This window comes from Microbacterium sp. T2.11-28, from assembly GCF_950097975.1.
Lineage (GTDB): Bacteria > Actinomycetota > Actinomycetes > Actinomycetales > Microbacteriaceae > Microbacterium.
Window position 1 is genome coordinate 790814 of sequence record NZ_CATNHF010000001.1, and the last position, 218353, is coordinate 1009166.

The 218353-nt window shown below is 70.9% G+C and carries 216 protein-coding genes, 5 tRNA genes, 1 other RNA gene and 2 pseudogenes; 93 read left to right on the forward strand and 131 right to left on the reverse strand.

The features are described 5' to 3' along the window. Nucleotides 1-9: 9 nt before the first annotated feature. Nucleotides 10-645 (reverse strand): TetR/AcrR family transcriptional regulator, encoded by a 636-nt coding sequence (locus QQZ13_RS03825; RefSeq protein ID WP_284527781.1) that lies wholly within the window; start codon nucleotides 643-645, stop codon nucleotides 10-12. Nucleotides 646-827: 182 nt separating this feature from the next. On the opposite strand from QQZ13_RS03825, the gene QQZ13_RS03830 reads away from it, so the two are divergent. From QQZ13_RS03830 to QQZ13_RS03855, 6 genes are all read left to right on the forward strand, one after another. Further along, nucleotides 828-2486, forward strand: a complete 1659-nt coding sequence (locus QQZ13_RS03830) for an ABC transporter substrate-binding protein (protein WP_284527782.1) — start codon at nucleotides 828-830, stop codon at nucleotides 2484-2486. 80 nt (nucleotides 2487-2566) lie between these two features. Next, a complete protein-coding gene (locus QQZ13_RS03835) occupies nucleotides 2567-3391 on the forward strand; it encodes an ABC transporter ATP-binding protein (RefSeq protein ID WP_284527783.1) in 825 nt (274 codons plus the stop codon). Further along, on the forward strand, nucleotides 3388-4212 hold the full coding sequence (locus tag QQZ13_RS03840; RefSeq protein ID WP_284527784.1) for an ABC transporter ATP-binding protein: 825 nt from the start codon (nucleotides 3388-3390) through the stop codon (nucleotides 4210-4212). Before QQZ13_RS03835 ends, QQZ13_RS03840 begins: the two co-directional genes overlap by 4 nt. Next, nucleotides 4209-5300, forward strand: coding sequence for an ABC transporter permease (locus QQZ13_RS03845; RefSeq protein ID WP_284527785.1), 1092 nt, complete (start codon nucleotides 4209-4211; stop codon nucleotides 5298-5300). The genes QQZ13_RS03840 and QQZ13_RS03845 overlap by 4 nt, the downstream gene beginning before the upstream one ends. 2 nt (nucleotides 5301-5302) lie before the next feature. After that, entirely contained in the window at nucleotides 5303-6316 is a 1014-nt protein-coding gene (locus tag QQZ13_RS03850; protein WP_284527786.1) for an ABC transporter permease, read from the forward strand. Beyond that, nucleotides 6313-8565 (forward strand): glycoside hydrolase family 3 N-terminal domain-containing protein, encoded by a 2253-nt coding sequence (locus QQZ13_RS03855; protein ID WP_284527787.1) that lies wholly within the window; start codon nucleotides 6313-6315, stop codon nucleotides 8563-8565. The genes QQZ13_RS03850 and QQZ13_RS03855 overlap by 4 nt, the downstream gene beginning before the upstream one ends. Before the next feature lie 397 nt (nucleotides 8566-8962). Here the strand turns inward: QQZ13_RS03855 and QQZ13_RS03860 are convergent, their stop codons facing one another. Continuing rightward, on the reverse strand, nucleotides 8963-9508 hold the full coding sequence (locus QQZ13_RS03860) for a DUF3027 domain-containing protein (RefSeq protein WP_284527788.1): 546 nt from the start codon (nucleotides 9506-9508) through the stop codon (nucleotides 8963-8965). Continuing rightward, nucleotides 9492-9875, reverse strand: a complete 384-nt coding sequence (locus QQZ13_RS03865; protein ID WP_284527789.1) for a cold-shock protein — start codon at nucleotides 9873-9875, stop codon at nucleotides 9492-9494. The genes QQZ13_RS03860 and QQZ13_RS03865 overlap by 17 nt, the downstream gene beginning before the upstream one ends. A gap of 120 nt (nucleotides 9876-9995) precedes the next feature. Between QQZ13_RS03865 and QQZ13_RS03870 the strand changes: the two genes are divergently transcribed. From QQZ13_RS03870 to QQZ13_RS03885, 4 genes are all read left to right on the forward strand, one after another. After that, on the forward strand, nucleotides 9996-10262 hold the full coding sequence (locus tag QQZ13_RS03870; RefSeq protein WP_284527790.1) for a multidrug ABC transporter ATPase: 267 nt from the start codon (nucleotides 9996-9998) through the stop codon (nucleotides 10260-10262). Between the two features lies 1 nt (nucleotide 10263). Next, complete coding sequence (locus tag QQZ13_RS03875; protein ID WP_284527791.1) at nucleotides 10264-11973, forward strand: helicase-associated domain-containing protein; 1710 nt, start codon at nucleotides 10264-10266, stop codon at nucleotides 11971-11973. A 309-nt stretch (nucleotides 11974-12282) separates the two neighbouring features. Further along, nucleotides 12283-13290, forward strand: a complete 1008-nt coding sequence (locus QQZ13_RS03880; protein WP_284527792.1) for a hypothetical protein — start codon at nucleotides 12283-12285, stop codon at nucleotides 13288-13290. A 422-nt stretch (nucleotides 13291-13712) separates the two neighbouring features. Further along, complete coding sequence (locus tag QQZ13_RS03885; protein WP_284527793.1) at nucleotides 13713-15356, forward strand: DNA repair helicase XPB; 1644 nt, start codon at nucleotides 13713-13715, stop codon at nucleotides 15354-15356. Here QQZ13_RS03885 and QQZ13_RS03890 read toward each other — a convergent pair. Both QQZ13_RS03890 and QQZ13_RS03895 read right to left on the reverse strand, forming a co-directional pair. After that, nucleotides 15317-16480, reverse strand: a complete 1164-nt coding sequence (locus QQZ13_RS03890; protein ID WP_284527794.1) for a CPBP family intramembrane glutamic endopeptidase — start codon at nucleotides 16478-16480, stop codon at nucleotides 15317-15319. The genes QQZ13_RS03885 and QQZ13_RS03890 overlap by 40 nt on opposite strands. A gap of 33 nt (nucleotides 16481-16513) precedes the next feature. Further along, complete coding sequence (locus QQZ13_RS03895) at nucleotides 16514-16933, reverse strand: hypothetical protein (RefSeq protein WP_284527795.1); 420 nt, start codon at nucleotides 16931-16933, stop codon at nucleotides 16514-16516. A 52-nt stretch (nucleotides 16934-16985) separates the two neighbouring features. Between QQZ13_RS03895 and QQZ13_RS03900 the strand changes: the two genes are divergently transcribed. From QQZ13_RS03900 to QQZ13_RS03915, 4 genes are all read left to right on the forward strand, one after another. Beyond that, nucleotides 16986-17546, forward strand: a complete 561-nt coding sequence (locus QQZ13_RS03900; protein ID WP_284527796.1) for a TetR/AcrR family transcriptional regulator — start codon at nucleotides 16986-16988, stop codon at nucleotides 17544-17546. Between the two features lie 58 nt (nucleotides 17547-17604). Continuing rightward, nucleotides 17605-18297 (forward strand): response regulator transcription factor, encoded by a 693-nt coding sequence (locus QQZ13_RS03905; RefSeq protein WP_284527797.1) that lies wholly within the window; start codon nucleotides 17605-17607, stop codon nucleotides 18295-18297. Between the two features lie 163 nt (nucleotides 18298-18460). Beyond that, on the forward strand, nucleotides 18461-20104 hold the full coding sequence (locus tag QQZ13_RS03910; protein WP_284528033.1) for a cell wall metabolism sensor histidine kinase WalK: 1644 nt from the start codon (nucleotides 18461-18463) through the stop codon (nucleotides 20102-20104). Between the two features lie 113 nt (nucleotides 20105-20217). Next, a complete protein-coding gene (locus QQZ13_RS03915; RefSeq protein ID WP_284527798.1) occupies nucleotides 20218-20505 on the forward strand; it encodes a WXG100 family type VII secretion target in 288 nt (95 codons plus the stop codon). Between the two features lie 72 nt (nucleotides 20506-20577). Here QQZ13_RS03915 and groL read toward each other — a convergent pair whose 3' ends face one another. The 5 genes from groL to QQZ13_RS03940 form a co-directional block, all read right to left on the reverse strand. Beyond that, the gene (gene groL / locus QQZ13_RS03920; RefSeq protein WP_284527799.1) at nucleotides 20578-22197 is read right to left on the reverse strand and encodes a chaperonin GroEL; all 1620 of its coding nucleotides are present in this window, start codon (nucleotides 22195-22197) and stop codon (nucleotides 20578-20580) included. 121 nt (nucleotides 22198-22318) lie between these two features. Next, the gene (locus tag QQZ13_RS03925; RefSeq protein WP_284527800.1) at nucleotides 22319-23365 is read right to left on the reverse strand and encodes a DUF3048 domain-containing protein; all 1047 of its coding nucleotides are present in this window, start codon (nucleotides 23363-23365) and stop codon (nucleotides 22319-22321) included. 28 nt (nucleotides 23366-23393) lie between these two features. Beyond that, nucleotides 23394-23600 carry a cold-shock protein gene (locus QQZ13_RS03930; protein ID WP_144808649.1) on the reverse strand — a complete coding sequence of 69 codons (207 nt, stop codon included), beginning with the start codon at nucleotides 23598-23600 and terminating at the stop codon, nucleotides 23394-23396. Between the two features lie 156 nt (nucleotides 23601-23756). Continuing rightward, the gene (locus QQZ13_RS03935; protein WP_284527801.1) at nucleotides 23757-24329 is read right to left on the reverse strand and encodes a LytR C-terminal domain-containing protein; all 573 of its coding nucleotides are present in this window, start codon (nucleotides 24327-24329) and stop codon (nucleotides 23757-23759) included. Between the two features lie 9 nt (nucleotides 24330-24338). Further along, nucleotides 24339-24587 carry a DUF3263 domain-containing protein gene (locus QQZ13_RS03940; RefSeq protein ID WP_284527802.1) on the reverse strand — a complete coding sequence of 83 codons (249 nt, stop codon included), beginning with the start codon at nucleotides 24585-24587 and terminating at the stop codon, nucleotides 24339-24341. 113 nt (nucleotides 24588-24700) lie between these two features. Between QQZ13_RS03940 and msrB the strand changes: the two genes are divergently transcribed. Both msrB and QQZ13_RS03950 read left to right on the forward strand, forming a co-directional pair. Beyond that, a complete protein-coding gene (gene msrB, locus QQZ13_RS03945) occupies nucleotides 24701-25102 on the forward strand; it encodes a peptide-methionine (R)-S-oxide reductase MsrB (protein WP_284527803.1) in 402 nt (133 codons plus the stop codon). Then, nucleotides 25099-25641 (forward strand): annotated as a pseudogene (locus QQZ13_RS03950) (nitroreductase family protein); the annotation flags it as partial. The gene msrB and the pseudogene QQZ13_RS03950, both read left to right, overlap by 4 nt. 131 nt (nucleotides 25642-25772) lie before the next feature. On the opposite strand, the gene QQZ13_RS03955 reads toward QQZ13_RS03950, so the two are convergent. The 5 genes from QQZ13_RS03955 to QQZ13_RS03975 form a co-directional block, all read right to left on the reverse strand. Next, complete coding sequence (locus tag QQZ13_RS03955) at nucleotides 25773-26705, reverse strand: DMT family transporter (protein WP_284528034.1); 933 nt, start codon at nucleotides 26703-26705, stop codon at nucleotides 25773-25775. Nucleotides 26706-27049: 344 nt separating this feature from the next. Next, nucleotides 27050-28765, reverse strand: a complete 1716-nt coding sequence (locus tag QQZ13_RS03960) for a glycoside hydrolase family 13 protein (RefSeq protein ID WP_284527804.1) — start codon at nucleotides 28763-28765, stop codon at nucleotides 27050-27052. Nucleotides 28766-28823: 58 nt separating this feature from the next. Beyond that, nucleotides 28824-29645, reverse strand: coding sequence for a carbohydrate ABC transporter permease (locus tag QQZ13_RS03965; protein ID WP_284528035.1), 822 nt, complete (start codon nucleotides 29643-29645; stop codon nucleotides 28824-28826). 86 nt (nucleotides 29646-29731) lie between these two features. Next, nucleotides 29732-30658 carry a carbohydrate ABC transporter permease gene (locus QQZ13_RS03970; protein WP_284527805.1) on the reverse strand — a complete coding sequence of 309 codons (927 nt, stop codon included), beginning with the start codon at nucleotides 30656-30658 and terminating at the stop codon, nucleotides 29732-29734. Further along, nucleotides 30655-31962 (reverse strand): ABC transporter substrate-binding protein, encoded by a 1308-nt coding sequence (locus QQZ13_RS03975; RefSeq protein WP_284527806.1) that lies wholly within the window; start codon nucleotides 31960-31962, stop codon nucleotides 30655-30657. Before QQZ13_RS03975 ends, QQZ13_RS03970 begins: the two co-directional genes overlap by 4 nt. Before the next feature lie 110 nt (nucleotides 31963-32072). Between QQZ13_RS03975 and QQZ13_RS03980 the strand changes: the two genes are divergently transcribed. Then, nucleotides 32073-33281: an ROK family transcriptional regulator gene (locus QQZ13_RS03980; RefSeq protein ID WP_284527807.1), complete on the forward strand. Its 1209-nt coding sequence runs from the start codon at nucleotides 32073-32075 to the stop codon at nucleotides 33279-33281. Between the two features lie 322 nt (nucleotides 33282-33603). Here QQZ13_RS03980 and QQZ13_RS03985 read toward each other — a convergent pair whose 3' ends face one another. After that, nucleotides 33604-33774 carry a PspC domain-containing protein gene (locus QQZ13_RS03985; RefSeq protein WP_284527808.1) on the reverse strand — a complete coding sequence of 57 codons (171 nt, stop codon included), beginning with the start codon at nucleotides 33772-33774 and terminating at the stop codon, nucleotides 33604-33606. Between the two features lie 355 nt (nucleotides 33775-34129). On the opposite strand from QQZ13_RS03985, the gene QQZ13_RS03990 reads away from it, so the two are divergent. The 3 genes from QQZ13_RS03990 (at nucleotide 34130) to QQZ13_RS04000 (ending at nucleotide 36898) form a co-directional block, all read left to right on the forward strand. Continuing rightward, nucleotides 34130-34900, forward strand: coding sequence for a hypothetical protein (locus QQZ13_RS03990; RefSeq protein WP_284527809.1), 771 nt, complete (start codon nucleotides 34130-34132; stop codon nucleotides 34898-34900). Between the two features lie 624 nt (nucleotides 34901-35524). Continuing rightward, nucleotides 35525-36328 carry a PaaX family transcriptional regulator gene (locus QQZ13_RS03995; RefSeq protein ID WP_284527810.1) on the forward strand — a complete coding sequence of 268 codons (804 nt, stop codon included), beginning with the start codon at nucleotides 35525-35527 and terminating at the stop codon, nucleotides 36326-36328. Between the two features lie 72 nt (nucleotides 36329-36400). Next, nucleotides 36401-36898 (forward strand): DUF3376 domain-containing protein, encoded by a 498-nt coding sequence (locus QQZ13_RS04000; RefSeq protein ID WP_284527811.1) that lies wholly within the window; start codon nucleotides 36401-36403, stop codon nucleotides 36896-36898. Nucleotides 36899-36945: 47 nt separating this feature from the next. Here QQZ13_RS04000 and QQZ13_RS04005 read toward each other — a convergent pair whose 3' ends face one another. After that, nucleotides 36946-38397, reverse strand: a complete 1452-nt coding sequence (locus QQZ13_RS04005; RefSeq protein WP_284527812.1) for a hypothetical protein — start codon at nucleotides 38395-38397, stop codon at nucleotides 36946-36948. Between the two features lie 274 nt (nucleotides 38398-38671). On the opposite strand from QQZ13_RS04005, the gene QQZ13_RS04010 reads away from it, so the two are divergent. From QQZ13_RS04010 to QQZ13_RS04025, 4 genes are read left to right on the forward strand one after another with little or no spacing between them, the layout of a single operon-like run. Beyond that, entirely contained in the window at nucleotides 38672-39040 is a 369-nt protein-coding gene (locus QQZ13_RS04010; protein ID WP_284527813.1) for a hypothetical protein, read from the forward strand. Nucleotides 39041-39098: 58 nt separating this feature from the next. Next, the gene (locus QQZ13_RS04015) at nucleotides 39099-40001 is read left to right on the forward strand and encodes a hypothetical protein (protein ID WP_284527814.1); all 903 of its coding nucleotides are present in this window, start codon (nucleotides 39099-39101) and stop codon (nucleotides 39999-40001) included. 18 nt (nucleotides 40002-40019) lie between these two features. Beyond that, a complete protein-coding gene (locus tag QQZ13_RS04020) occupies nucleotides 40020-40568 on the forward strand; it encodes a hypothetical protein (RefSeq protein WP_284527815.1) in 549 nt (182 codons plus the stop codon). A gap of 20 nt (nucleotides 40569-40588) precedes the next feature. Next, a complete protein-coding gene (locus QQZ13_RS04025) occupies nucleotides 40589-41440 on the forward strand; it encodes a metallophosphoesterase (RefSeq protein WP_284527816.1) in 852 nt (283 codons plus the stop codon). A 111-nt stretch (nucleotides 41441-41551) separates the two neighbouring features. On the opposite strand, the pseudogene QQZ13_RS04030 reads toward QQZ13_RS04025, so the two are convergent. The 5 genes and pseudogenes from QQZ13_RS04030 to QQZ13_RS04050 form a co-directional block, all read right to left on the reverse strand. Then, nucleotides 41552-42388 (reverse strand): annotated as a pseudogene (locus QQZ13_RS04030) (Dyp-type peroxidase); the annotation flags it as partial. Between the two features lie 379 nt (nucleotides 42389-42767). Continuing rightward, nucleotides 42768-43316 (reverse strand): copper chaperone PCu(A)C, encoded by a 549-nt coding sequence (locus QQZ13_RS04035; RefSeq protein ID WP_284527817.1) that lies wholly within the window; start codon nucleotides 43314-43316, stop codon nucleotides 42768-42770. A 38-nt stretch (nucleotides 43317-43354) separates the two neighbouring features. Further along, nucleotides 43355-43933, reverse strand: coding sequence for a copper resistance CopC family protein (locus QQZ13_RS04040; protein ID WP_284527818.1), 579 nt, complete (start codon nucleotides 43931-43933; stop codon nucleotides 43355-43357). Nucleotides 43934-44057: 124 nt separating this feature from the next. Further along, a complete protein-coding gene (locus QQZ13_RS04045; protein ID WP_284527819.1) occupies nucleotides 44058-44660 on the reverse strand; it encodes a hypothetical protein in 603 nt (200 codons plus the stop codon). A 37-nt stretch (nucleotides 44661-44697) separates the two neighbouring features. After that, nucleotides 44698-46110, reverse strand: a complete 1413-nt coding sequence (locus tag QQZ13_RS04050; RefSeq protein WP_284527820.1) for a M23 family metallopeptidase — start codon at nucleotides 46108-46110, stop codon at nucleotides 44698-44700. 95 nt (nucleotides 46111-46205) lie between these two features. On the opposite strand from QQZ13_RS04050, the gene QQZ13_RS04055 reads away from it, so the two are divergent. From QQZ13_RS04055 to QQZ13_RS04085, 7 genes are all read left to right on the forward strand, one after another. After that, nucleotides 46206-46652, forward strand: coding sequence for a hypothetical protein (locus tag QQZ13_RS04055; protein WP_284527821.1), 447 nt, complete (start codon nucleotides 46206-46208; stop codon nucleotides 46650-46652). Between the two features lie 96 nt (nucleotides 46653-46748). After that, nucleotides 46749-46904 (forward strand): hypothetical protein, encoded by a 156-nt coding sequence (locus QQZ13_RS04060; protein WP_284527822.1) that lies wholly within the window; start codon nucleotides 46749-46751, stop codon nucleotides 46902-46904. A gap of 32 nt (nucleotides 46905-46936) precedes the next feature. Next, complete coding sequence (locus QQZ13_RS04065; RefSeq protein ID WP_284527823.1) at nucleotides 46937-47929, forward strand: NAD(P)/FAD-dependent oxidoreductase; 993 nt, start codon at nucleotides 46937-46939, stop codon at nucleotides 47927-47929. Between the two features lie 53 nt (nucleotides 47930-47982). Continuing rightward, nucleotides 47983-48240: a hypothetical protein gene (locus QQZ13_RS04070; RefSeq protein ID WP_284527824.1), complete on the forward strand. Its 258-nt coding sequence runs from the start codon at nucleotides 47983-47985 to the stop codon at nucleotides 48238-48240. 61 nt (nucleotides 48241-48301) lie between these two features. Further along, the gene (locus tag QQZ13_RS04075; protein WP_284527825.1) at nucleotides 48302-49231 is read left to right on the forward strand and encodes a cytochrome c oxidase assembly protein; all 930 of its coding nucleotides are present in this window, start codon (nucleotides 48302-48304) and stop codon (nucleotides 49229-49231) included. Beyond that, a complete protein-coding gene (locus tag QQZ13_RS04080; protein ID WP_284527826.1) occupies nucleotides 49228-49587 on the forward strand; it encodes a DUF6804 family protein in 360 nt (119 codons plus the stop codon). The genes QQZ13_RS04075 and QQZ13_RS04080 overlap by 4 nt, the downstream gene beginning before the upstream one ends. Next, nucleotides 49577-50173, forward strand: a complete 597-nt coding sequence (locus QQZ13_RS04085) for a vitamin K epoxide reductase family protein (protein WP_284527827.1) — start codon at nucleotides 49577-49579, stop codon at nucleotides 50171-50173. Before QQZ13_RS04080 ends, QQZ13_RS04085 begins: the two co-directional genes overlap by 11 nt. Here QQZ13_RS04085 and QQZ13_RS04090 read toward each other — a convergent pair. The 9 genes from QQZ13_RS04090 to QQZ13_RS04130 all read right to left on the reverse strand — a co-directional run bounded on the left by QQZ13_RS04090 (nucleotide 50111) and on the right by QQZ13_RS04130 (nucleotide 58910). Next, nucleotides 50111-50695 carry a signal peptidase II gene (locus QQZ13_RS04090; protein ID WP_284527828.1) on the reverse strand — a complete coding sequence of 195 codons (585 nt, stop codon included), beginning with the start codon at nucleotides 50693-50695 and terminating at the stop codon, nucleotides 50111-50113. The genes QQZ13_RS04085 and QQZ13_RS04090 overlap by 63 nt on opposite strands. After that, nucleotides 50682-52283, reverse strand: coding sequence for an apolipoprotein N-acyltransferase (gene lnt, locus QQZ13_RS04095; protein WP_284527829.1), 1602 nt, complete (start codon nucleotides 52281-52283; stop codon nucleotides 50682-50684). Before lnt ends, QQZ13_RS04090 begins: the two co-directional genes overlap by 14 nt. Further along, complete coding sequence (locus QQZ13_RS04100) at nucleotides 52255-52914, reverse strand: thioredoxin domain-containing protein (RefSeq protein ID WP_284527830.1); 660 nt, start codon at nucleotides 52912-52914, stop codon at nucleotides 52255-52257. The genes lnt and QQZ13_RS04100 overlap by 29 nt, the downstream gene beginning before the upstream one ends. Next, nucleotides 52911-54593 (reverse strand): cytochrome c biogenesis protein ResB, encoded by a 1683-nt coding sequence (locus QQZ13_RS04105; RefSeq protein WP_284527831.1) that lies wholly within the window; start codon nucleotides 54591-54593, stop codon nucleotides 52911-52913. Before QQZ13_RS04105 ends, QQZ13_RS04100 begins: the two co-directional genes overlap by 4 nt. Continuing rightward, a complete protein-coding gene (locus QQZ13_RS04110; protein ID WP_284527832.1) occupies nucleotides 54574-55308 on the reverse strand; it encodes a cytochrome c biogenesis CcdA family protein in 735 nt (244 codons plus the stop codon). The genes QQZ13_RS04105 and QQZ13_RS04110 overlap by 20 nt, the downstream gene beginning before the upstream one ends. Then, nucleotides 55305-55940, reverse strand: coding sequence for a TlpA disulfide reductase family protein (locus QQZ13_RS04115; protein WP_284527833.1), 636 nt, complete (start codon nucleotides 55938-55940; stop codon nucleotides 55305-55307). Before QQZ13_RS04115 ends, QQZ13_RS04110 begins: the two co-directional genes overlap by 4 nt. A gap of 72 nt (nucleotides 55941-56012) precedes the next feature. Beyond that, nucleotides 56013-56438: a hypothetical protein gene (locus tag QQZ13_RS04120; RefSeq protein ID WP_284527834.1), complete on the reverse strand. Its 426-nt coding sequence runs from the start codon at nucleotides 56436-56438 to the stop codon at nucleotides 56013-56015. A 46-nt stretch (nucleotides 56439-56484) separates the two neighbouring features. Further along, nucleotides 56485-58383, reverse strand: a complete 1899-nt coding sequence (locus QQZ13_RS04125; RefSeq protein WP_284527835.1) for a cation-translocating P-type ATPase — start codon at nucleotides 58381-58383, stop codon at nucleotides 56485-56487. Between the two features lie 191 nt (nucleotides 58384-58574). Then, nucleotides 58575-58910, reverse strand: coding sequence for a helix-turn-helix transcriptional regulator (locus QQZ13_RS04130; RefSeq protein ID WP_284527836.1), 336 nt, complete (start codon nucleotides 58908-58910; stop codon nucleotides 58575-58577). A 125-nt stretch (nucleotides 58911-59035) separates the two neighbouring features. On the opposite strand from QQZ13_RS04130, the gene QQZ13_RS04135 reads away from it, so the two are divergent. Together QQZ13_RS04135 and QQZ13_RS04140 are read left to right on the forward strand one after the other, a co-directional pair. Next, entirely contained in the window at nucleotides 59036-59380 is a 345-nt protein-coding gene (locus QQZ13_RS04135; RefSeq protein WP_284527837.1) for a metalloregulator ArsR/SmtB family transcription factor, read from the forward strand. Further along, the gene (locus tag QQZ13_RS04140) at nucleotides 59377-60624 is read left to right on the forward strand and encodes an MFS transporter (RefSeq protein WP_284527838.1); all 1248 of its coding nucleotides are present in this window, start codon (nucleotides 59377-59379) and stop codon (nucleotides 60622-60624) included. Before QQZ13_RS04135 ends, QQZ13_RS04140 begins: the two co-directional genes overlap by 4 nt. Nucleotides 60625-60691: 67 nt before the next feature. Here the strand turns inward: QQZ13_RS04140 and QQZ13_RS04145 are convergent, their stop codons facing one another. Continuing rightward, on the reverse strand, nucleotides 60692-61249 hold the full coding sequence (locus QQZ13_RS04145) for a hypothetical protein (RefSeq protein WP_284527839.1): 558 nt from the start codon (nucleotides 61247-61249) through the stop codon (nucleotides 60692-60694). Nucleotides 61250-61413: 164 nt separating this feature from the next. Here QQZ13_RS04145 and QQZ13_RS04150 point away from each other — a divergent pair, with 164 nt between their 5' ends. The 4 genes from QQZ13_RS04150 (at nucleotide 61414) to QQZ13_RS04165 (ending at nucleotide 65692) form a co-directional block, all read left to right on the forward strand. Then, a complete protein-coding gene (locus tag QQZ13_RS04150) occupies nucleotides 61414-61743 on the forward strand; it encodes a hypothetical protein (protein WP_284527840.1) in 330 nt (109 codons plus the stop codon). Beyond that, the gene (locus QQZ13_RS04155; RefSeq protein ID WP_284527841.1) at nucleotides 61743-62654 is read left to right on the forward strand and encodes a hypothetical protein; all 912 of its coding nucleotides are present in this window, start codon (nucleotides 61743-61745) and stop codon (nucleotides 62652-62654) included. Before QQZ13_RS04150 ends, QQZ13_RS04155 begins: the two co-directional genes overlap by 1 nt. Before the next feature lie 96 nt (nucleotides 62655-62750). Further along, nucleotides 62751-63749: a tyrosine-type recombinase/integrase gene (locus QQZ13_RS04160; protein ID WP_284527842.1), complete on the forward strand. Its 999-nt coding sequence runs from the start codon at nucleotides 62751-62753 to the stop codon at nucleotides 63747-63749. After that, entirely contained in the window at nucleotides 63746-65692 is a 1947-nt protein-coding gene (locus QQZ13_RS04165) for a hypothetical protein (RefSeq protein ID WP_284527843.1), read from the forward strand. The genes QQZ13_RS04160 and QQZ13_RS04165 overlap by 4 nt, the downstream gene beginning before the upstream one ends. 246 nt (nucleotides 65693-65938) lie before the next feature. On the opposite strand, the gene QQZ13_RS04170 is transcribed toward QQZ13_RS04165, so the two are convergent. Continuing rightward, nucleotides 65939-66011: transfer RNA gene (locus QQZ13_RS04170), tRNA-Thr, on the reverse strand. Nucleotides 66012-66046: 35 nt separating this feature from the next. Next, entirely contained in the window at nucleotides 66047-67024 is a 978-nt protein-coding gene (locus QQZ13_RS04175; protein WP_284527844.1) for a thioredoxin domain-containing protein, read from the reverse strand. 259 nt (nucleotides 67025-67283) lie between these two features. On the opposite strand from QQZ13_RS04175, the gene QQZ13_RS04180 reads away from it, so the two are divergent. Both QQZ13_RS04180 and QQZ13_RS04185 read left to right on the forward strand, forming a co-directional pair. Continuing rightward, the gene (locus QQZ13_RS04180; RefSeq protein ID WP_284527845.1) at nucleotides 67284-68387 is read left to right on the forward strand and encodes an ABC transporter ATP-binding protein; all 1104 of its coding nucleotides are present in this window, start codon (nucleotides 67284-67286) and stop codon (nucleotides 68385-68387) included. 82 nt (nucleotides 68388-68469) lie between these two features. Continuing rightward, the gene (locus tag QQZ13_RS04185; RefSeq protein WP_284527846.1) at nucleotides 68470-69777 is read left to right on the forward strand and encodes a DUF4032 domain-containing protein; all 1308 of its coding nucleotides are present in this window, start codon (nucleotides 68470-68472) and stop codon (nucleotides 69775-69777) included. A gap of 15 nt (nucleotides 69778-69792) precedes the next feature. On the opposite strand, the gene QQZ13_RS04190 is transcribed toward QQZ13_RS04185, so the two are convergent. The 5 genes from QQZ13_RS04190 to QQZ13_RS04210 all read right to left on the reverse strand — a co-directional run bounded on the left by QQZ13_RS04190 (nucleotide 69793) and on the right by QQZ13_RS04210 (nucleotide 76177). Next, complete coding sequence (locus tag QQZ13_RS04190) at nucleotides 69793-70431, reverse strand: NAD(P)-dependent oxidoreductase (RefSeq protein WP_284527847.1); 639 nt, start codon at nucleotides 70429-70431, stop codon at nucleotides 69793-69795. Nucleotides 70432-70534: 103 nt separating this feature from the next. Then, the gene (locus tag QQZ13_RS04195) at nucleotides 70535-71623 is read right to left on the reverse strand and encodes a zinc-binding dehydrogenase (RefSeq protein ID WP_284527848.1); all 1089 of its coding nucleotides are present in this window, start codon (nucleotides 71621-71623) and stop codon (nucleotides 70535-70537) included. Between the two features lie 4 nt (nucleotides 71624-71627). Continuing rightward, nucleotides 71628-72557, reverse strand: coding sequence for an NAD(P)-dependent oxidoreductase (locus tag QQZ13_RS04200; RefSeq protein ID WP_284527849.1), 930 nt, complete (start codon nucleotides 72555-72557; stop codon nucleotides 71628-71630). Between the two features lie 57 nt (nucleotides 72558-72614). After that, nucleotides 72615-73988 (reverse strand): 2-oxo acid dehydrogenase subunit E2, encoded by a 1374-nt coding sequence (locus QQZ13_RS04205; RefSeq protein WP_284527850.1) that lies wholly within the window; start codon nucleotides 73986-73988, stop codon nucleotides 72615-72617. Beyond that, nucleotides 73988-76177 (reverse strand): thiamine pyrophosphate-dependent enzyme, encoded by a 2190-nt coding sequence (locus tag QQZ13_RS04210; protein WP_284527851.1) that lies wholly within the window; start codon nucleotides 76175-76177, stop codon nucleotides 73988-73990. Before QQZ13_RS04210 ends, QQZ13_RS04205 begins: the two co-directional genes overlap by 1 nt. 156 nt (nucleotides 76178-76333) lie before the next feature. On the opposite strand from QQZ13_RS04210, the gene QQZ13_RS04215 reads away from it, so the two are divergent. The 3 genes from QQZ13_RS04215 to QQZ13_RS04225 are packed head-to-tail and all read left to right on the forward strand — an operon-like array spanning nucleotide 76334 to nucleotide 78976. Then, a complete protein-coding gene (locus QQZ13_RS04215; RefSeq protein ID WP_284527852.1) occupies nucleotides 76334-76858 on the forward strand; it encodes a VOC family protein in 525 nt (174 codons plus the stop codon). Between the two features lie 24 nt (nucleotides 76859-76882). After that, nucleotides 76883-77569: a GntR family transcriptional regulator gene (locus tag QQZ13_RS04220; protein ID WP_284527853.1), complete on the forward strand. Its 687-nt coding sequence runs from the start codon at nucleotides 76883-76885 to the stop codon at nucleotides 77567-77569. A gap of 30 nt (nucleotides 77570-77599) precedes the next feature. Beyond that, nucleotides 77600-78976, forward strand: coding sequence for an NADP-dependent succinic semialdehyde dehydrogenase (locus QQZ13_RS04225; RefSeq protein ID WP_284527854.1), 1377 nt, complete (start codon nucleotides 77600-77602; stop codon nucleotides 78974-78976). Nucleotides 78977-79234: 258 nt separating this feature from the next. Here QQZ13_RS04225 and QQZ13_RS04230 read toward each other — a convergent pair whose 3' ends face one another. From QQZ13_RS04230 to QQZ13_RS04290, 13 genes are all read right to left on the reverse strand, one after another. Further along, complete coding sequence (locus QQZ13_RS04230) at nucleotides 79235-79885, reverse strand: helix-turn-helix domain-containing protein (protein ID WP_284527855.1); 651 nt, start codon at nucleotides 79883-79885, stop codon at nucleotides 79235-79237. A gap of 16 nt (nucleotides 79886-79901) precedes the next feature. After that, a complete protein-coding gene (locus QQZ13_RS04235; RefSeq protein ID WP_284527856.1) occupies nucleotides 79902-80567 on the reverse strand; it encodes a cupin domain-containing protein in 666 nt (221 codons plus the stop codon). Nucleotides 80568-80642: 75 nt separating this feature from the next. Further along, entirely contained in the window at nucleotides 80643-81953 is a 1311-nt protein-coding gene (locus QQZ13_RS04240) for a Xaa-Pro peptidase family protein (protein WP_284527857.1), read from the reverse strand. Beyond that, entirely contained in the window at nucleotides 81950-82420 is a 471-nt protein-coding gene (locus QQZ13_RS04245) for a RidA family protein (RefSeq protein WP_284527858.1), read from the reverse strand. Before QQZ13_RS04245 ends, QQZ13_RS04240 begins: the two co-directional genes overlap by 4 nt. 25 nt (nucleotides 82421-82445) lie before the next feature. After that, complete coding sequence (locus QQZ13_RS04250) at nucleotides 82446-84107, reverse strand: amidohydrolase (RefSeq protein WP_284527859.1); 1662 nt, start codon at nucleotides 84105-84107, stop codon at nucleotides 82446-82448. Between the two features lie 11 nt (nucleotides 84108-84118). Continuing rightward, nucleotides 84119-84835 (reverse strand): ABC transporter ATP-binding protein, encoded by a 717-nt coding sequence (locus tag QQZ13_RS04255; RefSeq protein WP_284527860.1) that lies wholly within the window; start codon nucleotides 84833-84835, stop codon nucleotides 84119-84121. Further along, entirely contained in the window at nucleotides 84832-85614 is a 783-nt protein-coding gene (locus tag QQZ13_RS04260) for an ABC transporter ATP-binding protein (RefSeq protein ID WP_284527861.1), read from the reverse strand. The genes QQZ13_RS04255 and QQZ13_RS04260 overlap by 4 nt, the downstream gene beginning before the upstream one ends. Nucleotides 85615-85631: 17 nt before the next feature. Further along, on the reverse strand, nucleotides 85632-86924 hold the full coding sequence (locus QQZ13_RS04265) for an ABC transporter substrate-binding protein (RefSeq protein ID WP_284527862.1): 1293 nt from the start codon (nucleotides 86922-86924) through the stop codon (nucleotides 85632-85634). Nucleotides 86925-86929: 5 nt separating this feature from the next. Further along, nucleotides 86930-87988 carry a branched-chain amino acid ABC transporter permease gene (locus QQZ13_RS04270; protein WP_284527863.1) on the reverse strand — a complete coding sequence of 353 codons (1059 nt, stop codon included), beginning with the start codon at nucleotides 87986-87988 and terminating at the stop codon, nucleotides 86930-86932. Continuing rightward, nucleotides 87988-88854 carry a branched-chain amino acid ABC transporter permease gene (locus tag QQZ13_RS04275; protein WP_284527864.1) on the reverse strand — a complete coding sequence of 289 codons (867 nt, stop codon included), beginning with the start codon at nucleotides 88852-88854 and terminating at the stop codon, nucleotides 87988-87990. The genes QQZ13_RS04270 and QQZ13_RS04275 overlap by 1 nt, the downstream gene beginning before the upstream one ends. A 221-nt stretch (nucleotides 88855-89075) precedes the next feature. Continuing rightward, nucleotides 89076-90461 (reverse strand): Xaa-Pro peptidase family protein, encoded by a 1386-nt coding sequence (locus tag QQZ13_RS04280; RefSeq protein WP_284527865.1) that lies wholly within the window; start codon nucleotides 90459-90461, stop codon nucleotides 89076-89078. A gap of 46 nt (nucleotides 90462-90507) precedes the next feature. Beyond that, nucleotides 90508-91215 (reverse strand): SDR family NAD(P)-dependent oxidoreductase, encoded by a 708-nt coding sequence (locus QQZ13_RS04285; RefSeq protein ID WP_284527866.1) that lies wholly within the window; start codon nucleotides 91213-91215, stop codon nucleotides 90508-90510. Continuing rightward, nucleotides 91212-92105, reverse strand: coding sequence for a cupin domain-containing protein (locus QQZ13_RS04290; protein WP_284527867.1), 894 nt, complete (start codon nucleotides 92103-92105; stop codon nucleotides 91212-91214). Before QQZ13_RS04290 ends, QQZ13_RS04285 begins: the two co-directional genes overlap by 4 nt. Nucleotides 92106-92401: 296 nt before the next feature. Between QQZ13_RS04290 and QQZ13_RS04295 the strand changes: the two genes are divergently transcribed. Next, nucleotides 92402-93853 carry an amidohydrolase family protein gene (locus QQZ13_RS04295; RefSeq protein WP_284527868.1) on the forward strand — a complete coding sequence of 484 codons (1452 nt, stop codon included), beginning with the start codon at nucleotides 92402-92404 and terminating at the stop codon, nucleotides 93851-93853. After that, a complete protein-coding gene (locus QQZ13_RS04300) occupies nucleotides 93850-94257 on the forward strand; it encodes a RidA family protein (RefSeq protein ID WP_284527869.1) in 408 nt (135 codons plus the stop codon). The genes QQZ13_RS04295 and QQZ13_RS04300 overlap by 4 nt, the downstream gene beginning before the upstream one ends. A gap of 121 nt (nucleotides 94258-94378) precedes the next feature. Here the strand turns inward: QQZ13_RS04300 and rlmB are convergent, their stop codons facing one another. Then, nucleotides 94379-95371: a 23S rRNA (guanosine(2251)-2'-O)-methyltransferase RlmB gene (gene rlmB, locus QQZ13_RS04305; protein WP_284527870.1), complete on the reverse strand. Its 993-nt coding sequence runs from the start codon at nucleotides 95369-95371 to the stop codon at nucleotides 94379-94381. Then, complete coding sequence (gene cysS / locus QQZ13_RS04310) at nucleotides 95364-96788, reverse strand: cysteine--tRNA ligase (protein ID WP_284527871.1); 1425 nt, start codon at nucleotides 96786-96788, stop codon at nucleotides 95364-95366. The genes rlmB and cysS overlap by 8 nt, the downstream gene beginning before the upstream one ends. Before the next feature lie 39 nt (nucleotides 96789-96827). On the opposite strand from cysS, the gene QQZ13_RS04315 reads away from it, so the two are divergent. Further along, complete coding sequence (locus QQZ13_RS04315; RefSeq protein WP_284527872.1) at nucleotides 96828-97748, forward strand: DMT family transporter; 921 nt, start codon at nucleotides 96828-96830, stop codon at nucleotides 97746-97748. A 43-nt stretch (nucleotides 97749-97791) separates the two neighbouring features. Continuing rightward, nucleotides 97792-98253: a GNAT family N-acetyltransferase gene (locus QQZ13_RS04320; RefSeq protein WP_284527873.1), complete on the forward strand. Its 462-nt coding sequence runs from the start codon at nucleotides 97792-97794 to the stop codon at nucleotides 98251-98253. Between the two features lie 20 nt (nucleotides 98254-98273). On the opposite strand, the gene ispD is transcribed toward QQZ13_RS04320, so the two are convergent. Together ispD and QQZ13_RS04330 are read right to left on the reverse strand one after the other, a co-directional pair. Then, complete coding sequence (gene ispD / locus QQZ13_RS04325) at nucleotides 98274-99482, reverse strand: 2-C-methyl-D-erythritol 4-phosphate cytidylyltransferase (protein ID WP_284527874.1); 1209 nt, start codon at nucleotides 99480-99482, stop codon at nucleotides 98274-98276. 75 nt (nucleotides 99483-99557) lie between these two features. Then, the gene (locus QQZ13_RS04330; RefSeq protein WP_284527875.1) at nucleotides 99558-100040 is read right to left on the reverse strand and encodes a CarD family transcriptional regulator; all 483 of its coding nucleotides are present in this window, start codon (nucleotides 100038-100040) and stop codon (nucleotides 99558-99560) included. 156 nt (nucleotides 100041-100196) lie between these two features. On the opposite strand from QQZ13_RS04330, the gene QQZ13_RS04335 reads away from it, so the two are divergent. Then, nucleotides 100197-100679 (forward strand): DNA modification methylase, encoded by a 483-nt coding sequence (locus tag QQZ13_RS04335; protein ID WP_284527876.1) that lies wholly within the window; start codon nucleotides 100197-100199, stop codon nucleotides 100677-100679. A gap of 6 nt (nucleotides 100680-100685) precedes the next feature. Here the strand turns inward: QQZ13_RS04335 and QQZ13_RS04340 are convergent, their stop codons facing one another. Together QQZ13_RS04340 and QQZ13_RS04345 are read right to left on the reverse strand one after the other, a co-directional pair. Then, entirely contained in the window at nucleotides 100686-101369 is a 684-nt protein-coding gene (locus QQZ13_RS04340) for a response regulator transcription factor (protein WP_284527877.1), read from the reverse strand. Then, a complete protein-coding gene (locus tag QQZ13_RS04345; RefSeq protein ID WP_284527878.1) occupies nucleotides 101366-102571 on the reverse strand; it encodes a cell wall metabolism sensor histidine kinase WalK in 1206 nt (401 codons plus the stop codon). Before QQZ13_RS04345 ends, QQZ13_RS04340 begins: the two co-directional genes overlap by 4 nt. Nucleotides 102572-102743: 172 nt before the next feature. On the opposite strand from QQZ13_RS04345, the gene phoU reads away from it, so the two are divergent. After that, nucleotides 102744-103424 (forward strand): phosphate signaling complex protein PhoU, encoded by a 681-nt coding sequence (gene phoU / locus QQZ13_RS04350; protein WP_284527879.1) that lies wholly within the window; start codon nucleotides 102744-102746, stop codon nucleotides 103422-103424. 264 nt (nucleotides 103425-103688) lie between these two features. On the opposite strand, the gene QQZ13_RS04355 is transcribed toward phoU, so the two are convergent. Next, nucleotides 103689-104438, reverse strand: a complete 750-nt coding sequence (locus QQZ13_RS04355) for a phosphoglyceromutase (RefSeq protein ID WP_284527880.1) — start codon at nucleotides 104436-104438, stop codon at nucleotides 103689-103691. Between the two features lie 40 nt (nucleotides 104439-104478). On the opposite strand from QQZ13_RS04355, the gene QQZ13_RS04360 reads away from it, so the two are divergent. Beyond that, a complete protein-coding gene (locus QQZ13_RS04360) occupies nucleotides 104479-105327 on the forward strand; it encodes a class I SAM-dependent methyltransferase (RefSeq protein WP_284527881.1) in 849 nt (282 codons plus the stop codon). Between the two features lie 9 nt (nucleotides 105328-105336). On the opposite strand, the gene QQZ13_RS04365 is transcribed toward QQZ13_RS04360, so the two are convergent. The 4 genes from QQZ13_RS04365 to QQZ13_RS04380 form a co-directional block, all read right to left on the reverse strand. Then, nucleotides 105337-106434 (reverse strand): aromatic acid exporter family protein, encoded by a 1098-nt coding sequence (locus tag QQZ13_RS04365; protein ID WP_284527882.1) that lies wholly within the window; start codon nucleotides 106432-106434, stop codon nucleotides 105337-105339. A 6-nt stretch (nucleotides 106435-106440) separates the two neighbouring features. Continuing rightward, entirely contained in the window at nucleotides 106441-107520 is a 1080-nt protein-coding gene (locus QQZ13_RS04370) for a folate-binding protein YgfZ (protein ID WP_284527883.1), read from the reverse strand. After that, nucleotides 107520-108125, reverse strand: a complete 606-nt coding sequence (locus QQZ13_RS04375) for an FABP family protein (RefSeq protein ID WP_284527884.1) — start codon at nucleotides 108123-108125, stop codon at nucleotides 107520-107522. Before QQZ13_RS04375 ends, QQZ13_RS04370 begins: the two co-directional genes overlap by 1 nt. Before the next feature lie 128 nt (nucleotides 108126-108253). Beyond that, on the reverse strand, nucleotides 108254-108544 hold the full coding sequence (locus tag QQZ13_RS04380; RefSeq protein WP_284527885.1) for a hypothetical protein: 291 nt from the start codon (nucleotides 108542-108544) through the stop codon (nucleotides 108254-108256). Nucleotides 108545-108693: 149 nt separating this feature from the next. Between QQZ13_RS04380 and QQZ13_RS04385 the strand changes: the two genes are divergently transcribed. The 7 genes from QQZ13_RS04385 to pstB all read left to right on the forward strand — a co-directional run bounded on the left by QQZ13_RS04385 (nucleotide 108694) and on the right by pstB (nucleotide 116789). Next, on the forward strand, nucleotides 108694-109404 hold the full coding sequence (locus QQZ13_RS04385) for a response regulator transcription factor (RefSeq protein ID WP_284527886.1): 711 nt from the start codon (nucleotides 108694-108696) through the stop codon (nucleotides 109402-109404). Between the two features lie 42 nt (nucleotides 109405-109446). Continuing rightward, a complete protein-coding gene (locus QQZ13_RS04390) occupies nucleotides 109447-111627 on the forward strand; it encodes an RNA degradosome polyphosphate kinase (RefSeq protein WP_284527887.1) in 2181 nt (726 codons plus the stop codon). Beyond that, the gene (locus tag QQZ13_RS04395) at nucleotides 111624-112562 is read left to right on the forward strand and encodes an NUDIX hydrolase (RefSeq protein ID WP_284527888.1); all 939 of its coding nucleotides are present in this window, start codon (nucleotides 111624-111626) and stop codon (nucleotides 112560-112562) included. The genes QQZ13_RS04390 and QQZ13_RS04395 overlap by 4 nt, the downstream gene beginning before the upstream one ends. Before the next feature lie 172 nt (nucleotides 112563-112734). After that, nucleotides 112735-113847, forward strand: coding sequence for a phosphate ABC transporter substrate-binding protein PstS (locus tag QQZ13_RS04400; RefSeq protein ID WP_284527889.1), 1113 nt, complete (start codon nucleotides 112735-112737; stop codon nucleotides 113845-113847). A gap of 73 nt (nucleotides 113848-113920) precedes the next feature. Beyond that, the gene (gene pstC / locus QQZ13_RS04405; protein WP_284527890.1) at nucleotides 113921-114868 is read left to right on the forward strand and encodes a phosphate ABC transporter permease subunit PstC; all 948 of its coding nucleotides are present in this window, start codon (nucleotides 113921-113923) and stop codon (nucleotides 114866-114868) included. After that, nucleotides 114868-115977: a phosphate ABC transporter permease PstA gene (gene pstA, locus QQZ13_RS04410; protein WP_284527891.1), complete on the forward strand. Its 1110-nt coding sequence runs from the start codon at nucleotides 114868-114870 to the stop codon at nucleotides 115975-115977. Before pstC ends, pstA begins: the two co-directional genes overlap by 1 nt. 32 nt (nucleotides 115978-116009) lie before the next feature. Continuing rightward, nucleotides 116010-116789, forward strand: a complete 780-nt coding sequence (gene pstB / locus QQZ13_RS04415) for a phosphate ABC transporter ATP-binding protein PstB (RefSeq protein ID WP_284527892.1) — start codon at nucleotides 116010-116012, stop codon at nucleotides 116787-116789. 87 nt (nucleotides 116790-116876) lie between these two features. On the opposite strand, the gene QQZ13_RS04420 is transcribed toward pstB, so the two are convergent. From QQZ13_RS04420 to QQZ13_RS04440, 5 genes are all read right to left on the reverse strand, one after another. Beyond that, nucleotides 116877-117761, reverse strand: a complete 885-nt coding sequence (locus QQZ13_RS04420) for an aminodeoxychorismate lyase (protein WP_284527893.1) — start codon at nucleotides 117759-117761, stop codon at nucleotides 116877-116879. A 294-nt stretch (nucleotides 117762-118055) separates the two neighbouring features. After that, a complete protein-coding gene (locus QQZ13_RS04425) occupies nucleotides 118056-118694 on the reverse strand; it encodes a DNA-directed RNA polymerase subunit beta (protein WP_284527894.1) in 639 nt (212 codons plus the stop codon). Nucleotides 118695-118719: 25 nt separating this feature from the next. Next, nucleotides 118720-119697 (reverse strand): anti-sigma factor, encoded by a 978-nt coding sequence (locus tag QQZ13_RS04430; protein ID WP_284527895.1) that lies wholly within the window; start codon nucleotides 119695-119697, stop codon nucleotides 118720-118722. Beyond that, complete coding sequence (gene sigK, locus QQZ13_RS04435; RefSeq protein ID WP_284527896.1) at nucleotides 119694-120293, reverse strand: ECF RNA polymerase sigma factor SigK; 600 nt, start codon at nucleotides 120291-120293, stop codon at nucleotides 119694-119696. Before sigK ends, QQZ13_RS04430 begins: the two co-directional genes overlap by 4 nt. Before the next feature lie 33 nt (nucleotides 120294-120326). Next, nucleotides 120327-121994 (reverse strand): cytochrome c biogenesis protein DipZ, encoded by a 1668-nt coding sequence (locus QQZ13_RS04440; protein ID WP_284527897.1) that lies wholly within the window; start codon nucleotides 121992-121994, stop codon nucleotides 120327-120329. Nucleotides 121995-122213: 219 nt separating this feature from the next. Here QQZ13_RS04440 and QQZ13_RS04445 point away from each other — a divergent pair, with 219 nt between their 5' ends. The 7 genes from QQZ13_RS04445 (at nucleotide 122214) to QQZ13_RS04475 (ending at nucleotide 127077) form a co-directional block, all read left to right on the forward strand. Continuing rightward, complete coding sequence (locus QQZ13_RS04445) at nucleotides 122214-122867, forward strand: fasciclin domain-containing protein (RefSeq protein ID WP_284527898.1); 654 nt, start codon at nucleotides 122214-122216, stop codon at nucleotides 122865-122867. A 119-nt stretch (nucleotides 122868-122986) separates the two neighbouring features. After that, nucleotides 122987-123059: transfer RNA gene (locus QQZ13_RS04450), tRNA-Lys, on the forward strand. Nucleotides 123060-123193: 134 nt separating this feature from the next. Beyond that, nucleotides 123194-123580 (forward strand): YciI family protein, encoded by a 387-nt coding sequence (locus QQZ13_RS04455; protein ID WP_284527899.1) that lies wholly within the window; start codon nucleotides 123194-123196, stop codon nucleotides 123578-123580. Beyond that, entirely contained in the window at nucleotides 123577-124821 is a 1245-nt protein-coding gene (locus QQZ13_RS04460) for an RNA polymerase sigma factor (RefSeq protein ID WP_284527900.1), read from the forward strand. Before QQZ13_RS04455 ends, QQZ13_RS04460 begins: the two co-directional genes overlap by 4 nt. Nucleotides 124822-124872: 51 nt before the next feature. After that, nucleotides 124873-125349: a DNA alkylation repair protein gene (locus tag QQZ13_RS04465; protein WP_284527901.1), complete on the forward strand. Its 477-nt coding sequence runs from the start codon at nucleotides 124873-124875 to the stop codon at nucleotides 125347-125349. Nucleotides 125350-125619: 270 nt separating this feature from the next. Then, nucleotides 125620-126633, forward strand: a complete 1014-nt coding sequence (locus QQZ13_RS04470; protein WP_284527902.1) for a hypothetical protein — start codon at nucleotides 125620-125622, stop codon at nucleotides 126631-126633. Between the two features lie 48 nt (nucleotides 126634-126681). Continuing rightward, complete coding sequence (locus QQZ13_RS04475; RefSeq protein WP_284527903.1) at nucleotides 126682-127077, forward strand: nuclear transport factor 2 family protein; 396 nt, start codon at nucleotides 126682-126684, stop codon at nucleotides 127075-127077. A 150-nt stretch (nucleotides 127078-127227) separates the two neighbouring features. On the opposite strand, the gene QQZ13_RS04480 is transcribed toward QQZ13_RS04475, so the two are convergent. Together QQZ13_RS04480 and QQZ13_RS04485 are read right to left on the reverse strand one after the other, a co-directional pair. After that, nucleotides 127228-127953: a Type 1 glutamine amidotransferase-like domain-containing protein gene (locus QQZ13_RS04480; RefSeq protein WP_284527904.1), complete on the reverse strand. Its 726-nt coding sequence runs from the start codon at nucleotides 127951-127953 to the stop codon at nucleotides 127228-127230. A 47-nt stretch (nucleotides 127954-128000) separates the two neighbouring features. Then, nucleotides 128001-128579, reverse strand: a complete 579-nt coding sequence (locus QQZ13_RS04485) for a TetR/AcrR family transcriptional regulator (protein ID WP_284527905.1) — start codon at nucleotides 128577-128579, stop codon at nucleotides 128001-128003. Nucleotides 128580-128662: 83 nt separating this feature from the next. Here QQZ13_RS04485 and QQZ13_RS04490 point away from each other — a divergent pair, with 83 nt between their 5' ends. Continuing rightward, nucleotides 128663-129379 carry an SDR family oxidoreductase gene (locus QQZ13_RS04490; RefSeq protein WP_284527906.1) on the forward strand — a complete coding sequence of 239 codons (717 nt, stop codon included), beginning with the start codon at nucleotides 128663-128665 and terminating at the stop codon, nucleotides 129377-129379. Between the two features lie 30 nt (nucleotides 129380-129409). On the opposite strand, the gene QQZ13_RS04495 is transcribed toward QQZ13_RS04490, so the two are convergent. Genes QQZ13_RS04495 through QQZ13_RS04505 form a run of 3 tightly spaced genes read right to left on the reverse strand, consistent with a single transcriptional unit; the run spans nucleotide 129410 to nucleotide 132556 of the window. Next, on the reverse strand, nucleotides 129410-130954 hold the full coding sequence (locus tag QQZ13_RS04495; protein WP_284527907.1) for a tripartite tricarboxylate transporter permease: 1545 nt from the start codon (nucleotides 130952-130954) through the stop codon (nucleotides 129410-129412). Between the two features lies 1 nt (nucleotide 130955). After that, entirely contained in the window at nucleotides 130956-131549 is a 594-nt protein-coding gene (locus QQZ13_RS04500; protein WP_284527908.1) for a tripartite tricarboxylate transporter TctB family protein, read from the reverse strand. Beyond that, complete coding sequence (locus QQZ13_RS04505) at nucleotides 131546-132556, reverse strand: tripartite tricarboxylate transporter substrate binding protein (RefSeq protein WP_284527909.1); 1011 nt, start codon at nucleotides 132554-132556, stop codon at nucleotides 131546-131548. Before QQZ13_RS04505 ends, QQZ13_RS04500 begins: the two co-directional genes overlap by 4 nt. Before the next feature lie 141 nt (nucleotides 132557-132697). Between QQZ13_RS04505 and QQZ13_RS04510 the strand changes: the two genes are divergently transcribed. The 6 genes from QQZ13_RS04510 (at nucleotide 132698) to QQZ13_RS04535 (ending at nucleotide 137027) form a co-directional block, all read left to right on the forward strand. Beyond that, nucleotides 132698-133996 (forward strand): ATP-binding protein, encoded by a 1299-nt coding sequence (locus tag QQZ13_RS04510; RefSeq protein WP_284527910.1) that lies wholly within the window; start codon nucleotides 132698-132700, stop codon nucleotides 133994-133996. Then, complete coding sequence (locus tag QQZ13_RS04515) at nucleotides 133993-134727, forward strand: response regulator (protein ID WP_284527911.1); 735 nt, start codon at nucleotides 133993-133995, stop codon at nucleotides 134725-134727. The genes QQZ13_RS04510 and QQZ13_RS04515 overlap by 4 nt, the downstream gene beginning before the upstream one ends. A gap of 9 nt (nucleotides 134728-134736) precedes the next feature. Continuing rightward, a complete protein-coding gene (locus QQZ13_RS04520; protein WP_284527912.1) occupies nucleotides 134737-135315 on the forward strand; it encodes a hypothetical protein in 579 nt (192 codons plus the stop codon). 331 nt (nucleotides 135316-135646) lie between these two features. Next, complete coding sequence (locus tag QQZ13_RS04525; protein WP_284528037.1) at nucleotides 135647-136588, forward strand: diacylglycerol kinase family protein; 942 nt, start codon at nucleotides 135647-135649, stop codon at nucleotides 136586-136588. 105 nt (nucleotides 136589-136693) lie between these two features. Continuing rightward, a complete protein-coding gene (locus QQZ13_RS04530; RefSeq protein WP_284527913.1) occupies nucleotides 136694-136849 on the forward strand; it encodes a hypothetical protein in 156 nt (51 codons plus the stop codon). Between the two features lie 28 nt (nucleotides 136850-136877). Continuing rightward, nucleotides 136878-137027, forward strand: coding sequence for a hypothetical protein (locus tag QQZ13_RS04535; protein ID WP_284527914.1), 150 nt, complete (start codon nucleotides 136878-136880; stop codon nucleotides 137025-137027). Nucleotides 137028-137064: 37 nt separating this feature from the next. On the opposite strand, the gene dinB is transcribed toward QQZ13_RS04535, so the two are convergent. Both dinB and QQZ13_RS04545 read right to left on the reverse strand, forming a co-directional pair. After that, complete coding sequence (gene dinB, locus QQZ13_RS04540; RefSeq protein ID WP_284527915.1) at nucleotides 137065-138261, reverse strand: DNA polymerase IV; 1197 nt, start codon at nucleotides 138259-138261, stop codon at nucleotides 137065-137067. 93 nt (nucleotides 138262-138354) lie between these two features. Then, a complete protein-coding gene (locus QQZ13_RS04545) occupies nucleotides 138355-139074 on the reverse strand; it encodes an MBL fold metallo-hydrolase (RefSeq protein ID WP_284527916.1) in 720 nt (239 codons plus the stop codon). Between the two features lie 97 nt (nucleotides 139075-139171). Here QQZ13_RS04545 and QQZ13_RS04550 point away from each other — a divergent pair, with 97 nt between their 5' ends. After that, entirely contained in the window at nucleotides 139172-139753 is a 582-nt protein-coding gene (locus tag QQZ13_RS04550) for a TetR/AcrR family transcriptional regulator (protein WP_284527917.1), read from the forward strand. Nucleotides 139754-139796: 43 nt separating this feature from the next. On the opposite strand, the gene QQZ13_RS04555 is transcribed toward QQZ13_RS04550, so the two are convergent. The 7 genes from QQZ13_RS04555 to QQZ13_RS04585 form a co-directional block, all read right to left on the reverse strand. Next, nucleotides 139797-140216, reverse strand: a complete 420-nt coding sequence (locus tag QQZ13_RS04555) for a MarR family winged helix-turn-helix transcriptional regulator (protein ID WP_284527918.1) — start codon at nucleotides 140214-140216, stop codon at nucleotides 139797-139799. 80 nt (nucleotides 140217-140296) lie between these two features. Beyond that, nucleotides 140297-140803 (reverse strand): 2'-5' RNA ligase family protein, encoded by a 507-nt coding sequence (locus QQZ13_RS04560; protein WP_284527919.1) that lies wholly within the window; start codon nucleotides 140801-140803, stop codon nucleotides 140297-140299. A 19-nt stretch (nucleotides 140804-140822) separates the two neighbouring features. Further along, nucleotides 140823-141476, reverse strand: coding sequence for an arsenate reductase ArsC (locus QQZ13_RS04565; protein WP_284527920.1), 654 nt, complete (start codon nucleotides 141474-141476; stop codon nucleotides 140823-140825). After that, entirely contained in the window at nucleotides 141473-141889 is a 417-nt protein-coding gene (locus QQZ13_RS04570; RefSeq protein WP_284527921.1) for an arsenate reductase ArsC, read from the reverse strand. The genes QQZ13_RS04565 and QQZ13_RS04570 overlap by 4 nt, the downstream gene beginning before the upstream one ends. Before the next feature lie 39 nt (nucleotides 141890-141928). Further along, nucleotides 141929-142843: a metalloregulator ArsR/SmtB family transcription factor gene (locus QQZ13_RS04575; protein WP_284527922.1), complete on the reverse strand. Its 915-nt coding sequence runs from the start codon at nucleotides 142841-142843 to the stop codon at nucleotides 141929-141931. Nucleotides 142844-142862: 19 nt separating this feature from the next. After that, complete coding sequence (locus tag QQZ13_RS04580) at nucleotides 142863-143381, reverse strand: GNAT family N-acetyltransferase (protein ID WP_284527923.1); 519 nt, start codon at nucleotides 143379-143381, stop codon at nucleotides 142863-142865. After that, nucleotides 143378-144709: an FAD-dependent oxidoreductase gene (locus tag QQZ13_RS04585; RefSeq protein ID WP_284527924.1), complete on the reverse strand. Its 1332-nt coding sequence runs from the start codon at nucleotides 144707-144709 to the stop codon at nucleotides 143378-143380. The genes QQZ13_RS04580 and QQZ13_RS04585 overlap by 4 nt, the downstream gene beginning before the upstream one ends. Nucleotides 144710-144796: 87 nt before the next feature. On the opposite strand from QQZ13_RS04585, the gene QQZ13_RS04590 reads away from it, so the two are divergent. Together QQZ13_RS04590 and QQZ13_RS04595 are read left to right on the forward strand one after the other, a co-directional pair. Next, on the forward strand, nucleotides 144797-145141 hold the full coding sequence (locus tag QQZ13_RS04590) for a metalloregulator ArsR/SmtB family transcription factor (RefSeq protein ID WP_284527925.1): 345 nt from the start codon (nucleotides 144797-144799) through the stop codon (nucleotides 145139-145141). After that, nucleotides 145138-145842 carry an MIP/aquaporin family protein gene (locus tag QQZ13_RS04595; protein ID WP_284527926.1) on the forward strand — a complete coding sequence of 235 codons (705 nt, stop codon included), beginning with the start codon at nucleotides 145138-145140 and terminating at the stop codon, nucleotides 145840-145842. Before QQZ13_RS04590 ends, QQZ13_RS04595 begins: the two co-directional genes overlap by 4 nt. Nucleotides 145843-145936: 94 nt before the next feature. Here the strand turns inward: QQZ13_RS04595 and QQZ13_RS04600 are convergent, their stop codons facing one another. From QQZ13_RS04600 to QQZ13_RS04670, 15 genes are all read right to left on the reverse strand, one after another. After that, a complete protein-coding gene (locus QQZ13_RS04600) occupies nucleotides 145937-146698 on the reverse strand; it encodes an ABC transporter permease (RefSeq protein ID WP_284527927.1) in 762 nt (253 codons plus the stop codon). Continuing rightward, a complete protein-coding gene (locus QQZ13_RS04605) occupies nucleotides 146695-147492 on the reverse strand; it encodes an ABC transporter ATP-binding protein (protein WP_284527928.1) in 798 nt (265 codons plus the stop codon). Before QQZ13_RS04605 ends, QQZ13_RS04600 begins: the two co-directional genes overlap by 4 nt. Then, nucleotides 147489-147857, reverse strand: coding sequence for a DUF1048 domain-containing protein (locus QQZ13_RS04610; protein WP_284527929.1), 369 nt, complete (start codon nucleotides 147855-147857; stop codon nucleotides 147489-147491). The genes QQZ13_RS04605 and QQZ13_RS04610 overlap by 4 nt, the downstream gene beginning before the upstream one ends. Further along, complete coding sequence (locus QQZ13_RS04615; RefSeq protein ID WP_284527930.1) at nucleotides 147854-148192, reverse strand: PadR family transcriptional regulator; 339 nt, start codon at nucleotides 148190-148192, stop codon at nucleotides 147854-147856. The genes QQZ13_RS04610 and QQZ13_RS04615 overlap by 4 nt, the downstream gene beginning before the upstream one ends. Before the next feature lie 146 nt (nucleotides 148193-148338). Continuing rightward, nucleotides 148339-149028 carry a response regulator gene (locus tag QQZ13_RS04620; protein WP_284527931.1) on the reverse strand — a complete coding sequence of 230 codons (690 nt, stop codon included), beginning with the start codon at nucleotides 149026-149028 and terminating at the stop codon, nucleotides 148339-148341. Further along, nucleotides 149025-151529: a DUF4118 domain-containing protein gene (locus tag QQZ13_RS04625; protein ID WP_284527932.1), complete on the reverse strand. Its 2505-nt coding sequence runs from the start codon at nucleotides 151527-151529 to the stop codon at nucleotides 149025-149027. Before QQZ13_RS04625 ends, QQZ13_RS04620 begins: the two co-directional genes overlap by 4 nt. A gap of 2 nt (nucleotides 151530-151531) precedes the next feature. Further along, nucleotides 151532-152146, reverse strand: a complete 615-nt coding sequence (kdpC, locus tag QQZ13_RS04630) for a K(+)-transporting ATPase subunit C (RefSeq protein ID WP_284527933.1) — start codon at nucleotides 152144-152146, stop codon at nucleotides 151532-151534. Nucleotides 152147-152198: 52 nt separating this feature from the next. Next, on the reverse strand, nucleotides 152199-154352 hold the full coding sequence (gene kdpB / locus QQZ13_RS04635; protein WP_284527934.1) for a potassium-transporting ATPase subunit KdpB: 2154 nt from the start codon (nucleotides 154350-154352) through the stop codon (nucleotides 152199-152201). A gap of 3 nt (nucleotides 154353-154355) precedes the next feature. Continuing rightward, nucleotides 154356-156029 carry a potassium-transporting ATPase subunit KdpA gene (kdpA, locus tag QQZ13_RS04640; protein ID WP_284527935.1) on the reverse strand — a complete coding sequence of 558 codons (1674 nt, stop codon included), beginning with the start codon at nucleotides 156027-156029 and terminating at the stop codon, nucleotides 154356-154358. Further along, on the reverse strand, nucleotides 156029-156118 hold the full coding sequence (locus QQZ13_RS04645) for a potassium-transporting ATPase subunit F (protein WP_284527936.1): 90 nt from the start codon (nucleotides 156116-156118) through the stop codon (nucleotides 156029-156031). Before QQZ13_RS04645 ends, kdpA begins: the two co-directional genes overlap by 1 nt. Continuing rightward, the gene (locus tag QQZ13_RS04650; RefSeq protein WP_284527937.1) at nucleotides 156115-156267 is read right to left on the reverse strand and encodes a hypothetical protein; all 153 of its coding nucleotides are present in this window, start codon (nucleotides 156265-156267) and stop codon (nucleotides 156115-156117) included. The genes QQZ13_RS04645 and QQZ13_RS04650 overlap by 4 nt, the downstream gene beginning before the upstream one ends. 111 nt (nucleotides 156268-156378) lie before the next feature. Continuing rightward, nucleotides 156379-157563 (reverse strand): chromate efflux transporter, encoded by a 1185-nt coding sequence (gene chrA / locus QQZ13_RS04655; protein ID WP_369335400.1) that lies wholly within the window; start codon nucleotides 157561-157563, stop codon nucleotides 156379-156381. A 41-nt stretch (nucleotides 157564-157604) separates the two neighbouring features. Then, a complete protein-coding gene (locus QQZ13_RS04660; protein WP_284527939.1) occupies nucleotides 157605-158600 on the reverse strand; it encodes a hypothetical protein in 996 nt (331 codons plus the stop codon). Between the two features lie 11 nt (nucleotides 158601-158611). After that, on the reverse strand, nucleotides 158612-159568 hold the full coding sequence (locus tag QQZ13_RS04665) for a DUF2510 domain-containing protein (protein WP_284527940.1): 957 nt from the start codon (nucleotides 159566-159568) through the stop codon (nucleotides 158612-158614). After that, nucleotides 159565-160146 carry an isochorismatase family protein gene (locus tag QQZ13_RS04670; protein WP_284527941.1) on the reverse strand — a complete coding sequence of 194 codons (582 nt, stop codon included), beginning with the start codon at nucleotides 160144-160146 and terminating at the stop codon, nucleotides 159565-159567. Before QQZ13_RS04670 ends, QQZ13_RS04665 begins: the two co-directional genes overlap by 4 nt. A gap of 177 nt (nucleotides 160147-160323) precedes the next feature. On the opposite strand from QQZ13_RS04670, the gene QQZ13_RS04675 reads away from it, so the two are divergent. Next, nucleotides 160324-161331, forward strand: coding sequence for an EamA family transporter (locus QQZ13_RS04675; RefSeq protein WP_284527942.1), 1008 nt, complete (start codon nucleotides 160324-160326; stop codon nucleotides 161329-161331). A 21-nt stretch (nucleotides 161332-161352) separates the two neighbouring features. Here QQZ13_RS04675 and QQZ13_RS04680 read toward each other — a convergent pair whose 3' ends face one another. Further along, a complete protein-coding gene (locus QQZ13_RS04680) occupies nucleotides 161353-161745 on the reverse strand; it encodes a hypothetical protein (RefSeq protein WP_284527943.1) in 393 nt (130 codons plus the stop codon). Nucleotides 161746-161833: 88 nt separating this feature from the next. Beyond that, nucleotides 161834-161906: transfer RNA gene (locus tag QQZ13_RS04685), tRNA-Thr, on the reverse strand. Between the two features lie 233 nt (nucleotides 161907-162139). Between QQZ13_RS04685 and QQZ13_RS04690 the strand changes: the two genes are divergently transcribed. From QQZ13_RS04690 to QQZ13_RS04700, 3 genes are all read left to right on the forward strand, one after another. Further along, on the forward strand, nucleotides 162140-163042 hold the full coding sequence (locus tag QQZ13_RS04690; RefSeq protein ID WP_284527944.1) for a MetQ/NlpA family ABC transporter substrate-binding protein: 903 nt from the start codon (nucleotides 162140-162142) through the stop codon (nucleotides 163040-163042). Nucleotides 163043-163106: 64 nt separating this feature from the next. Then, nucleotides 163107-164144, forward strand: a complete 1038-nt coding sequence (locus tag QQZ13_RS04695; RefSeq protein WP_284527945.1) for a methionine ABC transporter ATP-binding protein — start codon at nucleotides 163107-163109, stop codon at nucleotides 164142-164144. Then, on the forward strand, nucleotides 164137-164796 hold the full coding sequence (locus QQZ13_RS04700; RefSeq protein WP_284527946.1) for a methionine ABC transporter permease: 660 nt from the start codon (nucleotides 164137-164139) through the stop codon (nucleotides 164794-164796). The genes QQZ13_RS04695 and QQZ13_RS04700 overlap by 8 nt, the downstream gene beginning before the upstream one ends. A gap of 9 nt (nucleotides 164797-164805) precedes the next feature. Here QQZ13_RS04700 and QQZ13_RS04705 read toward each other — a convergent pair whose 3' ends face one another. The 9 genes from QQZ13_RS04705 to QQZ13_RS04745 all read right to left on the reverse strand — a co-directional run bounded on the left by QQZ13_RS04705 (nucleotide 164806) and on the right by QQZ13_RS04745 (nucleotide 173997). Next, nucleotides 164806-166362: an alpha/beta hydrolase gene (locus tag QQZ13_RS04705; protein ID WP_284527947.1), complete on the reverse strand. Its 1557-nt coding sequence runs from the start codon at nucleotides 166360-166362 to the stop codon at nucleotides 164806-164808. Then, nucleotides 166359-167546, reverse strand: coding sequence for a DNA polymerase III subunit delta' (locus QQZ13_RS04710; RefSeq protein ID WP_284527948.1), 1188 nt, complete (start codon nucleotides 167544-167546; stop codon nucleotides 166359-166361). The genes QQZ13_RS04705 and QQZ13_RS04710 overlap by 4 nt, the downstream gene beginning before the upstream one ends. Before the next feature lie 54 nt (nucleotides 167547-167600). Then, nucleotides 167601-168269: a dTMP kinase gene (gene tmk, locus QQZ13_RS04715; protein WP_284527950.1), complete on the reverse strand. Its 669-nt coding sequence runs from the start codon at nucleotides 168267-168269 to the stop codon at nucleotides 167601-167603. Beyond that, nucleotides 168266-170908: a type I DNA topoisomerase gene (gene topA, locus QQZ13_RS04720; protein ID WP_284528038.1), complete on the reverse strand. Its 2643-nt coding sequence runs from the start codon at nucleotides 170906-170908 to the stop codon at nucleotides 168266-168268. Before topA ends, tmk begins: the two co-directional genes overlap by 4 nt. Nucleotides 170909-171085: 177 nt before the next feature. Next, complete coding sequence (locus QQZ13_RS04725) at nucleotides 171086-171403, reverse strand: helicase (RefSeq protein WP_284527951.1); 318 nt, start codon at nucleotides 171401-171403, stop codon at nucleotides 171086-171088. Continuing rightward, nucleotides 171403-171711: a TadE family type IV pilus minor pilin gene (locus tag QQZ13_RS04730; protein ID WP_284527952.1), complete on the reverse strand. Its 309-nt coding sequence runs from the start codon at nucleotides 171709-171711 to the stop codon at nucleotides 171403-171405. The genes QQZ13_RS04725 and QQZ13_RS04730 overlap by 1 nt, the downstream gene beginning before the upstream one ends. A 44-nt stretch (nucleotides 171712-171755) precedes the next feature. Further along, on the reverse strand, nucleotides 171756-171989 hold the full coding sequence (locus tag QQZ13_RS04735; protein ID WP_284527953.1) for a DUF4244 domain-containing protein: 234 nt from the start codon (nucleotides 171987-171989) through the stop codon (nucleotides 171756-171758). 68 nt (nucleotides 171990-172057) lie between these two features. After that, nucleotides 172058-172936, reverse strand: a complete 879-nt coding sequence (locus tag QQZ13_RS04740) for a type II secretion system F family protein (RefSeq protein WP_284527954.1) — start codon at nucleotides 172934-172936, stop codon at nucleotides 172058-172060. Continuing rightward, nucleotides 172933-173997, reverse strand: coding sequence for a TadA family conjugal transfer-associated ATPase (locus tag QQZ13_RS04745; protein ID WP_284527955.1), 1065 nt, complete (start codon nucleotides 173995-173997; stop codon nucleotides 172933-172935). Before QQZ13_RS04745 ends, QQZ13_RS04740 begins: the two co-directional genes overlap by 4 nt. Nucleotides 173998-174380: 383 nt before the next feature. On the opposite strand from QQZ13_RS04745, the gene acs reads away from it, so the two are divergent. Further along, nucleotides 174381-176345: an acetate--CoA ligase gene (gene acs / locus QQZ13_RS04750; RefSeq protein WP_284527956.1), complete on the forward strand. Its 1965-nt coding sequence runs from the start codon at nucleotides 174381-174383 to the stop codon at nucleotides 176343-176345. 102 nt (nucleotides 176346-176447) lie between these two features. On the opposite strand, the gene QQZ13_RS04755 is transcribed toward acs, so the two are convergent. Further along, complete coding sequence (locus QQZ13_RS04755; protein ID WP_284527957.1) at nucleotides 176448-176915, reverse strand: RidA family protein; 468 nt, start codon at nucleotides 176913-176915, stop codon at nucleotides 176448-176450. Then, nucleotides 176915-177130, reverse strand: coding sequence for a hypothetical protein (locus tag QQZ13_RS04760; RefSeq protein WP_284527958.1), 216 nt, complete (start codon nucleotides 177128-177130; stop codon nucleotides 176915-176917). Before QQZ13_RS04760 ends, QQZ13_RS04755 begins: the two co-directional genes overlap by 1 nt. Before the next feature lie 87 nt (nucleotides 177131-177217). Here QQZ13_RS04760 and QQZ13_RS04765 point away from each other — a divergent pair, with 87 nt between their 5' ends. From QQZ13_RS04765 to QQZ13_RS04780, 4 genes are all read left to right on the forward strand, one after another. After that, nucleotides 177218-179881, forward strand: coding sequence for a transglycosylase domain-containing protein (locus QQZ13_RS04765; protein WP_284527959.1), 2664 nt, complete (start codon nucleotides 177218-177220; stop codon nucleotides 179879-179881). Nucleotides 179882-179910: 29 nt separating this feature from the next. Further along, nucleotides 179911-180855, forward strand: a complete 945-nt coding sequence (locus tag QQZ13_RS04770) for a metallophosphoesterase (RefSeq protein ID WP_284527960.1) — start codon at nucleotides 179911-179913, stop codon at nucleotides 180853-180855. A gap of 33 nt (nucleotides 180856-180888) precedes the next feature. Then, nucleotides 180889-180962 (forward strand) — tRNA-Pro (locus QQZ13_RS04775). A gap of 74 nt (nucleotides 180963-181036) precedes the next feature. After that, nucleotides 181037-181801, forward strand: coding sequence for an HAD-IIB family hydrolase (locus QQZ13_RS04780; RefSeq protein ID WP_284527961.1), 765 nt, complete (start codon nucleotides 181037-181039; stop codon nucleotides 181799-181801). Between the two features lie 18 nt (nucleotides 181802-181819). Here QQZ13_RS04780 and QQZ13_RS04785 read toward each other — a convergent pair whose 3' ends face one another. The 6 genes from QQZ13_RS04785 to sigJ form a co-directional block, all read right to left on the reverse strand. Next, nucleotides 181820-183091: an alpha-hydroxy acid oxidase gene (locus tag QQZ13_RS04785; RefSeq protein ID WP_284527962.1), complete on the reverse strand. Its 1272-nt coding sequence runs from the start codon at nucleotides 183089-183091 to the stop codon at nucleotides 181820-181822. A gap of 49 nt (nucleotides 183092-183140) precedes the next feature. Next, nucleotides 183141-183863, reverse strand: coding sequence for a FadR/GntR family transcriptional regulator (locus QQZ13_RS04790; protein ID WP_284527963.1), 723 nt, complete (start codon nucleotides 183861-183863; stop codon nucleotides 183141-183143). Between the two features lie 107 nt (nucleotides 183864-183970). Further along, nucleotides 183971-184627, reverse strand: a complete 657-nt coding sequence (locus QQZ13_RS04795) for a thymidine kinase (RefSeq protein ID WP_284527964.1) — start codon at nucleotides 184625-184627, stop codon at nucleotides 183971-183973. A 3-nt stretch (nucleotides 184628-184630) separates the two neighbouring features. Next, on the reverse strand, nucleotides 184631-186103 hold the full coding sequence (locus QQZ13_RS04800) for a malate:quinone oxidoreductase (RefSeq protein WP_284527965.1): 1473 nt from the start codon (nucleotides 186101-186103) through the stop codon (nucleotides 184631-184633). A gap of 118 nt (nucleotides 186104-186221) precedes the next feature. Further along, nucleotides 186222-187292: an aspartate-semialdehyde dehydrogenase gene (locus QQZ13_RS04805; RefSeq protein WP_284527966.1), complete on the reverse strand. Its 1071-nt coding sequence runs from the start codon at nucleotides 187290-187292 to the stop codon at nucleotides 186222-186224. A gap of 100 nt (nucleotides 187293-187392) precedes the next feature. Continuing rightward, nucleotides 187393-188256 (reverse strand): RNA polymerase sigma factor SigJ, encoded by an 864-nt coding sequence (gene sigJ / locus QQZ13_RS04810; RefSeq protein WP_284527968.1) that lies wholly within the window; start codon nucleotides 188254-188256, stop codon nucleotides 187393-187395. A 96-nt stretch (nucleotides 188257-188352) separates the two neighbouring features. On the opposite strand from sigJ, the gene QQZ13_RS04815 reads away from it, so the two are divergent. Further along, nucleotides 188353-189096 carry an SDR family oxidoreductase gene (locus QQZ13_RS04815; RefSeq protein WP_284527969.1) on the forward strand — a complete coding sequence of 248 codons (744 nt, stop codon included), beginning with the start codon at nucleotides 188353-188355 and terminating at the stop codon, nucleotides 189094-189096. A 230-nt stretch (nucleotides 189097-189326) separates the two neighbouring features. Here the strand turns inward: QQZ13_RS04815 and QQZ13_RS04820 are convergent, their stop codons facing one another. Further along, the gene (locus tag QQZ13_RS04820) at nucleotides 189327-190613 is read right to left on the reverse strand and encodes an aspartate kinase (protein WP_284527970.1); all 1287 of its coding nucleotides are present in this window, start codon (nucleotides 190611-190613) and stop codon (nucleotides 189327-189329) included. A gap of 133 nt (nucleotides 190614-190746) precedes the next feature. Between QQZ13_RS04820 and QQZ13_RS04825 the strand changes: the two genes are divergently transcribed. After that, nucleotides 190747-191154: a hypothetical protein gene (locus tag QQZ13_RS04825; RefSeq protein WP_284527971.1), complete on the forward strand. Its 408-nt coding sequence runs from the start codon at nucleotides 190747-190749 to the stop codon at nucleotides 191152-191154. A 10-nt stretch (nucleotides 191155-191164) separates the two neighbouring features. Here the strand turns inward: QQZ13_RS04825 and QQZ13_RS04830 are convergent, their stop codons facing one another. From QQZ13_RS04830 to QQZ13_RS04840, 3 genes are read right to left on the reverse strand one after another with little or no spacing between them, the layout of a single operon-like run. Beyond that, complete coding sequence (locus QQZ13_RS04830) at nucleotides 191165-192088, reverse strand: DMT family transporter (protein WP_284527972.1); 924 nt, start codon at nucleotides 192086-192088, stop codon at nucleotides 191165-191167. Further along, on the reverse strand, nucleotides 192088-192681 hold the full coding sequence (gene recR / locus QQZ13_RS04835) for a recombination mediator RecR (RefSeq protein WP_284527973.1): 594 nt from the start codon (nucleotides 192679-192681) through the stop codon (nucleotides 192088-192090). Before recR ends, QQZ13_RS04830 begins: the two co-directional genes overlap by 1 nt. A 2-nt stretch (nucleotides 192682-192683) precedes the next feature. After that, a complete protein-coding gene (locus QQZ13_RS04840) occupies nucleotides 192684-194813 on the reverse strand; it encodes a DNA polymerase III subunit gamma and tau (RefSeq protein ID WP_284527974.1) in 2130 nt (709 codons plus the stop codon). 98 nt (nucleotides 194814-194911) lie between these two features. Between QQZ13_RS04840 and QQZ13_RS04845 the strand changes: the two genes are divergently transcribed. Beyond that, nucleotides 194912-196051 (forward strand): NAD(P)-binding domain-containing protein, encoded by a 1140-nt coding sequence (locus QQZ13_RS04845; RefSeq protein ID WP_284527975.1) that lies wholly within the window; start codon nucleotides 194912-194914, stop codon nucleotides 196049-196051. Here the strand turns inward: QQZ13_RS04845 and QQZ13_RS04850 are convergent, their stop codons facing one another. The 5 genes from QQZ13_RS04850 to ffs form a co-directional block, all read right to left on the reverse strand. Further along, the gene (locus QQZ13_RS04850) at nucleotides 196052-198595 is read right to left on the reverse strand and encodes a glycoside hydrolase family 65 protein (RefSeq protein WP_284527976.1); all 2544 of its coding nucleotides are present in this window, start codon (nucleotides 198593-198595) and stop codon (nucleotides 196052-196054) included. It abuts the gene before it with no gap. Nucleotides 198596-198645: 50 nt separating this feature from the next. Further along, nucleotides 198646-199377 carry an HAD family phosphatase gene (locus tag QQZ13_RS04855; RefSeq protein ID WP_284527977.1) on the reverse strand — a complete coding sequence of 244 codons (732 nt, stop codon included), beginning with the start codon at nucleotides 199375-199377 and terminating at the stop codon, nucleotides 198646-198648. Nucleotides 199378-199427: 50 nt separating this feature from the next. Continuing rightward, complete coding sequence (locus QQZ13_RS04860) at nucleotides 199428-200633, reverse strand: acetate/propionate family kinase (protein WP_284527978.1); 1206 nt, start codon at nucleotides 200631-200633, stop codon at nucleotides 199428-199430. After that, on the reverse strand, nucleotides 200630-202798 hold the full coding sequence (gene pta, locus QQZ13_RS04865; protein WP_284527979.1) for a phosphate acetyltransferase: 2169 nt from the start codon (nucleotides 202796-202798) through the stop codon (nucleotides 200630-200632). Before pta ends, QQZ13_RS04860 begins: the two co-directional genes overlap by 4 nt. Nucleotides 202799-202905: 107 nt before the next feature. Continuing rightward, nucleotides 202906-203000: signal recognition particle sRNA small type (gene ffs, locus QQZ13_RS04870), an RNA gene on the reverse strand. Nucleotides 203001-203083: 83 nt separating this feature from the next. On the opposite strand from ffs, the gene QQZ13_RS04875 reads away from it, so the two are divergent. From QQZ13_RS04875 to QQZ13_RS04885, 3 genes are read left to right on the forward strand one after another with little or no spacing between them, the layout of a single operon-like run. Next, nucleotides 203084-204085: a MoxR family ATPase gene (locus tag QQZ13_RS04875; RefSeq protein ID WP_284527980.1), complete on the forward strand. Its 1002-nt coding sequence runs from the start codon at nucleotides 203084-203086 to the stop codon at nucleotides 204083-204085. A gap of 8 nt (nucleotides 204086-204093) precedes the next feature. Continuing rightward, nucleotides 204094-205341, forward strand: coding sequence for a DUF58 domain-containing protein (locus QQZ13_RS04880; protein ID WP_284527981.1), 1248 nt, complete (start codon nucleotides 204094-204096; stop codon nucleotides 205339-205341). Further along, entirely contained in the window at nucleotides 205328-207592 is a 2265-nt protein-coding gene (locus QQZ13_RS04885) for a DUF3488 and transglutaminase-like domain-containing protein (RefSeq protein ID WP_284527982.1), read from the forward strand. The genes QQZ13_RS04880 and QQZ13_RS04885 overlap by 14 nt, the downstream gene beginning before the upstream one ends. A gap of 78 nt (nucleotides 207593-207670) precedes the next feature. On the opposite strand, the gene QQZ13_RS04890 is transcribed toward QQZ13_RS04885, so the two are convergent. Beyond that, the gene (locus QQZ13_RS04890; RefSeq protein WP_284527983.1) at nucleotides 207671-208636 is read right to left on the reverse strand and encodes a ketose-bisphosphate aldolase; all 966 of its coding nucleotides are present in this window, start codon (nucleotides 208634-208636) and stop codon (nucleotides 207671-207673) included. A 142-nt stretch (nucleotides 208637-208778) separates the two neighbouring features. Here QQZ13_RS04890 and QQZ13_RS04895 point away from each other — a divergent pair, with 142 nt between their 5' ends. From QQZ13_RS04895 to QQZ13_RS04915, 5 genes are all read left to right on the forward strand, one after another. Further along, entirely contained in the window at nucleotides 208779-210173 is a 1395-nt protein-coding gene (locus QQZ13_RS04895) for an FGGY family carbohydrate kinase (RefSeq protein WP_284527985.1), read from the forward strand. Continuing rightward, nucleotides 210166-211302 (forward strand): LacI family DNA-binding transcriptional regulator, encoded by a 1137-nt coding sequence (locus QQZ13_RS04900; protein WP_284527986.1) that lies wholly within the window; start codon nucleotides 210166-210168, stop codon nucleotides 211300-211302. Before QQZ13_RS04895 ends, QQZ13_RS04900 begins: the two co-directional genes overlap by 8 nt. 109 nt (nucleotides 211303-211411) lie before the next feature. Next, nucleotides 211412-212464, forward strand: a complete 1053-nt coding sequence (locus tag QQZ13_RS04905) for a substrate-binding domain-containing protein (RefSeq protein WP_284527987.1) — start codon at nucleotides 211412-211414, stop codon at nucleotides 212462-212464. A gap of 167 nt (nucleotides 212465-212631) precedes the next feature. After that, on the forward strand, nucleotides 212632-213624 hold the full coding sequence (locus tag QQZ13_RS04910) for an ABC transporter permease (RefSeq protein ID WP_284527988.1): 993 nt from the start codon (nucleotides 212632-212634) through the stop codon (nucleotides 213622-213624). Continuing rightward, nucleotides 213621-214367, forward strand: a complete 747-nt coding sequence (locus QQZ13_RS04915) for an ATP-binding cassette domain-containing protein (RefSeq protein WP_284527990.1) — start codon at nucleotides 213621-213623, stop codon at nucleotides 214365-214367. Before QQZ13_RS04910 ends, QQZ13_RS04915 begins: the two co-directional genes overlap by 4 nt. 58 nt (nucleotides 214368-214425) lie before the next feature. Here QQZ13_RS04915 and QQZ13_RS04920 read toward each other — a convergent pair. The 5 genes from QQZ13_RS04920 to QQZ13_RS04940 form a co-directional block, all read right to left on the reverse strand. Continuing rightward, a tRNA-Ser gene (locus QQZ13_RS04920) sits at nucleotides 214426-214516 on the reverse strand. A 52-nt stretch (nucleotides 214517-214568) separates the two neighbouring features. Further along, nucleotides 214569-215234: a deoxyribose-phosphate aldolase gene (deoC, locus tag QQZ13_RS04925; protein WP_284527991.1), complete on the reverse strand. Its 666-nt coding sequence runs from the start codon at nucleotides 215232-215234 to the stop codon at nucleotides 214569-214571. A gap of 38 nt (nucleotides 215235-215272) precedes the next feature. Further along, nucleotides 215273-216304, reverse strand: coding sequence for an ABC transporter permease (locus QQZ13_RS04930; RefSeq protein ID WP_284527992.1), 1032 nt, complete (start codon nucleotides 216302-216304; stop codon nucleotides 215273-215275). After that, nucleotides 216301-217806 (reverse strand): sugar ABC transporter ATP-binding protein, encoded by a 1506-nt coding sequence (locus QQZ13_RS04935; RefSeq protein WP_284527993.1) that lies wholly within the window; start codon nucleotides 217804-217806, stop codon nucleotides 216301-216303. Before QQZ13_RS04935 ends, QQZ13_RS04930 begins: the two co-directional genes overlap by 4 nt. Then, the coding region (locus QQZ13_RS04940) for a sugar-binding domain-containing protein (protein WP_284527994.1) at nucleotides 217803-218353 on the reverse strand (551 nt) is incomplete at its 5' end. The genes QQZ13_RS04940 and QQZ13_RS04935, both read right to left, overlap by 4 nt.

Here is a 218353-nt window from a genome sequence, read left to right on the forward strand (position 1 = left end):
GACCGCGGGCTAGTCGGCGAGCGGCGACGGCCGCGGATCGAGCACCGCGGAGACGATCGCCTCGATCGCGAACTCCGAGGCCCGGGCGAGATCGACGTCGGTCGGATCGAGGAGCCACTGCACCTGCAGACCGTCCATGGCGGCGAGGATGCCGGCAGCGGCATATGCGATCGTGTCGGGCTCGGTGACGCCGCGCTGCGCGCAGATCAGACGGAAAGCGGCCGTCGCCTCGGCGCGCAGCGTCCGGTAGCGGCCCTCGAAATACTCCCGCCCCGGGTGACCGTCGGTGACGGACTCGGCCGAGAGCACCGCGTAGGCCTGCACGATGCCGGCACGGCGCGCGTTGAGGAACGCGGTGCGCACGAGGTGGCGGAAGAACTCGACCCCGTCGGGAATGTGCTGGCCCTCGATGTCGGCGACATCGGTCTGGTCGCGATGCTCCAGCACCTCCAGGAGGAGCTGATCCTTCGAGCCGAAGTGGTGGAGGATCCCGGCGTGGGTCATGCCCACCTGATCGGCGATGTCCTGCAGCGTGCCGCCCGCGAAGCCCTTCGCGCCGAAGATGTCGACGGCGGCGTCGAGGATGTCCCGACGGCGCGCGATCGTCTCGGGCCGCGATCGCGGCTGACGTCGTCCGTCGACCATGTGTCGCCCTTCCCTCCGATGCCGGATCAGAGTCTACGCAGGTCGATTCCGCAACGATCCCGCATCATGAGTTGCTTACTTACTTACTTGATTGTAAGTTAACTCCCGCAATCACACTCAGTGCCGAGTTGCTCGTTCGAGAGTCCACCCGGCGCCGGGGATCCACTCACGAAGGAGAAGCAATGAGGCTCAAGACCTCCCTCGCCGCCGTCGGCCTCGCCGCGGCCCTGGTGCTGACCGGCTGCGCCGGTGGCACGGGCGAAACCACCGATCCGGCAGGATCGGGTGCCGCCCTCACGATCGCCAAGCCCGACGGCGCGATCACCACCGAGTCCAACAACCCCTACCTCGGCGACTCGTCCGCCTCGAAGTACGGCTACGGCAAGGTCATCTTCGAGTCGCTCGCGCTCGTCAACCCGACCGGCGACCTCGGCACGACGCCGTGGCTGGCCGAGGAGGTCACCTGGAACGAGGACTTCACCCAGCTGACGGCGAAGGCCCGCAGCGGCGTGAAGTGGAGCGACGGCGAGGACTTCACCGCCGAGGACATCGCGTTCTCGTTCAACCAGGTGCTCGACGGCAAGCTCAACGACACCAACGCGCTCGATCTGAAGAGCGTGGCCGTCGACGGCGACACCGTCACGATCGACTTCAACAGCTCGAAGTTCACGCAGCAGGCACGCGTGCTGCACTTCCAGATCGTGCCCGAGCACATCTGGGCCGACATCGCCGACCCCAACACCGACCCGCTCACGGGCGAGGGCCAGGCCGTCGGCACGGGCCCGTACGTGCTCGACTCGTGGACCACCGAGTCGGTCACCCTCGCCGCGAACCCCGAGTACTGGGGCGGCGAGCTGGCGGTGCCCGAGCTGCACTACGTCTCCTACGGCGACAACGCCGCCCTCACCACCGCGCTGGCCACCGGCGAGGCGGACTGGGCGCAGGCGTTCATCCCGCAGATCCAGGACGCCTACCTGTCCGCCGACGACGCCAACCAGTTCCTCGTCTCGCCGACCGCCGGCGCCGGCACGCTCTTCCTGAACCTCCAGAAGAAGCCGTTCAACGACGTCGCCCTCCGCCAGGCGCTGGCGTGGACGATCGACCGCGAGGCCTACGTCGACATCGCCCGCGAAGGCGCGAGCTCGCCGGTCTGGAGCGTCACCGGCCTCGGTGAGGTGCTCGACAGCGAGATCCTGCCCGAGTACCAGGGCCAGGACTACTCGGTCGACGTCGAGAAGGCGAAGTCGATCCTCGAGGACGCCGGCTACACCTGGAAGGACGAGAAGCTCATCGACCCCGACGGCGAGGCCGTCTCGTTCTCGATCTCGGTCCCGGCCGGGTGGAGCGACTGGAACACCGAGCAGGCCCTCATCGCCGAAGAGCTCAAGGAAGGCCTCGGCATCGACGTGAAGGTCGACCAGCCGGACTGGGGCGGCTGGGACGCCGCCCGCCAGGAGGGCACGTTCGACGCGATCATCCACTGGCTCGAGGACACCGGCAACGCGTACGGCATGTACACCTCGACGATGGACCCCAAGTGGATCGTGGACGGCAAGGCCGCGTTCAACTTCGGCCGCTTCGACGACCCGGCCGTGACCGAGGCGCTCAACACGTACGCCAACGCGTCGTCCGACGAGGACCGTCAGGCCGCCCTCGCCGTCATGCAGAAGGCGTTCGTCGAGAACGTGCCGGCGATCCCGCTCGGCTCGCACCCGCTGCTGGGTGAGTTCAACACCCGCAACTACGTCGGATGGCCTTCGGAGGACGACCAGTACGCGTCGGCCGACCCGACCCAGCCCGCCGTCGTGCAGGTGCTGACGAAGCTGACCCCGGCCGAGTGAGCCCGCCCCCGGTGGAGCGGATGCGCACTCCGCGTCCGCTCCACCGGGGCGCGCACCCGAACGAAAGCGAGCACGCTCCGATGAGCGAACCCCTCCTCACCGTCCGCGACTTCTCCGTCGTCTACGACGTCGACCCGCCCGTCGCCGCGGTCAAGAACGTCACCCTCCAACTCCAGCGCGGCGAGATCCTCGGCCTCGCCGGCGAGAGCGGCTGCGGCAAGACGACGCTGGCCTACGGCGTGCAGCGCCTGCTGAAGGCCCCCGCCGTCATCACGAGCGGCTCCGTCGTCTTCCACGACGCCTCCGGCGACGACATCGACGTCAACGCCCTCGACGCCGAGCAGATGCTCGCGTTCCGCTGGGACAAGATCTCCATGGTCTTCCAGGGCGCGATGAACGCGCTCAATCCGGTCGCCACCATCGGCTCCCAGCTCGAGGACGTGTTCATCGTGCACCGTCCCGAGCTGACGCGGTCCCAGCGCCGCGAGGCCGTCGTCGAGCTCCTCGAGATCGTGAAGGTCGGCGGGCAGCGCTACCGCTCCTTCCCGCACGAGCTGTCCGGCGGCATGCGACAGCGCGTCATGATCGCCATGGCCCTCGCCCTGCGGCCCCAGCTGATGGTGATGGACGAGCCGACCACCGCGCTCGACGTGCTCGTGCAGCGCGAGATCCTCCGTCAGATCTCCCAGCTGCGGCGCGAATTCGGCTTCTCGGTGATCTTCATCACCCACGATCTGCCCCTGCTGCTCGAGATCAGCGACCGCATCGCGATCATGCGCGAGGGCGAGATCGTCGAGCTCGACACCGCGGAGCGCATCTGGTCGAACCCGCAGAACGAGTACACGAGGACGCTTCTCTCCTCGTTCCCCCGCCTCACCGGCGAGCGGGGGGTGGTGGTCCGATGACGCTCCTCGAATTCGACCACGTGTCCAAGATCTACTCCGTCCGCGGCGCCGGCCAGATCAAGGCGCTCGACGACGTGAGCTTCACCCTCGAGTCGGGCCAGACGATCGGCCTGGTCGGCCAGTCCGGAAGCGGCAAGTCGACGATCGCGAAGATCCTCACCCAGCTTGAGGTGCCCTCCAGCGGAGAGGTGCGGCTGGACGGTGCGCCGATCCCCCGCCGCGGCGCGGGGCTGCGCTCGTACCGGCAGCAGCTGCGCATGGTGTTCCAGGACCCCTTCGCCTCCCTCAACCCGTACCACTCCATTCGCTACCACGTGGAGCGTCCGCTGCGGCTGGACGACGTCGTGCCGGCGTCCGAGACCGAGGCGGAGGTGCGCCGCCTGCTCGAGCGCGTGCGCCTCGACGCCGATGCGGTCATCGACCGCCGGCCGCACGAGCTGTCCGGCGGTCAGCGTCAGCGCGTCGCGATCGCGCGCGCCCTCGCCTCGCGGCCGCGGCTGCTCATCGCGGACGAGCCCGTCTCGATGCTCGACGTCTCGCTGCGCCTGGGAGTGCTGAACCTCCTGGCCGACCTCCAGCGCGAAGAGGGACTGGGCGTCCTCTACATCACCCACGACCTCGCGACGGCGCGGCACTTCAGCGACGAGATCATGGTGCTCAACCAGGGTCGCGTCGTCGAGCGCGGCCCCGCCGACGACGTCATCCTCCGCCCGCAGGACCCGTACACGCAGGAACTGCGCGCCGCATCGCCCGACCCCGAGAAGCACTTCGCCGCGGCATCCGGGTCGGGACGCACCGAGACCCTGGGAGGCTCCCTGTGACCGCCGTCGAACCCCAGCTCCCGCCGGAGTCGCTGACGCGCACCCCCGACCCGCTCGAGGTCGGGACGACCGCCACCGTGGCCGAGAAGGGCCACTCGCGGATCCCCTGGCGCTTCCTCGGCGGACGCGCCGCGTTCTACCTGTTCACCCTGTGGGCCGCGATCACGATCAACTTCTTCCTGCCGCGCCTGATGAAGGGCGACGCCGTCGACCAGTACCTGGCGCGCAACCGGAACGTGAGCCCCGAGGCCGCGGAGGCGCTGCGGGCACTGCTCGGACTCGACTCCGACAAGAGCCTGCTCCAGCAGTACATCGACTACTGGGGCCTGCTGCTGCGCGGCGACCTCGGCGTCTCGCTGCTGCACGGCCTGCGCCCCGTCACCGAGGTGATCGCGGGGGCGCTCCCCTGGACGATCGGACTCGTGGGGTTCGCCACGATCATGTCATTCGTGATCGGCACCCTCGGCGGCGCGATCGTCGGATGGCGCCGCGGCAGCAGGCTCGACGGGCTCATCCCGCTCACCACCTTCCTCAGCACGATCCCCTACTTCTGGCTGGGGCTCCTCGCGATCGCCGTCTTCTCGGTGAACCTCAAGTGGTTCCCGATCGGCAAGGCGTACGGCGTCGGCGTGCAGCCGGAGTGGTCGGCCGAGTTCATCGGCGAGGTGATCCACCACGGCACGCTTCCGGCGGTCACGATCATCATCGCCTCGCTCGGCGGATGGATGCTGGGCATGCGCAACATGATGCTCACCGTCCTCGACGAGGACTACATCACCGTCGCGCAGGCCAAGGGCATGCCGAACCGGCGGGTGCTGTGGCGCTACGCCGCGCGCAACGCGGTGCTGCCCCAGATCCAGAGCTTCGCCCTGTCGATCGGCTTCATCGTCGGCGGCACGATCGTCATGGAGATGGTCTTCAGCTACCCGGGCGTCGGAAAGCTCCTGCTCGACGCCACCAACGCGAAGGACTTCGCGCTCATGCAGGGCGTCTTCCTCGTGATCACCCTGTCGGTCCTCGTCGCCAACATCCTCGCCGATGTCGCGTACGCGTTCCTCGACCCCCGCACCCGCCAGACGGAGGCCTGAGCATGACCACCACAGCCCGTATCGCGACCGCGCGCCCCGAGGCGACCTGGCGCACCCGGTTCGGCGCGGCGTTCGCGATGTTCCGCAACCGCAAGTCGATCGCGGGCCTGTCGATCCTCGGCTTCTTCGTGCTGGTCGCGATCTTCGCCGACGTGCTCGCGCCCTACTCTCCCACCAAGGTCGACAACACCGCGCGCTTCCAGCCGCCCTCCGCCGCCCACTGGCTCGGGACGACCCACATCGGTGAGGACGTGCTCAGCCAGGTGATCCACGGCACGCGCGGCGTGCTGGTGGTCGGCTTCCTCGCCGCCGTCATCGCGACGATCATCGCGATCGTCGTCGGCGTGATCTCCGGCTACCTGACCGGCTGGCGCAGCGAGGCCCTGTCGGCGCTGACGAACGTCTTCCTCGTGATCCCCGGGATCCCGCTCATCATCATCGTCGCCTCGACCTTCGAGGATCCGCCCCTCATCCTCATCGCCGGCGTGCTCGGCATCATCGGCTGGGCCTGGGGTGCGCGGGTGCTGCGGGCGCAGACGATGTCGCTGCGCAACCGCGACTTCATCCAGGCCGCGCGCGCCAACGGCGAGCCGCTGCGCCGGATCATCGCGGTCGAGATGCTCCCCAACCTCATGGCCCTCATCGCGGCGAGCTTCGTCGGCACGGTGACTGCCGCGATCCTGGGACTCACGACGCTCTCGTACATCGGCGTCATCCCCGTCGACACCTACAACTGGGGGACGATCCTGAACTGGGCCAGCGCCCAGGGCGCGTTCCGGCAGAACCAGTGGTGGTGGTACCTGCCCCCGGGCCTGTGCATCGCCGCCATCGGCGTCGCCCTCTCGCTCATCAACTTCGGCATCGACGAATACGTCAACCCGCGCCTGCGCTCCGCCGGCGAGCGCGCCCGCGCGATGAAGAAGAAGGGGCTCGACGTCAACGACGCCGTCACCGTCGTGCGCCCCGCCGCCGCCGTTCCGCCGCTCTCCCCGACCACCAAGGACTCTCCCGCATGACCACCGTCGACCTGTCGACCTCCCCCTACCTCGACCCGAACCTGCCCGTCGACGACCGCGTCGCCGACCTCCTCGGCCGCATGACGCTGCCCGAGAAGGTGGGGCAGATGCTCCAGCTGGACGCCCGCGAGGACCTCGACGAGGCGGTCCTCGGACGCCACGCCGGATCGATCCTCCACACCTCCCCCGAGAAGGTGCTGCAGGCCGCTCACCTGACGGCCCAGACGCGGCTGCGGATCCCGCTGCTGGTGGCCGAGGACTGCATCCACGGGCACTCGTTCTGGGAGGGCGCGACGATCTTCCCCACCCAGCTCGGCATGGCGGCGACATGGGACACCGACCTCGTCGAGCAGGTGGCCCGCGCGACCGCCGCCGAGGTGGCCGCCACCGGCATCCACTGGACCTTCTCGCCGGTGCTGTGCATCGCACGCGACCTGCGCTGGGGCCGGGTGAACGAGACCTTCGGCGAGGACCCCTTCCTCATCGGCGAGCTCGCCTCGGCGATGGTGCGCGGGTATCAGGGCGGCGGACTGGACGACCCGGACGCGATCCTCGCCACGGCCAAGCACTTCGCGGGATACTCCGAGACCCAGGGCGGGCGCGACGCGAGCGAGGCCGACATCTCGCACCGCAAGCTCCGCTCGTGGTTCCTCCCGCCGTTCGAGCGCGTCGCGCGCGAAGGCTGCCGCACGTTCATGCTGGGCTACCAGACCACCGACGGCGTGCCGATCACGATCAACGACTGGCTCCTCAGCGACGTCCTGCGCGGCGAGTGGGGCTACACCGGCACGCTCATCACCGACTGGGACAACATCGGCCGCATGGTCTGGGAGCAGAAGGTGCAGCCCGACTACGCGCACGCGGCCGCGGCCGCCGTCAAGGCCGGCAACGACATGGTCATGACCACGCCGAAGTTCTTCGAGGGCGCGCTCGACGCGGTCGCCTCCGGCATGCTCGACGAGTCCGACATCGACCGCGCCGTCGCCCGCATCCTCAGCCTCAAGTTCCGCTTCGGCCTGTTCGAGAACCCTCGCCTGCCCGACACGGCGCGGATCGGCTCGGTGATCGCCCAGCGCGCCCACACCGACCTGAACCTCGAGGTCGCCCGCCGCTCGCTCGTGCTGCTGCGCAACGACGGCACGCTGCCGCTGGAGCCCGCCGCCGCGCCCCGGCGGATCGCGGTCGTCGGACCGCTCGCCGACGACGCGCAGACCCAGCTCGGCGACTGGGCCGGCTCGTCCGGCCAGGTCGACTGGATGCCCGACGGCCACCCGCGCGCGCAGATCACGACGGTGCTCGACGGCCTGCGCGACCTCGTCCCCGCCGACTGGAGCGTCGAGTTCACCGAGGGCGCCGGCATCCTGGACCTCTCCGACGACCCCGCTGGCGTGTTCCCCGACGGCCAGCCGCGGCCGCCGATCGTCGTGCCGCGCGAGCCGGACGCCGCCGAGATCGCCGAGGCCGTCGCCGTCGCGGAGCGCTCCGACGTCGTCGTCGCGGTCGTCGGCGACCGCATCGAGCTGGTCGGCGAGGGACGCTCGACGGCCACCCTCGAACTGGTCGGCGGACAGCGGGCGCTCCTGGAGGCCCTGGCGGCGACCGGCACGCCGCTGGTCGTGGTGCTCCTCGCCTCCAAGCCCCTCGTCCTGCCCGAGGCCGTGCGCGAGGCGTCGCTCGTCTGGGTCGCCAACCCCGGCATGCAGGGCGGACGCGCGATCGCCGAACTCCTCCTCGGGCGGATCGAGCCGCAGGGGCGGCTCCCGATCTCGTTCGCACGTCACGCGGGGCAGCAGCCCACGTACTACAACCAGATCCGGGGCCAGCACGGCGACCGCTACGCGGACCTCACCCAGAGTCCTGCGCACGCGTTCGGCGAGGGACTGTCCTACTCGACGGTCGAGTACGGCGAGGTGGAGATCCTCACGCCCGCCGTGGACGTCGGCGACACCGTCCGTGCCCGTGTGACGCTGCGCAACACCGGAGCGCGCGCGGCGCACGAGGTGGTGCAGGTGTACGTGCGCGACCAGGTCACGTCGGTGAGCTGGGCCGACAAGGAGCTCAAGGCGTACCGGCACGTCGACCTCGCCGCCGGCGAGACGGCGGTCGTCGAGGTGACCGTTCCCGCCGCGGACTGCACGATCGTCGACGCCGCGGGTCGCCGCATCGTCGAGCCCGGCGCGTTCGAGCTGCTCATCGGGCCGTCGTCGCGCGACGAGGTGCTCCAGCCGGCGGCGTTCGAGATCCGCTGAGCCGTCGGCCGGGCACCGCGTCTCGTCTCGGTCGCTCCGCTCCCTCGCTCGACGACCGGATACGTCNGCGCAGCGAGACGAAACGCAGCGTCTCACCGGTCGTTGAGCGAGCGCAGCGAGACGAAACGCGGCGTCAGTCACCGGTCGTTGAGCGAGCGCAGCGAGACGAAACGCAGCGTCAGTCACCGGTCGTTGAGCGAGCGCAGCGAGACGAAACGCAGCGTCTCACCGGTCGTTGAGCGAGCGCAGCGAGACGAAACGCAGCGTCTCACCGGTCGTTGAGCGAGCGCAGCGAGACGAAACGCGGCGTCAGTCACCGGTCGTTGAGCGAGCGCAGCGAGACGAAACGCAGCGTCTCACCGGTCGTTGAGCGAGCGCAGCGAGACGAAACGCGGCGTCAGTCCTCGTCGTCGTCCGGCTCGGACTCGTCGCCGGAGTCATCCAGCTCGTCGATGTCGACACCGTCGACGTCGCCGGAGTGGAGGATCGGCGAGCCGTCGTCGTCGAAGTCGGCCGCGTCGAGGTCGTCCAGATCATCCTCGCCGTCGAGCTCATCGTCGTCGTCGTCGAGGTCGTCGTCCTCCCCCTCGACGTCCCCGCCCTCGGCCTCGGCCAGCGCGGCCTGAGCGGCCTGGTAGTCGGCGAGACGCTCCGCCCACGGCACCCAGTCCGGCGCGAGCAGGGCGCCCTCGCCGGGCAGCAGCTCGACCTCCAGCACGGTGGGCTCGGCATCCTCGACGACGGCCACGCTCACCGTCCAGAACCAGTTCGGATAGCCCGCGAGGCGGTTGTAGAAGCGCAGCGAGACGACGCCGCCCTCCTCCAGGGTGTAGCCGGCGGGCTCACCGACCGTCGCCGCCGGAGTGATCTCGAGCAGCGCGGCGCGCGCGAGGTCATGGGCGGTCAGCAGCCGGTCGTCGACCGACTCAGGCGTCGAGGTCATCAGCCACCTTGCGGAGGATCGCCGCGACCTTCTTGCCGTGGGCGCCGCTGGGGTAGCGACCGTGGCGGAGGTCGCCGCCGATGGTGTCGAGCACCTTCACCAGGTCCTCGATGACGACGGCCATGTCGTCGGCCTTCATGCGGTTGCGCTTGGAGAGGCTGACGGGCGCGTCCAGCACGCGCACGGCCAGCGCCTGAAGGCCCTTGCGGCCGTCGGCGACGCCGAAGTCCACACGGGTGCCGGCCTTGAGGGACTCCGTGCCGGCGGGGAGCGCCGTCGCGTGCAGGAAGACGTCCTGGCCGTCATCGGTGGTGATGAAGCCGAACCCCTTCTCCTCGTCGTAGAACCTGACCTTGCCGGTGGGCATCTCAACCTCGCTGGGTACTGCCGGGCCCGGGACGCGCACGTCTCCGGGCAGGATGGAAGAGGGGCCACAGGGCCCCGTACCCAGCCTACGCCACGGCGGTCAGCCGCTAGGCTGAGTCCGATGACTACACCTGCCTCCGGTGACGACCTCCCGGTCCGTCGCATCGACCGCATCCTCGCGATCATGTCGCTGGGGCTCCTGGTGCTGTCGCTGCTGTGCTTCGTCGCGATCATCATCGGCTCGGCCGTCAAAGCCGACTTCAGCGGCGGGGTCTGGCCCACGGTGGGCGTCGTCGTCTACATCGCGCCGATCCTCGCCTTCGCCCTGCTGCTGGCGGTGCTCATCATGACGTTCGTCCGAAGGGCTCGTGCCGGCAAGGGGCGCTGACGTGGCTGCTCCCGACGCGCGGACCCTGGCGACCCACCTCGCCACGCTCGACGACGCCGCGCTGCGAGAGCTCCTGTCCGCCCGGCGGGTCGCGCCGACCGCCGGCTGGTCGGACTACTTCGACGCCGCCGACGCGCTGCTGGACACCGCATCGATCGTGCGCGGAGCAGCCGTTCTCCCCCGTCGAGCGGCCGATGCGCTCGAGAGCGCGGTCTCGCAGGGGACCGCCGTGCCCGCCGGATCCGAACGCGACCTGCTGGTCGCCCACGCGTTCGTCACGCCGGACGGCATCCCGTATGCCGCGGTCACCGCCGCGTGGGGCTCGGTGCCCACCACCCGCGCGGAGCCGCCGTCGCCCGGTCCCGCAGAGGACGCGGCCCACGCCGCCGAGCGGGCCTTCGCCGCATCCACCTCGCTCGCCGACGTGCTGCAGTCCGCGATCTCCGCTCCGCTGTCGCGCATCGGGTCGGGTGCCCTGGGCGCCGCCGAGCGCCGCCGACTGATCGAGGAGGGCGCGATCGACGCCCCCGAGGTCGCCGACGATCTCATCGCGATCGCCGCCGCCGCCGGACTCGTCACCGACGTCGACCGCCAGTGGCTCGTGACGCCGCTGGGCGACCAGTGGCTGGGAGACCGCACCGTCACGCGGTGGCACGACGTCGCCCGACGCCTGCGCGACGCGCTCCCCGCAGCGCTGCGCCCGGCCGACGGCGGCTGGATCGCGCTCGACCAGTGGCGGGCCGCGTACCCGTTCGACCCGTCGTGGCCGGCCCGGGCCGATCATCTCCGCCGCCTCCTGTGGCGATGGGCGATGATCGGCGGCGACGGCGCCAGCCCCGAGTGGGCGACAGGTCTCGCCCGCGGCGAGGACGCCGACGAGGCGGCCCTGCAGGCGCTGCTGCCGGCCGAGGTCGATCGCGTCTTCCTCCAGAACGACCTCACCGCCATCTCGCCCGGCCCGCTCGATCCGCAGCTCGACCGGCGGCTGCGCACGATGGCCCACCGCGAGTCCCGCGCGCAGGCGTCCACCTACCGGTTCACCGCCGACACCCTCACCGCCGCGCTGACCGCCGGAGAGAGCGCCGAATCGCTGCGCAGCTTCCTCCGCGACCTCTCGCTCACGGGTCTGCCGCAGCCGCTGGAGTACGAGATCGAGCGCAGCGCCCGGCGGCACGGGAGCGTGCGCGTCGGTCCCGACTGGTCCGGGCGCACACGGGTGACGGCGGACGATCCCGCGCTGCTGCAGTCGATCGCCGTCGATCAGGCGCTGCGCCCGCTGGGCCTGCATCCCGAGGACGGCGCCCTCCTCACCCGCAGCGGACCCGACACCGCCTTCTGGATGCTCGCCGACGCCCGCTACCCGGTGACCGCCGTCGACGCGGACGGCGAGGTGCGCGCGCTCGACCGCCTGCGGCTCGCGCCCCGCGAGGAGCCCGCCGCGCCGGCCGACGCCTCGGCGCCGCTGCGCGCCCGCCTGCGCGCGGCCCACGCGTCCGACGCCGACTCGGCGTGGCTCGGGCGCGAGCTCGAGCAGGCGGTACGCGCCCACACGGTGCTCGTGATCGTCGTCCGGATGCCCGACGGCAGTGAGCGCGAGATCACGATGGAGGCCACCGGGCTCGGCGGCGGGCGCCTGCGCGGCCGCGACCGCGTCGCCGACGTCGAGCGCACCCTCCCCGTCTCGAGCATCGCCAGCGTGCGCCCGGCGTAACCGGCGCGCCCGCCCGCACCCGCACGGTCGGATGGCAGTCGTCGCCGCCTCGGGGCAGTCGGATGGCAGTCGCTGCCGCCTCGGGGCAGTCGGATGGCAGTCGTTGCCGCCTCGGGGCTGTCGGATGGCAGTCGTCGCCGCGTCGCGCCAGTCGGATGGCAGTCGTTGCCGCCTCGACGGCCGGGACCCGACGACGACTGCCATCGATCCGGCGCGGAGCCTCCTCCCCCAGCGGCTCCTGCCGGGCGGCTGTCCACCATGTGGAGTGAGAGCGGGCCATCGCGGGCGCGAGGATGTCAGGGTAAGCAGATGCCGTCGCCGCCCGCCCCGCTGCCACCGGAGCTCGGCCGCACGTTCCACTACGGCGAGGCCCGCGCCCGCGGAGCCTCACCGCGCCGGCTGCGCGCCGGCGACCTCGCCGCGCCCCATCGCGGGGTCCGTGTGCGCGTCGCCGAGGTCGGCCGAGAACCGGACGACCCTGATCGCGCCTCACGGATCGGGCACGCCGTCCGGCAGCGCGCCGAGGCGTACGACGTCGTCAGACATCCCGACGCCTTCTTCGTCGGGCGGACGGCACTCGCGCTCTACGCGCTTCCCCTCGAGCGCCTGCCGGGCGAGCAGCTGAGCGGCGACCTGCTCCTCTCCGGCGGCGCAGCGCTCGACGTCGGCGTCTTCGCACCGCAGCGAGCACCCCGGGCGCGCGGCGTGCGCGGCGTCCAGGTCCGCCCTGCCCTCGCCACCCTCCGCAGCGTCGGCGGGTTCCCCGTCACGAGCCCCGCATCGACCTGGGCCCTCCTGGCCGGCGAGCTCGACGCGGCCGGTCTCACACGACTCGGCGATGCGCTCGTCCGCATCCCGCGCGACGAGCGCGGCCGCCTGCTCCCGGATCATCGACTCGCGACCATGGAACAGCTCCGCGCCGCCGCCGACGTCCCGCGCCGCCGAGGCAGGCCTGCGCTGTACGCGGCCCTCGCGCAGATCCGGGTGGGGAGCGCGTCGCCCCTCGAGACGGACTGGCGTCTCGCGGCCGACGCCGAGGGCATGCCGGAGTTCGCCCTCGACGTCGAGATCAGGGACGCGCGCGGCGCCCTGCTCGGCATCGCGGACGCCGCCCATCACGGCTACCGCGTGGCGGTCGAGATCGAGGGCGATCACCACCGCACCGACCGCGCGCAGTGGTCGCGAGACATCGAGAAGCACGCGGCGTACGTCGCGGCGGGGTGGGAGCCGGTGCGCCTCACCGCCGCGCACATCCGCTCCGGTCGCGCGACGATCCTGCTCGGCGATGCCCTGCGCCGCCGCGGCTGGATCGGCTGATCGGACCCGCCACCTCCCCTCCGCGCCGCTCCGTGCCCAGCCGGATGACCGCGATACGGATGGCAGTCGTCGCCGCCACGCGCTGGAGGGATGGCAGTCGTCGCCGCCACGCGCTGGAGGGTTGGCAGTCGTCGCCGCCACGCGCTGGAGGGATGGCAGTCGTTGCCGCTTCGACGGCCGGGACGCGACGACGACTGCCACCGATCCGCACACACCCGACGACGACTGCCATCGATCCGCACGGACGCGACGACGACTGCCATCGATCCGGGCGCACGCGACGACGACTGCCATCGATCCGCACACACCCGACGACGACTGCCACCGACCCGAGCGGACGCACCCGACGACGACGGCCGACGGACGGGCGGCGGGCGGCCGCATGCGCCCCCGGCGGCCATCCGCCGGTAGACTGGCACGTTATGGCTGACGGCCCCCTCATCGTGCAGAGCGACCGGACCGTGCTCCTGGAAGTCGCCCACCCGGCGGCCGAGGACGCACGGCACGAACTCGCCATCTTCGCCGAGCTCGAGCGCGCACCCGAGCACATCCACACCTACCGGATCACGCGGCTGGGCCTGTGGAACGCGCGCGCGGCCGGACACGGCGCCGACGACATGCTCGCCACCCTCGAGCGCTGGTCGCGCTTCCCCGTGCCGCCCTCGGTGTCGATCGACATCCGCGAGACGGTCGGCCGCTACGGCCGCCTGGTGATCGAGCGGGGCGAGGACGGCGAGCTCCTCCTCCGCTCCACCGACGTCGCCGTGCTGGCGGAGGTGTCGAAGAACAAGCGCATCCAGCCGCTGCTCATCGGTCACCCCGAACCCCACGTCTTCGTCATCGACGCCTGGGCCCGCGGACACATCAAGCAGGAGCTGCTGAAGATCGGCTGGCCGGCCGAGGACCACGCCGGCTACACGCCGGGGACGCCCCACGAGATCGACCTCCACGAGGACGGCTGGACGCTGCGCCCGTACCAGCGCAAGGCCGTCGACATCTTCAGCGAGGGCGGGTCGGGCGTCGTGGTCCTCCCGTGCGGTGCCGGGAAGACCCTCGTCGGAGCGGCCGCCATGGCCGAGACGAAGACGACGACCCTCATCCTGGTGACCAACACGGTGAGTGCGCGGCAGTGGCGCGACGAGCTCCTCAAGCGCACGAGCCTCACGCCCGACGAGATCGGCGAGTACTCCGGCCAGGCCAAGGAGGTCAAGCCGGTCACCATCGCGACGTACCAGATCCTCACCGCCAAGCGGAAGGGCGAGTACGCCCACCTCGCCCTGCTCGACGCCCTGGACTGGGGCCTCATCGTGTACGACGAGGTGCATCTGCTGCCGGCGCCCGTGTTCAAGCTGACCGCCGACCTGCAGGCGCGGCGCCGCCTGGGCCTGACCGCCACGCTCGTCCGCGAGGACGGCCGGGAGGGCGACGTGTTCAGCCTGATCGGACCCAAGCGCTTCGACGCGCCCTGGAAGGAGATCGAGGCCCAGGGCTTCATCTCCCCCGCCATCTGCTACGAGGTGCGGGTGGACCTCCCGGCATCGGATCGCCTCGAGTACGCGGCCGCCGCCGACGACGAGCGCTACCGCCTGGCCGCCACCGCCCACGCCAAGATCGGCGTGGTGCGCGACCTGGTCGAGAAGCACCGCGGCGAGCAGATCCTGGTGATCGGCCAGTACCTCGACCAGATCGACGTGCTGGCGCAGGCCCTGGACGCACCGCAGATCACCGGCGCCACCCCGGTCGACGAGCGCGAGGAGCTGTACGGCGGCTTCCGCGAGGGCCGCATCCCAGTGCTCGTCGTCTCGAAGGTCGCCAACTTCTCGATCGACCTCCCCGAGGCGTCGGTGGCGATCCAGGTGTCCGGCTCGTTCGGCTCTCGTCAGGAAGAGGCTCAGCGTCTGGGCCGGCTCCTGCGTCCGAAGACCAGCGGCCACACAGCGAGCTTCTACACCCTGATCGCCCGCGACACGGTGGACCAGGACTTCGCCCAGAACCGTCAGCGGTTCCTGGCCGAGCAGGGGTACAGCTACACGATCCTGGACGCCGAAGGGCTCTCCGCCGCCTGATCCCCGCCCGCCGCCTGATCCCCGGCGGCCGCCTGATCCCGCTCCGCCGCCTGATCCCCGGCCGGGCCCTGGGCGGACGGCTCGTAGGCAGGGACGGCCGGAGCGGGGGCCCCGGCCCACGCGGGCGCGACCGGCGGGACGGGAACGGGGGCCGGCGTGACGATGACCGTGCGGCCGAGGCCCGAGCGCCGGAACATCCACTCCACGACCGCGACGTAGGCGCCGATGAGCAGCGTCGAGAAGACGAGGCTCATCCACCCCGGCGACTGGGCATTCACGTCCGAGAGGCCGGCCAGCGCCAGCAGGAACGCGAGGAGGTTGTTGACGACGTGGAGCGCGATCGCCGCCTCGAGCCCGCCCGTGCGCCACGTGAGCCACCCGGCGGCGATGGCGAAGACGCCGACGCCCACCTGCCCGAGCGGGTCGTAGAGGTGACCGAGCACGAACAGCGGCACGGGGAGCAGGATCGCGAACGCCGGATGCCGCAGCCACCGCCCGACCGCCTGCATGAGGTAGCCGCGGAACACGTACTCCTCGGCCGCCGCCTGGAGGGGCACGAGCAGAAGGAGCACGACGAGCGTGGTCCACAGTGCCGGGTTTTCCGCGGGGGCGACCACGCCCGACCCGTCGGTGACCCCTTCCGCGCCGCCGGGGAGGAGGAAGGAGAGGCCGCTGAGCACGACCGCGACGACGACCGCGGCGCCGGTGGTCCGCAGCAGCCAGCCCCAGCGCAGGCGCCCCGCCGCCGACGAGATGAAGCCCAGCTTCCCGCCCTGCACGATGAGCGACGCCAGCACGTAGGAGGGCAGGAGGAACACGATGCTCAGGAGCAGCACCGCCACCAGCACCGGGTCGGTGAGGTCGAAGAAGACCTGGGGGCCGCCCGCCAGCGAGAGGAAGCGCTCCGCCATCGACGCGTCGGCGAAGGCCAGCAGACCGACGGCGACTCCGAGCACGATCGTCAGGACGAGGTAGAACGCGGCGGCGAGGAGCCCCGTCACCAGCGGCGTCCACCAGCCGCGGCGGCGGCGTGCGAACCCGAGCCGGTGGAAGGCGAGCCCTCCCACGATGGCGTCGACGGGGAGGGGCTTCGGCATCGAGGTCGGCGCGGGAGGCGGCGTCATGATTCCATCATGCCCGCCCGCGCGCGTTCGGGCTCAGCGGACCGCGGCGACGGTGGCGCCGATCGCGACCCCCAGGCACGAGAAGTAGACCGCCCCGGCGAACAGCGCGTGGAAGACGACCGCCTTCGGCATCCGCCCTCGGAAGACCGCGCCGATCGCGCCGCCGTAGTCGCGGCCGAACCCCTCGGAGCGTCCGGACATCCCGCGCCAGCGCCGCCGGAGCAGGGCGTCGCCGAGAGTGTTGCCGATCGTCAGCAGCACGACGGCGAGCCATGCCCAGCCGATCGCGCCGGTCACGGCGAACACGACCCAGACGACCCCGGCGGATCCGTTGGCGACCACGTGGCCGGCGATCGATGCCGCCGATCGTCGCCCGTGTCGCCACCAGGCGACGAGCAGGATGACCCCGGCGATCGCCTGGATCGCGAACAGCGCAGTGACGACGTGGACCATGGCCGGGATGTTACTACTTCTGTAGTGCATTCACTAGACCTATAGTGAATTCATGGCCGACACCCGACGACGCGCGCTCGACGCCGCCGTGACGCTCGTCGGCACCGGAGGCATGCGCGCCCTCACCCACGCGCGGGTCGACGCCGAAGCCGGCCTTCCCGCCGGCTCCACGTCGAACTGGTTCCGCACCCGCGCCGCCCTCGTCGCGGGACTCGTGGACTGGATCGCAGAGGCCGAGCTCGCGGATCTGTCCGGCACGGTGAGCGCCCCCGGCGGCGGCGACGCCCCGCTCGACGCCGACGGCTTCGTCTCGGCGCTGACGGCGATGATCGAGCGGCAGACCGAGCAGCATCCGCTGCGCACGCGGGCGCGCCTGACGCTCTTCCTCGATGCGGCGCCGGAGGTGCAGACCCCGCTCCACGCGCAGCGCCGCGTGTTCGCGCGCTGGATGCGCGAGCGCGCCGAGGAGCTCGGGATGCCCGATCCCGACGCCGCCGCGCGGACGCTGCTGGCCTGCGGCAACGGACTCGTCATGCACCGCCTCACCGTCGATCCCGGCGCCCCCGTGCGCCCGGTCGTCGAGCGGGCGGTGCGCGGGTGCCTGAGGGGCTGATCGGCCCCCGCCGCCGCATTTCCCGCATCCGCACAAGATCGGATGCCAAGATGGGCGTATGAACGCTGCGCGCATTCTCGTCGTCGACGACGAACCGAACATCCGGGACCTGCTCGTCACGAGCCTGCGGTTCGCCGGCTTCCAGGTCCGTGCCGTCGCCAACGGCGCTCAGACCATCTCGGCGGTCCTCGAGGAAGAACCCGACCTGATCATCCTCGACGTCATGCTGCCCGACATGAACGGCTTCAGCGTCACCAAGCGGCTGCGCGGGGCCGGGTACACGGCGCCGATCCTCTTCCTCACCGCGAAGGACGAGACCGAGGACAAGATCGAGGGGCTCAACGCCGGCGGCGACGACTACGTCACCAAGCCGTTCAGCCTCGACGAGATCGTCGCACGGATCCAGGCGATCCTCCGCCGCACCATGCAGGCCGACGAGGAGTCGACCATCAAGGCCGGCGAGCTCACCATGGACCAGGACACGCACGACGTCCTCGTCGGCGACGTGTCGATCGACCTGTCCCCCACCGAGTTCAAGCTCCTGCGCTACCTCATGCTCAACCCCAACCGGGTGCTCAGCAAGGCGCAGATCCTCGACCACGTGTGGGAGTACGACTTCAACGGCGACGCCGGCATCGTCGAGAGCTACATCTCGTACCTGCGGCGCAAGATCGACCCGTACTCGTCCGAGCCGCTGATCCAGACCAAGCGCGGCTTCGGCTACATGCTCAAGACCGGCAAGACCACGTAGTCCGCGCGCGATCGCGCGTCCGAGGGGGTCCGACCTGAGCGGCACCAGCACCAAGACCGACCGCCTCACCGCGTGGTGGCGCGGCACGAGCCTGCGCGCCAAGGTGACCGGGGTCACGGTCGCCGTCCTCGCGATCGGGCTGATCTCGGCGGGCGTGGGCACGATGGTCTTCCTCCGCAACTCCCAGCTCGCCTCGCTCGACGACTACCTGCGCCAACTGGCCCCCACCGACGTCGCCAGCACGGTCTTCGACGTCGAGGTCTACGACGGCGTGCCGATGTTCATCGCCAAGGAGACGCCCGGCACACAGTACTTCGTGGCCGTGTACGGACCCGACGGCGCCCTCAAGGCCACGGCGGGAGACAACGGCCCCGAGCCCGACTTCCCCGAGATGTTCACGCTCGAGGACACGCTGACCAAGGGCACCGAGCCGTTCGAGCTGACCACGGTCGACGGGAGCGGGAAGTTCCACGCGAGCGTCGACTTCCTTCCGCCGCTGGAGGGCGTACGGCTCAACTACACGCAGATGGTCGCGATCCCGCTGTCGAGCGTCAACCAGACCGTCGCCAACTACATCGGCATCTACACGATCCTGGCGATCCTCACGATCCTCGCCGGCGCCCTCGCCACCCGCAGCGCGGTCACGCTGGCCTTCCGCGGCCTCGGGCAGGTCGAGGACACCGCCATGTCGATCGCGGCGGGTGACTTCAGCCAGCGGATGGGCGACATCACCCCGGGGACCGAGGTCGGGCGCCTGAAGACCGCGATCAACGCGATGCTCGACCGGATCGACCACGCGCTCGCCCAGCGCGACGCGTCGGTGCGCCAGATGCGGCGCTTCATCGGCGACGCCAGCCACGAGCTGCGCACGCCCCTGGTCACCGTGCGCGGGTACGCCGAGCTCTACCGCATGGGCGCCATCTCGGGCGACGAGCAGACGGCGCAGTCGATGGAGCGGATCGAGAAGGAGGCGGTGCGCATGGGCGCCCTCGTCGAGGACCTCCTCGCGCTCGCGCGCCTCGACGAGCGACGCGACATCGTGATCCTGGACGTCGACCTGCGCCCGATCGCACGCGACGCCGTGCTCGACGCGCGCGTGACCTCGCCCGACCGGACCGTCACGATGATCGACGAGACCGTGGTGATCGCGACGGTGCGCGAGGAGCCGCCGCGCGAAGAGCCCGTGCGCGGCAAGGACACCGTTATCCGCGGACGCCGCTCGGGCGCCAGCCTCGCCGACGCCACGCGCTCGATCCTCCGCCGCCGCCCCCGCGGCGCCGCCGCAGAGGGCGGGGCCGAGGCGCAGCGCACCGTGCCGGCGTCGTCCGACGCGCCGGCCGCACCGCCGGAGACGACGACCTCGCCCGCTCGCCATGTCGTGGACCCGATCGTGCTCGGCGACGAGAACCGGGTGCGTCAGGTGGTCGCCAACCTGCTCGCGAACGCGCGCCGCTACACGCCCGCCGGCAGCCCCATCGAGGTCGCCGTCGGTGTGGACGAGCGCTCGGGCATGGGCTGGATCGCCGTCATCGACCACGGCGAGGGCATCCCCGAGATGATCCGCGACAAGATCTTCCAGCGCTTCTGGCGCGCCGACACCTCGCGCACCCGCGAGACCGGCGGTTCGGGGCTCGGCCTGTCGATCGTCGCGTCGATCGTCGAGGCCCTGCACGGGTCGATCGAGGTGACCGAGACCGCCGGCGGCGGTGCGACGTTCCGCGTCTCGTTCCCGCTGGCCAAGGCACGGCCGGTGGAGGATCACCTGCTCATCGAGACGCAGCCCCTCCCGCGGCTGCGCGAGAGCTGACGCCTCCTCCCCAGCGCGGGGATCCGCTCGGTGGCGCACGGCGGCGCGGATGCCGGGCACGCACGCCCGCGCGGATGCGTAGCGTGGCGGCATCCACAGAGAAGGAGCCTCACATGGCCGTATTCAGCGTCGACTCCGACGCGGTGATGTCCGCCACCTCCGCCGTCCGCGCCACCGGCGACCGACTGCAGACCGACACCGCAGCGATGATGGTGCAGCTCACGCAGCTGCAGGGATCGTGGACCGGTTCGGCCTCGGTCGCCTTCCAGGCGGTGATCGAGCGCTGGCGCACCGCGCAGCGGGAGGTGGAGGCGGCGCTGTCCGACATCAGCGGAGCGCTCGGCCACGTCGCGCTGCAGTACGCGGAGACCGAGATGGCCGCCGTGGGCGTGTTCCGCTAGCGGCAGCAGCGCGCACGCAAGAAGGGCCCCTCCGAAGAGGGGCCCTTCTCGTCAGTGCCTGTCAGGCGTGGATCAGAAGTCCATGCCGCCGGTCGGGTCGCCGGCCGGGGCCGACACCTTCTCGGGCTTGTCGGCGACGACGGCCTCGGTGGTGAGGAAGAGGCCCGCGATGGACGCCGCGTTCTGCAGCGCCGAGCGCGTCACCTTCACCGGGTCGTTGATGCCGGCAGCCAGCATGTCGACGTACTCGCCGGTCGCGGCGTTGAGGCCCTGGCCCGCAGGGAGCTCGGCGACCTTGTTCGCGACGACACCCGGCTCGAGGCCGGCGTTCAGGGCGATCTGCTTCAGCGGAGCCTCGATGGCGACCTTGACGATGTTCGCACCGGTCGCCTCGTCGCCCGTGAGCTCGAGACCGGCGAACGCCTTCTTGCCGGCCTGGATGAGGGCCACGCCACCACCGGGGACGATGCCCTCCTCGACGGCCGCCTTCGCGTTGCGGACGGCGTCCTCGATGCGGTGCTTGCGCTCCTTGAGCTCGACCTCGGTGGCCGCGCCCGCCTTGATGACGGCCACGCCGCCGGCGAGCTTGGCGAGGCGCTCCTGGAGCTTCTCGCGGTCGTAGTCGCTGTCGGTGTTGTCGATCTCGCGCTTGATCTGGGTCACGCGACCCTCGATCTGCGCCGAGTCGCCGGCACCCTCGACGATCGTGGTCTCGTCCTTGGTGACGATGACCTTGCGGGCACGACCGAGCAGGTCGAGCGTCGCGTTCTCGAGCTTGAGGCCGACCTCCTCGGTGACGACCTGGCCGCCGGTGAGGATCGCGATGTCCTGCAGCTGCGCCTTGCGGCGGTCGCCGAAGCCGGGGGCCTTGACCGCGACCGACTTGAAGATGCCGCGGATCTTGTTCAGCACGAGGGTCGCGAGGGCCTCACCCTCGACGTCCTCGGCGATGATGACGAGCTCCTTGCCGTCCTGGATCACCTTGTCGACGATCGGCAGGAGGTCCTTGATGTTGGAGATCTTCTGGTTCGCGATGAGGATGTACGGGTCCTCGAAGACCGCCTCCTGGCGCTCCGGGTCCGTGACGAAGTAGGGGTTGATGTAGCCCTTGTCGAAGCGCATGCCCTCGGTGAGCTCGAGCTCGGTGCCGAAGGTCTGCGACTCCTCGACGGTGACGACGCCCTCCTTGCCGACCTTGTCGATCGCCTCGGCGATGAGCTCGCCGATCTCGGGGTCGCCGGCGGAGATGGATGCCGTGGCGGCGATCTCCTCCTTGGTCTCGACCTCCTTGGCGTCTTCGAGCAGCTGGGCGGTGATGGCGGCGACGGCCTTCTCGATGCCCTTCTTGAGCGAGATGGGGTCGGCGCCGGCGGCGACGTTGCGCAGGCCCTCGCGCACGAGCGCCTGGGCGAGGACGGTGGCGGTGGTGGTGCCGTCACCCGCGACGTCGTCGGTCTTCTTGGCGACCTCCTTGACGAGCTCCGCGCCGATCTTCTCGTACGGGTCGTCCAGCTCGATCTCCTTGGCGATCGAGACGCCGTCGTTGGTGATCGTGGGGGCGCCCCACTTCTTCTCGAGCACGACGTTGCGACCGCGGGGGCCGAGCGTCACCTTGACGGCGTCGGCCAGGATGTTGAGGCCGCGCTCGAGACCACGGCGGGCCTCCTCGTCGAAAGCGATGATCTTTGCCATGTGTGTGTCGTCCCTCCCGGACGTAGGCGATGTCTTTAGCACTCAACGAGAGCGAGTGCTAAATCATTCTGGCACTCGACCATGGCGAGTGCAAGCCGCCGAGCCGGGCCGCGCCCGGGGTCTAGAGGACGACCTTCACCGATCCGCGTTCCGGGACGAGCTCCACCCAGGTGTTACCCGGAGCCAGCGTCACCACCGCCCCGTCGAGGTCCTTCAGCACGATCGGGGTGTCGCGACTCTTCTTCGACCACGTGACGCGGATCGTGCGGCCGTTCGCCGAGACCGTGCCCTTGCCGGTGCCGATGAGCCGCGTGCGCGGAACGGTGCCGTAGTCGACGGGAACAGTCAGCGTCACCACGTTGCTCGCCCGCAGCTGTCCGCCCTCGGCGGAGCGGTCCTTCACGCCGTCCTGCCACCGGAGGTACCGCTGGGACTCGCCGTTCCAGCGCCAGGTGCGCTCGGACTGGGACGAGAAGACGATGTCGAGCCCCCGCGTCTTCCGGCCGTTCGCGCCGGCGGACGATGCCGCTGCGCTCTCCGCATACGCGAACTGCGCTGTGGGCGGATCGATCTTCTTGTAGGCGGCGCGCAGCTCCTGTGCCCGCACGACCACGTTGTGCGGCGCGCGCTTCGCAGACGATCGGAACATGTACCGGTCGTCCTTGCCGCCGTGGATGGACGTGTGGAGATCGGTCGCACGGATCATGTCGACGAACTTCCGCTTGCCGCCGGAGAAGGCGATGATCCCGCCGAGGGGCCCCACGATCTCCGGGTCCATGGGCCGGATGCTGCGGATCGGACCGATCTCCTTCGGCACATCCGAGAACCAGACGGCGACGTACCGCGTGATGCCGCCTTCGACGAGCTCCTCGAACACGATGTCCGTGTGCTCGAGCCCCCACTGCGGGCGCGCGTCCCAGTGGTTGTCGATCTTCGCGGCGAGCGCCGGGCCGGTGATCTCGGCCAGCGGCACCTCGGTCCCCCGCAGCGGCGATGCGCCGGTCGTGGGCGTGGGCGTCGGAGTCGGGGTCGGCGTGGGTGTCGGCGTGGCGGTGGCGGACGGCGTCGGGGACGGCGCGGCCTCGGTCTGAGGCGTGCAGCCGACCAGCGCCGCCGCCGCGAGCGAGAGGGCGGCGAGGGCGGCTGCGGGGCGTGGGGGAAGGTTCACCCGGGCAGGATAGCCGAGCGAGATGACGTCACGCCGTCACGACGCGGACCGACTCGGCCTGCGGGCCCTTCTGCCCGGTGCCGACGGTGAACTCCACCGTCTGGCCCTCTTCGAGCACGCGGAAGCCCGACATGTCGATGTTGGAGTAGTGGACGAACACATCCTGGCCGTCGACGACCGTGATGAAGCCGAAGCCCTTTTCGGCGTTGAACCATTTGACGGTGCCCTGCGTCATGTTTTCTTTCCCGTCATGCGAATCTCGTGAAGCGGTGGAACGTGGCAATGCTAACGACGCGCCCGGCAGCCGATCCGCCGTTCGCGCAACTGTTGACACGGCTGAACCGAAGTCTTCACACGCAGGAAACACGCGCCCGTCCGCGGGCGGAGGAGGTCAGTCCGAGGCGCCCGCGGCGCGGTCCAGTCCGAGGACGATGACGAGCTGCTTCAGTCCCTCGCCGTCCTCGTACGCCTCGCTGAACTCGATGTCCGCGCCGCCGATCGCCTGCGCGAGCCCGCGCGCGGCGCCCTCGTCGTCGGCGGCGGCGTAGAAGACCGTGGTCCGGTCGAAGTCCTGGGAGCCGGCATCGCCGACGGTGACGTCGTTGGCCGACCAGCCGGCGGCGATGACGTCGGCGCTGACGCTCGCTCCCAGCTCCGAATCCGTCGTGGCGTTGAGGATGAGGATCGTGTACGACGTGTCGACCACCGGTTGCGCGGTCGGCCCCGCCGTCGGCATGACGGCGCCGGTGGGTGCCGCGCCGAAGCGACCGCCCGCCCAGAGGGTCCCGACGATGCCCAGTCCGATCAGCACGACGGTGGCCACGGCCGCCCACAGGAAGATGCGCCCGCGTCGCATCCGCGGCTGCTCGGCGCGGTGGGCGCCCACTCGGCGGGCGTCGCGCTCCGTGGCGGACGTGATCTCGTCGAATCGGTCCGACGGGGGCGTCGGAAGGGAGCTCGGCATCCCCGAATTCTATCGGCCGGTCCCGGACGCCGCCGTCGCGGGCGCCGTGCGCGCTTCGCGCATCCGGCGCAGCCGGTGGACGAGCATCGGGTCGTACGCGAGGGCGTCCGCGTCGTCGACGAGGCGTCCCAGCAGCTGGTAGTACCGCGCGGGGGTGAGTGCGAGCTCGGCGCGCACCGCCTCCTCCTTCGCCGCCCCGTGCCGACCCCAGCGCGCCTCGAAGTCCAGGAGGACGCGGTCGCGATCGGAGAGGGGCACGCGTCCAGGGTAGGTGGCCCGATCCCTCCTCCCCGGCAGCGCCACTCGCGTCTGCCGAACCGGAACACCAGCGGCCCATCTCGGGTTGAATGGAGTGGACGTAAGGAGCCGTGATGACCTACAGCGTGAACAAGACCGACGAGCAGTGGCGCGAGGAGCTGACCCCGGAGCAGTATGCGGTGCTCCGCCAGGCCGGGACCGAGCGCGCCTGGACCGGCGAGCTGCTCGACGAGAGCCGCGCCGGCCTCTACACCTGTGCCGCGTGCGGAGCGGAGCTGTTCCAGAGCGGGACGAAGTTCGACTCCCACTGCGGCTGGCCGAGCTTCTACGAGTCGGTGCGCCCCGAGGCGGTCGAGCTCATCGAGGACCGCTCCCACGGCATGGTCCGCACCGAGGTGCGCTGCGCCACCTGCGGATCGCACCTGGGCCACGTCTTCCCCGACGGCTTCGGCACCCCGACGGGCGACCGGTACTGCATGAACTCGCTGTCGCTGTCGTTCAGCCCCGAGAAGTGACCGGCGCCCTGGAGGCCGTCCGCGCGCGACGGTCGTGGTCCAAGGTGACCGAGACGGCACCGACGCGCGCGGAGCTCCTGGTGCTCGTGTCGGCCGCGGGACGGGTGGCCGACCACTCGTCGCTACGGCCGTGGCGGCTCATCGAGCTGCGCGGCGACGACCGCGCGCGGCTGGGCGCGGCCATCGCCGAGGCGCAGGGTGACGACGAGCCCTCCGCGAAGCCGCTGCGCGCGCCGCTGCTGATCGCGGTCGTCGCGAGCTACCGGCCGAGCGAGAAGGTGCCGCGCTGGGAGCAGGAGGCGGTCGCCTCGGGCGTCGCGCACGTGCTGAGCCTGCTGCTGGACGAGGCGGGCTGGGGCGTCATCTGGCGCACCGGCGGGTACACCCGCTCGCAGGCGGTGGCACGCATGCACGGACTCGGCGAGGACGAGGAGCTGCTGGGCTGGCTGTACGTCGGCGGCAAGCCTGCGGGCGCCCGTCCGGGACGACGCAAGATCGTCGATGCGCGCACGAAGCTGCACCGCCTGCCGGCCGCCGCGGACCCTGCTTCCACGGAGCCCGGCGAGGAGAAGCCCGCGGCGACGGTCGGCAAGAAGGCGAAGAAGAAGGCGCGCAAGCGGGCGAAGAAGGCCGAGAAGAAGGCGCGCAAGGCCGAGAGGAAGGCGCGCGCTCAGGATTGACGGCGCCGGCGCCACGGCACGGCGGCGACCACGACCGAGGCGAGCGCGACCACCACGGTGATGAGCTCGACGATCCACCCCGGGCCCGCCGACGCGGGCCATGCCACATCGATCACGAGCGCGGTCAGCAGCTGTCCCGCGACGGCGCCGAGTCCGAGCAGCAGCACTCCCGTGTGCACGACGATGGCCGCCGACAGGAAGATGTAGAACACGCCCATGGCGCCGCCGGCGTACAGCCACGGCTCGGGCGGGAGGGCATCCGGGGCGCCGCCGACCACCGTGCTCACCACCGCTGCGGCCACCAGCAGCACGGTGCCGCCGATGAAGTTCACGAGCGTCGCGGTGAGGGGTGTGCCGACGCGCTGACGCAGGCGGCCGTTGGTCGCCTGCTGCCACGCGATCCCCACGCCGGCGATGAGCGGCAGCACGAGCATCCACAGCGGCACGCGCTCGAGCACCCCGCCCTGCAGCGACACCGCCACCGCCACGAGCGCGAGCGCCCCGCCCAGCACACGGGGCACGGTGACGGCCACCACGCCGGCGGGGCCGTAGCCGATGCGGTCGAGCACCAGCCCGTTGAGGGTCTGCCCCGCCACCACGCCGACGGTGAACAGCGAGACGCCGATCACCGCCACCGCGAGGCCCTGCGTGGCGACGGTGAGCGCGCCAGCGACCCCGCCCAGCAGCATCCACCACGGGATCGTCCGCTCGCGCATTCCCGCGCGCAGCGCCCGCACGCCGCGCCGCCCGCTCGGCAGGATCAGCGACAGGACGATCAGGATCAGCAGCCCCGAGCCGAAGGAGATCGCCGCCGCGACGAGTCCATCGCTCAGGCGCAGGCCGAGCTCGCCGTTGATCCGCGCCTGGGCGGCGGTCATCATCCCGATCAGGACGGCGCCCGAGAGCGCCAGCCAGGCCGGCATCCGCCTCTGTTCCGGTGTGGAGCTCACCGCACGAGCCTAGGCGAGGTCGTGCCCGGGCGAGGTCGGGGCGCCGCCGCACAACGAGAAAGAGCCTCGGCTCGCTCACCCCCCGATGCGCGAGCCGAGGCTCTTCTCGTTGCTGTGCACAGCACGAATTCCCGTGCTTCGGCTACTCCGTCCCCCCAGTTCGGGAGCGCCTGCGCGTTCGATTCACAGTATCCGGCGCCGGCGCCGCCGACGCCCATTCCGGCCGATCTGAGCTTTTCCTTGCACAATGCTGAGGTTCGCCGGCGGGCGCGCCGACGCGTCGAGGTTCGGACGCGCCGGGAGGGAACGCGACGGGACTAGTGCGTGGCGATCCACACCGTCGCCTCGGCCGGCACGACGGGTCCGCTCGCGTCCGCGCTGGCGAGCACGATGCCGCCGGCACCGGCCGCCAGTGCATCGGGCAGCCGGTAGTCGGCCTCGCCGAAGTTGGTCACGACGTGCCAGCCGCCGGGGCGGACGAAGTGGAGCACGTCATCGCGGCCGGTCTCGATCCATTCCAGCTGCTCGGGTCCCTGCAGGCGGCGGCGGAGGTGCAGCGCGCGGCGATACAGCGACAGCGTGGATGCCGGGTCGCCCTCCTGGCGCTGCACGGCGAACTCGCCGAACCACTCCGGCTGCGGCAGGTGCGACCCGTCGTCGCCGAACCCGAAGGCGGGCGCGTCCGGGCGCCACGGGAGCGGCACGCGGCACCCGTCACGGCCGATCTCGGCGCCCTGCGTGCGGAAGTACGTCGGGTCCTGCCGCTGCGCCGGCGCGATCTCCGACACCTCCGGCAGGCCGAGCTCCTCACCCTGGTACAGATACGCCGACCCCGGGAGTCCCAGGACGAACAGCGTCGCCGCCGTCGCGCGACGGTGGCCGCGCTCGGCGTCGACCTCGTCGCGGCTGCCGCCGTCCAGCAGCCACTGCGCGGCGCGCTTGGTCGGCGCGAGCCCGGGATCCTCCGCCCCGCGCAGGCCGTAGCGGGTGGCGTGGCGCACCACGTCGTGGTTCGACAGCACCCACGTGCTCGACGACGACGAGCCGTGCGTGCGCGCGAGGTTGTCCGTCACGATGCGACGGAACTCGGGCCCGTGGAACGCCGCCTCGAGCAGGTCGAAGTTGAACGCCTGACCGAGGCTCTCGGGACGTGCGTACAGGTGGATACGGGAGGGATCGACCCAGGCCTCGGCGACGGCGGTGCGCGGGGGGTCGTAGGAGTTGAAGACCTCCCGCCACTGCGCGTAGATCTCGTGCACGTCGTCGCGGTCGAGGAGCGGGTGGCTGCCGTCGCGCGGGAGGAGGTCGAGCTCGGCGCGCGAGGGAAGCGGCTCGGTGAGGTCCTTGGACAGCATGTGGGCCACATCGATGCGGAACCCGTCGACACCGCGGTCGGCCCAGAACCGCAGCGTGGTGACGAAGTCCTCGCGCACCTCGGGGTGATCCCAGTTCAGGTCGGGCTGCTCGCGGGCGAAGTTGTGCAGGTACCACTGACCGTCGTCGACCCGCTCCCACGCCGGACCGCCGAACGTCGACAGCCAGTCGGTCGGCGGCTCGGCGCCGCCGGGGCCCGTGCCCTCGCGGAAGATGTACCGCTCGCGTGCCGCGGATCCGCGCCCCGCGGCCAGCGCCTCCTGGAACCAGGCGTGCTGATCGGAGGTGTGGTTGGGGACGATGTCGACCACGACCTTGATCCCCCGTTCGTGCAGCGCCGCCAGCATCGCGTCGAAGTCCGCGAGCGTTCCGAGCCGCGGATCGACGTCACGGTAGTCGGCGACGTCGTACCCGCCGTCGGCGAGCGCCGACGGGTAGAACGGGCTGAGCCACACCGCGTCGATGCCCAGGCTCGCGAGGTAGCCGATCCGCGACGTGATGCCGGGCAGGTCGCCGATGCCGTCGGCGTCGGCATCGGCGAAGCTCCGCGGATAGATCTGGTAGACCGCGGCCTGCCGCCACCACGGCGGGGTCTCGTCGTGCGCCGCCGCGTCGAGGTCGGGGCGGAGGTCGGAGTCGAGGTCGAGAGGGGTGGTCACTGCGCGGTGCCTTTCCGAGGTGAGGGTGGGGTGAGGGATATCGTGCCGGACGGGGCGGTCAGCCCTTGACGGCGCCCTGGGTGACGCCCTCCATCACCCATCGCTGGGTGAAGAGGTACGCGATCAGGGCCGGGGCCATCGCCATGAGGTACGACGCGAACGACACGTTGTAGTTGTTGCTGAACTGCGTCTGGAACAGGTTCTGCCGCACCGGCAGGGTCTGGAGGGCGGGGTCGGAGATGATCAGCGACGGCATCATGAAGTCGTTCCACGCGTAGAGGAAGGCGAAGATGCCGACCGTCGCGCTCATCGGCGCCAGCAGCGGGAAGATCAGCCGCCAGAAGGTCTGCCAGGTGCTCGCCCCGTCGATGCGCGCGCTCTCCTCGAGCTCGATCGGGATCGACCGCAGGAACGCCGTGAACAGCAGCACGCTGAAGCTCAGCTGGAACATCGTGGCGAGGATGATCACGCCGAACGGGTTGTCGAGCCCGACCCGGCCCGTGAGCTGGATCTGCGGGAGCGCGACGACGGGGAACGGGATGAACATCGCCGCCAGCAGGTAGAAGAACGAGTAGCGGAAGAGGCGCCGCTCCCAGTTGCGGACGATGGCGTACGACGCGAAGGCGGCGAGGACGATCGTGGCGGCCACCGTGCCGGCGGTGACCAGGAACGAGATCGCCGCGCCGACGGGGAACTTGGTGAGCGTCCACGCCTGGACGAAGCCGTCGATGCTGAACGGCGCGGGCAGCGAGAACGCGTTGCCGTCGACGGCCTGTGCGCTCGTCTTGAAGGCCATGGAGATCGTGACGTAGAGCGGCAGCAGCACCGTGACGGCGCACAGCATCAGGACGATCGTCGCCGACCAGTTCACGCGCTCCATGCGGGGCGTCCCCCGGCGGCGGCGCGGCGGATCCACGGCGACGTCGGCCTCTTCGAAGGCCAGGGCCGGCTGGCTGGTGGAAGTGGTCATGAGAGCTGGTTCCTTCCGCGCGTGAGCGAGAGTTGGAGCACGGAGATCACGACGGCCACGATGAAGAAGATCGTCGCGTTGGCCATCTGGTAGGCGTAGTCGCCGCCGTTGAAGCCCGCGATGATCGTCATCGCGATGCTGCGGGTCGCCGTTCCCGGTCCCCCGTTGGTGAGGCCGACGATGATGTCGTAGGCGTTGAGGAAGCCCTTGAACCCGAGGATCACGTTGATCACGACATAGCCGGCGACGAGCGGCAGCGTGATGCGCAGCAGCTGCTGGCGCTTGTTCGCCCCGTCGAGGTCGGCCGCCTCGTACACGTCGCCGGGCACCGAGAGGAGGCCGGCGATGTAGATGAGGAGGGTGCCCGGGATCGCCTGCCAGGCGGTGACGATCACGATGGCGATCCATGCCAGATCGGCGTTGGCGAGCAGGCTCGTCTCCAGCCACGGCACTCCTACCGCCGAGCCGAGCGCGGGCACGGAGTTGGAGAAGAGGAAGTTGAAGACGTAGGCGATGATGATGCCCGAGATCACCATGGGGATCACGAACACGGTGCGCAGGCCGGTCTTGAACCGGATGCGCGCGGTCAGCGCGACCGCCAGCAGGAACGCGATCACGTTGACCACGATCACCGTGGCGATCGAGAACCCGAACGTGAACAGGTAGCTCTGCAGGATCGCCGGGTCGCTGAACAGGGCGATGTAGTTGGTGAATCCGATGAAGTTCCAGTCGCCGATGCCGATGGAATCGGTGAAGCTGAAGAAGATGCCGATCACCCCCGGCACCGTGATGGCGAGCGTGAACAGCACCAGGCTCGGCAGCAGGAACAGGTAGTAGATCGGCTCCACCCGCCGCTTCTTGTGAGCGAGGTCGCGGGGTCCGCGCCCCGCCCCTCCGGTGACGATCGTGCGGGTGGTGGTCATCTCGAGGTCTCCTTCGACTCTTCGGAAGACGGCACGGGCTGACGGAATGCGAGACGCGACCAGTCCCGGTCCATCGTGCGGAGGATCGACGACGGCGCGTCGCCGAGCACCATGGCCTGTGCGTAGTTGAAGACGGGGATCGTCTTGGGCACGAGCACCGACGGCCCCTGGTAGACCTTGCCGTCGGCGTAGTACTCCTGCATGCCGGCCACCCGCGGGTCGTCGGGCGGGGCGGCGTCGGCGAGCGGCGAGAAGCCCAGCTGCGAGGCGTTGTACGCGTCGATCACCTCCGGCTGATAGAGGTACTCGAGGAAGTCGCGGGCCGCCTCCTTGTGCCGCGACGCCTCGGGGATCATCGCGGCGAGGTCCATGTTCACCCGCACCGCGAGGTCTCCCGCGTCGTCGGTCATCGGAAGCGGGAACGTGCCCAGCTCCAGGTCGGGATCGATCTTCGCGATCTCCGCGAAGGCCCACGGCCCCTGGAGGTACATCGCCGCCTCGCCGCGGGCGAAGGCCAGGTTCCCGTCGCCGTAGGCGCGGCTGGCCGCGTCGTCGTTGACGTACTCGCCGGCGAGTTCGAGCATGCGCTCCATCGGCTCGGTGAAGTCCTTCTCGAACGAGACCTCGGAGGTCGCCCCGACGTCGGCGCCCTCGGCCGCCAGCCGGTCGAAGAACTCCAGGACCGGGAGCGAGCCGCCCACGGCGTAGTCGTACCAGCCCTGGGCGACGGTCCAGTCGTCCTTGAACGTCGCGTAGAACGGGGTGATGCCGGCGTCCTGCAGCGCGGTGCAGACCTCGATGAGCTCATCCCAGGTGGTGGGCACCTCGAGCCCCTGCTCCTCGAAGATCTGCGGGTTGTAGATGACCGACGCCGCCATGACCGAGTAGGGCAGCGCGCTCACCGTGCCCTCGCACGAGCCGTACTGGTCCATCAGCGGCTGGAGGTCCTCGCGCACGCTCCCCGCCGCGTCGGTCCCGGAGAGATCGCTGAGTGCGCAGCGCTGCACGAACCGCGCGACCTCGTAGTTGTAGTTGGCGAGCATGATGTCGGGCGGGTTGCCGCGCACGAAGCTCGCGGAGACGACGTCGACGCCCGAGGTGTCCATCTCGACGGTGACGCGATCCTGCGAGGCGTTGTAGTCGGCGACGGTCGCGGTCATGAAGTCGAGCGCCTCGCGCTTGCTGAAGGTGAAGCGGATCGTCTCGCGCCCGTCGCTCGAGCAGCCCGCGAGCATTCCGCCCGCGAGCACGAGCAGCGCCCCGGTGGCCAGCAGCCGGATCCTCCTGTGGTGTGCCATCGACATCCTCGTCTCTCACCGCATCGTCGCGGATATATGGTCGCCTATTAGATTTACTCGTCAAATCAATGTCTGCACGGCAGTATTGCAGCAGCAGAAAGTGAAGGTCAAGACCCTTGTCCACTCCCCTCGGAACCACGGCGACCCGCCCGGCGAGCCTCGACGCCGTGCTTCGGCACGCGTGGCAGGCGCGCGAGTTCACGGCTTCCGAGGTGATGGCGGCCACCGGGCTCACCCGGTCGACGGCGATCGAGGCGATGGACACCCTGGCCGAGATGGGGCTGCTCGAAGAGCTCCCCAACGCGCGCCTGGCGGGCGACTACCGCAAGGGACGCCCCGCCCGGCGCTTCGCGCTCAGGGCGGATGCCGCCGTGCTCCTCGGCGTGGACGCCGGACACGCCCGCATCACGGCGACCGTCACCGACCTGCGCTCGCGCGCGCTCGCCTCGCACGAGACCGCACATGAGATCGACAGCGAGGGGCCCGATGCGCGGCGCGGCGCCGTGCTCGCGACGATCGACGAGGCACTCGCGCGGGCGGGCCGCACCCGCGGGGACGTCCTGGCCGTGGCCGTCGGGGTCCCGGCCCCGGTGGATGCCGCGGGGCGCTCGCCCCGGCACCCGCACAGGTTCTGGGAGCGGATGAACCCCGGCCTGGCCGAGGCGCTCGATTGGGCGCCCATCGTCCGCATCGACAACGACGCGTCACTGGCCGCCGTCGCCGAGGGGGCCGTGGGCGCGGCCACCGGGTGCACCGACTACATCACGCTGCTCGCGGGTGACCGCCTGGGCGCCGGCGTCGTCGTGGACGGTCACCTCCTGCGGGGCTCGCACGGCGGCGTGGGCGAGATGGTCGCGTTCGACCACGTCGAGGGCGTCGGATCGGCGCACGGCCTCGGCGCCATGGCGGCCACGTGGGCCCGCGCAGCCGTCGACGAGGGGCGGCTCTCCCCCGACGGCGCGCTCGCCGGACTCTCCAGCGACGACCTCGACGGCCGCCGGGTGCTGGAGGCGGCCGCCGCCGGCGACCCGGACGCGCGCGAGATCGCTGCGCGCGTGGGAGGAGCGCTCGCCCGGATCGTCAGCGTGCTCGGCAGCATGTTCGACCCGCAGCGCGTGGTGGTGTCCGGGGCCATCGCGGCCGGCATCGACGACGTCGTGCGCGCGGCGCGGCTGGCCCTCCCCACCGACCTGCACCTGCCCGCGCCCGAGCTGGTCGTCTCGACGCTGGGCGCGGACGTCGTCGTCACCGGGGCCGTCTGGGCCGCTGCCGACGCGGCGCGGACGGCCGCTCTCGACGTATGGGCGTCCCGCCGCGCCGGCTGACGCGCCTCGGGGCGGCAGTCGCTCACGGCGTCGGGCAGGCGCCGCGCTCCCCGACGATTTCGCACCCGGTCGTCACGCCTGTGCTCCGGCAGACTTCTCCTGCGCTCCCGCAGACCCTTCCGGCGGCGTGGACGAGGCATGGTGGACAGGGTGCCTGCGCTCGAGCGCGGCTCCGATCGCTGGTGGCGGCCGCCGCCGGAAACGCCGAGACCGGCCGGCGTCTCCGTGTCGAGGTCCTGGCGGCTCCGCTGCCGCAGATGCGCTTCTCGGTGCCGTCATCCGGCGTGCGCTGAGCCGTGAGGACTTCGCGTTCGCCGTCGCGCTAGAACTCGGTCGTCGTGGGGACGAGCACCCACAGCACGATGTAGACCGGGATCGCCACCGAGGCGATGAGCACCGCGGACAGCCGGACAGCGAGCGGCGGGAGGCCGAGCTGGCGAGCGAGGCCACCGCACACGCCGGCGATGAGTCTGTCCTTCGTTGCTCTGCGCATGGCGCTACCTCGGCTTCCGGGCCCCGACGCCCCCACACGGCTCACGGTACTAGGAGCGCGGGAGTTTCGCTCCTGCGAGCGCACACCACGGTCGCACGGGCATGACGAGGGTTCGGTGGGCTGTTAGCAGAACCTGTCCTGGTGCGGATCGCGGGCATCCGGGGTTCCTGCGTTTCCTGTAGACGGTTCCTGTTTTTCCTGTAGAGCGGGCACAGTGATGGCCCCTGCCGAACGAGGCCCAGGACCGAGAGGCTCTGGTGGGAGTCGCGGTGCACCGAGAATGGCAGAGCTGACTTAGCGAGATCATCACCGGACGTCCGGTGTCGCTCGGATAGATTGCGCTAGCGTGCGGCATGTGGACGCTGCCGAACTTCCCTGGTCATTGGTATCTATCGCGCTGGCAGCACTTGCTGGCGCAGGGTTGAACCATGCGTTTGGTCGTCGCGCGGAGTCGATGCGCGCCCTACGAGAAGCTCGCACCGAGTGGGCCGTCGACGCAATGGCGTTCCGTGACGCGAACCTCGAGGACGTCGTGATGAAAATCTACGCACGTCCGGAAGCACCCGAAGTCAAACCGGCGCTGAGAGTCATTGACCCTCGTGGCGCTCGATATGCGTACACGCTTGTGATCGTGCAGGCATCTGCCGAACGCCAGATCGCTGACCAGTGGTTCGGCGGCAATGGTATCTACAGCACAATCACGCCGCCACAACTGCGTAGGCTCGGACGACTCATGGAACGCACAATCGCACTGTGGGCTCAGGCAAGTTGGCGCATGCCGTTGTGGCGCCTACGCCTAGTCACCTGGTGGCTCGTCCGACGTGAACAGCTGTGGACGGAGTACATGCATGGCGAGCTAAACGCCGGGCACCAGCGAGCCACCAACCGCGCGGACGCGGCAAGCTTTCGCAAGTACGCCCGCGCCCGCAGGCGGGAGGTACGTCGTTCCCGCCGACGCCAGAAGCCAACCGGCGCGTTCATCGATTGCTCGACGTGCGGACGGCCCGCCTACCAGGAGCAGAGCGAACTGTTGACGCTGGAAGATGGTGCGGAGGTTGTGCGTGATACCTATCGGTGCAAGAAGGGCCACGAGACGTCATCGGAGCAACCGTTCGAGGTGGAATAGTCACCCTCGGCGCCATGACGCGCGGGAAGTCGAACTGTTGTGGTCCGGAACGAGACCGCTGACCAGGACGATCCGACGGGATCAAAGCGTGATCTTGTCGGCAGGTAGCAACGCCGGGTGAAGAACAGGGGCAGTGGAATGTTGCCGACGCGGGCGACCTCCACGAGTTCGGTGAACTTGATCTCGCCGTTCTCGAGCGCGTGACGGTAGGCCGCCCGTTCGCTAGCGACCGAGTTGTCGAGAAGCGCGACGAGCACTTCCCGTTCGATCTCGACTCGGTCCCCACCGAGAGTGACGTGAACCTGCATAGCTCCCCCAGAACTGGCTCTCGTTCACTATGTCCCGGTCAGCCTGGGCGATCACCACGACACGCCCTACCCCGCCCCGGCGGGCACTGTTCCTGAAGCAACCGTCAACCGCTCGGACAGCATTGCCGTGCTGTCGGAGGGGACTTCGTCGCTGACCATCAGCGAACGTAGCACCTACGCCGTTCAAGCACGTGCTCCCCCCGACCGGAACCGTTAGAGACTGGTAGGTGCGGAGACTGACCGAGGCGACCGCAACTGCCTCGGTGTCTTTTGACTGATTCGAGTGCCACGCAGCTCGAGAACGGAGCATCACCCTGTGACATCCCGTGTCGCGCCAAGGACCGTCGTCGAGTCGCTCCTCCCCGCATCGGGCTCGATCGCGTTGCCAGACGTGTATCGCGTGAGCGCGATGGCCGGGCTGGAGGAGCAACCGGTCCGGCTCGCGATCCGCCGACTCATCCTGGCAGGCGACCTCAGCCAGCACGGCCGTGGACGCAGCGGATTCCTCGAAGCCACGCCGACGGGGGCGGCGCGTCTGTCTCGCGACCGCGAACGCATCGATCTCGCGTTCGCGCAAGACGCCGGCGACGTCAAGTGGGATGGGCGATGGCACCTGCATGCAGCACGAGTCTCGGGGCAATCGCGACCTCTACAAGACCGCATCGTGCGCAACCTGGTCACAATCGGCGGCGCTCCACTCTCCATGGGGCTGGTCGTCTGCACGCGCGACCTGACCTCGGAGGTTGCCGATGATTTCCGCCCATACCTCGCGAGCGCATCGTCCGATGATCTGAGCGTTCACGGTGTGAGCGAACCGCGGGCACTCGCAGAGCTGCTCTGGCCGTCGGAGCCGACAATCGCGCGGTACCCCACCACCACTGACGTCATCAAGCACGGTGATGAGAGCTCAATCGCATCCCCGGAGCTGAGAGCGCTCCTCCTAGCGACTTCACTGCTGAAGGCGGTTCGCTACGACCCACTTCTGCCGTCCACGCTCCTGCCGTCACCGTGGCCACCGACCGAGATGCGCCTGACCTGGCGCGCCCGCTGGGACGACCTCCGATCGAAGACGACATTCGACATCTACCCGGACTGGCTCCGCGAACGCGCTTGGGCCTGAGCCGAGCGCGGACTGGGCTCTCAGAGGCGGAGCACGGCGATGCCTCGTCGTCCAGCGTGGGAGGCTGGGGGGATGGCTTCGAAGCATCCTCCCCGGGACTACGCACCCCAGCCGGCCCGGTTCGGTGAGCACGCTGCTCGCCGTCTGTGGGGTCCCCTTCCGGAGGATCCGCTGGAGCGTGCGCGGAGTCGCGCGGCGCAGGTGCAGGATGCCGCGGTGGGGCAGATCCTCGCCGGGCTGAAGGCAAAACGGTTCACCCGTAAACAGTTGAAGGAACGCACCGGGTGGGGAAGTGAGCGGCTGTCCCGGTACATGACGGGGCAGGCGCCGATCCAGCTGGACGATCTGATGTTGTTGTTGGATGCGGCGGGGATTCCGTTCGCGTCGGTCGCGTGGGTGTCGACGGAGGAGCAGTTCCGGGAGCGTCAGCGGCTGACGGATATCCAGGGGTATCTTGCGGGGCTGCAGCAGCAGGTGGGCGTGGAGCTGGCGCAGGTTCACCGGGCGAGGGATCAGTCCTTGTCCAGCTCGTCGCCCCCTACGGTGCGCGGTTTGCCTCGGGTGCGGTGAAACGGCGAACGGGCCGCCCGGTGGGGCGGCCCGTTCTGGTTGGTGGGTCAGGGAGTATCGGTCGGTGCGGATCGTTCGTGGTGTGCGGGGCGAGTGGCCGGGCATCGCAAGACCTGCGTGTGAGGTCGCTCACCTACCGGTCGGCTGTTGACGGCGGCCCAGTCCCGGATGGTGTCCGTGTTGGCTCGGAGGACCTCCATCACGCTGAGGATGCCGTTCGCGGCGATGCCACGCGCCCGCCGCCGTTCCAACGTGGGTCGCTGGTTCAGTCGGGTGAACGCGGCCTCGATCGCGTTGCGCTCGAGCTTGGCTCGGTGCTCTGCGACCGCCGTAGCCACCGCTGCCGGAATCGGGGGAACACGCCAGACACCGTCGACGCGAGGCGAAGGCTGGGAGGCTGCGCGGTGACCAGCACACCGGTGCGTGCTAGGGGACGACGCCAGCGACGCGTAGCGCGGCGGCACCGCCGGTGCGTACAACGCGCCGGCGACCACGGTGGCGGGCTGAGCCGCCGCACGGTGGAAGGGGAACTCTCGATCCTTCGGCGCCCAGGCGGCAGCGGTGTGCACGTCCGGCAGGACACCACGGTCGGCTCCCCGTCCCGTTGCGCGGAGGTGGATACCGCGAGCGGCGATGTGGGCACGAACGTCGGCGGCAGAGGTATCCGGCAAGGTCACAGCGCCGCGGACGGTGAGCCCGATGATGAGCTCCGGGACAGCGCGGCGCGACCGCCTGCTCCCGGGGACGAGGACAGCGAGCTCGTCACCGTGCCCGTGCTCGCGGCGCGCGCTGCTGGGGTCGCGGGGAGCGTCGCCTGGCTCGGCGGGCATGGGCGAGGCGGGGTTCTTTGTGTATCGGTTGCCCGGTCGCGTGCGGCGTCGGCGGGGCAGTTCGGTTGCTGCGTGCGTGTGGCTGCGGGAGTCGACGGCGACGCGAACGCCGTCCGGGCTGACGACGGGCAGGAAGCCGTCGAGGTGTGCGTCGATCAGCCGGTTGGCGACCTTCGCGACCCGGGCACGTGTGACCGTGGCCTCGTCGCTACGTGTGGGATCCGCGTTCGCGGCGGCGATCACCCCGGCCCGCGGCGCCGTGAACATCGGAGACGGCTCGATGGCGCGGAGGACGCGTCGCACGGCACGCGCCACGGTGGCGTAGTCGCTGACGAAGTCTTCGGGGATCTGGAGGAACGTGCGCGATGCGGGCGTCAGCCGCTTGAAGAATCCGGCGTGGAGTCCGGCGACGGTCAGACCGCGCCCTTCCAGTGCGACCGTGATCCAGCCGATGAGGACCGTGCGGTGCGACAGCACCGACGGGCGGCTGCGGCGACCGTCTTCGCGGTCCCACCGGTCGAGGAGGTCGACGACCCCGGAGCGGTCGATGACGCGTGCGGCGCGCTGAACCAGAGCGTGAGCGAGGGGTGCGCGGCGCGGGAGGACCGCGTCGGCGCCCTTCTGGGTGGACAGGGACAGGGGGGCGATGGGGCCGTTGTGGCCAGTCATGTTTTCCATGCTTGTCCTGTACGAGGGCGGATCAGAGACTCAACACGACATTGAGCCGATGAATCATTGAGAGATTTATGTTGCGCTCTTGAGTCAGTAGAACGGGCCGCTGAGCCTGTTTACGTCGCTGAGTCGGCGAATCGCGAAGGCCGCAGACGCGGCTGGTGACGGGTAACGAATGTCGATGAGTCGGCGGCTTTGCGAGAGCCGCGCCCGTTACGTTCGCGTGGTGAGAGCACCAGGTGGAGGCGGGAACGTTCGATCCTCGTCGCGGATGCCGAGGATCGTCGGCCCCTGTTACACAACCGCGAGCATTGCACGGACTCTCCATCTCACCACCGACGACGTCCAACGCATGGCGGGAGCCGGGGACCTACTCGCCCTCACCACCGCCGACGGACACACCGTCTACCCGTCGTTTCAACTCGACCACGGCGTCGTCGTTGAGCACCTCGGCGATGTTCTTCGCATTCTCCGCCACGGCATCGACGACCCCTGGGCCTGGGCGCTCTGGCTCACGGGCCACCCCTCCTCCCCCACGCCAGGGTTCACGCCCCCGTCTCGTGTTGAGCAGCTGCGCGCTGGCGAGGCGCAGACTGTCCTCGTTGCCGCCGAGCACACCGCCTACGCGTGGCGATCGTGAAAGTCACCTCTCACGTCCGCAGTCGATCTTCGAGGACGCAGCATGAACGAGGGCCGCGATGAGCGCGCGCGCCGACGAACGCTTCCGCCCTGTCGTGGCAATCGACATCGACGGTGTCCTTCGGCTCGCGGTCCCACCAGAAGGCCCGGGGCCGGAGGGGGCGTACCCGGTGGAGATGACGGTGCGCCGCAACGCGTACCCGGACGCCTACCACCGGCCGCCGCGCTGGGGTCGGGATGGCACCGTAACGAGCACGTACTGGTTGTCGGGGATCGGGGCGGACTGGATCCGGTCGCTGCTGGCGCGTGGGGTCGAGGTGGTGTGGGCGACGACGTGGCAGGAGTACGCGAACGTGTACTTCGCCCCCGCGCTCGACATCCCCGCGTTGCCGGTCGCGACCACGGGCAAGGAGGTCCACGGGTGGGACTCCTCGGACTGGAAGAGCGTGCGGCTCCGGGAGCGATTCCCGGGACGGCCGATCGTGTGGGTCGATGACAACCCGGTCTCCGCCGACAAGTACGCGATCGACGAGATGCGCGCCCCGCACGATCGCGCGCTCGCATACTTCCAGTTGATCTTGAATGCCCGGGAAGGGATCCGCGCCGACCACATCCAGACGGTCGAAGAGTGGCTCGAGCTGGCATCCACGATCGAGGGTCACCGGGAGCTTCGTCGTCGCCGGCACAGGAATCGGCAGTACTGGAGGCGACTGTGGGATCGGAACCGTCACGGCACCCTCGCGCGCGCGGCCCGTTGGAAGCGCGCTAACAAGTTCATACGGACACTTGTTCCGGACGGTCGACCTCACCTGCACTCGCAGCTCGCGGACTACATGCGCGACCACACCGAGCCGGACGCCACCGAGCTCCACTTCCTCGTCGAGTACTGGTGGCGCGACGACCTCGGCGACCAGGACGCCGCGGTCGACGCGATCGAGCAATGGTTCAAGGACAACCCGTGACGCGCGAGGTGGTGTCGCATGCGTGATCCCGACGACAACGACCGGTTCCGTGCCGCGCAGCTCGGTCACGCACTGCGCGTCGCCCGCGTCGTCGCCGACAGGGCCGAGTCCGCCCCTGACGGCACCGAAACACAGACGCCGGCTGCGCTCCGTCAACTGCTGAACGCGATCGACGCTGTTGCACCGCGCACCCACCGTGGCGAGCAAGAGGAGGAACTGACCGAGGAGGAGAGGAACTTCGTTGTCTCCGCCGGGATCCCGGTGACGGTGTTCACAGACTTCGCGCGTCAGCAGGGTGAGGACTGGGTGCTGTGGTCCGCGCTCCGCGACCACGCCGTCCACATCCACCTCGACCAACTCACGGAACATTCCGCGCTGCTGATCATCCCCGAGTTGCACCGCGTCATCGACGCGTTCCCCCTCGACTACACCGACCTCGACAAGTTCCGCTTTCTCCGCAGACCCGACGAACAACTCGACGGGCTCTCACCCCTCCGCTGGCTGCTCCTCGGCCGTCCCGCCCGCACGGTCGTGAAGATCATCACCGACCTGAACTACCTCCCCTGATCCAGAACGGGACCACCACGATGAAGCCACTCGAGACCGCCCGCACCATCACCCTCCCCGACACCCAAGTCGCGGTCTGCGGGGACTGGCACGGCAACCTCGACTGGCTCCGCACCCTGGCGCCGGCGATCACCTCGCTCGCCCCTGACGTCAGAACGGTCCTGCAGCTCGGGGACTGGTGGATGCAGACCGACGCCAGCGACCGTATCTTCACCGACGCCGGGATCGAGCGCGTCTACGTCACCCTCGGCAACCACGAACCCTGGGGGGAGATAGCCCCACTCCAGCACGCTCACCCGGGTGAAGCGATCCGCATCTCGGAAGTGACGTGGTTGCTGCCCCGCCCCGCGCGCCTCCGCATCGGCGGCCGCACAATCCTGTCCCTTGGGGGCGCCGCGTCCGTCGACCGGCAATGGCGTACCGAAGGTGTCGACTGGTGGCCCGACGAGAACATCCACGGCGTCCACGTCGAAGTGGCCATCGCGGGCGGTCCCGCAGATGTCATGCTCACCCATGAATCACCCGCCGGAACACCGGTCCGGCAAGTCCGCGAGATCCTCCGCACCAACCCCCTCGGATTCCCGAAAGCAGCCCGTCTGGAGTCCGCCGTCTCCCGCAAGCGGGTCAGCAGAGTCTGGGACGAAGTCAAACCCGACCTACTCATGCACGGCCACATGCACACCCCCGGCGCCGGAACCACCGACGACGGCCGCCGCGTCATCAGCGTGGGATGCGACGGACAACAAGGCAACCTCGCGTTCCTCGACCTGCAAAGCCTCGAGCTCGAAACGCCGAGCCTTCGCGAGGTCCGCCACGCCGCCGAGTCTCGCGCGAGTGCCACCGAAAAGGCTCAAGACGTCATCGAGCAGTAACGACGCAGCCACCCATGCGCCTGCCCACGGAGGAACTTCGAAGAGAGCACGGTCAGGCACGGCGGCGTCGCGAGTGGCTCCGAGGGCGAGCAAGATCGACGCAAGGTCGAGCTAGGACAGTAGGGTGTCGCCGATATACCCCCCTTCTTGACATCCCGGTGGGATGGCGAAGACGGCGGAGCCGATCGGTGTCGTCCATTGGTTGAGCAAGTCCAGCTCGTCGAGTCGGCGTTGGATCGGAATGAACTGTCGATCGATGTCGGCCTGATAGCTCACAAAGATGAGACCGGAGTTGGACACTTCGCCAGGATCAGGGGCGTCGTCGTAGTTGAACGATCGCCGGAAGATCCGCTCACCATCCCCATCAGACCGTGCGCGCCGCATGTGAGAGAACTCCGGAATCACAGGGAATCCGAGAGCGTCTTTTGCGTCGAAGTCCGGTTCGTCCCGCTCGTTCGTGCCGGTGAGAGGCGCACCGTTGGTGAGGTTTCGACCGACGGACAGTTCTCGACCCGGGCGATCGAGCTCGTCCCACGTGTCGAGATTCATCTGAATGCGGCGCAGGACCAGTCCCGTGCCACCAGTGAGCCAGCCGTCGGCCACCCAGACGAGTTGGTCGAAGTCCGCTGTGTCTGGCTGGGGGTTGACCGTCTCGTCGACTTGTCCAAAGAGATTTCTCATGGCGGTGCCGTCGGTGGCAGAGCCGAAAGCACGTCGGAATCCCGTCTGGGTCCATCGCACGGTGGCGAACGCACGTGTGTCCTTCAAGAGCATGCGTGCGGCGTGCGCGACACTCATGGGCTCGTCCCCGCTCACCTGGATGAGGAGGTCGCCGTGCGAGAACTCGTCGCGCAGTTTGTCGATAGAAAATGCTGGAAGTGGGCGAAGCCAGGTTGGTGCGTCGCCGTCCGCGCGCCGCACGAACCCTGGTCCGAATCCGAACGTGACGGTGAGCCGCGCGGGGGTTGCGGCGAGCTCCGCCTCCCCTGAGTCAGTCGCGACGCATCGTCGGACAAGAGTCGCATCATCTGCCGGAGACGCGTGCGGTCGACGTCCTCGGCGAGATCGAGGCCGACGAAAAGTCCGTGCGCGGCGGGAGCTGACGCGATGCCGGCTTGATGGGTTCCGTCGAACGGGATCGTCGCCGTGCCGTTGAGTTCGCGCGGGACGTCGGCCACAGGCTCGGGCTCTGGGTCACCTGAAGTGGAGATGGCGTAGCCGGCGCCGATCGCCGCGGCGGCGCCGATGCCGGCGACAGCTCCCCCGAGAAGGAACTGTCGCCGGCTCGACGTCGGCGGACCCGGCGTGCGGCCGTGATCCGTGTCACTCATTCGTCGCCGTCTCCCATGTCCATCCCGCCAGAGTCGTCTCCGACGTAGTTCTCGTTCGCGCCGGAGTAGTCCTTCACGACCGCGGAGAAGTCGAGCGTGGACCCGTCGGAGAACTCGAGCGTGAAAGGCACTTCCGCGCCCGCCGTGAGCGGCTCCGAGATTTCCATGAGCATCAGGTGATTGCCGGCCGGGGACAGCGGGAACTCTCCTCCGGCCGGGATGGTGAAGCCGCCTTCAATGGGTCGCATCACCATCGTTCCCGTCTCGTCCTCGACGGTCTCATGAAGCTCGGCGACCGGTGCCGCCGGCGTCGTGACCGCGACGACAGTCGCGTCAGTGTCAGCGTCGGGGTTCGTGATGAGCCCGAACCCGGCTGTCATCCCTGAGTCCGCACTCTTGACCCAGGCGTCGGTGACTGTGACGCTGTCCCCCGCCGGCAGTGAAGTTGTCGACGGCGCTGGCGCGGCCCCAGCGCTGCATCCAGAGAGGATCAAGCCGGCGACGCCAACCGCGAGACCGACCATTGTGAGCTTGCGAGCGTTCATGTGATGAGAAGCCTTTCGATTCGTGGAGTTCGTGAGATTCATGAGTGGTGGCCGCTCGCGCGCGTGGCGGCGCGACGACGGGTGTAGACGATGGCGACGTAGATCGACACCGCGAGGACGGCTCCTGCTGCCCCCATGAGAAGCACCTGCCAGAACGCGAGCGGCGCCGCGTCTGTGCTGACGTCGCCAGCGACTTCGACCGAGGAGTCTGGCGGCGAGCCGGTCGATACCTGCGTGAAGGGTTGGCCGTCGCCGACGGTGAACGGAATGAGTGAGCTGATCGGATGCCCGTCGCCGGACACGACCCGCCAACGCACTTGATAGCCCGCCGCGGGCATGTCCGCGGCGACCGGGACGACCACGGTCGCACCGTCGATGACAGGGTCTCCCTCAGCCCAGTCCTTCCCACTCTCGTCTACGACGACGATGACGGCTCCGACAGTGAGAACTTCGTCGGTGAACACAAGCTCGATCTGGGAAGGAGCCTCGGCGAACCTTTCATTCTCAGTTGGGGAGCTCGACAGGAGATCTTCATGGGCGAACGCAGGCGCGGTCTGGGTGGTCAGAATCGCAGCGGCGGTCGCAAGTACAAGCAGTGATTTCGTTCTTCTGTGCACGTGTCACAGACCTTTCGTGCCGTGCGCGAGAACCCCGCGCACACTCGGGTAAGAGCCGCGCGCAGAATCGCCAAGCGCGCGGGTGAAATCCCCGACGCGGCTCAGATGCGCGGCGGGGTGAAGGTCAGAAGGCTGCTGCGGGGAACGGCGGACCGCGGCGCGACAGCGAAGATGCGTGCCGACTCAGCGGAGCGTGCGACGGACGGCCGACCGCTCGCACAGCGCGGCGGGGTGCACGGACGCTGGTGATCAGCTCGTGGACGAGCCGACGTAGCCATGCGGCGACGCGACCCGCGAGCATCCGCAGCACGGCGGCGAGGCGCTCGCCCGACCAGAGCGCGAGCGTGGTGACGACCGCCGCCACCGCGTGGCCGACCCACATGGTCGGAGCGAGATGCTCGTGCATCGGCTCCGACGCCGGCGGCATCAAGGGCGTGCCCGCGTGGTGCGCGACGACCGCCTGTCCGGAGGGGGCAATGGTTCCGAGCACGAAAAGGAAGTGGAAGAGGACCTGACTGACGCCGACGCCGATGCCGAGACGGACGATAGACACCCGCCGCCCGGTCAACAGTGTGCACACCATCGTGGCGAGCAAGAGCGGCACAGCGATTCCAAGCCATCCCGGCATGACTCCGCCACCCGCAAGGTGAGACAGAAGCGCGGTGAATGTCGCCATGCCTGCCGCGAGAGCGCCGCGCGCTACACGTGCCGGCCGGGACAGAGTCATGAGCCCATTCTCACCCATGGTCGGGCGAGCCGCCCCGTCACAGGCGCACGCCCCGCGCGCGTAGGAAGGGGGCGGGGTCGATGCGCGTGCCGTTGCGGTAGATCTCGAAGTGGACGTGGCACCCGGTCGAGGCGCCCGTGTTGCCTGCGTAGGCGACGGTTTCGCCCGCGCGAACGGTGGCGCCCCATCGGACCGCGAAACCCGACGGTTTGATGTGGGCGTACGCGCTCATGATGCCGCCACCGTGGTCGATCTTCAGGTAGTTGCCCCACGCGCCGTTGTACGCCGCGAAGACGACACGGCCGGCCGCAGCCGCAAACATGGGCGCGCTGCAGCCGGCGTACATGTCGGTTCCCCTGTGACCGCTGGAGGTGCAGTATCCGTTCGAGCAGATCGTCCCTCGCGCACCGAAATGCCCGCTGACTCCGCCGTAGGTCGGGCGCACCCATCCGGACGGCTGTACCTCGCCGGCGGGCGTCCCACTGTCGCCGTCTCCGGCACCCTCCTGTTCGCGTCGACGCCGCTCTTCCTCGCGAGCACGTCGTTCGGCCTCCTCACGTTCTCGACGTAGACGGGCTTCGCGGGCCCTGCGGCGTGCTTCGACACCGTCCCGGTACTCGGCGATCGTGGTGGCGGTCGCGTCGCGAAGGGCAGCCAGTTGAGACTCGAGGGTGTCGAGTCGCTCGGCCTGCGCCTCGAGCGCTTCCTGGGCTGCGCGGGCTGCCTCCTGGGCACGGAGCATGGTGGCTTCGGCGGCTTGCTGAAGGCGGTCGCGTTCGACGCGCGCGATGTCGGCCTGATTCGAGAGGTTCTGCGCGTTATCTCTCGCGCCCACCGCGTCGGCGTAGACGCTTCGATTCGCATCGACGAGTTTCTCCATCGTGCCGAGCTTCGACAGAAGGTCTTCGGCAGCCACCGCGGATCCCGAGAAGAACAGTTCCAACGTCGTGTCTGACCCACCCATCCGGTACTGCTGCGCGGCGAGCCGGCCCAGCTTGTCGGCCGCGACTGCCGCACGATCCCGCTCCGCATCCGCTTGCTCCCGAAGCGACTCGGCGCGGTCCGAAGCCTCCTCGAACGCCTCCAGCGCCGCGATGTACTCACCGGAGAGCCGTTCAGCCTCAGATTGCTTCGCCGCAACATCGGCAGCGAGACCGTCGATGAGCGATTCGATACGTGAGACCTCGCGTGCCTTGGCTGTTTGGCTCGCCTTCGCTCGCTCGACGTCGTCCCACGATGGATACGTCGCCGCCCACGCCGGAGCTGACACGGCGAGACCCGCGGTGGCGAGTCCGACGATTCCTACTCCCATGGCGCTACGACGCGACAAGAGCCGCCCGGCACCGAGCGATTGGAGTTCACGCTCGGACGGCGCGCAACCGCAATCGTCGGACGACCCGGCAGGGGTGGAACGCACGCGCGGCTCCTCACTTGTGATGATGCCGGTCACAGTAACAAGGAAAAGAGCGACAAAAGTGCACGATCAGTCCCGTCGGCAGTCGCTGTTGGCGGTCCCCAGCGCGGGTGCAGAGTAGGCTACGACTGATGGATTCCCCGATCCGGCCACCGCATCGCGGCAGGGTTGAGTCCATCAAACTGATAATGCGGACCATTCTCAGCGTGGCGCTCGGTCTTCTACTCTTGCTGGGCATCTCGACTACTTTTCACGGCCTAGGCGCCGACGCTGATGTGACGGTGTCTATGGCGTCATTGGACTCGCCGGAAAGCGTGATCGGGGACGAAGAGGTCGGGGCGCACGCAGCGAGCGTGACGTCGTCCATCCTGTCTTCGGATGCCGTCGGTGCGGCACTCTGCCTGCTCGGGGTCCTTTGTGGGCTCGTGATCATCGCGGCGGTTCGACGTGTGCTCCGCACGCGCTCAGTGGAAAGTGTGCTCCGTGTGAGGCGCCATCGCGTCGCGATCGTCGACCCGCCGGTGCAGATGCTCGCGCGGTGCCCGTCCCTCACGGAACTAAACCTCTCTCGGACCTGAGTTCGACACGCCTGCCATCGTGCAGGTCCAAGCCGGCAGTCGCCGGCCCCTTCGTGTCGTCCCCGTCCTTGGAGAACCTGAATGAGAACCCGACTCATGGTGATCGTGCTGATCGCAGCGATCGCCTCACTAGCCCTTGCCATCGCATTCATCATCGTCTTGATCGATGAGGGCCGCCTGACGACAGCTTCCGATGACGACGGGCCGGCCAGGCTCGCGTCCGCCGCCGTGTCGACTGGTGGCGGCTCATGATGCTCGCGCCACCAGGACTCTCTTATCGTCGCGTGATTATCGTCGGTGCGGGTCAGGCGGGACTCGCCGTCGCCGCGGCCCTGCGCGCCGAGGGACTTGAGCCCCAACGCGACTTCATCGTCATCGACGGCGCGCCCAGTCTCCACCTGCGCAGCTGGCGCGATCGACGCGCCACTCTGGAACTACTGAGCGACGCCCGCCACAGTGCGTTCCCGTGGCGTCCGCTACCCGGCGACCAGCGACGACGGATTCAGGCCGACGAGATGGCGGACTATCTCTCTGCAGTCGAAGCCGCCCTCGGAGTGGAGACGCGATGGAATGTGCGGGCTACCAGCGTCGAGCATTCCGGCAGCGGCACCACATTGTTCCTCTCGACATCGGCGGGCATTGTCCAGACCCGCAACGTCGTCTGCGCCACGGGAGCGACCTCGCGTCCAGCGAGCCCGTCGTGGGCGTCATACCTGGCTGTGCCTGGCATCGTTCTTCACAGTCACGACTATCGGTCGCCCGACCAGATCCCCCGCGGCGACGTCCTGATCGTCGGCGGCGGAAATGCCGGCGTGCGACTGGCGCATGAACTGTCTGCGACTCACCGGGTCACCCTCGCGACGCGTACACCGCGTGTCATACGCGCAGACCGAGGGCGCGCGCCCCGTGCGGGCCGTCCACCCCGGTTCGCCCCCCGCGCCGCTCACCGTGAACCTGTCCATGGCCCGAACCTCGCAGCGCTCCGCCGCAGCGGCGTGACCCTGGCGTCCGGCGTCGTCCACGCGGATGGCGCTCGCGTGAGGTTCGCCGACGGTTCGGTGGCGTCGCCGACATCGGTTGTGCTCGCTACTGGATACCACCCCGGTGACGAGTGGCTCGCCGGCGCGACGCCACAGCCCCGCCGCGCCACGCTCACCGACATCCCGGGGCTGTTCGTCGCGGGCATCCCGAGGTTCGGTCGCCCCGAGTCCGTGACGATTGCCGGGGTCTGGAACGACGCGACGATCATCGCGCAGCACATCATGGGGCGACCGTGACACTGATACTGCCGACAACCCTGCGCCCCTCTGCGCAAGATGAAAGGATCTCCGTGCGACCATCACTTCTGGCGAGGATCATCGCTTCATTCGCCGTCGTCATCGGCTCGGTGGTGATGGCAACGGTGCCCGCCTACGCCGCGGACGTGCACCCGCCGGCGGTCGACGGCACCGCTTCCTTCCCGCTGCTGGCGGCGATCGGCATGGCCATCGTGCTCGTCTTCGGACTCGTGCTTGTCCTCCGGCTCGGATCCATCCACAAGAAGCGCATGCGAGAGGAAGAGGCGGAGTCCCTCTCGGATGATGCCTGAGCCCGCGTGGGCGACGCGGGCTGCTCTTCCCCACCCTTCCGATCCGCCCACCATTGCATCGATGCTGCAACTCGAGGTGCACAGCGTTTCGTTGCTGAGCGTCTTCGCGATCTGCCTGGCAGCGCTGTACGTGCTCGCTGTGATCCGGGTGCGCCGACGAGGGGTGCGCTGGTCGATGACCCGAACGCTGCTCTTCGTCGCCGGATGCACGCTCATCGTGCTCGTGACCGGCACCGAGCTCGATGCCTACGGGGAGCAGTTGTTCTCCGTCTTCATGTTCCAGCAACTCACTCTGATGATCGCCGTGCCGCCGCTGCTCGTGTGGGGGTCGCCGGGACGGCTCCTCCTGCGAGCGGTGCCGCACCGGGGTCTAGGCGGTCTCGTGCAGCGTGCAGCCCTCGGGGGGCTGCGGTCTCGGTGGGCCCGCGTGCTGCTGCACCCGGCAGTGACCGTCACGACGTTCCTCATGAGCTACTACGGGCTGTACTTCGCGGGTATCGCCGACAACGCGCTCCGCTGGGAGGGCGGACATGTTGCTCTTGAGACGGCTTTCCTCGCGGCGGGGGTGCTCTTCCACCTACCGGTGTTGTCGGATGATCCCCTCCCCGTGCGCCACGGTCACGTCGCGGGCATCCTCGACGTCTTCATCGAGATCGCTCTCCATGCGTTCTTCGGCGTCATCATCATGATGAGCACTCGCCTGCTCCTCGACACGTTCGCAAACCCACCCAGCGCGTGGGGCATCGATCCGCTGGCCGACCAGGGCGTCGCCGGCGGACTCGCCTGGGGCTACGGAGAAGGACCGACTGTCCTGATTCTGATCTATCTGCTGCACCGATGGTTCCGAGACGACACGCGACGCGACGCGGCCAGAGATCAGCGTGTGGATCGCGATGGCGATCCCGAGTTGGACGCCTACAACACCTACCTCGCACGGCTCAATGCAGCCGATACTCCACCCACTGAGAGAGCGGACGAACACCCCTCATGACGAAACGACCTCCCGTCCCGTCCGAACGGCAGCGCAACGCGCTCCTCCCCGGGCTGATTCTCGGAGCCACCCTGCTCGTCGGAATCATCTACATCGGCGAGGCAGGCGCATCCATCATCCGATTCATCGTCGCGATCCTCGCCGTGATCATCGCGTGGTTCGCGGTACCCGCAAGGCAGTGGTGGTGGCTCCCGCCGATGATCGCTGTTGCCGTTCTGTGGAATCCTGTCTTCCCCCTCTCCTTCTTGGGCGACCTCTGGATCGTGGCACACATCGTGGCCGCCATCGTCAGCGTCGCAGCGGGCTCGTTCATCAGCATCCCCCGCGTCATTCCGGAGGTCAGCCGTGCTCAATGACAGAACCGACTCTCGCGAAACCCTCTTCGCATCGTTCCTCATCGCCACGGGGCTCATTGGGTTGATGGCTTCGCTCGCGCTGTCGATCGAGAAGATCGAGAAGCTGCAGAATCCGCAGGGGGTGCTGAGCTGCGACGTTTCGGTGCTCGTGCAGTGCTCCGCCAATCTCGACAGTCCTCAGGGGGCCGTGTTCGGTTTCCCCAACCCGTACCTTGGGCTCGTCGGGTTCGCCCTCGTCCTCTGTGTCGGGGTCGCCGTGCTGGCGACGCCGGGATTCACCCGATGGTTCTGGGTGGCGTTCCATGTCGGCGTCACAGGTGCGGTCGTCTTCGTGGCGTGGTTGATCTCGCAGAGCATCTACGTGCTCGGGACCCTGTGCCCCTGGTGCATGGTCGTCTGGGTGACCACCATCCCGCTCTTCCTCACGGTCTCGGGGCGGCACCTGCGCCGCGGGGTGTACGGCGCTCGCGCGAAGAAGGTCGGTGAATCGGTCTGGCCTTGGTTGCCACTGGTGGCGATCGTGTCACTCGCGATCGTCGCGGTACTCGCTCAGCTCCGGCTGAACGTGCTCGCCTCGATTCTCTGAGGCTCCGCGCGACCGGCGCGACATGAAAAGCAGGACGAGTCCGAGGCCGACGCCAAGCGCGACGTCAGCAAGATTTCCGATGAACAGGTTGCCATAGGCCAGGAAATCGATCACATGGCCGACGCCGAAGCCCGGCGGGGCGAAGAGCCGGTCGATGAGGTTGCCCATCGCACCACCCCACAGAAGCCCGATCGCGAACGCCCACCGGGCGGTGCGCACCTTGCTCGCGGCGATGAAAGCGACCGGCATCGCGACGGTGGCGAGAGCCGTGAAGATCCAGGTCGAACCGGATCCGAACGACATGATCGTGCCCGGATTGAACGCGAGCTGCAACCCGAGCAGGTCACCCAGCAGCGGTCGGCGCGTCGACTCGGACAGAGTGTCGAGAGCGACCGCCTTCGACACCTGGTCGATGACGACGACGACGGCGGTGATGATCACAGTGAGCGCGAACAAGCGCAGACGCGCGCGGTCGCCGAGGAATCGGCGGGGCAACGCAGGATCGGGCTCAGGCATGGACATGGGAGCTCTTCTCTCGAGTTCGAAGTAATGTGGCGTCGGGAGTACGAGCGGAGTACAGGAGGGCGACGACGAGGGTCAACGCGCCGAGGCCGACGACGACAGGTGATATCCACGGGCCGATGAGAGCCGCGAGGGTCGCGCCGGTGCGAAGTTCGACATCGGCGACAGCGGCCGCGACCGTATCGGGCGCTGCCGAGTCGAGAACGGCGCCGTCCGGAGCGAACACCTGGCTCGTGCCGACGGTGGAGACATTGACAACGGCACGACCGGTCTCGATCGCGCGCATTCGCGCGATCGCGGCTTGCTGAAGATTCTCGTCGGTCCCGCGGAAATCGGCGTTGTTCGTCTGGAAAACGAACACCTCCGCGCCATCTCGGATGCCGTCGTAGATGACGGCGTCGTAGATGACGTCAAAGCAGATCGCGAGTCCGACGGTGCTCGCGTCGACGGTGACGACGGGCGGGAGCATACCCGGGGTGTATTCGCGGCGGATGAGGTCGATGAACTGGGGTGCGATGCGCTCGTAGAACCAGCGGTCCGGCACACGCTCTCCGAACGGCACCGGGTTGACCTTGTCATGATGCTGCGGCGGGATGCCGGGCTGCCAGAGGAGGGAGGTGTTGAACGTGTTCTCGCCGCGTTGCGTTGCGGCGTTGATCAGAAGCGGCGCGCCCATAGCGTCCGAGAGCGTGTCGAGCGTTGAGGCTGTCACCCCGTCTGCGAGGGGGTCGCTGTCCACGCTCCCTTCCGGCCACGCCACGAGGTCGAGATCTTCGCCTCGCAGCCGTTCGGTTGCGCTGAGCTGAGCACGGAGGATCTCTCCGTCGCTCGCGGTATCGAAGTATGCCGTCGGGCCATTCCCCTGCACCCACCCGATGCGGATGCTGCCCGCGGGCGTCGTCGGGAACTGCGGGACGACGGCGAACGACACCAACGCCATCGCGGTGATCGAGATCGTTCGAGCACGGAAGCGACTCCGCAGCCGCACGACCTCGACAGCGAGCGCGCTGGTCAACACGACGAGGAATGTCAGGCCGGTCACGCCGACCCACGACAGGAGTTCGGCGAAGGGGCCATTCACTTGACTCGTCCCGATCCGCGCCCAGGGAAAGCCTCCATACGGCCACGCGCCCATCAGGACTTCACGACCAGTCCACACCGTCGCGACTCCGGCGGCCACGATGATCGGTCTTCCGCGTCCCATCGAGACTCGGTCCAGACCGCGATACACCACGGCAATGGCGGCGGCTCCCACGGCGAACAGCGCCGTCTCCAACGTCGCGAGCGCGAGCCACGGAACCGGACCGAGAAAGCCGCCGACCCAGACCAGCTGAGTGAGATGGAAGACCGCGCCGAACACTCCCCCCACGAGGAGCGCGCCGCCCACTCCACGCCCCGCAAGGGTGAGGAGCCCGGCAGCCACTCCGAGGAACGCCAGCGGCCACCATGCGAGCGCGGGAAACGCGCCGTCGAGTGCCAGCCCGCCGACGGCGGAGATCGGAACCGCGGCGGCCAGCGGTACGCGCCGCTGTCCGCGGGCGGTGATCGGGCGGGCTGTGTCAGCCGGCGATGGCGCGGTCGAGAGCATCGGTGAGGTCGGTCAGCTGCGTGAGCTCCAGCTTCTCGCCGTCGAGGAAGAAGGTCGGTGTTCCCTCCACGTTCCAGTCGAGGCCCTCGGCATAGTCCATCTCGACCCGGGCCTGCGTCTCCGGGTCGGCGACCGCGGCATCGAAGGCGTCCATGTCGAGGCCGAGCTCCTCCGCGAAGCCACGGAAGCGCTCCGCCTCCGACGTCTGCTTCTCGCCCCACTCGGCCTGCGTTTCGAACATCCGGCTGTACATCTCCTCAACCTGTCCCTGTTGCGCGGCGGCCTCGACGGCGATGGCGGCGTTCATCGAGTTGAGGTGCGACGGGATAGGGAAGTAGCGGATGGCGAAGTTGATGTCGCCGCGGTACTGCTCGCGCACCTGCTCGATCACGGGATAGAGCCCACCACAGGCCTCGCACTCGAAGTCGAGGAACTCGACGAGCGTCGGAGCATCGGCACCGGCGTCGTCGAGGACATGCGTGTTGCTGCGCGTACCCGGCAGGGCGCCGTCGCTGCTGCTCTCGGGCGCGGGAGCGGTGGGCTGGTTCATCATCGTGATGAGGATCGCGCCGATACCGAGGGCGATGAGTGCGGCGATGACGATGATCGTCACCTTGGCAGGTGTCTTCATGGGGTTCCTTCTGAACTCGAATGGCGGGTAGGGAGGGAAGCGAGATGATCGGCGCGGAAGCGGTCCAGGGCGTCACCGAGGTTGGGGTCGTCGCCGCGCGCCAGAGCCGCGTACTCGAGGGCGACGCGATCGCCTTCGACACGCGCGCGGACCCAGACGCGACGGCGCGGGAAGAGAAGTGCGACGATCAGGCCGAAGGTGGCGATGATCGCGAACACGAGCACCCACGTGGCGCCGGCATCGTGCTGGATCTGCAGAGACGCGAAGCGCTTCACCGACGACATCGGGTCGGTCCCCTCCGACGCATCCTCGAACGTCACGGTGCCCCACCCGTCGGGGAGGTCCACGGTGTCGCCGGGTGACAGTTCGAGGGACTTCACGCCGGTGTCCGCACCGGTGCGCTGATCCATTCCAGAGGTGTCGAGCACGTAGACGGAGCGCGGCGTTCCGTCATTGATGCCGAGATCACCGACATAGACATTGAAGGTCACGACGGGATCGACGAGATCGGGGTAGATAGAGGTCAGCGCTCCGCTGGCCAGCTCGCCACGCGTCGGGTAGAGGAAACCGACGAGACCGATCTGCTCCGGCAGTCCGTCCGGGACCTTGATGATGCCGAGTGACGTCATGAACGAGTCCTGTGGCAGGAACGGAAGTGCATCGGAGTACACGACGTCGCCCGCCGCGTTCCTGACCGTGATCGTGGGGGCGTATCCGTTGCCCAGCAGGTAGATGCGTTCGTCGCCGACGGTGATCGGATGATTGACTCGGATGCTCTCGACCCGCTCGGCGGGCATCCCCGGACCACGGATCGTGACGTTGGCTGAAAAGTCGCCCGCCTGACCGGCACCCGGGGTGCCCGGCAGCTCGTACCGCACGTCGAAAGTGTCGAGCGTCATGGCGTACGGCTGGAGCCGGCTACCGTCCACGAATCGTCCCGGGGTGAAAGAGGAGTAGTCGCTCATCGCGTTGACAAAGGTCGTGCCTTCGACGACGACGCGCTGCCCCGTGTACGTGAACCCGCTGGCACCGAGCACCGAGACCAGGACGCCGACGAGCGCGATGTGGAAGACGAGATTTCCGGATTCCCGGCCGTAGCCGCGTTCTGCGGACACCGACCACGAACCCGGCCGGTCGTAGCGCGCCACCCGGTAGCGACGACTCCGCGCCAGACGCTGTGCCAAGTCGACGGCATCCCGGGCCGTTGTCTCCGGGTCGCCGCCACCGTCGATAACGGCCGCACGGTGGTGCTCGAGCCTCGTGAAGCGCGCAGGAGTCCGCGGTGGCTGCGACCGCAGCGCCTGGTAATGGTGTCGCGCGCGCGGAATCACACAGCCGATCAGTGAGACGAACAGCAGGGTGTAGATGGCGGAGAACCAGAAGGACCCGTACAGGTCGAAGAACTGGAGCTGGTCGAGGATCCTCGCCCACTCCGGGTTGTCCTTGTAGTACTGGATGACGCCGTTGGGATCGGCGGTCCGTTGCGGAACGAGCGAGCCTGGAATCGCACCGAGCGCCAGCATGAGCAGGAGCACGATGGCCGTACGCATGCTCGTGATCTGACGCCATACCCATCGCGCCCACCCCGCGGCGTTGAGGCGCGGGCCGGTCGCTGTGGCCTCGGGCGCCTCGTCGACGTGATCGTCGGGGCGGAGCGGGTCAGAGCGGAAGTGTGACACCGAGCATCACCCCCTGGAGTGCGGACATCAGCATCCCCCACAGCCCGGTGACCATCAGGAGCCCGAGAAGGATGAGGAGGGCCCCGCCCACGATGTTGATGAGACGGATGTGGCGCCGGACACGCTCCACGGACTTCATCGCCCAGTTCAGCCCCAGCGCGATAACCACGAACGGCAGGCCTAGCCCGAGGGAGTAGGCGAGCCCCAGCACGGCCGCACGCGCCGGGTCGCCGAGGTTCCAGGAGACCGACATGATCGCGGCAAGTGTCGGGCCGATGCAGGGCGTCCACCCGATGCCGAGCGCGATACCGAGTAGCGGAGCGCTCCACAGGCCGCTGCGCACGGTCGACCGAAGACGGAACGTCCGCTGCGCCCTCGGGAAGGCACCGACGAAGAGGAGCCCCAGCACGATGACGATGACGCCGAGCACGCGGGTCAGCACGTTCGCGTACTCGAGGAAGAATCGCCCCAGTACGCCTCCGAGGATGGTGACGGTCATGAACACGAGGGTGAAGCCACCCACGAACAGTCCGACGCCCACGAGGAGGCGAGGACGGGAGGCCGGATGACCGTTGCTGGTCGACCCGATGTAGCCGAGATAGCCCGGCACGAGCGGGAGAACGCAGGGCGAGGCGAACGACACGAGCCCTGCCAGTGCTGCGATCAGGACCGCGACCCCGAGTGCTCCGTCGAAGATCACGAAGGCGGAGTTCACTCGCCCTCCGCCAGGAGGTCCTTGACGAGCGTGTCGAGGATCGATGCCGACGGCAGTTCGCCGATGATGCGGGCAGCGACCCGACCCTGCCGATCCATTACGAGTGTCGTGGGCGTCGCTTGAATCGGCGTGACGGCGGCGAACGCCAGCTTCACCGCGCCATCGTTGACGTCGATCACACTCGGGTAGGTGATGCCGTACTGCTCGGCGAACGAAGCAGCGGTTCCGGGCTGGTCGTAGATGTTGACGCCGACGAATCCCACCTTCTCGCGCTGGTACTTCTGCCACACCTCCTCCAGTAGAGGCGCTTCAACCCGGCACGGGCCGCACGCCGCGTACCAGAAGTTGACGACATACACGCGGTCTTTGAAGGTTGCACTGTCGATCGCATCGCCGTGCTCACTCGTTCCGGAGAACGCGACCGGCTCGCCGCGCTCGTCGGCAGCGATCTCGAAGATGCGCCCGTCCACCGACACGACGCCGGCACCGTCCGGCGGGGTGTACCCCTGATCGACTCCCCCGATGGGCGCGCAGCCCGAGATGAGAAGTGCAGTGATGCTGATGACAGCGAAGGGCAACGCGCGGCGGTGGAAATGGGTGCGCGCGAGCGCACCACGATGGCGGCGGTACATGAGACTCCCGGCATTCGACGGACATGACGACGTGAGTGGCGATCAGCCCCATCGGGAGCCACGCCGCACGCGTCACGTACGGGAGATGCCGAGACCAGTCAGTGAAGGTGTGGGAACGCGCCGGGTGACGGAGACCGGAACGATACGCCGCGCGTGTTCGCGGGCCGTCACGAGGGCCTGCTGCGGGTGGCTGAGCCGGCGGCGCAGGAACAGCAACGCCATGACCCCGCAGAACAGGCCGATCGCGCACAGTATCCCCGAGGACTCAGCGTCGGAGCTGGCGGGGACAGGCGTCGTGGCTGTGGCCGATGTGCTGCCGAGCGCCTCGTCGACCATGAGTACACTCGCGGCGGCATCGCCCGCCTCAGCCGGACCGCTATGACCGAGTCCGACCACGCCGAGAAGGAGTAGGAGCGCGAGCGCGACGCTGGTCACGATTCTCGTTATCAGCAGTCGCTCACTCAGCATCGCTGCTCGGGTGCGCGATGCGAGAATCATCGCTTCCATGGTAACCCAGCGCGCTGATGCTCCCGGCGCCGCCGGGTCACGCCACCATGTGGGGAACAGGTCTCACGCCAACTGTAGAAGCCGACGGCGCCGTACGCCGTGCTGCGCGGACGCCGTTGAGGATGACGATGACTTCCGCGATTTCGTGGACGAGGACGACGCCGGCGAGCCCGAGCACGCCGAACAGGGCCAGCGGGAACAGGCCGACGATGATAGCGAGCGCGAGGACGATGTTGGCGGTCATGATGCGCCGGCCGCGTCGGGCGTGCGCGAGCGCGCCGGGGATGAGGCGGAGGTCGTGTCCGGTGAACGCGACGTCAGCGGACTCGATGGCCGCGGCCGATCCCTTCACTCCCATCGCGATGCCGACGGTGGCGGTGGCGAGCGCGGGGGCGTCGTTGATGCCGTCGCCGACCATCGCGGTCGGCCGGGTACGGGTGAGCGTGTCGATCGCGGCGGCCTTGTCGGCGGGGAGCTGCTCGGCGCGGACGTCGGTGATCCCGGCGTCGCGGGCGAGGGCGTGCGCGGTGGCGCTGTTGTCGCCGGTCAGCATGATCGTGTCGATGCCCTGGGCATGGAGCATCCGCACGGTCTCCGCCGACTCGGGGCGTAGTTCGTCGCGGATGCCGATGAGGCCGGCGATCGCGCCGTCGGCTTCGACCACGACAACGGTAATGCCCTGCGAGGCCATCCTGTCGGCCTCTGATCGCAATGTCACGGCATCCAGCCACCGCACATTGCCCACTCGGATCGCCCGACCGTCGACGGTGCCACGGATGCCGTGTCCGGCGTCCTCGACGACGTCCACCGCGAGGGTCGACGACGGGGCGGCAGCGATGATCGCGGACGCGAGCGGATGGGTGCTGGCCGCCTCGACCGCACCCGCCCACCGGAGGACGTCGTCGCGGGACCGGCCATCCACCGTCCGAACTTCAACGACGGCGGGTTCGTTGCGGGTGAGCGTGCCGGTCTTGTCGAACGCGACCGCCCGGATGGTGCCGAGCCGTTCGAACGCCTCACCAGACTTGATGACGACGCCGAACTTCGACGCCGACCCGATCGCACTGATCACCGTCACCGGCACCGCGATCGCCAGCGCGCACGGCGACGCGGCGACGAGAACCACGAGGGCCCGTTCGATCCACGTCTCGGGATCGCCGACAACGAAGCCGAACAGGGCGACGAGGGCCGCCGCGATCAGCACGACGGGCACGAGCGGACGCGCGATTCGGTCGGCGAGCCGGGCGCGCTCGCCCTTGCGGGCGTGGGCCTGCTCCACGAGTGTCACGATCTGCGTCAGCGAGTTGTCGCGTCCGTCGGCCGTCGCCTCGATGCGGAGCGTCGCCGATCCGTTCACGGATCCGGCGGCGACCGCATCCCCCGGCCCGACCTCGACCGGGATCGATTCGCCCGTGATCGCGGACGTGTCCACGCTCGATCGACCCTCGACGACGACACCGTCGGTCGCCACCCGCTCCCCCGCCCCAACGACCAGGATATCGAGCTCGCGCACCTCGACCGCGGGAATCGTGGCCTCACCGGCCAGACGCGACACTCGGACCGTGTCCGGGATGAGCGAGAGCAGCGCGCGCAGACCCTCCTTCGCCCGGTCCATCGCCCGGTCTTCCAACGCCTCGGCGAGCGAGAACAGGAACGCCAGCGTGGCCGCTTCTCCGACATGACCGAGCAGCACCGCCCCGACGGCGGCGATCGTCATCAGCAGCCCGACACCCAACCGCCGCCGCATGAGACGACGCAGCGCGCCGGGAACGAACGTGTATGCGCCCGCGAGCAACGCCAGCCACTGGAACACCAGCGCCGGCACCTGCACCCCGCTCCACTCGAGCACGTAGCCGACTAGAAGGAACACTCCCGACAACGCCGACGGCAGCAGCGCCAAGTCACGCCACCACGCCGCCCGCAGCTCGTCCGGCATCTCCGGACCCGCCGCGCGCGCGACGATATCAGGACCACAGCAGGCGTCACCGACATCCACCACGACTTGAGGACACCCGTCGGTGACGTTCGGACCGCAGCACGCATCCCCACCTCGGGCGGGGCGAGTCATCTCGACGCGTCCGACCAGCGGCGAAGGTCGCGCCTCATCCCGACCGCAGCACTCCTCGCTCATGCGCAGCACTCGCAATGCTCATCCGCGCACGGGGCGCCTTCGTCGACGGCCACGACCGCCTCCAACAGGTGCCGAAGGCCCAAGGTCAGGTGGGGATCCGCGATTTCGTACCGTGTCCGCCGCCCTTCCGAGCTCGCCACGACGAGCCCGCATCCCCGTAGACAGGTCAAATGATTTGACACGTTCGACCGCGTCAGATCGAGTTCTCGGGCGAGCTCCGCTGGATACCCCGGAGCATCCAGCAGCGCCAGCAGAATGCGCGACCGCGAAGGATCGGCCATTGCCCGCCCCACCCGATTCATCACGTCAACACGAGAGGCAATGGTCATCATGCACTGACCATACATCGTTCACTGAACTGTCATCAAGCCCTCAGAACTACCACCAACCGTGATCGCGCTGCCAATCAGAGCGCCTGCCGGATAGCGCATGCGATCCAGCCTGTTAGTATCTACGCATGCACGCAGATACGCATGAAGAATCGCTGTCGCCCGAGACGCCGCTCGTCGACGTCGCGGTCGAGGTGTTCCGGCTTCTGTCCGACGCAACGCGGGTGCGGATCATCCTCGCGCTCAAGGACGGCGAGCTGTCGGTGAACCACCTGGCCGACATCCTCGATCGGCCGGCGGCATCCGTCTCGCAGCATCTCGCCAAGCTGCGCTGGGCGCGGCTCGTGCACGCGCGCCAGGACGGCAACCGCGCGTTCTACTCGCTCGTCGACGAGCACGCGCTGCGCGTCGTCAAGGAGGCGCTGCTGCAGGCAGAGCACAGCGTCGACGAACGACCCGCTCACCACGCATGAGCGCCGTCGGATCCGGGCTCGTTTCCGTTCTCGCCGATCGGTCATATCGTCGCCTCTTCAGTGCTCAGGTGATCGCGCTGCTGGGAACGGGCATGCTCACGGTGGCGCTCGGGCTCCTGGCTTTCGATCTCGCCAGCGACGAGGCAGGAGCAGTCGTCGGGACCGCGTTGACGATCAAGATGGTCGCGTACGTGGGGGTTGCTCCCCTGGTCGCCGCTGCGGTCGACCGACTCCCCCGCAAAGCCGTGCTCATCGGCGCGGACCTCGTGCGTGCGCTCATGGCGCTGGGCCTGCCGTTCGTCACCGAGGTCTGGCAGATCTACGTGCTCATCTTCCTGCTGCAGTCCGCGTCGGCGACGTTTACGCCGGCGTTCCAGTCGACGATTCCGAGCATTCTCACCGACGAGCGGGACTACACCAAGGCGCTCTCGCTGTCGCGGCTCGCCTACGACCTCGAAGCGATCGTGAGTCCCCTCGTCGCCGCGGCGCTGCTGACGGTCATCTCGTACTCGAACCTCTTCGCCGCGACAGTCGGCGGCTTCCTCCTCTCGGCCGCGCTCGTGTTCGCGACGGCGATCCCGGCGCGCTCGGCCCCCGCGCAGACACGCAGCTTCTGGCAGCGCACGACCGAGGGCGTCCGCGTCTTCGCGCGTACGCGCAGTCTGCGCTTCCTCATGCTGATGAACGTCGTGGTCGCCGCGGGCACCGCGCTCGTCCTCGTCAACAGCGTCGTCTACATCAAGGGGGTCTTCGCGCTCGACGACAGCGCGCTCGCCCTCGCCTACGGTGCGTACGGGGTCGGCTCGCTCCTGGTGGCGCTGAACACGCCGCGGATCGTGGATGCCGTCGGCGTCACCCGCGCGATGCTGCTCGGCGCGGGAGTCGTCGTCGCAGGGCTCACCGGCGCGCTCGTGTTCACCCTCGTGGCGACGAACGGGGGTGGCGCGTGGGGCGTGCTGCTCGTCGTCTGGGCCGTCCTCGGGGCAGGTACGTCGCTCATCAACACGCCGTCGGCGCGGCTGCTGCTGGCCGCGTCGACCGAAGACAACCGCGCCCTCGTGTACACCGCCCAGTTCTCGCTGTCGCACGCCTGCTTCCTGATCAGCTATCCGATCGCGGGCTGGATCGGGGCGTGGACTCTGGTCGCGGCGGTGTCGGCGCTGCTGGCGGTGGCGGTCCTTGCCGCGCTGATCGGCGGGCGGCTCGGCGAGCGAGTACACAAGGCAATGTTGCCTGAGGACTAGGCGCTCGTTGTCGATGGTTCCGATACCGCTGCGTTCTTTCCGAACGAACCCAGACGGTCCTGCCTCCTCAGATTGACCGGCGATTTGGGCTGAGAAGCGTTCTGAGACCCTCGACGCGCTGAGGATCGAGTCTTCCTGTCTGCAGGCTGCGGAGTTGTCGGCCGAGCCATCGCGCATGTGCGAACTCGACCGGGTCGGATGCCGCGTGAGTGGGCAGTTTGCCTGTCCGGCGCTGGTGTTCCAGGCAAGCGGCCAGTCTGCGTTCCCATATCGCACCGCGCGGGTCCCAGTCGAATGCGGGCGACACCTCCAAGCGCGCCAGCTGGTAGGCATTGAGCCGATCCTCGAACCGCCGTTGGTACCGCGCCCATTCGCCCAGGTGGCGTTCATTCTTGCCCAGGGTGTGGCGTGCCCGAGTGTTCTCACGGGGGCGTCTCCCTGTATCCCGGTGGAACTGCTCGTACGCGAGCAGTGACATGCTCCACTTCACCGCGCGCGGGTAGAGAACGCGTTCGTCGGCGAGCAGCCGGGATGCCTCCTCCGAGTACCGCCGTCCCTCTTGATCGCGGGCGTCGATGGCCTGTCGGAGCGCATCGGCGAGCGCGTGCAGTTCCTCGTTGGTCACGGTGGTGCGCGGTCCTTCCATGGGTTCGGGGTTGGCCCCATGGATCTATGCGCGGTGCGTGGTGTGTCAGTGGACACGCAGCGTGACGGCAGTGCTGTCGGTGAGTCGGTGGAGTTGCACTTTCGCGATTCCTAGCCTGGGCAGACCCCTATCAGGAGGCCGCGATGGCAATGCAGACGACATCGATCAGTGATCTCTGTGGCGTGATCGCGGGCGCGTACGTCATCTCGACGAGTGACGGATGCCGGTTCCTCGTCGACATTGATGAGTGCGTAACGGTCCGGCTTGGCTCGAGCGATGAGGTGCTCATCGGGAGAGGGCAGGCTCGCTCGGATCGCCTCCTCGTCGTCGCTACGTGCCGAATCGGTGAGCCGATGGTGCTGTTGGTCGATCGCGGTGTGCCGAACGTGGAGTTCACGCGGCGCGAGACCGCCTCCGTGACGCGGATCGCTCGCCTCCTCCGCCCGCCGCAGTTCGACCGACGTGATGCCTGATGGGCGAGGACTCGAGGCGGTCGGCATCAGCGACCGACGACGCTACGCTCGCTGGCTTCCTGCCGGTGCACGCGTTGCCTTACTGGGAAGTCCTGGAACCTGTCGTGATCGCGGCGGTGAATGCGGCGGTTCGCGTTTCCAGTCGGCCACCTCGGCAGTTTCTGTCGGCGGCCACGGCGATGGCGCTGTGGGCGTGGCGGACGAAGGCACTCGCACCGGACGCGAAGGAGATCTTCCGTCGTCCGCTGGTGAACGAGTTCGTGCATCGCGGGATGCCGGGCACGACGCGCGCGACGCGCGCGACGTACCGCTCGGCGCTCGTTGTCGTCGCTGACGCCCTGCTGCCGCCGGCCGAACGGGCTTACCGGATTCCTCGTTCTGAACCGACTCCGCCCTACACGCATGCGGAGATCGCCGCGATGCGGAGCTGGGCGGTCCGGCAGGGCCACCCAGCGCGACGTCTCGATGCTCAGTTGTTGTTGGCGTTGGGGTTGGGTGCCGGGCTGACGACGCTGGAGCTGCTGCGCGTTCGCACCTCGGAAGTGGACGTGAGTGGTGATGAGGTTCGGATCCAGGTGTGGGAGGGGCGGCCCCGGGTCGTGCCAGTGCTCCGCGCGTGGCAGCAGCCTGTGAGGGACGCGCTCGAGAGCGCGACGGTCGAGCAGTGGCTGTTCCGTCCTCGTCGACGTGGAGTCCAGCCCGGGCAGGTCACCGACTTCCTCCATCGCCGGCACGACACTCCGGTCGACGTGCGTCCCGTGCGGATGCGGACGACCTGGCTCCTCACCCACCTCACCCTCGGCACACCTCCCCACGAGTTGCTTCGGATCGCCGGGTTGGAGCAGTTGGCGTCGCTCGACCGGATCAACCGGTTCCTGCCGCCGCGAGCTCCGAAGCCCTCGCGGGGCTAACTCGTCGGGTGCCTGGAGAGCTGGCGGTGCGGCGTGTGTCGTTGGCTCTCGAGATGGTCGTGCGCAAACTTTTCCGTCGCCGCGTACATGCTCGGCATGACCGACTCTCGAAAAGACCGACTCTCCGACATTCCCGCCCACATCGAGGCCATCCGGGACCACCACCCGCGGGTCAACGACCGCGCGTGGAAGATGATCACCCGCTACGAACCGATCAGCCGCGACCTTCGCGGAGCGTGGGCGGAGGTGCGCCCTTTCACGGTCGACACTGCCGCCTCGATGTTGCCCGACACCTTCAACGTCACCCGCCGACTGATGTCGATGACCGCCCGCTTCCACTGCTGGGTGTGGGCGCGCACGGGTATCGAACTGACGGTCCAGGCCGTCTATACGCAGAGCCACATCGATCGCTACCTCGCGGCGGAACACAAGAACAGCTCCGTGCCGCACCGCTACGGAACCTCGCAGCAGATCGTCCACGTCGGACGCGTCCTCGCAGACCTCGACCTCGTCACGGCGCCGTTCCAGGGCGACAAGGTCCGCGACGCGTTCACGAAGAAGCAGATCGCGATCATGCACAGTTGGGCGAACTCGCGGACGACCCTCCTGAAGCGGCAGAACGCGTGGGCGATCCTCGGCCTCGCCGGCGGCGCCGGACTCACCTCGGCGGAGATCGTCAACGCCCGCGTCGGCGACATTGTTCGCGACGGTGAACTGACGTTCGTCCACGTCCATGGCGACCGAGCCCGACGCGTTCCCGTCCGGCAGTCATGGTCCCGTGCCCTGCTCCGCAGCATCGAGGGTCGGGAGAGCGCGGACGAGAACCTGTTCGTCGGCTTCCGCGACGACGAGTACCCGCCGCGGGTCATCCAGCACTTCCTCAGCGACAACCCCGCACCGGTGCGCCCGACGCCCGCGGCGCTGCGCACCAGCTGGCTGATGCACCACATCGACAACAACGTCCCTGTGACCGTGCTTCAGCAGGTCTCCGGCATCCAGCACCTCCAGACGCTCGTCCGCTACTACGAGAACGCCCTACCCCTCGAGGTCGCCGACTACACCGCGCTCCTCACCGGGACGGAGGCGGCCCGATGAGCACCACCGACACCGACTACCACCTCCCCGGCTACACCACCGAGTTCGGTGGCATCACCGAACGGGAGATCGTCGGCCGCGGGCGCAACATGCAGACCGTCGACCCCGGCCTCGTCGCCCTCGTCGAGTCGCGTGTCCGGAAGTCCGGCGTCCTCGAACAGCTCGAGCGGTGGAGCGCCGAAGACGCCAACCCCGACGGGATGGGCGGCAGGCCCGCCGCCATCTCCTTCCGCGCCCTCCTCACCGCGATGCTCATCCTCACCCACGAGGGCGCACCGCTGCACATGAGTCGCGCGGCCACGCTCCTGCAGCACCGCCTCGACGATCAGTCCCGCACGCTGCTCGGGGTGTCGAAGCCGGCCACCGCGTTCGCGACGCACACGGCGATCAACGCCCGCTGGTACAACAACACGGTCCGCGCCTTCCACCGCATCATCCGACTCGTCGACCCCTACCCGCAGGAGCGATACACGTCGAAGACGCACACGCAGATCCAGCGGATCCTGAAGGAACACGACGCGGAACGTGCCGACAAGTACAAGGCGCGCCTCGATCACTTCACCCGAGTCATGCTGAACATGTCGTTCATGGAGCAGCCGAGGCAGATCCGCCGCGCCTCCAAGCAGATGGACGTCTCCTTCGACCAGACCTACGTCGGCACCCCGACGACGAAGGGCTACTCCAAGAAGCACCTCAACGCCCGTGTTCGGGCCGAGAAGGGCGCCGACCTCGGTCAGCTCGCTCCAGGACCGGTCGACGCGTTCGCCGGCTGGCACGCCAAGAGCGGCAAGGGCGAACGCAACGACCACCAGAAGGGCGAGATCGATCAGACCGCCCCCGGACGCGGCGAGTACACCAACTACGACTGGGGATGGGTCGCCAACCTCGCCGTCCGCGTCGACTCCGAAGCCGCCGGCTCCAAACGCTTCCCCGGCCTCGTCGTCGCCGCGTCGCTCAGCATCCCCAACATGGAGGTCGCCGAAGAAGCCACCCGCCTTCTTCAGACTGCCGCGACGATCGACCCCACCCTCACCCCTGGGGTCGCCGATGCCGACAAGCAGTACTTCGCGAACAGCAAGTCGTTCCGGCTCCTCGTTCCCGCACTGGAAGTCGGGTTCACCCCGTCGACCGACTACCGGACCGACCGGATGGGTGTAAAGGGCGGAGACCACGGTGCCCTCTTCGTCGAAGGCGAGGCCTACTGCCCCAGCACACCAAAGGAGTACCTCGAGGCGACTCCCATGTACCTCGCGGACAACATCGACCGGCCTACCTACCGAGCCCGCCTCGAAGAACGAGAGAACTACCGCCTCCACGTCAAAGAGAAGGCAAAGACCCCCGCCGGGAAGGTGATGCTCCGCTGCCCCGCGCTCGGCAAGTCACCGACAGTCACCTGCCCGCTTCGCGAGCTCATGGTCGGCGCCGCCATCAAGGCGCGACCTGAGGTCAAGCCGGAAGAGATCGAGGAAGAGTTCCTCGACACCATCTGCACGAAGCACTCCGCCGCCTTCGATCTCACCGAGATGCAGTCGCCGCCGCAGGCGTTCGACTACGGCAGCGAGGAATGGGAACAGTTCCACGATCACGCCCGCAACTCCATCGAGTCCGAGAACGGCCAGCTCAAGACATCGGGCAACGACGACATCGAGACCGCCGGCCGCCGGAAGGTCCGCGGCATCGCGGCCGCCCAAGTGATGATCACCATGCTCCTGGTCAACCACAACATCCGGAAGATCGCCGCGTTCTTCAGCGACAAGGAAAAGGAGAAGGCACGCACCACCCCACGCATCCCCCTCCTCCGCCGCAGAGACCGCGTCTGGGCTAACCGGTACACGAAGACCACTGGCAACGGCGACCTCACGATCCCCCGAGGAGTAGCAGCCCACACTCTCAAGGCACACGAGCAAACGTCGCGGCCCCTCGCCATTCCCCTGCGAACCTGAGCTCGACTCAACCAAGCGCCACCCGCCGGCGACGACACCGGCACCACCCACCGCACACGAGACGATCGAACGCGCCCGAAAACCGGGCGCGTTCGTCATTTCACCCACAACTTCACGATCACCACTGACCATGTGACTCACTCGGGCCCCCCAAAGGCCGTAAAGACAGACGGGCACTCGCGCAATGCGAGTGCCCGTCTGTCTTTACGGCAGTTTTGCAAACAGTATTGCTAACGGCCCGTTCGGTGCCGGCTACAGGACTTGAACCTGCAACCCCCGTATTACAAGTACGGTGCGCTACCAATTGCGCCAAGCCGGCGAGGACGCCCCAGTCTATCCGGGCGGTGGGATCGCTTACGGCGTGGGGCTGGGCGACGACGAGGGGGCGGGCGACTCGGTCGACTCCGCCTCCTGCGAGCGGTAGAACGCGTCGCTCGCGCTGGTCATGACGAACTGCGAGAACTCGGCGGGGTCCCCGAGGGCGCCCACGTAGGCCTGGCCGTTGACGAGCACCATGGGGATGCCGGTGAGAGCGAGCCCGTCGGTCTCGGGGATGTCGGTGACGGCGCGCTCAGTGGCGTCCTTCACCCAGGTCGAGAAGTCGCCCGACTCGATGCAGGTGCGCACGCGCTTGGGGTCGTCGGCGCCGGAGGCGATCGCGAGGTCGGCGAGCTCGGCGTCGGTGTAGCCGTCCGAGTCGACGGCGGGCTGGCGCGAGAGCAGCTCGTTGTTGAAGTTGAAGAAGTCGTCGGGCGAATAGGTCGCCATGCAGGCGGCCGCTCCTGCTGCGCGCAGCGAGTACTTGGTGCCGTTGGACTTGGCCGCCATCATCGACACCGGGTGATAGGTGAGCGTCGCCGCCCCCTGCTCGACCCACGCCGAGAGCTGCTGTACGTTGGCGAGCTGCCATTCGCGCGCGCCGGGCGACAGGTAGTCCACGTAGACGCGGATCTCGACGGGAGGCACGGCGTCGGCCGTGGCATCCGGCGTCGGCGTGGGCGTCTCGGTGTCCTCGGCGACCGGGGTGGGGCTCGTGTCGACGCCGACCTGCGCCTCGGGGTCTCCCCCGACCACGCCGGCGACCGACGAGATGGCGAAGCCGTCGGCGGTCGCGTTCAGCGGCTCCAGCTGCGGGCGCCCGGCCGTGGCCGAGATGGTCCACGCGACGACGGCGGTCACGGCCACGCCGGCCACCACGACGCCCGCGACCAGCGCGGAGCGGCGGGCCAGGCGGGCGCGCGACTGCTGCACACGCACCTGCTGCGCCTTCTCGCGCACCGCCTCTCGGCGGTCGATCGAGGCCAGCTCGGGGCGGGAGTCGTCGGTGGACATGGAACCTCTTGTGAAAACGAGTGCGGCGGCATGATGAAGCCGCCCGGTCGCACGGGATTGCGACCAGATCGATGGTAGTCAGACACCCTGAGAAAACCCCAGACACGGTTTGCCCGCGAATGCGCTTTCACACTTCTGGGGACCGGGTCCGCGTGCGATACTTGACCTGCGTCCTCCCGGGACGTGCGGGCCAAGCCCCCGCTCATTCCATTCACTACGGATCGTCCGGCACGTACCTGCCGGTGAAGGAGAAGAACAAATGGCGTCCGTCACCTTTGACAACGCAACCCGCCTCTACCCCGGCGGAACCCGCCCCGCGGTCGACAAGCTGAACCTGGAGGTCGCCGACGGCGAGTTCCTCGTCCTGGTCGGTCCGTCCGGTTGCGGAAAGTCCACCTCGCTGCGCATGCTGGCCGGCCTCGAAGAGGTCAACTCGGGCCGCATCCTCATCGGCGACCGCGATGTCACCGACATCCCGCCGAAGGACCGCGACATCGCGATGGTGTTCCAGAACTACGCGCTGTACCCGCACATGACCGTCGCCGAGAACATGGGCTTCGCCCTGAAGATCGCCGGCGTCGGCAAGGAAGAGCGCGCCAAGCGCGTCGAGGAGGCAGCGAAGCTCCTCGACCTCGAGCAGTACCTCACGCGCAAGCCGAAGGCGCTCTCGGGTGGTCAGCGTCAGCGCGTCGCGATGGGTCGCGCCATCGTGCGTCAGCCCCAGGTGTTCCTCATGGACGAGCCGCTGTCGAACCTCGACGCCAAGCTCCGCGTCCAGACGCGCACCCAGATCGCGTCGCTGCAGCGCCGCCTCGGCGTCACCACGGTCTACGTCACGCACGACCAGACCGAGGCCCTCACGATGGGCGACCGCATCGCGGTGCTCAAGGACGGCCTCCTCCAGCAGGTCGGCACGCCGCGCGACCTGTACGAGAAGCCGAACAACGTGTTCGTCGCCGGCTTCATCGGCTCGCCGGCCATGAACCTGTTCCCGGCGGACCTCGCCGAGGGCGGCGTCAGCTTCGGCACCGCCGTCGTGGGCGTCGAGGCCGACACGCTCGGCAAGGCGCACGGCTCGCAGGTCACGATCGGCGTGCGTCCCGAGGACATCGTCGTGAACCCGGCCGACGGCAAGGGCCTCACGGTCGACGTCGACCTCGTCGAGGAGCTCGGCGCCGACGGCTACCTCTACGGCCACACCGAGATCAACGGCAAGCGCGCCGACCTGGTCGCGCGCGTCGACGGTCGTCGTCACCCGAACGCGGGCGAGAAGGTCGTGCTGGCGCCGGTCGCCGGTCACGTGCACGTCTTCGACCTCGAGTCCGGCGAGCGCCTGACCGACAAGGCCATCGCCTCGGCCTGATCGACAAGCAAGCCAAGCGACGCGGCGCGGCGGGTCATCGACCCCCGCGCCGCGCCGTATGTCAGCACCGGAGGGGAACACCGTGGTGGAGTCTCTGACCATCACCGCCAGCAGCGTCGACGCCGGCCTGCTGTCGCTGCCGTGGTCCACCCCGCTCGAGGAGTGGACGAGCGACACGATCGTCTCGCTCCCCAAGGGCATCTCCCGCCACCTGGTGCGTTTCGCGAGCCTGTCGGGACGGGTCGTCGCCGTCAAGGAGACCACGGCGGAGATGGCGCGCCGCGAGTACGAGATGCTCGGCGCCCTCGCCCGCCTCGACGTCCCCTGCGTCGACCGGTTCGCCGTCATCGACGGCCGGCGCACCCCGAAGGGCGAGCCGCTTCCGGCCGCGCTCGTGACGGCGCACCTGCGCTTCTCGCTCCCCTACCGGGCCCTCTTCACCCAGGTGCTCCGGCCCGACACCGCCGGGCGCCTGGTCGACGCGCTGGCGGTGCTGCTGGTGCGCCTGCACAACATCGGCTTCTTCTGGGGCGACGTGTCGCTCTCGAACACGCTCTTCCGACGGGATGCCGGCGAGTTCGCCGCCTACCTCGTCGACGCCGAGACCGGCGAGCTCCACGAGCGCGGACTCACCCGCGGACAGCGGGAGCACGATCTCGACGTGGCGCGCACGAACATCGCCGGCGAGCTGATGGACCTCGAAGCCGGCGGCCGGCTGGAGCGCGGCATCGACGCCGTCGCGATCGCCGACCGCATCATGTCGTCGTACTGGTCGCTGTGGGGGGCCCTGAACGATCAGGAGACGTTCTCGGCGAACGAGTCCTGGCGCCTCACGGAGCGCGTGCAGCGCCTGAACGAGCTGGGCTTCGACATCGGCGAGATGTCGATCCAGTCGGCACCCGACGGCACGCGCGTCACGATCCAGCCGAAGGTCGTCGACGCCGGGCACCACCAGCGCCGCCTGCTGCGACTCACCGGCCTCGACGTCGAGGAGAACCAGGCCCGCCGCCTGCTCAACGACATGGACGAGTTCAGCGCCCGCGTCTCACGCCTGGGGTCGGACGAGGAGATGGTCGCCCACGAGTGGCTCACGCGCGTGTTCGAGCCCGTGATCAAGGCCATCCCGTACGACCTGCGCGCCAAGCTGGAGCCGGCCGAGGTGTTCCACCAGGTGCTCGAACACCGCTGGTACATGTCGCAGGCCCGCGGCACGTCGGTGCCGATCGCCGAGACCGTGTCGTCGTACATCGACGACGTGCTCAGCCACCGCCGCGACGAGGCGACCGTCATGGGCCCGCCCACCGAGACGACGGCGCTGCCGGTCCTCACCGGCGCGATCGAGCTCGACCCGGACGAGGACGACGCCGTGGACTGGCGCGACCTCGTCTGAGCCGGCTCCCGGGTCTCAGTACCCGACGGTGAAGCGCTCGCGCGAGTGCTTCGGGTTCTCGATCTCGTCGAGCACGGCGACCGCCAGGTCGGCGCCGGAGATGAACGACTCCCCCGCCTCGTCGGTCACGATGACGTCGCCGCCGTCGCGGTAGACGCCGGTGCGCTCACCGGGCGCCCACGCACCGAAGCCGCCCGCCGGGTGGATGAAGAACCAGTCGCGGCCGGACTGCTCGGCCTGCAGGTCCTCGAGGATGCCGATGGCCTCGAGGGCCTCGGGCTTGAACTCCTCGGGGAAGCCGCTGTCGACCACGCGCGGGCCGCCGGGGGCGACCAGGCTGCCGCCGGCGCCGCCGATGACGCCGACGCGCACGTCGTCGGGGAGGACGGAGAGCAGCGCCTCGATGTTCGGGCGCACCTGCCCGAGCATGTCGCCGCGCGGGGCGATCGCCGACACGACGACGTCGGCGCCGGTGAGCTCGTTGGCGAGAGCGGGGACGTCGAGCAGGGTGCCCTCGACGTAGGTGGCGCCCTCGACGCGCTCCGAGGGGAGCGTGCGGGCGATCGACAGCACGGTGTGACCGCGCTGGACGGCCTCGGCGACGATGTGGCGGCCGGCGTAGCCGGTGCCTCCGAGAACGGCGATGGTGGCCATGGTGTTCCTTTCGAAGAGGGTCACCGGGTCCAATCGCCGCGCGCAGCGATTCATTCCCAGGAATCCAGATTGCCCGCGCGAGGGATGTGCGAGCGCGGACGGGTCAGGGCCGCGGCGGGAGGACGAGCGACTTCACCGCCGGCGGACGCCCGTCGGCGATGGGGGCCAGGGCGCCGTCGACGAGGCGCTCGAAGGGCAGCGGCGCGGGCGCGACGACATCCCACCGGCCGGCACGCGCGGCGACCAGCCGGGCCGCGTCGTCGAGGTCGGTCTCGCGCACCATCGCATTCGTGCCGACGAGGGTGATCTCACGGACCGTCACGCGGCCGAGGTCCACCGGGGCCGGCGCCTTCGCGATGCCGACGGCGACGATGGTGGTGCCCATGGGGACGATCTCGATCGCGAGGTCCAGGCCGCGCTGCGACCCGGTCACCTCGAAGAAGACGGGGAGCTCCTCCCCCCAGGCGGCGACGAGCTCGTCGGCGGTGGTCGCCGTGGCTCCGACGACGGTGAGCGTCGCACCGAGCTCCGCGGCGAGGCGGAGCCGCCCGGGATCGAGGTCGACCGCCACGACGCGCGCACCGAGGTCGACGAGCACGTGGATGAGGAACGCGCCGATGCCCCCGACGCCCTGGACGACGGCGACGTCGCCGGATCGCACTCCCGAGCGGCGCGCCGCATGCACGGCGATCGACATCGGCTGGACCAGCGCCGCCTCGTGCTCGTCGATGCCGAGGGCCCCCGCATCGACGCAGCTGGCCGCCGGGGCGGACACGTAGCGCGCCAGCGCACCGTCGCGATGGAGGCCGACCGCCGCGTAGCGACGGCAGACGTTCGAACGGCCGATGCGGCACAGGTCGCACTCGCCGCACGGGCCGGCACCGCACGATGCCGCCAGCCGGCCGATCCAGGCCGGGTCGACGCCGTCGCCGACGGCCACGACGCGACCGGCGAACTCGTGCCCCATCGTCAGCGGCCCGAGGTGCCCGGTGACGGGGTGGCGGACCTCGATCGGCAGGAGCTTCGGACCGTTCCCCCACTCGGCGGCATCCGTCCCGCAGACACCCACCGCGGTGACCTCCAGGAGCAGCTCGCCGGGACCGGGTGACGGCGACGGCACCTCCTCGACGCGCAGATCCCGGCGACCGTGCAGCACGGCCGCGCGCATGGTCGCCGGGATCGCGGCGGTCATCGGCTCAGTCCTGCAGGCCGTCGGTGACAGCCGCGTTCTCGGGCTGCAGGTCGAGCCCGGCCCCGCGCGCGACGGTCAGCAGGAGCGTCGCGAAGTCGAGCTCGGTGTTGCCGGCACCGACCTCCTGCGCGACGATCTGGCGCGTCGCCGAGGCGATCGGCATCGGCGCGCCCAGCCGGTGGGCGGCGTCCAGTCCGAGGTCGAAGTCCTTCTGCAGGAGCGGCATCGTGAACGTCGCGGTGAAGTCGAGGTTCACGAAGGCCGGCGTCTTGTAGCCGGTGAACACGGATCCCATCACGGAGTCGTTGAGGAACGACAGGAACGCCTCGCGGGACACGCCGCCCTTCTGTGCGAGCACCGTGATCTCGGCCAGCGACTGGGTGACGACGCCCAGGAACACGTTGTGCGCGATCTTCACGAGACGCGCCACCTCGCCCTCGCCGACGTACGTCACGCCCCGGCCGAACACCTGAAGCACGGGCTCGACCTCGTCGAACACGTCGCGGGGACCGGAGACGGCGACGGTGAGCTTGCCCGCCGCGATCACGGCCGGGTTGCCGGAGACGGGCGTCGCGAGGAACGCGGTGCCGCGCTCGGTGGCCGCGGCGCGCACCTTCTCGCTCGTGGCCACCGACACCGTCGACACGTCGGCGACGATCCGCGGTGCAGTGTCGCCGGTGAGCAGGCCGTCCGGACCGAGCAGCACCGCCTCGAGGTCCTTGTCGGCCGAGACCATGCTGAACACGAGGTCGCGGCCGGCGAGATCCACGGGACGCGCCACGTGGCTGGCTCCCGCGTCGACCAGCGGCTGCACCTTCGACGCCGTCCGGTTGTAGACGGCGACGTCGTAGCCGGCGTCGAGGAGGCGCTGGATGAGCTGTGCTCCCATGCGTCCCGCACCGATCCAACCGATGGTGGGCAGGGTGTCGGACATGTGGTGTTTCCTTTTCTCTCGGTATCGGGTGTGCGAGCCGTCGTAGGGATTCTCGCGCTAGACGAGCAGCGTCAGCGGGTTCTGGATGCGATCGGTGAAGGCGGCGAGCCACTGCGCGGCGAGCGCGCCGTCGAGGACGCGGTGGTCGGCCGACAGCGTCACCGTCATGACCGTCGCCGCGGTCAGTTCGCCGTCCGAGCCGACGACGGGCCGGCGCTCGGCCGCTCCCACGGCGAGGATGCCGGCGTGCGGCGGGTTGATGATCGCGGAGAAGCGCGACGTGCCGTACATGCCGAGATTCGACACGGCGAACGAGCCGCCCTCCAGCTCGTGCTGCTTGAGACGTCCCGCGCGGGCGCGCTCGGCGACGTCGCGGACCGTGCGGTTCACGCCGCTCAGCGAGAGCGCCTCGACCCCGCGGACGACCGGCGTCACGAGTCCCCCGGGGATCGAGACGGCCACGCCGATGTCGACGCTCGAGAAGCGCCGCGTCGCCTCGTCGGTCCAGATCGCGTTGGCCTCGGGAACATCGAGCATCGCCGCGGCGACGGCCTTCAGGACGAAGTCGTTCACGGAGATCTTCGACTCGGCCTTCTCGTTGATGCGCGTGCGCAGCTCGAGGACCTCGTCGACGATGCAGTCCGCCGACAGGAAGAAGTGCGGCACGGTGACGGTGCTCTCGGTGAGCCGTCGCGCGATCGCTCGACGCATCCCGGTGTGCGGCACGTCCGTGTACGGTGCGGGCTCCCCGGTGGCAGGGACCGGCGCCGCCGTCGTCGCGGCGGGCGCCGTCGCGGGTGCGGGTGCGGATGCGGGCAGATCGTCGAGGTCGCGCCGCACGATGCGGCCGTGGGGTCCCGACCCCTTCAGGCCGGTGAGGTCGAGGCCGCGCTCGCGGGCCAGCTTGCGCACGAGCGGACTGGCGAACTGGCGGGAGCCGTGCTCCGCCGGAGTCTCGACGGCAGCGGCCGGCGCCGCCTCGGGAGTCGCGGGAGCCTCCGGTGGCACGGGCGCCGGAGCCGGGGCGAGCAGACCGTCCTCCGACGACTCCGTCGCGGGTTGATCCCCCGCTCCGGCGGCGGTCGTCGCCGGCTCGGTGGCGTTCGGCTCTGTGGTCTTCGGCTCTGTGGTCTTGGGCTCCGGGCCGGCGGCCGCGACGCCCGCCTCGGCGAGCGCATCCTCGGCGGACTGGCCCTCGCCTGCCAGCACGAGGATCGGCGATCCGACGGCGGCCGCCGCGCCGGCGTCGACGAGCACGGCGGCGACGATCCCCGCCTCCTCCGCCTCGTACTCCACGACCGCCTTCTCGGTCTCGATCTCGACGATCTCCTGGCCGACCTCGACACGGTCGCCCACGGCGACCAGCCACGCCTGCACCGCCGCCTCGGTGGCACCGGCGGCCAGCGCGGGCATGCGCACGACGGCGGCCATCAGCGTCCGCCTCCGTTCGTCCGCACCCGCTCGAGGCCCTCGGCCACTTCCTCCGTGCGGGCGATGGCCGCGCGCTCGAGCACCTTGGAGATGCTGGGGCTGGCCTCGCCTCCGGTGACCCGCTCGATCGGCTGATCGAGCCAGTCGAACAGCCGCCGCTGAAGCTCGTCGGCCAGCCACGCACCGTACGAGGTGCCGCGCGCGCCCTGCTCGACGATGAGGACGGCGCCGGTCTTGCGCACGCTCGCCTCGATCGTCTCCCAGTCGAGCGACGCGCGGTCGAGCCAGCGCAGGTCGATGACCTCGGCGTCGACGCCGGTGCGCTCCACGGCCTCCAGGGTGTGACCCACCATCGAGAGGTAGGTGAGCACGGTCACCGTCGAGCCCTCGCGGCGCACGGCGGCCCGCCCCGGCGGGATCACGTAGTCCAGATCACCGTCGGGCACCCGGTCGGCGGTTCCGTACAGGTCGACGTGCTCGATCACCAGCACGGGATCCTCGAGGGCGAGCGCCGCGTTCAGGAGGCCGATGTAATCGGCCGCCGTCGAGGGTGCCACGATCCGCCATCCCGCGGAGGTCGCGAAGATCCCGGCGGGATCCATGAGGTGCTGCGACCCGTAGCCCGACCCCATGGCGACCTTGGTGCGCAGCACGAGCGGAACGGTGTTGTTGTCGCCGAACATGTGTCGGGCCTTGCCGACCTGGTTGAACACCTGGTCGGCGGCGACCCACATGAAGTCGGGGTACATGAACTCCACGACGGGACGGAACCGGCCGTCGAGCGCCATCCCGCCCGCCAGTCCGAAGAAGCCGTTCTCGCTGATGGGCGTGCCGATCACGCGGTCGGGACCGAAGGCCGCGAGCAGCCCCTTGGTGGCGCCGTTCGTGCCTCCGGCGAGGCGATGGACGTCCTCGCCCATCACGACGATCCGCGGATCGGCGGCCATCCGGCGCTCCATCGCGGCGGCGACGGCGTCGACGAACTTGACGTCGGTCCAGCCGCCGGTGTGGTCGGCGGGCTCGGCCGCGGTGAGGGCGTCGAGCTCGCTCGCGTCGCCGCGGATGCCGGTGTCGACCACGGCCGGGTCGGGCCACAGCGCGGGGACGATGCGGCGACGGCCGGCGTTGTCGGGGTCGTCCTCGGTGAGGGCGCCCACGGCCGCCGCCATCGCCTCGCGTGCCTGTGCGCGCAGAGCCGCCGCCTCGTCGGGGCCGAGCACCGAGAGCTTCGCGAGCTCCTTCTCGAGGCGTGCGATGGGGTCGCGCGCCTTCCAGCTCTTCTCCTCGTCCTTCGTGCGGTATCCGAAGGCGCTCCCCGGATACGGCCCGTTCTGGTGGAAGAAGCGGTACACCTCGGCCTCGATGATCGCCGGCCCTTCACCGGAGCGCATGCGCTCCAGCGCCTCCTGGGTCGCCAGGTGCACGGCGAGGGGGTCCATGCCGTCTACGCGCCACGAGGGGATCCCGAAGCCCTGACCGCGGACCGAGAAGCGCGGGTCGGCGGTCGCCTCCTCGGCGCGGGTGGAGACCGCATAGAGGTTGTTCTCGATGAAGTACATGACGGGCAGGCGCCACGCGGCGGCGAGGTTCATCGACTCCAGCACGGAGCCGATCTGGCTCGCGCCGTCGCCGAAGTAGTTGATCGAGACGTCCGTCGTCCCCGCGTGCTTCTGCGCCCAGGCGTTGCCGGCGGCCAGCGGGGCGCCGCCGCCGACGATCGCGTTCGTGCCGAGCGCCCCCGCCTCCAGCCACTGCAGGTGCATCGATCCGCCCCGCCCGCCCGAGAAGCCCTGGGCGAGCCCGAGGATCTCGGCGAGGGTCCGCTGCAGGAGCGCCTGCATCTCGGCGTCGACGAGATGGGCGGGATCCAGGCGGCCGCCCGAGACGTGCCCGATCGCCTTGGCGAGGAACTGGTGATGGCCGCGGTGCGAGCCGTTGACGGCATCGGTCGAGCGGAGCGTCACGATCGAGCCGACCGCGCCGCCTTCCTGGCCGATGCTGGAGTGCGCCGGTCCGTGCACGAGTCCGGCGCCGGCGAGATCGAGCACGCTCTCCTCGAAGGCGCGGATGAGGTGGAGCTGGCCGAGCATGGTCGTCAGCAGGACGGGATCCGCGGCCTTCCAGTCGGCTGCCGTCGTGCTCAGCTCGATCCAGGGAACGTCGGTCGAGAGGGTGCGTCGTCGCGGCATGTTCGTCTCCATCGATGTCATGCGGTGTGATCACGGTAGAGGACAATTGCATCCAATATCAAGACCCGCATCCCTTCCAGAGTCGATTCGGGTTGATTCGCGGCGGCAAGTGGATACAATCGGGGCAATCACATCGGAGTGACGAGAGGAGCCGACATGCCGATCCCCGGAATGCGCGGAACCGACCACATCGGCTTCACGGTGCCCGACCTCGACGAGGCGGAGCGGTTCCTCGTGGACGTGCTCGGGGCGGTCCGCGTGTACACGCTCGGCGCGAAACGGTCCGACGACGACTTCATGGCGGTGCAGCTGGGCGTCCACCCCCGCACCGCCATCACCGAGATCCGCTTCTACCGGCTCGGCAACGGCAGCAACCTCGAGGTGTTCCACTACGACAGCGCCGACGGGCAGGCGCCACTCCCCCGCAACAGCGACATCGGCGGGCACCACCTCGCGCTGTACGTGGACGACATGGACGCGGCCGTCACCTACCTCCGCGCCCACGACGTGGACGTGATGGGCGAGCCGGTGGTGAGCGCCGGCGCCTCTGCCGGACAGCGCTGGCTCTACTTCCGCAGCCCCTGGGGCATGCAGTTCGAGCTCGTCTCGTTCCCGGACGGCAAGGCGTACGAGGCGCATGCCGACACGCTGCTGTGGCACCCCGCGGATCCGGCGAAGTGATCGGCGACCGGTCAGAGTGAATCCATGAGCCAGATCGACATCACCCGCACCCGCGACGGCGACGCCGGGGCGCGGATCGCCGAGGGCATCCGCAGCCGCATCATCGGGGGCGCCTACCCGCCCGGCACCCGCATCCGTCAGGAGGACGTGGCCGCCGAGTACGGAGCGAGCCGCGTCCCGGTGCGCGAGGCGATCCGGCAGCTGGAGTACGAGGGCCTCGTCACCGTCGTCGCCAACTCCGGAGCGTGGGTGTCGCGGCTGACCCTCGCCGAGTGCGAGGAGGTGTACCAGATGCGCGAGCGGCTGGAGCCTCTGCTCCTGCGGTACTCCGCGCCGCAGCTGGATCCCGCCGCGCTGGAGCATCTCGCCGATCTCGCCCAGCGCATCAGCGAGGCCGGCGACGACACCGAGGCGTTCCTGCAGCTGGACCGCGAGTTCCATCTGGCCAGCTACGCCGCCGCACGCACCTCGCAGCTGGATCCGCTCATCCGCAAGCTCTGGAACACGACGGCGCCCTACCGGCGCGCGTACGTCTCGTCGTGGGACCGCGACTCGCGCCGCATCGCCTACGAGGAGCACCACCTGATGGTGGCCGCCCTCAAGGACGGCGACCTCGAGGAGGCCGAGCGCGTGCTCGGCGGACACATCCGTCGCACACGCCGTCAGCTCGCCCGCACGCCGCACATCTTCGACCACACGCACGACGACTGATCCGCAGTCCGCCCCTCAGAAAGGCCCGCCATGCCCATCGCCTCCATCAACCCCGCCACCGGCGAGACGATCGCCCGGTTCGAGGAGCACGACGACGCCGAGATCGACGCCCGGATCGCGGCGGCCGCCGCGGCCCACCGCACCCTGCGCGGCACCGGGTTCGCGCAGCGCCGGGAGTGGATGCACGCGGCCGCCGACGTGCTCGATGCCGACGTCGACACGGCGGCGGAGATGATCACCGCCGAGATGGGCAAGCCCCTCGCACAGGCCCGCGCCGAGGTCGCGAAATCGGCGAAGGCGATGCGGTTCTACGCCGACCGCGCCGAGGAGTTCCTGTCGGGATGGACGCTCGACGACCCGTCCGCCGTCGGCGCGTCGCGCGCGCACACGGTCTACCAGCCGCTCGGCGTGGTCCTCGCGGTGATGCCGTGGAACTACCCCATCTGGCAGGTCATCCGCTTCGCCGCGCCCGCCCTCATGGCCGGGAACACCGGCCTCCTCAAGCACGCGTCGAACGTGCCGCAGGCCGCGCTCTACCTCGACACGCTGTTCGAGCGCGGCGGGTTCCCGGAGGGCTCGTTCCGCTCGCTCCTGATCCCCGCCGCCAAGGTCGAGGGCGTGCTCCGCGACCCGCGCGTGGTCGCCGCGACCCTCACCGGCTCCGAGCCCGCCGGGCGGTCGGTGGCCGCCATCGCCGGATCGGAGGTCAAGCACGTCGTGCTCGAGCTCGGCGGATCCGACCCGTTCCTCGTGATGCCGTCAGCCGACCTCGACCGCGCCGTGGCGACCGCGGTGACGTCGCGGACGACCAACAACGGTCAGGCCTGCATCAACGCGAAGCGGTTCATCGTCCACGCCGACGTGCACGACGCGTTCGTGGAGAAGTTCGCCGCCGCCATGTCGGCCCTGCGCGTGGGCGACCCGATGGCCGACGGCACCGACATCGGCCCGCTCGCGACCAGGTCGGGCCGTGAGGACCTGATCGAGCTGGTCGACGACGCCGTCGCCGGCGGCGCGACGGCGGTCGTGGGCGGGAGCGTCCCCGACGGCGACGGCTGGTTCTACCCGCCGACGGTGCTCACCGGCCTGACCCCGCAGATGCGCCTGTACCGCGAGGAGGCGTTCGGACCCGTCGCCTCCGTCTATCGTGCCGCGGATGCCGAGGACGCACTGCGGATCGCCAACGACACCACCTTCGGGCTGAGCTCGGCCGTGTGGACGGAAGACGCCGACGAGGAGGAGCGACTGGTCGCCGGCCTCGACGCGGGCGCCGTCTTCGTCAACGGCATGTCGATCTCCTACCCGGAGCTGCCGTTCGGCGGCATCAAGGACTCCGGCGTGGGTCGCGAGCTGTCGGCGGAGGGCATCCGCGAGTTCTGCAACCTCAAGTCGGTCTGGAAGGCCTGATCCCCCCGGTCGTCGAGCGAGCGCACCTCCGGTCGTTGAGCGAGCGCAGCGAGACGAAACGCCACCCCGCCCCGTTTCGTCTCGGTCGCTGCGCTCCCTCGCTCAACGACCGACACCCCCCACCGGACCGCGACACGCCCGGTGGTCGAGCGAGCGCACCCCCGGTCGTTGAGCGAGCGCAGCCCCGGTCGTTGAGCGAGCGCAGCGAGACGAAACGCCACCCCGCCCCGTTTCGTCTCGGTCGCTGCGCTCCCTCGCTCAGGCGTGCGGGACGGGGTCGTTCGCGTTCCGGTCCCGCACGAACCAGATCGCGCGCACCTCGACGTCGCCCTCGTTCCAGAACCGGTGGGGCAGCGCCGAGTCGAACACGATCGAGTCGCCCGGGACGAGCGTCGTCGCCTCGCCGCGCACCTCGACGCTCAGCCGCCCCGCGATGATCACCCCGTACTCGCGGCCCTGATGGACGATGTGCTCGGCGGGCGCCTCGGTGCCGGGGGCGTAGACGACCTCGAGGAACTCGGCGTCGGCCTCGCCGCGCGCCGTGAGCCTGCTCCACCGCGGGCCGGAGCTCAGCTTGATCGAGGGGTGCTGATCGGCGCGCTGCACGATGCCGCTCGCCTCCAGGTCTCCGCCCTCGCCCGAGCCTGATCCGCCGCTGTCGGACGGCGCCGTTGCCCGGACCGGCGGACCCTGCGGGTCGAGGATCTCGTGCATCTGGACGCCCAGCTCGGCGGCGACCGCGTAGAGCGCCGGCACGCTGAAGGACCCGATGCCGCGCTCGACCTGCGAGACGTGGCTCGCCGAGACGCCGATCCGGCGGGCGAGCTCGCGCACGGTCAGGCCCGCACCGGCGCGCAGCTCCCGCACGCGCTCCCCTACGGTGTTCCAGGGCGTCTCGAGCTCGGTCATGCGCTCGCCTCCTCGTTCAGCCTGCGCTGCGACGGTGCAGCCGGCCCATCACGTCGAGCACGTCGACGGCGTTGCGGATGTCGACGGGTGCGTCGGCATCGGTCCGGCGGGTCGACCCGACGATGTACCAGACACCCTCGGCGACCTCGTCTGTGTGGTTGAAGTAGTAGTGGGGCCGCTGAGCGTCGAAGCACAGCGAGTCGCCGGGCCGCAGGACGAAGGTGTCGAACTCGAGCTTGAGCGTCAGCTCGCCGCGCACGATGTAGCCGTGTTCGACGCCGACGTGCCGCATGTGCGTCTCGTCGATCGAGCTGGCCGCGCCGGGCTGATAGGTGGCGAGCACGGCGTCCATGCCCTCGTCGCCGCCGACCGCCAGACTGCGCCACGTGACACCGTTCTGCATGACGATCTCGGGCGCCGCCGAGAACGGCTGCACGGGGTCGGGACGCATGCGGGGCCGGGCGGGCGCGGCGACCGGCGGGTGATGACCGAGCACGTCGTCGACCGAGAGGCCGAGGCAGCTGACGATGGCGTACAGCGTGCTCACCGAGGGCTGCACCTTGCCGGTCTCGACCTGCGACAGCAGGCTCGGCGAGATGGCCGCCTCGGCGGCGGTGGCGCGCAGGCTGAGGCCCCGCGCGGTGCGTGCCGCACGGATGCGGTCACCGAGCTCTCCGGTCATGAGCCTCCCTTCGCGAGACCGACCCTACTCCTGGCTGTGCCGTCAGACTGAACACCACGACGTCTCGTGACGAGGTCAGTACGGATTCGCGACGAACAGCTCCTGGGCGGGGAAGCGGGTGAGCACTTCGATGCCGTAGTCGGTCACCACGACCTCCTCTTCGATCCGCGCCGCGGACGATCCGTCGGAGGCGGGGCAGTAGGTCTCCATCGCGAACACCATGCCGGCCTTCAGCTCCACCGGGTCGGCCATGGAGTTCAGGCGGGAGATGATGGGGCGCTCGTGCAGGCCGAGGCCGAGCCCGTGGGCGAACTGCAGCCCGAAGGCGGCCAGCTCGTTCTCGAAGCCGAAGTCCTCGGCCTTCGGGAGCACGGCGGCGACCTGATCGCTGCCGACACCCGGCCGGATCGCATCGAGCGCGGCGTCCATCCATTCCCGCGCCTGCTTGTACGCGTCGTGCTGGCTGGGCGTCGCCCATCCGACACCGAAGGTGCGGTAGTAGCAGGTGCGATAGCCGTTGTAGGAGTGGATGACGTCGAAGAACGCCTGATCCCCGGGCCGGATGATGCGGTCGGTGAAGTTGTGGGGATGCGGGTTGCACCGCTCCCCCGAGATCGCGTTGATGGCCTCGACTTGGTCGCTGCCGTACTCGTACAGACGCGCGTTGGCGAGGGCGACGATCTCGTTCTCGCGCACGCCCGGACGCAGGGCGTCGGCGATGTCCTGGTAGACGCCGTCCACCATCGCCGCCGCCTGGTTCAGCAGCATGATCTCGTCCCGGTTCTTGATCACCCGCGCGTCGAGCATGTGCTGCTGGGCGTCGGCGATCCGGATGCCGCGGCGCTGCAGCTCGAACAGGAACGGCGGCTCGATGATGTCGATGCCGACGGGCGCATCCTTCAGCCCCGCCGCCGCCAGCAGCGACTCGATCTCGTCGATCGCCGTCTTCATGAGGTCGGCGCCGCCCTCGGGCGCGACGGCGCCCTTGAACCCCAGGAAGCCCGCGCGGTAGTTCTCGTCGGGCACCCAGTCGGAGTAGAGCTTGTGGTGGCGCACCGCCGACCCGAAGTCCCAGAGGATCGGCTCGTGGCCGCGCATGAGCAGCGCGTAGCGGATCATCTTGTCGCCGAGGGCGCCGCCGATCCAGGTCTGGGTCGTGTAGCGGATGTTGTAGAAGTCGAAGAGCAGGAAGGCCCCGCACTCGCTCGCCTCCAGCGCCGCCTGAGCGCGGCCGAGGCGGTACGAGCGCAGCCGGTCGAAGTCGACGCGGTGCTCGTAGTCGACGCCCATGATGCCGGGCGAGCCGAGGGGACGGACGCCGGCCGGCCGGTCGGCGGGCCGCTCGAAGCGGCGCTGGCCGTGGCCGTGGCCGTGATGGGCGCTCACGCGTCCTCCGCCGGGGCGGCGGCGACCACGTGGAACTCGAAGCGCAGCCGCGCGTCGGTGGCCAGGCGCACCACCTGCACCGTCGTGCTCGTGGGGATGTGCCCGCCGAACCACGCGGCCTGGTGCGCGTTGACGACGTCCTGGTCGGCCTCGACGTCGGTGAAGAAGCGGATCATGTTGACGACGTCCTGGCGGCCGCAGCCCGCCGCCGCCAGCGCCTGGTCGAGGTGGTCGAAGGCGTTGCGGACCTGTCCCGCCGCATCGGTGGGCATCGCGTCGAACACCTCGGCCACGTGAGGGTGGTCGTGGTAGACGGGAGCGCCGGTCACGCCGCTGATGAAGACGAGCCGCGCCGGGGAGACCACGCGGATCGCGGGCACGAACGGGCTCACGATGCCGGCGTCGAAGCCCTCGTGGTGGATCACGTCGGCCTGGCCGACCCGACGCGGCGGGGGGATCTGACTCATCTGCTTCTCCTGTCGGTGATGTCCGTCACCGGACGCTGGTCGTGGATCGGTGGGTGATCCGCCCGCCGAGGACGGTCAGGTCGCTCCGGATGTCGCGGAGCTCCTCGTCGGCGCAGGTCAGCGGATCGCGGGTCGGCACGCACAGGTCGGCGTCGTAGCCGGGCACCAGGCGACCGCGATGGCCCTGCTCGCCCGTGAACCAGGCGGCATCCCTCGTGTACGCCGCGATCGCGGCCCAGCGGTCCATGCGGTGAGCGGGATCGCGGCGGCCCCGGCCGTCGAGCGTGTCGCCGGTCACGAGCCACCAGATCGACGCCCACGGCGAGAACCAGTTGGCCCGGGTGGCGTCGGTGCCCGCCCCGATGACGATGCCGAGCTCCCGCATCGTGCCGATCGGCGGCGCCTGCGCGGTCGGGGTCTCGCCCCACGCGTCGGCGTAGTCGCTCCCCTTGAGGATCAGCCGGTTCTGCACGAGCACGCCCGCCCCGAGCCGCGCCAGCCGCTCGAGGTTGCCCCGGCTCGCCTCGTCGGCGTGCACGATCGACCAGCCGCGACCGGCGACCAGCCCGGTCTCGGCCTCGACGCGCTCCCACGCGTCGAGGATCCGCCCGAGCGTCGCGTCGAGCACGGCGTGCACGCTCATGCGCCAGCCGCGACGTGCGCAGAGGCGGACGATGTCCACGAGCTCTTCGGCGGCGTCGTCGGGCATCGCGAACGGGTCGAGCCCCTCCATGTCGTGGCAGCCGAGGTGCGGGATCTCGCCGACGCCGACGATCCGCAGCATCCCGTCGCCGGAATCGGGCTGCACGAGGGTCGTGAGCGCATCGATGTCGGCGACCTCGCCCCCGCGGGTCCAGGCCGAGACGAACAGGCGCGCCCGGATCCCGAGGTCGCCCGTCCGCCAGACCGCGGAGATCGGGTCGTAGTCGCGCGGGGTCATCAGCAGCCCGCCGCCGTCGACGACGCCCGTCAGTCCGTGCCGGGCGAACTCGGCGGCCATCGCCCGGACGCCCTCCTGCGCCTGTGCGGCCTCGGCGCCCAGCGACAGTCCGATCGGCACGGCGAAGGCCCCCACGCCGCGGATCCGTCCGGTGAGCGCACCGTCCTCGTCCCGCTCCAGCACGCCGCGCGGCGGGTCGGCGACGGCGTCGGCGAATCCCGTGGCGCGCAGCCCCGCGGCGTTGAGGATGCCGAGGTCGTACAGCTCCTGCAGGTACACGGGGTGATCGGGCGCGACGGCGTCGAGCTCGGCGCGGTCGGGCGCGCGTCCCTCCGCGAACTGCGAGCGGTGCCATCCGCCGACGACGGAGATCCAGGCGCCCGGCGGAAGGGCCTCGGCGGCCTCGGCGATCGACGCGAGCGCGCCCTCGACCGAGCGCACCGACTCCCAGTGCAGCGAGCGGGACCACGAGTTGGCGCCGCGGACCGCGTGGATGTGGGAGTCGTTGAGGCCCGGGATCACGCGACGACCGTCGAGGTCGATGACCTCCGCGGCCAGGTCGGCGTAGGGCGCGAGCTGCTGATCGGTGCCGACGGCGACGACGCGACCGGCGGCGACGGCGATCGACTCGACCTCGGCCGGAGCCTGGTCGGGGTCGGCGAAGGTGGTGATGCGGCCACCGCGCAGCACGAGGTCGACGAGCGGCAGGGCGCCCGTCAGACGGGGCGCGCGGGGATCGGCGGGCATTCGGGCTCCGGTCAGATGCTCAGGTGGCGCTCGAGGAGCACGTCGTCGGCGCGCAGCTCCGCCGGGGTGCCCGACCAGGCGATCGTGCCGGAGTCGTCGATCACGATGACGCGCTCGGCGATGTCGAGGGCGAGGTCCACGTTCTGCTCGGCGATGAGGATCGACAGTCCCGACGCGCGAAGCCCTTCCAGGCGGTCCTGGATGACATCCAGGACACTCGGGGCCAGGCCCTCGCTGGGCTCGTCCATGATGAGCAGCGACGGGTTGGTCATGAGGGCCCGCCCGATCGCGAGCATCTGCTGCTCGCCACCCGAGAGCGACCGCGCCATCGAGCCGGAGCGCTCGGCGAGCCGGGGGAAGAAGTCGAACACGCGCTCCACGGTCCACGGCTCGGAAGCGGCGGCGCGCCGGGCCCGCGGGACCACGGTGAGGTTCTCCAGCGTCGTGAGCGAGCCGAAGACGCGACGGCCCTGCGGCACGAGCGCGATCCCGGCGCGGGCGATCCGGTGCACGGGAAGCTTGGTGAGCTCGGCCCCGTCGAAGACGATCGATCCGGCCGTCACCGTCGGCGGACGCAGCCCGCAGATCGCGCGGACGAGCGTCGTCTTGCCCATGCCGTTGCGACCGAGGAGGGCGACGCTCTGCGCGTCGCCGATCTCGAAGTCGACGCCGTGGAGCACCTGCGCCGTCGCGTAGCCGACGTGCAGGCCGGTGACTGTGAGGCTCACTTCTTGTCCCGCCTTCCGAGGTAGATCTCTTTCACGGTGGGGTGCTCGCGCACCTCGGCCGGCGTGCCGGTGACGACGTGGTGGCCGTTCTCCATGCACATCACGCGGTCGGTCAGCCCGAGCGCCAGGGACATGTCGTGCTCGATGAGGAGGATCGGCAGCGTCCGCGGCAGCGCCTCCACCAGCTCGCGCAGCGTCGTGCGCTCCACCGCCGACAGACCCGCGGCGGGCTCGTCGAGAAGGAGGATGCGGGGATCGGTCACGAGCGCCATCGCGATCTCCAGCTGCCGCTGCTCGCCGTGGGACAGGTCGGCGACCGTGTCGTCGCGGCGGTCGACGAGGTCGACGGAGTCCAGCATCTCGAGCGCGCGCGTCGTGACGTCGTCGCGCAGGCCCTGGGTGCGCCAGAACACCCGCGCCTGCGGCGAGCCGCCGCGCGCGGCGACGCGGACGTTGTCGAGGACGGTCATCTCGCGGAACAGGTTCGAGACCTGGAAGGTGCGCCCGACGCCCAGGCGCGCGCGGCGGGAGGCGTCGACCCGGGTCACGTCGCGGCCGAACAGCTCGATCGCGCCGGCCGTCGGCGGGACGTCGCCGGCGATCATCTTGAACAGCGTGGTCTTGCCCGCGCCGTTGGGACCGATGACCCCCATCCGCTCGCCGGGAGCGAGCGTCAGCGAGATGTCGTCGACGGCCTGGACGCCGCCGTAGCGCTTGCCCAGTCCCGTCACGGTGAGCGCGGGGGCGGTGGCCCCGGATCCGTGAGGACCCGGGGCCATCGCCGGTGCCGATGCGATCACTCGAGCCCCTGGAAGCTCTGCGAGTACGTCGGCTGCGCGAGGGCCTCTTCGGGCGTGCGGCCCAGCCACTGGTCGACGTCCTCGAAGGTCGCGATCGGCGTGTTGTAGAAGTTGCCGTCGTCGCCGGCGACCACCTCTCGCACGTACACCGGTCCCACCATGTTGTTGTAGTCGTCCCACGAGACGCGTCCGAAGATGCTGTCCTCGAAGGTGTACTCGGTGATGGCGCTGACGAGCTCCTCACCGGTGACCAGTCCCTTCTCCTCGAGCACGGAGGCCACCAGCGACGCCGTCATGTAGCCGCCGGCCACGTAGGCGCCGGGGACCTTGCCGTCGGCGAACTCCTTGTAGGCCTCGATGAACTCGGCGACCGCGTCGCTGTCGCGTCCCTCCGACCAGTAGCTGATCGACTTCACGCCGACCACCTGGTCGCCCATGGCGCGCAGGGTGCCCTGGTCGAGCGAGCAGCAGTTCATGAGCAGCTTGCTCGAGTCGAGCCCCAGGCCCTGGTAGGCGTTGAGGAAGTTCGGACCCGGGGCGCCACCGGCGGTGGCGACGTAGACGACGTCGGCACCGGCGGCCTGGATCTGCGACACGTACGTCGAGAAGTCGGTCGTCGTGTTCGGGAACCAGATCTGCTCGACGACCTCGCCGCCGTTCTGGGTGAAGCCCTGCACGAAGCCGGCGCACGACTCCCAGCCGAACGCGTAGTCCGCGCAGAGGGTGACGGCGGTGTCGAAGCCGCCCTCGGTGGCCGCCCACTCGCCGCCGGGGTAGTTCGCCTGCGAGCCGCCCATGGAGCCGGTGCGGACCGTCAGGTCGTTGGCGTTGCGCTGGGTCAGGTCGTCGGAGGCGGCGACGGGGTGCAGGTTCGGGACGCCGACGCTCGCGGCGTACTCGGCGACGGCCAGGGCCGTGTTGGCGATGAGGGGGCCGACGATCACGTCGACCTCGTCCTGCTCGACGAGCTTGCGCGCCTTGGTGAGGGACGTCTCGGGGTTGCCGGCGTCGTCCTCCACGATCGTCTCGATGCTGACGCCGTTGACCTCGGTGCCGTTGAGGTCCCAGTAGAGGTTCCAGCCGTCCACCATCTCCTGACCGGCGACGGCGAAGTTGCCGGTCGTCGGCGAGATGTAGCCGACCTTGAGGGTGCCGCCGGCCTCGCCGCTCGATCCCGAGGTGGGCGCGGGCTCGGCCGCTCCCGGAGGGGCACAGGCGGTGAGGGCGAGGGCGGTCGCCGCCGCCAGGCCGGCGACGGCGAGCGCCGATCGGCGACCGCGTGTCTTCATTGACGTCATTGCAGGTCCTTTCCTTGGTGCTGTTCGGTGGGGTGAGGGTCGGAGTCTCCCGGCGGCGAGGCCGCACGTCGGGCGCGCAGGCGGCGGAACAGCTTGCGCGTGCTGCCGGCGATGCCGGCGCGGGCGAAGAGGATCACGAGGATGAAGATGAGGCCGAGGACGGTCGGCCAGCGGTCGACGTGGCTCGACAGGACGTTCTCGACGAGGACGACCACCGCGGCGCCGATCAGCGGTCCGAGCAGCGTGCCGACGCCGCCGAGGATCACCATGACGATGAGGTGCACCGAGCGGTCGACGCCGGCAGACGAGGGGCTCACGAAGTGCGTGTGCCACACCGCCAGCAGTCCGGCCAGCCCCGCGACGCTCCCCGAGATCATGAACGCGCCGAGCTTGTAGGAGCGCACGCTGTAGCCGAGGCTCCGCATGCGGCTCTCGCTGTCGCGGATGCCGCGCAGGCTCGCGCCGAACGGGGAGTTGCCGACGACGTACAGCAGCGCGGTGGCGGCCACGAAGGCGGCCAGGACGACGTAGTAGTAGATCCAGTACGACGCCATCCACTCCGGTCGCTGGATGCCCGAGATCCCGTTCTCCCCGCCGGTCACCGACGACAGGCGGAACGCGAGCCCGTAGATCAGCATGCCCACCGCGAGGGTGACCATGAGGAAGTAGATGCCGCTCGTGCGCATCGACAGGAGCCCGTAGATGAGGGAGACGAACACCGTCATCCCGAGGGCGAAGAGCGCCTGCATGCCCGGATCGAACCCCTCGCGCGACGCCCAGCCCGCGCCGTAGGCGGAGGCGGCGGCGATGCCCGCGTGCCCGAGCGAGACCATCCCGCCGTTGCCGGCGAGGAAGTTCACGCTCGCCGCGAGGGTGGCCGAGATGAGGATCGTGGACACGAGCGAGACGACGAAGCCGGAGGCGCCGAGGTAGGGAAGGGCGATCGCGGCCACGAGCAGGGCTCCGAGGAGCCCGAGGTTCATGAGCTGGACGCGGTCGCGGCGCGGGGCGCCGAAGGTGCGGACGGTGCGGGTCTCGACGATGCGGTTGCTCATCAGGCAGCCTTTCCGAACAGGCCCGTCGGGCGGAACACGAGGACGAGGGCCATCGGCAGGAAGATCGTGAAGTAGGCCAGCTCGGGGATCCAGGCCTTCGCGAACGCGTCGATCAGGCCGATGAGCACGCTGCCGACCGCGGCGCCCGGGACGCTCCCCAGGCCGCCGATGATGATCACGACGAGGGCGTAGAGCAGCACCTCGTTCTGCACGCCGGGGAGGATGCTCTGCATCCCCGCGCCGATCGTGCCGCCGATCGCGGCCAGACCGGCGCCGACGACGAACATGCCGGTGAACACCCACCGGATGTTCACCCCCATCGCGCCGATGATCTCGCGGTCATCGACGCCGGCCCGCACCACCGCTCCCACGCGGGTGCGGGTCTGGACGAGGGCCAGCGCGACGCCGATCGCGATCGCGAGGCCGATGACGAAGATCCGGTACCAGGGGTAGGCGAAGTCGCCCAGGACGAACGCCCCCGGGATGCGGACGGCGTTGGGGAGGTTCTGCGGGTCACCGCCGAAGAAGGCGAGGCAGAGGTCCGCGATCACGAACGAGACGCCGATCGTCAGCAGCACCTCGGGCATCTCCTGGCCGCGGACGAAGCGCAGCAGCACCACCTCGACGAGGAACGCCGTCAGGCCGACCGCCACCATGGCCGCGATCACGGCGACCAGCAGGTTGCCGGTGAGCGTCGCGATCACGACGCCGATGTAGCCGCCGAGCATGTAGAACGCGCCGTGCGCCATGTTGACGATGCGCATCAGTCCGAACACGAGCGTGAGACCGCTCGCCAGGAGGAACAGGAGTGCGCCGAAGCTCAGTCCGTTGAGGACCTGCTGGGCGAGGAATACGGGTTCGAACACCGATCTGTCAGACCTTCCACATCGTCGGGGAGCTGCCTGGGTGGGACCCAGTGAAGCAAGGAGTGAACACCCTGTCAAGTGTTACTGCACATCAATCAAGTAACAGTGCACAGGCGCGGGCGGGCAGGCACCGGGGCCCGGGGCGCGCGGCGGGAACGCGGCCGGAGTGCTGCCCGACCGCGTACCGCGCACGGGGTCCCGCCGCCGGAGGACGGCGCGTCTCAGACGATCTCGCCGCGCCCCTCGGGCGTGTTGAGGTGCGACTGGGAGTCGCGGATCTTGGAGAGCGGGCCGTTGACCGTGAAGTAGCGGCCACCGCCTGCCACCAGCAGCTCCTCGGCGGGGAACTTGGTGATGACCTCGCAGCCGTCGGCGGTGACGACGACCTCCTCCTCGATACGGGCCGCGCCCCAGCCGTCGGCGGCGGGCCAGTACGTCTCGAGGGCGAAGACCATGCCCTCCTCGAGCACCTCGGGGTGATCCAGCGAGGTCAGCCGCGAGAAGATCGGCTTCTCCCAGATCGAGAGTCCCACCCCGTGGCCGTACTGGAGGGCGAAGGCCGCCTCCTCGTCGGGGAAGCCGAACTCCTGCGCCGTCGGCCACAGCTCCACGATGTCGGCCGTCGTGGCCCCGGGCCGGACGGCCGCGATCGCGCGGTCCATGTACTCGCGGCAGCGCGTGTACGCGTCACGCTGGGCGGGACTGGCCGAACCCACCGCGAAGGTGCGGTAGTAGCAGGTGCGGTACCCGTTGAACGAGTGCAGGATGTCGAAGAAGGCGGGGTCGCCCGGCCGCACCGCGCGGTCGGAGTAGACGTGCGGGTGCGGCGCGCAGCGCTCTCCCGAGATGGCGTTCACTCCCTCGACGTACTCGGACCCCTGGTCGTAAAGCGACTTCGCCACGAGCCCGACGCACTGGTTCTCGCGCACACCGGGGCGGAGGAACTCGTACAGCTCGTCGTAGGCGGCGTCCACCATCGACGCCGCGGTGGTGAGCAGCGTGATCTCGTCCGCCGTCTTGATGCGCCGCGCCTCCATGAACACCTGCTGGCCGTCGACGACGTCGATGCCCTCGCGCTGCAGCGCGAACAGGATGGGGAGCTCGACCACGTCGACGCCGAGCGGCTCGTTCGCCAGGCCGAAGCGCTCGAGCTCGCGCTTGATCTTGCGCGCCACCTCCTCGGCGATGCCCGCGTCGGGCGGGAAGGCTCCGCGCAGCGTCGAGATGCCGGCGCGCGCCCCGGACTCCAGCCGCGGCCGCGTCGCACCGTGGTGCGGCGCGTGCGGGTCCGCGTCGGCCTCCATGTGCGTCTCGTGCAGCCACGGGTTGAGCAGCGCGTGATGCTTGGCGGCCGAGCCGAAATCCCACACGATCGGGTCGGTCTTGCGGGTCACCAGGCAGAAGCGTATGAGCTTGTCCATCGCCCAGGTGCCGATGTGGGTGGCCGAGGCGTAGCGGATGTTCGAGAAGTCGAACGCGAGCACGGCTCCGAGCGAGGATCGCTCCAGCTCGGCGTGCAGGCGCGCCAGGCGCTCGTCGCGCAGGCGCTCGAAGTCGACGCGCGCCTCCCAGTCGACGCCCATCGTCCCTCGTGTGGCGATGCTCATGGTCTTCTCCCTGTCTCGGTGTGCTCGATGGTGCGCGCGGCCGCGGTCAGCTGATGCGCCAGCCGCGGTCGACGTTGAGGCTGTGCGCGGAGACGCCTCGGTTGAACAGCAGGAACTTCACGGCGTCGACGACGTCGGCCATGGTGGCCAGCGCCCCGCCGGGGGTGCGGCCCTCGTATCCGCTCAGCACGCCTTCGGGCTTGGCCGACCAGAACGGGCTGTCGCCGATGATGCCGGGGTGGAGCGCGTTGACGCGGATGGGCGCGAGCTCGTGGGCGAGCGTGTTCATGAGCCCGTCGACGCCCCCGTTGATCGTCGACACGGTGGTCGAACCGGGGTACGGCGCGTCCTTCGCCCGCCCGCCGAACAGCACGATGCCGGTCGCGACGGTGGGCTCCAGCCGATCCAGGAGCGTGTGGATCGTCTCGGTGTAGCCGATCAGCTTGAGCGTGACCAGGCGGCGCGCGCGAGCGATGTCGTACTCCCGCAGCGTGTTGGCGTCGCGCTCGATCGCAGCGAGGACCAGCCCGTCCAGGCGTCCGACGCCGGCCAGCTGCGCCGCGATGCCCTCGGGCTCCGAGACGTCGAGCGCGATGCCGGTGGCGCCCTCGCCCACGCTCGCGGCCACCTCCTCCGCGCTCTCCCGGCTGCGGCTCGTGAGGATCACGCGGTCGCCGCCGGCGACCAGGTCCTTCGCGAGTTCGAGCCCGATCCCCGAGGATCCTCCGGCGATGAGTATGGTCCGTGCGCTCACATCTCCTCCTCGAGACGTTCTTCCAGGTACTGCCAGTCGCGTACGAAGCGGTACGCGTGTCGCGGGGGCATCTGCGGCGACTGGGTCTCCAGCCACTGCACCTCGGCGCCGGTCGCCTCGAACGAGTGGACGCAGCCCACGCCCGCCCAGGCGATGTCGCCGGCCTTCAGCAGGAACTCCTGCCCGTCGAAGCTCGCGCGCACCTCGCCCTCGGTGATGAGGTAGGCCTCCTCGAGCGGGTGGTCGTGGGGACCGGCCATGCCGTCGGGCGCGTAGCGCACCATGAACAGCGTGCCGAGCGTCGCGCCCAGGTCGGAGTCGACCATCATCTTCAGCGTGATGCCGCTGTAGACCAGCAGAGCGGTGCGCATGCTCGCCGACACGGCCAGGAGCTCCTGGGACTGGCGGCCCGGGTTCATGTGCTCGGTGGTGATGTTGCCGAACGAGCGCGTCCTCGGATCGCGCGTGTCGATCCGGATCGGCTCGCGCTCGGCGATCTCGGGCACCCGGTAGGTGTCCGAGCCGTAGCGGGAGCGCGCGGGCGGGGTGAACAGGTCGGCCCACGACGCCGCGGCGTCGCCGGCGGCGCGCCAGGCGTGCGGGACGCCGATCGGGATGACCCCGTAGTCGCCGGCGACCAGGTGGACCGTCGCCTCGGGGGTGGCCAGGACCACCTCGCCCTCCAGGATGTGGAAGCTCTCCTCGAAGGAGTGCACATGGGTGTCGGTGCGACCGCCCGGCTCCAGGCGCGAGATGCCGAAGTCCGTGTGGGCCGCCCCGTCGTCCTCGCCGACGCCGCGCCAGCGCGTCATCCCGACGGCGCCGGGCGCGAGCGGCCCCGGATCGAGGTACTCGGCCTCCGCTGCGTGACGGACCACGAACCTGGCCATGCGCTGCCTCCCTGGGGATCCGACCCGGCCGCGCCGCGTCGCGGGGCCGGGGAGACACCACCGTCTCGCGGTGTTCAGTCTCACTAAACCCTATGTAAACGACACGACCCTCGGCTTGTCAAGCGGACGACGCGGACGAGAGCGCCGCACCCGCCCCGGCTATCCGAAATCGGGGGGAAACGGACTCTTCCGAAACGAGCGCCGATGCGGCATGCTGTTGGCCATCCGGCGTTTGACCCGACTGTACAAGCGCTGAACAATCTGTTTGCGGACACTGCTGATCAAAGGAGATGGCGATGTCAGACGTCCCTGCCCCCACGGCCTCCCCCGCCCCCGCACCGCACGCCGGACAGCCGGTGCTGTTCCGCGGCGGCATCGTGCTCACGATGGACGACGCCCACACCGTGCTGCCGCGCGGCGACGTGCTCGTCCGGGACGGCGTCATCGCAGAGGTGGGCGTGAACGTCGACGCCCCCGACGACGCGCTCGTCATCGACGCCTCGGGCGGCATCGTCATGCCGGGCATGGTCGACACGCACCGGCACATGTGGCAGACCGCGATGCGGGCCTACGGCGCCGACTGGACGCTCACGCAGTACTTCGTCTGGTACTACCTGCAGCACGGCGCGAAGTTCCGCCCCCAGGACTACGCCGCCGGCAACCTCATCTCCGCCCTCGATGCGATCGAGTCCGGCGTGACGACCAGCGTGGACTGGTCCCATGGCCTGCGCACCGTGGAGCACGGCGAAGCGGCCTTCGACGCCCTCGTCTCCTCGCCCGGCCGGTTCGTCTTCGCCTACGGCAACATCCACCAGTCGCCCTGGGAGTGGACCGCCGATCCCGCCATCCAACGGCTTCTCGTCGCCTCGCGCGACGACTCCCGCATGTTCGGCACCCAGATCGCCTTCGACGTGCCCAACCAGGACGAGCAGTTTCCCGAGCTGGCCGCCTACCGCGTGGCCAAGGAGCTCGGTCTGCGCGTGACGACCCATGCGGGCGTCTGGGGCGCCACCAATGACTGGGGGATCCGCAACGCCTACCGCGCCGGTGTCATGGAGGAGGGGTTCACCTACGTCCACGCGGCCTCGCTGTCCGAGGAGAGCTACCAGATGATCGCCGCCACCGGCGGCAACGTCTCGCTGGCGACCGAGTCCGAGGACACCTGCGGGCAGGGGTACCCGCCCATCCACCAGCTGCGCCGTCACGGCATCCCCACCTCGCTCTCCGTCGACACGAGCGTGTGGTTCAGCGCCGACCTGTTCTCGGCCATGCGGGCCACCGTCAACGCCGACCGCGCGCTCGAGCACTTCCACGCCCACCGCCGCGAGCCGGCCGAGACCGTGACCCACGTGAAGCTGCGGGCCGAGGACGTCGTGCACATGGCCACGCGGGGCGGGGCGCAGGCGATCGGGGAGGACTCCCGGATCGGCTCGCTGGAGGTCGGCAAGCTCGGCGACGTGATCCTCCTCAAGAACGAGGACTCCCCCACCTGGGCACCGCTCATCAACCCCTGGGGCCAGATCGTGTACCAGGCGCAGCGCGGCGACGTGCACACCGTGCTCGTGGGCGGCGAGGCGGTGAAGTGGAACGGCAAGGTCATCGCCGGCGACCTCCGCGGCGTGCGCGCGAAGCTGGACGACACCGTCGCCTACCTCGAGCGCGAGGTCGGCGACGACTGGATCGCCGGGCAGCACCCCGACATCCCCGAGACCGAGGTGCTCACCAACCCGTACCAGTACAAGAAGTGAGCGCCGCGGGCTCCGATCCGTCCGGCGGACGGGTCCTCCGGTATCCGGCGCCGGTCTACCCGGGGATCTCCGACAGCGTGCGCGTGCGCGCGGGCGAGCTCCTCTTCGTATCCGGGGTCGTGGGCCTCGAGGACGACGGGACGGCGCCGGCGTCGTTCGAGCGGGCGGTGGCGCTCGCCTACGCGGGGCTTCGCCGGGCGCTCGCCGCAGCCGGTGCATCGCCGGAGGACATCGTGCGCGTCGGCGTCTACATCGCCGGTCTCGACGAGCAGAAGCTCGCCGTCTGGCGTTCGGTCCGCGACCGCATCATGGGTGGCGATGACCTTCCCGCCAGCACGCTCCTCGGGGTGTCGTGGCTGGTCGGGGGCGCAGCGATCGAGATCGACGCCGTGGCTGCGGTCTGACCCCTTCCCTCATCCCGAGCCGACACGCTTTGCGCGAGCCGACACGCTGCGCACCGCACGCAGCGTGTCGGCTCGCGCGCATCGTGTCGGCTCGGCGAGGTGGGTGAGCGTGGCGGCGGGCCTACTCCTGCGCGGCGCGGAGGGTGGACACCTGGTAGAGCGCGACCGACGCGGCGATGCCGGCGTTGAGCGACTCGGTGGCCGTCGAGATCGGGATCGAGACGATCTGGTCGCAGTTCTCGGTCACCAGGCGCGAGAGTCCCTTGCCCTCCGAGCCGACGACGATCACGACCGGACGGTCGGCCAGCTCGAGCGCGGGGAGCGACACGTCGCCGTCGCCCGCGAGCCCCAGGACGAACACGCCCTGCTTCTTGAACTCCTTGAGCGTCGTCGTCAGGTTGGGGGCGACGGCCACGGGGATGCGCGCCGCCGCGCCGGCACTCGTCTTCCACGCCGCGGAGTTCACGCTCGCCGACCGCCGCTGCGGCACGATGACGCCCTGCCCGCCGAAAGCCGCGGTCGAGCGGATGATCGCGCCGAGGTTGCGCGGGTCGGTGACGCCGTCCAGCGCCACCAGCAGCGGCAGCTGGCCGCGGTCGATGATCTCCTCGAGCAGGTCCTGCGGGTGCGCGTACTCGTAGGGCGGCACCTTCAGGGCGACGCCCTGGTGCACGCCGTCGAACCCGGCCATGCGGTCGAGTTCGGGACGCGTCACCTCGAGCACGGGGATGCCGCGCTGGGTCGCGGTGGCGAGCATCTCCTTGACGCGGTCGTCCATCTCCACGCGCTGGGCGATGTAGAAGGCGGTCGCGGGGATGCGCGCGCGCAGCGCCTCGAGCACCGAGTTGCGGCCGGTGACCACCTCGGTGTCCTCGTCCTTCTTCGCGCGGCCGCCGGAGGTCGACGTGCGCGCCTTGCCGGGCGCGCCCTTGCCGCCCGCCGCGGCGTACCGCTCGGCCGCGGCCTTGCGCTTGCCGGCCGGGTGCCAGGCGCGGTCCTCGGCCTTGGGGGTCGGGCCGCGACCCTCGAGCGAGCGCCGGTTCTTGCCGCCGGTGCCCTTCGTGGGTCCCTTCTTCTTGCCCTTGCCTGCGGAGGGGTTGCCGGGCTTAGCCATCGTTCAGACTCCAATGGGTCCCGTCGGGACCGTCTTCGAGGGCGATGCCGGCCGCCGCGATCGCGTCGCGGATGCGGTCGGCTGCCGCCCAGTCCTTGCTCTCGCGCGCCTGGGCGCGCTGGGTGATCATCGTCTGCACCAGGGCGTCGAGCGCCGCGGTCTCGGCGCCGCCGCCGGCGGTGCGCCACTGCGGATCGCTCGGGTTCAGCCCCAGGATGCCCGTCATGCGGCCGACCTCGACGGCGGCGGTCGCCGCTGCGGCGTGGTCGCCCGCGTCGAGGGCCGTGTTGCCGGCGCGCACGCGCTCGTGCACCACGGCGAGCGCCTGCGGCACGCCCAGGTCGTCGTCCAGCGCCGCGGCGAACTCGTCCGGCAGGTCGGCGGCGGTCATCCGGCCCTTCAGCCCGAGGGCACGGGTCGCGCGCTGCTGGAAGGTGCGGATGCGGTCGAGCGCCGCCTCGGCCTCGTCGAAGGAGGTCGGCGAGATGTCGAGGCTGGAGCGGTAGTGCGCAGCGGCGAGGGCGTACCGGACGACCAGCGGATCGTGGTCGCGGAGCACGTCGTCGGCGAGCAGGAAGTTGCCCAGGGACTTCGACATCTTCTGGTCGCCGACGGTGACGAGGCCGTTGTGCACCCAGTAGCGCGCGAACGCATCGCCCGCGGCCGTCGACTGGGCCAGCTCGTTCTCGTGGTGCGGGAAGCGGAGGTCGAGACCGCCGCCGTGGATGTCGAACTCGGCACCGAGGTACCGCCTGCTCATGGCGGAGCACTCGATGTGCCAGCCGGGGCGGCCCGCGCCCCAGGGCGAGTCCCACACGGCCGACGCGGGCTCGTCCGCCTTCGCGCCCTTCCACAGCGCGAAGTCGCGCGGATCCCGCTTGCCGCGGGGATCGGCGTCGGCGGCGGGCTCCATGGCGTCGATCGACTGGTGCGTGAGCGCGCCGTACCTGGGCCACGACCGCACATCGAAGTACACGTCGCCGCTCGCCCCGGCCCCCGAGCTCCCCGAGGGATACGCATGGCCGGCCTCGATCAGGCGCTCGATCAGCTCGATCATCTGCGGGATGGATGCCGTCGCGCGCGGCTCGTAGGTGGGGGGAAGGATGCCGACCGCGGCATACGCCCGCGTGAATTCGCGCTCCATGCGGTACGCCAGCGCCCACCACGGCTCCGCGTCGGTCGCGTTGATCAGCACCTTGTCGTCGATGTCGGTCACGTTGCGCACGAACGTGACCCGCCCGAAGCGGTAGGTCAGCCAGCGGCGCAGGAGGTCGAAGCTCAGCGCGGCGCGGACGTGACCGATGTGGGGACCGGACTGCACGGTGGGGCCGCAGACGTAGAGGGTGACGTTCGACGGATCGAGCGGCGCGAAGTCGCGCAGCGCCTGAGCCTGGGAGTCGTAGAGGCGGACCGTCACCGCACCAGCCTACCGGCGCGCGCCCTGTAGAACTGTAGGGTGCTCGCCGTCCTCGCCGTCCTCGCCGCCGCCGTGCTGTTCGGCACGACCGGCACCTCGCAGGCGCTCGGCCCGGAGGGCACCACGCCGCTGTCGATCGGGGTGATGCGCCTGGTCGTGGGCGGCACCGTCCTCGCCGCGATCGGCTTCACGCTCGCGCGGCGCCGCATCCGCCGGCATCCGAATCCGCTCCCCACCCGTCGCGCGATCGCGCTCATGGCCGTGACGGGCGTCTGCCTCGCCGCCTACCAGCCGCTGTTCTTCCTCGGGACGGCCCGCGGCGGCGTCGCCGTGGGCACCGTGATCGCGCTCGGGTCGGCGCCCGTGATCGCCGGCCTGCTGGAGTGGGCGCTCACGCGCCGCCTGCCCTCGGCGACCTGGATGGTCGCGACGGTCCTCGCCACGGCCGGCGTCGTGGTCCTCGGTGTCGGGGGCGCGGCGGGCGGAGCGGGCGGCACCGACCCGCTCGGCCTCGTCGGCTCGGTCGGCGCCGGCGCCTCGTTCGCCGTGTTCGCGAACGCTCAGCGGCGGCTGATGGACGCGGGATGGGACCCGTTCACGGTCGCTGGGGCGATGGGCGCGTGGTCGGCGGGGGTGGCGGTGCTGGCACTGCCGTTCGTCGACGTCTCGTGGGTGCTCGGTCCCGCCGGCCTCGTGATGACGCTCTGGCTCGGCATCGCGACGATCGCCGTCGCCTACACGCTCTTCACCTGGGGACTGGAGCGGCTGACGGCTGCGACGGCAGCCACGCTCACCCTGGCCGAGCCGCTGACGGCGAGCATCCTGGGCATCGCGGTGCTCGGCGAACGGCTGAGCGGACTCGCCGTCGCGGGCCTCGGCATCCTCGCCACCGGTCTCGTGCTGCTCGCCTGGGGCTCCCGCCGCCCCCGCGACCCGGCGCCGTACGCCCTCGAGGGCTGAGCGGGAAACGCCGGCGAAACCTGGCCCTGGCATCCTGACGACCGTGACCCTCCGCATCATCGTCGACGACCTCTCCGGCACGCAGACCCTGCGACTGATCGCCGCGCACCTCGCGGGCATGCACGAGCTGACCCCGGCGTGCAGCGTCCACGCCCTCGACGCGGGCGCCCTCGCCGATCCGGCCGTCACCGTGTGGTCGGCCTGGCAGGGCGAGGACCTGGTGGGGATCGGCGCGCTGAAGCAGCTCGACGACGAGCGCGGGGAGCTCAAATCGATGCGCGTCGACGACCGGTTCCGCGGCACCGGGGCGGGGCGGGCGCTCCTCCTTCACATCGTCGCGGAGGCGCGGGCCCGCGGCATCCGCTCGCTCTGGCTCGAGACCGGCGCCGAGGCCGCGTTCGTCCCCGCTCGCCGGCTGTACGCGAGCGAGGGGTTCACGGAGTGCGGACCCTTCGGCGACTACCGGCACGACCCGCTGTCGGTGTTCATGACCCGGTCGCTCTGAAGCGCTCCGTCGGAACCGGTTCAGACCGCGACGACGAGCGCGACGGCGAAGGCGGCCACGCCCTCGCCGGTCCCGGTGAAGCCCAGCCCGTCGGTCGTGGTGGCCGACACGGAGACGGGCGCCCCGAGGGCGTCCGACAGCACGCGCTCGGCCTCGAGCCGGCGCGCGGCGAAGCGCGGGCGACGCGCCTGCACCTGCACCGACACGTTGCCGATGGCGAAGCCCGCCTCGGCGAGGATCGCCCGGGTGCGGGTGAGGAAGGCCGCCGCGTGGGCTCCCGCGTACTCGGGGTGGTCGGTGCCGAAGTGCAGGCCGATGTCCCCCAGTCCCGCCGCCGCCAGGAGCGCGTCGACGATGGCGTGCGCGACAGCGTCGCCGTCGGAGTGACCGTGCAGCGCCGTCTCCCCCGGCCATTCCAGGCCGGCCAGCCACAGCGAGCCCCCGCCGCCGAACGCGTGCACATCTGTGCCGATGCCCACGCGCGGAAGCGCCGGGCGGGGGGCCAGGGAAGCGGTCGACGGGGCGATCGGCGCGACGGCGGCGCGGGCGCGCTCGAGGTCTGCCGCGGTCGTGATCTTGAAGGCCCGCTCGTCGCCGGGCACCGTGGTGACCGCGTGGCCGGCGGCCTGGACGAGGGCCGCATCGTCGGTGTGCTCCTGATCGGCCTCGGCGAGCGCGGCCAGCAGCACGTCGCGGCGGAAGCCCTGCGGCGTCTGCGCGGCGGCCAGCACCGACCGGTCGACGGCCACGACGACCGCCTCGCCGTCGACGCGCTTCACCGTGTCGACGACCGGCAGGACGGGGAGCACCGCCTCCCTCCCCTCTTCGAGCGCGGCGATCACGCGCTCGAACACCGCCGGCGGCGTCAGCGCCCGCGCCGCGTCGTGCACGAGGATGTACTCGACGTCGGGCCACACCGCCGCGAGCCCGGCGGCGACCGACTGCTGCCGGGTGGCGCCGCCGGAGACGACCGTGACGAGGTCCCGCCGCTCGCCCGCCGATTCCACGACCTCGGTGAGCGCATCGCCGCGCCGGTCGCCGGGGACCACGAGCACCACCTGCGCCGCGGGCGCGGCGAAGACGCCGTGGAGCGCATGCCGGAGCACGGTGTGGGCGTCGATCCCGACGAAAGCCTTGGGCGCGTCGGCGCCGAGCCGGGTGCCCGACCCGGCGGCGACGACGACGATCGCGGTACGCGGGCGGGCGATCGGCGAAGACGGCGCGGTCATGGGTTCGACACTACCGACCGCTCCCGCGGTGGGAGGCGAAGACCCGAGGAGCTCCGCCGGCGAAGATGGAGCGCGTCAGCTCGCGAGGACGTCGTCGAGGACGGCGGACGCCTTCTCTTCCTCGGTCTTGAGCGCGAGCGCGATCTCGGACACGAGGATCTGGCGCGCCTTGGCCAGCATGCGCTTCTCACCGGCGGACAGGCCGCGGTCCTGATCGCGGCGCCACAGGTCGCGCACGACCTCGCTCACCTTGATCACGTCGCCCGATGCGAGCTTCTCGAGGTTCGCCTTGTACCGGCGCGACCAGTTCGTGGGCTCCTCGGTGAAGGGCGCGCGCAGCACGTCGAAGACGCGCTCCAAGCCGTCCTTGCCGATCACGTCGCGAACGCCGACCAGGTCGACGTTCTCCGCCGGGACCTCGATGATGAGGTCTCCCTGCGTGACGTTGAGCTTCAGGTATTTCTTGGTCTCGCCCTTGATGATCCGGTCCTTGACCTCGATGATCGTCGCGGCGCCGTGGTGCGGATAGACGACCGTCTCGCCAACCTCAAAAAGCATGCAGTTATGTCCTTTCGGCAACCTCAAGGATACCACAGCGCAGATAGGGTAAGGTTCGCCGCCTGACCGCTCCCACCGGCTTCAGTCTGCACGAAACCGCCTCTAGGATGGTGGCGTACGCCCCGTCGCACCACCCGCATCATCCCAGGAGGATCCGTGATCTCGCGCCGCCTCGCGCCCCTTGCCCTCGGAGCCGCCGTCCTGCTCGGTGCGACCGGGTGCTCGATGGTCTCGCCGCAGGCCACGACGATCCCCTACTCGCCGTCGGACGGCGTCAACGTCCCGGCCTCGGGCCCCCTGCAGGTGCGCAACGCCATGGTGATCGCCAACGAGGACGGCACGCTGGGCAACCTCATCGGCGCCATCGTCAACGACACCGACAGCGCGGAGACCCTGAACGTCGGAATCGCCGGTCGTGTCGCGACCGTCCAGGTGCCGGCGCGCAGCGTCGTGAGCCTCGGCGTCGACGGCGCCCAGCCCCTCTTCATCGACGCCCTCGGCGCCGCGCCGGGCGACAACGTCGAGATCGCCTTCCAGTCGGGCGACGGCACGGGCGTCGAGGTGGCCGTCCCGGTCCTCGACGGCACCCTTCCGCAGTACGCGGAGTTCGTGCCGGCGGCCGTGCCCGCCGGGGACTGAGCGCTCTCAGCCCTCGAAGCGGTATCCGAGGCCGCGCACCGTCAGCAGCATCGTCGGCTCGCTCGGGTTCTGCTCGATGCGCGAGCGGATCCGCTTGATGTGCACGTCGAGCGTCTTCGTGTCGCCGAAGTAGTCGCTCCCCCAGACGCGGTCGATGAGCTGGCCTCTGGTCAGCACCCGTCCGGTGTTGCGCATGAGCACCTCGAGCAGCTCGAACTCCTTGAGCGGCATCGGGATCACCGTGCCGTCGACCGCGACGGTGTGCCGGTCGATGTCGATCCGCACGCGGCCGCCCTCGACCACGCGCTCGTCCATGTCGAGCTCCGGCCCCTCCGCCCGGCGGAGCACCGCCCGCATCCGGGCCAGCAGCTCGCGCGAGGAGTAGGGCTTGGTCACGTAGTCGTCGGCGCCCAGCTCCAGTCCCACGACGATGTCGACCTCGGAGTCCTTGGCGGTCAGCATGATGACGGGGACCTGCGAGGTCGTGCGGATCACGCGGCACACCTCGGTGCCCGGCATCCCCGGCAGCATGAGGTCCAGCAGGACGATGTCGGCGCCGCGTGCGGTGAACGCGTCGAGCGCCGTCGGGCCGTCCTCGGCGATCTCCACCTCGAACCCCTCGCGTCGCAGCAGATACGCCAGCGGGTCGGCCAGGTCGGGCTCGTCCTCGACGATCAGCACCCGGGTCATCTCTTGTCTCCCTTCACCCGCGCAGCGTCGCGGGTGGCTTTCTTCTTCTTCTTCTTCGAGGCGCGCTTGCGCTTGCCGTCGTCGTGGGGCGCGGCCACGGCGGCCAGGCGCACGGTGAACGTCGAGCCCCGACCGGGCCGCGACCACAGCTCTACCTCGCCGCCGTGCCGCTGCACCGCGTGCTTGACGATCGACAGTCCCAGCCCCGTGCCGCCGGTGCGGCGGGAGCGGGCCTGGTCGGCGCGGTAGAAGCGCTCGAACACACGGGCCTGCTCGCCCTCGGGGATGCCGATGCCGCGGTCGGTGACGGCGATCTCGACGGCCCCGTCGACGACTTTGACCCCCACGCCCACGGTGGATCCGGACGGGGAGTACGCGACGGCGTTGGCGACGAGGTTGGCGATCGCCTCGGTGAGCACCTGCACGTCGCCGCGCACCCAGGCGCCGCGCACCCCGCCGCGCACGATGGTGATCTGCGCCGCGTCGGCCGCGATGGTCTGCGACTCGATCGCGGCGGTCAGCACCTCGTCGATGGACACGTCGCGCAGCTCGGTGAGGTCGTCGGCCGCCTGCAGCCGGGACAGGTTCATGATGCGGGACGTCAGCTGGCCGAGCCGCGACGCCTCCGCGCCCAGCCGCCCGGCGAAGTGCCGCACCTGGTCGGGGTCGTCGGCGGCGGACTCGATCGCCTCCGCCAGGAGCGTCACCGCCCCCACCGGCGTCTTCAGCTCGTGGCTCGTGTTGGCCACGAAGTCGCGGCGCATCTCCTCAACGCGTTCGCGCTCCGTGATGTCGCGGATCACGACGAGCGTCAGGCGCGCGCTGATGCTGCTCGCGCGGGCGGTGACCGAGCGCAGCTCCACGCCGCGGCGCAGTCGCAGGGTCTCGGCCTCGGGGCGGGCGGTCGAGCGCGCGGAGCGCACCAGGTCGCGCAACTCGTCGGAGGACAGCAGCTCGCCCTCCACCATCCCGAACAGCTCGGCCGGGGCGGAGGCGGCGACGATGTGCAGGGACGAGTCGACGACGACGGCCACCTCGTCCATGCCCTGCAGCACGGCGCGCGTGCCGTCGGGCAGGTCGGACGACGCCTGCAGGCGGGCCGCGTCACGCGCGCGCAGGGCCACCAGCAGCAGCGCCGCCAGGGCGCACCCGATGAGGGTGCCCACGCCGAGCGCGATCAGCGCCAGCTGCGTCGAGTCCATGACCCCAGCGTAGAGTCGCAGGGACCACGCGAAATGCCTCCCGCCCGCGCTGGCGGGTCGCTCTCGCGCAGTGTTCACCGACGCGGCACCGTCCGTTAACCTTCGGAGGGGATGATCGCCGCGTCGCCGGCTCGGCATCGTGCCGCGCCCGCGAAGAGAGAGGTTTCCGCTGATGCGCGAAGTGTTCCACCAGTCGCTCGAGGACGTGCAGGCACGTCTGGTCGAGATCTCCGAACTCGTGACGGTCGCCGTCGACAAGGCCACCCGCGCGTTCGGCACGAGCGACGTCGCCCTGGCCGAGGAGGTCATCGAGGACGACCAGGTGATCGACGACAAGGCGATCGAGCTGGACGAGCTGGCCATCGAGATCCTCGCGCGCCAGCAGCCTGTGGCCCGCGACCTCCGCATCGTCGTCGCCGCGCTGCGGGTCAGCGCGTCGCTGGAGCGGATGGGTGACATCGCCGAGCACATCGCGCAGCTCACGCGCATGCGCTTCCCCGAGCGCGCCATCCCGAAGGGCCTCAAGAGCACCTTCATCAAGATGGGCGAGCTCGATGTCGAGGTGGCGCGCACGCTCACCGAGGTGCTGCGCACCGAGGACCTCTCGCTCGTCGAGAAGCTCCGCTCCCTCGAGGAGGAGCTCGACGACCTGCACCTCGCGATCTTCGAGAAGGTGCTCGGTGAGACCTGGAAGGGCGAGGCGGCCGCGACCGTCGACGCCACCCTCGCGAGCCGCTACCACGAGCGCTTCGCCGACCACGCCGTCTCGGTCGCCAAGAAGGTCGCCTACCTCGCGACCGGCGACTGGACCCCCGACACGAACGCGATCTCGATCATCGTCACCGGCGAGTGAGCCGGGCGTTTCGTCTCGCTGCGCTCGCTCAACGACCGGAAGCCATCACCGCCCGTCGAGCCTCCGCTGGTCGCCCCCCGGTCGTTGAGCCCCGGTCGTTGAGCCCCCGGTCGTTGAGCGAGGAGCGCAGCGACGAGACGAAACGCCGTCAGCGCTCCCCCGGTCGTTGAGCGAGGAGCGCAGCGACGAGACGAAACGCCGTCAGCGCTCCCCGGTCGTTGAGCGAGGAGCGCAGCGACGAGACGAAACGCCGTCAGCTGAGCGCTACTTCTTCCCCTGCGCTGCGACGGCGGCGGCACCGGCGGCGGCGGCCTCGGGGTCGAGGTACTCGCCCGGTCCGAGCGGGCGCAGGTCCTCGCCCAGCTTGTAGACGAGCGGGATGCCGGTGGGGATGTTGAGCTCCGCGATGTCGGCGTCGCTGATGCCGTCGAGGTGCTTCACCAGGCCGCGGAGCGAGTTGCCGTGCGCGGTCACGAGGACGGTCTTCCCCGCCTGCAGGTCGGGGACGATCGCGCTGTCCCAGTACGGGAGCAGGCGGTCGATGACGATCTTCAGCGACTCGGTGCGGGGGACGTCGCCGTCGATCCCGGCGTAGCGCGGGTCGTTGACCTGGCTGTACGGGCTGTCGTCGTCGAGGTCCGGCGGCGGAACGTCGAACGAGCGGCGCCACAGCATGAACTGCTCGTTGCCGAACTCCTCGAGGGTCTCGGCCTTGTCCTTGCCCTGCAGCGCACCGTAGTGGCGCTCGTTGAGGCGCCACGAGCGCTGGACCGGGATCCAGAGGCGGTCCGCGGCGTCGAGGGCGATGTTCGCGGTCTGGATGGCGCGCGACAGCAGCGACGTGTGCAGCACGTCGGGAAGGAGCCCGGCCTCCTTGAGGAGCTCGCCGCCGCGCTGGGCCTCGGCCTTGCCCTGGTCGGTGAGGCGGACATCCACCCAACCGGTGAACTGGTTCGTCTTGTTCCACTCGCTCTGCCCGTGGCGGAGGAGGATCAGCGTGTACGGCGCGGTCATGGCGCCAGTCTATCGGCCGGGGCACTGCCATCATGGGGGGATGACGCCGGAGAAAGTGCCCGGCAGAGTGGTCGGGCAGATCACGCGCGGCACGACCAACACGAACCGGCTGAGACGGGTCGATCGCTGGATCGCACGGCACCCGGCCCTGCGCCGCGCGACCGACCCGCTGGTGGTCGACCTCGGCTACGGTGCGAGCGGCGTCACCGCCTTCGAGCTCGAGGCGCGGCTGCGGCGGGCGCGTGCCGACGTCGAGGTGCTCGGACTGGAGATCGACCCGTCCCGTGTGGCCCGCGCGCAGGCGCAGCTGGCGGAGATCCGTGCCGGTCGCGGGCAGTTCGCGCCCGACGCGCGGGTGTCCTTCGCCCGCGGCGGGTTCGAGGTGCCGGTGGCCGATGGCCGGCGCGCGGCGGTCATCCGCGCCTTCAACGTGCTGCGGCAGTACGACGAGTCCGACGTCGCCGACGCGTGGCAGCGGATGTCGGCACGGCTGCACCCGGACGGCATCCTCGTCGAGGGGACCTGCGACGAGCTCGGCCGGATCTGCACGTGGGTGGAGGTCGGGGCCGACGGCGCGCCGCGCTCGCTCACCGTCTCGCTGCGGCTGCGGGACCTGGACTCCCCCGCCGTCGCCGCCGAGCGCCTGCCGAAGGCGCTCATCCACCGGAACGTCCCCGGGGAGCCGGTGCATGCGTTCCTCGCGGCGCTGGAGCTCGAGTGGACGCGCGCCGTCGCGGCCTCCGCGTTCGGGCCCGCTCAGCGCTGGCGGGCCGCCCTCACCGCCCTGGACGCGGCGGGCTGGCCGGTCGCCTCCGCGGCTGGCGCCCGCTCACGGTGGCGCCTCGGCGAGGTCACCGTGCCGTGGAGGACCGTGGCGCCGCACGCCTGAGAGCGTCGCTCAGACGCGCGGGAGCGCCGCCCGGGCGTCGGCGGACGGCATTCCCGCCGCCGTCATGAGGTCCACCGCGAGGGGGCGCAGAGCGCCGACGAGGTTCTGGTCCAGGCTCTGCCGCCCCGCGGCGAGGGTCGCGGGGTCCAGGCGCGCGGCGACCGCGCGCACCGCCTCCCGAGCCGCCGGCTCGAAGGAGATGTCGTCGAGCGAGTCGCCGATGAGCCGGGCTCCGGCGGCGAGCTCGCCGAGGAGATCCGCGGCGACCGGGCGCGGGCGGCTGTCGTCGCACACGTACACGACGCGGCGGCCGATCACCCGCAGATTGCGCACCGCGAGATCGATGTGCACCCGCACACGGTCCTGGCGCTCCAGCTCGAACCGCTGCCGGCGCAGGAACGGCGAGATGCGGGCGATGGCACGGCCCGACTCCAGCGACGCCTGCCACCGATCCACGAGGGGCTGCAGCGCACGGGCCTTCTGCAGACCGCGCTCGGCGCGCATCCGGTCGCCGCGCCGCAGCGCCTGCACGAGCGTCAGCACGGCGCCGTCGAACGCGGCGAGGAGCGCGTGCCCGTCACGCGTGACGGCGCGCACGGGGTTGCGGGGCACGAGCGCGGTGACCAGCAGCGCGGCGATGCCGCCGACGACGCCGTCGACCAGGCGCAGGAAGGGGACGCTCGCAGGGATCACCATGACGATCGCCGACTGGATGGCCGCGGCGATCGCGAAGCCCGGCTGTGGCGAGAGGAAGCGGGCGACGGCCAGGCTGGCGGCGAGCGTGATCGCCAGCTGCCACCACCCCACTCCGGCGACGAGCAGGATGAGCTCGGCGATGAGGATGCCCACGACCATCCCCACCACGGTCTCCAGCACGCGACGGGGGCGCGCGTCGCGCACGAGTCCGAGGCTCGAGATCGTCACCGTCGCCGCCAGCAGCGGCGCCGCGTGACCGAGCACGAAGTGCGCGAACGCGTAGGCGGCGGTGGCGGCCAGCACGATCTGCAGGATCGGCGTCGACGACTCCCGCAGCCGATCGAGCCCGGCGCGCAGGTCGGCGCGCGCCCTTCCGCCGGCCGGGACCGGCGCGGTCTGCGGATCGCTCACCGGCGCCTACCGCCGGCGCGACAGGCGCGGCATCCGCGGGACGGATGCCGTGCGCCCCGCGTCGGGCGGCACGATCTGCTCCTGGGCGGCGGTGATCTCCCCACCGTCGACCGCGACGGTCAGGGCGGCGTCGACGGGGGTCGTCCGCCGCACGAGGGCCAGCGCGATCGGACCCTCCTCGTAGTGGCGGGCGGCGGAGGTCAGGACGCCCACCACCTCGCCGTCGGCGCGGACCTCGGCACCGGGCTCGGGGAGGACCGCGTCGCTGCCGTCGAGCTGGAGCGAGACGAGCCGGCGCGGGGGGTGCCCCAGGTTGTGGACCTTCGCGACGGTCTCCTGGCCGCGGTAGCAGCCCTTGGAGAGGTGGACGGCGGTGCGCAGCCAGTCCACCTCGTGCGGCAGGGTGCGCCCGTCGGCCTCGGCGCCGGCACGCGGTCGCCAGGCCGCGATCCGCAGGGCCTCCGCCGCGAGCGTCCCGGCGACGGAGCGCTCACCGCGGACCGCCTCGGCCGCCAGCTGCTCGGCGACCGCGACCGGCACCACCGCCTCCGCCCAGTCGCGGGAGGCTGCGGGGTGAGGATCGACCGCGGCGTAGCCCCAGCCGCCGGCGGCGACGGCCGGCCACGGGTCCAGCCAGACCACGGTGGAGGCGATGTCCGCCACCGCCGCTGCCGTGCCGCCGATCACGACGTGCTCGGCGGAGACGTCCTGCGGGTCGACGCGCAGGCGGAAGCGCATCCGGGTGAGCCAGGCGAGCAGCCCCTCGGCATCCGTCCGGTCGGCGATCAGCCAGGTGCGGACACCGTCGTCGACGACGGCCGCCGCGTGCTCCACGTGACCCTGCGGGTCCAGGACCAGCAGCTCGGTGCTCACCCCGGCCGGCAGAGCGGCGAGCGCCTGCGAGGTCAGCGAGTCGAGCCAGCTCAGCCGGTCCTCGCCCGAGACGGTGAGCACGGCCCGGTCGGCACGGGGCACGATGGCCTCGCCCTGCTCCAGAGCGCGCTGCTCCCGGAGCGGGCTGCCCACGTGCAGCAGCACGTCGCCGTCGAAGACGGCGGCAGGCACGTCGTGGAACGGCGAGGTCATCAGTCGGCCCGCGCGAGTCGTGCGGAGGCGTGGGCGGCCAGTCCGCCCCCGAGGGCGGCGATGTCCCACGCCCACAGGAGGTGGCCGTCGACCAGGCCGTACATGCGCGTGGCGGCGGCGTAGTCCTTCGCGCTGGCGGGACGGACGACGGCGTCGGTGGCGAGGTCGATGCGCGGTCCCTGCACCTGTCCGACGTAGAGCTCGCTCACCCCGTCGGAGTGGATGATCGCGACCTCGAGATCGAAGCCGCCGGAGGCGTTGCGCAGGCGCTCCACATCGTCGGCGGACCGTGCCGAGAGGCGCGCCTCGATCGCCGGGAGCAGGGCCGGGCCCGCGTCCATGTCGCCGGCCGGACGCGCCAGGCGCCAGAACCCCTGCTCGGCGACCAGCGGCGTGCGGGCGCCGTCGTCACCCAGGAACCAGGCATTCGCCGCGTAGTTCACGTAGTCGCCGCCGTCGTGGCTGAAGCTCACGCGGTGCGCGAACTCGCCCGAGTAGTGCCGGTCGCCGCTGTCGTAGTCGATGACGCCGGTGCCCTCCCAGACCCCGAGCAGCCACGAGAGCGGAACGATGTCCGCCGGGAGGTCCGTGGGCAGATCGATCACGGGTTCAGCGCTGGCCGCGGTACAGGTTCTTGAGCACGACGGCCGAGACGAACACGATCGCGACCGACGCGAGGCCGAGCAGTCCGACGAAGAACAGTTCGAGTGCGACGAGGTCCATGGGCCCTACTCTACGCCGAGAAGAGGGTCGCCAGGCCCAGGCCGACGCCGATGAATCCCATCACCAGCAGCCCGCCGATCACGCTCAGGGCGACCCGCTGGATGAACCCCTGCGACCGACCCGACCACAGCTGCACGGCGAAGGCGACCGGGACGATGAGCCCCATCCCGACGCCCATCCACGCCGCACGCCAGTCCTCGGGGGCGAGGATCCCGACGAGCACGGCCGCCACGGCGGCCAGCACCCAGACGACGATGACGCCGGTCATCGAGCGGCGAGGGGCGATCTCCGGAGCGGTCACCCCTCCATTGTGGCGCACGCGCGTCGTCCGCGTCCCGGGCCCCGGCGACCGGTGGAGGGCGGGCGCCTCTCGGGCAGCGCGCCGAGAGGCGTGTCGGGTGGTTCTAAGATGGGGGCACGGTTCCGGCATCCGGACCGGGAAGGACCCTCTTGGCTCAGCTTCTCGTCTTGAGCTCCGCACCTTCCTCCACACCGGGAGGCGGAGCGGTCCTTCCCGCGCTCGAGCTCCTGAGCCACCGGGTGCGCCAGATCCCCGCCGAGCCCGCTCAGCTGGTCAACGCCCCGAGCGCCGACGTCATCTTCGTCGACGCGCGCGTGGACCTGGTGGGGGCGAAGTCGCTCTGCAAGATCCTCAACACCACCGGCCTCGACGCGCCGCTCGTGCTCGTGGTCACCGAGGGCGGCCTCACCGCCGTCTCCACCGACTGGGGCATCGACGACGTCATCTTGGTCGGCGCCGGTCCCGCCGAGGTCGACGCCCGCATCCGCCTCGCGATCGGCCGGATGACGAAGGACCCCGTCTCCACCCGCATCCAGACCTCGGGCGTCACGATCGACGAGTCGTCGTACTCCGCGAAGGTCCACGGCAAGCCGCTGGACCTCACGTACAAGGAGTTCCAGCTCCTCCACTTCTTCGCGACCCATCCGTCGCGCGTCTTCACCCGCGAGCAGCTGCTGAGCGAGGTGTGGGGCTACGACTACTTCGGCGGCACCCGCACCGTCGACGTGCACGTGAGGCGCCTGCGGGCCAAGCTCGGCGACATGGAGCAGCTCATCGGCACGGTCCGCAACGTCGGCTACCGCTTCAACGTCTACGAAGAGGACCAGATCGCCTCGCCCCGCGAGCGCTCGGAGGCCTGATCGGTTAACGCGTCGGTCACGTCGCCCTGCAATGATGAGGGGATGATCGACACCGCGGTGACCGACTCCGGCCTGGGCGACGCCGACGACGACGACTTCGACGCCGTCGAGCTCGCCGACTCCCAGCTGCCCGACCACCGGTACCTCGATCGCGAGCTCAGCTGGCTCGCCTTCAACCAGCGCGTGCTGGAGCTGGCCGAGGATCCCACCCTGCCGGTGCTCGAGCGGGCCAACTTCCTCGCGATCTTCGCGAGCAACCTCGACGAGTTCTTCATGGTGCGCGTCGCGGGGCTCAAGCGCCGCATCATGACCGGTCTCGCGATCCCCACCAACGTCGGCCGTGCGCCGCAGGAGGTGCTGGGCGACATCTCCGCCGACGCGCACGCCCTGCAGCTGCGCCACGCCGCGGTCTGGCAGGACCTCGTCAAGCCCGCCCTCGCGGAGGGCGGCATCGAGGTGGTCACCTGGGACGACCTCTCCGAGTCCGACCGCGAGAACCTGTACGGGTACTTCCAGAACCAGGTGTTCCCGGTGCTCATGCCGCTCGCCGTGGATCCCGCCCACCCCTTCCCCTACATCTCCGGCCTGTCGCTGAATCTCGCGATCCGCATCCGCAACGCCCGCACGGGCCGGCAGGAGTTCGCCCGCCTCAAGGTGCCGCCGATGCTCCCCCGCTTCGTGGAGGTGCCCCGCCCGGACACCTCGCGCACCGACGCTCCCTCGCGGTACCTGCCGCTCGAGGAGCTCATCTCCAACAACCTCGGCGACCTCTTCCCGGGCATGGAGGTGCTCGAGCACCACGCCTTCCGCCTCACGCGCAACGAAGACGTCGTGATCGAGGAGGACGAGACCGAGAACCTCATCCAGGCCCTGGAGGCCGAGCTCCTGCGCCGACGGTTCGGGCCTCCCATCCGGCTGGAGGTCACCGAGTCGATGGACGACGTGACCCTCGACCTGCTGCTGAACGAGCTCGACATCACCGCGCAGGAGGTCTACCGCCTGCCGGGACCGCTCGACCTCCGCGGCCTGTTCGACCTCGGCCGCATCGACCGGCCGGAGCTGCGCTACCCGGCGCACGTGCCGACGACGGCCGCGGCGTTCCAGCCCGCGGAGCAGAACGGGCGCGCCGACCTGTTCGCCGCCATCCGCAAGGGCGACGTCCTCGTGCACCACCCGTACGAGTCGTTCAACACGAGCGTGGTGGCCTTCCTCGAGCAGGCCGCGCGCGACCCGCACGTGCTGGCCATCAAGCAGACGCTGTACCGCACGTCGGGCGACAGCCCCATCGTCGAGGCGCTCATCGACGCCGCCGAGAACGGCAAGCAGGTGCTCGCCCTCGTCGAGGTGAAGGCCCGCTTCGACGAGGCGGCGAACATCGTCTGGGCGCGCAAGCTCGAGAAGGCGGGCGTGCACGTCGTCTACGGCCTCGTGGGGCTCAAGACCCACTGCAAGCTGCTCCACGTCATCCGCGAGGAAGACGGCATGCTCCGCAGCTACAGCCACATCGGCACGGGCAACTACAACCCGAAGACCAGCCGGCTCTACGAGGACTTCGGCCTGTTCACCTCCGACGAGCAGGTGGGCCGGGACCTCACCCGTCTGTTCAACGAGCTGTCCGGCTACGCGATCGAGAAGAAGTTCAAGCGGCTCCTCGTCGCCCCCCTGCACCTGCGCAAGGGCCTGCTGCGCCACATCGACAAGGAACGGCGCCACGCGCAGGACGGCAAGCCCGCGCACATCCGCATCAAGGTCAACTCGATGGTCGACGAGCAGATCATCGACGCGCTGTACCGCGCCAGCCAGGCGGGCGTGCGCGTCGACGTCTGGGTGCGGGGCATCTGCTCCCTGCGCACCGACCTGGAGGGCGTGAGCGACAACATCACCGTGCGCTCGATCCTCGGGCGCTACCTCGAGCACTCGCGCATCTTCGCGTTCGCGAACGACGGCGACCCGCAGGTGTACATCGGCAGCGCCGACATGATGCACCGCAACCTCGACCGCCGCGTGGAGGCGCTCGTGCGCGTCGTCGCACCGGCGCACGTCAAGGAGCTCGTCGACCTGTTCGACCTCGCCATGTCCGAGGGGACGAGCTCCTGGCACCTCGGCGCCGAGGGGGTCTGGACGCGCCACAGCACCGACGCCGACGGCGCGCCGCTCATCGACCTGCAGGAGAGGACGATGACGCAGATCCAACGGCGCCGTCGCGCGAGGGCGGTGCGATGACCGACACCGCGGTGTACGCCGCGGGCGGGGTCGTCTGGCGCGTGGTCGACGGCAAGCTCAAGGTGCTCGTGATCCACCGCACGGCGTACGCCGACGTCACCCTGCCCAAGGGCAAGGTCGACCCGGGCGAGACCCTCGCCGAGACGGCCGCGCGCGAGATCTTCGAGGAGACCGGCATCCGCGTGCGCCTGGGCATCCCCGTCGGCGTCTCCCGCTACCGGATGCCGAGCAAGCGTCAGAAGATCGTCCACTACTGGGCGGCCGAGGCCACCGACGACGCCATCCGCGCGTCGAGGTTCGTGCCGAACAAGGAGATCGCCGCGATCGAGTGGATGAGTCCCAAGCGGGCTCTGAAGCACCTCAGCTATCCGGTCGACATCGAGATCCTCGAGAACTTCCTCACCTTCGTCGGCGACGGCATCCTCTCGACCTTCCCGATCATCGTCCTGCGCCACGCCAAGGCCACCCCCCGCGAGGAGTGGACCGGCGCCGACGCGGCGCGCCCGCTGACCGCCCGGGGCGCGAAGCAGGCCAACGCGCTCGTGGGGCCGCTGCGCACCTTCGGGGCCCGCAAGATCGTCACGAGCGACGCGGTCCGCTGCGTGACCACCGTCACCCCGCTCGCCGCCGCGCTCAGCAAGGAGATGGAGCGCACGCCGCTCATCGGCCAGGACGCCTGGGAGGACGGGACCTCCGACGTGCGCGCCGTCGTCGGCAAGCGCGTGCGCGCGCGCAAGCCCGCCGTGCTGTGCAGCCACGGCCCCGTGCTGCCGGACATCATGAGCGAGCTCGCCCTCGCGACCGGCACGCTGCGCGGGTCGTACCTCGGCAGCGCATCGGCGCTGGAGGTGGCGGCATTCTCGGTCGTGCACCTGTCGGCGACCAATCCCGGCTCGGGCATCGTCGCGATCGAGACGCACGAGCCCAAGGTCTGACCGGCGCTCCCGGGCTGCGCCCGGGCACCGGGGGATCCCGCGGTTCTCCGCGCCGCACCGGCACTGTTCACCTTCCGTTTACCGACACAGCGCACTCTCTTAAGAGTCGATGTCTACCGTCACGGTCGTGCCCTGCACCAGGGCCGCACCCTGACACCCGAAGGATCTCACAGTGAAGCTCAACCGCATCGCCCAGCTGGGCGCTGTCGCCGCCATCGCGGCTCTCGCACTCACCGGCTGCGCCGCCAACGAGGGGACTCCCGGCACCGGTTCGACCTCCGACCCCGCCGGAGAAGCGCCCACGCTGTCCGGTGAGCTCGCCGGCGCCGGCTCGTCCGCGCAGGATGTCGCCGTCCAGGCCTGGGCCGCCGGCTTCCAGACCACCAACGAGCGCGCCACCGTCACCTACGACCCGTCCGGTTCGGGTGCGGGTCGCGAGTCGTTCCAGGCCGGCGCCGTCGGCTTCGCCGGCTCGGACCGTGCCTTCACCACGGAGGAGATCGCCGCCGGACCGTTCAGCGCGTGCGCTCCCGACACCGACATCATCCAGATCCCGTCGTACATCTCGCCGATCGCCGTCATCTTCACGCTCGACGGCATCGACACGCTGAACATGGACGCCGCCACCGTCGCGGGCATCTTCGCCGGCACGATCACCAACTGGAACGACCCGGCCATCGCCGCGACCAACGAGGGCGTCGAGCTGCCCGACCTGGCCATCACGCCGGTCCACCGCGCCGACGACTCGGGCACGACCGAGAACTTCACCGACTACCTCTACCAGGCCGCTCCGGACGTCTGGACCTGGGAGCCCGACGGCGTGTGGCCGCTCGACAGCGGCGAGGCCGCGCCCCAGACCTCGGGCGTCGTGGCCGCGGTGCAGGGCGGCAACGGTGCGATCGGCTACGCGGACGCCTCGCGTGCCGCCGACTTCGGCACGGTCGCGGTGCAGATCGGCGACGAGTTCGTCCCGTTCTCGCCGGAGGCCGCCGCCGCCGTCGTCGACGCGTCGCCGCTCGAGGAGGGCCGGACCGAGGGCGACCTCGCCATCGCGCTGGACCGCACGCCGGACTCCGCCGCCTACCCGATCGTGCTCGTCAGCTACATGATCGCCTGCGAGCAGTACACCGACGCCTCGGCCGCGCCGCTGGTGAAGGGCTTCCTCGAGTACGTCATCAGCCCCGAGGGCCAGGACGCCGCGGCCTCCGCCGCCGGCAGCGCCCCCATCAGCGACGCGCAGCGCACCGCGATGCAGTCCGCGCTGGACCTGATCGTCACCGAGTGACCCTGAACGTGCACGGCCCGGCGCACTCCGCCGGGCCGTGCACGCGTCATCAATACCGAGGAGACTGGAGATCATGACGACCACCACGAGCCGGGCGTCGGCCGCACCGGCCAAGCAGCGCCCGGGCGACCGCTGGTTCTCGGGCACGGCGCTGGCGGCCGGGACGATGATCCTCGTCACGCTCGCCGCCGTCGCGATCTTCCTGATCGTCCAGTCCATCCCCGGCCTGACGGCCACATCCGCCACGGCGTCGATCCTCACGTCCGACTTCTGGGACTACGTGTGGCCGCTCGCCTTCGGCACGATCTGGGCGTCGATCCTCGCCCTCGTCATGGCGGTCCCCCTGTCGGTGGCGGTCGCCCTCTTCATCTCGCACTACGCGCCCCGCCGCCTGGCACAGGGGCTCGGCTACATCGTCGATCTCCTGGCCGCTGTCCCCTCGGTCGTGTTCGGCCTCTGGGGCATCCTCGTCCTCGCTCCGGCGGTGCAGCCGGTGTACGCGTGGCTCAACGTCAACGCCGGGTGGTTCCCCCTGTTCGCGGGCACCGTCTCCGGCACCGGCCGCACGATCTTCACCGCCGCGATCGTCCTGGCCGTCATGGTCGTGCCGATCATCACCGCGATCTGTCGAGAGATCTTCCTCCAGACCCCGGTGCTCCACGAAGAGGCCGCCCTCGCCCTCGGCGCCACCCGCTGGGAGATGGTGAGGATGGCCGTGTTCCCGTTCGGGCGCTCGGGCATCGTCTCGGCGTCGATGCTCGGCCTCGGACGCGCGCTCGGGGAGACCATGGCCGTGGCCATGGTGCTCTCGGTCGCGAACATCGTCACGTTCCGTCTCTTCACCGCGGAGAACCCCGGGACGATCCCGGCGAACATCGCGCTCACCTTCCCTGAGGCGTACGGCACCAACATCAACGTGCTCATCGCCACCGGCCTGATCCTCTTCGTCGTGACGTTCGCCGTCAACGCGGTGGCCCGCTGGATCGTCAGCCGCCGCAAGGAATTCTCGGGAGCCAACTGATGTCCGCCGTCTCCGCTCCGCCCCAGGGACCGACGATCGTCTCCGCCTCGCGGCCCACCCGCTCGCTCACGAGCGGGCACCTCCCCCGCTGGACCCCGTGGGCGCTCCTCGCCGGCACGGCGGGCCTGAGCGCGCTGCTGTTCGGCGTGCTGTCGCTCGCCTCCGACGGCGAGTTCGCCGTCGCCGGATGGGCCGTCGTCACGGGAGTCGTCTACCTCGTTCTGATCACGGTCGTCTCGAGCCTCGTCGAGGGCCGTCGGCGCGGTGTCGACCGGCTGGTGACCGGCGTCGTCACCGTCGCGTTCCTGATCGCGATGATCCCGCTCGTGTCGGTCGCCTGGACCGTCGTCGTCAACGGCGTGGCGGGCGTCTCGGCGGACTTCTACTCCATGTCGATGCGCAACGTCGTCGGCGAGGGCGGCGGCGCCCTGCACGCGATCGTCGGGACGCTGCTCATCACGCTCGCCGCGGCGGTCATCTCGATCCCGATCGGCCTGTTCACCGCGATCTACCTGATCGAGTACGGCGAGGGGAAGCGCCTGGCGCGCGGCATCACCTTCCTCGTCGACGTGATGACGGGCATCCCCTCGATCGTCGCGGGCCTGTTCGCGTACGCGGTCTTCGCGCTCTTCTTCGGCCCGGGCATCCGGCTGGGCATCATGGGCTCGGTCGCCCTCGCCGTGCTGATGATCCCTGTCGTCGTGCGCTCCAGCGAGGAGATGCTGCGGCTCGTGCCCAACGAGCTGCGCGAGGCCTCCTATGCGCTCGGCGTGCCCAAATGGCTCACCATCGTCAAGGTCGTGCTGCCGACCTCGATCGCCGGGATCACGACGGGCATCATGCTCTCGATCTCCCGCGTGATCGGCGAGACGGCACCGCTGCTGCTGACGGCCGGCGTCACCGCCTCGATGAACTACAACCTGTTCGAGGGCCGCATGATGAGCCTTCCGGTCTTCGCCTACGCGCAGTTCATGAACCAGGGCATCCCCGCGCAGGCGTACGTCGACCGCGCCTGGGCCGCCGCCCTCACCCTCATCCTGATCGTCATGGTGCTGAACCTCCTCGCGCGACTGATCGCGCGGGTTTTCGCCCCCAAGTTCGGCCGCTGACCGGCATCCGCTCCTTCCAGAAAGAACCCGACGTGTCCAAGAGCATCGAAGTCAACGACCTCAACGTCTACTACAGCGATTTCCTCGCCGTCGAAGGCGTGTCCCTCGAGATCCAGCCGCGCAGCGTGACCGCGTTCATCGGCCCCTCCGGCTGCGGCAAGTCCACGTTCCTGCGCACCCTCAACCGCATGCACGAGGTCATCCCCGGTGCGCGCGTCGAGGGCGAGGTCCTCCTCGACGGCGACGACCTGTACGGCCCCGGCGTCGACCCGGTGCTGGTGCGCCGGCAGGTGGGCATGGTCTTCCAGCGCCCCAACCCGTTCCCGACGATGAGCATCAAGGAGAACGTGCTGGCGGGCGTCAAGCTCAACAACAAGAAGCTCTCCAAGGGCGACGCCGACGCGCTCGTCGAGCAGTCGCTGCGCGGCGCCAACCTCTGGAACGAGGTGAAGGACCGTCTCGAGAAGCCCGGCTCCGGCCTGTCGGGCGGTCAGCAGCAGCGTCTGTGCATCGCGCGCGCGATCGCCGTGTCTCCGGACGTGCTCCTCATGGACGAGCCGTGCTCGGCCCTGGACCCGATCTCGACCTTCGCGATCGAGGAGCTCATCCAGGAGCTCAAGAAGGAGTACACGATCGTCATCGTGACCCACAACATGCAGCAGGCGAGCCGCGTCTCCGACAAGACGGCGTTCTTCAACATCGCCGGCACCGGCAAGCCCGGCAAGCTCATCGAGTACGACGAGACGGGCACCATCTTCACCACCCCGTCGGTCCAGGCCACCGAGGACTACGTCTCCGGCCGCTTCGGCTGATCCCCTTTCCGCGGACCATGTCCCACTTTCGGCTGCTTTCGCCTCGGCGAAGCGACCGGAAGTGGGACATCGTCGTTCCGGCGGGGCTCAGTCGCGCGGGCTCAGCAGGTAGGCGTTGAGGGAGGCGGTGAGCTCGGCATCGTGCGGGAGCGCCGCGCCGTCGACGGCGACGACGGGAGCGGCCAGGCGGACGCTCGACACGAGCCACGCCGCATCGGCCGACGCCAGGTCCGCGGCCGGGACCGTCTCGTAGGCGGTGGCGAACCCGCGGGCCTCCAGGTGCTCGAACAGGCTCAGCTGGGTCGTGCCGTGCAGGATGCCGCCGTTGGGGGCGGGCGTGACGAATGTGTCGCCCCGGCGGAGGATGAGCGAGGCCGTCGGCGCCTCCAGCACGAAGCCGTCGGACGAGACGAACACCGCATCGTCGGCGCCGCGGCGCTTGGCCTCGCGGATGGCGGCCATGTTCACCGCGTACGACAGCGTCTTGGCCCCCAGCAGCAGCCACGGCGCACGGGCGGGCACATCGATGTCGTAGCCCCGGTCGAGCGTCACGACGCGGATGCCGTCGGTGCGGGCCGCGGTGAAGTCCGCCGCCGAGGCGACCGTCACCCACGCGGTCGGTGCCGGACCGTGCTCCACGCCGCGGCTGAGGATCAGCTTGATGACCGCCTCGCCCGAGCCGGCGTGCGCGGCGGCTCGGGCCACAGCCTCTCGCCACTGCCCGACGTGGGGCGCCGGAAGGTCGCACAGCCGGGCGGAGTGTGCGAGACGGTCGAGGTGGGCCTCGACCTCCTGCGCGTGCCCGTCGACGACACCGATCGACTCGAAGATGCCGTCGCCGCGCTGCGTGCTGAGCTCGCCCACGGTCAGCGCCGGCGCCGATGGGTCGATCTCCGCGAACGTCGGCGAGAAGTCGGTGTCGGCGGCATCCGCGTCGACAGGGGTGATCATGAGGGCGTATCGCCAGGCCATGGATAGAGCCTAGGCCGGGTGCGGGGAACGGGTGCGAGGCCGGACGCGTGGCGAAAGCAGGGCGGATCGACCCCGGCCCGTCCCGCAGGGGTAGATCGCATCGATCGACCCTGCTTTCGGCACGGGAATAGGTCGGCGCGAGGTCCGGTTACACTGGTACAGCCGGGCCGCAGTAACCCCGGGCTCCATCTTTTGCCGCTTCGAGCGGCACCGCGCCGAGAGGCGTTCTGCGGCCCGGCATCTTCAGGCCCACCGCGAGCCCCGACCGGCGCACGTGCCGCGCGGCTCCGCGGGTCAGGTGAGCGAGTCCCGGCGCCACAGGGCGGCAGCGGCGGACAGGTCCTCGGCGTAGGTCGTCAGCCGCAGCGCGCGGGTCGTGAACGCGGTCGCCCGCTCGGGCTCGGTGCGGTCGTGGTCGTCGGCGAGGTCGGCGGCGCCCGCCGCCTCCACGCGGCAGAACGACGCCGCCCGCTCCAGCGCGACGGCGAAGTCGCCGCTGAACACCCCGCGCAGGATGGAGTCGCTGAGCGAGACCAGCTCGTCCGGTCCGGCGGGGGTCGGCGCACCGGCCACCACATGGTCGGCGGTCGCCAGGCGCACCCGGCCCCGCTCGTACAGCAGCGCCGCGGATCGGGCGTCGTCGTGGACCATCAGCTGCAGCAGGTAGAGCCGCCACAGGGTGCCGGGCAGCGACTTCGCGGGCGCCCGCGACCAGAGCTCCGCGATCGTGTCGATCCCGTGCTCGTCGGTGAAGGCGATCAGACGGTCGACGACCGCATCGGCCGGCTCCTCCCGCACCCGCGACAGGAGGGCCACCGCCGTGGCGTGCGCCACGCGCGACACCTCCGCGGGGTCCTCGGCGCTGAAGAGTCGGTCGAACAGCTCGGCGGGTCGCCGAACGGGCTTGTGGAAGGCGCGGGGGTCGTCGGACATCGCCTTCCAGGCTACCCGCGTGAGATCACGCCTCGGCCGGGACGATCGCCACGATGGGATCGGTGGTCGGCGCCCCGTCGGGGGAACCGCCCTCCTGCTCGACCGTCACGGCCACGCCGTCGCCGGTCTGGATCTCGCCCGCGAGGAGGGCCGTCGCCTCACCGTCGGCCGAGTCGAAGGTGCCTGCGGAGACGGGCGTGCCGTCGCGCAGGAACCACATCTCGAACGTCCGGTCGGCCTCGATCTCGGGAAGCCCGGAGGCGACGATCACCGCTTCGCCCAGGGACGGCGACCAGTGGAGCGTCGCCTCGCCGCCGCCGCTGAGCTCGCTCGTGGCCTCCTGCGCGTCGGGCGCCGCCTCGATCTGGGCGAGCGTGGCGACCGCGGGGGGCGTGCGGAGGGCGTCGGTGACCGCGCCCACACCCCAGCCGATGCCGACGAGGAGGGCGATCGAGGCGACGAGGGCGAACATGCCGCGCGTCCACGTGCGGCGCTGGATGGCCTGAACGATCTCGGTCGGCGGAGCTGCCGCACGCAGGGCGGCCTCTTCGGGTGCGGCCTTCTCGGGGATGGGCGGCGTCGCCGGTGCGTCCGCCTCGTCGGCCGCCACGGCGGCGCGCGGGAGGGCGACGGTGTCGTCAGCGGGGGCGGCGGCGCGAGGGAGGGCGACGGTGTCGTCCGCGAGGACGGCGGCCCGAGGGAGGGCGACGGTGTCGTCCGCGGCGGAGTCGTCGGCGGCCCGGTCGTCCGCGGGGGCCGAAGCCGCCACCGGCGACTCGGCATCGGCACGGATCAGGCGGAGCAGCTGCGAGCGCATCGCCAGCGGGGGCGCCACCGGGGCGACCGACTCGCCGAGGGTGGCGGCCGTCTCGAGGTCGGCGTCGACGATCCCCTGCCATTCGGGGTGCTCGCGCAGAGCCTCCTGGAAGGCGGCCTCGTCGTCGGGGGACAGTGCGCCGAGGGCGCGGCCTGCCGACAGGTCGGCGAAGTCCTGGATGTTCATACGGTCACCCCCATCTCGGTGCGCAGGCGCGACAGGCCGTCGCGCATTCGGGTCTTGATCGTTCCGAGCGGAGTCCCGCTCATGGCAGCGATCTCGCTCTGAGAGTAGCCGCCGAAGTAGGCGAGGGTCAGTGCTTCCCGCTGCAGCTCAGGCAGGGCCTGCAGCGCCCGGGCCACGCGCCGACTCTCGATGCGCAGCTCGACCTGTTCCTCCACTCCGGCGGCCGCGGTGTTCAGCTCCCGCATGCCGGCGCGCACGTCCCGTTCCCCGGCCGCTTGCGCGGACCGGACCCGGTCGACGGCCCGTCGGTGTGCGATCGTGAGAACCCACGACCTCCCTTGTCCTCTATTCGGAGCGAACGAGCCAGCGGATTGCCACACTTCGAGGAAGACCTCCTGCAGCACTTCCTCGCTCTGCGCGCGGTCCACGAGCACGCGCAGGATCAGGCCGAACACGCGGGAGGAGAGCATGTCGTAGAGGCTGCCGAAGGCGCTCTCGTCACGGTCGGCGATGCGCATGAGCAGCTCCGCCACGCGATCGGCGCTCTCGCCGTCCTCGCGCACTTCCACCCCGTCGATGACCATCTCGACAAGCATGCACCATCTCCTCGATCAACTCCGAACCCTTGCTCATCCGAACGTGAATGAGTAGACCTCGACTCCGGCGGGCACCTCGAGCGTGATGACGCCCTCGCGGGCATCGCCGGGCTCCAGCACCGCGTAGGAGCGCGGGGTGCCGCCCACGTCGATCGTCGACGTCTCGCCGTCGACGTCGGCGGTGATCGTCCCTTCGCCCGCCGCCACGATGCGGACCTCGGACGCGCGGTACGTCAGGCGCACCCGGGCCTCGTCGCCCGTCGGGGTCACGAACTGGGTCTGCACTTTCCATCCGCCGTCGAGCGCGAAGGTGTCCGGCGCCTGGTCGGCCGGGAACGCGAAGGTGTCCTCGCCCTGGCCGTACGCGTCGGGACCGGCGAAGTTGCGGTCCTTCGACGAGCCGAGGAACGTCTCGGGCGTCGTCGATCCGACGTCCGGCGTCGTGTCGTCCACATCGGTCGCGGCCGGGAGCGAGACGCCCGGGTCGGCGTCTTCGAGCAGCTCGCGGATCATCTTCTCGGTCGCCGCGTAGTTCCCCTCACCGAACGAGATGTGGCGGACGGTGCCCGACGCATCGATCAGGTAGTGGGCCGGCCAGTACCGGTTGCGGTAGTTCGTCCACGTCGACAGGTTGTTGTCGAGCGCGACCGGGTAAGTGATCCCGAAGTCGCGGGCGCCGGCCTCGACGTTCGCGGCGTCCTTCTCGAACGCGTACTCGGGCGAGTGGATGCCGATGACCTGCAGCCCCGCATCGCGATAGGCCTCGTCCCACGCGACGACATGCGGGATCGAGCGCTGGCAGTTGATGCAGGAGTAGGCCCAGAAGTCGATGAGCACGACCTCGCCGCGCAGCTCGGCGAGGTCGATGCCCTCGCCGCCGGGCGTGTTCAGCCACTTCTCGATGCCCTTGATCGACGGCGCCGTGCCGCACGACTCCAGCTCGTCGGCGCCGTTCGTGCACTTGTCCAGGTCGCGGTTCTCGTCGTTCACGAGACCGCCGAGCCCCAGCGCCTCCGCGGCCTGCTCGTTGTCGGTCAGGTCGCGCTGCAGCTGCGCGGTGTAGTCGGGCAGCAGTCGCTGCAGCGCCTGCGGCACGTTGAAGACCAGGCCGACGGCGAGCGCCAGCATCGCGACGCCCGCGGCGATCCGGAGGCCTCGCTCGCGCTTGCGGAAGGCGCGGATCCGCTCGACCAGTCCCCGACCGGCCAGCGCGAACACCAGCAGCGGGATCGCGACGCCGATCGCGAAGGATGCCGTGAGCAGCACCGTGTCGGCGCCGATGCGCCCGGTCGCGCCGGCGACGATGATGGCGGCGAGCACCGGACCCGCGCACGGGACGAAGACGGCGCCCAGCGCGAGGCCCACCCCGAATCCGCTCCCCCGGTTCTGCACCTCGCGGCGCGGCAGCCACTGGAACGGCTTCTCGAGGATCTGCTCGAACCGAGGGATGAGGAGGCCGACGCCGATCACCACCAGCACGGCGATGCCGACCCAGCGGATGATGTCCTGCGGCAGGTTCAGCAGACCGAGGATCAGCGAGCCGACGAGCGTGACGAGGGTGAAGCTCACCACGAGGCCCAGGATCACGAGATACGGGCGGCTGCGGCGCGCCGGGAGCGGACCGTCGTCGGCCGAGGCGCCGTCGCCCTTGTCGAACCGGGCGGACTGCGCGCCGCCCGTGAGGAAGATGACCGGGAGCACGGGCAGGATGCACGGCGAGATGCCCGTGATCAGTCCCCCCCAGCAGGCCGATGATGATCAGATCCATGTTCTCCCTCTTTCGTCGGGAGTCATTCGTGGGCGAGCGCGCATCGGATTGATTCCGACGGTGTTCGCAGTTCTTCCCATCCGATCTCGACAGGGCTCCGAAGAACCCCTGAAGCCGCCAGAGGAGGCGGCCCTGAGAAACGGAGAAAAGCCATGCTCAGCACCAAGAAGACCACCGCAGCCCTCGCCCTCACCTTCGCCGCGGCGTTCGCGCTGGCCGGTTGTTCCATGGGCGGAACCACCGCAGAGGAGTCCACGGCTCCGGAGCCCTCGATGAGCGAGAGCGCCCCCGCCATGGAGAACGACCCCGCCGCCAACCTCGTGGGCCCCGGCTGCGCCGACTACGCCGAGGCCGTTCCGGACGGTGCCGGCTCGGTTCAGGGCATGTCGCAGGACCCGGTCGCCGTCGCGGCGTCCAACAACCCGCTCCTGACGACGCTCGTCTCGGCCGTCAGCGGCCAGCTGAACCCCGACGTCAACCTCGTCGACACCCTCAACGGTGACGAGTTCACCGTCTTCGCGCCGGTCGACGACGCCTTCGCCAAGATCGACGCCGACACCATCGAGGTCCTCAAGACCGACAGCGACCTGCTGAGCTCGATCCTCACCTACCACGTCGTCCCCGGCCAGATCGAGCCCGCCGACATCGCCGGCATGCACACCACGGTCAACGGCGCCGACGTCGAGGTCACCGGCTCGGGCGACGCGCTCATGGTCAACGACGCCAGCGTCATCTGCGGTGGCGTGCAGACCGCCAACGCGACCGTCTACCTCATCGACACGGTGCTGATGCCGCCGACCGAGTGATCCCGCTTCCCGTTCCGGTATCGGGGATTTTCGGACGGTGAGCACGACGGCACCCGCTGGAGCGCAGAGCTTCGGCGGGTGCCGTTCGTGTGCGGTGAGGTCGGTAGGCTGGATCCCGAGGGCCTCTAGCTCAGTCGGTAGAGCATCGGACTTTTAATCCGCGGGTCGTGGGTTCGAGCCCCACGGGGCCCACCTGTCAGACACGAGATCACGTCGTAGTGTCGTATTCGCGGCTCGCCGTTCGTTGCATCGGTAGGCGGTTCGAAACGGATCGCTGCGACCGACGCGCCATGCGGCGGCCGCCATCTCGACAAGAGGAGACGACAGTGCCGAACTACCTGATCGCGTTCAACGACGAGTGGGTTCCGCCGCAGACCGCCGAGCAGCTCCAGAGCAAGAGCCAGGCGTCGATGGCGGTGCTCGAGGAGATGAAGCAGGCGGGAGTGTTCGTCTTCGCCGACGGCGGCATCGACGCGTCGACGGCACTGTTCAGCGTGGAGCTGGCCGACGGCGAGCCGGTGTTCACCGACGGCCCGTACACCGAGACGAAGGAGCACCTCGGCGGGTTCACCGTGATCGACGTGCCCACCGACGACGACGCACGCCACTGGGCCGGGCGCCTGGCGGCCTCCCTCGACTGGCCGCAGGAGGTGCATCGCTTCCCGAGCGGCGTGGTGGAGATCATCGACCGGCAGACCCCCGAGGCCGGGTGACCGCTTCTCCCGCCTCACACGGGATCACCCGCGCGCACCGCGAGGAGTGGGCGCGGGTGGTGGCGGGTCTTGCCCGTCGCTTCGGCGACCTGGAGCTCGCCGAAGACGCTGCAGCCGACGCGTTCGTCGCCGCCGTCGAGCTCTGGCCACGCGACGGCGTGCCGCCGAACCCGGGAGCCTGGCTCACCACCACCGCCACTCGCAAGGCGATCGATCGAGTGCGGCGGGAGTCTCAGCGCGGTCGCAAGCACGACGAGGCGCAGATGCTGGTCGATGACGATCCTCCCCCACCGATCGGCGCCGTGGACGACGACCGGCTCCGACTGCTGTTCATCTGCTGCCACCCCGCGCTGAAGATGTCGGCGCGGGTCGCCCTGACACTGCGGATGGTCGGCGGACTCACGGTCGCCGAGATCGCCCGGGCGTTCTTCGTGCCGACGACCACGATGGCCCGGCGCATCACCCGCGCCAAACGCACTCTCGCCACCGCGCGCGTCCCGTTCCGGATGCCGTCGGCGGACGACGTGCGGGAGCGGCTGGCGGGGGTGCTCGCCGTGGTCTTCCTGATCTTCAACGAGGGCTACCTGTCGACCTCCGGTGACGACGCGATGAGGGTCGAGCTGAGCGAGGAGGCGATCCGCCTGGCGCGCCTGCTGCGAGAGCTCCTCCCTGAAGAGGGCGAGGTCGCGGGGCTCCTCGCACTGACGCTGCTCATCGACGCGCGCCGCGCCGCGCGCGTGTCGCCCGACGGCGAACTGGTGACCCTTGCAGAGCAGGACCGCAGCCTCTGGAATCGGGAGCGCATCGCCGAGGGGCACGCGATCGTGCACGAGCGGATCGCCGCGGTCGCCGACGGCTCCGCGTCGCCCGGTCGCTACCAGCTGCTGGCGGCGATCAACGCCGTGCACACCGATGCTGCGTCGGCCGGAAAGACCGACTGGCGGCAGGTCGTCGCCCTGTACGACAGGCTGCTCACCGTCGATGCCTCGCCGATCGTCAGACTGAACCGCGCCGTCGCGGCCGCCGAGCTCCACGGGGCCGCCGAGGCCCTGGAGGAGGTCACGCGACTCGCCGACGTGCTGTCGGGCTACCACGCCTTCCACGCCGCACGGGCCGATCTGCTGCGCCGTGTCGACCGCGTCGACGACGCACGGCGAGCCTACGACCGCGCCATCGCCCTCGCCGGCAATCCCGCCGAACGCGCCTACCTCTCGCGTCGCCGCGACGACCTCCCCGGTTGAGGACGGACGGGCGAGAGCACGGTCGCCGTTCCTCCGGGTGAGGATGGATGTGTGGATTCTGCTGCAGCACGCTTCATCGACCACACGCTGCGGTCCGAGGCGTCGGAGTGGCGCACGTGGGCGGACGGCGATGCGTCCGTCGGTGGACTGTCGGTGTACGGCGCCTCGATCGGTGCGATCCGAGGCACTGTTCGAGACGCGCTGCGTCGGCATCGGGATCTTCCGCACGACGACATCACGGCGCTTGCGTCGGAACTGTGGGCGGTTCCGGTTTTCGAGCGCCGCCTAGCGGCGATCGTGCTGCTGCAGAGTGAGATCGGCGCCCTGACCGGGAACGACCTCACCCGCATCGAGGGGTTCCTCCGCGACGCGCGGATCCCACAGCTCATCGAGCCGCTCACTCTCGATGTCGTCCAGCCTCTGCTTCGCCGGCTGACGGGACCGGAGGCCGACCGAGCGCACCGCATCGTCACTCGATGGGCGGCGTCGAGTGTCGACGGACTGCGCGCCGCCGCCGCACTGCTGTGAGCCCGCGCGGTGCGACCTCCCCCGCATAGCGGTGGCACCCAGGGCGGAGTACGGTTCGAGCATCGACCGCGGGAGACGCAGATGTCCGATGTCCTCAGCCCCAGCAACCCTCTCGAGCCCGTGCCAGGAGTGGCCTCATTCCGCGACGACTCGCCGTCGGCGATCGCGAGCCGCGCCGCACAGTACCTCGGCATGTCGGCGTATGCGTTCGGCGGCGATGATCTCGCTCTTGCGATGCAGGAGGATGCGGATGCGCTGGGCGTCCCCCACGTGGGTCCCGCGCCGCCGCAACTGGAGGAGTGGTTCGAGGAGAATCGCCTCGATGACCTGACAGATCAGGCTTTGCGGCACCATGCGGGCACGTCCTGGGATGGCGGGTTCGATCCCGATGCGGCAGCGGCGCTCTGGGAGGAGCTCAATGCCACCCATCTCCCCACCACACTCCTCGCGCTGCTCAATTACGCGCAACGCAGCGACCAGCGCCTCGAGTCCGTCGCAGCGGCCGGCAGCCTCGCCATCGTCACCGGGCGGCAGACGAGCGCACCACCGGAGACCCTGCTCCTCGGCCTCGAGTCCGCCGATCCACTCACCCGTGGCGTCGCCGCGGCGCTCGCGGGCTGGGAGACTGCGGGCCCGTCGTCGTCCGGCGACACAGCACGCGAGCGAATCGTCGGGCCGACGAGCGTTCCCATCCATGGCACCTGGGGATTGGTGACAGACACCGGCTGGCACAAGCCGCACTCGCCTCTTCACGACCATCTCCGTTCGTCGGTCACCCCGAACCTCTACTCCGACGACACGTACTTCGTCTGGAGCGGGGAGTACTCGGAGCAGGGACGCGCGGACGGCGCCCGCGACCTCGCCCTCTGGCGCGACCTCGTCTCCGATGCCGGCTGGCTCGACACCGTCTACGCGCACAGCCATGGCGGGAACGTTGCACTGAGCTCGCTCGCCAACGGCAACCAGATCAAGATGCTGGTGCTCCTTCACACCCCCGCGATCCATCGCTCCGACGAGGAATGGGCGACGATCCGCGGCAACGTCGGCGGAGTGATCACGATGCGAACACGCATGGACCTCGTCGTGCTCGGTGATTCGCTCCGGCACTTCGAGAATCGGTTGAAGTTCAATCCGCGCAAGCTGCCTCACTTCCCGGTGGTCGGTCACTGGGCACACAAGGATGCCTGGCTGTCGCACGCCCACTACGTCACCGTGGACAACTGGATCACCGAAGACCTCGCCGATATCGTGAGGACTCGCTACGCCCTCATCGGGCGGAGTTGACCCCCGGGCACCCTTGCGCCTACCCGGATCCTCGGAGAGCCTGAGGACATGTGGGATCGCGAATCAGCCGCCGCCGCCGCTCGGGAGTGGATGGACCGCTACATCCACGCGTGGACGACCAACGACCCGGACGACGTCCGCTCGCTGTTCACGCCGGACGCGGAGTACCGTGACGGTCCGTCGACACCGCCCTGGGTCGGTCACGACGCCATCCTGGCGGGGTGGCTCGGTCAGAAGGACGATCCCGGCACCTGGAGCTTCGACTACGAGCTCACCGCGGTGGACGGGGATGTCGCCGTGATCCGAGGCCGGACGGAGTACCCGACCGCGACGGAGAAGAACCACATCTACGACAACCTCATGGTGATCCGACTGGACGCCGACGGGCGAGCGCAGTCGTTCACCGATTGGTGGGTGACGCCCGACGCCGGGACGGACGGCTGAGATCGGGCGAAGGGCGCAAAGAAAAAGCCCCGACTGTTACCACACAGCCGGGGCGAGACGAATGAGAAGTCCGCCTATCCCGATCATCGTATCGCGCCCACCTGGGAGGTGCCTGCGGGCAGCCTCGCCCCGCGTGACGCGGTCGTCGCATCAGCCCCCGACGGTCGAGACGAGCACGCCGCTGTCGGTCGGCAGCACGCGCCAGACATTGCCCGCGCCCTCGACCCGCAGCCCGCCGTCGCCCACGATCAGCGCGGTGCGCTCGTCGATGCCGAGTGCGCCGGTGACGAGGCCGGCCTCGGCGGCGGCGATCACGCGGGAGAGCACGCCGCGCTGGGCGACGTGGACCTCGATCGTCACGTCGACGAGGCCGATGCCCGCGTCGAGCTCGAGCTCCTCGCCGGGCTCGGCGGCGTCCTCCGGCGACACGACGACGCCCCCGATGCGGGTCCCGCTCCCGAGCGAACGCTCCCCCGCGATCATCGCGCCCGCCGAGACGCCGAGATAGGGGACGCCGGCGGCGACGTGTCGGCGGATCCGATCGAACACCGGCTCGAGCCCCGCGCGCACCGTCTCGACGTTGCCGCCGCCCACCGCGATGCCGTCGACGTCGTCGACCGCGTCCTGCGCGATCGGCTCTCCGGCGCGGCCGGCGGTCAGCTTCAGGTCGATGGCGGCACCGCCGCCGGCCCCGACGAGCAGCTCGCCGAGCGCTGCCGCCTTCTCCTCGGCCTCGGGGTGGAGTGAGATCACGGCGATGCGCGCCCGCTCGCGGCCGGCGGCCTCGGCCCGCCTCGCGGCTTCCCTGACGAACGAGGCGTGGAGCGGAGCGTCGGCGCTCGTCGTCGCGCCTCCGCCGATGAGGTGGATGCTCATGCGGCACCGGCTCCGTGGCGAGGGGTGTTCGAGGTCATCCCCAGAGGCTAGCCGGTCGCCGGCCGAGGCGCGGACCCGGTCGGCGGCAGCGCGGCGAGCGCGGTCGCCGCGACGGCGCGGACCTGTTCGCGAGTACCGCCGTCGCGCGCCATCCCGGACATCCCGCGCATGACGGCGACGATGTAGGCCGCGAGGGCGGCCGTATCCGTGGACGCGGGCAGATCGCCCTCGCTGACGCCTCGATCGAGCCGTTGACGGATCTTGTCCTGCACCACCTCGCGCTGGGATGCGAGGCGGGGCTCGGTGAGCAGCAAGCAGCCCGGCGGCGTCGAGGCATCGGTGTGCGCGCGGGCCGTGTCGTCCAAGAGGCGCGCGATCGACGCCCGCGTATCGGAGAGCTGAGCAGCGGCATCGACTCCGTCGCACGTGCGGGCGAAGTAGACGCCCGCCGCTTCCTCGAAGAGCGCCTGCTTGTCGCCGAACGCCGCATACAGGCTGGGCGGGTTCACCCCCGTCGCCTCCGTCAGCTCGGCGATCGACGTCCGGTCGAATCCTCGGCGCCAGAACAGCTCGACCGCGGTCGCCAACGCGGCGTCGCGATCGAAGCTCCGCGGTCGTCCGGCCATGTGCCGAGCCTAACATTAGTGATCGCTACAGAACTCTGTTACGGTCGACGAATAGATAGTGATCGCTACAGAAAGGCTCTCCTGTGAACGTCGAAGGTCGGAACATCCTCATCACCGGCGCGAACCGCGGCATCGGCGCGGCATTCGTCGAAGAGGCGAAACGGCGCGGAGCGGCGAAGATCTACGCGGCCGCGCGTGACGTGGACAGCATCGCCGCCGCCGGTGTCGAGCGCCTCCGGATCGATGTCACCGACCCGCAGCAGATCGCCGCAGCCGTCGAGGCGGCCGGCGACGTGCACATCCTGGTCAACAACGCCGGCATCTCCACGAGCACGCCGCTGGTGACGGGAGACGAAGAGCGCATCCGCCGCGAGATGGACACCAACTTCTTCGGCCCTCTGCGCATGACCCGCGCCTTCGCACCCGTGCTCGCCCGTGGCGGCGGCGGCGCGATCGTCAACGTGATCTCCGCGCTGTCGTGGTTCACGACCCCGATGTCCGGCGCGTACGCCGCGTCGAAGGCGGCGGCCTGGGCCCTGACCGACAGCACCCGCCTCGAGCTGACCGCCCAGGGCACGCACGTGGTGGCCGTGCACATGGGACTGGTGGACACCGACATGTCCAGCGGCTTCAACGGTCCGAAGGTCGCGCCTCTCGCGGTCGCACACGCCGCTCTGGGCGCCGTCGAGTCGGGCACGCAGGAAGTGCTGGCCGACGACTGGTCGATCTTCGTCAAGTCCGGGCTGACCCTCGCCCCGGCCGAGCGCTACGAACAGATCCTGGGAGCGCTGCGCGGCTGACGGCATCGACCACGTCGGGCCGCCCGCCGCTCAGCGCACCGCGGTCTCCGTCGCGCGCTCCTGGCTGCTCGCCGCGCGCGCACGGGAGCGCGCGACGATCCGGCCGCGGATGGCGAAGGCGAGCACCACGGCCAGCACGACGTAGAGGCCGACGCTGATCGGGCTGTGCACGAGGATCGAGAAGTCGCCGTTCGCGCTCATCGCGGCATCCCGCAGGCTCGTCTCCGCCAGCGGCCCGAGGACCATGCCGATGATGAGCGGCGCGAGCGGGAAGTCCAGCGCCCGCAGCAGGAAGCCGACGACGCCGATGCCCAGCAGGATCAGCAGATCGACGAGCGACCCCGACGTGGCGTAGATGCCGAGTGCGCAGAAGACGGTGATGCCCGCGAAGAGGTAGGGGCGCGGGATGAGCAGGAGCTTGGCCCACAGCATCGCGAACGGCAGGTTCAGGATCAGCAGCACGACCATGGCGATGAAGAAGCTCGCCAGCAGCGACCACACGAGGTCGGGGGCGCGGTCGAACAGGAGCGGTCCCGGCTGCAGCCCGTACTGCCGGAACGCGGCGAGCATGATGGCGGCCGTGGCCGAGACCGGCAGTCCGAGCGCGAGGAGCGCGCCCATGGCCATGCCCGTGGTCGAGTTGCCCGCGGCCTCGGGTGCGGCCAGCCCGCGGATGGCTCCCGTGCCGAACTGCGGGTGCGGGCGACGCGCGTCGAGCCGCTTCTCGAGGCCGTAGGCGAGGAAGGTGGGGATCTCCGAGCCGCCCGCGGGGATCACGCCGAACGGCAGGCCGATCGCGGTGCCCCGCAGCCACGCGGGGGTCGCCTCGCGGAGGTCCTTGCGGCTGAGCCACGGGCGCCCGGTGGGGCGGAGCATCTTCTTGTCGGAGGTGTGGCGCTCGAGGCAGGCCACGTAGATGACCTCGCCGAGGGCCAGGATGCCGACGGTCACGGTGACCAGCGACACCCCGTCGAACAGGTACGGCGAGTCCATCGTGAAGCGCGGAGCGCCCGAGACGCCGTCGACGCCGATCACGGCGATGCCGAGGCCGATGAAGAGGGCCGTGAGCCCCTTCAGCGCGTTGTCGGTGACCACCGACGACGTCGCCGCGAAGGCGAAGACGGCGAGCGCGAAGAACTCGGCGGGGCCGAAGCGGCTCGAGAAGTCGGCCAGCGCCGGCGCGAGGAACACCAGCACGATGCAGGCGACGAACCCGCCGATGAAGGCACCGATGGCGGCGGTCGCGAGAGCCTGAGCCGCCCGTCCGTTGAGGGCCATCTTGTGCCCCTCGAAGGTGGAGGCGATCGCCGAGGCCTGCCCCGGCGTGTTCATGAGGATGCCCATCGTCGAGTCGCCGAACAGGCCGCCGAAGTACACGCCGGCGAACATGATGAACGCGGCCGTCGGGTCGAGCGAGAACGTGATGGGGAGCAGGAGCGCCACCGCCATCGACGAGCCGAGTCCCGGTAGCACGCCGACCGCGGTGCCCAGCACGCAGCCGATCAGCACCCACATGAGGTTGATCGGCGTGAACGCGCCGAGGAACCCCTCACCGAGCATCTGCAGTGCGTCCATGTCAGAAACCTCCGAGGATGCCCGACGGCAGCGGCAGGCCGAGGACCATGTCGAAGCCGATGTAGGCGAGGGAACTCATCGTCAGTCCGACGACGAGGCTGGCCAGTGGCTTGGTGGAGCCGAAGCCGCGGGCGACGCACCAGAACAGCAGGCCCGCCGCGATGACCCATCCGAGCACGTCGAGCAGGAGCGCGAAGGCGAAGAACGAGCCGATGATCCACAGGAACGAGCGCACGTCGATCCGCACCGCACGCGGCTCGGCGGGCGCCTCCTCACCCGCTTCGGCGGCGAGGAGCTCGGCGACGTGCGGGTCGGGCAGGCTGCGCACCTCACGGATGCCCGACACCGCCAGCGCCACCGCGAACGCGTAGAGACCCGCCGTGATGATGGCCGGGAAGAACTGCGGCCCGGGGAAGTCGGCGGAGCTCGGCACGCGCATCGTGAAGATGCCGATCAGGAGGTACGTGGCGAAGGCGGCCACGACGACCGGCATGGTCAGCGCCTTCAGCAGCGCGGCGATGCCCGGGCGCGACACGATCCGCAGGCGGTCGCCGACGACGGCGGAGGCCGACGTCGGATTCGGTGGGAAGGTCACAGGCCCATCTCCTCGTACAGGGTGCGGATGCGGCTCTCCTCGTCGTCGAGGAAGTCCGCGAGCTCGTCACCGGTGATGACGCGCTCGGTCCAGCGGTAGCGATCGATGGCATCGCGCCACTGCGGCGTCTCGACGCTGTCGACGACGAGCCGGGTGAGGCTGTCCTCCTCCGACGCGCTCAGGCCCGCGGGCGCCGCCACCATGCGCCAGTTGGTGAGGGTGACGTCGTAGCCCTGATCGACCGCCGTGGGGATGTCGATGCCGTCGACGGGGTCCTGAGCGACGAACGCGAGGGCGCGCAGGCGTCCGGCCTCGATCTGGTCGATGTTGTCGGGGTACCCGCCGGCCGCGGCCTTCGCGGTGCCGTTGAGCAGGGCCTGGATGGCCTCCCCGCCGCCGTCGGACGAGATGTACGTGGTTTCCAGCGGGTCGATCCCCGCGGCCAGGGCGAGGTCGGTCACGACGAGCTGGTCGAACGATCCGCCGCCCGTCCACGGCAGGGCCTTCGGATCGTCGCGCCACGCCGCCACGAGGTCGTCGAGCGTCTCGTACGGCGAATCGGCGGGCACGACGATGACGTCGTACTCCTCGACGATGACCGCCAGCGGGGTGACGTCGTCCAGGGTCGCCGCGGAGTCGAACTGGATGGTGGCGGCGAGCAGCCCCGTGCCGCCGACGAGCAGGTTGTTCGGCTGGCCGCTCAGCACCGAGACGTTGCCCAGCGCGATCGTGCCGCCCGCTCCCGGCATGTTCACCACCTGCACGTTGTTGACGAGGCCGTTCGCCTTCTGCGCCTGCTGGAGCTCGCGCGCCACCCCGTCCCAGCCGCCGCCGGCGGCCGCGGGGGCGATGATCGTCATCGACGCGCTGATGTCCTGCCCGGACGCGGCCGAGCTGATCGAGCCGAACACGGCGACACCGACGGCGGCCGCGGCGATCGCGCCGCCGACGGCGCGGCCGATCAGTCGTGCGGGCCCGGATCTGGGGGGAAGGGGCTGCGGTGTCATCTCTGCTCCATTCGCGCGGACATCGTCGTCGCCGCGGGATCGACCTAGGATGGCACCGCCGGTCCGAGGTGCGGCGGCGCGGGCGAATTGTTCTCTTAAACGCCGTCAGCAGACCGGCGGTGCGTCTCGACGGGGAGTGTGATGACCATGGCGATGCGGCCGAGCCCGCGGGCGATCCGCCTGGCGATGATCCTCCTCCCCTCGGTCGTGACCCTCGCGGCGCTGACCGCGACGGTCATGGTGGCCCTCTGGCTGCAGGAGAAGAGCATCCGCGACGCCACCGCCGAGCGGGTGCAGGAGGTCGCGTCCAGCCTCGCGGCGCTGCCGCAGGTGCGCGCCAGCCTCGCATCGACCGTCGACGCGGGCACCCCGGGCGACCTCGCCGACGCCGCGGATCTCGCCACGGCGACGGAGACCCTGCAGCCCATCGCCGACCTCGTCGCCCAGGCCGCGGGCGTGTACTACGCCGTGATCACCGACGACGAGGGCGTGCGCATCACGCATCCGCTCGCCTCCGAGCGCGGCGTCCAGGTCTCGACCACGAACGAGTCCGTGCTCGCGGGCACGCCGTTCCTCGGGACGGAGACGGGTCCGTCCGGCCGATCGCTGCGCGCGAAGGTGCCGGTGCGCGGTGCCGACGGCGACGTCGTCGGGATGGTCGCAGTGGGCGTGCTCGAATCCGACATCGAATCGGAGCGCATGGAGGCGCTCACCGGCCTCCTCCCCTGGGCGGCCGGCGCCCTCGTCGTCGCGACGATCGCGAGCTCGCTGCTCACGGCCGCCGTCGAGCGACGTTTCCGCCGGCTCGACGGACTGGCCGCCGAGCACGCGCAGATGCAGCGCACGACCGCCGCGCTGCAGGAGCAGGCCCACGAGTTCCACACCCGGCTGCACGTCGTGCACGGGCTGGTCACCCACGGGGAGCCGCGCGCCGCGCTGGACTACATCGAAGACGTCGTCGCCGTGAGCGACGCGACGCCGCCCGATGGCCGCGGCGGCGCCGGGGACGGCGTTCCGGGAACCGCGCTGCGGGAAGCCGCGATGCACGCCGTGCGTGCCGATCTTCTCGAGCGCGGCGCGCTCGCCGAGTTCGACGTCGAGCCCGGCGTCCACGTCGACGACGACGTCGTCTCGATCCTCACCAACCTCAGCCGCAACGCCGGCGAGGCGGGCGCCACGCGCGTGCGCTGCACGCTCCGGCAGTCCGGCGACCGGCTGTACGGCGTCGTGGAGGACGACGGGCCGGGCGTCGATCGGCACGTCGCCGCGCGGATCTTCACCCGGGGGCTGTCGTCCAAGGCGGACACCGGGGGACGCGGACGCGGGATCGGGCTGGACCTGGTGCGCCGCCTCGTCACCGCCCGCGACGGCTCGGTCGAAGTGGGCGCGTCGACGCTCGGCGGCGCGCGGTTCTCCTTCGAGCTGGAGGTGCGCCCGTGAGCGGGCCCATCCGCGTGCTGGTCGTGGACGACGACCGCGGCGCACGCGCGCTGCACGCCGGGTTCGTCGCCGCGACGCCCGGCTTCGTCGTCACCGGGACCGCGGCGACCGGCGCGGAGGCGCTCTCGCTCGCGACCGCCGCCGATCTCGTGCTGCTCGACATGCGGCTGCCCGACATCAGCGGCGTCGAGGTGATCCACCGCCTGCGCACGATGGGCGAGGGCGAGCCGGACGTCCTCGTGATCAGCTCCTCGCGAGACCAGACCACCGTCCGGCAGGCCATGGCGGGGCGGGTGGTGGGGTACCTCATCAAGCCGTTCACGCGAGCCGCGCTGCAGGAGCGGCTCGCGCACTACGCCGCCACGCGCGCCGCGCGGCCGGAGACGCCGCGCGACGTGCCCCTCGGGCAGGGTGAGATCGACCGGCTGTTCACCGGCGGCATCCGCACCGCCCGGCGCTCGCCCGCGGCGCTGCCGAAGGGGCTCGCCCCGACGACCCTCGAACGCGTGGTCGCGGCGCTGGATCCCGTCATCGCCCGGACGGCCGCGCAGGTCGCGACGGAGTGCGGACTCTCGTCGGCGACCGCGCACCGCTACCTCACCCATCTCGTCGAGACCGGCGCGATCGACATCGCCCACCGCTACGGACGCCGAGGGCGGCCGCAGGTCCTGTACCGGCTGACCCCGGACACCGCTCCGTCCGGCCCCGGCGACGCACCGGGCGCTCGCTAGGCTTGCGACATGATCGTGTCCTGGCGTGCCCGCGCCGCAGGGATCGTCGCGATCGTCGCCCTGCTGATCGGTGCGGCGCTCGTCGTGCTCGGAGCCCCCGCAGACACCTCGGCATCCGTCGGGTGGTTCGCGTACCAGCCGTTGGCGGCGCAGGCGTTCTTCCCCCAGGGCGGCATCTCGCTCTCGCTCACGAGCCTGGCGGGCCTCCTGCTGGGAGCCGCCGGGCTGACCGTCCTCGCGTTCTTGACGGGCCGATGGGTCCGGCGACGCCGCGACGCGACGCAGCCAAACGCCCGTCGGCGCATCAGGACCGCCTGGTGGGGCGTCGCCGCGGTGGTCGTGGTCGGCGCGATCCTCACGTTCACGGGGTGGCCCGCTCCGCAGCCGCTCTTCTCTCTCGATGACTCGTACATCGCCTTCGCCGACGGCTGGTCGCCCGCCTCCGCCGACGGCTTGCTCCTCGGCGGCTTCCTCCTCGCACCCGTCGCGCTCATCGGCCTCCTCCTCGTGCTGGGCGCGCTCGCGATCTCGGCCTTCCTGATGGGCCTCACGCGCACACCTCTCCCGCCGGCTCCGCCCTCGACGTGATGACAGTCGTTGTCGGGTCCGGCCCGCCGAGGCGGCAACGACTGTCAGCAGACCACGCAACGGCTCACACGGATGACAGTCGTTGTCGTATCCCGTCGGTCGAAGCGGCAACGAGTGTCAGCGCACCCGCCCGCCGCGCGCCCACACGCGGCCCCGCCCCGCGCCGCGGAGCACGTCCTGACGGAGGGGCGATCTGGCAAGGGGGGTGAACTCCCGGTCGAAAGGTGATCAGGTGTCGTAGGTGAACACCACCCCGACCTCTTCCGCCGACGCCGACGCCTCCGCCGACGCCGAGACCGCGACCCCGCCGACGGACGCACGGCGCGCCGCCGTGGTCTACAACCCCGTCAAGATCGACCTGGACGCCGTGCGAGCGGCCGTCGCCGCCGAGCAGGAGGCGGCGGGATGGGCGGAGACGCTCTGGTTCGAGACCAGCATCGAGGACCCCGGCGGCGGCGCGACCGCCGACGCTCTCGCGGAGGACGTGGACATGATCATCGTCGCCGGCGGCGACGGCACCGTGCGCGCGGTGGCCGAGGCCCTCGCCGACCACGACGTCCCGCTCGCACTGCTCCCCTCCGGCACCGGCAACCTGCTGGCCCGCAACCTGAAGCTCACCCTCGACGACCTCACGCACTCGCTGAACTCCGCCTTCACGGGGCAGGACCGCCGCATCGACCTCGGACGGATCGAGATCCGCCGCGAGAACGGCGACACCGACCGTCACGCCTACCTCGTCATGGCGGGGCTCGGCCTCGACGCGAAGATGCTCGCCCACACCGACGACGAGCTGAAGGCGAAGATCGGCTGGCTGGCGTACGTGAAGGCCATCGTCCTCGCGCTCCGCGACAAGAACCAGCTCCGCATCCGCTACAAGCTCGACGACGAGCGCACGCGCTCCCTGCGCGCGCACACCGTCATCATGGGCAACTGCGGTGCCCTGCAGGCGAACATCCTGCTGCTCCCCGACGCCGCCGTCGACGACGGCGAGCTCGACATCGTGCTCCTGCGCCCCGAGGGCGTCGTGAGCTGGGCGCAGATCGTGACGAAGATCATCTGGGAGAACGGCGTGCTCAGCCGCACACGGCTCGGCCGGCGGCTGCGCACCAAGGAGGTGCGGGCGCTGAACTACATCAAGGGCCGGCGCTTCACCATGCTCGCCAACCGCCCCGAGCTGATCCAGCTCGACGGCGACGAGTTCGGGCAGACGACCGCGATCCGCACCTGGGTCGACCCGGGCGCGTTGACGGTGCGCGTTCCCGCGGAGGACTGACGCGCCCCGGCCGCGGGACCCTGCACGATCGGAACGCGTTGGCAAGCCCCGTGCCAGCGAGCGCCGGCGGGTGTCTGATCGGAGTCCACGACGAGAGGACCCCCGATGGCTGACGGAACCGAGCAGGAGGACGTCGCCTCACCCGACGCCTCTGCACCTCAGCGCAACGACGCCCCCGACAAGCCCGCGCCCGATCCCGAGGGCGTGCTGCCCGAGACGACGGACGACGAGGGCATGCCGCTGGACAACCCGTCCGGCTGACGATCGAACCACGACCTGGAGGTCACACATGAACGAGGAACACCACGGCTCGAACGACGCCGATCACACCGACGCGCACGCGGACAGCGCGGCAGCGGCCGGCTCGGAATCGCCCGAAGAAGGCCAGGCGGCCGAGGATGCCGCGGCGGACGCGGTCGACGGGCACGACGACGCGTAGCCCTCGCCGTTCTGAGCGCTGAGCCCTGCTCACCCCGTCATTCGTGTTCGGGGAGGATGGGCGCCGACCAGCCGGGATCGCGGCCCAGCTGCGTCGCGCGCGCGAGTGACGCCGCGCCGAAGCGGTCGCGCACCGCGTCGGCGACCGTGTCGAGCCGCGCGCTCTCGCCCCAGTCGATCGGGAGCTCCTGGGGCACGTCCTCGCCGCGCACGAGCTGACCGAGCGAGATTCCGATCAGGGTGATGCCGCGGGACTCGATCTCGGGCCGCGCCGCGGCGAGGAGCCCGCGCGCCGCCGCCAGCAGCACGGCCGTGCGGTCGGAGGCGAGCCGCAGGCTCCGGGACCGCGTGGCCTTGGTGAAGTCGCCGAATCGCAGCCGCAGCACAACCGTGCGGCAGCCGCGGCCACCGTCACGGAGTCTGCGCGCCAGCCTGTCGACGATCTGGCTGAGGATGACGTCGAGCTCCTCCGCTGTGCGCGGCCCGTTACCGAGCGCGCGCTGCGAGCCGATCGAGCCGCGGCGGGTCGTGGTGACCACGGGGCGCGGGTCGAGGAGCCGCGCCATGGCGTGCACGTGGGCGCCGGCGGCGCGTCCGAGCAGTCGCTCGGCGGCAGAGGCCTCGAGCTCGGCGAGCTGACCGACGGTGCGGATGCCGTGCCGGTGCAGCTTCTCCGCCGTCACCTTGCCGACGCCCCACAGCCGCTCGACCGGGAGCGGCAGCAGGAACTCCTCCTCGCGGTCGGGCTCGACGATCAGCAGACCGTCGGGCTTGCTCACCGCGCTCGCGACCTTGGCGAGGAACTTCGTCCGCGCGACGCCCACCGAGATGGGCAGCCCGACCTCGCGGCGCACGCGCTCGCGGAGGCGCACCGCGACCTGTTCGGGGGTACCGGCCAGCCGCCGGAGCCCGCCGACCTCGAGGAAGGCCTCGTCGATCGACAGGCCCTCCACGAGCGGGCTGGTGTCGCGGAAGATCCCGAAGACCGCTCGGCTCGCGGCGGTGTAGGCCTCCATGCGCGGCGGGACGATCACGGCATCGGGACAGAGCTCCCGCGCCTGCCGGCCGCCCATCGCGGTCCTCACCCCGCGCGCCTTCGCCTCGTAGCTCGCGGCGAGCACGACGCCGCCACCGACGATGAGCGGGCGTCCGCGCAGCGCGGGCGCATCGCGCTGCTCGACCGACGCGTAGAAGGCGTCGAGGTCGGCGTGCAGCACCGTCGCCTCGCCGCGCATGCGCCCTCCCGCCGATCCGCCACGGATCGTCCGGCCCGCCGATCCCTCGAGGGGATCGTCCCACCCGCCCCCGACACGGGACTGCCGGGCGGATCAGGCGGCCGCAGCCTCCTCCCTCACCCGCCGCACAAGCTCCGCGACGCCGCCGGACCACGGGGCGCCGTGGCCGGGGAGCACCCAGCTCGCCTCCAGGTCGGCCACGACCGCGAGCGAGGCCAGCGACTGAACCGGATCGTCGGTGAACGGCGCCGGCTGCGGGCCGACGCGGCCGGTGAGCACATGGCGCGTGGTCAGCGCGTCGCCGACGAAGAGCGCCCCGACCGACGCGGTGTGCACGGCGACGCTCCCCGGCGAGTGCCCCGGGAGCGGGATCACCCGGGGCTCGCCGGGCAGATCGAGCACCTGCTCGCCCGCGAGCTCGACGACCTCGGTGAGGTGGTGGGTGCGCGCACCGCCCTTGCGGAGCGAGTAGCCCAGGAAGCCGAGCGTCGGCGCGATCCGCATCTTCGGCCACGGCGTGGCCGGCGGCTTCTCGCCGCGCGCGCGGCCGGCGTCGCCTTCGTGGACGTACACGGGGATGCCGTGCTCGCGGCGCAGCCGCTCGGCGAAGCCCACGTGGTCGCTGTCGCCGTGGGTCAGGATCACGCCGCGCACGTCGGCCGGCGTGCGGCCCATGGTGGCGAGCTCGGCACGCAGGTCGGCCCACATGCCCGGAAGGCCGGCGTCGACGAGCGTGACGCCGTCGGCGGTGACGATCGCGTACGCGGCGACGATGTCGTTGCCGATGCGGTGAAGGCCGGGTGCGAGCTGCATGTTCCCCTCCGGAGGGTGCGTGATGATGATAGCTAAAGTATATAGCTATCATGGCTAGCGTCAATAGCTATACTGATCGTGGATCGAGAGGAGCGCCATGCCCACCCCCGCGCGCACATCCGTCGAGGAGATCGTCTCGGCCGGCTCCCGCATCCTCGACGACGCGGGCCTGCCGGGCCTCACCATGCAGGCCGTCGCGGCGCGGGTCGGGGTGCGCCCGCCCTCGCTCTACAAGCGCGTGCGCGACCGCGATGAGCTGCTGCGCCTGATCGCCGACGACACCGCGCGCGAGCTCGGAACGCGTCTGGACGCCGCCACGACCGCGGTGGGCCCGTCAGCCGCCGCCTCGGACCGGCTCGTGCAGCTGGCGCACGCCCTGCGCACCTTCGCCCACGCAAGCCCCGAGCGCTACCGCCTGCTCTTCACGCCGCCCACCGCCGCCCACCGCCCCGACCCCGACGCGCAGGCGCGCTCGGTGCGCGCCCTCCTGGACACGACCGCGCAGCTGGTCGGTCCGGGCGACGCGCTGTCGGCCGCCCGCACCGTGACCGCGTGGGCGACCGGATTCATCAGCATGGAGTTCGCCGGCGCGTTCCAACTGGGCGGCGATGTCGACGAGGCGTTCTCGTACGGCATCAGGCGGATCGCCGCGGCTCTGGCCGCCGACGGCGCCGCCTGAGCCCGCGGGCCCGCGGGCCCGCGGGCCCGCGCATGGCCGGATGTCAGCGGGCGGTCACGCCGTCCAGTCGCTCCTGGAGCACCGCCAGCCCCGCGTGCACCGTGGCCGCCGCTTCGGGATCGAGCAGCTCGGCCAGCACCTCGTTCCGCGCGACGGTCGCGTCCCGCAGCGAGGCGGCACCGAGCGCGGTGAGCGCGATGTACGACGAGCGCCCGTCGGTCGGATGCGGGCGCCGCTCGACCAGCCCCGCCCGCTCCAGACGGTCGACGAGTTTGCTGGCCGCCCCCACGGTGATCCCGATCTCGGCGCTGACGTCGAGGACCCGCCCGGTCTCGCCGTGGCGGTCGATGATCGTCAGCGCGTGATGCTGCGCCGCGCTCACGTGGCCGCGCTCCCGCAGCGCGCCGTCGACGGCGTTCCACAGCCCCACCTCGTATCGGATGAGCGCCTCGAAGAAGTCCATGACGCGTGCAACCGGGCGGCCGCCGACGGTGTTCCTGGGGACCCGACCCGTCGGCACACCGCTCTGGCCGATCGCCGGCCTCAGCGGATCGCCGTGACGGTGCGCGTCGCGGAGTCCCAGCGCCGCAGCGCCACCCCCGCGCCGGCACGGACGGGACCGAGGACGCCCACGGCGTCGGGCAGGGCATCCAGCCGCAGGCGGCGGGCGAGCGTCACGTGCGGCGTCCAGTCGCCGGGCGCGGTGTGCGGCGCGTCGACGCCGGGCGGGACGGCCGCATGGACCGCCTCGTGCAGACGGCGGAGCTCCTCGGTCGGCGTCACGCGACGCGCGAGGACGCCCCGATCACCGTGCCGGAACACCAGGGGCTCGGCGAGGGTCAGGGCCACGGGAAGCAGGGCGAGGGCTTCGCCGAACGCGACCGGTGCGAGCGCCGGCCGCACGAGCAGCGTCACGTGGGGCCTGTTGCTCGGGGCCGTATGGGCGGCGAGGCTCGAGTGGCCCGCTGCCCGCAGCCTCTCCCAGTCGGCGCGGACGGCCGCCTCGGAGGCGTCGTCGAGCAGCAGCTCGATGCTGACGACGTCGCTCACCGGCACCTCGTGAGGACGGTCACCGGTCCGCCGGGAGCACCTCGGCCAGGAGATCCTCCACGTGGGCCCGGATCTCGTCGCGCACCCGGCGCACGCCGTCGAGATCGAGCCCGGCCGGGTCGGCGAGGTCCCAGTCGAGGTAGCGCTTGCCCGGGTACACGGGGCAGGCGTCGCCGCATCCCATGGTGACGACGGCGTCGGCCGCACGCACGATGTCGTCGGTCAACGGCTTCGGATACGCCTCGGTGACGTCGATGCCGATCTCGGCGAGCACCTCGACCACCTGCGGGAGGATGCCGTCACCCGAGGGCTGCGAGCCCGCCGAGCGCACGTGCACGCGCCCCCCGGACAGGTGGTCGGTGAGCGCCGCGGCCATCTGCGATCGTCCGGAGTTGTGCACGCAGAGGTACAGGATCTCCGGCACCGTCTTCACGATGAGCCCGCGGGACTGCGCCAGCGCGGTGAGACGATCGCGCGCGAACCGCTCCGCGAGGCTCGTGAGGTGCGCGGTGACGGTGGCCGTCCGTCCGAGCGCCGTGTAGGACTCGAAGACGACGCGCTCCACCGTCTCGGGGCCGACGATCCCCTCGAACCGATCGGCGAGCCTCTCGGCGGCGCGCAGGAGCACCGCCTCGGGCGCCAGGAGGCCGCCCTGCCCCGACGACGCGGTCATCCCCGCGCACCCTCGCCGACGAGCTCGCCGATCAGGCGCTCGACGCGCCCGCGGATCTCGTCGCGGATCGGTCGCACCGCGTCGATGCCCTGGCCGGCCGGGTCGTCGAGCTCCCAGTCCTCGTAGCGCTTGCCGGGGAAGATCGGGCAGGCGTCGCCGCAGCCCATGGTGATCACGACGTCGGACTCCTTCACGGCGTCGACCGTGAGGATCTTCGGGGTCTGGCCGGCGATGTCGACGCCGACCTCCGCCATCGCCTCCACGGCGACGGGGTTGATCTGGTCCTTCGGCTCGGATCCCGCCGAGAGCACCTCGACGCGGTCCCCGGCGAGGCTGCGGAGGAAGCCCGCGGCCATCTGGGAGCGGCCGGCGTTGTGCACGCAGACGAAGAGGACGGTGGGGGTGCTGCTCATCGGGTTCTCGCTTTCGTTTCTCAAAGCATAGACCCTGATCTATGTGTTCGCAGGTGAATCCTCGGTGAACGCGGAGGCCGGGAGCAGCTCGTCGAGGAGCGCGCGCACCCGCTCGGCGATGTCGTCGCGGATGACGCGCACCTGCGGCAGCGGCAGGCCCGCCGGGTCGTCCAGGTCCCAGTCGAGGTAGCGGCGGCCGGGATACACCGGGCACGCGTCGCCGCAGCCCATCGTGACCACGACGTCGGCCGCCCGCACCGCTTCGTCGGTCAGCGGCTTGGGGAACTCCCCCGCCAACGGCACCCCGATCTCGTCGAGCGCCGCGACGATGTGCGCCCGCACCTCTCCGCGCGGCGCCGATCCGGCCGTCCGCACGCGCACGCGGTCTCCGGCGAGCTGGCGCAGGATCCCGGCCGCGAGCTGGGAGCGACCCGCGTTCTCCACGCAGACGAAGAGCACCTCGGGCACCTCCGGCGTCGGGCGGCGCGCGCGGCTGAGCGCGTCCAGCCGCGCGGTCGCGAACGACGCCACGCGGGAGGTCAGCAGCGCGGTCGTCCCGCCGTCGGCCAGGAGCTCAGCGGCGGCGGCGACGTTCTCGCGCACGGTCTCGACGCTGAGGACGCCGCGGAACCGCACCGACAGGTCGTGCACCACGCGCTCCAGATCCGGATCGCGTCGCGCGTCGGGAGAAGGGACGGACAGCAGCGCGGCCACGCGATCCGCCTGGTCGGGCGCGAGCGAGTACCAGGCGTGACGCCCTTCGGGATGGCGCTCCACCATGCCCTCCTCGCGCAGGGTCCGCATGTGGTGACTCACGGTCGGCTGGCGCAGCCCGAGCTCGTCGGCGAGCTCGCCCACCCGCACGCGTCCCGACGGCGACCGGGCGATGAGCGCGAGGATGCGGGCGCGCGTGGGATCGGCCAGCACGGTGACCGTCCGCTCCGCCGCATCCATAGACGGGAGTCTATCGGCCCTACGGATCCTCCCGGCCGTTGCGGGTGCTCCGCCGCTCGACGAGAACGGTGTCGCGCCACCGGCCGGCATGCGGTCCGCGCACCGATGTCGCGATCGCCTCCCGGCGACCGACCACCCGGAAGCCCGCCGCCTCGTGCAGGCGCAGGCTGGCGGCGTTCTCGGGGAAGATGCTCGACTGGATCGTCCATACGCCGGCCTCCTCCGCCGCCCCGATGAGCGCGTCGAGCAGGATCCGGCCGATCCCCCGGCCGCGCGAGGCGCGCGCGACGTAGACGGAGTGCTCGACGACGCCCCGGTAGGCCGCGCGGGCGGAGACGGCCGAGGCGGCGGCCCACCCGACGACGGCCCCCGCCTCGTCTACGGCGACCAGCCGCAGGTCCGCCCGCTTGCCGGCGTCGAAGTCCTCCCACGCCGGCGTCGCCGCCTCGAAGGTCGCCTCGCCGTCCTCGATCCCCTCGGCGTAGATCCGCTCGACCTGCGGCCAGTCGGCGGGCTCGAGCCGGCGGGTGGCGATCACGAGCAGCAGCCCACGGCCGAGGGACCCGAGCCGGTCGAGCACACCCCCGTCGCCGGCAGCACGAGCTCCACCTGCGACGCCGCGGCGATATCTCCCCCGATCCACGCGGTCACCGACCTCACCTGCTCGTAGCCGGTCGCCAGCAGGAACGTCGGCGCGCGGCCGTAGGACTTCATCCCGACGATGAAGAAGCCCGGCTCGGGGTGGGTGAGCTCGCGGAAGCCGTGGGGCTCGACGGTGCCGCACGAGTGCACGTTCGGGTCGATGAGCGGCGCGAGCCGCACCGGGGCCTCGACGATCGGGTCCAGTTCGAGACGCATCTCGCGCAGCGCGGCGAGGTCGGGGCGGAAGCCGGTGGCGTTGACGACCACGTCGGTCTCGTGCGTCGCCGCCTCCCCCCGGCGACGGCCGACGAGCACCGCGGCGCCGTCGCCGCCGCGACGGGCGCGGAGGATCTCGAATCCGTCGAGCATCGCGACGCGACCGGCGGCCACGGCGTCCTCCACACGACCGCCGAGCCGCGCGCGGTCGGCCAGCTCGTCGTCGGGCGAAGAGGTCACGCGGGCGGCGCGGGAGTTGCGGATCAGCCAGGTCACCGACGTGTCGGGCTCCTCCTCCGCCAGCTGCGCCAGCGCCAGCAGCGTGTTCGCCGCGGAGTGCCCCGCCCCGACCACGGTCGTCCGCCGGCCGGCGAAGCGGCTGCGGTCGCGACCGAGCACATCGGGCAGCGCCGGCGTCACCGCATCGGCGATCTCGCCCATCCCCCGCAGCGGCAGGCCGTCGGAGGACAGCGAGTTGGGCGTCCGATAGGTTCCGGAAGCGTCGATGACGGAGCGTGCCGAGAGCTGATCGTCGCCGTCGTCGCCGGGGACGTCGCCGACGATCCGCACCGCGAACGGCACGCCGTCGCGGCGGCGCGACCGCGTGCGATCCATGCCCTCCCGGGTGACGCCGGTCACGGTGACGCCGGTGCGCACGTGCGGGGCGATCGCGTCGAGCGCGGCCAGCGGCTCGAGGTAGCGGGCCACCAGCTCGGCGCCCGTCGGCGCGCGCTCCGGGTCGGGGAGGGTCCAGCCGGTGGCCTCGAGCAGCCGTCGCGCGACGGGATCGACGAGGTGCTTCCAGGGCGAGAAGAGACGGGTGTGCCCCCACTCGCGCACGTTCGCCGCGACGACCGGACCGGCCTCGAGCACGACGAAGGGGATGCCGCGGTCGGCGAGCTGCGCCGCGGCCGCCAGTCCGATCGGGCCTGCGCCGATCACGACGACGGGGAGGGCGGTGAGGCGCTCGTCCACGCGAGGGCGAGGGGTGATGTCCAGCAGGGTCATGGCTACTCCATCGATGGATGTCGATATCTCGGAGACCGAGTCTGCACCCGTGTATCGATGGATGTCAATATCGAGTATTGTCGATGCATGCAGACTCTCGAGGTCACCGACGTCACCGCGGCATGCTGTGCGCCGCTCACCCGCGAGCCGCTCTCCGCGGCCGACGCCGACGCGCTCGCGCACACCATGAAGGCACTGGCCGACCCGACCCGGCTCCGGCTGCTGTCGATCGTCGCCGCCTCCGACGGGGCCGAGGCCTGCGTGTGCGACCTCATCGACCCGGTCGGCCTCAGCCAGCCCACCGTGTCGCATCACCTGCGCATCCTCATGGAGGCCGGCTTCCTCTCGCGCAGCAAGCGCGGGACGTGGGCGTACTACTCGCTCGTCCCCGGCGCGCTCGACCGCGTCTCGCAGGTCCTCGTCGCGCCGTGACCGTCGCACCCGCGCGCGAGCTCCTGGCAGAGTTCCTCGGCAGCGCGCTCCTCGCCGCCACCGTCCTCGGCTCCGGCATAGCCGCGGCCCGCCTCTCCCCCGCCGACACCGGACTGCAGCTCCTCGAGAACGCGTTCGCGACCGCGTTGGGGCTGGCCGTCCTCATCCTCGTCTTCCAGCCGGTCTCGGGCGCCCACTTCAACCCGGTCGTGACGCTCGCCGACTGCACCCAGGGGCACCGGCCCTGGCGCGACGCGGCGCGCTACCTCCCGGCGCAGATCGCGGGCTGCATCGCCGGCGCCGCGCTGGCGAACGTCATGTTCGACCTGCCCGCCGTCTCCTGGAGCGGCACCGCGCGGATCACCCCGGGAGCCCTCGCCGCCGAGGTGGTCGCCACCGCCGGCCTCATCCTCGTGATCTTCGCCCTCGCCCGCACGGGACGGGGCCACCTCGCCGCCCCGGCCGTGGGTGCCTACATCGGCGCCGCGTACTGGTTCACGTCCTCGACGAGCTTCGCCAACCCGGCGATCACGATCGGCCGGATGTTCTCCGACACCTTCGCCGGCATCTCACCCGCGTCGGCGCCGTGGTTCGTGCTCGCGCAGCTCGTCGGCGGGGCGATCGGTCTCGCCGTCGCGGTGGCCCTGTTCCCCCGGCGCCCGGTGGCGGCGCGGGCCGATGCGGTGGCAAAAGCAGGGTGAATCGACACCCCCGGCCGGTATCGGGCCCGGGACAGCCGACCCATCCTGCTGTTGCCACGCGAACCCTCGGCCGCGCCGGCGCGATCCCGTCCGGTCAGCGCACGCGGCGCCGATAGGCCAGCACCGCGAGGGCGTAGGCCACGACCAGGATGACGCCGCACCACGCGAGCGCCACCCACAGCGACGCTCCGGGGGCGCCGCCGGTGAGCAGGGCGCGGATCGCGTCGACGATGGCGGTCACGGGCTGGTTCTCCGCGAACCAGCGGACGGGACCGGGCATCGTGCCGGTCGGCACGAAGGCCGAGCTGATGAACGGCAGGAAGATGAGCGGATAGCTGAAGGCGCTGGCCCCGTCGACGGTCTTCGCCGACAGACCCGCGATCACCGCGATCCACGTGAGCGCCAGGGTGAACAGCACGAGGATCCCCGCCACCGCGAGCCACGCCCCCACGCTCGCGGGAGACCGGAACCCCATGACCAGCGCCACCCCCACCACGATGGCGAGCGACACGATGTTGGCCACGACCGAGGTGAGCACGTGCGCCCACAGGACGCTCGAGCGGGCGATCGGCATCGATTGGAAGCGCTCCACGATCCCGCCCTGCAGATCGAGGAACAGCCGGTACGACGTGTACGCGACGCCCGAGGCGATCGTGATGAGCAGGATGCCGGGGAGCAGGTAGTCGATGTAGGCGGTGTCGCCGGTGTCGATCGCGCCCCCGAAGACGTAGACGAACAGCAGCATGAACGCGATCGGCATGACCGCGGTCGTGATGATCGTGTCGGGGCTGCGCAGGATGTGGCGGAGCGACCGGCCGGTGAGGACGGCGGTGTCGCCGAGGACGTGCGTGGTCATGACGGCTCCTTCGAGGGAGGTTCTGCGGGGGACGTGTCGCCCACGATGGAGAGGAAGACCTCCTCGAGGGTGGGCTGCTTCTCGACGTACTCGACGGTCGCCGCCGGGAGCAGGGCCTTCAGCTCGGCGAGCGTGCCGTCCGCGATGATGCGTCCCTGGTGGAGGATCGCGATGCGGTCGGCGAGCTGTTCGGCCTCGTCGAGGTACTGGGTGGTGAGCAGGACGGTGGTGCCGCCCGCGGCGAGCTCCTTCACCGCCTGCCAGACCTCGAGCCGGGCCTGCGGGTCGAGCCCCGTGGTCGGCTCGTCGAGGAAGATCACCGGCGGATCGCCGATGAGGCTCATCGCGATGTCGAGCCGGCGGCGCATGCCCCCGGAGTAGGTGCCGGCCCGGCGGTCGCCGGCGTCCGTCAGCGAGAAGCGGGCGAGCAGGTCGTCGGCGATCGCGCCGGGACCCGGCAGGTGGCGCAGCCGCGCGACGAGCATGAGGTTCTCCCTCCCGGTGAGGATCTCGTCGACGGCGGCGAACTGGCCGGTGAGGCTGATCGACTCGCGGACCTCGGCCGCCTGGGCCCCGACGTCGAACCCGTGGACGGCGGCCGTGCCCGCGTCGGCGGCCAGGAGCGTCGATAGGATGCGGACGAGCGTCGTCTTGCCCGCGCCGTTGGATCCGAGGAGTGCGAAGACGCTTCCCGGGGCGATGTCGAGGTCGACGCCTCGCAGCACCTCCAGGTCTCCGAAGGACTTCCGCACGCCCGAGACGCGGATGGCGGAGGCGGTGGCGACGGCACTCATGACGGGTCCTCCTTCGCCGCCTTCTCGACGGCCTCGACGAAGCGGGCGCGCTCCTTGTCGATCCACTGCCGTCCGCCGTACGCCTGGGCGAACGTCTCGGCGAAGTCGACGGGGTCGTCGCCGACGATGTCGCGGACGGGCGTCCCGTCGAGCGCGGCGCGCTCCCACAGGTCGGCGCCGTCGACGTACATGCGCACGATGGTGTCGCCGTCGACGGTGCCGCCGTAGTACATCAGGTAGCGCTGAAACGCCTCGGCGGCCCCGCGATACGGCGCGGGGAGTGCCTCGATGCGCGCCTTGGCTGCGCGGTACTGCTTCTTCTGCTCGAGCGGTCCGACGATCAGCTCGATCCATTTCGCGGTCATGATCGGTTTCCTCCGTGCTGGTGGAGCTGGTCGAGTCGTTCGGTGAGGAAGCTCCAGGTCCTCCAGAACTCGCCGAGGTAGGCGCGGCCCTCGTCGTTGAGCGAGTAGACCTTGCGGGGCGGCCCCTTCTCCGAGGGCACCTTCTCGATGTCCACGAGTCCGCGCTGCTCGATGCGGACGAGGAGCGCGTAGATCGTCCCCTCGGCGATGTCGGTGAAGCCCTGCTCGCGCAGCGAGGCCGTGATCTCGTACCCGTATGCGGGACGCCCCGCGAGGATGGCGAGGACGATGCCCTCCAGGACGCCTTTCAGCATCTCGGTCGCCTGCTTGCCCATCGCGCCTCCGTCTCGGTCGTGGTCGGTCAGTATCTAGCGACACTGACTACCGCTAGATAGTAACGCTGAATACCGGTAGATAGCAACACTGAATACCGACCGCACTCGAGACCTGGAGTCGGCGGCGTGCGAGCGCGCCGGCGCGCTCAGTCGTCGAGCTGCAGCCGATATCCCATGCCGGCCTCGGTGAGGAGATAGCGCGGATGGGCGGGGTCGGGCTCGAGCTTGCGACGCAGCTGCGAGATGTAGAGGCGCAGGTAGCCGGTGTCGGTGACGTGCTCGGATCCCCAGATCGTCGTGAGGATCGTCTGTCGGGTCACCAGGCGCCCCGGATTGCGCAGGAGGATCTCCAGCAGCTGCCACTCCGTGGGGGTGAGCCGGATCCGCTCGGTGCGGCCGTCGGCGCTGCGCGTCACGCTCCGCGCGGGCAGGTCGACCGACACGTCGCCGAGCTCGACCACCGGGTCGGGCTCCTGCTGCGGCGCCCGCCGGGTGAGCGCGCGGATGCGGGCCAGCAGCTCGTCGATCGAGAAGGGCTTCGTGACGTAGTCGTCGGCGCCCGCGTCGAGCGCGTCGACCTTGTCGCCCGACCCGGTGCGCCCCGACACGACGAGGATCGGCGCGTCGGACCAGCCGCGGATGGCGTGGATCACGTCGATGCCGTCCAGCGCCGGCATGCCGAGGTCGAGCAGGTAGATGTCGGGGCGGTGGTCGACCGCCGCCGCGATGGCCTGCGTGCCGTCGGCGGCCGTGACGACGTCGTATCCCTGAGCGGAGAGCGTGATCCGCAGCGCGCGGACGATCTGCGGGTCGTCGTCGGCGATGAGGATCCTCACTCCGGAGCCTCCTCGGGACTCGCCTGCCCGGCGGCCGGCAGCGCGATGACCATCGTGAGCCCTCCCCCGGGTGTGTCCTCCGGCGTGAGCGTACCGCCCATCCCCTCCACGAACCCCTTCGACAGGGCCAGTCCGAGCCCGAGCCCCGTCGTGTTGTCGGTGTCGCCGAGGCGCTGGAAGGGCACGAAGATGTCGTCGCGGCGGTCGGCGGGCACCCCGGCGCCGTGATCGACGATCCGCAGCTCGACCATGTCGCCGAACGCGCTCGAGGCGATCCGCACCCGCGCGCCGTCCGGCGAGTGCCGCACCGCGTTGGCGAGCAGGTTGACCACCGCCCGCTGGAGGAGCACCGGATCGGCGCGCATCGGCGGCGCAGCCAGCGCCAGATCCACGGTCGCCGGGCCGAGGCCCAGCTCGTCGAGGGCGGGCAGGACGACGTCGGCGGCGTCGACCGTCGAGAGCGAGATCGCCAGCGCTCCGGCCTGCAGACGGCTGACGTCGAGCAGGTCGGTGACGAGCGCGGCGAGCGTGGCGAGGCTCTCATCGGCCGTGGCGAGCAGCTCGGCGCGGTCGTCCTCGCTGAGGGTGCCGTCGAGCGGGGCGCTGCGGAGCCCGCCGACGGCGGCGGTCGCCGCGGCGAGGGGCCGGCGCAGATCGTGACTGAGCGCGGACAGGAGCGCGCTGCGCACCCGATCGGAGGCGGCGAGCGGCTCCAGGCCGCTGGCGACCTCGGCGAGGTCGCGGTGGGCGAGCGCGGCGTCCAGCTGCGCGACGAGGACGGCCAGCCGCCGGCGCTCCGAGGCGGGCAGGTCGGCCCCGTGGAGTTCGAGCACGGCCCGCTCGCCGATCGGCACCGGCGTGTGTCGACCGTCGGGGAGCGGCTCCCCGCTCGTGGCGAGCACGACGTCGCCCGCGACGAGCCGCACGCCGGCGAGGCCGAACGCCTCGCGGGCGCGCTCCACCAGGGCCTCCACGGCGCCCGAGCCGCGCAGGACGCTGCCGGACACAGTCTGCAGCAGCTCCGACTCCGCCGCCGCCCGGCGCGCGGCGCGGGTCTTGCGGGCGGCGCGGTCGACCACGAAGCTCACGAGGATCGCGATCGTCACGTAGAGCCCCAGCGCGAGCAGATGCAGCGGCTCCTGCACCGTGATCGTGAACAGCGGCTCGACGAAGAAGTAGTCCAGCGTGATGCCGCTGAGCACCGCCGCCCACAGGGCCGGCCAGATCCCGCCCACGAGCGCGACGACGACGACGAGCAGCTGATAGCTGAGCACATCGCTCGTGATCGACTCGGTGCTGCGGAACGAGACCAGCAGCCACGTCAGGAGCGGGCCCCCCACCATCGCGAGCGCGAACCCCGCGAGCCGGCGGCGTGCACTCAGCGCGCCGCCCAGCCGCGGCAGCGCGAATCTCCCGCCGGCGGCGGAGTGGGTGACGATGTGCACGTCGATGTCGCCGGACTCGCGGATGACGGTGGCGCCGATGCCCGGGCCGGTCAGCAGCGCCGCGAGCCTGCTGCGTCTGCTCACGCCGAGCACGAGCTGGGTCGCATCGACCGAGCGGGCGAACTCGACGAGGGCGCGCGGGACGTCCTCCCCCACCACCTGGTGGAACGTGCCGCCGAGCTTCTCGACGAGGGCGCGCTGCTCGGCGAGCGCCGCCGGGTGCGCGGCGCGCAGGCCGTCCTGGCTGGTCACGTGCACCGCGAGCAGCTGCCCGCCCGCCGAGCGCGCCGCGATCCGGGCGCCGCGGCGCAGGAGCGTCTCGCCCTCCGGTCCGCCCGTCAGCGTGACGACCACCCGCTCGCGGGCCTCCCACCGGCGCTCGATGCCGTGCTCGGCGCGGTAGTCCTTGAGCGCCTGGTCCACCTCGTCGGCCAGCCACAGCAGGGCGAGCTCCCGCAGCGCCGTCAGGTTGCCGAGACGGAAGTAGTTCGACAGGGCCGCGTCGACGCGCTCCGCGGGATAGACGAGCCCGCCGGCGAGGCGGTCGCGCAGCGCCTGCGGCGCCAGGTCGACGACCTCCACCTGGTCGGCCGCCCGCAGCACCTCGTCCGGAACCGTCTCGCGCTGCGGCGCTCCGGTGATCTGCTCCACGACGTCGTTGAGCGACTCGATGTGCTGGATGTTGACGGTCGAGATGACGTCGATCCCTGCGTCCAGCAGCTCCCGCACGTCCTGCCAGCGCTTCTCGTGGCGCGAGCCCGGAGCGTTGGTGTGGGCGAGCTCGTCGACGAGCGCGACATCGGGGCGGCGGGCGAGCACGGCGTCGAGGTCCATCTCGCTCAGCTCGACGTCGCGGTGACGGACGGACCGGCGCGGCACCGCTTCGAGCCCCCGCGTCATCCGCAGCGTGGCGGCGCGGCCGTGGGTCTCCACGACGGCGACGACGACGTCCGCGCCCTCGTTCTGCAGGCGCGCGCCCTCCTCGAGCATCGCGTAGGTCTTCCCGACACCCGGAGCGGCCCCGAGGAGGACGCGCAGCCGTCCGCGTCCGCTCATGCTCACCCTTCCCGCCGGTCCATCGCCAGGTTCAGCTCGACCACGTCGACGACCGGCTCTCCAAGGTAGCCAAGGTCCCGGCCCTGCGTGTGCTGCGCCACGAGCTGCTGCACGTCGGCGGGCGTCCAGCCGCGCGCGGCGGCGACGCGGTCGATCTGGATCCGAGCGTAGGCCGGGGAGATGTGCGGGTCGAGGCCCGATGCGGAGGCCGTGATCGCATCGGCGGGCACCTCGGACGGTGCGACGCCGTTCAGCGCCGCCACCTCCGCCCGCCGCTGCGTGATGGCCGCCGCCAGATCGTCGTTCTCCGGCCCGAGGTTGGACCCGGACGACGCGGCGCCGTCATAGCCGTCTCCGGCCGCCGACGGCCGCGGCTGGAAGTACTCCGGCAGCGGCGCGCCGTCGGCGTCGGCGAAACTCTGCCCGACGAGCGCGGAGCCGACGACGGCGCCGCTGTCGTCGCGCAGCAGCGAGCCGGCCGCCTGGCCGGGCAGCGCCAGCTGTCCGACCGCCGTGACGAGCGCCGTGTAGCCGATGCCGAGCACGATCGTGAAGAGAGCCATCGCCCGGATGGCGACCCAGGCGGTGCGTCCGGTGGCGCGGGAGGAAGTGTTCATCGCAGGACTCCTGGAGAGAGGGGATTCGGAGGCGTGGGGTCGGAGGTGGGGTTCAGAAGCCGGGCAGCAGGCGCACGACGAGGTCGATGAGCCAGATGCCGACGAAGGGGGCGACGACGCCGCCGAGTCCGTAGACGAGGAGGTTCCGCCCGAGTATCCGCGACGCGTTCATCGGCCGGTAGCGGACGCCCCGGAGGGCGAGCGGGATGAGGATGACGATGATGATCGCGTTGAAGACGATCGCCGACAGCACCGCGGACGCCGGCGAGTGCAGCCCCATGATGTTCAGGGCCGCCAGCCCCGGGAACACGCCCATGAACATGGCCGGGATGATCGCGAAGTACTTCGCGATGTCGTTGGCGATCGAGAAGGTGGTGAGGGCGCCCCGCGTGATCAGCAGCTGCTTGCCGATCCGCACGATGTCGATCAGCTTCGTCGGATCGGAGTCGAGGTCGACCATGTTTCCGGCCTCCTTCGCCGCCGACGTCCCGGAGTTCATCGCCACGCCGACGTCGGCCTGCGCGAGTGCGGGCGCGTCGTTGGTCCCGTCACCGGTCATGGCGACGAGGTTCCCTCCCTCCTGCTCGCGGCGGATGTAGGCGAGCTTGTCCTCGGGCGTCGCCTCGGCGAGGACGTCGTCGACGCCCGCCTCGCGCGCGATGGCCGCCGCCGTCAGCGGATTGTCCCCGGTCACCATCACCGTGCGGATGCCCATGGCGCGAAGCTCCGAGAACCGCTCCGTGAGCCCCTCCTTGACGACGTCCTTCAGGTGCACCACGCCGAGCACGCCGGCCGCATCGGGGCCGATCGCGGCGACCACGAGCGGCGTGCCTCCCGACTGGGCGATGCGGTCGGTCTCCCCCGCGAGCTCCGTCCGCTGGGCCTCGCCGGGCGCGTGGCCCGCGTCGGCGAGCCAGGCCGCCACCGCGGAGGCGGCACCCTTGCGGATGCGCGTGCCGTCGGGCAGGTCGAGGCCGCTCATCCGCGTCTGCGCGGTGAAGGGCACGATCTCGCCCCGCACCTCGTCTCCCGATCCCGGCGCTCCGGCGCTCATCCCCAGGCGCGCGGCGAGCTCGACGATCGAGCTGCCCTCGGGGGTCGGGTCGGCCGACGAGGCCAGGGCGGCGGCGCGCACGAGGTCGCGTTCGGCGACGCCGGCGAGCGGGACGAACTCCGAGGCGCGCCGGTTGCCGTAGGTGATGGTGCCGGTCTTGTCCAGGAGCAGCGTGGTCACGTCGCCGGCCGCCTCGACGGCGCGCCCCGACATCGCGAGGACGTTCCGCTGCACGAGCCGGTCCATGCCGGCGATGCCGATCGCCGAGAGGAGCGCTCCGATGGTCGTCGGGATGAGGCAGACGAGCAGGGCCACCAGCACCGGGATGCTCACCGGGGCGGCCGCGTACGACGCGATCGGGTTGAGGACGAGCGCGACGACGACGAACACGATCGACAGGCTCGCCAGCAGGATGCTCAGGGCGATCTCGTTGGGCGTCTTCTGACGCGCGGCGCCCTCGACGAGGGCGATCATCCGGTCGACGAAGGTCTCGCCGGGCTTCGAGGTGATCCGCACCACGATGCGGTCGGAGAGCACCCGGGTGCCGCCGGTGACGGCGCTGCGGTCGCCGCCGGACTCGCGGATCACGGGCGCGGACTCGCCTGTGATCGCCGACTCGTCGACCGAGGCGATGCCCCACACGACGTCGCCGTCGCCCGGGATGAGCTCGCCGGCCGACACGACCACGACGTCTCCGACGCGCAGCTCCGCCGACGACACGTCCGCAGAAGTCGCCGTCGCGGCCGACGGATCGGCGGCGGGGTCGTACCCCGCGACCCGATGCGCCACCGTGCTCGTCCGGGTGGCGCGCAGCGTGTCGGCCTGGGCTTTGCCGCGCCCCTCGGCCACGGACTCCGCGACGTTCGCGAAGAAGACGGTGAGCCAGAGCCAGGCCGCGATGATCGCGGCGAACGGCACGGGCACCTCGGCGCCGCCCGACGACGAGGGTCCACCGAGGAACGGCTCGGCGATCGCGATGGCCGTCGTCAGCGCCGCGCCCACCCACACGAGGAACATCACGGGGTTGCGCCACTGGGCGCGGGGGTCGAGCTTGCGGACGGCGCCCGGGAGGGCGGCGGGGATCGCGGCGAGCAGCCGTCCGCGGCCGGCGGCGGCGGGCCGCGCGTCGGCGGATTCGGTCAGTGAGGACATGGTTCAGATCAGCCCTTCCGCCAGGGGACCCAGCGCGAGAACGGGGAAATAGGTCAGTGCGGTCACGATGAGGATCGTGCCGACCAGGAGCCCGACGAACAGCGGGCGGTGGGTGGGGAGCGTGCCGGAGGTCTCGGGCACGGCATCCTGCGCGGCCAGCGATCCCGCCAGCGCGAGGACGAGCGCGATCGGCACGAACCGGCCGAGGAGCATGGCGACTCCGAGCGCGGTGTTGAGCCACGGCGTGTTGGCCGTGAGCCCCGCGAAGGCCGAGCCGTTGTTGTTCGCGGCCGACGTGAAGGCGTACAGCACCTCGGACAGTCCGTGGACCCCGGGGTTCCAGATCGACGTCGTGGTGACGTCGTCGCGGACGCCGGGCAGGGCGAAGCTCAGCGCGGTGCCGAGCAGCACGAGCACGGGCGTGACGAGGATGTAGAGGCTCGCGAGCTTGATCTCGCGCGGCCCGATCTTCTTGCCGAGGTACTCCGGGGTGCGACCGACCAGCAGTCCCGCGATGAAGACGGCGATGACGGCGAACACGAGGATGCCGTACAGACCGGAGCCGACGCCGCCGGGGGCGAGCTCGCCGAGCATCATGTTGAGCATCGGCATCATCCCGCCGAGCGCCGTGAACGAGTCGTGCATCGCGTTGACCGCCCCGGTGGAGGTCAGCGTGCTCGTCGAGGCGAACAGCGTGGAGCCCACGATTCCGAAGCGGGTCTCCTTGCCCTCCATCGCCGCCCCGGCCAGCCCCGGCGCCGTCCCCGATCCGGCCAGCTCGAACGCGGTCAGCGCGGCGAAGGAGGCGACGAAGAGCACCGCCATCGCGGCCAGGATGGCCCGGCCCTGCCGCTGATCGCCGATCATCGCGCCGAAGGTGCGCGGCAGCGAGAAGGGGATCAGCAGCATCAGCACGATCTCGAACAGGCTCGTCCATGCCGTGGGGTTCTCGAACGGGTGGGCGGAGTTGGCGTTGAAGAAGCCGCCGCCGTTGGTGCCGAGGAGCTTGATCGCCTCCTGCGAGGCGACCGGCCCGCCGGGGAGAGCCTGCGTGCCCCCGCTGACGGTCGTGATCTCGGTGAACCCGGCGAGATTCTGGATGACACCGCCCGCGAGGAGGACGACGGCGGCCACCACCGCGAGGGGAGCCAGGATGCGGAAGGTCCCGCGCACGAGGTCGACCCAGAAGTTGCCGATGGTGCCGCTGCGGCGTGCCGCGATGCCCCGAACGAGCGCGACCGCCACCGCCATGCCGACGGCGGCCGAGACGAAGTTCTGCACCGCCAGCGCCCCCGCCTGGGCGGCGTAGCCGAGGGTCTGCTCCGGCGAGTACGACTGCCAGTTGGTGTTGGTGACGAAGGAGATCGCGGTGTTGAACGCGAGGTGCTCGCTGGGTGCCCCGAGGCCCAGCGCGTAGGGCAGCCAGGGCTGGAGGCGCTGGATCGCGTAAACGAGGACCACCCCGACGGCGGAGAACACGAGCACCGAGCGCAGGTACGCCGGCCACGACTGGGCGGCGCGGGGGTCGACCCCGATCACCCGGTAGAGACCGCGCTCGGCGGCGGCGTCCCGGGACGACGTGTAGACCCACGCCATGTAGTCGCCCAGCGGGCGGTGGGCGAGAGCGAGGACCAGGGCGACGGTGAGCAGGGCGCCGCCGGCGAACACCCACTCCATCAGAACCGCTCCGGCGTCAGGAGGGCGATGACGAGGTAGGCGACGGCGGCGACGCCGAGGACGACGGCGAGCGCTTCGAAGACGATCACAGCTTCTCGACCGCCTTGCCGATGAGGCCGACGATGACGAAGAGGGCGAGCGCGCCTGCGAGGAAGGCGATGTCGAGCACGGAGGATCCGATCGATGGGTGACGGACCGCGAAGTCCGGGCGCCGGGATGACGCAACACCCGATCCCACACCCGGCGGCCGCGCGATCCCCCGGTCCTCACGGAATCCATACGGCTTCGCGCACTTCCCTCACGAAGCCCCTACGCCGGCGGTCGCCCCGGCCGCGGGCGGGGAGCGCCGTCAGCCGCCGAGCGCCCCGACGACCGCGCCGGCGACGCCGCCCGCGATCACGACCGCCCACGCCGGCACCCGGGCGGGCCCCAGCAGCACGAAGGCGGCGATCGCGCCCGCCAGCGATGCCGGACCGGTGATCGCGGCGACGAAGACCGGGTCGTAGAGAGCGGCGGCGAGGATGCCGACGACCGCCGCGCTCGCGCCGCCGACGAGCGCCGCGGTCCAGGTGCGACGGCGCAGGACGTTCCAGAACGGGAGCACGCCCACCAGCAGCAGGAACCCCGGGAGGAACAGCGCCAGGGTCGCGATCGCGGCGCCGGCGACCCCGCCGGGACCGGCGGAGGCCAGCGCCCCGAGGTAGGCGGCGAAGGTGAAGAGCGGACCGGGGACGGCCTGGGCTGCCGCGTATCCCGTGAGGAACTGATCGGCACCGACCCAGCCCGACTGCACGACCGACGCGTCCAGCAGCGGCAGCACGACATGGCCGCCGCCGAAGACGAGGGCGCCGGCGCGGTAGAAGGCATCGGCCAGCGCGATCGTGCCGTCGCCGGTGACGCCGGCGAGCACCGGCAGCCCGATCAGGAGCACCGCGAACACCGTGAGGCCGGCGACGCCGACCGCCGCCGGCACGGGGAAGCGCAGCCCCGGAGACGAGGGCGCCGCTCCCCGCGACCAGAGCAGGCCGGCGAGGGCGCCGAGAACGATCGCCGCGATCTGGCTCCACGGCCCGCCGACGACGAGCACGACGGCGGCGGCCGCGGCCGCGATGAGCGCGCGGTTCCGATCGGGCGCGAGCGTGCGCGCCATCCCCCACACCGCGTGCGCGACGACCGCCACGGCGACGACGAGAAGCCCGCGGATCGCTCCCTCGGCCGCGGCTCCGGCGAGGAGGCCCGTTCCCGCGGCGGCGGCGAGCATCAGGAGGCTCGACGGCAGGGTGAAGCCGACGAAGGCGAGCAGCGCGCCGGGGGCGCCGGCGCGCAGCAGACCCACGGCGAAGCCGACCTGGCTCGAAGCGGGCCCCGGCAGGAACTGGCACAGGGCCACCAGTTCCCCGTACTCCTCCTCGGAGAGCCACCGTCGCCGCTCGACGAACTCCGCTCGGAAGTAGCCGAGGTGGGCGACCGGTCCCCCGAAGGAGGTCACGCCGAGGCGCAGGAAGACGAGAAAGACGGCCAGGGCGCGCGGCATGCCGGCAGGTCTCTCACGGGCGGAGGGCCGGGCGGCATCGCTCATCCGGCACCGTCCGGCGCAGCGGCCCGGCGGCGCCCCGACAGCGCTGCCGCCCGGGCGCGCAGTCCGACCGCGGACGGCACGTCGCTCGCGCTCCAGGCGGCGACGGCGACGATCACGGCGACCACGGCGAGCAGCGTGAGGAGACCGGTGAGGCCGCCGAGCACCGCGTCGGCGATGGCGTCGAGCGCCGGCGCGGCATCTCCCGACGCTCCGCGGAGCACCCGGCGCGCGATGCCGACCGCCGCGAGGGTCAGGAGCAGGGATGCCGCGGCACCGGCGGCCGCCAGCGACACTGCGCGCACTCGGCGCCGCGCGAGGAGCACGCCGCCTGCCAGGAGCGCGAGCGCCAGCCACGGGAGCCAGGCCCCCACGGCCACGGCGACGGCGTAGGCGGTGCGGGCGAGGACGACCGAATCGGCCTGCCCCAGCGGCACGACCAGAGACACCTCCGGGATCACCGCGGCGACGCGGAGCCCCTCGTCGAGCAGCGCCTGCCGCGCGGCCCCGACGACCGGCCCCAGGTGCAGCTCGAGCACGCTGTCTTCGCTGATCCCCACGACCCCCGATCCATCCCAGGTCAGCAGGGCGGTGCCGCGGTCGTGGGTGGTCCGCAGCACGGTCGTCCAGGTGCTCGCGAAGGCGTCGGACTCCACGACCCGCGTGACGGTCCGTTCGATGAGCGCCTGCACGGCGGCCACGGCGGAGCTCTCCAGCAGCGGCAGGGCGGCCGCGGCACGCGGCGGGAGGTCGAGGGTGGCCAGTCCTCCGAAGAGGTCTCCCACGAGCCCGTCCACGTCGATGCGGGATTCGATCGCCGCCGTCGTCCGCTCGATGACGAGCCCCTGCACCGCGGGGTCGTCGGCCAGTGGCGCGAGCGCCTCGACGAAGCGGTCGGTGTCGACGAGCGCCACCCGTACCCAGGCGCCGACGGCGGCCACGGGCGTCAGCACGACGCCCACGACGATCAGCGCGACAGCCAGCGACCGCCGCACGGGCTATCGCCTCACACGCCGTAGGTGGTGATGAGCGTGGTGAGCTGCTGCCAGAACCACGCGAACCACGCGAGGGAGACGATGATGACGAGCGCGATCGATCCCAGCCAGACCCAGAGGGCGGTCAGGCCCGAGCCGGTCTCGCGACGCAGGACGACCGTGCGACCGATGATGTACACGCCGATCGAGATGACGAGGGCGAAGAACGCCCAGCCCCAGTGGAACGGACGGGCCACGCCGCGCTTCTTGAGCTCGCGCCAGTCGAGCCAGGCGAACACGATCGACGCGGCGATCGTCACGTAGGTGAGCACCGAGACGAGCATCGTCCGGCCGAACCAGTCGACCATCGCGGCGACGGTCTCGGGATCCGCGCCGCTGCCGCGGTACTCGACCGCGACGATCGCGCGCAGGTAGTCCGACCAGTCGATGAGGAACAGGGACAGGACCGGGAGCGTGGACGCCACGATGCAGAGGTAGATCCACAGCGTGTTCGTGTTGACGCCGGGCGCGGACGGGCCCGCGGCGACCGGCGGCGCCGCCTGCGGCCAGGTCGGCGCGGCGGGGTAGGCGGGCGCGGCGGCGTAGGTCGGGGCCCCGGTGTACGCGGGGGCGGCGGGTGCCGCAGGGGGCGTCGCGGCGTACTCGCCGTAGCGGGGCTGCGGCGGGGTGGGAGCGGCCTCCGGCGCCGCCGGGGCGTCGGCCTCGGGAGCAGGAGCGGGCGCGGGCTCCGCGGCGGCAGCGGGCTCCGCGGCGGGCTCCGCGGCGGGCGCGGGCTCCGGGGCGGCAGCGGGCTCCGGGGTCGGCGCGAGCTCCGCGGCGGGCGCGGGCTCCGCGGCGGGCGCGGGCTCCGCGGCGGGCGCGGGCTCGGTGGGCAGCGGCGCGGTGTGCTCGGTCCACTGCGCGCCGTCCCACCAGCGCGTGCGGGTGGGATCGGTCGGGTCGGCGTACCAGCCGGCGGGGGTGCTCATCGGTTGCTCTCCTGGAGTTCGGCGCCCGCGTGGGCGAGTTCGGCGAGGGCTGCGTCGCTCGAAGCGGGCGCCACCCCCGCGACGAGGTCGGTCAAGATGCGGACGTGACGGCCGTGGTCGATGGCGTCCAGAGCCGACGCGCGCACGCAGTAATCGGTGGCGATGCCGACGACGTCGACGTCGACGACGCCGTGGGAGGTCAGCAGATCGCCGACCGTCTCCCCCGCGTCGGTGACCCCTTCGAACAGCGAGTAGGCGGGCTTGCCCTGCCCCTTCTTGACGTGGTGGGTGACCGCCGCGGTGTCCAGCTCCGGGTCGTACTCGGCGCCGGGAGTGCCGGCCACGCAGTGCACGGGCCACGTGTCGACGAAGTCCGGCTCGCCCGCGGCGAAGTGGCCGCCGTTGTCGCCGTCGGCGTCGTGCCAGTCCCGGGAGGCGACGATCAGGGCGTAGTCCGCGGCATGCGCGGCGAGGTGGGCGGTGATCCCGGCGGCCACGGCGTCGCCGCCTGCCACCCCGAGCGCTCCGCCCTCGGTGAAGTCGTTCTGCACGTCGACGATGAACAGGGCTCTGGTCATATGTCGAGCGTAGCCGGGTCGCCCCCGTTCACAACTCCGGAGGTTCGCGCCGACTCGCTCGCCGAGTCCGGCGTGTCGGGCCCTCGGGGCGTCGGATCTCCGGAGTTGCGAACGTCACCACCCTGACTCGGCCCCCAGGCTCGGCGCCCCAGACTCGGCGCCCCTAGGCTGGCACCCATGCTCGCCGCCTCGCTCGCCTTCCTCGGCGCGCTCGTCTACGGCTCCGCGGACTTCCTCGGCGGCCTCGCCGCCCGGCGCCTGCGGCCGCTCCTGGTGACGTCGGTGGCCGCGGTGTCGGGACTCCTCGTGCTCACGCTGGCCTCCCCGCTGCTGGGCGGCGTCTGGCGCGTCGAGGATGTGCTCTGGGGCGCGGCATCGGGCCTCACCGGCGCGATCGCGATCGGGCTGCTCTACGCCTGTCTCGCCCTCGGCCCGATGAGCGTGCTCTCCCCCGTCACGGCGGTCGTCTCGGCCGTCGCGCCGATGCTGTGGGGCCTCCTCGTCGACGGCGAGCGCCTGGGAGCCGCGGGCTACGCCGGCCTGGCGCTGGCCGTGGTCGCGATCGTGCTGGTGGCCTTCCTCCCCGGCGAGCGCATCACCCGGCCGTCGCTGCGGGGCCTGCTGATGGCGGTCGGCTCGGGCCTCGCCATCGGCGCCTTCCTCATCCTCATCGACCGCACCGGCGAGGACAGCGGGGTGGTCCCGCTCATCGTCAACCGCGGCGTGGCGGCGATCATCACCGGCGCGATCACGCTGGCGCTCGTGATCGCCGCCGTCCGGCGGGGCCGGACGGTGCGGGCCGCGCTCTCGGCGACGGGGATGCCGGTGGCGCCGACGCCGTCGGGCCGGGCCGACCTCGAACACGCCGGCGACCGCCCGACCGCCCCGACAGCCTCGGCCGCGACGCTCACGGCGGACTCGACGGCCGCGGGCGACGGTGCCCCGTGGGGCCGCGCATGGGCGCTGGCGGCGCTGTGCGGCGTCGTCGACGCGACGGCCAACGTGCTGCTGGTGCTGGCGCTGCGCTCGGGAGGCGACCTCGCCGTCGTCTCGGCGCTCACCGCGCTCTACCCGGCGGGCACGGTGCTCCTGGCGGCGGTCGTGCTCCGGGAGCACATCGCGCGGATCCAGTGGGCCGGCCTTGCTCTCGCCCTCGCGGCGGGCGCTCTGCTCGCGCTCGCGTGACCGGCTCCCCGGTCGAGGGCCTCAGCCGCGCACGAAGAGCAGGACCCAGGACACCACGAGGGCCACGACGCCCAGGGCGAGCGCGGCCGCGGCCGCCCAGGCCACGGCACGCAGACCCGGAGGTCGGCGACTGAGCCGCATCCGGTCCCGCCACCCGTAGCGGTACCAGATGCCGATGCGGTCGACGCCCTCCAGCGCCCCGGCATCGTGATCGCCCACCCGGGCGCCGTTCGCATCGCCGTCCGCGTCGTACCAGCGCACGAAGGTGCCCGCGTCCTCGTGGTCCACGAGCCCCTCCGCCGGCAGCCAGGTGCCGTCGGCGACCCAGATGACGACCGCGGCGACGCCGAGCACCAGCGCCCCGATGAATCCGAGCCACGTGAAGATCTCGATCACCGCGTCGAGCGCGTCCACCCGGCCTCCTGGAGCCTTCCGCCCGGCGATCGGGACCGACCGCCGACCCTACGACGAAGGCCCGCCGAGCGACGGGCCTTACTGGTCGAGCCACCTAAGGGAATCGAACCCTTGACCTATTCATTACGAGTGAATCGCTCTGCCGTCTGAGCTAAGGTGGCGCGTGCGCTGCTCGCGCATGCACGATCAACGATCTTACAGGGTCGGCGGGGGTGCCGCGAACCGCGCGAACGCGACCGCGGTGTCGGCGTGTTACAGCCGGATTCGGCGAGGGGACGTCGTCCACGTACGGTCGTCAAGGCACCGCGACGAGGCGAGCGCGGTCCCGATCGCGTTCGACGCCCCGTGCTCTCACGGAGCGTCCGCGGTGCCCCGATCCACAAGGAGCACCACCATGCCGAAGAAGTTCCTCCGAGCGGCCGCCCTGGCCCTCCCCCTCGCCCTGCTGCTGAGCGCCTGCGCCGGCACCGCCCCCGAGCCGGGCGCCTCCAGCGCCGCGCCCGAGTCGACCGGGCCCGTGAAGATCGGCGTCGTCGGCGCCGGCGACGCGTACTGGACGACGTACAAGGAGGCCGCAGCCGCCGAGGGCATCGAGATCGAGCTCGTCGACTTCAGCGAGTACACGCAGCCCAACCCCGCCCTGTCCGCCGGGGAACTGGACCTCAACCAGTTCCAGCACGTGATCTACCTCGCCACCTACAACGTGAACGCCTCCGACGACCTCGTGCCGGTCGGCGCCACGGCGATCTACCCGCTCGGGCTGTACTCGACGAAGTACGCCTCCGTGGGCGACATCCCCGCCGGTGAGACGGTCGCCGTCCCCAACGACGAGTCGAACGAGGCCCGCGGCCTCCTCGTCCTGCAGTCCGCCGGTCTCGTGGAGCTGCAGGACGGCGGCTCGCCGTTCTCGACGGTCGCCGACGTGCTGGACACCTCCAAGGTCAAGGTCGAGGCGCTCGACGCGGCCTTCACCGCCACCTCGCTCCCCGACGTCGCCGCGGCGATCATCAACAACGACTTCGTCGAGGACGCGGGGCTGACCTTCGCCGACGCGATCGCCACCGACGACCCGTCCGACCCGAACGCCCTGCCGTACGTCAACATCTTCGCCGCCCGCGCCGAGGACGCGGAGAACCCGACGTACCAGAAGCTCGTCGAGATCTACCAGAACACCCAGGAGGTGCTCGACGGCGTGCAGGAGGCCTCGGGGAACACCGCGGTGCTCGTCAAGACGCCGGTGGCCGACCTCCTCACCTCGCTCCACGAGGTCGAGGACGACATCCGCGCCAACCAGTAATCCGCCTCGCGTGCGCGGCCCGTTCGATCGAGCGGGCCGCGCACGCATGTCACGGAGGTGACCCATGACACTGATCCGCCTCTCCGGCGTGACCAAGTCCTTCCCTGCGACGAGCAAGGGCGGTGAGCAGATCGTCGCGGTGGACGACGTCTCGATCGACGTCGCCGCCGGCTCCATCACCGGCATCATCGGATACTCCGGTGCCGGAAAGTCCACCGTCCTGCGGCTGGTCAACGCCCTGGAGCTCCCCACCCGCGGCACCGTGGAGATCGACGGCCGCGACATCACCCGCCTCCGCGAACGCGACCTGCGGGCGCTGCGCAGCGACATCGGCATGATCTTCCAGCAGTTCAACCTGTTCGACTCGCGCACCGTCGCCGGCAACATCGCCTACCCCCTGGAGGTCGCCGGCCGGCCGCGCGGCGAGATCGCGGCGCGCGTGACGGAGCTGCTGCGGTTCGTCGGGCTCGCCGACAAGGCCAAGGCCTACCCCGAGCAGCTCTCCGGAGGGCAGAAGCAGCGGGTCGGGATCGCCCGCGCCCTCGCGACGAGCCCCCGCATCCTGCTGGCCGACGAGGCCACGAGCGCGCTCGACCCCGACACCACGCAGGAGGTGCTCGCGCTCCTGCGCCGCGTCAACGCCGAGCTCGGCGTGACGATCCTCGTCATCACCCACGAGATGGACGTCATCCGCTCCCTCGCAGATCGCGTGGTGGTGATGGAGGCCGGCCGCGTCATCGAGGACGGCGCCGTCTTCGACATCCTCTCCGCCCCGCAGCATCCCGCGACCCGCCGCTTCGTCGCGAGCATCATCGACGAGGTGCCCGCCGGCGAGAAGCTGCAGGCGCTGCGCGCGCGTCATCCGGGGCGCATCGTCACCTTCCGCCTCCGCGACGGTGACGGCTCGCAGGCGGACGTCTTCGCCGCCCTCGCCGGTCACGACGTCCGCTTCGAGCTCATCCACGGCGGGATCAACGACATCGGCGGCCGCGTGTTCGGCCACCTCACGCTGTCGCTCACCGGCGAGGCGGACGCCGTGGAGCGCGCGATCGTCGCGGCCCGGGCGCACGCGCCGCTCATCGAGGAGGAGATCCGTGGATAGGCTCATCGACCTGCTTCCCGAGCTGCTGGACGCGACGTACGAGACGCTCTACATCGTCACGTTCTCGCTGATCCTCGGCGGCCTGCTCGGGCTCCTCCTCGGAACGCTGCTCTACGCGTCCCGCCCGGGGAGCCTGTTCCCCAACCGGCCGGTGTTCGCCGTGCTCAACGTGATCGTGAACTTCTTCCGACCGATCCCGTTCGTCATCCTGCTCGCGGCGGTTCAGCCGCTCGCGCGCGGGGTCGGCATCCCGGGCATCGGTGCGAACTTCGGCGTCTTCGCGATCACGATCGCCTCGCTCTTCGCGATCAGCCGCATCGTGGAGCAGAACCTGCTGACCGTCCGCCCGGGCGTCATCGAGGCGGCCCGCGCGGCCGGGGCGAGCCGGGCGCGGATCCTCTTCCGCCTGGTCCCCCGCGAGGCGCTGGGGCCGCTGGTGCTCGGCTACACCTTCATCGTCGTCGCCCTCGTCGACATGACGGCGATCGCCGGTGCGGTCGCGGCCGGCGGCCTGGGCGAGTTCGCGATCGTCTACGGGTTCAAGCAGTTCAACCCGTGGGTGACCTGGGCGGCGGTGCTCGTGATCATCGTCATCGTGCAGGCCGTGCAGTTCCTCGGCAACGGCCTGGCCCGGCGCATCCTGCGACGCTGATCCGCGCGCTCACCCGCAGCGCAGCCCGTCCTCCGGAACGGTCCCGTCGATCAGGTAGGCGACCACCGCGTCGTCGACGCAGGCGTTGCCCTTGTTGAAGCCGGTGTGCCCCTCGCCCACCCGGGTGACGAGCACCCCCGACGACAGCTGCTCGGCGAGGGACTCCGACCACGAGTACGGGGTGGCGGGGTCGTTGGTGGTGCCGACCACGACGATCGGGGCGGCGCCCTCGGCGACGATGGGCTCGCGGACGCCGGTGGGCTCCGCCGGCCACACCGCGCAGACGTCGACGCCCTGCCAGTAGGGGGCGATCGTCGGCGCCTTCTCGGCGATGGTCGCCTCCGCCGCGGCCTGGTCGGCCTCGTCGGTGTCGAGCGGGTAGTCCATGCAGTTGTACGCGCGGAACGCCTCGGTGGAGTTGTCCTCGTACGTGCCGTCGGGGGTGCGCCCGTAGTAGAAGTCGGCGAGCAGGAAGGCGGTGTCGGGGTCGCCGGAGAGGGCGTCGTCGAGGGCCGCCGTGAGGTAGGTCCAGCTCTCCTGCGCGTAGAGCGCCGCGATGATGCCGGTCAGCAGGGCGTCGGCGCCGAGCTCGCGCCCGTCGGAGGCGGGGAGGGGGCTGCGGTCGACACTCGCCAGCAGCGTGCCGAGGTCGGCCATGGCCTCGTCGACCGAGCCGGAGAACGGGCAGTCGTCGCCGTCCAGGCAGTCGGCCATGTAGGCCCGCAGCGCCGATTCGAACCCGATCGCCTGCGTGGTGCCGACGTCCAGGCCGGGGATCGACGGGTCGATCGCCCCGTCGAGCACGAGCCGTCCGACCTTCGCCGGGAACAGCTTCGCGTAGGTCGCCCCGAGGAAGGTGCCGTAGGAGTAACCGAGATAGTTGAGCTGCGCGTCGCCCAGCACGGCGCGCAGCAGGTCGAGGTCGCGCGCGGCGTTGTCGGTGGTGATGTACGGGAGGATGCCGTCGCTCCCGTCGACGCACGCCTGCACGAACTCGTCGTTGCGCTCGGTGAGCTCGGCCTCCCAGCCCGCACTGCCGCGGGGGTCGGCGGGGATGTCGAAGAGGTAGGCGTCCATCGCCCGCGGATCGAGGCACGTCACCGCCGTCGAGCGTCCGACCCCGCGCGGGTCGAAGCCGATGACGTCGTACGCGGCGGCCAGCTCCTCGCCCACGGCGAACTGGGCGCTTTCGGCGATCAGGTCGTATCCGCTCGCCCCGGGACCACCGGGGTTGGTGAGCAGCGACCCGCGTGCGCGGTCGTCTGCGGCACGGCGGATGACCGCCAGCTCGATCTCGCCGGCCTCCGGGTCGGCCCAGTCCAGCGGCGCGGTCACCGTCGTGCAGTCGTAGTCGCCGGAATCCGCCCCCTCGCACCTCTCCCACGCGAGGCTCTGCCCGTAGAAGTCCTCGAAGCCGGCGGGCACGTCATCGAGGTTCGGGCTCTGCGAGGGCGCCGTGGCGTCGGGGGTCTTCGGATCCCACAGGATGCCGCACGCGCTCAGAGCCAGCGCTGCGGCGAGGACGGCGGCGGCGACGGCGACGAGACGACGGGGACGGTTGTTCACGGGGTCCTTCCGCTGGCGACGGTGATCAGCATGCTCTCGAGGGCCAGCGCCGGGGCGGCGTTGCCTTCGAGGTTCGTGCGGGTGACAGAGATCTGGTCGAGCACGGTCAGGGTGCGCTCCGGGCTCCATGCCGCGGCGAGCGCGGCGAGCTCGTCGGACAGCTCCCGGTTGATGAGCCCGTCGGCGCGGCCGAACTGGAGCATGAGGGTGTCGCGGTACATCGACTCGAGGTCGGTGAGCACGCGGTCGATGCCGTCGCGCAGGCTCCGCGTGGCGCGCCGCTTCTGATCCTCCTCGAGCGCCCCCAGCTGGCCGCGGACGGCGGGCGGGACCGCCGCTCCGGCCGGGATGCCGAGCGTGCGCAGCAGGGACTCGCGCTCGGCGTCGTCGCGTTCGGCCGTCAGCGACTTGGCGTCGTCGGTGGCCAGCTGCACGATGCGCGCGGCGACCTCGACCGCGTCGTTGACGCCCCGCACCCGCAGGACCGCCCGCAGCGTCTCGTCGCGCCGGGCGCGCGCGGCCTCGTCGGTGGCCAGGCGCTGCGCCATGCCGATGTGGCGCTGGGCGAGCCGGGCCGACTGCTCGGCGATGGCGGGGTCGGCCCCGGTCCGCTGGACGATGAGGCGGGCGACGTCGTCGACGTCGGGCTCGCGCAGGCGCAGGGTGCGCACCCGCGACCGGATCGTCGGCAGCAGGTCGGCGTCGCTCGGGGCGCACAGCACCCACACCGTGCGCTCGGGCGGCTCTTCGAGCGCCTTCAGCAGGACGTTGCTCGTGCGCTCGACCATGCGGTCGGCGTCCTCCATGACGATCACGCGGTAGCGACCGAGCGACGGGGCGAAGTAGGAGCGCTCGACGAGGGCGCGCGCGTCCTTGATGGAGATGATGACCCCCTCCGTGCGGAGGGCGGCGAGATCGGGGTGCGTTCCGGCCAGCACCTGCCGCATCGCGTTCTCGTCGCCCGGTTCGGCGATGAGCGCCGCCGCGAAGGCGTAGGCGAGGGTCGAGCGCCCGGATCCGGGCGGCCCGGTGATGAGCCACGCGTGCGCCAGCTGCGCCGGATCGGAGGCGGCTGCCTGCAGCTGCGCGACCGCGTCGTCCTGTCCCCAGACCTCGCCCCACGGCACCTGACCCAGCGGGGACGTCGACGCGGCGGTCGCGGGGGCGTCGGAGGCCGTCGTCATGCCGACCAGCCTACGGTGTGGCGCCGACCTCGTCCTGCGACCGGTGGCGGCCGCTCAGGCGAGGACGGCGGCCACGCGATCGCGCACCGCGGCTGCCAGTTCGCCCACGTCGCGCGTGGCGTCGAGCACGAGGAACCGCTCGGGCTCCGCGGCGGCCAGCGCGAGGTAGGCCGCCCGCACGCGGGCGTGGAAGTCGGATCGCTCCGCCTCCAGCCGGTCGAACGGCTTGTCGTCGGCGTCGAGGCGGTGGCGGGCGGCGGCCGGATCGATGTCGAGCAGCACCGTGAGGCGGGGCAGCGCGCCGTCGGCGGCCCACAGCGACAGGTTGCGGATCTCGTCGGCGTCGAGCACGCGGCCCGCGCCCTGGTAGGCCACGGACGAGTCGAGGTAGCGATCCTGGATCACGATCTCGCCCCGGGCGAGGGCGGGCTGCACGAGCGTCGCGACGTGGTGCGCACGGTCGGCGGCGTAGAGCAGCGCCTCGGCGCGCGGCGCGATGTCACCCCGATGGTGCAGCACGATGTCGCGGATCAGGACGCCGACCTCGGTGCCGCCGGGCTCCCGGGTGCGCACGACGGTGCGACCCTGGCCGCGCAGCCACTCCTCCAGCAGGGCGGCCTGGGTCGTCTTCCCCGACCCGTCACCGCCCTCGAACGTGATCCACAGACCCTGGTCGTGAGCGGGCAGCTCGGCGGGGGCGGATGCCGGGCCGTCCGCGGTCACTTCTTCTTCGCCGGAGTCTTGCGCGCGGTCGTGGTGCGCCGCGTCGTGCGCTTGGGGGCGGGCCCCTTCGCACGCTTCTCCGCGAGCATCTGCACCGCGATCTCGTAGGTGATGTCGTCGGGCGTCTGACCGCGCGGGATGGTGACGTTCGTCGTGCCGTCGGTGACGTACGCGCCGAAGCGGCCGTCCTTGATGCGGATCGGCTTCTCGCTCACGGGGTCGGCCTCGAACTCCTTGAGGGAGGTCGCGGCGCGGTTCGCGTACTTCGGCAGCGCGTAGATCTCCAGCGCCTGATCGAGCGTGATGTCGAAGATGAGCTCCTCGCTGCCGATGCTGCGCGAGTCGGTGCCCTTCTTGATGTACGGGCCGTAGGGCCCGTTCTGAGCGGTGATGTCGACGCCGGTCTCGGGGTCCTGCCCGACGACGCGCGGCAGGCCGAACAGCTTCAGCGCGGTCTCGAGGTCGATCGTCTCGGGCGACATGCTCTTGAACAGCGAGGCACGGCGGGGCTTGGGCGCGGTGTCCTTCTTCGCCCCGCGCTTCTTCGGGGCATCCTCGACCGGCGCCTCCCCCTCGGGGAGCACCTCCTCGAGGTAGGGGCCGAACCGGCCGTCCTTGACCACGATGTCCCGCCCGTTCTCGGGGTTCTGCCCGAGAACGCGGTCGCCGCCGACGGGAGCGTCGATGAGCTCGCGCGCCTTCTCGGGCGTCAGCTCGTCGGGCGCGAGGTCGTCGGGGACGTTGATGCGGCGCGGGCTCTCCTCGTCGCCGGGCACTTCGAGGTAGGGCCCATAGCGCCCGAAGCGCAGGACGGCCACGTCGCCGATCGGGGTCGAGTTGATCTCCCGCGCGTCGATGTCGCCGAGGTTGTCGACGACGTTGCGCAGTCCCACGTGGTCGTCGGCGCCGAAGTAGAACTTGCGCAGCCAGGTGGCCCTGTCCTGCTCGCCGCGGGCGATCGCGTCGAGGTCGTCTTCGAGTGCGGCGGTGAAGTCGTAGTCGACGAGGTCGGAGAAGTGCTGCTCGAGCAGACGCACGATGCTGAACGCGAGCCAGCTGGGCACGAGGGCCTGCCCGCGCTTGCTGACGTAGCCGCGGTTGAGGATCACGTCGATGATGCTCGCGAAGGTCGACGGACGGCCGATGCCCTTCTCCTCGAGCGCCTTGACGAGCGAGGCCTCCGTGTAGCGGGGCTTGGGACTGGTCGCGTGGCCCTTCGCCTCGACGTCGCGCAGGCTCAGCACGTCTCCCACCGCGAGCGGCGGGAGCGCCTGGTCGTCAGCCTTGTCGGAGTCGCTCCGCTTCTCGTCGCGGCCCTCCTCGTAGGCGTCGAGGAACCCCTTGAAGGTGTAGACGGTGCCGGACGCCGTGAACGCGGCGACCTGGGAGCCGGCGGCGACCTCGAGGGTCACCGTGGTCGTCTCGTACTTCGCGTCGGCCATCTGGCTGGCGATGGTGCGCTTCCAGATCAGGTCGTAGAGGCGCAGTTCGTCGCGGTCGAGACCCGACGACACCGATGCGGGCGTGCGGAAGTCCTCACCGGACGGGCGGATCGCCTCGTGCGCTTCCTGGGCGTTCTTGCTGTTGTTGCGGTAGCTCCGGGGGTTCGCCGGCACCGCCTTGTCGCCGTAGAGGGCCACCGCCTGCGCACGCGCCGCCGTGACGGCCTGCGTCGACAGCGCCGTCGAGTCGGTGCGCATGTAGGTGATGTACCCCTTCTCGTAGAGCCGCTGCGCGACGCCCATGGCGTGCTTGGCGCTCATCGAGAGCTTGCGTCCCGCCTCCTGCTGGAGGGTCGAGGTCGTGAAGGGGGGCTTGGGGCTGCGCGTGCCGGGCTTGGCCTCGACGGCGGTGACGGTGGCGGTGCCGGCGGCCTCGATCGCGCTCGCGAGTTCGCGCACCTGCGCCTCGGTGAGCACGACGACGGCCTTCTTCAGCTCACCGCGGTCGTCGAAGTCGGTGCCGCGCGCCAAGGGCGCGCCGTCGAGCCGCGCGAGACGGGTCGCGAACGCCTCCGAGGCGGCCTTGGCCGCGAGAGCCTCGACGTCCCAGTACGAGGCGGAGACGAAGGCCATGCGCTCGCGCTCGCGGTCGACCACCAGGCGGGTGGCCGCCGACTGCACGCGTCCGGCGGAGGTGCCCTGGCCGACCTTGCGGCGCGTGACGTCGGAGACGTCCCAGCCGTACAGGCGGTCGAGGATGCGGCGGGTCTCCTGCGCGTCGACGAGCGCGAGGTCGAGTTCGCGGGTGTTGTCGACGGCGGCGCGGATCGCGTCGCGGGTGATCTCGTGGAACACCATGCGCTTGACCGGCACCTTGGGCTTCAGGGCCTCGAGAAGGTGCCACGCGATGGCTTCGCCCTCGCGGTCCTCATCGGTGGCGAGCAGCAGTTCGTCGGCGGTCTTGAGGGCGCGCTTGAGCTCGGCGACGGTCTTCTTGCCGCGATCGCTCTCGACATAAAGAGGAGTGAAGTCGTTCTCGATGTCGATCGAGTACTTCCCCACCGAGGTCTTCTTGAGCTCCGCGGGGATGTCCTTCTTGTCGGCGAGGTCGCGGATGTGACCGACCGAGCTGAGCACCTCGTAGCCGTCGCCCAGGTATCCCTGGATCGACTTCATCTTGGTCGGGGACTCGACGATGACGAGCTTCTTCCCCGTCTCGCCCTTGCCCGCCCCGCTCCGGGCTCCGCCCGTGCTCCGCGTGCCCTTGCTGCCTTCAGCCACTGGCGTCCTTTCTTCGTTGCACACCATACACACCGGGAGAGGGTGCAATCGCTGGGAGCCCGGTCCGCCCGCCTCCGGGAGGGCGATGTTCTCTCAGGGCGCAGGACCGGCCCGGGCAACCGCCCTCGCCCGGAACGGTCCGACCGCCGCGCCGACGACGACGGTGGCGACGACCCCGTCCACGACACAGTCCTCCACGGTTGCGCCAGCCCGTGCGGCCACGTCGGCGGCCCGCGGGCACGGTGCGCCGCCGATCGCTCCGGTCGCCGCGTCGGCGGCCGCCAGCGCTGCGGCGTCGGCGACCGCGGCGAGACGGACCGCGCGCACCGAGGCCGCCCCCGCGGCCGCGCATCCGACGGCCAGGGTCGCCGTGACGGCGAGCGCCCCGATGACCAGCGCGACGCCCGCCATCAGAGCCCGCCCGCCAGGGCGCACCCCGTCGCCCGGAGGGGCGGGAGCGGAAGCGGCACCGCCTGCGCGACCGTCGCGTCGACGCACGCGAACTCGCCGTCGGAGCGGATGGCGACGCTCACCCCCTCGACGAGCGCCGCGACTGCCGCGCGCACGCGGTCGTCGCCCTCTCCCCGCGCCGCCAGCCGCGCCCCCTGCGCGGCGGCCTGCTCGAGCCGCACCTGCCGGCCTGCGGCGGCGAGGGTGGTCACCGCGAGCAGCACGACCAGCACGACGGCGGGTACGACGACGGCGAACTCCGCCGCCACCGATCCCCGGTCATCTCGGTGGAGGGGCCCATCGTGCCGAGGGCTCATTCGACCGTGAGCGCGCGGCGGACGAGATCGGTGAGGATCCCGCGCACCTCGTCGCTGCGCATGATGACGACCAGCAGCCCGGCGAAGGCGACGGCCGCCATCGTGGCGATCGCGTACTCGGCCGTCGCGGCGCCCGTGTCGTCGCGGAACAGCCGGGCAGCCCGGCGCGCGGTCAGCCGCGGCAGGTGCGGCGACCGTGCGAGGGAGCGGGCGGGCAGGTGAGGGATCATGTGTTTCCTTTCAGGACGGGACGGCGGCACGGGCAGGAAGAGGCAGGGGAAGAGCGGAGGAATACGGATCAGAAGCCGATGGACGACGACGTGAGGACCGACAGCAGCATGGGCGCGACGCCGAGCAGCAGGAAGGCGGGCAAGGTGCAGGCGCCGAGCGGAAGCAGCAGCCGGCCGCCGAGCCGCGCGGCGCGCAGCCGGCCCTCGGTCCGCGCAGCGAGGCGCCGGTCCTCCGCCTCGGCGCGGAGCAGTTCGACGGCCGGCGCACCCGAGCCGCGCGAAAGCGCGATCGTGTCGGCGGTGGCCTCCGACGCGGAGGGGCATCCTGCCGCCGTGACCACGTCGAGCGCGCGGTCGATCGAGACGCCGCCGCTGAGCGCGATCGACAGCAGCTCGTGCTCCCAGCCGGCGATGCTCGGCGGCGGCTGAGCCCGGCGCACGAGCGCGGCGGTCCAGCGGCGGGCCGCGACCATGAGGCCGGCACCGAGCGCCGCGCAGACCAGTCCGACCGGATGGAGCAGCGTGCTCGCCACGTCGAAGCCGAACGCGACCACCAGCACGACGCCCAGTGCCGGAAGCCAGCCGATCAGGCGGGCGGTCGTCGCGGGTTCGGCCAGGGCGACCGCCACATCGGCCCGCGCCTGCTCCGCGTCGCGCAGCGCGTCGGCGATCGCGCGCAGGCTCGGCGCGAGCGGGGCCCCCACCGTGGTGGCGACCCGCCACGCCACGGCGACCTCCCGCCAGGTCCCGCCCCGGCGATCGAGCTCGCCGGGGATCGCTGCCGCATCGTGCGCGGCGCCGGCGAGCCCCTGCTCACCGCCGGCGACGTGGTGCCACGCGCGGGCCGGCGTCAGCCCGGCCTGCAGCAGCACGGCGAGGCGGTGCACGCTGATCGCCGCGGTCATCGCGTCCGACGCGGCGGGTTCGGATGGGCGGCGCCGCCTCATGGGAGCTCCTCGACGCCCAGGCGCCCATCGTCGGCGATCAGCCGCCCGAGGCCCGCTACGCGCCGGCGTCCGTCGCGTCCGCGTTCGACGTGGACGATCGCGCCGATGGCGCTCACCGCCTGCCGCGCGACGGCGCGATCGCTCATCCCGGCCAGCGCCCCGAGCGCCTCCAGCCGGGCCGGCACGTCGGCGATCCCGCTGGCGTGCAGCGTCCCGGCGCCGCCGTCGTGGCCGGTGTTCAGGGCCGTGAGCAGCTCGCGCACCTCCTCGCCGCGGCACTCCCCGACCACCAGCCGGTCGGGTCGCATCCGCAGCGCCTCCCGGACCAGGCGCGCGAGACCGACGGCGCCGGCTCCTTCGAGGTTGGCCTGCCGGGCTTCGAGACTCACGTGGTGCGGATGCTCGATGCGCAGCTCGGCCACGTCCTCGATGGTGATGATGCGCTCGCCGGCGGGGACGAGGCCGAGGAGCGCGGCGAGCAGGGTCGTCTTGCCCGCACCCGTGGCGCCCGTGACGAGGATGTTCGCCCGACCGGACACCAGTCCCGCCAGGCGTTCGGCGCCGGCGGCGTCGACCATGCCCCGCCGCCCCAGGTCGTCGAGACTCAGGCGCTCCGCGGCGGGCAGCCGGATCGAGATCGCCGCGCCGCCCCGGGCGACCGGCGGCAGGACGGCGTGCACGCGAGCGCCCTGCTCCCAGCGCACGTCGACGAGCGGCGTCAGGTCGTCGAGGTGGCGGCCGCCGATCCCGACGAGGGCCACCGCGAGCTCGCGCACCGCCTGGGCGTCCGCCTGCCATCCGGCGACGCGTTCGGCGCCCCGCCCGCGGTCGACGAACAGCCCGCCGGAGCCGTTGACGAAGACGTCGGTGACGTCGGGGTCGGACAGATGCGGCAGGAGCGATGCCACTGCCGGATGGTCGGGCACCGCGCGTCGCCGCGTGGAGGATCCGCGCCGACGCGACGCCGGGGAAGGCTCGGTGACGACGAACTCCCCCGGCGACCGCGGGCCGGGCGGAACGGCGACGTCACCGCGCGGTCGGACGACGAAGGCTTCGGGCATGGCATGACCGTAGGCGGCGCCACACCTGCCGATCGCGGTGTTCCGCAGGCCGGTGGACGGCCGGACGAAGCCCCGTGCTGGGGAGGAGCCCCGGAGATGGAGAGGGGCGGCATCCTTTGGGGGGAAGGATGCCGCCCGGAACGACGTTCGCTACGGGGGATCGCGACACGTCGTTGCGCCAGAATCTGAGTTCGGCCGGGTCCGAGCATACGCAACGGCTCCGCGACCGCAAAACACCGTCGGCGCGTGGCGAACTGATATATCGGTCCGCATGGATCACCCACTATCGGCGGTAGTGTGCGGATTTGGGACCCGGCTAGATTGACCGGAATCGTCACGGAGCCCGCCGTCGTCCCGTGAGCACAAGCCGCAAAGGAGCGCGCATGAGCAGCCAGATCGACCACCTGCTGACCGAGGACCGCCGGTTCCCGCCGAGCGAGGAGTTCGCCAAGAATGCCGTCGCGACTGCCGATCTCTACCGCGAAGCAGAGGCCGACCGCGAGGCGTTCTGGGCGGAGCAGGCGCGGGCGCTCCACTGGCACACCCCGTTCTCACAGGTGCTGGACTGGTCCAACCCCCCGTTCGCACAGTGGTTCGCCGACGGCGAGCTGAACGTCGCGTACAACTGCCTCGACCGTCACGTGGAGGCGGGCGACGGCGACCGCATCGCCCTGCTGTGGGAGGGCGAGCCGGGCGACGAGCGGCGCATCAGCTACGCCGAGCTCACCGAGGAGGTCAAGCGGGTCGCCAACGTCCTCGGCGAGCTGGGCGTGGGACAGGGCGACCGCGTCGCGATCTACATGCCGATGATCCCCGAGGCCATCGCCGCGATGCTCGCCGTCGCCCGCGTCGGCGCGATCCACTCCGTGATCTTCGGCGGATTCTCGGCCGACAGCCTGCGCACCCGGATCGACGACGCGGGCGCGAAGCTCGTCATCACCGCGGACGGCGGTTACCGCAAGGGCCGGGTGTCCCCTCTGAAGCCGGCCGTCGATCAGGCCCTCGCCGATCGCGGCGCGGGGCCGCAGGGCACGGTCGAGCACGTGCTGGTGGTCAAGCGCACCGGCGACGAGGTGCCGTGGGACGCCGACCGCGACCTGTGGTGGCACGATGTCGTGCCCGCCGCGTCCCCCGAGCACGAGGCGCAGCCCTTCCCCGCCGAGAACCCGCTGTTCATCCTGTACACCTCCGGAACGACCGGGAAGCCCAAGGGCATCCTCCACACCTCCGGCGGGTACCTCACGCAGGCGACCTTCACCAACAAGGTGGTCCACGACCTGCACCCCGAGACCGACGTGTTCTGGTGCACCGCCGACATCGGCTGGATCACGGGGCACTCCTACGTCGCCTACGGGCCGCTCGCCAACGGCGCCACCCAGGTGCTCTACGAGGGCACGCCCGACACGCCCCACCCCGGACGCTGGTGGGAGCTCGTCGAGAAGTACGGGGTCACCGTCCTCTACACCGCCCCGACGGCGATCCGTTCCTTCATGAAGCTCGGCCGGGCCATCCCGCAGCAGTTCGACCTGTCCTCCCTGCGCCTGCTGGGATCGGTGGGCGAGCCCATCAACCCCGAGGCGTGGATGTGGTACCGCAAGATCATCGGCGGCAAGACGGCTCCCATCGTCGACACGTGGTGGCAGACGGAGACCGGCGCGATCATGGTGTCCGCCCTGCCGGGGGTCACCGAGACCAAGCCCGGGTCGGCCCAGGTGCCGCTTCCCGGCATCTCGATCGACGTCGTCGACGACAACGGCGAGCACGTCGGCAACGGCAACGGCGGACTCCTGGTCATCACCAAGCCGTGGCCCAGCATGCTCCGCGGCATCTGGGGAGACCCGGAGCGCTTCCGCGAGACCTACTGGGAGAAGTTCGAGAAGCAGGGCTACTACTTCGCCGGCGACGGCGCACGCCTGGACGACGACGGCGACGTCTGGTTCCTCGGACGCGTCGACGACGTGATGAACGTGTCGGGGCATCGTCTGTCGACGACCGAGATCGAGTCGGCCCTCGTCGGGAACGAGGCCGTCGCCGAAGCGGCGGTGGTGGGCGCGACGGACGAGACGACGGGCCAGGCCGTGGTGGCCTTCGTCATCATCAAGCAGTCCTACCTCGACGCCCACTCCCCCGAGGGCCTCGCCGGTGCGCTGCGGTCATGGGTCGGCGAGCAGATCGGGCCGATCGCGAGGCCGCGCGACGTGTACATCGTCGGCGAGCTGCCCAAGACGCGGTCCGGCAAGATCATGCGCCGGCTGCTGCGCGACGTCGCCGAGGGGCGCGAGGTCGGCGATACGACGACCCTGGCCGACACCGCCGTGATGTCGGTGATCTCCGCCCAGGTGAAGTAGCGCCGGGCTCGCCGCCGCAGGCGTGTCCCACTTTCGGTTGCTCAGCAGTTAGCGAAGCGACCCAAAGTGGGACATGCCCCGCAGGAAGTGGGACGAGTGGGGTCAGGCGAGGGCGAAGACGACCTCGACCTCGACGGGGCTGTCGAGGGGCAGGACCGTCACGCCGACGGCGGAGCGCGCGTGGACGCCCGCCTCGCCGAAGACCTGGCCCAGCAGTTCGCTCGCGCCGTTGACGACGACCGGCTGCCCGGTGAACTCGGGGACGGACGCCACGAAGCCGGTGACCTTGACGACCCGGGACAGATTGTCCACACCGCCCGCAGCGGCCGCCGCGGCGGCGATGGCGTTGAGCGCGCACTGGCGGGCGTAGGCCTGCGCGTCGGCGGGCGGCACGAGCCCGTGACCGTCACCGACCTTGCCGGTGGCCGGGAGGACGCCCGAGACCATCGGGAGCTGACCCGCCGTGTAGACGAGCCCGCCGTGCACGGTCGCCGGCACGTAGGCGGCGACCGGCGGGACGACCGGAGGAAGCTCGATGCCGAGCTCGGCCAGACGCTGCGAGACGCTCATCACGCCCCCTCGAACTGCTGCGCGGCCTGAGCGGCCGCGCCGAGCCCTGCGTTGGCGGCGCCGCCGCCGGCGGGCCGCTTGAAGTAGGCGACGAGGCCGCCCTCGGGACCGGGCACGACCTGCACGAGTTCCCACCCCTGCTTGCCCCAGTTGTTGAGGATCGCGGCGGTGTTGTGGATCAGCAGCGGCGTGGTGAGGTACTCCCACGTGGTCATCGGGTGCTCCCTTGCGACGGCGCGGATAGGCGCGGCATGCGGGCCCTACCGAGGGTTCCCCCAGGTAATTCCCTTACGATCAAGCCTATGCCCCAATCGAAACGGACAGCCACCGGCGTGCTCGGCGGCCTTCTGGGCCTCATCGGTCTGAGCACCGTGGCCGGCGTGCTGATCACCGCCACCGTGACCCCCGCCATCGCCGTGTCCGGATATGCGGCCTCGAGCGCCATCACCATGTTCGACAAGATGCCGAGCTATCTCGAGCCCGCGTCGCTCATGCTGCCGACGCGCATCTACAAGAAGAACGCCGACGGCAAGAACGTGCTCATGGCGCAGTTCTACGACCAGAACCGCATCCCGGTCACGTACGACCAGGTCAACCCGGTGATGTACGACGCGATCCTCTCCAGCGAGGACAAGAACTTCTACACGCACGGCGGCGTGGACCTCATGGGCACCCTGAAGGCCCTGGCGGGCAACGCCTCGGGCAGCAGCACGCGAGGCGGCTCGACGATCACGCAGCAGTACGTGAAGAACGTCCTCCAGCAGAACTGCGAGTTCGACGCCGCGAGCGAGGAGGAGGTGCGGGCCTGCTTCCTCCAGACCACGGTCAACGAGGGCGCCGAGGGCTACCAGCGCAAGCTCCAGGAGATGCGCTACGCGATCCAGCTCGAGAAGGAGTACGAGAAGAACGACATCCTCCTCGGCTACCTGAACATCTCGTCCTTCGGCGGGACCGTGTACGGCATCGGCGCTGCGGCGCAGTACTACTTCAGCACCACCGCGGCCAAGCTCACCATCGCTCAGGCGGCCACGATCGCCGGCATGGTGCAGGAGCCGAACACCTTCCGCATCGACAAGCCCAAGGGCACCTGGACCGACAAGGCCGGCAACGCCCGCAACGGCGAGGCCGACGGCTACGCCGACACCCTCAAGCGCCGCGACTACGTGCTCGGCCGCATGCTCGCCGACGGCAAGATCACGCGGGCGGAGTACGACGAGGCGAAGGCCTCGCCGATCGAGCCGAAGATCAGCCAGCGCAAGCAGGGCTGCAGCCAGGCCAAGGGCGCGCAGTTCTTCTGCGAGTACGTGGTGTCGATCATCCGCACCGATCCCGCCTTCGGCGAGTCGAAGGAGGAGCGCGCCGCCGCACTGCGCCGCGGTGGCCTGAAGGTCTACACGACGCTCGACTACGACCTGCAGAAGGCCGCCAACGACGCGATCGACATCGTGCCGGCGAGCGTGGACTACATGGACCTCGGCGCCTCCGGCGTGCAAGTGGAGGTGGGCACCGGGCGTGTGCTGTCGATGGTGCAGAACCGTCCGTACAGCACGAAGACCGACGACCCCTCGACCACCCAGGTCAACTACAACGTCCGCAAGCAGAACGGCGGCGGCAGCGGCCACTCGGCCGGATCGACCTACAAGGTCTTCAGCCTCGTCAACTGGCTGCAGGAAGGGCATTCCGTCAACGAGATGCTCAATGGCCGCACGGGCCTGAAGAAGGTGAACACCTGCGACGGTGCGACCCGCGACCAGTACGCCGACAACTCGGGTCAGACCAACCACATCGGAAACTTCGAGAACAACTCCGGCTACACGGGCTCCGTCTACCGGTTCACGAAGGACTCGCTGAACTCCGGCTTCCTGGCCATGGCGGAGAAGATCTCGGTGTGCAGCACCAACCAGGTCGCCATGCAGATGGGCGTCATGCGCGGTGACGGCACTCCCCTCGACGAGGTGCCCGAAGGCTCCGGCCTCTCGGCCAACGTTCCCTACAACGTCCTCGGAGACGCCAACGTGGCGCCGATCGACATGGCGCAGGCGTACGCCGCGATCGCGTCGAACGGCATCCTCTGCGAGTCGAAGGTGATCGACCGCGTGCTCAACGCCGACGGCAGCGACCATGCGATCCCCGACACCAAGTGCGAGCGCGTCCTCAGCGAGGCCGTCGCCTCCACCGCCGCCTACACGCTCGAGGGCGTCATGAAGGCCGACGGCACCGGCTCGGGCGCGCGCACCTACGACGGCACGCCCATCTTCGGCAAGACCGGTATCCACCAGTTCCTCCACACCTGGATGGACGGATCGAGCACCGAGGTCACCACGGTGGTCTGGGTCGGCAACGCCAACGCCAAGAAGAAGAACGGCGAATGGGTCAACACCCGACTCGACAACTACTACGAGTCGGGCTACCGCCTCTCGCGCATCCGCAACGGCATCTGGCCCGAGATGCAGCGCGCGGCCAACGCCAAGTACGGCGGCGACGACTTCCCGAGCCCCGACGAGGAGCTCACCAAGCAGGTGTACGTCACCCTCCCGAGCGTCATCGGCATGAGCATCGACGAGGCGACCTCGACCCTGCGGTCCGCGGGCTTCTCGGTGACGGTGGCGGACGCCATCGACGCGACCGAGAAGGCAGGCACGATCGTCGAGCAGAGCCCGGGCGCCGGCCGCGTGGCCGGGGGGACCAGCGTCACGATCACCCCCAGCAACGGCGAGGGCGTGGCCGTCCCGTCGGTGGGCGGAACGCCCGATGACGCCGAGAACGCGCTGCGGGCCGCCGGGTTCGGCCGGATCGACCGCGAGTGCACGCAGCAGGAGGGCGCCCCGCCGCAGGGCGTCGTCACCGGCACCGATCCGGCCGCCGGAACGATGGTCGGCCGCAACACGCAGATCACGATCCAGTACCAGGCCGCCAACTGCGGCGGTCCCGGGAACGGCAACGGCAACGACGGGAACGACGACTGAGCGCCCGCACGCCGCTTCGCACCGCCCTCATGGCTCCTCTCGGAGTCATGGGGGCGGTCGGCGTCGGCTCGGCGATCTGGGGCATCGGGATCGAGCGGTACCTGTTCACGGTCCGCCGTCACGACCTCGCCGTGCTCCCGCCCGGCAGCGCGCCACTGACCGTCCTCCACCTCTCCGACGCCCATATGGCGCCGTGGCAGCACCGCAAACAGCGTTGGATCGCCGAGATCGCCGAGCAGACGCAGCCCGACCTCGTCGTGAACACCGGCGACAACCTCGGACATGCCGACGGGCTCGACGGCATCCGCGCGGCCTTCGCGCCCCTGCGCGGGATCCCGGGATTCTTCGTGCACGGGTCCAACGACGTCGTCGGTCCGACGGCGCGCAACCCGCTCCACTACTTCTCCGGTCCGTCGGGCCACAAGCGTCGCGCCGAGCGGCTCGACACCCCCGCCATGGACGCCTACTTCGCCGATGAGCTCGGCTGGACCGATCTGGACAACACCGCCGCGCGGCTGACCGTCGGCGGCCTCACGATCGACGGCTTCGGCGTGGACGACGCCCACCGCGACTGGGACGAGCTCGACGCCGCGGCCGGGGCCCTTCAGCGGGTCCGCCGCGGGCGCTGGTGGCAGGTCCCCCGGGAGGCGGGGCTCACCCTGGGCGTCACCCACGCCCCCTACCGTCGCGTGCTCGACCGCTTCACAGATCTCGGCGCCGACATGCTGATCGCCGGGCACACCCACGGCGGCCAGGTCCGCGTCCCGTTCTCCCCGAACGCCCTGGTCGCCAACTGCGACATCCCCCTCGACCAGGCGCGCGGCCTCAGCACCTGGCATCACGGGAGCCGCTCGGTGCCCCTCAACGTCAGCGCCGGGCTCGGCCACTCCATCTACGCGCCGGTGCGCTTCGGGTGCCGCCCCGAGGTCTCGGTGCTGCGACTGCTGCCCATCACGCGTCCCGATTCGGTGTGAGCGCCGGAACGGGGTAGACTCGGAGGGTTGCCACGGGGTGTGGCGCAGCTTGGTAGCGCGCGTCGTTCGGGACGACGAGGCCGCAGGTTCAAATCCTGTCACCCCGACTGCACGAGGCTCCGCCTTTGATTTCGATCACGGGCGGAGCCTTTCGCATAACCGCCGATACGGAGTACGCGCCATGACCACGCCCCGCCTCGTCGCCTTCGACCTCGACGACACGCTCGCCCCCTCCAAGAGCGCCATCTCGCCGCGCATGGGCGAGCTGCTGCTCGCCCTCGCCGAGCGGGTCGAGGTCGCGATCATCTCCGGCGGACAGCTGCTGCAGTTCCAGTCCCAGGTCGTCGACCGGCTGCCGGCGACCGAGGCCGAGGTCCTGGGACGGTTCCACCTGCTTCCCACGTGCGGAACGCAGTACTACCGCCTCGAGGCCGACGGCGTCCGCACCGTCTACGCGCACGCCCTCACCGACGACGAGAAGCAGCGCGCCCTCGCCGCGGTCGAAGAGGAGGCGCGCCGCCTGGGCGTCTGGGAGTCGGAGACCTGGGGCGACATCCTGGAGGACCGCGGCTCGCAGATCACCTTCTCGGCACTCGGCCAGACCGCACCGGTCGACGCGAAGACCGCCTGGGATCCGACCGGGGCGAAGAAGAACGCCCTCCGCGACGCCGTGGCCGCGCGCATCCCCGACCTCGAGGTCCGCTCGGGCGGCTCCACCTCGGTCGACATCACCCGCCGCGGCATCGACAAGGCCTACGGCATGACGCGCCTCGCGGAGCAGACCGGCATCCCCCTCGACGACATGCTCTTCGTCGGGGACCGCCTCGACGAGCACGGGAACGACTACCCGGTGCTCGCGATGGGCGTCGCCTGCCACGCGGTGACCGGCTGGGAGGACACGGTCGACTACCTCGAGGCGCTCATCCCGACGCTTCCGTCGCGCTGAGCCTCCGCCCCCGCAGCGCTAGGCCTTCACGCGCGTCGGCGCCCGCCGCGGCGCGGGCGCCAGGACGGGGGTGAGACGCTGCAGCTGCGTGACGTGACGAGGCTCCAGCTCCGCGAGCGACGAGACGCCCAGGAGGGTCATCGTGCGCTCGATCTCGGAGCGGAGGATCGCGATCGTGCGGTCGACCCCGCGCCGTCCGCCCGCCATCAGGCCGTAGAGGTACGCGCGGCCGATGAGCGTGAACTTGGCGCCGAGGGCGACCGACGCCACGATGTCGGCACCGTTCATGATGCCCGTGTCGATCATGACGGTGGCGTCCTTGCCGACCTCGCGCACGACCTTCGGCAGCAGGTGGAAGGGGATCGGCGCACGGTCGAGCTGGCGCCCGCCGTGATTGGACAGCACGATGCCGTCGACGCCGAGGTCCACGAGCCGCTTCGAGTCCGGCACGTTCTGCACACCCTTGACGACGATCCTGCCGGGCCACATCTCGCGGATCACCGCGAGATCGTCGTAGCTGATGGTCGGGTCCATCGCGGCGTTGAGGAGCTCCCCCACCGTCCCGCCGGTGGTCGTGAACGAGGCGAACTCGAGCTTGGGCGTCGTGAGGAAATCGATCCACCACCACGGGCGCGGGATGGCGTTGACGATCGTGCCGACCGTGAGCTGCGGTGGGATGGAGAAGCCGTTCCGCTTGTCGCGCAGGCGGGCGCCGGCGATCGGCGTGTCGACCGTGAACATGAGCGTGTCGAACCCGGCGTCCGCGGCGCGCTTCACGAGCCCGTACGAGAGCTCGCGCTCCCGCATGACGTAGAGCTGGAACCAGTTGCGTCCGTGCGGGTTGGCGGCCCGGACGTTCTCGATCGAGGTGGTGCCGAGCGTGGAGAGCGTGAACGGGATGCCGGCTGCGGCAGCCGCGGATGCGCCGGCCACCTCCCCTTCGGTCTGCATGAGGCGGGTGAAGCCCGTGGGGGCGATGCCGAACGGGAGCGCGGAGGGCCCGCCGAGGATCTCGACCGACGTGTCCACGTGCTCGGCGGGACGCAGGATGTCGGGGTGGAACTCGATGTCCTCGAACGCCTGCCGTGCCCGGGCGAGGGACAGCTCGCCCTCCGCGGCGCCGTCGGTGTAGTCGAACGCCGCCTTGGGCGTGCGCCGCTTCGCGATCGCGCGCAGGTCGGCGATCGTCAGCGCCGCGTCCAGGCGCCGCTTCGTGCCGTCGAGCTCGGGCTTCTTGAACTGCATGAGCTCCAGGAGCTCGGAGATCTTGGGCAGCTGCCGCTGGACCATGGTGGTGTCTCGTCTCTCTCGTGTCGCCCCGCGGGGCTCCGGCGCCCGGTCAGAGGCTGTGCGCGGGTGCCGGGAGGCCGGCGTCGGCGTAGTAGCCCGTGATGTGGGCGCGCAGGACCTCCCGGGCGCGCTCGGCGTCGCCCGCCTCGATCGCGTGGACGACCTCGGCGTGTTCGTGCCGGAGACGGGAGGCGGTGCCCTGCCAGTCGGGGATGCGCTCTGCCCCGGCCCGGATGTAGCTCTCGATGGTGGTGCGCAGCCCCGCCATGGTGGCGGCCACCACGATGTTGCCCGCCGCGTCGGTGAGCCGCAGATGGAACTGGGTGTCCAGCGCCAGGAACTCCTCGGCGGTGAGCCCCTCGGCCGTCATCGCTTCGAGAGTCGCCCGCGCCGGGCCGAGATCGGGCTCGGCCTGCGCGGCGAGGTGCCCGACCGCCCACTCCTCGAGCAGGAGCCGCGTCTCGTACACGTCGGGGATCGGGAAGCCCTGCGCCGCCACCTGCAGGCGCAGGAACTGCGCCAGGCCGCCGTGGGGCGTCGCCGTCACGATCGCGCCGGAGGTGGGACCCGAGCCGGTGGCGGTGCGGATGAGGCCCATCACCTCGAGCACGCGCAGCGCCTCCCGCACGCTCGACCGTCCCACGCCCAGCGTCGTGGCGAGCTCGCGTTCGGGCTGGAGCCGGTCGCCGGGTCCGAGCCTGCCTTCGAGCAGGTCGGACTCGATCTTCTCGAGCACGACGCGCCAGGCGCGTGCCGGTGTGGAGTCGCTCATGGTTCCCTTCCGTGGTCTGGTCACACTACCGTCTGTGGTCTGGCCGCGCCAGGATTGCGCTGAAACGTTACAAGACCGAGCGGACAACGGGCGAGCGGGACGCCGGGTCAGCTGAGGCGCCCGCCGGACTCGCGGAGGTAGCACTCGGCGCACATCGACTCGTACGTGACACGGTCGGCGCTCAGCTGGTCGATCGCGACCTGATCGCCGTCGAAGACGAACCGCCCGCCCACGAGCCGCGCGTTGAACAGCGCCTTCCGTCCGCAGCGGCAGATGGTCTTCAGCTCCTCCAGACTGTGCGCGAGCTCCATGAGGCGCGCGGAGCCCGGGAAGGCGCGGGTCTGGAAGTCCGTGCGGATGCCGTAGGCGAGCACGGGGATGCGGTCCTCGACCACGATCCGCAGGAGGTCGTCGACCTGCGCCGCCGTCAGGAACTGCGCCTCGTCGATCATGAGGCACGCCACGTCGTACCGCGCTCCCGTGGCGCTGGACTCGGGGATCAGGGCCTCCTGCTCGGCCACGCGACGCACGCGCTCACGGTGTTCGGCGAACAGCGAGCGCAGGTCGTCGCCCGGGGCGATGAGGAAGTCCACGAGCCGCTCCACACCCAGACGACTGGAGATGCGGTCGGCGCCCTTGGTGTCGATCTCGGGCTTGGCCAGCAGCACGTGCTGACCGCGCTCCTCGTAGTTGAAGGCTGCCTGCAGCAGCGCGGTGGACTTCCCGGAGTTCATCGCGCCGTAGCGGAAGTAGAGCTTCGCCACTGATCAGGGGTTGATCTTCAGTGCCGCGGCGGTGGTGCGCAGGGACTCCTCCGCCACCTCGGGCCGCGTGTTCAGGGTGGCGCCGTAGCTCGGGATGAGTTCGCGCAGCGCGGGCTCCCACCCGGGCATCCGGTCGGGGAAGCAGGTCCTCAGGAGCCCGAGCATGATGGACGCGGCGGTCGAGGCACCCGGCGAGGCACCGAGCAGGCCGGCGATGGAGCCGTCGGCGGAGCTGACGACCTCCGTGCCGAACTGCAGCACGCCGCCCTTCTCGGGATCCTTCTTCATGACCTGCGCACGCTGGCCGGCCTGCAGGAGCTCCCAGTCCTCGTCCTTCGCCGTGGGCATGAACGTCCGCAGCGAGTCCACCTTCTTCTTGTGGTTCTTCAGCAGCTCGCTCACCAGGTAGCCGATGAGGCCGGGGTTGTCGATGGCGACCTTGATCATCGGCCACAGGTTCCCCGGACGCACCTGCGCGACGATGTCGGTGATGCGGCCGTTCTTCAGGAACTTCGGGCTGAACGTCGCGAACGGGCCGAACAGAAGCGACGCCTCGCCGTCGACCACCCGGGTGTCCAGGTGCGGCACCGACATGGGCGGCGCCCCGACGGAGGCCTGGGAGTACACCTTCGCCTTGTGCTGGGCGACGATGGCCGGGTTGCTGGTCTTCAGCCACTGGCCGCCGATGGGGAAGACGCCGTAGCCCTTGATCTCGGGGATGCCCGAGCGCTGCAGGAGCTTGATCGCCCACCCTCCCGCGCCCACGAAAACGAATCGGGCGTTGAGGCTGCCGGGCGTCTTGCCGAGGGAGTTCCGGTACGACACCTTCCAGGTGCCGTCCTTCTGGCGGCTGAGGTTGCGGACCTCGCGGTTGGTGACCACCTCGACGCCCTGCTCCTCGAGGTGGGCGAACAGCTGCCGGGTGAGGGCGCCGAAGTCCACGTCGGTGCCGGCGGGCACCCGGGTCGCGGCGAAGGGCTCGCCCTTGCGTCGCTTCTGCATGAGCAGCGGTGCCCACTGGTTGATGACGCGCGAATCCTCGGAGTACTCGATCCCCGCGAACAGCGGCTGGGTCCGCAGCGCCTCGTAGCGCTTCTTCAGGTACGCGACGTCCTTCTCGCCGCGCACGAAGGTCATGTGCGGGGTGGCGTTGATGAACGTCGACGGCTCATCCAGCACGCCCCGCTCGATGAGCGAGGTCCACAGCTGACGGCTCTGCTGGAACTGCTCGTTGATCGCGACCGCCTTGGCCGGGTCGACCGAGCCGTCGGGGCCCTCGGGCATGTAGTTCAGCTCGCACAGGGCGGCGTGGCCGGTGCCCGCGTTGTTCCAGGCGTTGGACGACTCCTGAGCGACCTCCGACAGCCGTTCGCAGACGACGATCTTCCACTCCGGCTGCAGCTGCTTCAGCAGGGTTCCGAGGGTGGCGCTCATGATGCCACCGCCGATCAGGACGACATCGACTGGTTCACTCACGATGTCCCAGTCTAGGCCCGGTTTTCCCCGGCCCCGACGGCGGGCCGCCACGGCATCCGGAAAGGAGCGGCGTTCTTTCGCCCACGGCAACCGCCGTCCGCGGCGAGGCGACGCGGTCTCAGACGGCGGCGGTCAGGCGCGCCGCGACGAGCTCGGCGATCTGCACGGCGTTCAGCGCCGCTCCCTTGCGCAGGTTGTCGTTGCTGACGAACAGCACGAGGCCCTTGCCGTCGGGCGCCGACTGGTCTTCGCGGATGCGGCCGACGTAGCTCGGGTCGTTGCCGGCGGCCTGGAGCGGGGTCGGCACCTCCTCGAGTGCGACTCCGGGAGCCGACGCCAGGATCTCCCGTGCGCGGTCGGGCGTGATGTCGTGGGCGAACTCGGCGTGGATCGAGAGCGAGTGACCCGTGAAGACCGGGACGCGCACACAGGTGCCGGCGACGCGGAGGCCCGGCAGCTCGAGGATCTTGCGGCTCTCGTTGCGGAGCTTCTTCTCCTCGTCGGTCTCGTTCAGACCGTCGTCGACCAGGTTGCCGGCCAGCGGGATCACATCGAACGCGATCGGCGCCACGTACTTTTCCGGCTGGGGGAAGTCCACCGCACCGCCGTCGTGGACGAGGTCGAGCGTGCGGCCCTGGGCCAGGACGCCCTCGACCTGCCCGAGAAGCTCCTGCGCACCCGCGAGGCCGGAGCCCGACACCGCCTGGTAGGTGCTCACGACGAGACGCTCGAGTCCGGCTTCGCGGTGGAGCGGCGCCAGCACCGGCATCGCGGCCATGGTGGTGCAGTTCGGGTTGGCGATGATGCCCTTGGGCAGATCCTCGATCGCGTGCGGGTTGACCTCGCTGACCACGAGCGGCACGTCGGGGTCCATCCGCCAGGCGCTGGAGTTGTCGATGACGACGGCGCCGGCCTCCGCGAACCGCGGCGCGTGCGCGCGCGAGCCGGTGGCGCCGGCGCTGAAGAGCGCGATGTCGATCCCGGACGGATCGGCGGTCGCGACGTCCTCGACGACGATCGTCTCGCCGCCGAACTCCACCGCCGTCCCGGCGCTGCGGGCCGTCGCGAACAGCCGCAGCTCGCGGATCGGGAACGAGCGCTCGGCGAGGATCTCGCGCATGACCGTCCCGACCTGGCCGGTGGCGCCGACGACGGCGACGGAGAGTCCGGATTCGGAGATGCGGGTCATGGTGGATCCTTGCGACGAGTACGGCGATGCGGGTGAGGTGCCCGAGCGGGCGTGTCGCCGATTCTACCGGCCGCCCGACGGGCCGGACGCCCGCGCGCGATCAGCGCCAGCTGCCCAGCTTCTCGGGATTGCGCATCATCCAGATGTCCGTGACGCGGTCGCCGTCCGTGGCGAACGAGACGACCGCCGACACCTCGCCGTCGAGCCGGATGAGGAGGCCGTCCCCGTCGCCGTGGACGACGTGCTCGTACGTGGCCGCCGGGAGCTTGCGGGCAAGGCCCAGCAGGAACCGGGCCACGTCGTCCGCGCCGCGCACCGGTCGCCGGGCCGCCGACACGATCCCGCCGCCGTCGGAGCGCAGCACCACATCGGGGTCGAGGATGCCCACGAGCGCCTCGAGCGAGCCGGAGCCCGCCGCCTCGGCGAAGGCCGCCACGAGTGCCGAGTGACGCTCGGGCGGAACACCGGCACCACGGCGCTGCCCCACATGGCGGCGGGCGGACGTCGCGAGCTGGCGGCAGGCGGCCGGCGTGCGGCCCACGACCTCGGCGATCTCGGCGAACGACAGGGCGAAGACGTCGTGGAGCACGAAGGCCACCCGCTCGGCGGGCGTGAGGGTCTCGAGCACGAGCAGCAGCGCCGTCGAGACGCTGTCGGCGCGCTCGACCGCCTCGGACGGATCGTCCGCGGGCGACGCGTACGCGGGCACCGGCTCCGGCAGCCACTCGCCCACGTACCGCTCGCGGCGCGCGCGCGCCGAGCCGAGCATGTCGAGGCAGATCCGTCCCGTCACGCGCATCAGCCATGCACCGGGCGAGCGGATGGCGTCGCGCTCCGCGTCGTCGAGGCGCAGCCACCGCGTGTACGCCTCCTGTACGGCGTCCTCGGCATCCGCCCTCGTGCCGAGCATGCGCAGCGCCGCGGCCACGAGTCTCGGCCGCTCGGCCAGCAGGGTGCTCTCCACGCCCACCTCCCCGGACCCGCCGGGGCGGCCGGGTCCACCTCACATTCTGGCCTGCTGCGTCGTCGATGAAGCGACCGATCAGAGAGAGGACACCCCATGAGGATCGCCGTCGCAGGAGGAACCGGAACCGTCGGACGCGAGATCGTCGCCGCCGTGCGGGCCCGCGGACACGAGGCCGTCGTGATGGCCCGGTCGACGGGCGTCGACCTCGGCACCGGGCAGGGGCTCGACGCGGCGTTGGCGGGCGCGGACGCCGTGATCGACGCGTCGAGCATCGGCACCATGAGCGCCGAGGAGTCGAGGGCGTTCTTCCGCACGGCCTCCGAGACGCTGCTCGCCGGGGCCGCACGCGCCGGCGTCGGGCACGCCGTGCTCCTGTCCATCGTGGGGATCGACCGGAATCCGCACGGCTACTACGCGGGCAAGGTCGCGCAGGAGGCGGTCTGGACGCAGAGCCCCGTGCCGTCGACGATCGTGCGGGCGACGCAGTTCCACGAGTTCGCGGGCCAGGTGTCCGGGCAGGCGAGACTCGGGCCGATCCAGCTGGCTCCGCACGCCCGCACCCAGCCGATCGCGGCGGCCGAGGTGGCCGCCCACCTCGCGGGGCTGGTCGAGGCGCCCGCGGCGGGTCGGGCGACCGACATCGCGGGCCCCCGCGAGGAGGACCTGGCCGACATGATCCGCGCGTGGGTGCGCCATCAGGGGCGGCGCGGGCCCGTCATCGCCGTGAGCCTGCCGGGAGCGCAGATGCGCGGCATGCGCGCCGGGCTCGCGCTCCCCGGCCCCGACGCGCTGCGCCTCGGTCCGACCTTCGCCGACTGGCTCGCCGACCGCGGCTGAGGCGGTGCGGCGAGACGGGCGCGCCACCGGTCGTTGAGCGAGGAGCACAGCGACGAGACGAAACGGGAACGACGTTTCGACTCGCTGCGCTCGCTCAACGACCGAGGAGACGGGCGCGCCACCGGTCGTTGAGCGAGGAGCACAGCGACGAGACGAAACGGGGACGACGTTTCGACTCGCTGCGCTCGCTCAACGACCGACGAGACGGCGCGCGACGGCCGGGGCGGTCGTCAGCGGCCGGAGCCGGCGTAGACGACAGCCTCGGTGTCGCCGTCGAGGCCGTAGGCGGTGTGCACCACGCGCGCCGCGTCGGCCAGCTCATCGCCGCGGACGACGACCGAGATGCGGATCTCCGAGGTCGAGATCATCTCGATGTTGACGCCCGCCGTCGACAGCGCCTCGAACAGCGTCGCAGAGACGCCCGAGTGCGCGCGCATGCCCGCCCCGACGACCGACAGCTTGCCGATCTGGTCGTCGTGCACGAGGCTCTCGAACCCGACCTGCTGCTGCTCGGCGGCCAGCGCCCGCAGCGCCGCCGAAGCGTCGGCCTTGGGCAGCGTGAACGAGATGTCGGTGCGGCCGGTCGCGGCGGCGGAGACGTTCTGGACGATCATGTCGACGTTCGCTCCGCTGCGCGCCACGATCTTGAAGATCTCCGCGGCCTTGCCGGGGACGTCGGGCACGCCGATGACGGTGATCTTGGCCTGGCTGAGGTCGGTCGCGACACCGGCGACGATCGGCTCTTCCACTTCTCCTCCTTCGACCCCCTCGGGAACCGTCATCCCGGGTCCGAGCACGAACGTGCCGACCCCCGAGCTGAACGTCGAGCGGGCATGGATCAAGACGCCGTGGCGGCGAGCGTACTCCACCGCACGGATGTACAGGACTTTGGCGCCGTTGGCGGCGAGCTCGAGCATCTCCTCGGCGCCGACGGTGCTGAGCTTGCGGGCGTTGGGGACCACGCGCGGGTCGGCGGTGAAGATGCCGTCGACGTCGCTGTAGATCTCGCACACGTCGGCGCCGAGCGCGGCCGCCAGGGCGACCGCCGTGGTGTCGGACCCGCCGCGGCCGAGCGTGGTGATGTCACGGGTGTCACGGTTGAAGCCCTGGAATCCGGCGACGATCACGATGGCGCCCTCGTCGAGCGCTTCGCGCACGCGGACGGGCGTGACGTCCACGATGCGCGCCGCACCGTGGTGGGCGGTGGTGATCATCCCGGCCTGGCTGCCGGTGAGCGAGCGCGCCTCGAAGCCCATGGAGTGGATGGCCATCGCCAGCAGCGCCATGGAGATCCGCTCCCCCGACGACAGCAGCATGTCGAGCTCGCGCGGCGCCGGGATCGGGGCGACCGCGTGGGCGAGGTCGAGGAGCTCGTCGGTCGTGTCGCCCATCGCACTGACGGCGACCACGACGTCGTGTCCGGCGCGACGCGCGTCGACGATCCGCTTCGCGACGCGCTTGATGCTCTCGGCGTCGGCGACCGACGACCCGCCGTACTTCTGGACGATCAGCGCCACTGCACAACACTCCCGGGAGAAGGCCGGCCACCCGGGCCGGCGGGCCGCTACCGGCCCCGACCTCTCATCTTAGAGACGCGCGGATGCCGCTCGAGCCATGTGACGCAGGTCCGCGAGCGCGTACCGTGGACCCATGAGCGCTCACGTCGAAGCCATCTGGAACCGCGCCCTCGACCTCGCCTCGCCGGCCGAGGCGAGCCGACCCGGCGATGTCGCCCTGCTCACCGTGCTGACCTTCCATGGGCTCGTGACCAACGGCGGGCTCCTCAACGCCGTCGAGCTCCACGCGTACGACGACGTCTACCCGAGCGACGCCGTCGTCGAGGCGTACCGGTTCCTCGGACTCGAGGACGCGGCCGCCGCGATCGACAACGCGGTGCTCGAGCAGCGCGACCTGGTCGTGCGCGGCGACGACGATGACGACGTCGCGGATGCCGCGGAGCGCATCGACGCCACGTACACCCTCGACGACGACGACATCGAAGCCGCCCTCGCGGTGGCCGTGCGCAACGACCCCGACGACTTCGCCCCCGTCGACTAGGTCGCGCCGGTCAGGCGATCGGAAGGTCGGTCGCAGGCGCGGGGCGACGACGCAGCCGCCCGCCGGTCGCGGCGAGCCAGCAGCCGAGGATCACCAGCGGGAAGCCGACGAGCAGGCCCGGCGACAGCGCCTCGCCGAGCACGAACACGCCCAGCAGCACGGCGACGACCGGGTTCACGTAGGTGAACAGCGGTGCGCGCACCGGGCCCACCTCGCGGATGAGCGCGAAGAACCCGAGGAAGGCGACCGCGGTGCACAGGATGCCGAGCGCGACGAGCGCCACGGTGGAGCGGACGGTCGGCACCTCGTGCTGGGTGAGCAGCCCGAAGGGCAGATAGGCGAGGCCGATGAACAGGAGCGAGAGCGTGATGGTCCCGAGCGAGGGCACGTCGCGGAGCTTGGTCGCGATGAGGAACGGGGCGATGGCGTAGAGCAGGGCCACCAGCAGCACCTGTCCGACCGCGAGCAGAGCCGCGTCGGCATCGGCCACCGCCAGTCCGGGACCCAGGACGATCACGGCGACGCCGGCGAACCCCATGCCGAGCCCGACCGTCCGCGCCGGGGACAGCACGCCGCGATCGCCGCGCAGGAGCGAGATGAGCGCGGCGAACAGCGGCACGGTCGCCACCAGCAGCCCGGTGAGTCCCGACGGCAGGGTCTGTTCGGCGTGCCCGAGCAGCAGGAACGGTCCCGCCATCTCGATCGCGCCGAACGCGAGCACCCACGGCCAGACGCGCAGGGCGGGGCGCAGCGCGCCGCGGTGAAGGGCCAGGGGAAGGAGGATCGCGGCGCCGAGGAGCGTGCGTCCGGCGACGATCGCGGCGGGCGAGAAGGAGTCGACCGCCTCCTTGATGAACAGGTACGGGATGCCCCACAGCACGGCCATCGCCCCGTAGAGGAGCCAGCCGCGCGTCGAGACGGACGGGCCGCCCATCAGACGCTGCGACGACCCTCGAAGGCGCGCCCGAGGGTGACCTCGTCGGCGTACTCGAGATCGCCGCCGACGGGGAGCCCGGAGGCCAGCCGCGTGACCCAGATCTCGAGCGTGTGCAGCAGGCGGCTGAGGTAGGTCGACGTCGCCTCGCCCTCGAGGTTGGGATTGGTGGCGAGGATCACCTCCTGCACCGTGCCGTCGGCGAGGCGCTGCATGAGCTGGGTGATCCGCAGATCGTCCGGGCCGATGCCGGCGATCGGGCTGATGGCGCCGCCGAGCACGTGGTAGAGCCCGCGGAACTCCCGCGTGCGCTCGATGGCCGAGACATCCTTCGCGTCCTCGACGACGCAGATGAGCGTGGGGTCGCGACGCGGGTCGCGGCAGATGCCGCAGCGCTCCTGCTCGGACACGTTGCCGCAGATCTCACAGAACCGCACCCGCTCGCGCAGCTCGCCCAGGAGCTGCGACAGGCGCGACACGTCGAACGTGGGCGTCTGGAGGATGTGGAATGCGATGCGCTGCGCCGACTTCGGGCCGATGCCGGGAAGGCGGCCGAACTCGTCGATGAGGTCCTGGACGATGCCGTCGTACATGGTCAGCTGAACCTCGTGGGCGGTGTGTAGGGCTCTTCACGGACGAAGGTGGCGCCGAGCATCTGGCGGACCACCGCCTCGCCCACCCGCTCGATGCCGTTCGGCCGGGGTGCTCGCGCCGGCGCCGGGCGGTCCACGGCGACGGGGGCGCGGGGCGGGATCGGCGCGTCCGCGGCCACGGGCGGCGGAAGCTCCTCCTCCTCTTCGGCCGTCATGGGCGCGTCGGCATCGGCGAGGACGTCTCCGGCGTGGGTGAGGGTGAGCGTGCGCACCGGCGCCGACGCCGCCTCTTCGGGCTCGTCGTCGACGGCGAGCGGGGCGCTGGACGCCTCACCACCGGGGATCGGCGCCACGGCCCACTCGGTGACGGGCGCCGGCGCGGCGGACGCGCGGGACGGAGCGGGGGCCGGTGAGCCGCCGGAACGCGGTGCCGATCCGGCCGAGGGAGCGGGAGGGTCCTGACGCGCGGAGGGAGCCGGAGGCACGCGGGAGGAGGGAGACGCTGACGCACCCTCCGCATCTGCATCACCGGACGACGCGCCGCCGCCGGCGGCTGCCGGGGCGGCCGGCTCGTGACGGGCGACGTACTTCACCCGGACGCCGAGGATCTGGATGATCGCGCCGCGGAGGTCTTCGCTGGGGCCCTTGCCGGCGGCCAGCTTCTTGAACGACGCGACGTCGGATGCGCTCGGGAAGGCCAGCGTGAGGACGTCGTCGACGAACGCGACCGGACGCGCGGCCGAGGCGAGCATCCACGAGGAGCGGCTGACCGGCTCGAGGGCCGCGAGGATGCGTTCCCAAGCCCCGGTGACGTCGTCGAGGGTCAGCGGACCGGAGGGCACCGGCGGGGCCGGCGCTTCGGCGGCGGGAGCGGGTGCGGCGGCAGGAGCGACCGCGACGGGAGCGGGTGCGGGAGCCTGAGCCGCCGGAGTCGGCGACGGCGCGGCCGGAGGCTCCGCCGCAGCAGGAGCGGCGGCGGGAGCGGGTGCGGCGGGAGCGGTGGCAGGAACGGCCGCGACCAGCGGCGCCGGCGCTCCGCTGGCGAGCACGCGCGCCACGAGGAGCTCGAGCTGGAGCCGCGGCGATGTGGCACCCGACATGTCGTCGAGCGCCGTCACGACGATGTCGGCGACCCGCGAGAGCCGGTCGGTGCCGAAGGCCGACGCCTGCACGCCCATGCGGTCGAGCTCGTCGGCCGGCACGCCGCGCAGCACCGCGGAGGCGCCCGCACCGGTGGCGGACACGATGATCAGGTCGCGCAGCCGCTCGAGGAGATCGTCGACGAAGCGGCGCGGATCCTGGCCCGTCTGCACGACACGGTCCACGGCGGCGAAGGCGGCGCCGGCGTCGTGCCGGGCGAACGCCTCGACGACCTCGTCGAGCAGCTCGGCGTGCGTGTAGCCGAGCAGCGCCACCGCACGCTCGTAGCCGACGACGCCGTCGTCGGAACCGGCGATGAGCTGGTCGAGCAGCGACAGCGTGTCGCGCGGCGAGCCTCCGCCGGCACGGACGACGAGCGGGAGCACGCCCGGCTCGACCGAGACGTTCTCGGCGGTGCAGAGCTGCTCGACGTACTCGAGCATGGCCGCGGGCGCGACGAGACGGAAGGGGTAGTGGTGCGTGCGCGAGCGGATCGTGCCGATGACCTTCTCGGGCTCGGTGGTGGCGAAGATGAACTTCACGTGCTCGGGCGGCTCCTCGACGAGCTTGAGGAGCGCGTTGAAGCCCTGCGCGGTGACCATGTGGGCCTCATCGAGGATGAAGATCTTGAAGCGATCGCGCGCCGGGGCGAACACGGCGCGCTCGCGCAGGTCGCGCGCGTCGTCGACGCCGTTGTGCGAGGCCGCATCGATCTCGACGACGTCGAGCGACCCGCCGCCGCCGCGGCTGAGCTCGACGCAGCTGTCGCACGTGCCGCACGGGGTGTCGGTGGGTCCCGCCGCGCAGTTCAGACACCGGGCGAGGATGCGCGCCGACGTCGTCTTGCCGCAGCCGCGCGGGCCCGAGAACAGATAGGCATGCCCCACCCGATCGCCGCGCAGGGCCGTCATGAGGGGCTCGGTGACCTGCGACTGCCCGATCATCTCGCCGAAGGACTCGGGCCGGTAACGGCGATACAGGGCGGTGGTCACCAGAACAGACTACGGCGTACCGGGGACATCGTGCCGGGCGCGCATCCCGGCGCCCTGCCGCGGGAAGAACGTCGTCCCCGGCGACGTTGAGCACCGTCATGGAACCCGCACCCGTCGACGTCGTCGTGATCGGCGCGGGCCAGGCGGGACTGTCGGCCGCCTACCATCTGCGGCGCCGCGGGTTCGTGCCCGTCGACGCTCCCGGCGACGACGACGACCCGACCGGCACCTTCGTCGTGCTCGACGCCGATGCCGCTCCCGGCGGCGCCTGGCAGCACCGGTGGGCGTCGCTGCGGATGGCGACCGTCAACGGCATCCACGAGCTCCCGGGCCACCCCGTGCCCGCCGCGGACCCGTCCGCCGCCAGCCGCGACGTCCTCCCCGCCTACTTCGCCGACTACGAGCAGCGGTTCGAGCTGCGCGTCCGGCGACCGGTCACCGTCTCCGCGGTGCGCCGCGCCGACGACGACCCGGACGGCGACCTCGTCGTCGAAACCGATCGCGGCCGCTGGCGGGCGCGCTGGGTGATCAACGCCACCGGCACCTGGCGGCGCCCGTTCTGGCCGCACTACCCCGGTCAGGAGCGCTTCGCGGGGCGGCAGCTCCACGTCCACGACTACGTGTCGGCGGAGGAGTTCGCCGGTGAGCGCGTGGTGATCGTGGGCGCGGGCATCTCGGCGATCCAGCTCCTGGACGAGATCTCGCGCGTCGCCGACACGTTCTGGGTGACGCGGCGAGAGGTCGACTGGGATGCCGGCGACTTCGACACGGCCGCGCGCATCGCCGCGATCGCCGGGGTCGAGGAGCGCGTGCGCCGCGGCCTGCCTCCGGGGAGCGTCATCTCGGTCACGGGTCAGCACTGGACGCCGTGGGCGCGGGCGGCGCGGGACCGCGGCGTGCTGGTGCGGCATCCCATGTTCACCGCCGTCGAGGAGCACGGCGTGCGCATGCCCGACGGCTCGTTCGAGCCCGCGGACGTCATCCTGTGGGCGACGGGGTTCCGCGCCGACATCGCCCACCTCGCCCCGCTGGGGCTGCGCACCGCCGCCGGGGGCATCCGGGTCGCCGACGGACGCGCCATCGACGAGCCGCGGCTCTTCCTGATCGGCTACGGCCCGTCCCAGTCCACGGTCGGCGCGAACCGTGCCGGCCGCGCCGCCGTGCGGGCGATCATGACCGACATCGCCCGCCGCCCCGCCGAGCCCGCGCCCGAGGAGGCGGACGTCGGCGCGGCGTGATCAGGTGTCGACGCCGAGGTTGCCGTGCTCGGACTGGACGGGCGACGAGGCGGTGATCACCGGGATGGCCGACGTGTTGGTGGAGATCGGCACGGAGGCCGAGATCATCGACCCGTCCTCGCGGAGCTGATCGCTGATGTCGCCGAGGGTCGGGCGACCCGACAGCACGGGTCCCTGACCGTCGAGCGGCACGACGACCGTGCCGCCGCCCTCGACGGCGTAGCCGATGCCGCGCACCTCGAATCCCACCGACTCGCCGGGGCCCGCGACCACGGTGAGCGCGTCGGCGGTGACCGTGATCTTCAGCTCGGTGCCGTGCCAGTGCAGCGTGTACGAGAGCGAGGGCCAGTCGGCCGGCAGGCGCGGGTCGAACGACAGGTCGCCGAAGTGGTCGCGCATGCCGCCGAAGCCGGCCACCAGCGCCGTCCACACCCCGCCGGCCGAGGCGACGTGCACACCGTCGGCCGCGTTGTGGTGGAGGTCGCCGAGGTCGACGAAGATCGACTCGCGGAAGTACTCCAGCGCGAGGTCCTGGTAGCCCACTTCGGCCGCCAGGATCGACTGCACCACTGCCGACAGCGTCGAGTCGCCCGTGGTCAGCGGGTCGTAGTACTGGAAGTCGGCGAGCTTCTCCTCGGCGGTGAAGTGGTTGCCCTGCAGGTACAGCGCCAGCACCACATCGGCCTGCTTGAGCACCTGGTAGCGGTAGATCACCAGCGGGTGGAAGTGCAGCAGCAGCGGACGCTGCTCGGGCGGGGTGTTCTCGAGATCCCACACCTCGCGCTCGAGGAAGACGGCGTCCTGCGGGTGGATGCCCAGCGCCTCGCTGTAGGGGATGTGCATCGCCTCGGCGGCGTGCTCCCACGCGTCGGGCTCGCCGGGCTCCAGGCGCAGGCGGTCGACCATGAGGGCGTACTGCTCGGGCTCGTACTCTGCCATCTCGCGCACCGCGCGCGCCGCGAAGCGCAGGTTGTAGCGCGCCATCACGTTGGTGAAGAGGTTGTCGTTGACCACCGTCGTGTACTCGTCGGGACCGGTGACACCGTGGATGTGGAACACCTCCGGCTCGCCGTCCTCGTTGAAGCGCCAGAAGCCGAGCGTCGTCCACAGCCGCGCGGTCTCGACCGCGATGTCCACGCCCTCGCGGTGGAGGAACTCCTCGTCGCCCGTCGCCCGCACGTACTTGCCGAGCGCGAAGCTCACGTCGGCGTTGATGTGGTACTGCGCGGTGCCGGCGGCGTAATACGCCGAGGCCTCCTCGCCGTTGATCGTCCGCCACGGGAACAGCGCCCCGGCCTCGTTGAGCTGACCGGCGCGCTTGCGGGCCGATGGGAGCATCAGGTAGCGCATCCGCAGGGCGTTGCGCGCCCAGAGCGGCGTCGTGTAGATGAGGAACGGGAGCACGTAGATCTCGGTGTCCCAGAAATAGTGGCCGCTGTAGCCGGAGCCCGACACGCCCTTGGCGGGCACGCCCTGGCCGTCGGCGCGCGCGGCCGCCTGGGCGAGCTGCCACAGGCACCAGCGGGTGGCCTGCTGGAGGTCGTCCCGGCCCTCGATGACGACGTCGGAGCGCTGCCAGAACGCGGTGCACCAGGCGGCCTGGCGCTCGAACTGCGCGGCCACCCCCTCGGCGGCGACCCGGTCGAGGGTGCGCCGGCCGCGGTCGACGAGCTCCCGGGCGGGGACCCCGCGGGAGGTGTGGTAGCTCACGAGCTTGGTGACCGTCACCGGCACCCCCGCCTTGGCCTGCACCCGGAAGACGTTCTTCGCGATGTCGGGTTCGGCGAGCGTGCGGGCCGAGTACTCGTTCTCGGTCTCGACCACGTGGTCGGCCACGACCGCGATCGTCATGCCCGACTCGGTCACGCGGTAGGCCAGCGCGGCGCGCGCGCCGTCCTGCCAGAACTCCTGCGGCTGCAGCACGCGCTCGTGGATCTTCTCCGCCTTGCGCGGGTCGAACCCGGCCTTCGCGCCCGCGCCGCCCGGGCGCCCGCCGCTGTAGACGTCCTGACCGTCCTGGCGGTTGATCATCTGGCAGCTCACCGTGACCGGGGCGTCCGCGTTGAGCACTGTCACCGTGACGCTCATGACGGCGAGGTGCTTCTCCTCGAACGAGACCATGCGGTCGAAGTCGATGACGACGTCCTTGCCGCTGGGGGTGGTCCAGCGCACGTGCCGCGTGAGCACTCCCGTGCGGAAGTCGAAGGCGCGCTCGTACTCGCGCACGTCGGCCACGTCGAACGACAGCGGCTCGTCGTCGACGTAGACGCGCATGACTTTGGCGTCGGGGGCGTTGATGATCGTCTGTCCGACCTCGGCGAAGCCGTAGGCCTGCTCGGCGTGACGGATCGGGAAGATCTCGTGGAAGCCGTTGACGAAGGTCCCGTGCTCGTGCGCGTGGCGCCCCTCGGGGTGGTTGCCGCGCAGGCCGAGGTAGCCGTTCCCCTGCGCGAACAGGGTCTCGGTGACCCCGACGTCCTCGAGCGAGAAGCTGCGCTCGACGAGACGCCACGGGTCGACGGGGAAGCGATCGCGATCGATCATGGAGCTCCTCTGGTCTGGAGGTCGACGACGGACGGGATGTACGGGTGTGTTCAGGGGAGGAAGGCGGACAGGTCGTCCACGACGACGTGCGCGCCCGACGCGAGCAGGATGTCGGCGCCGACGCCGCGATCGACGCCGACCACGAGGGCGAAGCCCGCCGCGGCGGCGGACTGGACGCCCGAGTGCGCATCCTCGACGGCGGCGCTGCGCGCCGGGTCGACGCCCAGCATCCGGGCGCCCTCGGCGAACACGTCGGGCGCCGGCTTGGAGGGCAGCCCCTCCCGCTCGGCGATGACGCCGTCCATCACGACCTCGAACCGGTCGCGGATGCCGGCGGCGCGCAGCACCTCGTCGGCGTTCTTCGAGCTCGACACCACCGCCACCGGCACGCCGGCGTCCCGGAGCCGGTCCACGAGCGCGATCGAGCCGGGGTAGGGAGCGATGCCCTCGCTGCGCAGGATGCGGGAGAAGACCTCGTTCTTGCGATTGCCGATGCCGCACACGGTGTCGGCGGTGGGCGGGTCGGACGGGTCGCCCCACGGCACCTCGACGTCGCGGGAGCGCAGCAGGCTCGCGACGCCGTCGTAGCGCTTCTTCCCGTCGAGGTACTCGAAGTAGTCGCGCTCGGTGTACGGAGGCGAGATGCCCCAGTCCGCGAAGAGCTCCGTGAACATCGTCTGCCACGCATGCATGTGCACCTCGGCCGTCGGCGTCAGCACTCCGTCGAGGTCGAAGAGCACGCCGTCGTACGAGGTCAGATCGGGGAGCTGAGCGGCTGTCACCCGTTCAGCGTAGTCGCGACCCGAGACCGGCGGGAGACCGAGCGGCAGAGTCAGCTCCGCGACACGATCGAGAGGGTCTGCCGGGCGATCTCGAGCTCCTCGTTGGTGGGCACCACCAGCACCGTCACCGCCGAGTCGTCCGTCGAGATCGTGCGCGGCCCGCGGCTGCGCGTCTCGTTGCGCACCGCGTCGATCCGCACCCCGAGGAAGCCGAGCGTCTCGAGGGCCGCCGCGCGCACCAGCGGCGAGTTCTCGCCCACGCCGGCGGTGAACGAGATGACGTCCACGCCGCCCATCTGGGCGATGTAGGCGCCGATGTACGCGCGCAGCCGGTGGACGTAGACGTCGAAGGCCAGCATCGCCGCGCCGTTGCCGGCTTCGCGGCGATCCTCGATGTCGCGCATGTCCGAGACGCCGGCCAGACCCAGCACACCGCTGCGCTTGTTGAGGAACGCGTCCAGCTCGCTGGGACTCATCTCCTCCCGCCGGGCCAGGACGAGGAGCACGGACGGGTCGATGTCGCCGGATCTCGTCCCCATGACGAGGCCCTCGAGCGGCGTGAGACCCATCGAGGTCTCCACCGAGTGCCCGCCGTCGACGGCCGTGATGGAGGCGCCGTTGCCGAGGTGGAGCACGATCTGCTTGAGCTCGCGCAGCGGCCGCCCGACGAAGTCCGCGGCGGCCCGGCTGACGAACTTGTGGCTGGTGCCGTGGAAGCCGTAGCGGCGGATGCGGTGCTTGCGCGCGATGTCGCGGTCGATGGCGTACGTGTAGGCGGCCGGCGGCAGGGTCTGGTGGAAGGCGGTGTCGAACACGGCGACGTGCGAGAGGTCGGGGAACGCCTCGCGTGCCGCGCGGATGCCCTGGACGGCCCCCGGGTTGTGCAGCGGGGCGAGCACCGACAGCTCGTCGATGTTGATCTCGACGAGGTCGTCGATGAGCGTCGGCTGGAAGAACCGCGCACCGCCCTGGACCACGCGGTGCCCGATCGCCACCGGGGGCTCGTCGGCGAGGGAGGGTCCGTCGGCGGCGAAGGCGTCGAGCATGACGGCGAACCCGGCGGCGTGGTCGGGGATCGGAAGCTCCCGCGAGCTCTCGGAGTCGCCGTCCGGCCCCATCACCTTGTGGCGTGCGGCGCCGGTCTCCTCGCCGATCCGCTCCACGAGACCCGAGGCCAGCGCGCGCTCCGTCTCGACGTCGAGCAGCTGGTACTTGAACGACGACGAGCCGCTGTTGATGACGAGGACGACGGTCATGCCCGTGCTCCCTGGTTCTGGCTCTGCGGCGCGTCCTGGCTCTGGGCCTGGATGGCGGTGATGGCGATGGTGTTGACGATGTCCTCGACGAGGGCTCCGCGCGACAGGTCGTTGATCGGTCGGTTCAGTCCCTGCAGCACCGGCCCCATCGCGACCGCCCCGGCGGAGCGCTGCACCGCCTTGTAGGTGTTGTTGCCGGTGTTCAGATCGGGGAACACGAACACCGTCGCGCGGCCGGCGACCTCGGAGTCGGGCATTTTGGCCTTGGCGACGGCGGCGTCGGCGGCCGCGTCGTACTGGATGGGACCCTCGACCAGCAGCTGCGGCGCCCGCTCGCGGACGAGCGCGGTCGCCGCGCGCACCTTGTCGACATCGGCGCCCGATCCCGACTCCCCCGTCGAGTACGACAGCATCGCGATCCGCGGCTCGATGCCGAACTGCTGGGCCGTCGCCGCCGACGAGACGGCGATGTCGGCCAGCTGCTCGCTGGAGGGGTCGGGGATCACGGCGCAGTCGCCGTAGACCAGCACGCGGTCGGCGAGCGCCATGAGGAAGACGCTCGAGACGACCGAGACGCCCGGCTTCGTCTTGATGATCTCGAACGCCGGCCGGATCGTGTGGGCCGTCGTGTGCGCGGCGCCCGAGACCATGCCGTCCGCCAGACCGAGGTGCACCATCATCGTGCCGAAGTACGACACGTCGGTGATCGTGTCGGCCGCCTTCTCGTAGGTCACGCCCTTGTGCTTGCGGAGCTCGGCGTACTCCCGCGCGAACCGGTCGACGGTCGCGGGGTCGAACGGGCTGAGCACGTGGGCGGCGCTGATGTCGAGGCCCAGCTCGACCGCCCGACCGCGCACCTCCGCCTCGTCTCCGAGGATCGTGAGGTCGGCGATCCCGCGCGCCAGCACGGTCGCCGCCGCGCGCAGCACCCGGTCGTCGCCGCCCTCGGGGAGCACGATGCGCTTGCGCGAGGAGCGCGCGGTCTCCAGCAGCTGGTACTCGAACATCAGCGGCGTGACGACGTGGGAGGTCGTCAGCCCGAGCGAGGTGGTGAGCTCCTCCGTGTCGACGTTGCGCTCGAACAGCGCCAGGGCGGTGTCGTACCGGCGCTGAGAGCCCGCGGCCAGGCGCCCGCGGGTGCCCATGACGCGCACCGCGGTGTCGTAGGTGTCGAGGTCGGTCTGGATGATCGGCAGCGACGAGTCGAGCCCCACCATCAGCCGCTCGACCGCGTCGGGCAGCGGGAACGGGCCGTTGAGGATGATGCCCGAGATCGACGGGAAGGTGCCGGACGAGTTGGCCAGCAGCAGCCCCAGGAGCACCTCGGTGCGGTCCGCCGGCACGATGACGATGGCGCCCTCGCGCAGCCGCGGGAGGATGTTGTTGAGCGACATGCCCGCCACCACCACGTCGATCACCTCGCGCGTGAGCAGGTCCTCGTCGCCGCGCAGCAGCCGGCCCTCCAGGCTCAGCATGACGTCGCGCACGGCGGGCGCCACGAGGTAGAGGTCCTCGGGGATGGACCATACGCCGACCTCCGCTTCGCGGTGCCCGTCGGCGGCGGGGGTGTCGGCGACGACGTCGCGGATGGCGGCATTGATGGCGTCGAGCTTGTCGGGGTCGGCACGGTTGGTGATGACGGCGAACAGCTCGGCGCGGTGGGTGCGCACCTCGGTGACGGCCAGCTCGGTCACCTGCGCCAGCTGCTCGGGGGTGCGCGCGATGCTCACGCCGAGGCGGTCGCCCTCGCCGGCGCGGCCGTTGAGGACGAGCAGCACCGGAGCGCCGAGGTTCGCGGCGATGCGCGCGTTGTAGCCGAGCTCCGACGTCGAGCCCACGTCGGTGAAGTCGCTGCCGACGACGACGACGGCGTCGCACTTGGCCTCGACGGCCTTGTAGCGCTCGACGATCTTCGACAGCGCGGCGTCGGCGTCGCGGCGGACGTCGTCGTAGGTGACGCCGATGCACTCGTCGTACTTCAGCTCCACGCCGACGTGGTCCAGCAGCATCTCGAGCACGTAGTCGCGCTCGACCGTGGAGCGCGCGATGGCGCGGAAGACGCCCACCTTCGGCGAGACCCGCGTCAGCGCGTCGATCACTCCCAGCACGATCGTGGACTTGCCCGACAGGCCTTCGGTCGACGTGATGTAGATGCTCTTCGCCACCCGTTCAGCCTAGGCTCCGCACCCTCGAGGGGGCCACGGATGCACCGGGAGAAACCCTCCGCCACCCCGGAAGCCGGACGGGGCGGCGATGCGGGCGTCACGGGAAAAGTAAGACTCTCCGCGAACCCGGCAGAGCCTGGTTACCCTTGCTACGTTTCCGTCCTGGGGGAGTTGGCCTGGATGCCGTCTCGCGGAGAGCTCCTGCAAGTTTACCCGACGTCCAGCCGGCGCCGCGCCGCACCGGGTTAGCATCGAGGAACGCATCGCCGCGGCGAAGGGGGACGCATGCCCGACGACCAGATCCAGACGCTCCGAGACCAGGTGGGGGCGGAGGACTTCGCCCGCGAGACGGCGGCGATCGCCGACTCGATCACCCGGGTGATCGACGGCAAGCCCGATGCAGTGCGGGCGGCTCTGGTGTGTCTGCTCGCCGAGGGCCATCTGCTCATCGAGGACGTGCCCGGAGTCGGGAAGACGATGCTCGCGCGGGCCCTGGCGGCCACGGTCGACGCGACCGTCCGGCGCATCCAGTTCACGCCCGACCTCCTCCCCGGCGATGTCACGGGGGTGAGCGTCTACAACCCGGTGGACCGCGTCTTCGAGTTCAAGCCGGGCGCCGTGTTCGCCCACATCGTCATCGCGGACGAGATCAACCGCTCCTCGCCGAAGACCCAGTCGGCGCTGCTGGAGGCGATGGAGGAGCACCAGGTCACCGTCGACGGCGTCAGCCGCGCCCTCCCCGACCCGTTCCTCGTGGTCGCCACTCAGAACCCGCTGGAGATGGAGGGCACCTACGCCCTGCCGGAGGCCCAGCGCGACCGCTTCATGATGCGCGTGTCGATGGGCTATCCCGATGCGGCGTCCGAGGCGCTCATGCTCCGCCAGCGCGACACGCTCAATCCGCTCGACGACCTCCGCCCGGTGGTCGGCTCCGACCGTGTGCGCCAGCTCATCGCGTGGGCCCGCAGCGTGCACGTCTCCCCCGCCGTCGAGGAGTACGCGGTGGGCCTGGCCCGCGCGACGCGCGCCCACCCGGACGTGCGCCTCGGCGCGAGCCCCCGCGCGACCCTGCAGCTCGTGCGCGCCGCGAAGGTGTGGGCGGCGCTCGACGGCCGCGAGTTCGTCATCCCCGACGACGTGGCGACCCTTCTCGAGCCGGTCTTCGCGCACCGGATGATCGCCGCCCGCGGCACGAGCGCCACGCGCGGACGCACATCCTCCGACGCCATCGCCGCAGTGCTGCGCACGATCGCGGACTCGGTGCGGGTCCCGCTGGCCACCCGCTGAGGATCGCCGTGGATCGCTGGCCGCTCACGCTCCGGGGCACCGGTGCCGTCGTCCTGGGCGTCGTGTGCTTCATCCTCGCGCACGAGTTCGTCGTGCCGGAGCTGATCTACGTGAGCGTGCTGCTGCTGGTCGTCGTCGCTGCGAGCGTCGTCACGCTGTCGGTGATGCGCCGCAGCGAGACCGTGCGCCGCTCGTTCACTCCCGACGTCGCCACGGTGGGGCAGGAGGTGTCCGTCCGCGCCCAGGTGCAGATCCGCTCGCCGCTGCCGGTCGCGCAGGGGCGCTGGCGCGAGGCCCTGCCGCCCGGGATGACCGGCGATGCTGCCGGCACGTTCCCCGCGACCGCCTCGGGAGTCCGTCTGGGCGCCCGGGCGATCGACCTCCGCTATGCGCTCACGCCGGCCCGGCGCGGCATCCACCCGGTCGGACCGCTGACGGTCATCTCGACCGACCCGTTCGGCTTCGCACGGCGACGCAGCACCGTCGGCGACGTGTCGCTGCTCACCGTGGCCCCGCAGGTCGTGGAGCTGAGCGCGCTGACCGATCTGCCCGGCGAGGCCGGTGGCAGCATGCACTCCACGACCAACCAGCTCGGTCAGGGCGCCGACAACCTGATCCCCCGCCACTACGTCCCCGGCGACTCGATGCGGCGCATCCACTGGCGCGCCAGCGCGCACCGCGACGAGCTGATGGTGCGTCAGGAGGAGCAGGAGACCACGCCCGAGGCGGTGGTCGTGCTCGACCGCGCATCGACCCGGTGGGCCGACGAGGCCCTGCGCGCGCCCGGGCGGGACTCGGGCTTCGAGGCGGCCGTGACCGCGTGCGTGTCGGTCGCGGCTCGGCTCGTGCGCGAGGGCTACCGCGTGACCGTGATCGATGTGGACGGCGTGGAGCTCGCCGAGCCCATCGAGGGCGGCGACGCGTCCGGCGTCGATCGCCTGGTGACCTCCTTCGCATCGGTCACCGCTCACCGGCGCGCGGGCGACCTCGCCCCGCTGGTCCGCCTGTTCGCGGGGGTGCAGACCGGCCCGCTGGTCGTGGTCACCGGCCGGTTCGAGGACGCGGACGCCGATGCGCTCGCCGCGCTCCCCCACCACAGCTCGCTTCCGGTGCTGCTGACGGTGGCGCCCATCCACGACGCCGCCGATCGGGCCGAGAACACCGGATGGCGGGTCGCGGCGATCCCGCCCGGCGCCGACCTCGCCGCGGTGTGGAGCGCCACGGCCGACCGGGGAGGCCGACGTGTCGCTCGCTGAGACCCGCGCCGGGCGCCCGGCGACGGCCCGGCCGCTGCGCCGCGGCGACCGCCGGCTGTCGATCATGCTGTGGCTCGGCCTGTGCGCCGCCATCGCGCCGCTGCTGGGCGTCGTGTCGCCCGGCCCGTGGCTTCTCGGCGCGCTGGCGATGTCGGCCGGGCTGCTCGCCGTCGGCGCGACCATGCGGCGCCTGCGGGTGCCCGCGGTCGGCGTGACCCTGGCCGAGGTCGTGGTGTGGGCGGGGGCGGTGACGGCTGTCTTCTTCGCGCGCGACGCGTTCCTCGGCCTCATCCCCACCCCGGACGTCGTCGATGCGGTCACCACCGCCATCCAGCAGGCCTCGGCCGAGATCCTGCTGGGCGTCGCGCCCATGGAGGCCTCCGCAGCCCTCAGCTTCGTCATCGTCGCGGCGATCGGCGCGCTCACGATCGCGCTCGACCACGTCGTGCTGACCGCGCGTATGCCGCTGCTGGCATCCATCGCCCTGGTAGCCGTCTGGCTGATCCCGGCGATCGCGGTGCCGAGCGGCATGAACGTCCTCGGCTTCGCAATCCTCGCCGCCGCGGTCCTGGCCCTGATCCGCGCCGAGACGCGGACGCGCGAGGCGCCCGAGCCGGGAAGCTCCGCCGGGGTGACCGCCGTCGCAGCGACGATCGGGGTCGTCACCGTCGTGGCGACCCTGATCAGCGCGCCCGCGCTGCCGGCGCCGATCGCGGCGGGCTCGGGCAGCGGAGCCCTCGCGACGATCGATCCGACGCTCGACCTCGGCAACGACCTGCGCCGGCGCGGCGACGTCGCCGTGCTCACCGTCCGCACCGACGGACCCACTCTCCCCTACCTGCGGGTGGCGACCCTCTCGGAGTTCGACGGCGAGATCTGGCGACCCGACCGGGTGCGGTCGGTGTCGCTGTGGGACGAGGGGATGGAGCCGGTGGTCGTCGACGAGGGCATCCGCGTCACGCAGTACCGCACCAACATCGCCATCTCCAACCTGTCCTCGTCCTACCTCCCCGTCTCCTACCCGGCCGTCTCGGTCGACGGTCTCGAGGGACTGTGGCGGACGGTCCCCTACAGCCGCACGGTGCTGAGCGGTCAGGCCAGCACCCAGGGGCAGCGCTACGAGGTCGTCTCGCAGGTGCCGCGGCCGACCCTCGAGCAGATCCGCGCCGCCGAGGCGGATGCCGACGGGCTGAACGTCGACGTGCGCGGCCTGCCCGACTCCACGCCCGCCCGGGTGGCCGAGCTCGCCGAGCAGGTCACCGCCGGCGCCCGGACCGATTACGACCGGCTCACCGCCCTCCAGGACTGGTTCCGCGGCCCCGATTTCACCTACTCGCTGCGCGCTCCCGTGCTCGAAGGCTTCGACGGCACGGGATCGGATGCCGTGGCCGCGTTCCTGGAGGTGAGGGAGGGCTACTGCATCCACTTCGCCGGCGCCTTCGCCCTCATGGCGCGCGCCCTCGACATGCCCTCGCGCATCGTGGTCGGATTCCTGCCCGGCACCTACACCGGGGACACCGAGGACGGGCAGCGGGTGGCCGAGGTGACCACCGGCCAGCTCCACGCCTGGCCCGAGGTGCACTTCGAGGGCGTCGGCTGGGTGCCCTTCGAGCCGACCAAGAGCCTCGGCAACGAGACGCGCTTCCTGCCGGCCAGCGAGGCGGGTCAGGACGACGGCGGCGAGGACATCTCCGGCCCGACGCCGACCACGACCCCCACGTCGACGGCCTCGGCGGCGCCGAACGAGCGGCCGGACGACGGGCCGACCGACGCCGCGGGCTCGACGCTCCGCCTGGTCGATCTGCGGCCGTACCTGCTGACGGTCGGCGGCGTGATCCTCGTCGGCGTGCTGCCGCTCGTCCTGCGCACCCTGCGCCGCCGCAGTCTCGGCCGCCGGGCCGCCGAGGGCGACGCGGGCGCCGCGTGGCGGATGCTCCAGGAGGCGGCCATCGATCTGGGCGTGACGGCGCCGGCCGCCGAATCGCCCCGGGCGTTCGGTGCCCGGCTGGTCGCATCGCACCACGCCCCGGCAGCCGAGGTCTCGCGCCTGGTGGCGGGCATCGAGCGCGCCAGCTACTCCCGCGACGGCCTCGGAGCGGCCGCGCTGGCGGACGATGCCGAGGCGGCGCGCGCCGCGATGCTGGCCGCCGCGACGCCGGCAGCGCGTGCGATGGCCGTGCTCCTCCCGCGCTCGCTCGTCGTGCGGCCGGGTTCCGCCTTCGCCGGCTCGGCGCCGGTCGTCTCCGACTGAGTCGCATACGACGGCGTCCCCGCGGCGGGACTCGCGCGGGGGCGGGCGTTCCGCAGGACACCCGCCCCCGCGGTCCGCTCAGCGGTGGCGGTAGGACTGACCGGCCTGGCCGAACACCTGCATCCGATCGGCGACGATGCGCTGCATCGCCTCGCGGCCGGGCTTGCCGTAGAGGGCCGGGTCGACGCCGATGCCGTCGGCGTCGAGATAGGTGCGCACGGCGGCGCTGTGCGCCATGTGCGAGTCCATGCCCTGGTTGATCTTGCGGATGCCGAGCTTCGTCGAGCGCGCCTTCTCGGTCTCGGGGACGCCCCAGGACTCGGGGAGCCTGCCGCCGTGCGCGTTGATCGTCTCGCGGAGGTCGGCGGGAAGCGACGACGAGCCGTGCATCACGAGGTGCGTGTCGGGGATCCGCGAGGCGATCTCCTCGATGAGGTCCATGCGCAGCACGGTGCCGTCGGGCGGGCTCGTGAACTTGTAGGCGCCGTGCGAGGTGCCGATCGCCACGGCGAGCGCGTCGACGCCGGTCTGGGCGACGAAGCGCTCGGCCTCGTCGGGATCGGCGAGGATGATGGCCTTGCTGCTGGCGCCGCCGTCCTCGGAACCGCCGATCGTGCCGAGCTCGCCCTCCACCGAGACGCCGCGGGCATGGGCGTACTCGACCACGCGGCGCGTCACCTCGACGTTCTCCTCGAACGTGGCGGGGGTCACGTGGTCGCGCATGCTCCCGTCGATCATCACGCTCGTGAAGCCGGCGCCGATCGCCCGGACGCAGTCGTCGTACGAGGCGCCGTGATCGAGGTGGAGCACCACGGGGACGTCCGGGTAGTTGCCGATGAGGCCGACGAGCGCCTGCCAGAACAGCTCGTCGCGACCGTGGACGGAAGCCCCCGCGATCGTCTGCACGATGACCGGGGAGTCGGTGGACGCCGCGGCGTCGAGCACCGCCTCGGCCTGTGCGAGATCGGTCACGTTGAAGGCTCCGACACCGTAGCTTCCTGCGCGTGCGGCATCCAGCGCCGCCCTGAGAGTGATGAGAGCCAAGAGCCCGTCCTCCGTTCCTCCTGCCCGTCTGCAGCGACGGGCGACAATTTCTGACAACGGTAGACAGACTAGGTGGCGGGTGTTAGTTTGTCCATCGATGGACAGAGATTGTCCGCAGAGTCGAGGAAGACGAGGAGTGAGGATGCGCGACGAGCTGCTGCTGGGCATCGACCTGGGCACGTCGTCGATCAAGGCGAACGCGATCGACCGTCACGGCCGCTCCCTCGGAATCGGCGTGGCACCCACGCCCTTCGCCGCCGGCGCCTTCGGGGTCGAGATGTCCACCGACGCGCTGTTCGCCGCCATCCGCGCCGCCATCGAGGACCTCGGCGTCCTCGCCACCCGCATCGCCGCCGTGGGCGTGGCGAGCATGGGCGAGACCGGGACCGCCATCTACGCCGACGGTCCGAGCGACCTCCCCCTCGTGGCCTGGCACGACGAGCGCGGCGGCGAGATCGTCGACGAACTGCTCGCCGAGTTCGGCGAGGCGGAGATCCATCGCCGCACCGGCCGCCAGGCGCGCAGCGTCACGAGCATCGCCAAGCTCGGCTGGCTCGCCCGCAACGGCTACGACGCGCGGGGCACCTGGACCGGCGTGGCCGGGCTGACGGTGTGGCGCCTGACGGGCGCCCTCGCACAGGAGCAGTCCCTCGCCGCCACCAGCGGCGCCTACGACCCCACCCGCGGCGAGTACGACCGCGAGATCCTCGCCCACGTCGGGCTCGACTCCCTCGTCTGGGCTCCCGCGCGCATCGCGGGAACGGCGCTGGGGCACGTCTCGGCCGAGGGCGCCGCGTGGAGCGGCCTGCCCGCCGGCATCCCCGTCACGATCGCCGGTCACGATCACCCGGTGGGCGTCATCGGCGCGGGCGGCGACCGCAGCGAGGTGATCGATTCCATGGGCACCGGCGAGCCGCTGGTCGTGTCGTGGACCGCGGCGCCCGATCTGCCCCATCCGGCCTGGCCGGGACAGCTCGGCGACCTGACCGTGACCGCCTGGCCGGGCACGCCCCGTCACATGCTCCTGTGGGAGACGCTGCGTCCCGGGCTCGCCACGCGCCACCTGCAGCGGGCGCTGCGCGTCAAGCGCGACGACATCGAGTTCCGCGCCATCCGGGTGGAGGCCGAGCCGCTGAGCCTCGAGACGCTCGTCGCCATGCAGGACGGCCGGATCCCCGCCGAGGTGCTGGAGCTGCCGGCCGAGGAGGCCTGGGCGGCGACGCTCGAGGGCTACGCCTCCGCCTCCGCCGACGCCGAGGCGCGCCTGCGCGAGCTCAGCGGGGTGTCGGGCCCCACCCTCCTCATCGGCGGCGGGCTGCGCAGCCGGCGCTGGGTCGAGGCGAAGCTCCGCCGCGCACGGCACCCGCTGGCGATGGCGTCCGAACGCGAGGCGGTCTCGCGCGGCGCGGGCCTGCTGGCGGGGGTGGCGGCAGGATGGTGGACACCGGAGCAGTATCCGCCCGCCGACACCGTCCCGCTGTCGACCGTCGTCCCCACGTCAGATCCCGAGTCTCAGGGCGCCCTGCGCCGTGGCTGAGAGAGGAGCCCCGCTCTATGCGTACGTCATCGCCGTCTGGGTGGTCATCATGAGCGCCCCCACCGACGCCGGGACGCCGCGAGGCCTGCGCCGCCCCGCGCGGCTGGTCGACCTCGCCGAGCACGCGGGCGTGTCGACCAAGACGGTCTCGCGCGTCCTCAACGGCGAGGCGTACGTGGCGCCGGCGATGCGGGCGAAGGTCATGGCGGCCGTGGACGAGCTGGCCTACGTGGGAGACGCCGCCGCCACGGGGCTGCGCACCAAGCGCTCCGGCTTCATCGGCCTCATCATCCCCGACGTGCGCAACGGCTTCTTCGCGCTGCTGACCCGCGCGATCGAGGAGCGGCTGGCCCCGACCTCCCCCACGCTCCTGCTCGGCGACTCCGACGAGGAGGCGGATCAGGAGGAGCGCTACCTGCGCACGTTCCGCCAGCAGCGCGTCGACGGGCTCATCGTGCTGCCCAGCGGGGCGCCGAGCCTTCCCGACGCCGTCTCCGAGATCCCCACCGTGATCGTCGATCGCACGGTGCCCTCGGTGCGCAAGAGCGCCGACCACGTGCTCGCGGGCAATCGCCGCGCCGCCGAGCGCCTGGTCGGCCACCTCGTGGCCCACCACGGCCTCTCGCAGGTCGCGCTGCTCGCGGGAAACACCGCCGTCTCGAACGTGCGGGACCGCCAGAGCGGCTACACCCGGGTGATGAACGCCGCCGGGCTGGACCTGCACGTGAGCGCCGGGCACACGACCCCCGACGACGCCGCCGCGGGCGCGCTCGAGCTCTTCTCGACGCTGACGCCGCCGTTCGGCGTGTTCACCACCAACAACCGCATGTTCTGGGGGGCGATGGCGGCCATCGCCCGGCTGGGGCTCCACATTCCGCGCGACGTCCTGGTGACCACGATCGACTCGATCGGGGAGGCGACCGTGACGGGCCTGAAGCCGACGCAGGGCGTCATCCCGGTCCAGACCGTCGCGGCGAAGGCGATGAAGCTCCTGTCCGAGCGCACGGAGGACCCGACCCTGCCGCCGCGCAACGTCAGCGTCGACATCGACATCGAGTTCGGCACGACCTGCGGCTGCATCCCGCTCACGCGGGCGCCGCTGATGATGGGGCCGCTCGCGGGCCCGTGACACTCCCGTCGGCGACGGACGGGTCAGCTGACCGCAGTGTGCCAGCAAAGCGAACACTGCGGCCAGCCGCGTCGCACCAGAGAACGAATCACACACTCGAAGGAGAGACATGACCACGATCATCAGGAAGCGGACCGCGGGAGCGGCCGCTGCGACGGCGACAATCCTAGCGCTGGCCCTCGCCGGCTGCGCGGGCGCCGGCGAGCCCACCGGCTCGGAGCCGGGCGCCTCGGAGCCCGGTGCCGGCGGAGGCGGCAAGATCGCGTTCGTCATCAAGCCGCTGGACAACACCTACTTCGGCGCCATGGCCGAAGGCGCCCAGGCCGCCGCCGACGAGGCGGGCGTGGAGCTGACCGTCGTCGCCGCCGAGAACGTCACCGACGACTCCGGGCAGGCCTCGAAGCTGAACGCCCTCGTCACCGCCGGGTACGACTGCTACGTCGTCAACCCGACGAGCCAGACGAACCTCCTCACCGGTCTCGTGCCGGTGTCCGAGGCGGGGACGCCCATCGTCAACCTCGACCTGCCCATCGATCTGGACGCCGCCGCCGACGCGGGCGTCGACGTCACGACGTACGTGGGCACGAACAACGAGACCGCGGGCGCCGCGGGCGGCGAGGCCATGCTCGGCCTGGTCGACGAGGGCTCGCAGGTGGCGCTCATCGGCGGTCTCGTCGCCGACCCGGGCAACATCGCGCGCCTGGCCGGCTTCGAGAAGGCCGTCGAGGGCAAGCTGGAGATCACCCAGACGGTCGCCGCGGACTTCGACAAGGCGAAGGCCAAGAGCGCGGCCGCGACGATCCTCATCGCGAACCCCGACATCAAGGGCTTCTTCACCCCGTCGGGCGACATGGCGATGGGCATCCAGCAGGCCGTCGAGGAGGCCGGCAAGACCGGCGAGGTCGCCGTCGTCGGCATCGACGGCACGAAGGACCAGCTCGCCGACATCGTCGCCGGGGGCCAGCCGGCCGCCATCGAGCAGTTCCCGTACCTGATGGGCGTCCAGTCGGTGCAGGCGTGCGTGGCCGCGATGGGCGGAGCGGACATCCCCGACAACGTGGAGACCCCGGTCCTCATCGTCGACAAGGACAACGCGCAGGCGGCCCTCGACGCCTTCCCGGCACCGCCGGAGGGCTTCGACGTGCCCAACCCGTTCGAGTAAGCCGACCCCGGTGGGGGGGGGGGGGGCCGCCCCCCCCGCCCCCCCCCCCCACCCCCCCCCCCCCCCCACCCACACCCNGCCGACCCCGGGGGGGGTGGCCGGTCCGGCCCGAGCGGCCGACCCGTCCACCCCCGACCACCCGAGACCAGAGACGGGGATCCTCACCCATGACAACCCAGACACCCACCCGCACCCGCCCGAGCGTGGACGAGGCGGCCCAGGCCGTCCGCCGCAGCCTGACGTCGGAAGAGACGTGGATGAAGCTCGCGGCACCGGTCGCGCTCATCGTGCTCGCCGTCGTGCTCGGCTCGATCAACCCGAGATTCCTGTCATGGCCGAGCATCACGAGCATGCTCGCGGATGCCACCATCCCGATCGTGCTGGCTCTCGGCGCCACCTTCGCCGTGACCCTCGCGGGGATCGACCTGTCGCTGGCGGCCACGGTCGCCCTCGGCAGCGTCACCCTCGCGACGGCCTACCAGTCGGGGCTTCCGCTGATCGCATGCTGCGGGATCGCCCTGCTGACCGGCCTGGCCGTCGGCGCGATCAACGGCACGTTCATCGGCTGGGTCAGGATTCCCGACTTCATCGTCACTCTGGGCACGCTCAGCGTGGTGATGGGGCTGAGCCTCATCATCTCGCAGGGCAAGCCCGTGCAGATCCCCGAGCGTGCGCTCACCGCCATCAGCACCGCGAACATCGGCGGCATTCGCATCAACTTCCTCATCGCGATCGCGATCGCCGTCGTGCTGCACGTCGTGCTGTTCCGCACGAGGTTCGGCACCCACCTGCTCGCCGTCGGCGACAACCCCGATGCGGCGAAGGCGATGGGACTCAAAGTGCCGCGCATCAAGCTCGCCGGCTACATGATCTGCGGCGGCATGGCGGGCGTGGGCGCGATCATGCTCACCTCGTACATCGGCTCCAGCCAGCCCGCCACCAACACCGATTACCTGCTGAAGGCCATCGCGGCGGTCGTGCTCGGCGGAGTGAGCCTGTTCGGCGGACGGGCCACCATCTACGGACCGGTGATCGGGGCGATCCTCCTCACCTTCCTGCAGTCCGGCCTCACGCTGCTCGGCGTGAGCGCCTTCTACTCGCCGCTGATGATCGGCATCGTCGTCATCGCCGCGGCCACACTCATGAGGGGGCGGAAGTGACCGACAAGATCGTCGTCGAGAACATCCACAAGTCGTTCGGCAACGTCGACGCGCTCAAGGGCGCGTCGCTGACCATCAAGGCGGGCGAGATCACCGCCATCGTCGGCGACAACGGCGCCGGCAAGTCGACGCTCGTCAAATGCCTCACGGGCCTGTACACGCCCGACGAGGGAGAGATCCGCATCGACGGCGAGCCGGTGCGCTTCTCGTCGCCGCGCGACGCACGCGACAAGGGCATCGAGACCGTCTATCAGGACCTCGCCCTCAGCGATCAGCTGAGCGTCTGGCAGAACATGTACATGGACCGGGAGCTGGTCGCCGGCGTCCCGGGATTCCGGTTCCTCCGGCGCGGGGAGATGAAGCGGCGCGCCGCCGAGCTCGTCGCCGACCTCGCCGTCAACGTGCCGGGCGTCGGCCGGTCGGTGAAGCGGCTGTCGGGCGGACAGCGGCAGGCGGTCGCGATCGCCCGCGGGGTCATGTGGGCGAAGAACATGATCATCCTCGACGAGCCGACCGCCGCGCTCGGCCTCAACGAGACCGCGCAGGTCGAGGCGCTCATACGCCGCGTCGTCGAAGGCGGCAAGACGGTGCTGGTCGTGTCGCACAACTTCGAGCAGGTCAAGCGGCTCTCGCAGCAGGTGTGGGTCATGCGCGGGGGCCGCGTCGTGGGCGGCACCCGCACCGAGGAGGTGACCGGCGAGCAGCTGGTCGGCATGGTGACCGGCGCGGTGCGCACCGTGTGAGACCGGCAGCGGAAAGCGAAGAGCGCCACCCCGAGTCGGGGGTGGCGCTCTTCATCTGTGGCGGAAGTGACAGGATTTGAACCTGCGATACGGGAGAACCGTATACATGGATTCCAGCCATGCTCCTTAGGCCGCTCGGACACACTTCCAAGGATCGATCCTACCAGGATGCGATCCCGGCGCCGTCACGGGGCCGGGCCGTCAGTAGTCGCCGGCCGCGTCCTCGGCGTTGACGATCGCCCGCGTCGACGACAGCCCCAGGCGCGTGGCACCCGCCGCGAGCATGGCTTCGGCCTCCGCGCGGCTGCGCACGCCTCCGGACGCCTTGACCTCGAGACGGTCGCCGACCGTCTGCTTCATGAGCGTCACCGCGTGCACCGACGCCCCGCCGGCGGGGTGGAAGCCCGTGGAGGTCTTGACGAAGTCGGCGCCCGCCGCCTCGGCGGCGCGGCACACGGCGACGATCGCCTCGTCGGAGAGCGCCGCCGACTCGATGATCACCTTCAGCACCGTGGGGGCGGGCACGGCCTCGCGCACGGCGCGGATGTCGGCCTCGACGGCGTCGAAGGCGCCCGCCACGGCGGCTCCCACGTCGATCACCATGTCGATCTCGTCGGCGCCCTGGTCGACGGCGAGCGCCGCCTCCGCCGCCTTGATCGACGAATGGTGCTTGCCGCTCGGGAACCCGACGACCGCGGTGAGCAGCAGCCCCTCGGGCACATCGACCGGAAGGGCCGAGGGCGAGAGGCACACGCTGTATGCGCCGAGCTCGGCCGCTTCGGCGACGACGGCCGCGACATCCGCCGGGGTCGCCTCGGGCTTGAGAAGGGTGTGGTCGACGAAGCGCGCCAGATCCTGCGTGGTCATCTGATCTCCTGGGTGTCTCGGGATGCCGTCGGAAGACGTCATCGGGCGACGGCCGCGGCGCGGCTGTCGAGGAAGCGGTTCAGGATCAGGGCCAGCACGAGGATCACGCCGGTGGCGATCATCTGGACGAACGAGCCGATCCCGAGCAGGTTGAAGAGGTTCTTCAGCACCGACAGCAGCAGCACGGCGATGAAGGTGCCGCCGACGCCGCCGCGGCCTCCGAAGAGGCTCGTGCCGCCGAGCACCACCGCCGCGATCGCGTCGAGCTCCGCGCCCTGGAACGCGGTCGGCTGGCCGATCGTGAGCCGGCTGGTGAGGAGGATGCCCGCCAGCGCGGCCGTCAGCCCCGAGAAGCCGAAGACGGAGGCCTTGATCCACTTCACCGGCACGCCCGACAGCCGCGCGGCCTCCTCGTTGCTGCCGACCGCGTAGACGTACTCGCCGAACGTCGTGTAGCGGAGGATCAGCCCCGTGATGATGGTCACGGCGATGAAGATGACACCCGTGAGCGGAAGGATGCCGAGGTAGCCGCCGCCGATGATGGTGAACGCCTCGGGCAGGTTCGACCCCGCCGGCCGGCCGTCGGTGAGCGTGTAGGACCACCCGCGGACGGCGGTGAGGCCCGCGAGCGTGACGATGAACGCCGGCAGCCGGATCCATGCGGAGACCGCACCCATCAGCAGGCCGACGGCCACGCCGACCGCCAGCGCGGCGAGGATCGCGAAGGCGATGGGCACGGACCCGTCGAGGAGGACGGCGACGATCATGCCGCTCAGGGCGGCGACGGAGCCGACGGCCAGATCGATGCCCGACGTCAGGATGACCAGCGTCATCCCGATCGCGATGATCCCGGTGAGGCTCGACTGCTGCAGCAGGTTGGCGAGGTTCCGGGTCGTCAGGAACTCGGGGCTGAGGAGGGCCGCGATCGCGCAGATCACGACGAAGACGATGAGCAGATTGCCCTTGATCAGCCACATCGATCCGCGCTGGCGCCACGTCGGGCGCGCCGCGAGCGTCTGCGTCGAGAGGGTGGGCGGTTCGACCGCCGCGGTCGTCGGGGAGTCGTTCATGATGCCTTTCCGCTGATGATCGCGTGGCTGATGTGTTGTTCGGAGTCGATGAGCGGGTCGAACTCGCCCACCTTGCGTCCCTCGTGGAGGACCACGATGCGGTCGGCGTTCGCCATGAGCTCGTTGAGCTCGCTCGAGGCGACGAGCACGGCGGCTCCCCCCTCGGCGAGCAGGCGCACCTGGCGGTACAGGTCCGCCTTCGCGCCGATGTCGAGACCGCGGGTCGGCTCGTCGAGAAGGAGGATGCGCGTGTCGCGGGCGAGCCACTTCGCGAGCACCACCTTCTGCTGGTTGCCGCCGGACAGGAGGCGGATCTCCTGGTGCGGACTGGCCGCCTTGACGGAGAGCTGCTTGAGGATCGGCCCGGTGCGGCGCTGCTCGCGCTCGCGCGGGAAGAGCGCCGGGCCGCCGCGGAGCGCCGCGAGACCGGCGTTGCGGGCGACCGAGAGGCCGAGCAGGAGCCCCTGGGTCTTGCGGCTCTCGGGCACGAGTCCGAAGCGGTGCCGCACGGCGTCGCGGACCGAGCCGATCCTCACCGGACGGCCGAAGACGCGCAGCTGCATCTGCGCCTTCTGCGCTCCGAAGACCGAGGCCAGCAGCGTGGTGCGCCCCGCGCCCCCGAGGCCGGCGAGTCCGAGGATCTCGCCCGCGCGCACGGACACGTCGCGGACGTCCAGCACGCGCGGGATGGTGACGCGATCGATCTCCAGGGCGAACTCGCCGTCGAGCGTGCGCCGCTCGCGGTGCTCGGTGAGCTCGCTCTTCTTGTCGCCGATCATGTCGGAGATCCAGCGCTCGGGGTCGGTGCCCGCCACGGGGTACTTCGCCGCGTTGACGCCGTCGCGGAGCACCGTGATCCGCGATCCGATCGCCTCGATCTCGTCGAGGCGGTGCGAGATGTAGATGACGGCGCGCCCGTCGGCGACGAGGCGCCGGATCACCTCGTACACCTTCTCGACGTCGGCCTCACCGAGGGTCGCGGTCGGCTCGTCCATGACGATGATGCGCGCGTCGGTCGTGAGAGCCCGTGCGATCGCCGTGAGCTGCTGGTCGGCGATGGGGAGGTCGGCCACCCGCGCGTCCGGCGAGAAGGTGGCGCCCACCCGGTCGAGGTACTCCCGGGCAGCCTGGCGGCGCTCCCTGCGGTGGACCACACCGCCGGTGCTCGGCGAGTGGCCGAGGAACAGGTTCTGCGCGACGGTCAGGTCGGCGAACAGGTCGAGCTCCTGGTAGATGACCGAGATGCCCGCCTTGATGCCGTCGAGCGGATGGGAGAACTGCACGGGCTCGCCGTCGATGCGGATCTCCCCGGAGTCCGGGATGTAGCTGCCGGCGAGGATCTTCATGAGCGTCGACTTGCCCGCGCCGTTCTCGCCCAGCAGGCAGTGCACCTCCCCCGCGTGCACGTCGAGGTCGACGGAGGCGAGGGCGACCGTGCCCGGGAAGGTCTTGCGGATGCCCCGCATCTGCAGCAGGGGCGGCGGGGCCTCGGAAGTCGTCATCGGTTCTTCTCCTCGAGCAGGTAGGTGGCGGTCGCCTCGTCGGTGACCAGCACGGAGCAGTAGTTGTTGGCGACCACGGCGAGCGCGACGGCCCGCTTGGCGGCGCCGCTGATGACAGCGATCGCCGCATCGGATCGGCGGAGGTCGTCGAGGGTGAGACCCAGGGTGCGCTCGTCGAGCTCGTGGTCGACGATGTGGCCGTCGGAGTCCACGAACCGCCCGACGACGTCGCCCACGGCACCCTTCTCGGCGAGCTCCCGCATCCGTGCCGGGGCGAGGTATCCGCTCGTGACGAGCACCGAGGCGGGCGTCACGGGACCGGCGCTGAAGACGAGCGCCGACGCGGCACGCGCCCTGTCGAGGATCGGCGCCACCATGCGGTCCGCCTCGATCGCCCGTCGCGTCGAGGCGTGCTCGAGGATCGCGGGGCTCGGGAGCAGGGTGACCACGCCCCCGGCCTTCTGCGCGATCGTGGTCGCCGTCGCCGACGCCATGCCGACACGGCGGTTCACGGTCACGCCGCCGTTGATCTGCACCACCTCGATGC

What these genes read in the sequence shown, in the direction of transcription:
- QQZ13_RS04360 (WP_284527881.1), top strand. Translation starts at nt 104,479, where the DNA reads ATGACGCCGGAGAAAGTGCCCGGCAGAGTGGTCGGGCAGATCACGCGC.
- QQZ13_RS04075 (WP_284527825.1), top strand. Translation starts at nt 48,302, where the DNA reads ATGCTGCAACTCGAGGTGCACAGCGTTTCGTTGCTGAGCGTCTTCGCG.
- QQZ13_RS04180 (WP_284527845.1), top strand. Translation starts at nt 67,284, where the DNA reads ATGGCGTCCGTCACCTTTGACAACGCAACCCGCCTCTACCCCGGCGGA.
- msrB (WP_284527803.1), top strand. Translation starts at nt 24,701, where the DNA reads ATGACCTACAGCGTGAACAAGACCGACGAGCAGTGGCGCGAGGAGCTG.
- QQZ13_RS04485 (WP_284527905.1), bottom strand. Translation starts at nt 128,579, where the DNA reads ATGGCCGGACGACCGCGGAGCTTCGATCGCGACGCCGCGTTGGCGACC.
- QQZ13_RS03935 (WP_284527801.1), bottom strand. Translation starts at nt 24,329, where the DNA reads ATGCCGAGCTCCCTTCCGACGCCCCCGTCGGACCGATTCGACGAGATC.
- QQZ13_RS04520 (WP_284527912.1), top strand. Translation starts at nt 134,737, where the DNA reads ATGATCGTGTCCTGGCGTGCCCGCGCCGCAGGGATCGTCGCGATCGTC.
- kdpA (WP_284527935.1), bottom strand. Translation starts at nt 156,029, where the DNA reads ATGGAGTGGGTGTTCGCCGGCGGCGCCCTGCTCACCGTCGCCCTGGTC.
- QQZ13_RS04590 (WP_284527925.1), top strand. Translation starts at nt 144,797, where the DNA reads ATGCAGACTCTCGAGGTCACCGACGTCACCGCGGCATGCTGTGCGCCG.
- QQZ13_RS04625 (WP_284527932.1), bottom strand. Translation starts at nt 151,529, where the DNA reads ATGAGCGGACGCGGACGGCTGCGCGTCCTCCTCGGGGCCGCTCCGGGT.
- QQZ13_RS04850 (WP_284527976.1), bottom strand. Translation starts at nt 198,595, where the DNA reads ATGATCGATCGCGATCGCTTCCCCGTCGACCCGTGGCGTCTCGTCGAG.
- QQZ13_RS04100 (WP_284527830.1), bottom strand. Translation starts at nt 52,914, where the DNA reads ATGAAGACACCTGCCAAGGTGACGATCATCGTCATCGCCGCACTCATC.
- QQZ13_RS04585 (WP_284527924.1), bottom strand. Translation starts at nt 144,709, where the DNA reads ATGACCCTGCTGGACATCACCCCTCGCCCTCGCGTGGACGAGCGCCTC.
- QQZ13_RS04510 (WP_284527910.1), top strand. Translation starts at nt 132,698, where the DNA reads ATGACCATGGCGATGCGGCCGAGCCCGCGGGCGATCCGCCTGGCGATG.
- deoC (WP_284527991.1), bottom strand. Translation starts at nt 215,234, where the DNA reads ATGACCACGCAGGATCTGGCGCGCTTCGTCGACCACACCCTTCTCAAG.
- QQZ13_RS04025 (WP_284527816.1), top strand. Translation starts at nt 40,589, where the DNA reads ATGAAGCCACTCGAGACCGCCCGCACCATCACCCTCCCCGACACCCAA.
- pstC (WP_284527890.1), top strand. Translation starts at nt 113,921, where the DNA reads ATGACGACCACCACGAGCCGGGCGTCGGCCGCACCGGCCAAGCAGCGC.
- QQZ13_RS04010 (WP_284527813.1), top strand. Translation starts at nt 38,672, where the DNA reads ATGCCGAGGATCGTCGGCCCCTGTTACACAACCGCGAGCATTGCACGG.
- QQZ13_RS04735 (WP_284527953.1), bottom strand. Translation starts at nt 171,989, where the DNA reads ATGATCCCTCACCTGCCCGCCCGCTCCCTCGCACGGTCGCCGCACCTG.
- dinB (WP_284527915.1), bottom strand. Translation starts at nt 138,261, where the DNA reads ATGCGCGGCGAGGCGACGGTGCTGCACGCCGACCTCGACGCCTTCTAC.
- QQZ13_RS04445 (WP_284527898.1), top strand. Translation starts at nt 122,214, where the DNA reads ATGCTCAGCACCAAGAAGACCACCGCAGCCCTCGCCCTCACCTTCGCC.
- QQZ13_RS04830 (WP_284527972.1), bottom strand. Translation starts at nt 192,088, where the DNA reads ATGGGCGGCCCGTCCGTCTCGACGCGCGGCTGGCTCCTCTACGGGGCG.
- QQZ13_RS04710 (WP_284527948.1), bottom strand. Translation starts at nt 167,546, where the DNA reads ATGACGACGGCCTCCGACGCCCCCGCGACCGCCGCGTCGACGTCCCCG.
- QQZ13_RS04930 (WP_284527992.1), bottom strand. Translation starts at nt 216,304, where the DNA reads ATGAACGACTCCCCGACGACCGCGGCGGTCGAACCGCCCACCCTCTCG.
- acs (WP_284527956.1), top strand. Translation starts at nt 174,381, where the DNA reads ATGAGCAGCCAGATCGACCACCTGCTGACCGAGGACCGCCGGTTCCCG.
- QQZ13_RS04745 (WP_284527955.1), bottom strand. Translation starts at nt 173,997, where the DNA reads ATGCCCGAAGCCTTCGTCGTCCGACCGCGCGGTGACGTCGCCGTTCCG.
- QQZ13_RS04530 (WP_284527913.1), top strand. Translation starts at nt 136,694, where the DNA reads ATGGCTGACGGAACCGAGCAGGAGGACGTCGCCTCACCCGACGCCTCT.
- QQZ13_RS04210 (WP_284527851.1), bottom strand. Translation starts at nt 76,177, where the DNA reads ATGCCGCGACGACGCACCCTCTCGACCGACGTTCCCTGGATCGAGCTG.
- QQZ13_RS04140 (WP_284527838.1), top strand. Translation starts at nt 59,377, where the DNA reads ATGAGCGCCGTCGGATCCGGGCTCGTTTCCGTTCTCGCCGATCGGTCA.
- QQZ13_RS03900 (WP_284527796.1), top strand. Translation starts at nt 16,986, where the DNA reads ATGGCCGACACCCGACGACGCGCGCTCGACGCCGCCGTGACGCTCGTC.
- QQZ13_RS04245 (WP_284527858.1), bottom strand. Translation starts at nt 82,420, where the DNA reads ATGAGTCAGATCCCCCCGCCGCGTCGGGTCGGCCAGGCCGACGTGATC.
- QQZ13_RS04055 (WP_284527821.1), top strand. Translation starts at nt 46,206, where the DNA reads ATGGATTCCCCGATCCGGCCACCGCATCGCGGCAGGGTTGAGTCCATC.
- QQZ13_RS04845 (WP_284527975.1), top strand. Translation starts at nt 194,912, where the DNA reads ATGGAACCCGCACCCGTCGACGTCGTCGTGATCGGCGCGGGCCAGGCG.
- QQZ13_RS03865 (WP_284527789.1), bottom strand. Translation starts at nt 9,875, where the DNA reads ATGCCCACCGGCAAGGTCAGGTTCTACGACGAGGAGAAGGGGTTCGGC.
- QQZ13_RS03985 (WP_284527808.1), bottom strand. Translation starts at nt 33,774, where the DNA reads ATGCGCAGAGCAACGAAGGACAGACTCATCGCCGGCGTGTGCGGTGGC.
- QQZ13_RS03840 (WP_284527784.1), top strand. Translation starts at nt 3,388, where the DNA reads ATGACGCTCCTCGAATTCGACCACGTGTCCAAGATCTACTCCGTCCGC.
- QQZ13_RS04200 (WP_284527849.1), bottom strand. Translation starts at nt 72,557, where the DNA reads ATGTCCGACACCCTGCCCACCATCGGTTGGATCGGTGCGGGACGCATG.
- QQZ13_RS04665 (WP_284527940.1), bottom strand. Translation starts at nt 159,568, where the DNA reads ATGAGCACCCCCGCCGGCTGGTACGCCGACCCGACCGATCCCACCCGC.
- QQZ13_RS04370 (WP_284527883.1), bottom strand. Translation starts at nt 107,520, where the DNA reads ATGACCTCGCCGTTCCACGACGTGCCTGCCGCCGTCTTCGACGGCGAC.
- QQZ13_RS03860 (WP_284527788.1), bottom strand. Translation starts at nt 9,508, where the DNA reads ATGACCTCGACGCCTGAGTCGGTCGACGACCGGCTGCTGACCGCCCAT.
- QQZ13_RS04395 (WP_284527888.1), top strand. Translation starts at nt 111,624, where the DNA reads ATGACCGACACCGCGGTGTACGCCGCGGGCGGGGTCGTCTGGCGCGTG.
- QQZ13_RS03970 (WP_284527805.1), bottom strand. Translation starts at nt 30,658, where the DNA reads ATGACCACCACCCGCACGATCGTCACCGGAGGGGCGGGGCGCGGACCC.
- QQZ13_RS04060 (WP_284527822.1), top strand. Translation starts at nt 46,749, where the DNA reads ATGGTGATCGTGCTGATCGCAGCGATCGCCTCACTAGCCCTTGCCATC.
- QQZ13_RS04175 (WP_284527844.1), bottom strand. Translation starts at nt 67,024, where the DNA reads ATGTCCACCGACGACTCCCGCCCCGAGCTGGCCTCGATCGACCGCCGA.
- QQZ13_RS04550 (WP_284527917.1), top strand. Translation starts at nt 139,172, where the DNA reads ATGCCCACCCCCGCGCGCACATCCGTCGAGGAGATCGTCTCGGCCGGC.
- QQZ13_RS04005 (WP_284527812.1), bottom strand. Translation starts at nt 38,397, where the DNA reads ATGACTGGCCACAACGGCCCCATCGCCCCCCTGTCCCTGTCCACCCAG.
- QQZ13_RS04225 (WP_284527854.1), top strand. Translation starts at nt 77,600, where the DNA reads ATGCCCATCGCCTCCATCAACCCCGCCACCGGCGAGACGATCGCCCGG.
- QQZ13_RS04780 (WP_284527961.1), top strand. Translation starts at nt 181,037, where the DNA reads ATGACCACGCCCCGCCTCGTCGCCTTCGACCTCGACGACACGCTCGCC.
- QQZ13_RS04555 (WP_284527918.1), bottom strand. Translation starts at nt 140,216, where the DNA reads ATGGACTTCTTCGAGGCGCTCATCCGATACGAGGTGGGGCTGTGGAAC.
- QQZ13_RS04160 (WP_284527842.1), top strand. Translation starts at nt 62,751, where the DNA reads ATGACCGACTCTCGAAAAGACCGACTCTCCGACATTCCCGCCCACATC.
- QQZ13_RS03890 (WP_284527794.1), bottom strand. Translation starts at nt 16,480, where the DNA reads ATGACGCCGCCTCCCGCGCCGACCTCGATGCCGAAGCCCCTCCCCGTC.
- QQZ13_RS04610 (WP_284527929.1), bottom strand. Translation starts at nt 147,857, where the DNA reads ATGACCGCGAAATGGATCGAGCTGATCGTCGGACCGCTCGAGCAGAAG.
- QQZ13_RS04000 (WP_284527811.1), top strand. Translation starts at nt 36,401, where the DNA reads ATGGCTTCGAAGCATCCTCCCCGGGACTACGCACCCCAGCCGGCCCGG.
- QQZ13_RS04425 (WP_284527894.1), bottom strand. Translation starts at nt 118,694, where the DNA reads ATGTCCGACGACCCCCGCGCCTTCCACAAGCCCGTTCGGCGACCCGCC.
- kdpC (WP_284527933.1), bottom strand. Translation starts at nt 152,146, where the DNA reads ATGAACACTTCCTCCCGCGCCACCGGACGCACCGCCTGGGTCGCCATC.
- QQZ13_RS04015 (WP_284527814.1), top strand. Translation starts at nt 39,099, where the DNA reads ATGAGCGCGCGCGCCGACGAACGCTTCCGCCCTGTCGTGGCAATCGAC.
- QQZ13_RS04130 (WP_284527836.1), bottom strand. Translation starts at nt 58,910, where the DNA reads ATGATGACCATTGCCTCTCGTGTTGACGTGATGAATCGGGTGGGGCGG.
- QQZ13_RS04205 (WP_284527850.1), bottom strand. Translation starts at nt 73,988, where the DNA reads ATGGCCGCCGTCGTGCGCATGCCCGCGCTGGCCGCCGGTGCCACCGAG.
- QQZ13_RS04390 (WP_284527887.1), top strand. Translation starts at nt 109,447, where the DNA reads ATGATCGACACCGCGGTGACCGACTCCGGCCTGGGCGACGCCGACGAC.
- QQZ13_RS04740 (WP_284527954.1), bottom strand. Translation starts at nt 172,936, where the DNA reads ATGAGGCGGCGCCGCCCATCCGAACCCGCCGCGTCGGACGCGATGACC.
- QQZ13_RS04290 (WP_284527867.1), bottom strand. Translation starts at nt 92,105, where the DNA reads ATGGCCAGGTTCGTGGTCCGTCACGCAGCGGAGGCCGAGTACCTCGAT.
- chrA (WP_369335400.1), bottom strand. Translation starts at nt 157,563, where the DNA reads ATGCCGCGCGCCCTGGCCGTCTTTCTCGTCTTCCTGCGCCTCGGCGTG.
- QQZ13_RS04600 (WP_284527927.1), bottom strand. Translation starts at nt 146,698, where the DNA reads ATGACCACGCACGTCCTCGGCGACACCGCCGTCCTCACCGGCCGGTCG.
- QQZ13_RS04270 (WP_284527863.1), bottom strand. Translation starts at nt 87,988, where the DNA reads ATGAGCAACCGCATCGTCGAGACCCGCACCGTCCGCACCTTCGGCGCC.
- lnt (WP_284527829.1), bottom strand. Translation starts at nt 52,283, where the DNA reads ATGCTCTCGACCGCGCCATCGCCGGCTGACACAGCCCGCCCGATCACC.
- QQZ13_RS04195 (WP_284527848.1), bottom strand. Translation starts at nt 71,623, where the DNA reads ATGACCGCCGCGATCCCGGCGACCATGCGCGCGGCCGTGCTGCACGGT.
- phoU (WP_284527879.1), top strand. Translation starts at nt 102,744, where the DNA reads ATGCGCGAAGTGTTCCACCAGTCGCTCGAGGACGTGCAGGCACGTCTG.
- QQZ13_RS04295 (WP_284527868.1), top strand. Translation starts at nt 92,402, where the DNA reads ATGTCAGACGTCCCTGCCCCCACGGCCTCCCCCGCCCCCGCACCGCAC.
- QQZ13_RS04330 (WP_284527875.1), bottom strand. Translation starts at nt 100,040, where the DNA reads ATGCTTTTTGAGGTTGGCGAGACGGTCGTCTATCCGCACCACGGCGCC.
- QQZ13_RS04765 (WP_284527959.1), top strand. Translation starts at nt 177,218, where the DNA reads ATGCCCCAATCGAAACGGACAGCCACCGGCGTGCTCGGCGGCCTTCTG.
- QQZ13_RS04565 (WP_284527920.1), bottom strand. Translation starts at nt 141,476, where the DNA reads ATGACCGCGTCGTCGGGGCAGGGCGGCCTCCTGGCGCCCGAGGCGGTG.
- QQZ13_RS04760 (WP_284527958.1), bottom strand. Translation starts at nt 177,130, where the DNA reads ATGACCACGTGGGAGTACCTCACCACGCCGCTGCTGATCCACAACACC.
- groL (WP_284527799.1), bottom strand. Translation starts at nt 22,197, where the DNA reads ATGGCAAAGATCATCGCTTTCGACGAGGAGGCCCGCCGTGGTCTCGAG.
- QQZ13_RS04190 (WP_284527847.1), bottom strand. Translation starts at nt 70,431, where the DNA reads ATGGCCACCATCGCCGTTCTCGGAGGCACCGGCTACGCCGGCCGCCAC.
- QQZ13_RS04570 (WP_284527921.1), bottom strand. Translation starts at nt 141,889, where the DNA reads ATGAGCAGCACCCCCACCGTCCTCTTCGTCTGCGTGCACAACGCCGGC.
- QQZ13_RS03930 (WP_144808649.1), bottom strand. Translation starts at nt 23,600, where the DNA reads ATGACGCAGGGCACCGTCAAATGGTTCAACGCCGAAAAGGGCTTCGGC.
- QQZ13_RS04230 (WP_284527855.1), bottom strand. Translation starts at nt 79,885, where the DNA reads ATGACCGAGCTCGAGACGCCCTGGAACACCGTAGGGGAGCGCGTGCGG.
- QQZ13_RS04220 (WP_284527853.1), top strand. Translation starts at nt 76,883, where the DNA reads ATGAGCCAGATCGACATCACCCGCACCCGCGACGGCGACGCCGGGGCG.
- QQZ13_RS04035 (WP_284527817.1), bottom strand. Translation starts at nt 43,316, where the DNA reads ATGAACGCTCGCAAGCTCACAATGGTCGGTCTCGCGGTTGGCGTCGCC.
- QQZ13_RS04670 (WP_284527941.1), bottom strand. Translation starts at nt 160,146, where the DNA reads ATGACCAGAGCCCTGTTCATCGTCGACGTGCAGAACGACTTCACCGAG.
- kdpB (WP_284527934.1), bottom strand. Translation starts at nt 154,352, where the DNA reads ATGTCCTCACTGACCGAATCCGCCGACGCGCGGCCCGCCGCCGCCGGC.
- QQZ13_RS04690 (WP_284527944.1), top strand. Translation starts at nt 162,140, where the DNA reads ATGCCGAAGAAGTTCCTCCGAGCGGCCGCCCTGGCCCTCCCCCTCGCC.
- QQZ13_RS04355 (WP_284527880.1), bottom strand. Translation starts at nt 104,438, where the DNA reads ATGACCGCGCCGTACACGCTGATCCTCCTCCGCCACGGGCAGAGCGAG.
- QQZ13_RS04480 (WP_284527904.1), bottom strand. Translation starts at nt 127,953, where the DNA reads ATGAGCATCCACCTCATCGGCGGAGGCGCGACGACGAGCGCCGACGCT.
- QQZ13_RS03830 (WP_284527782.1), top strand. Translation starts at nt 828, where the DNA reads ATGAGGCTCAAGACCTCCCTCGCCGCCGTCGGCCTCGCCGCGGCCCTG.
- QQZ13_RS04675 (WP_284527942.1), top strand. Translation starts at nt 160,324, where the DNA reads ATGCTCGCCGCCTCGCTCGCCTTCCTCGGCGCGCTCGTCTACGGCTCC.
- QQZ13_RS03885 (WP_284527793.1), top strand. Translation starts at nt 13,713, where the DNA reads ATGGCTGACGGCCCCCTCATCGTGCAGAGCGACCGGACCGTGCTCCTG.
- QQZ13_RS03975 (WP_284527806.1), bottom strand. Translation starts at nt 31,962, where the DNA reads ATGTCGATGGCACACCACAGGAGGATCCGGCTGCTGGCCACCGGGGCG.
- QQZ13_RS04785 (WP_284527962.1), bottom strand. Translation starts at nt 183,091, where the DNA reads ATGGTCCAGCGGCAGCTGCCCAAGATCTCCGAGCTCCTGGAGCTCATG.
- QQZ13_RS03965 (WP_284528035.1), bottom strand. Translation starts at nt 29,645, where the DNA reads ATGGAGCGCGTGAACTGGTCGGCGACGATCGTCCTGATGCTGTGCGCC.
- QQZ13_RS04430 (WP_284527895.1), bottom strand. Translation starts at nt 119,697, where the DNA reads ATGAACATCCAGGACTTCGCCGACCTGTCGGCAGGCCGCGCCCTCGGC.
- ispD (WP_284527874.1), bottom strand. Translation starts at nt 99,482, where the DNA reads ATGACCGCGCCGTCTTCGCCGATCGCCCGCCCGCGTACCGCGATCGTC.
- QQZ13_RS03895 (WP_284527795.1), bottom strand. Translation starts at nt 16,933, where the DNA reads ATGGTCCACGTCGTCACTGCGCTGTTCGCGATCCAGGCGATCGCCGGG.
- QQZ13_RS04115 (WP_284527833.1), bottom strand. Translation starts at nt 55,940, where the DNA reads ATGTACCGCCGCCATCGTGGTGCGCTCGCGCGCACCCATTTCCACCGC.
- QQZ13_RS04120 (WP_284527834.1), bottom strand. Translation starts at nt 56,438, where the DNA reads ATGATTCTCGCATCGCGCACCCGAGCAGCGATGCTGAGTGAGCGACTG.
- QQZ13_RS04250 (WP_284527859.1), bottom strand. Translation starts at nt 84,107, where the DNA reads ATGCCCGCCGATCCCCGCGCGCCCCGTCTGACGGGCGCCCTGCCGCTC.
- QQZ13_RS04935 (WP_284527993.1), bottom strand. Translation starts at nt 217,806, where the DNA reads ATGACGACTTCCGAGGCCCCGCCGCCCCTGCTGCAGATGCGGGGCATC.
- QQZ13_RS04265 (WP_284527862.1), bottom strand. Translation starts at nt 86,924, where the DNA reads ATGAAGACACGCGGTCGCCGATCGGCGCTCGCCGTCGCCGGCCTGGCG.
- QQZ13_RS04125 (WP_284527835.1), bottom strand. Translation starts at nt 58,383, where the DNA reads ATGCCGGACGAGCTGCGGGCGGCGTGGTGGCGTGACTTGGCGCTGCTG.
- QQZ13_RS04505 (WP_284527909.1), bottom strand. Translation starts at nt 132,556, where the DNA reads ATGACACCGCAGCCCCTTCCCCCCAGATCCGGGCCCGCACGACTGATC.
- QQZ13_RS03905 (WP_284527797.1), top strand. Translation starts at nt 17,605, where the DNA reads ATGAACGCTGCGCGCATTCTCGTCGTCGACGACGAACCGAACATCCGG.
- QQZ13_RS04345 (WP_284527878.1), bottom strand. Translation starts at nt 102,571, where the DNA reads ATGGACTCGACGCAGCTGGCGCTGATCGCGCTCGGCGTGGGCACCCTC.
- QQZ13_RS04575 (WP_284527922.1), bottom strand. Translation starts at nt 142,843, where the DNA reads ATGGATGCGGCGGAGCGGACGGTCACCGTGCTGGCCGATCCCACGCGC.
- sigK (WP_284527896.1), bottom strand. Translation starts at nt 120,293, where the DNA reads ATGCTTGTCGAGATGGTCATCGACGGGGTGGAAGTGCGCGAGGACGGC.
- QQZ13_RS04895 (WP_284527985.1), top strand. Translation starts at nt 208,779, where the DNA reads ATGCGCGACGAGCTGCTGCTGGGCATCGACCTGGGCACGTCGTCGATC.
- pstA (WP_284527891.1), top strand. Translation starts at nt 114,868, where the DNA reads ATGTCCGCCGTCTCCGCTCCGCCCCAGGGACCGACGATCGTCTCCGCC.
- QQZ13_RS04260 (WP_284527861.1), bottom strand. Translation starts at nt 85,614, where the DNA reads ATGGCCCCGGGTCCTCACGGATCCGGGGCCACCGCCCCCGCGCTCACC.
- QQZ13_RS03835 (WP_284527783.1), top strand. Translation starts at nt 2,567, where the DNA reads ATGAGCGAACCCCTCCTCACCGTCCGCGACTTCTCCGTCGTCTACGAC.
- recR (WP_284527973.1), bottom strand. Translation starts at nt 192,681, where the DNA reads ATGTACGACGGCATCGTCCAGGACCTCATCGACGAGTTCGGCCGCCTT.
- QQZ13_RS04725 (WP_284527951.1), bottom strand. Translation starts at nt 171,403, where the DNA reads ATGGCGGGCGTCGCGCTGGTCATCGGGGCGCTCGCCGTCACGGCGACC.
- QQZ13_RS03915 (WP_284527798.1), top strand. Translation starts at nt 20,218, where the DNA reads ATGGCCGTATTCAGCGTCGACTCCGACGCGGTGATGTCCGCCACCTCC.
- QQZ13_RS04805 (WP_284527966.1), bottom strand. Translation starts at nt 187,292, where the DNA reads ATGACCCGCATCTCCGAATCCGGACTCTCCGTCGCCGTCGTCGGCGCC.
- QQZ13_RS04910 (WP_284527988.1), top strand. Translation starts at nt 212,632, where the DNA reads ATGACAACCCAGACACCCACCCGCACCCGCCCGAGCGTGGACGAGGCG.
- QQZ13_RS04215 (WP_284527852.1), top strand. Translation starts at nt 76,334, where the DNA reads ATGCCGATCCCCGGAATGCGCGGAACCGACCACATCGGCTTCACGGTG.
- QQZ13_RS04475 (WP_284527903.1), top strand. Translation starts at nt 126,682, where the DNA reads ATGTGGGATCGCGAATCAGCCGCCGCCGCCGCTCGGGAGTGGATGGAC.
- QQZ13_RS04090 (WP_284527828.1), bottom strand. Translation starts at nt 50,695, where the DNA reads ATGTCCATGCCTGAGCCCGATCCTGCGTTGCCCCGCCGATTCCTCGGC.
- QQZ13_RS04605 (WP_284527928.1), bottom strand. Translation starts at nt 147,492, where the DNA reads ATGAGTGCCGTCGCCACCGCCTCCGCCATCCGCGTCTCGGGCGTGCGG.
- QQZ13_RS03850 (WP_284527786.1), top strand. Translation starts at nt 5,303, where the DNA reads ATGACCACCACAGCCCGTATCGCGACCGCGCGCCCCGAGGCGACCTGG.
- QQZ13_RS03880 (WP_284527792.1), top strand. Translation starts at nt 12,283, where the DNA reads ATGCCGTCGCCGCCCGCCCCGCTGCCACCGGAGCTCGGCCGCACGTTC.
- QQZ13_RS04695 (WP_284527945.1), top strand. Translation starts at nt 163,107, where the DNA reads ATGACACTGATCCGCCTCTCCGGCGTGACCAAGTCCTTCCCTGCGACG.
- QQZ13_RS03870 (WP_284527790.1), top strand. Translation starts at nt 9,996, where the DNA reads ATGACTACACCTGCCTCCGGTGACGACCTCCCGGTCCGTCGCATCGAC.
- QQZ13_RS04545 (WP_284527916.1), bottom strand. Translation starts at nt 139,074, where the DNA reads ATGCAGCTCGCACCCGGCCTTCACCGCATCGGCAACGACATCGTCGCC.
- QQZ13_RS04420 (WP_284527893.1), bottom strand. Translation starts at nt 117,761, where the DNA reads ATGGCCTGGCGATACGCCCTCATGATCACCCCTGTCGACGCGGATGCC.
- QQZ13_RS04045 (WP_284527819.1), bottom strand. Translation starts at nt 44,660, where the DNA reads ATGACTCTGTCCCGGCCGGCACGTGTAGCGCGCGGCGCTCTCGCGGCA.
- QQZ13_RS04615 (WP_284527930.1), bottom strand. Translation starts at nt 148,192, where the DNA reads ATGGGCAAGCAGGCGACCGAGATGCTGAAAGGCGTCCTGGAGGGCATC.
- QQZ13_RS03955 (WP_284528034.1), bottom strand. Translation starts at nt 26,705, where the DNA reads ATGCCGGCCTGGCTGGCGCTCTCGGGCGCCGTCCTGATCGGGATGATG.
- QQZ13_RS04905 (WP_284527987.1), top strand. Translation starts at nt 211,412, where the DNA reads ATGACCACGATCATCAGGAAGCGGACCGCGGGAGCGGCCGCTGCGACG.
- QQZ13_RS03825 (WP_284527781.1), bottom strand. Translation starts at nt 645, where the DNA reads ATGGTCGACGGACGACGTCAGCCGCGATCGCGGCCCGAGACGATCGCG.
- QQZ13_RS04790 (WP_284527963.1), bottom strand. Translation starts at nt 183,863, where the DNA reads ATGAGCGACTCCACACCGGCACGCGCCTGGCGCGTCGTGCTCGAGAAG.
- QQZ13_RS04165 (WP_284527843.1), top strand. Translation starts at nt 63,746, where the DNA reads ATGAGCACCACCGACACCGACTACCACCTCCCCGGCTACACCACCGAG.
- QQZ13_RS04150 (WP_284527840.1), top strand. Translation starts at nt 61,414, where the DNA reads ATGGCAATGCAGACGACATCGATCAGTGATCTCTGTGGCGTGATCGCG.
- QQZ13_RS04535 (WP_284527914.1), top strand. Translation starts at nt 136,878, where the DNA reads ATGAACGAGGAACACCACGGCTCGAACGACGCCGATCACACCGACGCG.
- QQZ13_RS04340 (WP_284527877.1), bottom strand. Translation starts at nt 101,369, where the DNA reads ATGACCCGGGTGCTGATCGTCGAGGACGAGCCCGACCTGGCCGACCCG.
- QQZ13_RS04495 (WP_284527907.1), bottom strand. Translation starts at nt 130,954, where the DNA reads ATGGACGCACTGCAGATGCTCGGTGAGGGGTTCCTCGGCGCGTTCACG.
- QQZ13_RS04235 (WP_284527856.1), bottom strand. Translation starts at nt 80,567, where the DNA reads ATGACCGGAGAGCTCGGTGACCGCATCCGTGCGGCACGCACCGCGCGG.
- QQZ13_RS04860 (WP_284527978.1), bottom strand. Translation starts at nt 200,633, where the DNA reads ATGACCGTCGTCCTCGTCATCAACAGCGGCTCGTCGTCGTTCAAGTAC.
- QQZ13_RS04155 (WP_284527841.1), top strand. Translation starts at nt 61,743, where the DNA reads ATGGGCGAGGACTCGAGGCGGTCGGCATCAGCGACCGACGACGCTACG.
- QQZ13_RS04815 (WP_284527969.1), top strand. Translation starts at nt 188,353, where the DNA reads ATGAGGATCGCCGTCGCAGGAGGAACCGGAACCGTCGGACGCGAGATC.
- QQZ13_RS04875 (WP_284527980.1), top strand. Translation starts at nt 203,084, where the DNA reads ATGCCCGACGACCAGATCCAGACGCTCCGAGACCAGGTGGGGGCGGAG.
- QQZ13_RS03855 (WP_284527787.1), top strand. Translation starts at nt 6,313, where the DNA reads ATGACCACCGTCGACCTGTCGACCTCCCCCTACCTCGACCCGAACCTG.
- QQZ13_RS04825 (WP_284527971.1), top strand. Translation starts at nt 190,747, where the DNA reads ATGAGCGCTCACGTCGAAGCCATCTGGAACCGCGCCCTCGACCTCGCC.
- QQZ13_RS04755 (WP_284527957.1), bottom strand. Translation starts at nt 176,915, where the DNA reads ATGAGCGTCTCGCAGCGTCTGGCCGAGCTCGGCATCGAGCTTCCTCCG.
- QQZ13_RS03910 (WP_284528033.1), top strand. Translation starts at nt 18,461, where the DNA reads ATGGTCTTCCTCCGCAACTCCCAGCTCGCCTCGCTCGACGACTACCTG.
- QQZ13_RS04135 (WP_284527837.1), top strand. Translation starts at nt 59,036, where the DNA reads ATGCACGCAGATACGCATGAAGAATCGCTGTCGCCCGAGACGCCGCTC.
- QQZ13_RS04020 (WP_284527815.1), top strand. Translation starts at nt 40,020, where the DNA reads ATGCGTGATCCCGACGACAACGACCGGTTCCGTGCCGCGCAGCTCGGT.
- QQZ13_RS04280 (WP_284527865.1), bottom strand. Translation starts at nt 90,461, where the DNA reads ATGAGCATCGCCACACGAGGGACGATGGGCGTCGACTGGGAGGCGCGC.
- rlmB (WP_284527870.1), bottom strand. Translation starts at nt 95,371, where the DNA reads ATGGCTAAGCCCGGCAACCCCTCCGCAGGCAAGGGCAAGAAGAAGGGA.
- QQZ13_RS04770 (WP_284527960.1), top strand. Translation starts at nt 179,911, where the DNA reads ATGGCTCCTCTCGGAGTCATGGGGGCGGTCGGCGTCGGCTCGGCGATC.
- QQZ13_RS04080 (WP_284527826.1), top strand. Translation starts at nt 49,228, where the DNA reads ATGACGAAACGACCTCCCGTCCCGTCCGAACGGCAGCGCAACGCGCTC.